The 183,089-nt window shown below is 74.0% G+C and carries 166 protein-coding genes, 5 tRNA genes and 1 pseudogene; 119 read left to right on the plus strand and 53 right to left on the minus strand.

Annotated elements, in window-relative coordinates; genetic code table 11:
• Positions 1-139: 139 nt before the first annotated feature.
• The 8 genes from trpC (at position 140) to ACI791_RS13000 (ending at position 13,136) form a co-directional block, all read left to right on the plus strand.
• On the plus strand, positions 140-949 hold the full coding sequence (trpC, locus tag ACI791_RS12965) for an indole-3-glycerol phosphate synthase TrpC (RefSeq protein ID WP_456586410.1): 810 nt from the start codon (positions 140-142) through the stop codon (positions 947-949).
• An 82-nt stretch (positions 950-1,031) separates the two neighbouring features.
• Positions 1,032-2,381, plus strand: a complete 1,350-nt coding sequence (gene trpB / locus ACI791_RS12970) for a tryptophan synthase subunit beta (RefSeq protein WP_456586411.1) — start codon at positions 1,032-1,034, stop codon at positions 2,379-2,381.
• Positions 2,378-3,235, plus strand: a complete 858-nt coding sequence (gene trpA / locus ACI791_RS12975; protein WP_456586412.1) for a tryptophan synthase subunit alpha — start codon at positions 2,378-2,380, stop codon at positions 3,233-3,235. The genes trpB and trpA overlap by 4 nt, the downstream gene beginning before the upstream one ends.
• Entirely contained in the window at positions 3,232-4,182 is a 951-nt protein-coding gene (gene lgt / locus ACI791_RS12980; protein ID WP_456586413.1) for a prolipoprotein diacylglyceryl transferase, read from the plus strand. Before trpA ends, lgt begins: the two co-directional genes overlap by 4 nt.
• A 355-nt stretch (positions 4,183-4,537) precedes the next feature.
• Positions 4,538-9,187 (plus strand): glutamate synthase large subunit, encoded by a 4,650-nt coding sequence (gene gltB / locus ACI791_RS12985; protein ID WP_456586414.1) that lies wholly within the window; start codon positions 4,538-4,540, stop codon positions 9,185-9,187.
• A 44-nt stretch (positions 9,188-9,231) separates the two neighbouring features.
• Positions 9,232-10,722, plus strand: coding sequence for a glutamate synthase subunit beta (locus ACI791_RS12990; protein ID WP_456586415.1), 1,491 nt, complete (start codon positions 9,232-9,234; stop codon positions 10,720-10,722).
• A 123-nt stretch (positions 10,723-10,845) separates the two neighbouring features.
• Positions 10,846-12,261: a pyruvate kinase gene (pyk, locus tag ACI791_RS12995; protein WP_456586416.1), complete on the plus strand. Its 1,416-nt coding sequence runs from the start codon at positions 10,846-10,848 to the stop codon at positions 12,259-12,261.
• On the plus strand, positions 12,258-13,136 hold the full coding sequence (locus ACI791_RS13000) for an acyl-CoA thioesterase (RefSeq protein WP_456586417.1): 879 nt from the start codon (positions 12,258-12,260) through the stop codon (positions 13,134-13,136). The genes pyk and ACI791_RS13000 overlap by 4 nt, the downstream gene beginning before the upstream one ends.
• On the opposite strand, the gene ACI791_RS13005 is transcribed toward ACI791_RS13000, so the two are convergent.
• Together ACI791_RS13005 and ACI791_RS13010 are read right to left on the minus strand one after the other, a co-directional pair.
• Positions 13,114-14,799, minus strand: a complete 1,686-nt coding sequence (locus tag ACI791_RS13005) for an aminotransferase class V-fold PLP-dependent enzyme (protein WP_456586418.1) — start codon at positions 14,797-14,799, stop codon at positions 13,114-13,116. The two genes, ACI791_RS13000 and ACI791_RS13005, sit on opposite strands and share 23 nt — an antisense overlap.
• A gap of 210 nt (positions 14,800-15,009) precedes the next feature.
• Positions 15,010-15,083 (minus strand) — tRNA-Leu (locus tag ACI791_RS13010).
• A 75-nt stretch (positions 15,084-15,158) separates the two neighbouring features.
• On the opposite strand from ACI791_RS13010, the gene ACI791_RS13015 reads away from it, so the two are divergent.
• The gene (locus ACI791_RS13015) at positions 15,159-15,758 is read left to right on the plus strand and encodes an ANTAR domain-containing response regulator (RefSeq protein ID WP_456586419.1); all 600 of its coding nucleotides are present in this window, start codon (positions 15,159-15,161) and stop codon (positions 15,756-15,758) included.
• Positions 15,759-15,992: 234 nt separating this feature from the next.
• Positions 15,993-17,333 (plus strand): ABC transporter substrate-binding protein, encoded by a 1,341-nt coding sequence (locus ACI791_RS13020; protein ID WP_456586420.1) that lies wholly within the window; start codon positions 15,993-15,995, stop codon positions 17,331-17,333.
• Positions 17,334-17,775: 442 nt separating this feature from the next.
• Here ACI791_RS13020 and ACI791_RS13025 read toward each other — a convergent pair whose 3' ends face one another.
• The 5 genes from ACI791_RS13025 to ACI791_RS13045 all read right to left on the minus strand — a co-directional run bounded on the left by ACI791_RS13025 (position 17,776) and on the right by ACI791_RS13045 (position 22,598).
• A complete protein-coding gene (locus ACI791_RS13025) occupies positions 17,776-18,651 on the minus strand; it encodes an ABC transporter ATP-binding protein (protein ID WP_456586421.1) in 876 nt (291 codons plus the stop codon).
• Positions 18,648-19,667 (minus strand): ABC transporter ATP-binding protein, encoded by a 1,020-nt coding sequence (locus tag ACI791_RS13030; RefSeq protein WP_456586422.1) that lies wholly within the window; start codon positions 19,665-19,667, stop codon positions 18,648-18,650. The genes ACI791_RS13025 and ACI791_RS13030 overlap by 4 nt, the downstream gene beginning before the upstream one ends.
• Entirely contained in the window at positions 19,657-20,655 is a 999-nt protein-coding gene (locus ACI791_RS13035) for a branched-chain amino acid ABC transporter permease (protein ID WP_456586423.1), read from the minus strand. Before ACI791_RS13035 ends, ACI791_RS13030 begins: the two co-directional genes overlap by 11 nt.
• Positions 20,656-20,658: 3 nt before the next feature.
• A complete protein-coding gene (locus tag ACI791_RS13040; RefSeq protein ID WP_456586424.1) occupies positions 20,659-21,978 on the minus strand; it encodes an ABC transporter permease subunit in 1,320 nt (439 codons plus the stop codon).
• A gap of 203 nt (positions 21,979-22,181) precedes the next feature.
• Positions 22,182-22,598 (minus strand): PaaI family thioesterase, encoded by a 417-nt coding sequence (locus ACI791_RS13045; RefSeq protein WP_456586425.1) that lies wholly within the window; start codon positions 22,596-22,598, stop codon positions 22,182-22,184.
• Positions 22,599-22,665: 67 nt separating this feature from the next.
• Here ACI791_RS13045 and polA point away from each other — a divergent pair, with 67 nt between their 5' ends.
• Positions 22,666-25,413, plus strand: a complete 2,748-nt coding sequence (polA, locus tag ACI791_RS13050) for a DNA polymerase I (RefSeq protein ID WP_456586426.1) — start codon at positions 22,666-22,668, stop codon at positions 25,411-25,413.
• Between the two features lie 184 nt (positions 25,414-25,597).
• Complete coding sequence (locus tag ACI791_RS13055; protein ID WP_456586427.1) at positions 25,598-26,599, plus strand: AI-2E family transporter; 1,002 nt, start codon at positions 25,598-25,600, stop codon at positions 26,597-26,599.
• A gap of 4 nt (positions 26,600-26,603) precedes the next feature.
• Here the strand turns inward: ACI791_RS13055 and ACI791_RS13060 are convergent, their stop codons facing one another.
• Positions 26,604-27,455, minus strand: coding sequence for a class I SAM-dependent methyltransferase (locus ACI791_RS13060; RefSeq protein WP_456586428.1), 852 nt, complete (start codon positions 27,453-27,455; stop codon positions 26,604-26,606).
• A 218-nt stretch (positions 27,456-27,673) separates the two neighbouring features.
• Here ACI791_RS13060 and rpsA point away from each other — a divergent pair, with 218 nt between their 5' ends.
• On the plus strand, positions 27,674-29,146 hold the full coding sequence (rpsA, locus tag ACI791_RS13065; protein ID WP_347060403.1) for a 30S ribosomal protein S1: 1,473 nt from the start codon (positions 27,674-27,676) through the stop codon (positions 29,144-29,146).
• Positions 29,147-29,426: 280 nt separating this feature from the next.
• Here rpsA and ACI791_RS13070 read toward each other — a convergent pair whose 3' ends face one another.
• The gene (locus ACI791_RS13070) at positions 29,427-29,687 is read right to left on the minus strand and encodes a hypothetical protein (RefSeq protein ID WP_347060404.1); all 261 of its coding nucleotides are present in this window, start codon (positions 29,685-29,687) and stop codon (positions 29,427-29,429) included.
• A gap of 144 nt (positions 29,688-29,831) precedes the next feature.
• Here ACI791_RS13070 and coaE point away from each other — a divergent pair, with 144 nt between their 5' ends.
• Entirely contained in the window at positions 29,832-30,428 is a 597-nt protein-coding gene (gene coaE, locus ACI791_RS13075) for a dephospho-CoA kinase (RefSeq protein ID WP_456586429.1), read from the plus strand.
• Positions 30,429-30,631: 203 nt separating this feature from the next.
• On the opposite strand, the gene ACI791_RS13080 is transcribed toward coaE, so the two are convergent.
• From ACI791_RS13080 to ACI791_RS13095, 4 genes are all read right to left on the minus strand, one after another.
• Positions 30,632-30,706, minus strand: a tRNA-Val gene (locus ACI791_RS13080).
• Positions 30,707-30,763: 57 nt separating this feature from the next.
• Positions 30,764-30,834 (minus strand) — tRNA-Cys (locus tag ACI791_RS13085).
• Between the two features lie 41 nt (positions 30,835-30,875).
• Positions 30,876-30,947: transfer RNA gene (locus ACI791_RS13090), tRNA-Gly, on the minus strand.
• Positions 30,948-31,042: 95 nt separating this feature from the next.
• A complete protein-coding gene (locus tag ACI791_RS13095) occupies positions 31,043-31,492 on the minus strand; it encodes an SsgA family sporulation/cell division regulator (RefSeq protein ID WP_456586430.1) in 450 nt (149 codons plus the stop codon).
• Positions 31,493-31,633: 141 nt separating this feature from the next.
• On the opposite strand from ACI791_RS13095, the gene ACI791_RS13100 reads away from it, so the two are divergent.
• From ACI791_RS13100 to ACI791_RS13220, 25 genes are all read left to right on the plus strand, one after another.
• The gene (locus ACI791_RS13100) at positions 31,634-32,284 is read left to right on the plus strand and encodes a sigma-70 family RNA polymerase sigma factor (RefSeq protein WP_456586431.1); all 651 of its coding nucleotides are present in this window, start codon (positions 31,634-31,636) and stop codon (positions 32,282-32,284) included.
• Complete coding sequence (locus tag ACI791_RS13105; RefSeq protein WP_456586432.1) at positions 32,281-33,096, plus strand: anti-sigma factor; 816 nt, start codon at positions 32,281-32,283, stop codon at positions 33,094-33,096. The genes ACI791_RS13100 and ACI791_RS13105 overlap by 4 nt, the downstream gene beginning before the upstream one ends.
• Positions 33,097-33,122: 26 nt before the next feature.
• Positions 33,123-33,581, plus strand: coding sequence for a TIGR02611 family protein (locus tag ACI791_RS13110; RefSeq protein ID WP_456586433.1), 459 nt, complete (start codon positions 33,123-33,125; stop codon positions 33,579-33,581).
• Between the two features lie 26 nt (positions 33,582-33,607).
• Positions 33,608-33,679, plus strand: a tRNA-Val gene (locus tag ACI791_RS13115).
• Between the two features lie 92 nt (positions 33,680-33,771).
• Complete coding sequence (locus tag ACI791_RS13120) at positions 33,772-34,155, plus strand: HNH endonuclease (protein ID WP_456586434.1); 384 nt, start codon at positions 33,772-33,774, stop codon at positions 34,153-34,155.
• A 10-nt stretch (positions 34,156-34,165) separates the two neighbouring features.
• Complete coding sequence (locus ACI791_RS13125; protein ID WP_456586435.1) at positions 34,166-34,711, plus strand: MOSC N-terminal beta barrel domain-containing protein; 546 nt, start codon at positions 34,166-34,168, stop codon at positions 34,709-34,711.
• A gap of 9 nt (positions 34,712-34,720) precedes the next feature.
• Positions 34,721-35,833, plus strand: a complete 1,113-nt coding sequence (locus ACI791_RS13130) for a CapA family protein (protein WP_456586436.1) — start codon at positions 34,721-34,723, stop codon at positions 35,831-35,833.
• A 142-nt stretch (positions 35,834-35,975) separates the two neighbouring features.
• Positions 35,976-37,961, plus strand: a complete 1,986-nt coding sequence (gene thrS, locus ACI791_RS13135) for a threonine--tRNA ligase (protein WP_456586437.1) — start codon at positions 35,976-35,978, stop codon at positions 37,959-37,961.
• Positions 37,958-38,647, plus strand: coding sequence for an HIT domain-containing protein (locus ACI791_RS13140; protein ID WP_456586438.1), 690 nt, complete (start codon positions 37,958-37,960; stop codon positions 38,645-38,647). Before thrS ends, ACI791_RS13140 begins: the two co-directional genes overlap by 4 nt.
• Positions 38,648-39,265 carry a phosphatidylinositol phosphate synthase gene (pgsA, locus tag ACI791_RS13145; protein ID WP_456586439.1) on the plus strand — a complete coding sequence of 206 codons (618 nt, stop codon included), beginning with the start codon at positions 38,648-38,650 and terminating at the stop codon, positions 39,263-39,265.
• The gene (locus ACI791_RS13150) at positions 39,262-40,206 is read left to right on the plus strand and encodes a phosphatidylinositol mannoside acyltransferase (protein WP_456586440.1); all 945 of its coding nucleotides are present in this window, start codon (positions 39,262-39,264) and stop codon (positions 40,204-40,206) included. The genes pgsA and ACI791_RS13150 overlap by 4 nt, the downstream gene beginning before the upstream one ends.
• On the plus strand, positions 40,206-41,420 hold the full coding sequence (locus ACI791_RS13155) for a glycosyltransferase family 4 protein (protein WP_456586441.1): 1,215 nt from the start codon (positions 40,206-40,208) through the stop codon (positions 41,418-41,420). Before ACI791_RS13150 ends, ACI791_RS13155 begins: the two co-directional genes overlap by 1 nt.
• Positions 41,421-41,431: 11 nt before the next feature.
• Positions 41,432-41,983, plus strand: coding sequence for a hypothetical protein (locus ACI791_RS13160; RefSeq protein ID WP_456586442.1), 552 nt, complete (start codon positions 41,432-41,434; stop codon positions 41,981-41,983).
• Between the two features lie 50 nt (positions 41,984-42,033).
• A complete protein-coding gene (pdxS, locus tag ACI791_RS13165) occupies positions 42,034-42,942 on the plus strand; it encodes a pyridoxal 5'-phosphate synthase lyase subunit PdxS (RefSeq protein WP_456586443.1) in 909 nt (302 codons plus the stop codon).
• Complete coding sequence (locus ACI791_RS13170) at positions 42,939-44,036, plus strand: heparan-alpha-glucosaminide N-acetyltransferase domain-containing protein (protein WP_456586444.1); 1,098 nt, start codon at positions 42,939-42,941, stop codon at positions 44,034-44,036. The genes pdxS and ACI791_RS13170 overlap by 4 nt, the downstream gene beginning before the upstream one ends.
• Before the next feature lie 23 nt (positions 44,037-44,059).
• Positions 44,060-44,722, plus strand: coding sequence for a pyridoxal 5'-phosphate synthase glutaminase subunit PdxT (gene pdxT, locus ACI791_RS13175; protein WP_456586445.1), 663 nt, complete (start codon positions 44,060-44,062; stop codon positions 44,720-44,722).
• Entirely contained in the window at positions 44,719-45,480 is a 762-nt protein-coding gene (locus ACI791_RS13180; RefSeq protein WP_456586446.1) for a YebC/PmpR family DNA-binding transcriptional regulator, read from the plus strand. The genes pdxT and ACI791_RS13180 overlap by 4 nt, the downstream gene beginning before the upstream one ends.
• Before the next feature lie 107 nt (positions 45,481-45,587).
• The gene (gene ruvC, locus ACI791_RS13185; protein WP_456586447.1) at positions 45,588-46,157 is read left to right on the plus strand and encodes a crossover junction endodeoxyribonuclease RuvC; all 570 of its coding nucleotides are present in this window, start codon (positions 45,588-45,590) and stop codon (positions 46,155-46,157) included.
• Positions 46,154-46,789 carry a Holliday junction branch migration protein RuvA gene (gene ruvA / locus ACI791_RS13190; RefSeq protein WP_347060425.1) on the plus strand — a complete coding sequence of 212 codons (636 nt, stop codon included), beginning with the start codon at positions 46,154-46,156 and terminating at the stop codon, positions 46,787-46,789. Before ruvC ends, ruvA begins: the two co-directional genes overlap by 4 nt.
• Positions 46,786-47,910, plus strand: coding sequence for a Holliday junction branch migration DNA helicase RuvB (ruvB, locus tag ACI791_RS13195; protein ID WP_456586448.1), 1,125 nt, complete (start codon positions 46,786-46,788; stop codon positions 47,908-47,910). Before ruvA ends, ruvB begins: the two co-directional genes overlap by 4 nt.
• A 145-nt stretch (positions 47,911-48,055) precedes the next feature.
• A complete protein-coding gene (gene yajC / locus ACI791_RS13200; protein WP_347060427.1) occupies positions 48,056-48,370 on the plus strand; it encodes a preprotein translocase subunit YajC in 315 nt (104 codons plus the stop codon).
• 14 nt (positions 48,371-48,384) lie between these two features.
• Complete coding sequence (secD, locus tag ACI791_RS13205) at positions 48,385-50,046, plus strand: protein translocase subunit SecD (RefSeq protein ID WP_456586449.1); 1,662 nt, start codon at positions 48,385-48,387, stop codon at positions 50,044-50,046.
• On the plus strand, positions 50,043-51,377 hold the full coding sequence (secF, locus tag ACI791_RS13210; protein ID WP_456586450.1) for a protein translocase subunit SecF: 1,335 nt from the start codon (positions 50,043-50,045) through the stop codon (positions 51,375-51,377). The genes secD and secF overlap by 4 nt, the downstream gene beginning before the upstream one ends.
• Positions 51,374-51,958, plus strand: a complete 585-nt coding sequence (locus ACI791_RS13215; RefSeq protein WP_456586451.1) for an adenine phosphoribosyltransferase — start codon at positions 51,374-51,376, stop codon at positions 51,956-51,958. Before secF ends, ACI791_RS13215 begins: the two co-directional genes overlap by 4 nt.
• A 92-nt stretch (positions 51,959-52,050) precedes the next feature.
• On the plus strand, positions 52,051-54,504 hold the full coding sequence (locus tag ACI791_RS13220; RefSeq protein ID WP_456586452.1) for a RelA/SpoT family protein: 2,454 nt from the start codon (positions 52,051-52,053) through the stop codon (positions 54,502-54,504).
• Positions 54,505-54,559: 55 nt separating this feature from the next.
• Here ACI791_RS13220 and ACI791_RS13225 read toward each other — a convergent pair whose 3' ends face one another.
• Complete coding sequence (locus ACI791_RS13225) at positions 54,560-55,411, minus strand: peptidylprolyl isomerase (protein ID WP_456586453.1); 852 nt, start codon at positions 55,409-55,411, stop codon at positions 54,560-54,562.
• A gap of 159 nt (positions 55,412-55,570) precedes the next feature.
• Here ACI791_RS13225 and ACI791_RS13230 point away from each other — a divergent pair, with 159 nt between their 5' ends.
• From ACI791_RS13230 to ACI791_RS13250, 5 genes are read left to right on the plus strand one after another with little or no spacing between them, the layout of a single operon-like run.
• The gene (locus ACI791_RS13230; RefSeq protein ID WP_456586454.1) at positions 55,571-56,254 is read left to right on the plus strand and encodes an MBL fold metallo-hydrolase; all 684 of its coding nucleotides are present in this window, start codon (positions 55,571-55,573) and stop codon (positions 56,252-56,254) included.
• Positions 56,251-57,513 (plus strand): histidine--tRNA ligase, encoded by a 1,263-nt coding sequence (hisS, locus tag ACI791_RS13235; protein ID WP_456586455.1) that lies wholly within the window; start codon positions 56,251-56,253, stop codon positions 57,511-57,513. The genes ACI791_RS13230 and hisS overlap by 4 nt, the downstream gene beginning before the upstream one ends.
• Positions 57,514-57,515: 2 nt before the next feature.
• On the plus strand, positions 57,516-58,499 hold the full coding sequence (locus ACI791_RS13240; protein WP_456586456.1) for an aldo/keto reductase: 984 nt from the start codon (positions 57,516-57,518) through the stop codon (positions 58,497-58,499).
• A gap of 53 nt (positions 58,500-58,552) precedes the next feature.
• Positions 58,553-60,328, plus strand: coding sequence for an aspartate--tRNA ligase (aspS, locus tag ACI791_RS13245; RefSeq protein WP_456586457.1), 1,776 nt, complete (start codon positions 58,553-58,555; stop codon positions 60,326-60,328).
• A gap of 57 nt (positions 60,329-60,385) precedes the next feature.
• On the plus strand, positions 60,386-61,477 hold the full coding sequence (locus tag ACI791_RS13250) for a pyridoxal-phosphate-dependent aminotransferase family protein (protein ID WP_456586458.1): 1,092 nt from the start codon (positions 60,386-60,388) through the stop codon (positions 61,475-61,477).
• Positions 61,478-62,302: 825 nt separating this feature from the next.
• Here the strand turns inward: ACI791_RS13250 and ACI791_RS13255 are convergent.
• The gene (locus ACI791_RS13255) at positions 62,303-62,485 is read right to left on the minus strand and encodes a hypothetical protein (protein ID WP_456586459.1); all 183 of its coding nucleotides are present in this window, start codon (positions 62,483-62,485) and stop codon (positions 62,303-62,305) included.
• A gap of 617 nt (positions 62,486-63,102) precedes the next feature.
• On the opposite strand from ACI791_RS13255, the gene ACI791_RS13260 reads away from it, so the two are divergent.
• Both ACI791_RS13260 and ACI791_RS13265 read left to right on the plus strand, forming a co-directional pair.
• Entirely contained in the window at positions 63,103-64,542 is a 1,440-nt protein-coding gene (locus ACI791_RS13260) for an aldehyde dehydrogenase family protein (RefSeq protein WP_456586460.1), read from the plus strand.
• Positions 64,543-64,784: 242 nt separating this feature from the next.
• Positions 64,785-66,122 (plus strand): NAD-dependent succinate-semialdehyde dehydrogenase, encoded by a 1,338-nt coding sequence (locus ACI791_RS13265; RefSeq protein ID WP_456586461.1) that lies wholly within the window; start codon positions 64,785-64,787, stop codon positions 66,120-66,122.
• Positions 66,123-66,204: 82 nt separating this feature from the next.
• On the opposite strand, the gene ACI791_RS13270 is transcribed toward ACI791_RS13265, so the two are convergent.
• The 3 genes from ACI791_RS13270 to ACI791_RS13280 are packed head-to-tail and all read right to left on the minus strand — an operon-like array spanning position 66,205 to position 69,612.
• Positions 66,205-66,525: a hypothetical protein gene (locus tag ACI791_RS13270; RefSeq protein WP_456586462.1), complete on the minus strand. Its 321-nt coding sequence runs from the start codon at positions 66,523-66,525 to the stop codon at positions 66,205-66,207.
• Positions 66,512-68,089, minus strand: coding sequence for an FAD-binding oxidoreductase (locus ACI791_RS13275; protein WP_456586463.1), 1,578 nt, complete (start codon positions 68,087-68,089; stop codon positions 66,512-66,514). The genes ACI791_RS13270 and ACI791_RS13275 overlap by 14 nt, the downstream gene beginning before the upstream one ends.
• Positions 68,090-68,091: 2 nt before the next feature.
• A complete protein-coding gene (locus ACI791_RS13280; RefSeq protein WP_456586464.1) occupies positions 68,092-69,612 on the minus strand; it encodes a (Fe-S)-binding protein in 1,521 nt (506 codons plus the stop codon).
• 128 nt (positions 69,613-69,740) lie between these two features.
• Between ACI791_RS13280 and ACI791_RS13285 the strand changes: the two genes are divergently transcribed.
• From ACI791_RS13285 to ACI791_RS13300, 4 genes are all read left to right on the plus strand, one after another.
• Positions 69,741-70,520 (plus strand): FadR/GntR family transcriptional regulator, encoded by a 780-nt coding sequence (locus ACI791_RS13285; RefSeq protein WP_456586465.1) that lies wholly within the window; start codon positions 69,741-69,743, stop codon positions 70,518-70,520.
• The gene (locus tag ACI791_RS13290; RefSeq protein WP_456586466.1) at positions 70,517-71,236 is read left to right on the plus strand and encodes a cache domain-containing protein; all 720 of its coding nucleotides are present in this window, start codon (positions 70,517-70,519) and stop codon (positions 71,234-71,236) included. The genes ACI791_RS13285 and ACI791_RS13290 overlap by 4 nt, the downstream gene beginning before the upstream one ends.
• Positions 71,237-71,383: 147 nt before the next feature.
• Positions 71,384-72,919 carry an APC family permease gene (locus tag ACI791_RS13295; RefSeq protein WP_456586467.1) on the plus strand — a complete coding sequence of 512 codons (1,536 nt, stop codon included), beginning with the start codon at positions 71,384-71,386 and terminating at the stop codon, positions 72,917-72,919.
• A complete protein-coding gene (locus tag ACI791_RS13300; RefSeq protein WP_456586468.1) occupies positions 72,916-73,962 on the plus strand; it encodes an LLM class flavin-dependent oxidoreductase in 1,047 nt (348 codons plus the stop codon). Before ACI791_RS13295 ends, ACI791_RS13300 begins: the two co-directional genes overlap by 4 nt.
• Positions 73,963-74,023: 61 nt before the next feature.
• Here ACI791_RS13300 and ACI791_RS13305 read toward each other — a convergent pair whose 3' ends face one another.
• Entirely contained in the window at positions 74,024-75,541 is a 1,518-nt protein-coding gene (locus ACI791_RS13305; protein ID WP_456586469.1) for a PucR family transcriptional regulator ligand-binding domain-containing protein, read from the minus strand.
• Positions 75,542-75,680: 139 nt separating this feature from the next.
• Between ACI791_RS13305 and gabT the strand changes: the two genes are divergently transcribed.
• Both gabT and ACI791_RS13315 read left to right on the plus strand, forming a co-directional pair.
• Positions 75,681-77,039, plus strand: a complete 1,359-nt coding sequence (gabT, locus tag ACI791_RS13310; RefSeq protein WP_456586470.1) for a 4-aminobutyrate--2-oxoglutarate transaminase — start codon at positions 75,681-75,683, stop codon at positions 77,037-77,039.
• A 346-nt stretch (positions 77,040-77,385) separates the two neighbouring features.
• Positions 77,386-77,460 (plus strand): annotated as a pseudogene (locus ACI791_RS13315) (hypothetical protein); the annotation flags it as partial.
• 557 nt (positions 77,461-78,017) lie between these two features.
• On the opposite strand, the gene ACI791_RS13320 reads toward ACI791_RS13315, so the two are convergent.
• Positions 78,018-78,878, minus strand: a complete 861-nt coding sequence (locus ACI791_RS13320) for an aldo/keto reductase (protein ID WP_456586471.1) — start codon at positions 78,876-78,878, stop codon at positions 78,018-78,020.
• A gap of 115 nt (positions 78,879-78,993) precedes the next feature.
• Between ACI791_RS13320 and ACI791_RS13325 the strand changes: the two genes are divergently transcribed.
• The 15 genes from ACI791_RS13325 (at position 78,994) to nusB (ending at position 93,134) form a co-directional block, all read left to right on the plus strand.
• Positions 78,994-80,328, plus strand: a complete 1,335-nt coding sequence (locus ACI791_RS13325; protein ID WP_456586472.1) for a replication-associated recombination protein A — start codon at positions 78,994-78,996, stop codon at positions 80,326-80,328.
• A gap of 97 nt (positions 80,329-80,425) precedes the next feature.
• The gene (locus tag ACI791_RS13330; RefSeq protein ID WP_456586473.1) at positions 80,426-80,851 is read left to right on the plus strand and encodes a DUF948 domain-containing protein; all 426 of its coding nucleotides are present in this window, start codon (positions 80,426-80,428) and stop codon (positions 80,849-80,851) included.
• Complete coding sequence (locus tag ACI791_RS13335) at positions 80,851-81,135, plus strand: hypothetical protein (protein WP_347060447.1); 285 nt, start codon at positions 80,851-80,853, stop codon at positions 81,133-81,135. Before ACI791_RS13330 ends, ACI791_RS13335 begins: the two co-directional genes overlap by 1 nt.
• 53 nt (positions 81,136-81,188) lie before the next feature.
• Positions 81,189-83,873: an alanine--tRNA ligase gene (gene alaS, locus ACI791_RS13340; protein WP_456586474.1), complete on the plus strand. Its 2,685-nt coding sequence runs from the start codon at positions 81,189-81,191 to the stop codon at positions 83,871-83,873.
• A gap of 7 nt (positions 83,874-83,880) precedes the next feature.
• Positions 83,881-84,555: a Holliday junction resolvase RuvX gene (gene ruvX / locus ACI791_RS13345; protein WP_456586475.1), complete on the plus strand. Its 675-nt coding sequence runs from the start codon at positions 83,881-83,883 to the stop codon at positions 84,553-84,555.
• A 185-nt stretch (positions 84,556-84,740) separates the two neighbouring features.
• On the plus strand, positions 84,741-86,330 hold the full coding sequence (gene mltG, locus ACI791_RS13350; protein ID WP_456586476.1) for an endolytic transglycosylase MltG: 1,590 nt from the start codon (positions 84,741-84,743) through the stop codon (positions 86,328-86,330).
• Complete coding sequence (locus ACI791_RS13355) at positions 86,323-87,129, plus strand: shikimate dehydrogenase (RefSeq protein ID WP_347060451.1); 807 nt, start codon at positions 86,323-86,325, stop codon at positions 87,127-87,129. Before mltG ends, ACI791_RS13355 begins: the two co-directional genes overlap by 8 nt.
• An 8-nt stretch (positions 87,130-87,137) precedes the next feature.
• Entirely contained in the window at positions 87,138-87,800 is a 663-nt protein-coding gene (locus tag ACI791_RS13360; RefSeq protein WP_456586477.1) for a prepilin peptidase, read from the plus strand.
• A 46-nt stretch (positions 87,801-87,846) separates the two neighbouring features.
• Positions 87,847-89,031 carry a chorismate synthase gene (gene aroC, locus ACI791_RS13365; RefSeq protein WP_456586478.1) on the plus strand — a complete coding sequence of 395 codons (1,185 nt, stop codon included), beginning with the start codon at positions 87,847-87,849 and terminating at the stop codon, positions 89,029-89,031.
• Positions 89,028-89,561 carry a shikimate kinase gene (locus ACI791_RS13370; RefSeq protein ID WP_456586479.1) on the plus strand — a complete coding sequence of 178 codons (534 nt, stop codon included), beginning with the start codon at positions 89,028-89,030 and terminating at the stop codon, positions 89,559-89,561. The genes aroC and ACI791_RS13370 overlap by 4 nt, the downstream gene beginning before the upstream one ends.
• A complete protein-coding gene (aroB, locus tag ACI791_RS13375; protein ID WP_456586480.1) occupies positions 89,558-90,619 on the plus strand; it encodes a 3-dehydroquinate synthase in 1,062 nt (353 codons plus the stop codon). The genes ACI791_RS13370 and aroB overlap by 4 nt, the downstream gene beginning before the upstream one ends.
• The gene (aroQ, locus tag ACI791_RS13380) at positions 90,616-91,050 is read left to right on the plus strand and encodes a type II 3-dehydroquinate dehydratase (protein WP_347060456.1); all 435 of its coding nucleotides are present in this window, start codon (positions 90,616-90,618) and stop codon (positions 91,048-91,050) included. The genes aroB and aroQ overlap by 4 nt, the downstream gene beginning before the upstream one ends.
• Complete coding sequence (locus ACI791_RS13385) at positions 91,047-92,150, plus strand: M24 family metallopeptidase (RefSeq protein ID WP_456586481.1); 1,104 nt, start codon at positions 91,047-91,049, stop codon at positions 92,148-92,150. The genes aroQ and ACI791_RS13385 overlap by 4 nt, the downstream gene beginning before the upstream one ends.
• Positions 92,151-92,711, plus strand: a complete 561-nt coding sequence (efp, locus tag ACI791_RS13390; RefSeq protein ID WP_347060458.1) for an elongation factor P — start codon at positions 92,151-92,153, stop codon at positions 92,709-92,711.
• A gap of 15 nt (positions 92,712-92,726) precedes the next feature.
• A complete protein-coding gene (gene nusB / locus ACI791_RS13395; protein WP_347060459.1) occupies positions 92,727-93,134 on the plus strand; it encodes a transcription antitermination factor NusB in 408 nt (135 codons plus the stop codon).
• A gap of 118 nt (positions 93,135-93,252) precedes the next feature.
• Here the strand turns inward: nusB and ACI791_RS13400 are convergent, their stop codons facing one another.
• The 3 genes from ACI791_RS13400 to bldD form a co-directional block, all read right to left on the minus strand.
• Complete coding sequence (locus tag ACI791_RS13400) at positions 93,253-94,284, minus strand: hypothetical protein (protein ID WP_456586482.1); 1,032 nt, start codon at positions 94,282-94,284, stop codon at positions 93,253-93,255.
• Positions 94,281-95,198 carry an ABC transporter ATP-binding protein gene (locus ACI791_RS13405; protein ID WP_456586483.1) on the minus strand — a complete coding sequence of 306 codons (918 nt, stop codon included), beginning with the start codon at positions 95,196-95,198 and terminating at the stop codon, positions 94,281-94,283. Before ACI791_RS13405 ends, ACI791_RS13400 begins: the two co-directional genes overlap by 4 nt.
• Before the next feature lie 208 nt (positions 95,199-95,406).
• Positions 95,407-95,964, minus strand: a complete 558-nt coding sequence (bldD, locus tag ACI791_RS13410; RefSeq protein WP_347060463.1) for a transcriptional regulator BldD — start codon at positions 95,962-95,964, stop codon at positions 95,407-95,409.
• Positions 95,965-96,203: 239 nt separating this feature from the next.
• On the opposite strand from bldD, the gene pyrR reads away from it, so the two are divergent.
• From pyrR to ACI791_RS13500, 18 genes are all read left to right on the plus strand, one after another.
• On the plus strand, positions 96,204-96,827 hold the full coding sequence (pyrR, locus tag ACI791_RS13415) for a bifunctional pyr operon transcriptional regulator/uracil phosphoribosyltransferase PyrR (protein ID WP_456586484.1): 624 nt from the start codon (positions 96,204-96,206) through the stop codon (positions 96,825-96,827).
• The gene (locus ACI791_RS13420; RefSeq protein ID WP_347060465.1) at positions 96,824-97,741 is read left to right on the plus strand and encodes an aspartate carbamoyltransferase catalytic subunit; all 918 of its coding nucleotides are present in this window, start codon (positions 96,824-96,826) and stop codon (positions 97,739-97,741) included. Before pyrR ends, ACI791_RS13420 begins: the two co-directional genes overlap by 4 nt.
• Positions 97,738-99,027 (plus strand): dihydroorotase, encoded by a 1,290-nt coding sequence (locus ACI791_RS13425; RefSeq protein WP_456586485.1) that lies wholly within the window; start codon positions 97,738-97,740, stop codon positions 99,025-99,027. Before ACI791_RS13420 ends, ACI791_RS13425 begins: the two co-directional genes overlap by 4 nt.
• A gap of 106 nt (positions 99,028-99,133) precedes the next feature.
• Positions 99,134-100,300, plus strand: coding sequence for a glutamine-hydrolyzing carbamoyl-phosphate synthase small subunit (gene carA / locus ACI791_RS13430; protein WP_456586486.1), 1,167 nt, complete (start codon positions 99,134-99,136; stop codon positions 100,298-100,300).
• 1 nt (position 100,301) lies between these two features.
• The gene (carB, locus tag ACI791_RS13435; protein ID WP_456586487.1) at positions 100,302-103,631 is read left to right on the plus strand and encodes a carbamoyl-phosphate synthase large subunit; all 3,330 of its coding nucleotides are present in this window, start codon (positions 100,302-100,304) and stop codon (positions 103,629-103,631) included.
• A complete protein-coding gene (locus ACI791_RS13440; RefSeq protein WP_456586488.1) occupies positions 103,628-105,004 on the plus strand; it encodes a dihydroorotate oxidase in 1,377 nt (458 codons plus the stop codon). The genes carB and ACI791_RS13440 overlap by 4 nt, the downstream gene beginning before the upstream one ends.
• The gene (gene pyrF, locus ACI791_RS13445; RefSeq protein WP_456586489.1) at positions 105,001-105,879 is read left to right on the plus strand and encodes an orotidine-5'-phosphate decarboxylase; all 879 of its coding nucleotides are present in this window, start codon (positions 105,001-105,003) and stop codon (positions 105,877-105,879) included. Before ACI791_RS13440 ends, pyrF begins: the two co-directional genes overlap by 4 nt.
• Positions 105,876-106,013, plus strand: coding sequence for a hypothetical protein (locus ACI791_RS13450; RefSeq protein ID WP_456586490.1), 138 nt, complete (start codon positions 105,876-105,878; stop codon positions 106,011-106,013). The genes pyrF and ACI791_RS13450 overlap by 4 nt, the downstream gene beginning before the upstream one ends.
• Before the next feature lie 321 nt (positions 106,014-106,334).
• Positions 106,335-106,691: an integration host factor, actinobacterial type gene (mihF, locus tag ACI791_RS13455; RefSeq protein WP_347060472.1), complete on the plus strand. Its 357-nt coding sequence runs from the start codon at positions 106,335-106,337 to the stop codon at positions 106,689-106,691.
• A gap of 42 nt (positions 106,692-106,733) precedes the next feature.
• Entirely contained in the window at positions 106,734-107,333 is a 600-nt protein-coding gene (gene gmk / locus ACI791_RS13460; RefSeq protein ID WP_456586491.1) for a guanylate kinase, read from the plus strand.
• Between the two features lie 62 nt (positions 107,334-107,395).
• The gene (rpoZ, locus tag ACI791_RS13465; RefSeq protein ID WP_014376157.1) at positions 107,396-107,659 is read left to right on the plus strand and encodes a DNA-directed RNA polymerase subunit omega; all 264 of its coding nucleotides are present in this window, start codon (positions 107,396-107,398) and stop codon (positions 107,657-107,659) included.
• A 132-nt stretch (positions 107,660-107,791) separates the two neighbouring features.
• On the plus strand, positions 107,792-109,018 hold the full coding sequence (coaBC, locus tag ACI791_RS13470; protein WP_456586492.1) for a bifunctional phosphopantothenoylcysteine decarboxylase/phosphopantothenate--cysteine ligase CoaBC: 1,227 nt from the start codon (positions 107,792-107,794) through the stop codon (positions 109,016-109,018).
• A gap of 141 nt (positions 109,019-109,159) precedes the next feature.
• Entirely contained in the window at positions 109,160-110,356 is a 1,197-nt protein-coding gene (metK, locus tag ACI791_RS13475; RefSeq protein WP_347060475.1) for a methionine adenosyltransferase, read from the plus strand.
• Positions 110,357-110,462: 106 nt separating this feature from the next.
• Positions 110,463-112,424 (plus strand): primosomal protein N', encoded by a 1,962-nt coding sequence (locus ACI791_RS13480; RefSeq protein ID WP_456586493.1) that lies wholly within the window; start codon positions 110,463-110,465, stop codon positions 112,422-112,424.
• Positions 112,425-112,442: 18 nt separating this feature from the next.
• A complete protein-coding gene (locus ACI791_RS13485) occupies positions 112,443-112,703 on the plus strand; it encodes a hypothetical protein (protein ID WP_456586494.1) in 261 nt (86 codons plus the stop codon).
• Positions 112,700-113,233 carry a peptide deformylase gene (gene def, locus ACI791_RS13490; RefSeq protein WP_347060477.1) on the plus strand — a complete coding sequence of 178 codons (534 nt, stop codon included), beginning with the start codon at positions 112,700-112,702 and terminating at the stop codon, positions 113,231-113,233. Before ACI791_RS13485 ends, def begins: the two co-directional genes overlap by 4 nt.
• On the plus strand, positions 113,182-114,162 hold the full coding sequence (gene fmt, locus ACI791_RS13495) for a methionyl-tRNA formyltransferase (protein ID WP_456586495.1): 981 nt from the start codon (positions 113,182-113,184) through the stop codon (positions 114,160-114,162). The genes def and fmt overlap by 52 nt, the downstream gene beginning before the upstream one ends.
• Positions 114,163-114,221: 59 nt before the next feature.
• Entirely contained in the window at positions 114,222-115,544 is a 1,323-nt protein-coding gene (locus tag ACI791_RS13500; protein ID WP_456586496.1) for an RsmB/NOP family class I SAM-dependent RNA methyltransferase, read from the plus strand.
• A 492-nt stretch (positions 115,545-116,036) separates the two neighbouring features.
• Here the strand turns inward: ACI791_RS13500 and ACI791_RS13505 are convergent, their stop codons facing one another.
• The 3 genes from ACI791_RS13505 to ACI791_RS13515 form a co-directional block, all read right to left on the minus strand.
• The gene (locus ACI791_RS13505) at positions 116,037-117,686 is read right to left on the minus strand and encodes a DUF222 domain-containing protein (protein WP_456586497.1); all 1,650 of its coding nucleotides are present in this window, start codon (positions 117,684-117,686) and stop codon (positions 116,037-116,039) included.
• A gap of 170 nt (positions 117,687-117,856) precedes the next feature.
• Positions 117,857-118,000: a hypothetical protein gene (locus ACI791_RS13510; RefSeq protein WP_456586498.1), complete on the minus strand. Its 144-nt coding sequence runs from the start codon at positions 117,998-118,000 to the stop codon at positions 117,857-117,859.
• Between the two features lie 119 nt (positions 118,001-118,119).
• Positions 118,120-118,749, minus strand: coding sequence for a universal stress protein (locus ACI791_RS13515; RefSeq protein ID WP_456586499.1), 630 nt, complete (start codon positions 118,747-118,749; stop codon positions 118,120-118,122).
• 108 nt (positions 118,750-118,857) lie between these two features.
• On the opposite strand from ACI791_RS13515, the gene rpe reads away from it, so the two are divergent.
• The 8 genes from rpe (at position 118,858) to ACI791_RS13555 (ending at position 124,808) form a co-directional block, all read left to right on the plus strand.
• Positions 118,858-119,529: a ribulose-phosphate 3-epimerase gene (gene rpe / locus ACI791_RS13520; protein ID WP_456586500.1), complete on the plus strand. Its 672-nt coding sequence runs from the start codon at positions 118,858-118,860 to the stop codon at positions 119,527-119,529.
• Positions 119,526-120,602 (plus strand): bifunctional diaminohydroxyphosphoribosylaminopyrimidine deaminase/5-amino-6-(5-phosphoribosylamino)uracil reductase RibD, encoded by a 1,077-nt coding sequence (gene ribD, locus ACI791_RS13525; RefSeq protein ID WP_456586501.1) that lies wholly within the window; start codon positions 119,526-119,528, stop codon positions 120,600-120,602. The genes rpe and ribD overlap by 4 nt, the downstream gene beginning before the upstream one ends.
• Position 120,603: 1 nt before the next feature.
• Positions 120,604-121,227, plus strand: coding sequence for a riboflavin synthase (locus ACI791_RS13530; protein ID WP_456586502.1), 624 nt, complete (start codon positions 120,604-120,606; stop codon positions 121,225-121,227).
• A complete protein-coding gene (locus ACI791_RS13535) occupies positions 121,224-122,567 on the plus strand; it encodes a bifunctional 3,4-dihydroxy-2-butanone-4-phosphate synthase/GTP cyclohydrolase II (RefSeq protein WP_456586503.1) in 1,344 nt (447 codons plus the stop codon). Before ACI791_RS13530 ends, ACI791_RS13535 begins: the two co-directional genes overlap by 4 nt.
• On the plus strand, positions 122,564-123,091 hold the full coding sequence (gene ribH, locus ACI791_RS13540; RefSeq protein WP_456586504.1) for a 6,7-dimethyl-8-ribityllumazine synthase: 528 nt from the start codon (positions 122,564-122,566) through the stop codon (positions 123,089-123,091). Before ACI791_RS13535 ends, ribH begins: the two co-directional genes overlap by 4 nt.
• Positions 123,088-123,351, plus strand: a complete 264-nt coding sequence (locus ACI791_RS13545) for a phosphoribosyl-ATP diphosphatase (protein ID WP_456586505.1) — start codon at positions 123,088-123,090, stop codon at positions 123,349-123,351. The genes ribH and ACI791_RS13545 overlap by 4 nt, the downstream gene beginning before the upstream one ends.
• Before the next feature lie 87 nt (positions 123,352-123,438).
• On the plus strand, positions 123,439-124,305 hold the full coding sequence (gene hisG / locus ACI791_RS13550) for an ATP phosphoribosyltransferase (RefSeq protein WP_347060492.1): 867 nt from the start codon (positions 123,439-123,441) through the stop codon (positions 124,303-124,305).
• Positions 124,306-124,346: 41 nt separating this feature from the next.
• Positions 124,347-124,808 (plus strand): SSI family serine proteinase inhibitor, encoded by a 462-nt coding sequence (locus ACI791_RS13555; protein ID WP_456586506.1) that lies wholly within the window; start codon positions 124,347-124,349, stop codon positions 124,806-124,808.
• A 48-nt stretch (positions 124,809-124,856) separates the two neighbouring features.
• Here the strand turns inward: ACI791_RS13555 and ACI791_RS13560 are convergent, their stop codons facing one another.
• The gene (locus ACI791_RS13560) at positions 124,857-125,678 is read right to left on the minus strand and encodes a DUF2877 domain-containing protein (protein ID WP_456586507.1); all 822 of its coding nucleotides are present in this window, start codon (positions 125,676-125,678) and stop codon (positions 124,857-124,859) included.
• Positions 125,679-126,254: 576 nt separating this feature from the next.
• Between ACI791_RS13560 and ACI791_RS13565 the strand changes: the two genes are divergently transcribed.
• Together ACI791_RS13565 and ACI791_RS13570 are read left to right on the plus strand one after the other, a co-directional pair.
• Positions 126,255-128,066 (plus strand): helix-turn-helix domain-containing protein, encoded by a 1,812-nt coding sequence (locus ACI791_RS13565; protein ID WP_456586508.1) that lies wholly within the window; start codon positions 126,255-126,257, stop codon positions 128,064-128,066.
• 114 nt (positions 128,067-128,180) lie between these two features.
• Complete coding sequence (locus tag ACI791_RS13570; protein ID WP_456586509.1) at positions 128,181-128,939, plus strand: SDR family NAD(P)-dependent oxidoreductase; 759 nt, start codon at positions 128,181-128,183, stop codon at positions 128,937-128,939.
• Between the two features lie 85 nt (positions 128,940-129,024).
• Here ACI791_RS13570 and ACI791_RS13575 read toward each other — a convergent pair whose 3' ends face one another.
• The gene (locus ACI791_RS13575) at positions 129,025-130,566 is read right to left on the minus strand and encodes a UDP-N-acetylglucosamine 1-carboxyvinyltransferase (protein ID WP_456586510.1); all 1,542 of its coding nucleotides are present in this window, start codon (positions 130,564-130,566) and stop codon (positions 129,025-129,027) included.
• Between the two features lie 109 nt (positions 130,567-130,675).
• On the opposite strand from ACI791_RS13575, the gene ACI791_RS13580 reads away from it, so the two are divergent.
• Positions 130,676-131,422 carry an SDR family oxidoreductase gene (locus tag ACI791_RS13580; protein ID WP_456586511.1) on the plus strand — a complete coding sequence of 249 codons (747 nt, stop codon included), beginning with the start codon at positions 130,676-130,678 and terminating at the stop codon, positions 131,420-131,422.
• Between the two features lie 440 nt (positions 131,423-131,862).
• On the opposite strand, the gene ACI791_RS13585 is transcribed toward ACI791_RS13580, so the two are convergent.
• The 6 genes from ACI791_RS13585 to hrpB all read right to left on the minus strand — a co-directional run bounded on the left by ACI791_RS13585 (position 131,863) and on the right by hrpB (position 138,400).
• Positions 131,863-132,693, minus strand: coding sequence for a DUF998 domain-containing protein (locus ACI791_RS13585; protein ID WP_456586557.1), 831 nt, complete (start codon positions 132,691-132,693; stop codon positions 131,863-131,865).
• Complete coding sequence (locus ACI791_RS13590) at positions 132,693-133,133, minus strand: hypothetical protein (RefSeq protein WP_456586512.1); 441 nt, start codon at positions 133,131-133,133, stop codon at positions 132,693-132,695. Before ACI791_RS13590 ends, ACI791_RS13585 begins: the two co-directional genes overlap by 1 nt.
• Positions 133,134-133,208: 75 nt before the next feature.
• Entirely contained in the window at positions 133,209-133,409 is a 201-nt protein-coding gene (locus ACI791_RS13595) for a hypothetical protein (RefSeq protein ID WP_456586513.1), read from the minus strand.
• A gap of 79 nt (positions 133,410-133,488) precedes the next feature.
• Positions 133,489-133,653: a hypothetical protein gene (locus tag ACI791_RS13600; RefSeq protein WP_347060506.1), complete on the minus strand. Its 165-nt coding sequence runs from the start codon at positions 133,651-133,653 to the stop codon at positions 133,489-133,491.
• Between the two features lie 393 nt (positions 133,654-134,046).
• The gene (gene malQ, locus ACI791_RS13605) at positions 134,047-135,873 is read right to left on the minus strand and encodes a 4-alpha-glucanotransferase (protein ID WP_456586514.1); all 1,827 of its coding nucleotides are present in this window, start codon (positions 135,871-135,873) and stop codon (positions 134,047-134,049) included.
• A 37-nt stretch (positions 135,874-135,910) separates the two neighbouring features.
• Positions 135,911-138,400 (minus strand): ATP-dependent helicase HrpB, encoded by a 2,490-nt coding sequence (hrpB, locus tag ACI791_RS13610; protein ID WP_456586515.1) that lies wholly within the window; start codon positions 138,398-138,400, stop codon positions 135,911-135,913.
• A gap of 74 nt (positions 138,401-138,474) precedes the next feature.
• Here hrpB and ACI791_RS13615 point away from each other — a divergent pair, with 74 nt between their 5' ends.
• Positions 138,475-139,467 (plus strand): TIGR03885 family FMN-dependent LLM class oxidoreductase, encoded by a 993-nt coding sequence (locus ACI791_RS13615; protein WP_456586516.1) that lies wholly within the window; start codon positions 138,475-138,477, stop codon positions 139,465-139,467.
• Complete coding sequence (locus ACI791_RS13620; protein ID WP_456586517.1) at positions 139,464-141,143, plus strand: alpha-amylase family protein; 1,680 nt, start codon at positions 139,464-139,466, stop codon at positions 141,141-141,143. Before ACI791_RS13615 ends, ACI791_RS13620 begins: the two co-directional genes overlap by 4 nt.
• Before the next feature lie 25 nt (positions 141,144-141,168).
• On the opposite strand, the gene ACI791_RS13625 is transcribed toward ACI791_RS13620, so the two are convergent.
• Positions 141,169-142,086: an AEC family transporter gene (locus ACI791_RS13625; RefSeq protein ID WP_456586518.1), complete on the minus strand. Its 918-nt coding sequence runs from the start codon at positions 142,084-142,086 to the stop codon at positions 141,169-141,171.
• 130 nt (positions 142,087-142,216) lie between these two features.
• On the opposite strand from ACI791_RS13625, the gene ACI791_RS13630 reads away from it, so the two are divergent.
• Positions 142,217-142,795, plus strand: a complete 579-nt coding sequence (locus ACI791_RS13630) for a hypothetical protein (protein ID WP_456586519.1) — start codon at positions 142,217-142,219, stop codon at positions 142,793-142,795.
• Positions 142,796-142,808: 13 nt separating this feature from the next.
• On the opposite strand, the gene ACI791_RS13635 is transcribed toward ACI791_RS13630, so the two are convergent.
• The 6 genes from ACI791_RS13635 to ACI791_RS13660 form a co-directional block, all read right to left on the minus strand.
• On the minus strand, positions 142,809-143,582 hold the full coding sequence (locus ACI791_RS13635; RefSeq protein WP_456586520.1) for a sulfite exporter TauE/SafE family protein: 774 nt from the start codon (positions 143,580-143,582) through the stop codon (positions 142,809-142,811).
• Positions 143,579-144,364 (minus strand): sulfite exporter TauE/SafE family protein, encoded by a 786-nt coding sequence (locus ACI791_RS13640; protein WP_456586521.1) that lies wholly within the window; start codon positions 144,362-144,364, stop codon positions 143,579-143,581. The genes ACI791_RS13635 and ACI791_RS13640 overlap by 4 nt, the downstream gene beginning before the upstream one ends.
• Positions 144,365-144,467: 103 nt before the next feature.
• Positions 144,468-144,857 (minus strand): universal stress protein, encoded by a 390-nt coding sequence (locus ACI791_RS13645; RefSeq protein WP_456586522.1) that lies wholly within the window; start codon positions 144,855-144,857, stop codon positions 144,468-144,470.
• Positions 144,854-146,371 carry a tripartite tricarboxylate transporter permease gene (locus ACI791_RS13650; protein WP_456586523.1) on the minus strand — a complete coding sequence of 506 codons (1,518 nt, stop codon included), beginning with the start codon at positions 146,369-146,371 and terminating at the stop codon, positions 144,854-144,856. Before ACI791_RS13650 ends, ACI791_RS13645 begins: the two co-directional genes overlap by 4 nt.
• Before the next feature lie 12 nt (positions 146,372-146,383).
• A complete protein-coding gene (locus tag ACI791_RS13655; RefSeq protein WP_456586524.1) occupies positions 146,384-146,983 on the minus strand; it encodes a tripartite tricarboxylate transporter TctB family protein in 600 nt (199 codons plus the stop codon).
• Complete coding sequence (locus ACI791_RS13660) at positions 146,980-147,993, minus strand: tripartite tricarboxylate transporter substrate binding protein (protein WP_456586525.1); 1,014 nt, start codon at positions 147,991-147,993, stop codon at positions 146,980-146,982. Before ACI791_RS13660 ends, ACI791_RS13655 begins: the two co-directional genes overlap by 4 nt.
• 150 nt (positions 147,994-148,143) lie before the next feature.
• Between ACI791_RS13660 and ACI791_RS13665 the strand changes: the two genes are divergently transcribed.
• The 9 genes from ACI791_RS13665 (at position 148,144) to ACI791_RS13705 (ending at position 158,968) form a co-directional block, all read left to right on the plus strand.
• Positions 148,144-149,037, plus strand: coding sequence for a LysR substrate-binding domain-containing protein (locus ACI791_RS13665; protein WP_456586526.1), 894 nt, complete (start codon positions 148,144-148,146; stop codon positions 149,035-149,037).
• Between the two features lie 157 nt (positions 149,038-149,194).
• Positions 149,195-150,109 (plus strand): 5-dehydro-4-deoxyglucarate dehydratase, encoded by a 915-nt coding sequence (gene kdgD / locus ACI791_RS13670; protein WP_456586527.1) that lies wholly within the window; start codon positions 149,195-149,197, stop codon positions 150,107-150,109.
• Between the two features lie 5 nt (positions 150,110-150,114).
• Entirely contained in the window at positions 150,115-151,470 is a 1,356-nt protein-coding gene (locus tag ACI791_RS13675) for an enolase C-terminal domain-like protein (protein WP_456586528.1), read from the plus strand.
• Positions 151,471-151,519: 49 nt separating this feature from the next.
• Complete coding sequence (locus ACI791_RS13680) at positions 151,520-152,686, plus strand: L-talarate/galactarate dehydratase (protein WP_456586529.1); 1,167 nt, start codon at positions 151,520-151,522, stop codon at positions 152,684-152,686.
• Positions 152,687-152,724: 38 nt separating this feature from the next.
• Positions 152,725-154,257, plus strand: coding sequence for an aldehyde dehydrogenase (NADP(+)) (locus ACI791_RS13685; RefSeq protein ID WP_456586530.1), 1,533 nt, complete (start codon positions 152,725-152,727; stop codon positions 154,255-154,257).
• Complete coding sequence (locus ACI791_RS13690; protein WP_456586531.1) at positions 154,250-155,113, plus strand: ATP-grasp domain-containing protein; 864 nt, start codon at positions 154,250-154,252, stop codon at positions 155,111-155,113. The genes ACI791_RS13685 and ACI791_RS13690 overlap by 8 nt, the downstream gene beginning before the upstream one ends.
• On the plus strand, positions 155,110-156,039 hold the full coding sequence (locus tag ACI791_RS13695; protein ID WP_456586532.1) for an AEC family transporter: 930 nt from the start codon (positions 155,110-155,112) through the stop codon (positions 156,037-156,039). Before ACI791_RS13690 ends, ACI791_RS13695 begins: the two co-directional genes overlap by 4 nt.
• Entirely contained in the window at positions 156,036-157,553 is a 1,518-nt protein-coding gene (gene mqo, locus ACI791_RS13700; protein WP_456586533.1) for a malate dehydrogenase (quinone), read from the plus strand. Before ACI791_RS13695 ends, mqo begins: the two co-directional genes overlap by 4 nt.
• Complete coding sequence (locus ACI791_RS13705; RefSeq protein WP_456586534.1) at positions 157,550-158,968, plus strand: FAD-binding oxidoreductase; 1,419 nt, start codon at positions 157,550-157,552, stop codon at positions 158,966-158,968. Before mqo ends, ACI791_RS13705 begins: the two co-directional genes overlap by 4 nt.
• Before the next feature lie 16 nt (positions 158,969-158,984).
• On the opposite strand, the gene ACI791_RS13710 is transcribed toward ACI791_RS13705, so the two are convergent.
• Positions 158,985-161,534: a DEAD/DEAH box helicase gene (locus ACI791_RS13710; RefSeq protein ID WP_456586535.1), complete on the minus strand. Its 2,550-nt coding sequence runs from the start codon at positions 161,532-161,534 to the stop codon at positions 158,985-158,987.
• A gap of 558 nt (positions 161,535-162,092) precedes the next feature.
• Between ACI791_RS13710 and ACI791_RS13715 the strand changes: the two genes are divergently transcribed.
• Positions 162,093-162,950, plus strand: coding sequence for an SDR family oxidoreductase (locus ACI791_RS13715; RefSeq protein WP_456586536.1), 858 nt, complete (start codon positions 162,093-162,095; stop codon positions 162,948-162,950).
• A gap of 82 nt (positions 162,951-163,032) precedes the next feature.
• Here the strand turns inward: ACI791_RS13715 and mmuM are convergent, their stop codons facing one another.
• Positions 163,033-163,929: a homocysteine S-methyltransferase gene (gene mmuM / locus ACI791_RS13720; RefSeq protein ID WP_456586537.1), complete on the minus strand. Its 897-nt coding sequence runs from the start codon at positions 163,927-163,929 to the stop codon at positions 163,033-163,035.
• Between the two features lie 32 nt (positions 163,930-163,961).
• Here mmuM and yidD point away from each other — a divergent pair, with 32 nt between their 5' ends.
• Genes yidD through arfB form a run of 3 tightly spaced genes read left to right on the plus strand, consistent with a single transcriptional unit; the run spans position 163,962 to position 165,140 of the window.
• Positions 163,962-164,465 (plus strand): membrane protein insertion efficiency factor YidD, encoded by a 504-nt coding sequence (gene yidD, locus ACI791_RS13725; RefSeq protein ID WP_456586538.1) that lies wholly within the window; start codon positions 163,962-163,964, stop codon positions 164,463-164,465.
• Positions 164,466-164,520: 55 nt separating this feature from the next.
• Positions 164,521-164,676 (plus strand): hypothetical protein, encoded by a 156-nt coding sequence (locus ACI791_RS13730; protein ID WP_456586539.1) that lies wholly within the window; start codon positions 164,521-164,523, stop codon positions 164,674-164,676.
• Positions 164,677-164,699: 23 nt separating this feature from the next.
• Positions 164,700-165,140 carry an alternative ribosome rescue aminoacyl-tRNA hydrolase ArfB gene (gene arfB, locus ACI791_RS13735; protein WP_456586540.1) on the plus strand — a complete coding sequence of 147 codons (441 nt, stop codon included), beginning with the start codon at positions 164,700-164,702 and terminating at the stop codon, positions 165,138-165,140.
• A 38-nt stretch (positions 165,141-165,178) separates the two neighbouring features.
• Here arfB and ACI791_RS13740 read toward each other — a convergent pair whose 3' ends face one another.
• From ACI791_RS13740 to ACI791_RS13760, 5 genes are all read right to left on the minus strand, one after another.
• Positions 165,179-165,460 (minus strand): DUF1905 domain-containing protein, encoded by a 282-nt coding sequence (locus ACI791_RS13740; protein WP_347060528.1) that lies wholly within the window; start codon positions 165,458-165,460, stop codon positions 165,179-165,181.
• Between the two features lie 156 nt (positions 165,461-165,616).
• On the minus strand, positions 165,617-166,279 hold the full coding sequence (locus tag ACI791_RS13745) for an N-acetyltransferase (protein WP_456586541.1): 663 nt from the start codon (positions 166,277-166,279) through the stop codon (positions 165,617-165,619).
• Positions 166,280-166,384: 105 nt separating this feature from the next.
• Complete coding sequence (locus ACI791_RS13750; protein ID WP_456586542.1) at positions 166,385-167,011, minus strand: hypothetical protein; 627 nt, start codon at positions 167,009-167,011, stop codon at positions 166,385-166,387.
• A 112-nt stretch (positions 167,012-167,123) separates the two neighbouring features.
• Positions 167,124-167,915: a DUF2382 domain-containing protein gene (locus ACI791_RS13755; RefSeq protein ID WP_456586543.1), complete on the minus strand. Its 792-nt coding sequence runs from the start codon at positions 167,913-167,915 to the stop codon at positions 167,124-167,126.
• A 140-nt stretch (positions 167,916-168,055) separates the two neighbouring features.
• On the minus strand, positions 168,056-168,850 hold the full coding sequence (locus ACI791_RS13760; RefSeq protein WP_456586544.1) for a TetR/AcrR family transcriptional regulator: 795 nt from the start codon (positions 168,848-168,850) through the stop codon (positions 168,056-168,058).
• A gap of 147 nt (positions 168,851-168,997) precedes the next feature.
• Between ACI791_RS13760 and ACI791_RS13765 the strand changes: the two genes are divergently transcribed.
• The 4 genes from ACI791_RS13765 (at position 168,998) to ACI791_RS13780 (ending at position 175,284) form a co-directional block, all read left to right on the plus strand.
• Positions 168,998-171,595, plus strand: a complete 2,598-nt coding sequence (locus tag ACI791_RS13765; RefSeq protein ID WP_456586545.1) for a molybdopterin oxidoreductase family protein — start codon at positions 168,998-169,000, stop codon at positions 171,593-171,595.
• Positions 171,595-174,135, plus strand: a complete 2,541-nt coding sequence (gene nirB / locus ACI791_RS13770) for a nitrite reductase large subunit NirB (RefSeq protein WP_456586546.1) — start codon at positions 171,595-171,597, stop codon at positions 174,133-174,135. The genes ACI791_RS13765 and nirB overlap by 1 nt, the downstream gene beginning before the upstream one ends.
• On the plus strand, positions 174,132-174,554 hold the full coding sequence (locus ACI791_RS13775) for a Rieske (2Fe-2S) protein (RefSeq protein ID WP_456586547.1): 423 nt from the start codon (positions 174,132-174,134) through the stop codon (positions 174,552-174,554). The genes nirB and ACI791_RS13775 overlap by 4 nt, the downstream gene beginning before the upstream one ends.
• A 94-nt stretch (positions 174,555-174,648) precedes the next feature.
• Positions 174,649-175,284, plus strand: coding sequence for a class I SAM-dependent methyltransferase (locus ACI791_RS13780; RefSeq protein WP_456586548.1), 636 nt, complete (start codon positions 174,649-174,651; stop codon positions 175,282-175,284).
• 111 nt (positions 175,285-175,395) lie between these two features.
• On the opposite strand, the gene ACI791_RS13785 is transcribed toward ACI791_RS13780, so the two are convergent.
• Both ACI791_RS13785 and ACI791_RS13790 read right to left on the minus strand, forming a co-directional pair.
• Complete coding sequence (locus tag ACI791_RS13785) at positions 175,396-176,187, minus strand: hypothetical protein (RefSeq protein ID WP_456586549.1); 792 nt, start codon at positions 176,185-176,187, stop codon at positions 175,396-175,398.
• Between the two features lie 122 nt (positions 176,188-176,309).
• Positions 176,310-177,758, minus strand: coding sequence for an MFS transporter (locus ACI791_RS13790; protein WP_456586550.1), 1,449 nt, complete (start codon positions 177,756-177,758; stop codon positions 176,310-176,312).
• Positions 177,759-177,954: 196 nt separating this feature from the next.
• On the opposite strand from ACI791_RS13790, the gene ACI791_RS13795 reads away from it, so the two are divergent.
• A complete protein-coding gene (locus ACI791_RS13795) occupies positions 177,955-178,590 on the plus strand; it encodes a GNAT family N-acetyltransferase (RefSeq protein WP_456586551.1) in 636 nt (211 codons plus the stop codon).
• Here the strand turns inward: ACI791_RS13795 and ACI791_RS13800 are convergent.
• From ACI791_RS13800 to ACI791_RS13810, 3 genes are all read right to left on the minus strand, one after another.
• Entirely contained in the window at positions 178,572-179,690 is a 1,119-nt protein-coding gene (locus tag ACI791_RS13800; protein WP_456586552.1) for a uroporphyrinogen-III synthase, read from the minus strand. The genes ACI791_RS13795 and ACI791_RS13800 overlap by 19 nt on opposite strands.
• Before the next feature lie 95 nt (positions 179,691-179,785).
• Positions 179,786-180,346, minus strand: coding sequence for a uridine kinase family protein (locus ACI791_RS13805; RefSeq protein ID WP_456586553.1), 561 nt, complete (start codon positions 180,344-180,346; stop codon positions 179,786-179,788).
• Complete coding sequence (locus ACI791_RS13810; protein ID WP_456586554.1) at positions 180,325-181,374, minus strand: MBL fold metallo-hydrolase; 1,050 nt, start codon at positions 181,372-181,374, stop codon at positions 180,325-180,327. The genes ACI791_RS13805 and ACI791_RS13810 overlap by 22 nt, the downstream gene beginning before the upstream one ends.
• Before the next feature lie 51 nt (positions 181,375-181,425).
• Between ACI791_RS13810 and ACI791_RS13815 the strand changes: the two genes are divergently transcribed.
• Both ACI791_RS13815 and infC read left to right on the plus strand, forming a co-directional pair.
• Entirely contained in the window at positions 181,426-181,917 is a 492-nt protein-coding gene (locus ACI791_RS13815) for a PH domain-containing protein (RefSeq protein ID WP_456586555.1), read from the plus strand.
• Positions 181,918-182,348: 431 nt separating this feature from the next.
• Positions 182,349-182,927: a translation initiation factor IF-3 gene (gene infC, locus ACI791_RS13820; protein WP_456586558.1), complete on the plus strand. Its 579-nt coding sequence runs from the start codon at positions 182,349-182,351 to the stop codon at positions 182,925-182,927.
• The last annotated feature ends 162 nt before the right edge of the window (positions 182,928-183,089 follow it).

The raw sequence follows: 183,089 nt of genomic DNA on the forward strand, positions 1-183,089 counted from the left end.
TCCGTGCCGCCCGCCCCCGGGCCGGGAGGCATCCGGCGCGCCTTTAGAGTGGGTCCACCCATCCGCCCGGGATCGACGTACGAGAGGCAGTGGCGCCGGTGAACGAGCACCTGACCTCGGCCGAGGCTGCGACCACGCCGTGAACGTGCTCGAGGAGATCGTTGCCGGTGTCCGTGCCGACCTCGCCGTCCGCCAGGCCGCCACGCCGCTGGACGAGGTGAAGGCCGCCGCCCAGGCGGCCCGGCCGGCGCGCGACGCGCTGGCGGCCCTGCGGGCCCCCGGCGTCGGCGTCATCGCCGAGGTGAAGCGGCGCAGCCCGAGCAAGGGCGACCTGGCCGACATCGCCGACCCCGCCCGGCTCGCCCAGCAGTACGCCGCCGGTGGGGCCCGGGTCATCTCCGTGCTCACCGAGCGGCGGCGCTTCGGCGGCTCGCACGCCGACCTCGCCGCCGTGCGCGCGGTGGTCGAGGTGCCGGTGCTGTGCAAGGACTTCATCGTCAGCAGCTACCAGGTGCACGAGGCCCGTGCCCACGGGGCCGACGTCGTCCTGCTGATCGTGGCCGCCCTCGAGCAGAACGTCCTGGTGGGCCTGCTCGAGCGGGTGGAGTCCCTGGGCATGACGGCGCTGGTCGAGGTGCACACCGAGGCCGAGGCCGACCGCGCCATGGCGGCCGGGGCGTCGGTCATCGGTGTGAACGCCCGCGACCTCACCACCCTCCAGGTCGACCGCTCGACCTTCGAGAAGATCGCGCCGGGGCTGCCGTCGGACGTCGTCAAGGTCGCCGAGTCCGGTGTCCGCGGTCCGCACGACCTGATCGGGTACGCCGCTGCCGGGGCCGACGCCGTCCTCGTCGGCGAGGGCCTGGTCACCGCGGGCGATCCGCGGCAGGCGGTCGCCGACCTGGTCACGGCCGGCGCGCACCCGGCCACCCCCCGCACCACCCGCTGAAAGAGGCCCTCCTGCCCCCACCGCTCGCACGCTCGCGGCGGGCCCCTGCAGGAGGGCCACTGCGGCGCGGGACACTGGGCGCATGACCACCAGTTCGCTGCAGCCGCCCGGAGCGCTCCCCCTGCCGGCCCGGCCGGGCTGGCCCGACCCGACGGGGCACTTCGGGGTCTTCGGCGGCCGGTTCGTCCCCGAGGCGCTGATCGCCGCGCTCGACGAGTTGACCGAGGCCTACGAGGCCATGCGCGTCGACCCTGCCTTCCTCGCCGAGTTCGCCCGGCTGCAGCGGGACTACACCGGCCGGCCCAGCGCGGTCACCGAGGTGCCCACGTTCGCCGAGCACTGCGGCGGGGCACGGGTCCTGCTCAAGCGGGAGGACCTCAACCACACCGGCTCGCACAAGATCAACAATGTGCTCGGCCAGGCGCTGCTGACCAAGCGGATCGGCAAGCAGCGGGTCATCGCCGAGACCGGCGCCGGCCAGCACGGCGTGGCGACGGCGACCGCCGCGGCGCTCCTGGGCCTGTCCTGCACCGTCTACATGGGCGAGGAGGACACCCGGCGCCAGGCGCTCAACGTGGCGCGCATGCGGCTGCTCGGCGCCGAGGTCATCCCCGTCACCACCGGCTCGCGCACCCTCAAGGACGCCATCAACGAGGCGTTCCGCGACTGGGTCACCAACGTCGGGACGACCAACTACGTCTTCGGCACCGTGGCGGGGCCGCACCCCTTTCCGGCGATGGTCCGCGACTTCCAGCGGGTCATCGGCGACGAGGCCCGCGGACAGGTGCTCGAGCGGGAGGGGCGGCTGCCCGACGCCGTCCTGGCCTGCGTGGGTGGCGGCTCCAACGCGATCGGCATCTTCACCGCGTTCGTGCCCGACGACGGCGTCCGGCTGATCGGCCTGGAGGCCGGCGGCGACGGCGTCGGCACCGGGCGGCACGCGGCCACCATCACCGCAGGCACCCCGGGCGTGCTGCACGGCGCCCGCTCGTACCTGCTGCAGGACGAGAACGGGCAGACGATCGAGTCGCACTCCATCAGCGCCGGGCTGGACTACCCCGGCGTGGGGCCCGAGCACTCCTACCTGCACGACATCGGGCGGGCCGAGTACCGGGCGGTCACCGACGCCGAGGCCATGGAGGCCTTCGCCCTGCTCTGCCGCACCGAGGGCATCATCCCGGCGATCGAGTCCGCGCACGCCCTGGCCGGGGCGATGGAGCTCGGCCGGGAACTGGGCCCGGGCGCGCTCCTCCTGGTCAACCTCTCCGGGCGCGGCGACAAGGACGTCGAGACCGCGTCGCGGTGGTTCGGGCTCGGCGACCGCGAGGAGGTCGACCCCGGGCCGGGGCTCGACACCGACCAGCAGCCCACCGAGGGCGCGGTCAGCAACGACGAGGCCGTGGCCGGCCCGGACGCCGGAGAGCAGGCATGAGCGCTACCGGGAACGACGGAGGGGCGGAGCGAGCCCGGAGTGGAGGCAGTCGACTGCAGGACCGCATCGGCACCGCCACGGCGGAGGGGCGCGCCGCGTTGATCGCCTACGTGCCGGTCGGCTTCCCGTCGGTCGAGGGGTCGATCGCGGCGATGGTGGCCGCCGTGCGCGACGGCGCCGACGTCGTGGAGATCGGCGTCCCGTACAGCGATCCCGGGATGGACGGCCCGGTCATCCAGCAGGCCGTGGACGTCGCCGTCCGCGCCGGTGTGGGGATGGCGGCCGTGCTCCGCGCGGCCGAGGCGGTGGCCGCGGCCGGGGCCGTCCCCGTCGTGATGAGCTACTGGAACCCGATCGAGCGCTACGGCGTCGAGCGCTTCGCCACCGACCTGGCCGCCGCCGGGGGAGCGGGGGCCATCACCCCCGATCTCATCCCCGAGGAGGCGGGCGCCTGGATCGCCGCCGCCGAGGCGGCCGACCTCGACCGGGTGTTCCTCGTCGCGCCCTCCTCGACCGCTGCGCGGCTGCGGTCCACCACCGCCGCCTGCCGCGGGTTCGTCTACGCCGCCTCCACCATGGGGGTCACCGGCGCCCGTGCCACCGTGGGCGACGCCGCCGAGCGGCTGGTGGCCCGCACCCGGGAGGCCGCGCCCGACCTCGCCGTCTGCGTCGGCCTGGGCGTCTCGAACGGGGAGCAGGCCGCGGAGGTCGCCGGGTTCGCCGACGGCGTCATCGTCGGCTCGGCCTTCGTCCGCGCCCTGCTCGACGCGCCGGACGAGCGGGCCGGTGCCGAGGCGGTCGGGCGGCTCGCCGCCGACCTGGCCCGCGGTGTCCGTGCGAAGGTGCCGGCATGACCGTGCTCGCCGCCATCCCGAGCCCGACCCAGGGCGTCTGGGAGCTCGGCCCCTTCCCGGTCCGGGCGTACGCGCTGTGCATCGTGGCCGGCATCGTGGCCGCGGTGCTCCTCACCGAGCGGCGCTGGGTGGCCCGGGGTGGTGCGCCGGGCGACGTCCTCGACATCGCGGTCTGGGCGGTGCCCTTCGGCATCATCGGGGGCCGGCTCTACCACGTGGTCTCCAGCCCCCGGCCGTACTTCGGCGAGGGCGGCGACCCGCTGCGCGCGTTCGCCATCTGGGAGGGCGGCCTGGGCATCTGGGGCGCCATCGCGCTGGGGGCCGTCGGGGCCTGGATCGCCTGCCGGCGCCGGGGCATCCCGCTGCCCGCCTTCGGCGACGCGCTGGCTCCCGGGCTGCTGGTCGCCCAGGCGATCGGCCGGCTGGGCAACTGGTTCAACAACGAGCTCTACGGCGGCCGCACCGACCTGCCGTGGGCGCTCACGATCTACGAGTGGAGCGGCGGGCGGGCGGTCACCGGGGCCGATGGCGAGCCCGTCGTGCTCGGCACGTTCCACCCGACGTTCCTCTACGAGCTGCTGTGGAACCTGGCCGCGGCCGCGCTGGTCGTCTGGGCCGACCGCCGGTTCCGGCTCGGGCACGGCCGGGCGTTCGCGCTGTACGTCACCGCCTACTGCGCGGGCCGGCTGTGGATCGAGCTGCTGCGCACCGATCCGGCCGAGACCTTCTTCGGCGTCCGGCTCAACGTCTTCACCTCGATCATCGTCGGCCTGCTGGCGCTGGCCTACTTCTTCTGGCAGCGCGGCCGCCCGCGCGAGGTGATCACCCGAGGTGAGGAGATCGCGACGACCAGCGCGGACCGGTCCGCAGCCGGGCCGGACACCCCTGCCGAGGCGCCCGTTCCCCGCGTGCGTGAGGACGATCACCACCCGCCGTCCACGGCCTGAGAACCCGGAAACCGCGCAGGTCCGGCCAGGGTTCACCGATATCCCGCCGCGGCGTCACGGATCGGCTTCGGCCGTGTCAGACCGGTGTTACGGCTGTGTACCCTTCGGGCTGACTCGCCAGCGATCCTGGACGGGTCGTAGTGTCTGAACCGGGCCAGCGCTGCCCCGCGGACGACGGCTCACCGGCACCAACCGGTGGGCTCGCGCGCCACAGCCGGTCGGGGCACCTGTTCCGACCTGCTCCACGTGCGCCGCACGTGCCGCCATCTCCGCCGCCCTTGACCTCCGGCCCGGGCCCCCGCCCTCCGTCCGACCCTCGCCCGAGGGACGACGGTGCGCCGACGACGGGAGTGACATGACCGACCTTCCCGCCCCCGCCACCGCGGCAGTTCCCTTCTCCGCCGTGCCGCCGGCCCAGGGTCTGTACGACCCGGCGAACGACAAGGACGCCTGTGGCGTCGCCTTCGTGGCCGACACCCGCGGCCGGCGCAGCCGCCGCATCGTGCAGGCCGGTCTGACCGCCCTGCACAACCTCGACCACCGGGGCGCCGCGGGCGCCGAGCCGAACTCCGGTGACGGCGCCGGCATCCTCACCCAGATCCCCGACGCCCTGCTGCGCGCCAGCGTCGGTTTCGACCTGCCGCCGCTGGGCGAGTACTCGGTCGGCATCGCCTTCCTGCCGGTGGACGAGGCCGAGCGCGCCGCCCGCGTCGAGGACGTCGCCCGCCTCGCCGCCCAGGAGGGGCTGACCGTCCTCGGCTGGCGCGACGTGCCCGTCGACCCCGAGGGCGCCGACCTCGGCCCCACGGCCCGCGCGGTCATGCCGCACGTCGCCCAGCTGTTCGTCGCCGAGACGATGGCCGGCCGCGCCGACGCCGCGGCCTTCGGCGGGAACGTGGCGCAGCACGGCGTCACCCGCCTCGAGCGGCGCTCGTTCGTGCTCCGCAAGCGGGCCGAGCGTGCCGCCGTGGACGCCGGCAGCTCGCTCTACATCACCTCGCTGTCGTCGCGGACGGTCACCTACAAGGGCATGCTGACCACCGACCAGCTGCCGCTGTTCTTCCCCGACCTGCGTGACGAGCGCTACGAGTCGGCGATCGCGCTGGTGCACAGCCGGTTCTCCACCAACACCTTCCCGAGCTGGCCGCTGGCCCACCCGTTCCGCTTCATCGCGCACAACGGCGAGATCAACACGATCAAGGGCAACCGCAACCGCATGCGCGCCCGCGAGGCCAAGCTCGAGACGCACCTGTTCGACGGCCCGGCCGGTCCGGCGTCCGAGCTCGGGCTGGAGCGGATCTTCCCGGTCACCGCCAGCGACTTCAGCGACTCGGCCACCTTCGACGAGGTGCTGGAGCTGCTGCACCTCTCGGGCCGCTCGCTGCCCCACGCGGTGCTCATGATGATCCCGGAGGCGTGGGAGAACCACGACGAGATGGACCCGGCCCGCCGGGCCTTCTACCGGTTCCACTCCTCGATCATGGAGCCGTGGGACGGGCCGGCCGCCGTCTGCTTCACCGACGGCACGCTGATCGGGGCCGTCCTCGACCGCAACGGTCTGCGCCCGGGCCGCTGGTGGCACACCAAGGACGACCTGGTCGTCATGGCCAGCGAGGTCGGCGTGCTCGACATCCCGGCCGGCGACGTCGTCGCCAAGGGCCGGCTGCAGCCGGGCCGCATGTTCCTCGTCGACACCGCTTCCGGGCGGATCGTCTCCGACGAGGAGGTCAAGGGCGCTCTCGCCTCCGCCGAGCCGTACGGGGACTGGCTGCACGCCGGGCTGGTGCACCTGCCCGCGCTGCCCGAGCGACGCCGCTCGCGGCCCAGCCACGAGTCGGTCATCCGCCGGCAGATGCTCTTCGGCTACACCGAGGAGGAGCTGCGCATGCTGGTGACGCCGATGGCGGCCAGCGGCGCCGAGCCGATCGGGTCGATGGGCACCGACACCCCGATCGCCTCGCTGTCGGACCGCTCGCGGCTGCTCTACGACTACTTCGGGCAGCTGTTCGCCCAGGTGACCAACCCGCCGCTGGACGCCATCCGCGAGGAGCTGGTGACCAGCCTCGGCCGCACCTTCGGCCCGGAGCAGAACCTGCTCGCGGCGTCCCCGGCGTCCTGCCGGCAGGTGCACCTGCCGTTCCCGGTGATCGACAACGACGAGCTGGCCAAGATCCTGCACATCGACGACGACGGCGACCTGCCCGGTTACGCCGCCGTCCGGATCACCGGCCACTTCGACGTGAACGGCGGCGGGACCGCGCTGGCCGAGGCGGTCGAACAGCTGCGCACCAAGGTCTCCAAGGCCATCTCCGCCGGTGCCCGGATCATCGTGCTCTCCGACCGGGACTGCGACGAGAAGCGCGCGCCCATCCCGTCGCTGTTGATGACCGCGGCCGTGCACCACCACCTGGTGCGGGAGAAGACCCGCATGGAGGTCGGCCTCGTCGTCGAGTCCGGCGACTGCCGCGAGGTCCACCACGTGGCCCTGCTGCTCGGCTACGGCGCCGCCGCGGTCAACCCGTACCTGGCGTTCGAGTCGATCGAGGACCTCATCCGCGACGGCGTCCTGACCGGCGTGGAGCCGGCCCAGGCGGTGCGCAACGTGGTCAAGGCGCTCGGCAAGGGCGTCCTGAAGGTCATGAGCAAGATGGGCATCAGCACCGTCGGCTCGTACACGATGGCGCAGATCTTCGAGGCCGTCGGTCTCTCGCAGGAGCTGGTCGACGAGTACTTCACCGGCACCTCCTGCCCGCTGGGCGGCGTGGGCATCGACGTCCTGGCCGAGGAGGTGGCCATGCGCCACCGCCGGGCCTACCCGGAGAACCCCACCGAGCGGGCGCACCGCCGGCTGGAGACCGGTGGCGAGTACCAGTGGCGCCGCGAGGGCGAGGTGCACCTGTTCAACCCCGAGACGGTGTTCCTGCTCCAGCACGCCACCCGGTCGCGGCAGTACGACGTCTTCGAGAAGTACACCGAGACCGTCGACAAGATGTCCGAGGACGCCGCCACGCTCCGCGGTCTCTTCACGCTGAGGACCGGCGTGCGCCCGCCCGTGCCGATCGACGAGGTGGAGCCGGTCAGCGAGATCGTCAAGCGGTTCAACACCGGCGCCATGAGCTACGGGTCCATCTCGCAGGAGGCCCACGAGACGCTCGCCATCGCCATGAACCGCCTCGGCGGGCGCTCCAACACCGGCGAGGGCGGCGAGGACCCGGACCGCTTCACCCCGGACCCGAACGGCGACCTGCGCCGCTCGGCGATCAAGCAGGTGGCCTCGGGCCGGTTCGGCGTCACCAGCGAGTACCTGGTCAACGCCGACGACATCCAGATCAAGATGGCCCAGGGCGCCAAGCCCGGCGAGGGCGGCCAGCTCCCCGGCGGGAAGGTCTACCCGTGGGTGGCCCGCACCCGGCACTCGACGCCGGGCGTCGGGCTGATCAGCCCGCCGCCGCACCACGACATCTACTCGATCGAAGACCTCAAGCAGCTCATCCACGACCTGAAGAACGCCAACAACGAGGCCCGGGTCCACGTCAAGCTGGTCGCCGAGGTGGGCGTCGGCACGGTCGCGGCCGGGGTGAGCAAGGCGCACGCCGACGTCGTCCTCATCTCCGGGTTCGACGGAGGCACCGGTGCCGCGCCGCTCACCTCGCTCAAGCACGCGGGCTCCCCGTGGGAGCTCGGCCTGGCCGAGACGCAGCAGACCCTGCTGGCCAACGGCCTGCGCGACCGGATCGTGGTGCAGGTCGACGGCCAGATGAAGACCGGCCGCGACGTGATCGTGGCGGCGCTGCTGGGCGCCGAGGAGTTCGGCTTCGCGACGGCGCCGCTGGTGGTCTCCGGCTGCGTGATGATGCGGGTGTGCCACCTCGACACCTGCCCGGTCGGCGTGGCCACCCAGAACCCGGAGCTGCGCAAGCGGTTCACCGGCCGCCCGGAGTTCGTGGTCACGTTCTTCGAGTTCCTCGCCGAGCAGGTACGCCACTACCTGGCGGAGCTGGGCTTCCGGTCGATCGACGAGGCCGTGGGCCACGCCGAGCTGCTCGACACCCGGCAGGCCGTCGGCCACTGGAAGGCCCAGGGCCTGGACCTCTCGCCGATGCTCGCCGTTCCGGAGCTGCCCGAGGGCGCCCCGCGACGTGCGGTCCGCGGCCAGGACCACGGCCTGGACGTCGCGCTGGACCAGACCCTGATCCAGCTGTGCGAGGGGGCGCTGCTCGACGCGCGGCCGGTCAGCCTCGAGCTGCCGGTGCGCAACGTCAACCGCACCGTCGGCACGATGCTGGGGTCGATGGTCACCCGCCGGTTCGGCGGCGAGGGCCTGCCCGACGGCACGATCGACCTCACCTTCGGCGGGTCGGCCGGGCAGTCGTTCGGCGCCTTCGTGCCACGGGGCATCACCATGCGATTGTTCGGTGACGCCAACGACTACGTCGGCAAGGGCCTGTCGGGCGGGCGGATCGTCGTCCGTCCCTCCCGGGAGGCGTCCTTCGCCGCCGAGGACAACGTCATCGCCGGCAACGTCATCGGCTACGGCGCCACCGGCGGAGAGATCTTCCTGCGGGGCCGGGTCGGCGAGCGGTTCTGCGTCCGCAACTCCGGGGCGCTCGCCGTCGTCGAGGGCGTGGGCGACCACGCGCTGGAGTACATGACCGGTGGCCGTGCGGTGATCCTCGGCCCCACCGGCCGCAACATCGCGGCCGGCATGTCCGGCGGCGTCGGCTACGTCCTCGACCTCGCCCGGCACCGGGTGAACAGCGAGATGGTCGACGTCGAGCCGCTGGACGGGGAGTCCGCGCAGTGGCTGCGCGACGTGCTGGTGCGCTACGCCGCCGACACCGACTCGCCGGTGGCGCAGGCGCTGCTGGCCGACTGGGGTCGCTGGTCCGAGCAGTTCAGCGTGATCATGCCGCGCGACTACCGGCGGGCCCTGGAGGCCCGGCGTGCCGCCGAGGCGGCCGGCGTCGACGTCGACCGCGCGGTGATGGAGGCGGCACGTGGCTGAGCCGACCGCCCACCGGACCACCGAGCAGCAGAGGGAGGCAGCACGTGGCTGACCAGACCGGTTTCCTGAAGTACGAGCGCGGCCTTCCGCCGCGACGTCCCGTCGAACTCCGCATCATGGACTGGAAGGACGTCTACAGCCGGCGCCAGAACGGCGAGGACCCGCTCTTCCCGACGGCCGAGGTGCGCAAGCAGGCTGCCCGCTGCATGGACTGCGGGATCCCGTTCTGTCACCACGCCTGCCCGGTGGCGAACCTGATCCCGGAGTGGAACGACCTGGCCCGTCGCGACGACTGGCACGACGCGATCGAGCGGCTGCACGCGACGAACAACTTCCCGGAGTTCACCGGGAAGCTCTGCCCGGCGCCGTGCGAGGGCTCCTGCGTGCTGAACCTGCAGGAGTCGCCGGTCACCATCAAGCAGATCGAGTGGGAGATCATCGACCGGGCGTGGGACGAGGGCTGGGTGAGCCCGCTGACCCCGGCCCAGCGGACCGGCAAGAAGGTCGCCGTCATCGGGTCGGGCCCCGCCGGGCTGGCCGCCGCCCAGCAGCTGACCCGGGCCGGCCACGACGTGACCGTCTACGAGCGGGCCGACCGGGTCGGCGGGCTGCTCCGCTACGGCATCCCCGAGTTCAAGATGGAGAAGTCCGTCCTGGACCGGCGGCTGGACCAGATGCGCGCCGAGGGCACCCGGTTCGTCACCGGGGTCGAGGTGGGCGGCAGCAGGGAGGGCGACCTGTCGGTCGAGCAGCTGCGCGCGGACTTCGACGCCGTCGTCCTGGCCGGTGGCGCGACCGTCGGCCGTGACCTGCCCGCCCCCGGCCGCGAGCTGGCCGGCATCCACCTGGCCATGGAGTACCTGCCGTACGGCAACCGCCAGGCGCTCGGCGAGCTCGACGACCCGCCGATCAACGCGCACGGCAAGCACGTCGTGATCATCGGTGGCGGTGACACCGGGGCGGACTGCCTCGGCACCGCGCACCGCCAGGGGGCGGCCTCGGTCGCCCAGCTGGAGATCATGCCGGCGCCGCCGGAGCGCCGGGACATGGGCGCCAACCCGTGGCCCACGTACCCGATGATCATGCGCGTCTCCAGCGCGCACGAGGAGGGTGGCGAGCGGCTCTACTCGGTCAACACCGAGCGCTTCGTCGGCGACGAGAACGGCAACGTCCGTGCCCTGCTCCTCCACGAGGTGGAGCGGGTCGACGGCCGGTTCCAGAAGATCGAGGGAACCGAGCGCGAGCTCCCCGCCGACCTGGTCTTCCTCGCCATGGGCTTCACCGGGGCGCAGCGCGAGGGCCTGGTCGACACCCTCGGTGTCGAGGTCGACGGGCGCGGCAACGTGACCCGTGACGACGCGTTCATGTCCACCGTGCCCGGGGTCTTCGTGGCCGGTGACATGGGTCGCGGCCAGTCGCTCATCGTCTGGGCGATCGCGGAGGGCCGCGCCGCGGCCGCCGCCGCCGACACCTGGCTGACGGGCGAGTCGATGCTGCCCCGCCCGGTCACCCCGACGGCGGTCGCGCTCCGCTAGGACACCGCGCCCTCCGGACCGGGACGGCGGCCGACGGCCGTCCCGGTCCGGAGGAGCGCCTCGGCCGCCATGCGCGGCGGGCCGCGGGCAGCATCACTTCGGTGGGGCACTAGCGTTATCGCCATGTCCCGCCGCGCGAAGATCGTCTGCACCCTCGGCCCGGCCACGAGCTCCGCCGAACAGATCACTGCCCTGGTCGAGTCGGGGATGGACGTGGCCCGCCTCAACTTCAGCCACGGGTCGCACGAGGACCACGCGTCGGCCTACGCCCGGGTGCGCGAGGCCTCCGACCGCATCGGTCGCGCTGTGGCGATCCTCGCCGACCTGCAGGGTCCGAAGATCCGGTTGGGCACGTTCGCCGACGGCCCGGTGCGCTGGGAGACCGGCAGCCAGATCTGCATCACCGTCGAGGACGTCGCCGGCACCGCCGAGCGGGTGTCGACCACCTACAAGAACCTGGCCAACGACGTCCGGGTCGGTGACCGGTTGCTGGTCGACGACGGCAACCTCTCGCTCAGCGTGGTGGGGGTCGAGGGTCCGGACGTCTTCTGCCTCGTCGTCGAGGGCGGGCAGGTCTCCGACAACAAGGGCCTCTCGTTGCCCGGCGTCGCGGTGAGCGTGCCCCCGCTGTCGGACAAGGACGAGCGGGACCTGCGCTTCGCCCTGCACCTGGGCGTGGACTTCATCGCGCTGTCGTTCGTGCGCTCGCCGACCGACGTCGCGCTGGTCCGCGACATCATGCATCAGGAGGACCTGTACGTCCCCGTCATCGCCAAGCTGGAGAAGCCCGAGGCGGTGCGGAACCTCGACGCGATCGTGGAGGCCTTCGACGGGATCATGGTCGCCCGCGGTGACCTGGGCGTCGAACTCCCCCTCGAGCAGGTGCCGCTGGTGCAGAAGCGGGCGATCCAGGCCGCGCGGGAGCGCAACAAGCCGGTCATCGTCGCCACCCAGATGCTCGAGTCGATGATCACCAACTCCCGGCCCACCCGCGCCGAGGCCTCCGACGTGGCCAACGCGGTGCTCGACGGGGCCGACGCGGTCATGCTCTCGGGAGAGACCTCGGTGGGGCAGTACCCCATCGGCGCCGTCCGCACGATGGACCGCATCATCAGCGCGGTCGAGAACGACCACCTGTGGGTGCCCGAGGTGGCGCGCCGGTCGCGGTCCCGGTCGGGCGCGATCGTCCGTGCGGCCCGGGACATCGGCGAGTCGCTGGACGTGAAGGCGCTGGCCACCTTCACCCAGACCGGTGAGACGGCCCGCCGGCTGGCCGCCCTGCACCCGCGGCAGCCCCTGCTCGCCTTCACCGTGGACGCCCGGGTGCGCAGCCTGCTCGCCCTCTCCTGGGGGGTGGAGACGTTCCTGGTGCCCGCCGTGGAGCACACCGACGACATGGTGGAGCAGGTGGACTTCTCGCTGCTGTCGATCGGCCGGCTCCAGGTCGGTGACCGGGTGGTCGTCGTCGCCGGCAGCCCGCCCAACACGGTCGGCTCCACCAACCTCATCCGGGTGCACGAGGTGGGAACCGACTCGTGAGCGACCGGCCGCAGGACAGCCAGGCCGCGGCGCTGCTGTCGGTGCTCGACCTCGCCGAGCGGGAGCCCGACGTGTTCGTCGGGAAGACGCCGAGCACCGAGCGGCAGCGCATCTTCGGCGGGCAGGTGGCCGGTCAGGCGCTCGTGGCGGCCGGGCGCACGGTGCCGGGCGAGCGCGGGGTGCACTCCCTGCACTCCTACTTCCTGCGTCCCGGCGACCCGGCGGAGGAGATCCGCTACTCCGTCGACCGCATTCGCGACGGGCGGTCCTTCTCCACCCGGCGGGTCATCGCCTGCCAGCGGCGCAGGGGCGAGGACGTGGCGATCTTCGCGCTGACCGCGGACTTCCACGCCGGGGAGCCCGCCGTCGCGGAGCACTCGCTGGCGATGCCGCAGGCCCCCGGTCCGGACGAGATGATGGGCACCGAGGAGATCGTCGCCCGGCACGGCGAGCGGGCGGCGTTCATGGCGGCGATGGGGCGGGTCGTCGAGCAGCGGTTCCTCCACGACCCGTTCGCGGCGCCGCCCAAGTCGCCACCGAACACGCAGTCGTGGACCTGGTTCCGGGTCGCGGGCGAACTGCACGACGACCCGGTCGTGCAGGCGGCGGCGCTGACGTTCGTCAGCGACCTGACCCTGCTCTCGGCGGGGTTCGCCCGCCTGGGCGGTGGCTGGCCGGACTTCATCGGAGCGAGCCTCGACCACGCGGTGTGGTTCCACCGGCCGGTGCGCGCCGACGACTGGCTGCTCTACGAGACCGACAGCCCCGCGGCGGCGGCCGGCCGCGCGCTGTGCTTCGGGCAGATCTGGTCCGCCGACGGCACGCACGTCGCCACCGTGGCCCAGGAAGGGCTCATCCGGTCGCTGGACCGCTGAGCGTCTCCCCGCCCGTGCCGGCCCCGCCCCGGTCGGCCGCGTCCGTCTCGTCGAGGGCGGCAGCCGTGTCCGCGATTCCGGGGAGGTCGTCGGCGGGGACCACGCGGATCCCGGCCTCGGCCCGGGCTGCCCGCTCCACGCGCTCGCGCTCGGCGCGCTCCCGCTCGGCGGCCCGTGCGGCGGCCTGCTCCGCCGCCTGGGCGGCGAAGTCGGCCGCGAGCCAGTCGTGGCCCTCGGTGAGCAGCGCCCACACCCGCTCGACGTGCGCCCGGGTGGTGGCGGGGGAGCCGACGGCCACCCGGAGCACCGGCTCCCGTCGCACGGTGGTGTGGGTGAGGAAGACCTCGCCGCCGTCGTTGAGCCGGTCGAGCAGGGTCATGGTGGCGACGTCGGAGTCCACGCCCTCGGGCCACCGGGGCTTCAGGCAGACCAGCGAGAGCGGGTGCGGGGCGACGACGTCGAAGCGCTCGTCGGCCGCCGCCCACGCGGCCAGCTCCTGGGCCAGGGCGACGTGCCCGCGGATGTGCGCGCGCAACCCGTCGGCGCCGTACCAGCGGACCACGAACCACAGCTTCAGCGCCCGGAAGCGCCGGCCGAGCGGCACCTGCCAGTCGCGGAAGTCGACCACCGCGCCGGCGTCGGTGGCGGCGTTGCGCAGGTAGTCGGGGAGGATCGCCAGCGCACCGGTGAGGGCGGCGCGGTCGGCGACCCAGAACAAGGTGGCGTCGAAGCCGGTGAGCAGCCACTTGTGCGCGTCGGTCGTGTAGCTGTCGGCCCACTCGACGCCGGCCTGCAGCTCCCGCAGCTCCGGGGCGACGGCGCTCACGCCCGCGTAGGCGGCGTCGACGTGCAGCCAGACGCCGTACTGCTGGCAGATCGGCCCGATGGCGGCCAGCGGGTCCACCGCGGTGGTGGACGTGGTGCCGACGGTCGCGCACACCAGCACGGGGCGGTGACCGCGGGCGACGTCGCGCTCCAGCCGGGCGGCGAGCGCACCGGGGTTCATCGCCAGGTCGCCGTCGACCTCCACGATGCGCACCGCGTCGGTGCCCAGGCCCGCGATCCGCACTGCCTTCTCCATCGAGGAGTGCGTCTCGCTGGAGACGTAGACGGTGGCGCGTTCGGGCTGGACGCCCTGGCGCACGGTCGCCCCGCCGCTCGCGCGGTGCAGGGCGGCCAGCAGCGCGACCAGGTTGGCGCCCGAGCTCGAGTCCTGGACGACGCCACCGCCGGTACCGGTGGAGCGGAAGGACTCCGGCAGGCCGAGCAGCTCGGCGAACCAGTCCATGACGTGCTGCTCGAGCTCGGTGGCGGCCGGGCTGGTCACCCACGACATGCCCTGCACGCCCAGCCCCGCCGAGACCAGGTCGCCGAGCACCGACGGCCCCGAGGTGTTGGCCGGGAAGTAGCCGAAGAAGCCGGGGTGCTGCCAGTGCGTGATCCCGGGCATCACGACCCGGTCCAGGTCGGCCAGGACGGCCGGGAACGGTTCGCCCTGCTCCGGGGCCGAGGCGGGGAGGGCGTCGCGGACGTCGCCCGGCGTGACCTGCGAGCGCACCGGGAAGGAGCCGATCCGCGTCCAGTAGTCCGCGATCCAGTCCACGACCTCGTGGCCGTGTCGCCGGAACTGCTCGGGAGTCATGTGCGGTGCGGGCTCGGTCACCCCGTCACAGTATCGGCGGCACGAGCGGGGCCCGGAGGGCTCCGCGAGGAGCGCCGGGCCGCAGGACGAAGACGCCGGAACGCAGGCCACCCTTGCGAGGCGGTAGGAGGAGTGGGCCCGGAGGGTCCACGACTGCGGGGACGGGCTCGGCGCGGACCGGGACGACACATGGCCGCGGTTGCGATCCGCCAGGATCGCGGTTCAGCACGGTGCCCCCGGTGCGACTCGAACGCACACTGCGCGGGTTTTGAATCCGCTCCCTCTGCCGATTGGGGTACGGGGGCGCGCCGGGGCGGCCCGGCACCCGAGCAGACTAGCCGGGCGATGCGCCCGCCCCGACGTCGCTAGGCTCTGGCGCCGTGACCAGCGAGCCGATCCGCGTCCTGATCGCCGAGGACGAGGCACTGATCCGCCTCGACCTCAAGGAGATGCTCGAGGAGGAGGGGTACACCGTCGTCGCCGAGGTCGGCGACGGTCAGCAGGCGGTCGACCGCGCTGCAGAGCTGCGCCCCGACCTGGTCATCCTGGACATCCAGATGCCGGTGCTCGACGGGCTCTCCGCCGCCGAGCGGATCGCCACCTCGCGCATCGCGCCGGTCATCGTGCTCACCGCGTTCAGCCAGCGGGAGCTGGTGGAGCGGGCGCGGGACGCCGGCGCGATGGCCTACCTGGTGAAACCCTTCTCGAAGAACGACCTCGTGCCGGCCATCGAGGTCGCGCGGGGCCGGTTCGCCGAGATGACCGCCCTGGACGGGGAGGTCAAGGAGCTCGAGGAACGGCTGGAGACCCGGAAGGTCGTCGAGAAGGCGAAAGGCCGGCTGATGGCCGACCAGGGCATGAGCGAGGCCGAGGCGTTCCGCTGGATCCAGCGCACCGCGATGAACCAGCGGACCAGCATGAAGGCGCTCGCCGAGTCCGTCCTCGCGAGCGGCAGGGCGGGCGGCCAGGCTCCTGCCTGAGCGGCTCACGGTCGGCGCAGCGCCTCTGTCGCGGCGGAGTGTTTCCTCGCGGTGACGTCCGTACCTCGGATGCCACGCTGCGGACACCCAGGTCACGACCTCATCACGGTCGTTCCGTTCCCGGGTGCATCTCACGAGACGGCGGCTAGGTTCGCTCCACCGATCGGGCGTCCGAGCGGCGGGTGGATCCTGCGGCCCGTCCGGCGGCGCACAGATGACACTGGGAGTTGCTTGATGCGCACTGGCACCACTGCCCGAGGCATCGCCGTGACCGGTGCCGCCCTGCTCGCCCTCACCGCGTGCGGTGGCGGCGACAGCGGTGGCGACACCGCCGCCGACGGCGGCGGCGACGGCGGCGGCGAGAAGCAGGTCAACGTCTACGGCACCGACGGGAACATGGGCAATGCCCTCGGGGAGGACTTCGAGGAGCAGGGCGCCCTGGCGGGCATGAAGGGCACCGCGCCCCTCACCGACCTCTCCGAGGACTTCACCAACCGGCTGATGGAGGTCGACCCCAACCTCCAGGACTTCAACTACGCCGGTGAGACCTACGACGCGGTCGTCCTCTCGGCGCTGGCCGCCCAGGCGGCGGGCTCGACCGACGCCAACGTCTTCAAGGCGTACGTCAACGGCCTGACCTTCGGTGGGGAGACCTGCACCGACTACGCGTCCTGCCTGGAGATCCTCAACGCCGGCGGGAACGTCGACTACGACGGCGCCTCCGGTCCGCTGAGCTTCGCCGACGCCGGTGAGCCGGCCCAGGCCAGCTTCGGGCTGCTGCAGTTCGGCGAGGACAACACCCTCGACCAGGACGCGACCGAGTTCGTCATCACCGGTGACGAGGACAACGCCGCGACCGACGAGGGGCCCGCCCCGGCAGCCGCCGGCACGACCTCCACCGACCCGCTGGTGATCGGCACCCTGCTGCCGCTGACCGGCAACCTGGCCTTCCTCGGCCCTCCGGAGGTCGCGGGCGCCCAGCTGGCCGTCAACGACATCAACGCCGCCGGCGGCGTGCTGGGCCAGCCGGTCCAGCTCATCGAGGGTGACTCCGGCGACGCCTCGACCGACACCGCGACCCAGACCGTCGACCGGCTCCTGCAGTCCGGCGCGGACGTCATCGTCGGTGCCGCGTCCTCGGGCGTGAGCCTCACCGTCATCGACGCCATCACCGGCGCCGGTGTCATGCAGATCTCGCCGGCCAACACGTCGGACCAGTTCACGGACTACAACGACAACGGTCTGTACTTCCGCACCGCACCGCCGGACACCCTCCAGTCCCGCGCGCTGGCCGACCTCATCATCGAGGACGGCAACAACACCGTCGGGATCCTGGCGCTCAACGACCCGTACGGCACGGGTCTGGCGGAGAACACCCGGGAGAACCTGATCGCGGCCGGCCTCTCGGAGGACGCGATCCGGAGCATCACCTACGACCCGCAGGCGGCCAACTTCGACGCCGAGGTCCAGGAGATGGTCGACTTCAACCCGGACGCGGTCGTCGTGATCGGGTTCGAGGAGTCCTCGCGGATCATCGAGGGTCTGAACCAGAACGGGATCGGCCCGCAGCGCTGATCCCCCGTACCGGGCCGATGGTCCGGTAGGCGCCACCGCAGTGGCCCGGCACCGCCAGGTGCCGGGCCACTGTGCTGCGTGCGGACGGGTAGGACCACCGGGCTCGCCCCACCCGCGGGCGGGCTGTGATGGCAACCCGGCGGGGGAGCAGGCAGCCGGCGCGGTCGTCGCGCCGCTCGACACCGGCACCAGATCGCTGGCACCGGGCCCGGAGGTCGACGCCCGGAACCCCAGCCGGATGCCACCGTGCGATCCCTCCGGGACCGGCGTTCCTCGCCCGGTCGCCTCCCCGGCCGGTCGTCGGGGAGGTCCCGTGGGGCAGGGGGCGACGCCTCACCGCCGACGCGCACCGCCACCGGCGGTCCGCGCGGTGGCCGGCGCCCGGAACGACGGAGCGCCGTTTCCCCCGGGAGGGAACCGACGCTCCGTGCCGGGGCAGGTGCTACTTGGCCTTGGCGAGCGTCCCCAGGTACAGCTCGATGACCTTCGGGTCGTGCATCAGCGACTCGCCGGTGTCGGTGTAGGCGTTTCGGCCCTGGTCGAGCACGTAGCCGCGGTCGCAGATCTGCAGGCACCGCCGGGCGTTCTGCTCGACCATGATGATCGAGACGCCGGTGGCGTTGATCCGCCGGCAGCGGATGAAGACCTCGTCCTGGTAGGCCGGGGACAGTCCTGCCGACGGCTCGTCGAGCAGCAGCACCGACGGGTCCATCATGAGCGCGCGTCCCATGGCGACCATCTGCCGCTCGCCGCCGGAGAGCGTCCCGGCCTTGGCCTTGCGGCGCTCACCGAGCAGCGGGAACAGGTCGGTGACGTAGTCGAAGCGTTCCGAGAACGTCTTGGGGCGCAGGTACACCCCCATCTGCATGTTCTCCTCGAGGGTCAGCGAGGGGAACACGTTGTTGTTCTGCGGCACGTAGCCGACGCCCAGCGACACCAGCCGGTGGGCCGGCGCCGAGGTGATGTCCTCGCCGCGCAGCGACACCGCACCCGAGCGGACCGGGATGAGCCCGAAGAGGGTCTTGAGCAGGGTCGACTTCCCAGCGCCGTTGGGGCCGATGATGCCGACCAGCTCGCCGTCCTGCAGGTAGAAGTCGCAGCCGTCGAGGATGTTCACCCCCGGGACGTAGCCGGCGACGATCTCGTCGGCGCGCATGAGAGCGCCCTCGGCGAGGCGGGCGTGCTCCTCGCGGGTGGCGGCCTTCTCCGCGGGGGACATCTCCGGGGCGAGGGCGCGCTCGTCGGGGGTGCCGCCGTCACCGCCGTGGCCCACCTGGAACTGCGGGTCTTCGCTGGCGGGGTTGTCCAACGTGCTCATCGGGCGGTTCCTCCGTCGGACCCCTGCGGGCCCTTCTCGCGGCCGATCGACGCCTCCGCCTCGGCGAGGACCTGGTCCTCCTCCTCGACGGTCAGAGGCGCGTCGTGGTGGGCGCCGAGGTAAGCGTCGACCACGGCCTGGTTCTGGCTGATCGACTCCGGCGGGCCCTCGGCGATGACCTTGCCGGCGGCCATGACCACGACCCAGTCGCTGATGTCACGGACGACGTCCATGTCGTGCTCGACGAAGATCACCGTCATGCCCTGCTCGCGCAGGTCCTTGACGTGGCCGAGCAGGCTCTGGGTCAGCGCCGGGTTCACGCCCGCCATGGGCTCGTCGAGCATCACGACCTGCGGGTCGCTCATCAGCGCCCGGGCCATCTCCAGGAGCTTGCGCTGGCCCCCGGAGAGGGTGCCGGCGAAGTCGTCCTTCTTGGCGTCGAGCTTGAACCGCCGCAGCAGGTCCATGGCCTTCTCGGTGTTGGCCTTCTCCTGCGCCCGCCAGGTGCCCGGCACCAGCGCGCGCAGGAAGCTCTCACCGCGCTGGTCCTGGGCACCCAGCAGCATGTTCTGCAGGACGGTCAGCCGGGAGAGCGCCTTGGTCAGCTGGAAGGTGCGGACGACGCCGAGCCGGGCCACCTGGTGCGGCGAGAGCTTGCCCAGCGGCTTGCCGTCGAACGACCAGGAGCCGGTGTTGGGCTGGTCGAACCCGGTGAGCAGGTTGAACAGGGTGGTCTTCCCGGCGCCGTTGGGACCGATCAAGCCGGTGATCCCGCCGCGCTGGACCTCGAGGTGGTCGACCGACACGGCGGTGAGCCCACCGAAGGTGCGGGTGACGCCGTCGACCACGATCGCCGGGTCGGGCTTGGCGACGCCGACCTCCCAGGGGAGATCGCGCAGCGCTGCCTGGGCGAGCCGCTGGGGGGCGTCGCCGCTGCGCCAGCCGCCCTCCCGGCCGGTCTCGTGGCCGGCGGCGCCGGCAGCGGTCGCGCCGTGAGGAGTGGGGTCAGCGGGCATCGAGCATCACCTCTCGCCGGTCGCCGAAGATCCCCTGCGGCCGGAAAATGAGCAGCAGCATCAGGCCCAGCCCCACGAGGACGAACCGGATCTGCGCGACGTCGGTGGCGGAGAGCAGTCCGTCGGGGATGACCCCGTTGGAGATCAGCAGCCGGAGCCCGGTGTCGGCGAACTGCAGGATGAACAGCAGCATCATCGATCCGACGACCGGACCCAGCACGCGGGCGGCCCCACCCAGGATGAGCGCCGCGTAGGCCAGGAAGGTGTTGGCGTTCTGGTACTGGTCGGGCACCGCCGAGCCGGTGCCGACGGCGTAGACCATGCCGCCCAGCGCACCGAGGACACCGCCGAGGACGAGCGCCTGCATCTTGTAGACGTAGACGTTCTTGCCCAGCGAGCGCACCGCGTCCTCGTCCTCGCGGATCGACTTGAGCACGCGGCCCCACGGGCTGCGCATCAGCGACCAGATCAGCAGGGTGGCCAGCGCGACCAGGATCCAGCCGACGAGGGCCACCCAGAGCTCTCCACCGGACCACGTGGTGCCCAGGATCGAGTACCGCCGCGAGGTGTTCCACGGCGCGAGGGCGATGAAGTCGCCGTTGAAGGCCGACAGGCCGCGGGTGCCGTTGGTGACCGGCGTCGCCGAGACCGAGCGGAACAGCAGGCGCAGCCCTTCCGCCGTGGCGATCGTGGCGATCGCCAGGTAGTCGGCGCGCAGGCGCAGCGTCGGGAGGCCGAGCAGCAGGGCCAGGACCACCGCGGCCGCGATGCCGACCAGGACGCCGACCCAGAAGGGCAGGCCCCACTGGCTCACGGAGATGGCGATGCCGAAGCCGCCGAGGAGGGCGAAGGCGATCTGGCCGAAGTTCAGCAGGCCCGCGTAGCCGAACTGCACGTTGATCCCGACCGCGAGGAGCGCGAAGAAGATCGCCTGGAAGCCGAGGGCCGACTTGCCGGCGACGGCGAGGGCGTTGAGGAGGTCTGCCACGGCTCAGCCCACCCGGACTCGGCTGCCCAGGATCCCCTGGGGCCGGATGACGAGGATGACGATCAAGAGCAGCAGCCCTCCGACGTACTTCACGTCATTCGGGATGACGAGGGTCGACATCTGCACGAACACGCCCACGATGAGGCTTCCGACGAGCGCGCCGTAGGCCGTGCCGAGGCCACCGAGGGTGACGCCGGCGAACATCAGCAGCAGCAGGCGGAAGCCCATGTCCCACTGGACCTGGTCCGTCAGGCCCAGCAGCACGCCGCCCAGGGCGGCCAGCGCGCCGCCCATCATCCAGACGACCAGGATGACGCGGTTCACGTCGATGCCCGAGGAGGCCGCGAGGTCGCGGTTGTCGGACACCGCACGCATGGCCTTGCCGATCTTGGTGCGCTGGAGCATCACGGCGACCAGCACCAGGACGACGACGGCGATGACGATCGAGGCCAGGTCCGAGGTGGTCATCCGGAACAGGCCGTAGTCGACGGCCCGACCGCCGCCGGCGCCCTGGTACGGGCTGGAGCGGCCGCCGTAGATCACCTGCACGAGGTAGCGCAGCAGCAGCGACAGGCCGATCGACACGACGAGGGCGGCGATCAGGCCCGTGCCGCGGCGGCGCAGCGGCCGCCACAGCCCGAGTTCGTTGAGGGCGCCCACCGCGGCGCCGACCACCATGGCTATCAGCGCCGCCGGGATCAGCGGTACGCCACCCTGGACGTTGATGTACCAGGCGGCGACGGCGCCGATGGTGACCAGCTCGCCGTGGGCGAAGTTCGTCAGCCCGGTGGTGCCGAAGATCAGCGAGAGGCCGACGGCGGCCATGGCGATCAGCAGCCCGAAGCGGATGCCGTCGACCAGCAGCTGGACCGCGCGGACCGTGCCGCCGCCGGAGTTCCGGCTGCCGTCGGTGAGGCCGATGATGACCGCCTGTCGGCGGCCCTCGTCCACGGTCACCGTCCGGCTGGCACCGGCGGCGAGCCCGACGCCCTCGGGCAGGTCGCTCTCGTCGAGCGTCACGACGTACTCGCCGGGCCCGGGGAGGTCGACCTCCCAGCGTCCGTTCTCGTCGGTCTCCACCGCGTCGACCTCGTCGCCGTCGGGGGTCGCGACCTCCACCTGGACGCCTTCGATGGGGCCGCTCAGGCTGGTCTGCAACGTGCCGCTGAGCTGCTCGCCCTCCGCCTGGGCGACGCCCGGCACGAAGGCGGCGAGGCCGAGCCCGAAGGCGGCGACGAGCAGCAGGCGGACCAGGACGTGCCGATGGCCGGCTGCCCCGAGCCGCCGACCTCGCCGTCGGACACGGTTTCCCGCGTTGGTCACTCGACCTCCCAGAGGGAATAAGTTGAGGCCGGACCCTAACCCGGTTGTGTTACTTCGCCGTCTCCGTGCCCGCAGCTGTGACCTTTCCGCGACACGCCGGAGTGGTCACCCGACGCGGTCACGTGATCTGCCGTCCGTGATCCCTGCAGTTCAGCGCGCCGTCCGCGGCCGTCCCCGGAACGCCGGCGGCCGGAGGGCCGAGGTCAGCCCTTCGCCGACGGCTCGAGGGTCATGCAGGTCAGCCGGGCGGTGGCGGTCCTGCGGCCCTGGTCGTCGGTGACGTCGATGACGAAGGTCGACAGCGACCGGCCGCGGCGCACCGGGGTGCAGACGGCGGTGACGGAGCCCGACGTCGCCGCCCGCAGGTAGCTGGCGTTGAGCTCGATGCCGACGACCTGCTTGTCGGGCCCGGCGCCCAGCGCCGCCGCGACCGAGCCGATCGTCTCCACGAGGGTGCAGGTGGCGCCGCCGTGGAGCAGCCCGAACGGCTGCTCGTTGCCGGCCACGGGCATCGTGGCGACGAGCCGGTCGGGGTCGTAGTCGGTGATCCGCACGCCGAGCTTGTCGTCGAGGGGGCTGCGCATGCCCTCGGGCAGCCAGGCCGGGGGAGGGGTGCTCACGCACCGCACCGTAACCACCGCTGCGGCCTCGCCGTCCTGTCGGGCAGCGCCCCTAGGATCGGCGGCGATGTCCGCTCCGGTGAGTACCCCCAGCGCCCCGCCGTCCGCCGACCCCACCAGTACGGGGCCGCGCCCGCGGCTGCTCCTGCTGGACGGGCACTCGCTGGCCTACCGTGCGTTCTTCGCGCTGCCGGTCGAGAACTTCTCCACGACGACGGGTCAGCCGACCAACGCCGTCTACGGCTTCACGTCGATGCTGATCAACATCCTGCGCGACGAGCAGCCCACGCACCTCGCCGTCGCCTTCGACGTCGGCCGCAAGACCTTCCGCAGCGAGATCTACGCCGAGTACAAGGCGAACCGGGCGGAGAGCCCGACCGACTTCCGCGGGCAGGTGAGCCTGGTGCAGGAGGTGCTCGGCGCCCTGCGGGTCCCGGTCATCACCGCTGAGGGCTACGAGGCCGACGACGTCATCGCCACCCTGACCGTCCAGGCGGTGGAGCAGGGCATGGACGTGCTGATCGCCACCGGTGACCGCGACGCGCTCCAGCTGGTCGACGAGCACGTCACCGTCCTCTACCCCCGCAAGGGGGTCTCGGACATGACGCGGTTCACGCCCGGGGAGGTCGAGGCCAAGTACGGCCTGACGCCCCGGCAGTACCCCGACTTCGCCGCGCTGCGGGGCGACCCCAGCGACAACCTGCCCAGCATCCCCAGCGTCGGCGAGAAGACGGCCGCCAAGTGGGTGCGGGAGTACGGCTCCCTGGACGCGCTGGTCGACCAGGTCGACACCGTCCGGGGCAAGGTCGGGGAGAAGCTGCGCGAGCACCTGTCCTCGGTGCTGCAGAACCGGCGGCTCACCGAGCTCGACCGGGCGGTCGCCCTCGACGTCGGTCCGCAGGACCTCGCGGTCCAGTCGTGGGACCGCAACGAGGTGCACACGCTCTTCGACAACCTGCAGTTCCGCGTCCTGCGCGACCGGCTCTTCGCCACCCTCACCAGCGCCCAGCCGGAGGTCGAGGGCGGCTTCGACGTCCAGGTCGACGACGTGCCGGCCGGCGGGCTGGGGGACTGGCTGCACGCCAACGCCCGCACCGGCCGCACCGGCGTGATCTTCCGGGGGACTTGGGGCCGCGGCACCGGGGAGCTCACCGGCATCGCGCTCGCGGCGGGCGACGACCACGCCACCTTCGTCGACGTCGGCCCCGACCTGGATGTCGCCGACGAGCAGGCGCTGGCCGCCTGGCTCGCCGATCCCACCGCGGAGAAGGTGGTCCACGAGGTCAAGGGCCCGCTGCTGGCCGTCTGGGCCCGGGGCTGGCAGCTCGAGGGCGTCATCAGCGACACCGCGCTGGCCGCCTACCTGGCGCTGCCCGGGCAGCGGTCCTTCGACCTCGGCGACCTCGCCGTCCGCTACCTGCGGCGCGAGCTCAAGGACGCCGCCGAGCCGGAGGGGCAGCTCGCCCTCGACGGCCTCGGTCCCAGCGAGGACGACCTCGCCCGCGAGGCCGCGCACGCCGACGTGCTCAAGGCCGTCGCCGTCAACGACCTCTCCGACGCCCTGGAGACCGTTCTCGACCAGCGCGGGGGCGCTCACCTGCTGGGCCAGATCGAGCTGCCGCTGACCCGGGTGCTGGCCGCGATGGAGTACCGCGGCATCGCCGCGGACCTGGACTTCCTCCGCGAGCTGCAGCGGGAGTTCGCCGACGGCGTCGCCGCGGCAGCCGCCGAGTGCTACGCGGTGATCGGCCGCGAGGTGAACCTCGGCTCGCCGAAGCAGCTGCAGACCGTGCTGTTCGACGAGCTCGGCCTGCCCAAGACGAAGAAGAACAAGACCGGTTACACCACCGACGCGGAGGCGCTGACGAGCCTCCTGGCGCAGACCGGCCACCCGTTCCTCGAGCACCTGATGCGCCACCGCGACGTCACCCGCCTGCGCACGGTCATCGACGGGCTGATCCCGATGGTCGACGACGCCGGCCGCATCCACACGACGTTCCAGCAGACGATCGCCGCGACCGGCCGGTTGTCCTCGACCGACCCGAACCTGCAGAACATCCCGATCCGCACCGCCGAGGGCCGCCGGATCCGGCAGGCGTTCGTGGTCGGCGCCGGCTACGAGTCGCTCATGACGGCGGACTACAGCCAGATCGAGATGCGGATCATGGCGCACCTCTCCGGCGACCAGGGGCTGATCGAGGCGTTCACCTCGGGGGAGGACCTGCACTCCTTCGTCGCCTCGCGGGCGTTCGACATCCCCATCGAAGAGGTCGACCCCGAGATGCGCCGCCGGATCAAGGCGATGAGCTACGGCCTGGCGTACGGGCTGTCCGCCTACGGTCTGTCCCAGCAACTGCGCATCACGCCGGAGGAGGCGCGGGGCCAGATGCACGCCTACTTCGAGCGCTTCGGCGGGATCCGCGACTACCTCGACGGCGTCGTCGACGAGGCGCGGCAGACCGGTTTCACCGAGACCACGCTGGGCCGGCGGCGCTACCTGCCCGATCTCACCAGCGACAACCGGCAGCGCCGGGAGATGGCCGAGCGCATGGCGCTGAACGCGCCGATCCAGGGTTCGGCCGCCGACGTCATCAAGGTGGCCATGCTGGCCGTGGAGAAGGCGATCACCGCCGAGGGCCTGAGGTCGCGCATGCTGCTGCAGGTCCACGACGAGCTGGTGCTCGAGGTGGCGCCGGGGGAGCGGGAGAGGCTCGAGGCGCTGGTCCGTCGCGAGATGGCCGGCGCAGCCGACCTGTCGGTGCCGCTGGAGGTCTCCGTCGGCTTCGGCACCAGCTGGGACGCAGCGGCCCACTGACGACGGGCGCCCCGGCCCCCGGGGTCGGGGCGCCCCGCGTTACAGCCTGTTGTCGATTCGCCCCCGCGGGTCCGGTGGAGGTGTCAGGTCCCGCCGCCCGGTCCACACCGGGTCCATGGGCTCTCCACCACCCTCCGACCCGACCCGTTCCGCGGTTCCCGCCTGGCTCGCCAGGTCCTCGGCCGTGGGTGGGCGGCTGCTCGTCCTCGCGGTCCTGCTCTGGCTCCTCGCCGGCTTCGCGGTCAAGGTGACGATGCCGCTCGTCGCCGTCCTGATCGCCCTGCTGGTCGCCGGCATCCTGGCGCCGCTCGTCGAGTGGGGGCACGGCCGGGGAGCGCCGCGCTGGCTGGCCGCGGGCTCCGCCGTGCTGCTGCTGGTGGCCGTCCTCGTCGGAGCGCTGCTGGCCCTCGGCGCGCGCGTGGCCGGTCAGCTGCCCCGGTTGCGGCAGCAGTTCCAGCAGGTCTCCTCCGACCTCTCCCAGCGCTTCGGCATCGACCTGCCGGGCTTCGGCCCCGGCGGGGGTGGTGGCGGAGGCGGCTCGGGCGGCGGCACCACCGCCGGCGCGCTGCTCGGCCCCGCACGGACGGTGGCCGAGGTCGTCATCGCGGCCTTCCTGGTGGTCGCCCTGGCCTACCTCTTCCTGCACGGGGGGCCCGGGATCTGGCGCTGGCTGCTGGGAAAGTTCGGCGGGCAGGCGCGTGAGGACGTCGACGCCGCCGGCCGCGCGGCCTGGACCACCGTGGGCGGTTACGTCCGCGGGCTGACGATCGTCGCGCTGTTCGACGCGGTGGGCATCGGCGTGGGCCTGCTGGTGATCGGCGTCCCGCTGGCGCTGACCCTCGCGGCGCTGCAGTTCCTGGCGTCCTACATCCCCACGATCGGTGCCTTCGTCGCCGGGCTCGTCGCCGTCGTCGTCGCCTACGCCTCCGGGGGCCTCGCCACCGCCGCGCTGGTGCTGGGGCTGGTCGTGGTCGTGCAGCAGCTCGGCAACTCCTTCGTGGAGCCGTACGTCATGCGCAACCGGCTGCCGCTCAACGCCGCGACGGTGCTGATCGCGGTCACCGTCGGCGGCGTGCTGTGGGGGATCGCCGGGGCGCTGCTCTTCGTGCCGCTGGCCGCCGCGGTCTCCGCCGCCGCCCACGAGCTGTGGGTCCGGCACGGCTCCCGGCCCCTGGCCGGCGGCTGAGCCCTCAGGCGGGCGTGCGGCAGACCAGGATCAGCGTGCCCGGGACCAGGGCGCCGCGTTCGGGGGACCACTGGCCCCAGTTCTCCCTGCGGCCGGGCGTCCACTCCGGCTCCACGAGGTCGGTGAGCACCAGCCCCGCCCCGACGACCGCGCGCACCCAGTCGCCGACCGTGCGGTGGTGCTCGACGTAGACGGCACGCCCGGCCTCGTCGGTCTCCACGTAGGGCGTCCGGTCGAAGTAGGAGGAGACGATCCGCAGGTCCTCCGGGTCGGGTGAGTCGGGGAACGGCCAGCGCATCGGGTGGTTGACGGAGGCGACGAAGCGGCCGCCCGGGCGCAGCACGCGAGCCACCTCCCGCAGCGCACCCTCGACGTCGGCGACGAACGGGAGCCCACCGAACGCCGAGCAGGCGAGGTCGACGCCGGCGTCGGCCAGCGGCAGCGCACCGGCGTCGGCCTGCAGCAGTGGCACGGTGATGCCGGTGGACCGGTTGAGCGCCGCCGCTCGCGCCAGCATGCCGGCGGACAGGTCCAGGGCGACGACGTCGGCGCCGGCCCTCCGCAGCCACCGGGAGCACGGCGCGGAGCCGCAGCCGATCTCCAGCACCCGCCGTCCGGCGACCTCGCCCAGCAGGTGGGCGTCGGCCTCCCGCAGTCCTTCCGGGCACCAGAGGAAGTCGGCGTCCCCGAGGTCGCAGCCGTGTTCGGCGAGGTACGCAGGCGCCGCGGCGTCCCACCAGCGGCGGTTGGCGCGCACCGACTCCTCGACGCCCGCCGGGCGACGGGCCACACCCCCGGCGGCCGGGTAGCCGTCGCTGCCGAGGGGGAGTGCCGGGCCGGCGGAGGATGTGTCCATGACACGCCGATCGTGACACGCCGCCGGCGGGGAAGACCGGTCCCACCCAGGTGGACCCGGCGCGCCCGGCGTCCGTACGATGGAACGGCGCCAGAGGTCTGTCGTGCCCTTCCCTCCAGGGAATGCCCGCGCCGGTTCTCCCCGCTGTACCTCCCCGCGGCCCGACGGCCGCGGGTCGTCCTGTCCCTACGCATAAACCGTCCGGAGCAACCAACCACATGACCTCCACTCAGGTCCGTCCTTCCAGCACCCCCCAGGTCGCCATCAACGACATCGGTACCGCCGAGGACTTCCTCGCGGCGATCGACCAGACGATCAAGTACTTCAACGATGGCGACATCGTCGAGGGCGTCATCGTCAAGGTGGACCGGGACGAGGTGCTGCTGGACATCGGCTACAAGACCGAGGGCGTCATCCCCTCGCGCGAGCTGTCCATCAAGCACGACGTCGACCCGAACGAGGTCGTCAGCGTCGGCGACGAGGTGGAAGCCCTTGTCCTCCAGAAGGAGGACAAGGAAGGGCGGCTGATCCTCTCCAAGAAGCGTGCGCAGTACGAGCGAGCCTGGGGCACGATCGAGGCCAAGAAGGAGGCCGACGAGGTCGTCACCGGCACCGTCATCGAGGTCGTCAAGGGTGGTCTCATCCTGGACATCGGCCTGCGCGGGTTCCTCCCGGCGTCGCTGGTCGAGATGCGTCGCGTCCGCGACCTGCAGCCCTACGTGGGCCGCGAGCTCGAGGCGAAGATCATCGAGCTCGACAAGAACCGCAACAACGTCGTCCTCTCGCGTCGCCAGTGGCTGGAGCAGACGCAGTCCGAGGTCCGCAGCGAGTTCCTCAACAAGCTCGCCAAGGGCCAGGTCCGCTCGGGTGTCGTCTCCTCGATCGTCAACTTCGGTGCGTTCGTGGACCTGGGCGGCGTCGACGGCCTGGTGCACGTCTCCGAGCTGTCCTGGAAGCACATCGACCACCCGTCCGAGGTCGTCGAGGTGGGCCAGGAGGTCACCGTCGAGGTCCTCGACGTCGACCTGGACCGCGAGCGGGTCTCCCTGTCGCTGAAGGCGACGCAGGAGGACCCGTGGCGTCAGTTCGCCCGCACGCACCAGATCGGGCAGGTCGTCCCCGGCAAGGTCACCAAGCTGGTCCCCTTCGGTGCGTTCGTGCGCGTCGACGAGGGCATCGAGGGCCTGGTCCACATCTCCGAGCTGGCCGAGCGCCACGTGGAGATCCCCGAGCAGGTCGTGCAGGTCGGCGACGAGATCCTGGTCAAGGTCATCGACATCGACCTGGACCGCCGCCGGATCTCGCTGTCGCTGAAGCAGGCCAACGAGGGCGTCGTCGGCGACGAGGACCAGTTCGACCCGGCCGCCTACGGCATGGCCGCGTCCTACGACGAGCAGGGCAACTACATCTACCCGGAGGGCTTCGACCCGGAGACCGGCGAGTGGCTCGAGGGCTACGACGAGGCCCGCGAGACGTGGGAGCGGCAGTACGCCGAGGCCCAGGCCCGCTTCGAGGCGCACCGCAAGCAGATCGCGGCGGCCAAGGAGGCCGACGCCGAGGCTGCGGCCGGCGGGAGCTACTCCAGCGCCGACGCCACGCCGGACGCCCCGGCCGCCGCCGGCGGCGGCGGCACCCTGGCCAGTGACGAGGCGCTCGCCGCGCTCCGTGCCAAGCTGGCCGGCGGCGAGTGACCTGAGGGTCTGACCCGCCAGCCCCGCGCACGCCGAAGGCCCAGGACCGTTTCGGTCCTGGGCCTTCGGTGCCCCTGGTCGGGGGTGTCGAAGCCCCCGGGTGCGACGAAAGGGCCCGTGGACGACGTCCACGGGCCCATCGGTCATGTGCCCGCGCTATCCCCGCCGCGGGCGTGGAGGCATCGGCGGCGGAACGGCCGGCGCGAAGCGGGAGGCGGTGTGGAGGACAGCAGACCTCAGTGGGCCTGCTCCTGAACCCGCCGACGAGGGCGGGGTGCGCTCAGAGGCTGAGGATGATGGCGAACGCCGTGCGGGGGCGCCCACCGGAGCCCGCGAGGAAGCTCCAGGTGTGACGGCCCGTGGTCGGCGTCTGGAACATCCAGCGCCACAGCGAGCTGCGGTGGGCGACGGCCGGCCGCTGGAACAGCATCCGCTCGCGGACGGCGGGGATGTCGGCGCAGCGCACACCCGTGGCAGAGCCGAGCCGGTGCCGACCGGCGGCGCGGGACGACGGGGATGCGGCGGGCGTGGAACGGGACATGTCTGGGTCTGCCTCTCTCGGCGGGGAAGATCGCCGGGGCAGACGTTAGTGGTGGTGCGCGTGTGACTACTGCGACGCGCCGGGCGGGCTGGACGCGTGTTACCGCTCCGTGATCCTCGCCCGAGTGGTCGCTACTGTGCGTACGTGCTGAGGATCGGACTGACCGGTGGGATCGGCTCGGGAAAGAGCACCGTGGCCCGGCTCCTGGCCGAACGCGGAGCGCTCGTCGTGGACGCCGACCGGATCGCCCGGGAGGTGCTCGAGCCCGGCACCCCGGGTCTCGCCGCCGTCGCGGACGAGTTCGGCGACGGCGTGCTCGCCCCCGACGGCTCGCTGGACCGGGGCGCGCTCGCCGCGGTGGTCTTCTCCGACGAGACGGCGCGGCGGCGACTGGATGGCCTCGTGCACCCGCTGGTCCGCAAGCGCTCCGCCGAGCTGATCGCGGCGGCTCCGGCCGACGCCGTCGTCGTGAACGACGTGCCCCTGCTGGTGGAGACCGGCCAGGCCGGCTCCTACGACCTGGTGCTGGTGGTGGACACCGACGTCGAGACGCGGGTCGCGCGGCTGATCGAGCGGGGCCTGGCCGAAGCCGATGCTCGTGCCCGCATCGCGGCCCAGGCCACCGACGAGCAGCGACGCGCCGTCGCCGACGTCGTCATCGACAACAGCGGCACCCTCGAGCAGCTGACCGAGCAGGTCGACAGGTTCTGGGCGGAGCGGATCGCGCCGGCCCGCGACTGACGCCGGCGTCGCTGCTCGGACGTCGCCGGCGGGCGCGCGAGGCGGTCTCACGGGCGCGGTTCCAGGTCCGCTGTGCACGTGGTCCTCGGGCTGCTCCGGCACAGGGGGCCACGTGGGCCGTCGTGGAGGTCGTCGGTGACGGGGCCGGACGGCCGACACCCGGACATGCGAAGAGCCCCAGGTCATCGACCTGGGGCTCCGTGTGGTGGGCGATACTGGGTTCGAACCAGTGACCTCTTCCGTGTCAAGGAAGCGCGCTACCACTGCGCCAATCGCCCGATCCGACCAGAAGGCCGGCTCCCTCCTCCGCGCTCGTGCCCCGCGAGGAGACGACGAGGTGGAGACGGGATTTGAACCCGTGTAGACGGCTTTGCAGGCCGTTGCCTCGCCTCTCGGCCACTCCACCGCACGCGGGCACCAGTCTCTCGACCGGTGCCCGAGGTTTCGAGCGGACGACGGGATTCGAACCCGCGACCCTCACCTTGGCAAGGTGATGCTCTACCACTGAGCCACGTCCGCGTTACGAGGAGAACTCTAGCGGACGTCCCGAGGGGGGTCGAAGGGGGGGTCCCCCCGCCCCCTTCCCAGGGGTGCCGCGTGAGTGTCTTCGCAGGTCAGCGCCCGGGGGAGTCCGGTCCGCCGTTGGACAGCAGGGCGTCGAGCTCCTGGTCCAGGTGCAGCAGGGCGCTCTCCGAGCCCGACGGCACCAGCGCCTCGGTGTGCCGCAGGAAAGCGGCGACCGTCCCGCGGGAGAGCTCGAAGAGCGCCTCACCCGACGGAGCCCGCAGGTGCAGGAAGAGCAGGTCGGCCGTCGCGTGGGCCGGCCAGACGCGGACGTCGCCGTCGCCGATCGGGTGCTCCAGGCCTGCCTGGAGCAGCTCGCGGCTCACGAGCCAGGCGATGCCTTCGTCGCCCTCGACCCTCCCGTCGGACTCACCGGTGTCGCCGAACGCGATCCGCACCGCGAACGGGTCGGCCGGGTCGTAGCAGAGCAGCGCCGGGACCTCGGTCCAGGACTGCGAGCCGACCAGCTGAAGAGTGATGGGGGAGATGTGGCCGGGCATCCATCGGCTCGTCATGTCAGGTCAACGACCGCGAGGACGAGGAGTGACGCTCGTCGGGTGGTGGTGTCACACCCGCATCATGCGTCACAGGCGGGCGAGTCAAACCGGATCGGCGTGTCCTGTCGAAGGCCCCGTGTGACCATGGGTGCCGTGAGCCGACCGGTCCTCCGACCGGAGGACGGCGTCGGCGACGTCGAACTCCTCCGCCGCATCCGCGCCGGTGACCGCAGTGCCGTCGACGAGCTGTACGACCGCTTCCGGCGGCCCGCTTTCGCGCTGGCCCGCCGGATCCTCGGCGACGACGGGCTCGCCGAGGACGTCCTCCAGGAGGTCTTCCTCATGGTCTGGCGCGACCCGAGCGGCTACGACCGGGCGCGCGGGAGCTTCGCCTCCTGGCTGCTGGCCGTGGTGCACCACAAGGCCGTCGACGCGGTGCGCCGGGAGGAGTCGCAGCGCCGCCGCCAGGCGCGGGCCGAGGACGAGGCCGTGCTCGGCGGCCCGGTGGCGGCTCGGGACGTGGAGGACGACGCCTGGTCCCGGGTGGTCGCCGAGCAGGTGCGCTCGGCGCTGGGCGAGCTCCCCGGGCCGCAGAAGGAGGCCCTCACGCTGGCCTACTACGGCGGCTACACCCAGCGGGAGGTGGCGGCGCTGACCGGAACGCCGCTCGGCACGGTCAAGACCCGGATGCTCGCGGGCATGCGGCGGCTGAGGTCGGAGCTCGGCGGGGCGTCCGGCCCGGTGGGTGGAGGAGCGCTCGACGGCGGCGCGCCGGGAGGCGGGGCGGAGCGATGAACGGCGAGCACGAGTACGACGAGATGGCGGTGGGCTGGGCCCTGCACGCGCTGGAGCCCGAGGACGAGGCCGCCTTCAGCCGGCACCTCCCCACCTGCGAGCGCTGCGTCCGCACCGTCGCCGAGACCTCGGAGGTCATGGCCGCCATGGCGCACGACCTGCCGGCGGCCGAGCCGTCGCCGGACCTCCGGGCCCGCCTGCGCGCCGCGGTCGAGCAGACCGAGCAGTCGCCGCCCGCCGCGACCGCACCCGTGCCCGCGACGTCGGCCACCCCGGTGAGCGCGGCGGAGCAGGCCGGCCCGCGGCCGGTGCCGCGTCCCGCGCGGCCGGCCGGACGGCGTCTGCCGACCCGCGCCCTGGCCGCGGTCGCGGCCGCCGCGGTCGTCGGCCTCGGCCTGTGGGTCGTCGCGCTGGACCGGTCGCGGGACGACCTGAACGCGACGATCGCGGCCCAGGAGGAGGTCGTCGCCGAGCTCCTGCGGCCGGGGCGGGCGACCATCGCGCCGCTCACCGCCGACGACCGGCAGGTGGCGGCCGTGGTGGTCCGGGACGGTGCGCTGCAGGTGGTCACCGACGGGCTGGAGCGCAACGACCCGGCGTCGACGACGTACGTGGTGTGGGGGCTCGGCGAGAGCGAACCCGTGGCGCTCGGGACGTTCGACGTCGCTGGGTCACAGATCGAGGTCCGGACCGTAGGCTCCGAGGGGATCGGGACCGACGACTTCCCTGGCTACGGCATCAGCATCGAGCCCGGTCGGCAGGCTCCGTCGGCTCCGACGGAGGTCGTCGCGACCGGGCAGGTGACCAGCTGAGCGCATCGAGGACCACGACACCGGCGATGGGACACCCGCAGCCCGAGACCGCCGACGAGCGGCGTGCCCGGTACGACAACGACGAGGTGCACAGCCTCCGCGAGCGGGTGGCCGGCGCGCGCTGGCGACGGCGGCTGGCGGCCCGCCGCAGCGTCAACCACGGCTACCGCGTCGGCGTCGGGGTCGTGGGCGGGCTGATCGTCGCCCTGGGGCTGGCCACCATCCCGCTGCCGGGCCCGGGGTGGTTCACCGTCATCGCGGGCCTCTTCGTCCTCGCCACCGAGTTCACCTGGGCCGAGCGCCTGCTGGAGTTCACCAAGCGCCACGTCACGCGCTGGACCGACTGGGTCACCGCCCAGCCGGTGTGGGTGCGGTTGCTGCTGGGACTGGCGACCGCGGCGTTCGTCTACGGCATCCTCGTGGTCGCCCTGCACATGATGGGCGTGCCCGACTGGGTGCCGGGGTGGGTGCCGCTCTGGCGATGAGCGTCTGGCACAATCGGACGCGTACCGGGCGATTGGCTCAGTGGTAGAGCGCTTCGTTCACACCGAAGAGGTCACTGGTTCGAACCCAGTATCGCCCACCGGTACGGCAGGCCCGGTCCGCAGCAGCGGACCGGGCCTCCGGCTTCTCCGGAGGCGGCGCGGAACGCCCGATCGCGGGACCATGGGACGGGTGAGCGCCCAGCCCGATCGGACGGCCCGGCTGCAGCTGATCCTGGATCGGGACGGAGCCACCTGCCTCTGGTGCGGGCGAGCCTTCTCCGCGCAGGTCCGGCCCACCACCGAGCACGTCGTGCCGCGCGTCAAGGGCGGCCCGTCCTGGCTGGAGAACGAGGTCGCCGCCTGCGGTCGCTGCAACGGGGAGCGCGGGCACCGCACGCCGGTCGAGTGGCTGGAGGAGTGCCGGCGGCGCGGCTGGCCGGCCGACGAGGACCGCCTGGCGCGCACCCTCGAGGCGCTGACGGAGGCGATCGCCCGCACCGGCGGCCAGCGGCGGGCCCGGCCGTACCTGGACGGCCAGCTCCGCCGCCTGCGGCGTGCGCGGAACGCCGCCTAAGGTCGCCACCGTGACGACGGCCGGGCGCGTGGCGCAGATCTGGGTCTACCCCGTGAAGTCCCTCGGCGGGACCGCGCGGGAGCGGGTGCGGCTGGCCCCCACCGGCCCGGAGGGCGACCGCGCCGCCACCGTCGTCGACGCGGCGACGGGGGAGGTCGTGCGGAGCAAGCACGCGCCCGGGCTGGCGGGACTCGCACCCACCGGCGATCCGGCCGCCGACGAGCGGGCGGTGTCGCAGGTGCTGAACCGCGACGTGCGCATCCGTCCGGCAGAGGGCGGGTCCGGAGCCGATGCGGCGGCCGTCCACCTGGTGTCCCGCCAAGCCATCGAACGTGCCGCCGACGGCGATGTCCCGGAGGGGTGCTCGGCCGAGGACCCGCGGGCGAACGTGCTGCTCGACCTCCCCGACGACGACGAGCGCGGCTGGGTCGGCCGGATCGTGCGCATCGGAGAGGCCGAGCTCACGATCACCCGGACGCCGAAGCACTGCCTCGGGGTCTACGCGGAGGTGCGACGGCCCGGCGAGATCACCGTCGGCGACGCCGTCCTGCTCTAGCCTGCGGCCGTGACCCCTCGCCGGTCCGCGGTTCTCGCCGTCCTGACGGTGCTGCTGGCCGGTTGTGGCGCGGAGCCGCAGCCGACGGCACCTGACGCCACCACCACGGCCGCCGCTCCGCAGCCGAGCGAACCGGAGAGCATCACCGTCCTGGCCACCGGCGACGTCCTCGTCCACCAGGGCCGCGCGCTCACCGCGGGCGCGCTGCGGGACGGCGGCAGGTACGACTTCAGCGGGGTCTTCGCGCCGGTCGCCGACCTCATCGGCGCAGCCGACCTCGCCATCTGCCACCTCGAGACGCCGGTGGCTCCCGACGACGGCCCCTACCGCGGCTACCCCAGCTTCGCGGTCCAGCCGGAGATCGTCGACGCGCTCGCGGAGGTGGGCTACGACCTGTGCTCGACGGCCTCCAACCACTCCCTCGACGCCGGCACCGACGGCCTGGTGCGCACCCTGGACGTCCTCGACGCCGCCGGCATCGCGCACACCGGCACCTACCGCTCGCCGGCCGAGAGCACCGAGCCGGTCGTCGTGGACGTGGACGGCGTGCGGATCGGGCACGTGGCCGGGACGTTCGGCCTCAACGGTGTGCCCCTGCCCGCCGGCCGCGAGTGGTCGGTCGACGTCGTCGCCGTGCCGGACGTCGCCCCGATGCTGGCAGCCGCCGCCCGGGCCCGCGCCGCCGGGGCGGAGGTCGTCGTCGCGAGCCTGCACTGCTGCGTGGAGTACCGGCACGAGCCGACGGCGGAGCAGGAGACGGCGGTGCGGGCGCTGCTCGCCTCGCCGGACGTGGACCTCGTGCTCGGCCACCACGCGCACGTGGTGCAGCCGGTCGAGCGGATCGACGGCGAGTGGGTCGCCTACGGCCTCGGCAACCACGTCGCCGAGCACGCCACCCGCGGCTACCCGACGGAGGACTCCGTGGCGGCGCGGTTCACCTTCACCCGGGGCTCGGACGGCCGGTTCGCCGTGACCTCGGCGGAGGCGGTGCCGCTGGCCATCGAGCTGGGCGACGCCGCGGTCACGGTGCGACCGGCCGATCCAGCGACCTACGAACGGGTCGCCGAGGTGCTCGACATGCGGGGCGCCGTCGCCGACGGGCTGGTGGTCGCACCGCGGTGAAAGGGCTGCGGGTCCGGCCGGGAGCGCGCACTAGGCTCGGAGCCGGTGACCGGCCTGCCCGGCCCGCCGACGACGCCGCACACGACCCCCTGGAGCCCCTGTGTCGACCCCGCCCTCGCCAACCGCAGTCGGACCGATCCGGGTGCCGGCCGGGACGACGGCGCAGCAGGCGCTGAAGGACGCCGGCGTCCCGCTCAAGGGTCCCGATGGGGCCGTGGTCGTCCGCGACCTCGCCACCGGCGACCTCAAGGACCTGGCCTGGACCCCGGACGCCGACGCCGAGGTGGACCCGGTGCCGGCCGCCAGCGCCGACGGCCGTGCGGTCATCCGGCACTCGGCCGCGCACGTGCTCGCGCAGGCGGTGCAGGACCTGTTCCCGGGCACCCGCCTGGGCATCGGCCCGCCGGTCGAGAACGGCTTCTACTACGACTTCGACCCCGAGCGCCCGTTCACCCCCGAGGACCTCAAGGCGCTCGAGAAGCGGATGACCGAGATCGTCCGGGCGGGGCAGCACTTCAGCCGGCGCGAGATCAGCGACGCCGACGCCGAGGCCGAGCTGGTGCACGAGCCCTACAAGCTCGAGCTCATCGGCCTCAAGGGCGGTGCCGGTGAGGCGGCCGAGGGGGCCGACGTCGAGGTGGGCGGCGCGCAGCTGACCATGTACGACAACCTCGACCCCCGCAGCGGCGACCGGGTGTGGACCGACCTGTGCCGCGGCCCGCACCTGCCGCGGACCTCGGGCATCCCGGCCTTCAGCCTCACCCGCAGCGCTGCCGCGTACTGGCGCGGCAGCGAGAAGAACCCGCAGTTGCAGCGGGTGTACGGCACCGCCTGGGAGAGCAAGGACGCCCACAAGGCCTACCTGGAGCACCTGGCCGAGGCCGAGCGGCGCGACCACCGGCGGCTGGGCGCCGAGCTGGACCTGTTCAGCTTCCCCGACGAGATCGGCTCCGGCCTGGCGGTGTTCCACCCCAAGGGCGGCGTCGTCAAGCGGGAGATGGAGGACTACGTCCGCCGCCGGCACATCGAGGAGGGCTTCGACTACGTCGGCAGCCCGCACATCAGCAAGGGCGGGCTCTTCGAGACCTCGGGCCACCTGCCGTACTACGAGGACACCATGTTCCCGGCCATGGACCTGGAGAACTCGAAGTACTACCTCAAGGCCATGAACTGCCCGATGCACAACCTGATCTTCCGGTCGCGCGGGCGGTCGTACCGCGAGCTGCCACTGCGGTTCTTCGAGTTCGGCTCGGTGTACCGCTACGAGAAGTCCGGGGTGGTGCACGGCCTGACCCGCGTGCGCGGGCTGACCCAGGACGACTCGCACAGCTACGTCACCCCCGAGCAGGCCCCCGGCGAGATCCGGCACCTGCTCAACTTCGTGCTGAGCCTGCTGCGGGACTTCGGCCTCGACGACTACTACCTCGAGCTGTCCACCCGCGGGGAGTCGGAGAAGTTCATCGGCTCCGACGAGCAGTGGGCGGAGGCCACCGCCGTCCTGGAGGAGGCCGCGCGCGAGACCGGTCTGGAGCTCGTCCCCGACCCGGGCGGCGCGGCGTTCTACGGGCCCAAGATCTCGGTGCAGGCGCGCGACGCCATCGGCCGCACCTGGCAGATGTCGACCATCCAGTACGACTTCAACCAGCCCGCCCGGTTCGGCCTGGAGTACACGACCGGCGACGGGTCCCGCCAGCAGCCGGTGATGATCCACTCGGCGAAGTTCGGCTCGATCGAGCGCTTCTTCGGCGTCCTCACCGAGCACTACGCCGGCGCCTTCCCGGCGTGGCTCGCCCCGGTGCAGGCCGTGGGCATCCCGGTCACCGACGAGCAGGTGCCCTACCTGACCGACGTCGCCCTGAAGCTGCGCGCCCGTGGCATCCGGGTGGAGATCGACGACTCCGACGACCGGATGCAGAAGAAGATCCGCACCGCGTCGAAGCAGAAGGTGCCCTTCGTGCTCATCGCCGGGGCGACCGACGCCGAGGCCGGCGCGGTCTCCTTCCGCTTCCGCGACGGCAGCCAGGACAACGGGGTCGCCGTCGACGACGCCGTCGAGCGGATCGCCGCCTGGATCGCGGCCCGGAGCAACGCCGACCCGACGGCCGAGAACGCGGCGGTTCCCGGATGAGCGGGGACAACGCCCCGTACCGCGTGCCGGTGTCCTCCGACGACGGAGGCCCGGCGACGGTCTTCGAGCACCTCTGGACGCCGTACCGGATGGCCTACATCCGCGGGGAGGGCAAGCCCACCGGCGCCCACGACTGCCCGTTCTGCGTCATCCCCACCCTCGACGACGAGGAGGGGCTGGTCGTGGCCCGCGGCGCCTCGGTGTTCGCCGTCCTGAACCTGTACCCGTACAACGCCGGCCACCTGATGCTCGTGCCGTACCGGCACGTGCCCGACTACACCGACCTCACCGCCGACGAGGTGGCCGAGCTCGGCGCCTTCACCCAGACGGCGATGCGGGTGGTGCGGTCGGTCACCGGCGCGCACGGGTTCAACATCGGGATGAACCAGGGGTCGGTGGCGGGGGCCGGCATCGCCGATCACCTGCACCAGCACGCGGTGCCGCGCTGGGGCGGCGACACCAACTTCATGCCGGTCATCGGCCTCACCCGGGTGCTTCCGCAGGTGCTGCGGGAGACACGGGCGCTGCTGGCCACCGCCTGGGCCGAGCACGTCGTCCCGGCCGGCCCGGCGTCCACCCACCCCTCCACCGCTGAGCCGTCCGCCCGCCCCGCCACCGCTGAGCCGTCCGCCCGCCCCGCCACCGCTGAGCCGTCCGCCCGCCCCGCCACCCCGACGGAGGCCTGAGTGCTCGGCGTCAACGCCCGATCCGTCGTGGCGAAGGTGGTCAACCCGGTGGTCACCCGGCTGGCCCGGGTGGGGGTCACTCCCGACATGGTCACCATCACCGGCACCGTCGGCGCGATCGCCGGGGCCGCGGGGCTCATCGCCACCGGTCGCCTCTTCTGGGGCGCCTTCACCGTCACGGTCTTCGTCCTGCTGGACATGCTCGACGGCGCTCTGGCGCGGCTGCGCGGGGGCGGCTCGGTGTTCGGCGCGGTGCTGGACTCCACCGGCGACCGCGCCGCCGACGCCGCGATCTTCGGCGCGCTGGTCTGGTGGTTCGCGGGCAGCGGCGACAACCGCCTCCTCGTGCTGCTCGCGCTGCTCTGCCTCGTGCTGGGCGTCCTCACCTCCTACATCAAGGCGCGCGCCGAGGGCATGGGCCTGGCGTGCGACGTCGGGGTCGTCGAGCGCACCGAGCGGCTCATCCTCGTCCTGACCGGGACGGGTTTCACCGGCCTCGGCATCCCCTACGCGGTGCACGTGGCCCTCTGGGTGCTGCTGGTCGGCAGCGCGGTCACGGTGGGACAGCGCGTGCTCGCCGTGAGGCGGGCCGCCGACGGAGGGCGGATCGAGCCGTGAGCGGCGCCCGCGCCCAGGTGGCCGAGCGGCTGGCCGACACCGGCTACGCGGCGGGCTGGCGGGCGGTGCGGATGCTGCCCGAGCCGGTCGCCCGCACGCTGTTCGAGCGCGCCGGTGACTGGGCCGCCCGGCGGGACGGCGCCGGGGTGCGGCGGCTGCGGGCCAACCTCGGCGTGGTCGCCGGGGGCCGACTGACCGAGCCGGAGCTCGACGCGCTCACCCGCCGCGCGATGCGGTCCTACGCGCGCTACTGGCAGGAGGCCTTCCGGCTGCCCGCGCTCGGCGTCGACCGGATCCTCGAGGGCAGCGTCGTGGCGGGGACCGAGCACCTGGCGGCCGCGCGGGCCCAGGGCCGGGGCATGGTGGTCGCCCTGCCGCACAGCGGGAACTGGGACGCCGCCGGCGTCTGGTTCGTCGACTGGCTCGGTGGGCCGTTCATGACGGTGGCCGAGCGGCTCCGGCCGGAGTCCCTCTACCGCCGGTTCCTCGACTACCGCGAAACCCTGGGCATGCGGGTCGTCCCCCTCACCGGCGGCCCCCGGCCGAGCTCGGAGGTGCTCCGTGACTGGCTGGACGAGGGTGGAGCCAGCTGCCTGCTCGTCGACCGCAACCTCGGGGCCGGTGGCGTCCCGGTCACCTTCTTCGGCCGGCCGGCCATCATGCCCGGGGGCGCCGCGTTGCTCGCCGACCGCACCGGCGCCGCGCTCCTCCCGGCCGTCTGCCACTTCAGCGAGCAGGGCTGGCGGATGCGCATCTACCCCGAGGTGCCGGTGCAGGGGCCCGGCCGGCTCAGGGACCGGGTCGCCGGTGCGATGCAGGGCGTCGCCGACGCGTTCGCCGTCGGCATCGCCGAGCGACCCGAGGACTGGCACATGTTGGGCCGCGTCTGGCCCGACGTGCCGGAGGACCGGCCCCGTCCCGGCGGGGAGGAGCTCTGCTGATGCGCATCGGCCTGGTCTGCCCGTACCGGTGGGACGTCCCCGGGGGCGTGCAGTACCACGTGCGCGACCTGGCCGAGACGCTGCGCGGCATGGGCCACCACGTGGAGGTGCTCACCCCGGCCGAGCGGGAGGAGTCGGTCAGCGATCCGTTCCTCACCTTCGCCGGGCGCACCGTCCCCGTGCCCTACAACGGGTCGATGGCGAGCCTGCAGTTCGGGCCGGTGTCGGCCGCGCGAGTGCGCCGCTGGCTGCGCGAGGGCCGCTTCGACGTCGTCCACGTGCACGAGCCGGCCACGCCCTCGGTGTCGCTGCTGGTGTGCATGATCGCAACCGGCCCCATCGTGGCGACGTTCCACGCGGCGACCACGCGCTCCAAGTGGCTGGCCGCCGTCGGGCCGATGACCCGGCCGTGGCTGGAGAAGATCAGCGGCCGGATCGCCGTCTCGGACTTCGCGCGCCGGGTGCAGGTCGAGCACCTCGGCGGTGACGCGGTGATCCTGCCGAACGGGGTGCACGTGCCGTTCTTCGCCGAGGGCCCGACGCTGCCCGGTTTCGGGCGCGGCACCGGCGCTCCGCCGACCATCGGCTTCCTGGGCCGGTACGACGAGCCCCGCAAGGGCCTGCCGGTCCTGCTCGAGGCGATGCACGGCGTGGTCCGGAGCCACCCCGCCGTGCGGCTGCTGGTCGCCGGGCGGGGCGACGCCGACGAGCTGTGGCGGCTGGTGGGGGAGGAGCTGCGCCCGCACGTGACGCTGCTCGGCGAGATCTCCGAGGCGGAGAAGGCCGCCTTCCTCCGGTCGGTCGACGTGTACTGCGCGCCCAACCTGCTGGGTGAGTCGTTCGGCGTGATCCTCATCGAGGCGATGGCGGCGGGTGCCCCCATCGTGGCCAGCGACCTCGACGCGTTCTCCCGCGTCCTCGACGGCGGTGCGGCGGGGGTGCTGGTCCGCCGCAACGACGCCGCGGCCCTGGGGCGGGCGCTGGGCGAGCTCCTCGCCGACCCGGATCGCCGCGCCGAGCTCGCCGCCCGTGGCTCCGCGGCGGCGGCGCGCTACGACTGGCAAGTGCTCGCCCGCCGCATCCTCGCCGTCTACGAGACGGTGCTGCCTCCCGGCGGTGGCGTGGTCACGGCGGGTACCCACGACGACTTCCCGGCGGTGCCGCCGACAGGCACCGCGGAACGACCTCCCCGCATCCTGCGGCCGCGCCGCTAGCCTCCATCCCCGTGACGCCCGAGGCCTGGTTGCTGCTCGCCGCCGGTGTCCTCCTGGTCCTGCTCGCCTGGGCCGGGTGGACCCTCACCCGCCTGCGGCGGCTCGCCGCGCGGGTGGACCGGGCGTGGGCGACGCTGGACGCCCAGCTGCAGCGCCGGGCCGGGCTGGCCGAGGAGCTCGCCCGCAGCCACCCGGCGGCCCTGGGTCCGGAGCTGGCCGCGCGGCTGGCCGCCGACGCGGCCGAGGCACGGACCTCGCGGAGCGACGGTGACCGGGAACTGGCCGAGAACGCGCTCGGCCACGACCTGCACGAGCTGCCGGCCGACCTGCCGGGCGTGCCGGCGGCGCTGCGCGCGGACCTCGCGGGAACCCAGACGCGGGTCGCGCTGGCCCGGCGGTTCTACAACGACGCGGTCCGGGACACCCGGGAACTCCGCGGCCACCGGTTCCCGCGCTGGGTCGGTCTGCACCGGTCCCACCGGCTGCCGCGGTACTTCGACATCGACGACCGGCTGGGGGCCGTGATCAGGGGCGCCGACCCGGCGGGCCGCCGGTCGGGCTGACGGCCGTAAGGTCGGGCGCAACTCATCTCGGCGACCGAAGGCGGACACCAGTGGCAGGGCACCTCGACCGGACGAGCAGCGCGACCGGGACCGACCGGGTGAAGCGCGGGATGGCCGAGCAGCTCAAGGGCGGCGTCATCATGGACGTCGTCACCCCGGAGCAGGCGAAGATCGCCGAGGACGCCGGCGCGGTCGCGGTCATGGCGCTGGAGCGGGTGCCGGCCGACATCCGCGCCCAGGGCGGCATCGCGCGCATGAGCGACCCCGACATGATCGAGGGCATCATCGGCGCGGTCTCGATCCCCGTCATGGCCAAGGCCCGCATCGGGCACTTCGTCGAGGCGCAGGTGCTGCAGGCGCTCGGGGTCGACTACATCGACGAGTCCGAGGTGCTGACCCCCGCCGACGAGGCCCACCACATCGCCAAGAGCGAGTTCACCGTGCCGTTCGTGTGCGGCGCCACCGACCTGGGAGAGGCGCTGCGCCGGATCTCCGAGGGCGCGGCGATGATCCGCTCGAAGGGCGAGGCGGGTACCGGCAACGTCGTCGAGGCGACCCGGCACATGCGCGCCCTGCGCGCGGGGATCAAGCGCCTGGCCACCCTCGACGAGACCGAGCTGTTCGTCGCCGCGAAGGAGCTGCGCGCGCCGTACGACCTGGTGGCGGAGGTCGCCCGCCTGGGCAAGCTGCCCGTCGTCCTCTTCACCGCCGGTGGCATCGCCACCCCGGCCGACGCGGCGATGATGATGCAGCTCGGCGCCGAGGGCGTGTTCGTCGGCTCGGGCATCTTCAAGTCCGGCGACCCGGCCCAGCGCGCGGCGGCGATCGTGCACGCGACGACGTTCTTCGACGATCCCGACGTCATCGCCAAGGTCTCCCGGAACCTGGGAGAGCCGATGGTGGGCATCGACGTCGCGATGCTCCCGGAGAGCGAGCGGTACGCCACCCGCGGGTGGTGAGCGTGGACGTCCAGCGCCGCATCGCCGGGCTGGACGTCGCGCGCGGGCTGGCCGTCCTCGGCATGTTCGCCGCCCACATGAACGTGGGCGGCGAGCTGCGGCCGGACCCGCGCACCTGGTCCGCGCTCGTCGACGGCCGCTCGTCGATCCTCTTCGCCACCCTGGCCGGCGTCTCGGTCGCCCTGCTCTCCGGGCGCACCCGGCCGCCCGCCGGCCGCGAGCTGACCCGGGTGCGGCTGCGGATCCTCGCCCGCGCGCTCTGGGTGTTCGCGATCGGCTGGGCACTGCAGCAGCTGGGCACCTTCGTCGCGGTCATCCTCGGCGTCTACGGGGTGCTCTTCGTCCTGGTGCTGCCGTTTCTCCGCTGGCCGGTGCGCCGGCTGCTCGTCACCGCGGCCGCCGTCGCCGTCGCCGTCCCGCCGCTGCTCGTGGTCGCCGGGCAGGCGCTCACCGCCGCGGGGGTGGCGGACGCGCTCGTCCCCTCGCTGCTGGTCACCGGCTACTACCCGGCGCTGCTGTGGATCGTCTTCGTCCTGGTCGGACTGGCGGTGGGGCGTCTGGACCTGTCCTCCGTCGCGGTGCGGCGCCGGGTGGCCGCGACGGGCGGTGTTGCCGCGGTCGTCGGCTACGGCGGTGGCTGGTTCAGCGCGCGGCTGCTGGCCGGTGGTGTGCCGTCCGCTGGTCCGGAGACCGGCTTCGGCGTCCCGGGGATCGTCAGCATCCGCTGGCTGACCGGCGCCGAACCGCACAGCGGGACCACCTTCGAGGTCGTCGGCTCCACCGGGTTCGCCCTCCTGGTGGTGGTGGCCTGCCTGCTGGTGGCCGAGCGGCTGCCGCGTCCGGCCGCGCCGTTCGCCGCGGTGGGGGCGATGGCGCTGACCGTGTACTCCGCCCACCTCCTGGCCATCCGGATCCTCATGGACGCCACGCCGGGCCGGGTGCAGGGCCCGGTGCTGTGGCTGTGGTTGGCCGGAGCTGCGCTCGTCGGCGCCGTCGTGTGGCGGCGCACGGTGGGCCGCGGACCGCTGGAGTCCCTGCTCACCTGGACCTCGAGCCGGGCGGCCGGGCTCGCCCCGTCGTCCCCGGCCCGCTGAGCGGCGCCGTAGCGTGGGCGGCCGTGTCCACCGGCTCCGCACGTCCTGTCATCGGGGTCCTGGCGCTCCAGGGCGACGTCCGCGAGCACGTGGCCGCGTTGCGGGCCGAGGGCGCCGACCCCCGGCCGGTGCGCCGCCCGGAGGAGCTCGACGGCGTGCACGGCGTCGTCGTCCCGGGTGGCGAGTCGACGACGATGGCCAGGCTCGCCGGCCGGTTCGGCCTGCTGGAGCCCCTGCGGGCCGCCGTGCGCGCGGGCCTGCCCGCCTACGGCACGTGCGCCGGCATGATCCTGCTGGCCGACCGGCTGCTGGACGCGCCGCCGGACCAGCCGACGATCGGTGGCCTGGATGCCACCGTGCGGCGGAACGCCTTCGGCCGGCAGGTCGACTCCTTCGAATCGCGCGTGGATCTGGCCGGTCTGGACGGCGGCGCGCTCCACGCGGTCTTCATCCGGGCGCCGTGGGTCGAGGAGGCCGGCCCCGGGGTCGAGGTCCTCGGCCGGGTCGTCGGGGGTCCGGCCGACGGTAGGATCGTCGCGGTCCGCCAGGGGAACGTGGTGGCCACCAGCTTCCACCCGGAGTTGACCGGGGACCGCCGGGTGCACGCGCTGTTCGTCGACATCGTGCGCCGTCACCTGGCCGAGAGGGCCGGCCTGGACGCCGGGGACGAGAGGGGACTGCCGTGAGCGGCCATTCCAAGTGGGCGACGACGAAGCACAAGAAGGCCGGCATCGATGCCAAGCGCGGCAAGCTCTTCGCCAAGCTGATCAAGAACATCGAGGTCGCGGCCCGCACCGGCGGCGGTGACCCGGCGGGCAACCCGACGCTCTTTGACGCCATCCAGAAGGCCAAGAAGAGCTCGGTCCCCAACGACAACATCGACCGCGCCGTCAAGCGCGGCGCCGGCCTCGAAGCCGGCGGCGTCGACTACCAGGGCATCACGTACGAGGGCTACGCCGCGGGCGGCGTCGCCGTGCTCATCGAGTGCCTGACGGACAACAAGAACCGCTCGGCCATGGAGGTCCGCACCGCCATGACCCGCAACGGCGGTTCGATGGCCGACCCGGGATCGGTGTCCTACCTCTTCTCCCGCAAGGGCGTCGTGGTCGTGCCCCGGGCCGACGGCGTCGACGAGGACAGCGTGCTGCTCGCCGTCCTGGACGCCGGTGCCGAGGAGGTCCGCGACCTCGGCGACACCTTCGAGGTGCTGTGCGAGCCCGGTGACCTCATCGCCGTGCGCACGGCGCTGCAGGATGCGGGCATCGACTACGACTCCGCCGAGGTCGGCTTCCAGCCCAGCGTGCAGGTGGAGCTCGACGAGGACGGCGCGGGCAAGGTCTTCCGGCTCATCGACGCCCTCGAGGACCTCGACGACGTGCAGAACGTCTACGCGAACTACGACGTGCCCGACGAGGTCATGGAGAAGGTCGCGGCCGACGCCTGACGCCCGGGTGAGGCGGTCGACGAGCCCGTGGGCGTGTTGCGGGCGCGCGCCGGGAGCTTGCGGTTAGCGTAGGTCGAACACGCGTTCGGTTCGGCGGAAGGCTTCTCATGCGGGTGCTCGGCATCGACCCGGGTCTCACCCGGTGTGGCTGGGGTGTGGTCGACGGGCGTCCCGGCGCGCGCCCCTCGGCGATCGGGGTCGGCGTGGTCCGCACCATGCCGGAGCTCGACCTGGAGCTACGGCTGCTGGAGCTGCACACCGCGGTGACGGCGCTCCTGCGCGAGCACCGGCCCGACGTCGTGGCGATCGAGCGGGTCTTCACCCAGAACAACAGGGGCACCGCCACGGGGACGGCGCAGGCGGCCGGCGTCGCCGCGCTCGCCGCGGCGCAGGCCGACCGGCCGGTCGCCTGGCACACCCCCAGCGAGGTCAAGGCGGCCATCTCCGGCAACGGCCGCGCGGACAAGGATCAGGTGACCCTCATGGTCACCCGGGTCCTCGGGCTCGCCGCCGCCCCCAAGCCGGCCGACGCCGCCGACGCGCTGGCCCTCGCGGTCTGCCACGCGTGGCGCGGCCCGGCCCAGCAGCGGCTGCACACCGCCGCGATCGCCGGCGGCATCGGCGCCCCCGTGCGCGCCACCACGCTGCCGCGCTGGACGGGGGTGGCGGCCCGATGATCGCCAGCGTGCACGGCCGCGTGGCCGCCGTGGGGCCCGACGGCGCCGTCGTCGAGGTCGGCGGGATCGGCCTGGCGGTGCAGTGCACCCCCGGCACGATCGCCCGGCTGCAGGTGGGCGAGGCCGCGCGGCTGGCCACCAGCCTCGTGGTGCGCGAGGACTCGCTCACCCTGTACGGCTTCGCCGACGACGACGAGCGCCAGCTGTTCGAGCTGCTGCAGACGGCGAACGGCGTCGGGCCGCGCCTGGCCCAGGCCGTGCTGGCCATCCACCCGCCGCGGGAGGTCCGCCGGGCGGTGTCGATGGCCGACGTCAAGGCCCTCATGCAGGTACCCGGCATCGGGAAGAAGGGTGCCGAGCGGCTCATCCTCGAGCTGCGCGACCGCCTCGGCTCGACCAGCACCGACACCGCACTGGATGCGCCGGCGCCCGCCGGCCTGCCGGTCACCCCGGTGGCCCCGTGGCGCGACCAGCTCACCTCGGCGCTCGTCGGGCTCGGCTGGAGCGCCAAGGAGGCCGAGAACGCGGTCACCCAGCTCGCGCCGGTGGCCGACGAGCAGGTCGTCGCGACGGGCAGCGTCGAGGTCGCGGTGCTGCTGCGCCAGGCCCTCCAGCTCCTGGGCAGGGCATGAGCGCCCCGTTCGACCGCTCGCTGACCGGCGAGCTGGCCGGCGAGGTGCCCCCGGCGTGGGCGGTGTCGCCGCAGGCCGGCGACGAGGAGCGGGTCGTCGAGTCCGCGCTGCGGCCGCACTCGCTGGAGGACTTCATCGGCCAGCCGAAGGTGGCCCGCCAGCTCGCTCTCGTGCTCGAGGGGGCCAAGCGGCGTGGCCGCACCCCCGACCACGTGCTGCTGTCCGGGCCGCCCGGACTGGGGAAGACGAGCCTGGCACTGATCATCGGCTCCGAGCTCGGCACGTCGGTGAAGATCACCAGCGGGCCCGCCATCGAGCGCTCCGGCGACCTCGCCGCCATGCTCTCCAACCTCGCGCCCGGCGACGTCCTGTTCATCGACGAGATCCACCGCATCGCCCGCCCCGCCGAAGAGCTCCTCTACATGGCGATGGAGGACTTCCGGGTCGACGTCGTCGTCGGCAAGGGGCCCGGTGCCACGGCCATCCCGCTGGAGATCAACCCGTTCACCCTCGTGGGCGCCACCACCCGTGCCGGGCTGCTCACCGGCCCGCTGCGCGACCGGTTCGGCTTCGTCGGCCAGATGGAGTTCTACGAACCCGCCGACCTGCGGCGGGTGCTCGCCCGCAGCGCCGTGCTGCTCGGCGTGGAGCTGACCGACGAGGGCTCGGCCGAGATCGCGGGCCGGTCCCGGGGCACCCCCCGGATCGCCAACCGGCTGCTGCGCCGGGTGCGCGACTACGCCGAGGTCGAGGCCGACGGCCGGGTCACCCGCGAGGTCGCCGAGGCGGCGCTGGCCCTCTACGACGTCGACCACCTCGGCCTGGACCGTCTCGACCGCGCCGTCCTCGAGGCGCTCGTGGTCAAGTTCGGTGGCGGGCCGGTGGGCGTCGCCACCCTCGCGGTGGCGGTGGGGGAGGAGCCGCACACCGTCGAGGAGGTGTGCGAGCCCTTCCTCGTGCGGGCGGGCCTGTTGGCCCGCACCCCGCGCGGGCGCGTCGCCACCGAAGCCGCCTGGCACCACCTCGGACGCCCGGTGCCGCGGGGCGGCGTCCCCCTCGGGCGGGTCACAGCAGACCCGCAGGCACCGGGGTCGTCGTCAGAAGCACTGTTCGACGCCTAGACTTCCGGACGCTGGCGCGCAACTCGCAGGCCGGGGACGCGCGCGTCCCGTCCGCCCGCGCGTGCCGGTGCCGACGTACCCGAGCGGTCCCGTCCCGGACCGCACCACCGCGGAGCACCAGCCGCGGAAGAGAGGCGCACCTGTCGTGGAGTTCTTCCCGCTGATCATGCTGGCCCTGCTGGCCGTCGTGCTGTTCGTGCTGCCCGCCCGGCAGCGCAAGCGCATGCAGGAGCAGAACGCCGCCATGCAGGCCTCGCTCACGATCGGCACCCCGGTCATGACGTCCAGCGGGCTGCACGGCACCGTCGCCGCGCTGGGTGACACCACGGTTGACCTGGAGATCGCTCCCGGTGTCGTCGTCACGTTCGCCCGCCAGGCCGTCCTCGAGGTGCGGCGCCCGGCCGACGCGACGCAGGCGGTCGACGACGACCCCTCGCGCCCGGCCGACGGCACCGTCTGACCCGGACGACCTCCGTGGCCAACCGCTCGCTCCCCGCGGGGCGCTACTTCGCCGCGTTCGCGCTGATCGTGGCGCTCCTCTACGGGCTCGTGTTCTTCACCGGGGACACCCGGACCCCGCAGCTCGGGCTGGACCTGCGCGGCGGCACGACCGTGACGCTGACCGCCCGCACGCCGGACGGCCAGGCGCCGGCCCAGGAGGACCTGGAGCTGGCCCGCCGGATCATCGAGCAGCGGGTGAACGGCCTCGGCGTCGCCGAGGCCGAGGTGGTCACCGAGGGTGACTCCAACATCGTCATCTCCGTCCCCGGGGACGACGGCGAGCAGGCCCGCGAGCTCGGCGCCACGGCGCAGCTGCGTTTCCGGCCGGTCCTCGACGGGCCCGCCGCCGCCACCCCGGCCGAGGCGGCCACCGACGAGGGCGCCACCGACGAGGGCGCCGAGACGGCAGGCGGTGACCCGACCGGGGACGCCGCCGAGGCGACCGGCGATGCGAGCGGCGACGAGGCCGCCGCCGACGAGCCCACCGGCGATGCCGTCGCCGACCCTGCGCTCCCGGACCCCGACGCCCCCGCCGTCACGCTGGAGGAGGCGGCCGCGGCCTACGCGACCCTCACCTGCGAGGCCGAGAACCTCATCGGTGAGGTCTCGCGGCCCGACGACCACGTCGCCGCCTGCAGCGAGGACGGCGCCGCCAAGTACCTGCTCGGCCCCACGATCATCGAGGGCACCGAGATCGCCGACGCCAGCGCCGCCACGGACCCGACCGACGGCAGCTGGGTCGTCCTGCTGGACTTCGAGTCCGGGGGGCGCGACACCTGGGCCGCCTACACCGCCGCCAACGTCGGGGCCAGCGTCGCCTTCACGCTGGACGGCCGGGTGATCTCCGCCCCGACCATCCAGGGGGCGATCAACGGGCAGACCACCATCACCGGTGACTTCGACCAGGAGTCGGCCACGGAGCTGGCCAACCAGCTCAAGTACGGCGCCCTGCCGCTCACCTTCACGCAGGCGACCGCGCAGTCGATCTCCACCGAGCTCGGCGAGGAGCAGTTGGAGGCCGGCCTGATCGCCGGCGCCATCGGCATCGCGCTGGTGTTCGTCTACGCGCTCCTCTACTACCGGCTGCTCGGCCTGGTCATGATCGCCAGCCTCGCGCTGTCGGCGGTGGTCGTCTACGGCTGCCTGATCCTGCTCGGCCGGGAGATCGGCTTCACGCTGAGCCTGGCCGGCATCGCCGGGTTCATCGTGTCCATCGGCATCACCGCCGACTCGTTCGTCGTCTACTTCGAGCGCCTCAAGGACGAGATCCGCGAGGGCCGGTCGCTGCGCTCGGCGGTGCCGCGGGCCTGGGTCCGTGCGCGCCGCACGATCCTCTCGGCCGACGCGGTCAGCTTCCTGGCGGCGGCGATCCTCTACCTGCTGGCGATCGGCGACGTGAAGGGCTTCGCGTTCACGCTCGGTATGTCGACCGTTCTGGACCTCGTGGTCGTCTTCCTCTTCACCCACCCGTTCATGGCGGTGCTGTCCCGGCTCAAGGGCTTCGGCCGGAACCGGTTCTCCGGTCTGGGCCGGGTGCAGCACACCCGCCGTCCGGACGCCGGTGCGCCGGCCCGCGGCCGTGAGCTCGTCGGCGCCGCCTCCGGGGCGGGCCGCCAGGACAGGAGCACCTCATGACCCGCCCCACCGACCCGGCGGAGCAGACGCCGGAGGAGGCGCAGGTGGGCGTCGGCGAGGACGCGCTCGCCGACGCCGGGCTGCCGCAGGACCCCGGAGGCGACGACGTCCCGGCGGCTCCCGCGACGGGAGGCGGCCGGCGCGGGAGCCTCACCCAGCGGCTGTACAACGGCGAGGCCGGGCTGGACGTCGTCGGCCGCAGCCGGCTGATCTACAAGATCACCGCGGTGATCGTGCTGCTGTGCATCGCCTCGATGGTCTTCCGGGGCTTCAACTTCGGTATCGACTTCGAGGGCGGCAACAGCTTCCGGCTGCCCGGCACCGAGCAGCAGCTGCAGGAGGCCCGAGCCGCGGCGGAGGACGCCGGGGCGGAGGTCGCCACCGCCCAGGTGGTCGGCGGCAACACCCTGCTCCTGCGCACCGCGCAGCTGGACAACGAGACAGAGCGCGCCGTCGTGGACGCGGTGGCCGACGCGGTCGGCATCGCGCCGGACCAGGTCAGCCCCGAGTCGGTCAGCGCCGAGTGGGGCGAGGACATCACCAGCCAGGCGCTGGTGGCGCTCGTGGTCTTCCTCGTCGCCGTGGTGCTCTTCCTGGCCGTGCGCTTCCAGCCGAAGATGGCGGTCGGCGCGATGGGCGCGCTGGCGCACGACATCATCGTGACCGCCGGTGTCTACGCGCTGGTCGGGTTCGAGGTGACCCCGTCGACCGTCATCGGCTTCCTCACCATCCTGGGGTTCTCCCTCTACGACACCGTCGTGGTCTTCGACAAGGTCGACGAGAACACCCGCGACCTCGAGCGCAGCGCCCGCATGACGTGGGGCGAGGCGGCGAACCTCGCGGTCAACCAGACGCTGATGCGGTCCATCAACACGTCGGTCATCGCGCTGCTGCCGGTCGCCGGCCTGCTCTTCGTCGGTGCCGGGCTGCTCGGCGTCGGCACGCTCAAGGACCTCGCGCTGGTGCTGTTCGTCGGCCTGGCCGCCGGCACGTACTCGTCGATCTTCCTGGCGACGCCGGTCGTGGCCGACCTCAAGGAGCGCGAGCCGGCCCAGGAGGCGCTGCGCCGCCGGGTGCTCGCCCGGCGCTCCTCGGCGGCCCGCACCGGCGGTGCCCCGGCCGGGCCGGTGGCCAGCGCCCGCCGGCGCCGGCCCGGCGGCGCGACCGCCGTGGCCGACCTGCCGGGGACGGTGACCGCGGACGTCGTCGTCGAGTCGCCGGCCTCGGTCCGGCCGGACGGAGCGCGGGGTGCCACCCTGGCGCCGCGTCCGGGTGCCCGCCCACAGCGCCCCGAAGGCCGCAGCCGGCCCGCGGGCAAGCGCCGCCGGTGAGCGGTCCCACCGAGCAGCCGCTCGACGAGCTCATCGCCTCGCTCACGGTCGACGTCCCCGACCACCCGCAGCCCGGCGTCGTCTTCCGCGACCTCACGCCCGTCTTCGCCGACGGGGTGGCCTTCCGGCGCATGGTCGACGGGCTGGCGGCGCCGGCGGTCTCCGACCCGCGGGCGGCCGCGCTGGCGGCCAGCAGCCCGGGGAGGCACGACTTCGACGTCGTCGTCGGCGTGGAGGCACGCGGGTTCCTGCTCGCCGCGGCGGTCGCGCTGGACGCCGGGGTGGGCGTCGTCCCGGTGCGCAAGGCCGGGAAGCTGCCGCGTGAGCGGATCGCGGCGGACTACGCGCTGGAGTACGGCACCGCGACCCTGGAGCTGCACTCCGACTCGATCAGGCCCGGTCAGCGGGTGCTGGTCGTCGACGACGTGCTGGCCACCGGCGGCACGCTGGCGGCCGCGGTCGCCCTGGTCGAGCAGCTGGGCGGGGTGGTCGCCGCGATCTCGGTCGTCGTGGAGCTCGCCGCGCTCGGCGGGCGGCAGGTGCTGGTACCGCACGCCGTGCACGCCCTCTGGACGACCTGACCGGGGGAGAAGGCACTCGTCGGCGCGGCGTCCACGGGCAGGGTCCCGCTAGCATGGGAAAGGTCCCCCCTCTGCCAGCCGCAGGAGTCGCCGTGGCTTCCGAAGTAGCCGCCGACACGGCTGCCGCGCGGCCCGGTGCCGCCGCCGGCGCGCAGGCGACCGGGCCCGGCCCGGCGGGGGATGCGCCGGTCCGGAGCCCGTTGCCCGAGCGACCCGTGGTGCGCCGCCCCGACGACGTGGGCCCCGAGCCCCTCGACCCCGAGTCGGGCGCCCCCCGGCGCCGGGTCCGCGACCGGCTGGCCCGGCGCATCGTCGCGGGGCAGCGCAGCGGCCTGGTCCGGCCGGTGCTCGAGCCGCTGGCTGCCCTGCACCGGCAGAGCCACCCGAAGGCCGACCTGGCGCTGCTGCAGCGGGCCTATGACGTCGCCGAGGCGGCGCACTCGTCGCAGAAGCGCAAGAGCGGCGATCCGTACATCACCCACCCGCTGGCCGTCGCCACCATCCTCGCCGGGCTCGGGATGGACACCACCACCCTGATCGCGGCGCTGCTGCACGACACCGTCGAGGACACCGGCGTCACCCTGGAGACGATCACCACCGACTTCGGGTCGGAGGTGGCCCACCTCGTCGACGGCGTGACCAAGATCGACAAGGTGAAGCTGGGCGACGCCGCCCAGGCCGAGACGATCCGGAAGATGATCGTCGCGATGTCCCGCGACCCGCGGGTGCTGGTCATCAAGCTCGCCGACCGGCTGCACAACATGCGCACGCTGCGCTTCCTCCCGCCGGAGAAGCAGGAGAAAAAGGCGCGCGAGACGCTGGAAATTCTCGCCCCGCTGGCCCACCGGCTGGGCATGAACACGATCAAGTGGGAGCTCGAGGACCTCGCGTTCGCCACGCTCTACCCCAAGCGCTACGACGAAATCGTGCGGCTGGTGGCCGAGCGGGCGCCGTCCCGGGACACCTACCTGGCCGAGGTCACCACGACGGTCAACGAGCAGCTCAAGGCGGCCAAGATCGATGCCGTCGTCACCGGCCGGCCCAAGCACTACTACTCGATCTACCAGAAGATGATCGTCCGCGGCCGCGACTTCACCGACATCTGGGACCTCGTCGGGATCCGCATCCTCGTCGACTCGGTGCGGGACTGCTACGCCGCGCTGGGCATCATGCACGCCCACTGGCAGCCGGTGCCGGGCCGCTTCAAGGACTTCGTGGCGATGCCGAAGTTCAACATGTACCAGTCGCTGCACACCACGGTCATCGGGCCGCAGGGCAAGCCGGTCGAGCTGCAGATCCGCACGCACGACATGCACCGCACCGCCGAGTACGGCATCGCCGCGCACTGGAAGTACAAGGAGAAGGCCCGCGCCGGGGGCAAGCCGAGCGCCGGGGAGTTCGGCGCCCCGCCGAAGGCCGGCTCGCCCGACGACATGCTGTGGCTGCGCCAGCTGCTGGACTGGCAGCGCGAGGCCCAGGAGCCCGGCGAGTTCCTCGAGACGCTGCGCTACGACCTCGGTCCGCAGGAGGTCTTCGTCTTCACGCCGAAGGGCGACGTCGTCAGCCTGCCCGGCGAGGCGACGCCGGTCGACTTCGCCTTCGCCGTGCACACCGAGGTCGGCTACCGCTGCATCGGGGCGCGGGTCAACGGCTCGCTGGTCTCGCTGGACAGCAAGCTGAGCAACGGCGACGTCGTCGAGATCTTCACCTCCCGGTCGCCGAACGCAGGCCCGTCGAAGGACTGGCTGTCGTTCGTCGGCTCGTCCCGGGCGCGCACCAAGATCCGCCAGTGGTTCACGAAGGAGCGCCGCGAGGACGCCGTCGACGCGGGGAAGGAGGCGCTCACCCGCGCGATGCGCAAGGCGGGCCTGCCGCTGCAGCGACTCCTCGGTGGCGAGGCCCTGTCGACCCTGGCCAAGGACCTGCGCTATGCCGACGTCACCGCGCTGTTCGCGGCGGTGGGGGAGAACCAGCTCTCGGCCGCCTCGGTGGTCGAGAAGCTGATGGCGGCCCTGGGCGGCAGCGAGGGCGCGGCCGAGGACATCGCCGAGACCGCGATCCCGACCCGCCGCCCGGTCGCGCGCCGTCCGGCCGGCGGGGACCCCGGGATCGTCGTCCACGGCATGACCGACGTCTGGGCCAAGCTCGCCAAGTGCTGCACCCCGGTGCCGGGCGACGACGTGCTGGGGTTCGTCACCCGCGGCGGCGGCGTGAGCGTGCACCGCACCGACTGCACCAACGCGGGGGACCTGCGGAGCAAGCCTGAACGTCTGGTCGAGGTCGAGTGGGCCTCGTCGCCGGGGGCGGTGTTCCTGGTGGCCATCCAGGTCGAGGCCCTCGACCGGCACCGGCTGCTCTCCGACGTCACCAAGGCCCTGGCCGACGAACGGGTCAACATCCTGTCGGCCTCGGTGCAGACCAGCCACGACCGTGTCGCCATCAGCCGGTTCACCTTCGAGCTCGCCGACCCCGCGCACCTGGGCGCGGTGCTGCAGACGGTGCGCAACGTGGAGGGCGTCTTCGACGTCGAGCGCGTCACCGCCTGAGGCCCCGTCCGGAGGCTCGTCCCGAGCCCGCGAGGGATGAGGGGGACGGGGTCCTTCACCCGACGACGGCCATGTCCTCGATGGTCACGGAGATGTTCGGCGCGCCGTCGCCGGGGCCCTCGGCGCCCTGGACGCCGCCGGCGGCGACCTGGTCGAGGACCGCGAGTCCCGCCTCGTCGATCGTGCCGACGACGGTGTACTCCGGCGGCAGCTCGGTGTCGACGAAGGTCAGGAAGAACTGGCCACCGGTGCTGTTGGGCGCCGCGGTCTTGGCCATGGCGACGGTCCCCCGGGGATAGGTGGTCTCCGGGGTGACCTCCTCGGCGTACTTGTAGCTCGGGCCGCCCGCCCCGGTGCCGGTGGGGTCGCCGCACTGGAGGACGCCGAAGGTCTCCGCGTTGACCAGCCGGTGGCAGGAGGTGTCGTCGTAGAAGCCCTGCTCGGTGAGGTACACGAAGCTGGCCGCGGCGCAGGGGGCCTTCGCCCGGTCGAGGGTGAGGGTGAGGTCTCCCTGGCTGGTCCCCATCAGGAGCGTGGCGGTGCCCTGGGTGGGGGTGGCCTCGGGGTCCGGCGGGGTGCCCACGTCGGTGAGGTTGGTGTTCCCCGACTCGTCCGGCAGGTACTCGCAGGTGACGGTGCCGTCGGCGTTGGTGGTCCGCGCGGCCGCCGAGCTGGTCGCGGCCGGGGTCGTCGGCGTGGTCGTGCCGGCCGCCTGGTCGTCGGTGTCGTCGTCGCCGCCGAACGCGCCGGTGATCAGCAGCGCCGCGCCGGCCACGACGACCAGGGCGAGCGCGGTGAGGAGGACGCCCAGGTTGCGGCGGCGCTTCTTCACCTGCTCGGCGCGGCGCTCCAGCTGACGCTGCAGGTGGCGCTGCGCGGCTTCGCGACGCTGCTTGTTCGTGGGCACGGGTGCGGACTCCTCGGGCGGACGGGGGCGCGGTGGGCGGCCTCGACGGCGGTGCGGACGGGCGGCTGCGGCGTTGGTCGGGGTGCGAGTCTAGGTGGCGGACCTGGGCGATCCCTGGCAGCGCCGGAACCCGCGGGTGGCCCCGCGTAACCTGCACGGGTGCTCATCCGCTCGTTCCCCGCCGGTGCGTTCGGCACCAACTGCTACGCGGTCGCCTCCGGGCCGGGGCAGGAGTGCGTCGTCGTCGACCCGGGCATGGACGCCGTCGAGCCCCTGGCCCGGATGCTCGCCGAGGACGGCCTCAAGCCGGTCGCGGTCGTGCTGACCCACGGCCACCTGGACCACACCTTCTCGGTGCTGCCGGTGTGCGACGGCTACGACATCCCGGCCTACCTGCACCCCGGCGACCACGGCATGCTCAGCGACCCGGCGCGCTGGCACGGGCCCGCGCTGGCCCCGCTGATCACCGGGGTGCGGCTGCCCGACCCGTCGGACGTCCGCACGCTCGACGACGGTGCGGTGCTCTCGCTGGCCGGGGTCGACCTCACCGTCCGGCACGCCCCCGGCCACACCCAGGGCTCCGTCGTCTTCGAGCTGGACCTGGGAGAGGCGCCCGGGTTGCTTGCCGGCGACGTGCTGTTCGCCGGCTCGGTGGGCCGGGTCGACCTGCCCGGCGGCTCCTGGGACGCGATGCTCCGGTCCCTGCAGGACGTCGTGCTGCCGCTGGCCGACGAGACGGTGGTGCTGCCCGGTCACGGCCCGGCGACCACGATCGGCCGCGAGCGGGCCAGCAACCCGTACCTGGCCGAGGCGGCTTCCGCGCCGAAGGGGCGCGGGCTGTGAGCGGGCTGACCGCCCCGAAGGGCGCGTTCGACACGCTTCCGCCGGAGTCGGCGCGGTTCCTCGCCGTCCGCGATGCGCTGACCGCACCGCTGCGGCGGGCCGGCTACGGCTACGTCGAGACGCCGGTGTTCGAGGAGACCGCCGTCTTCTCCCGCGGCGTCGGGGAGTCCACCGATGTCGTGACCAAGGAGATGTACACGTTCGAGGACCGGGGCGGCCGGTCGCTGACCCTGCGCCCCGAGCTCACCGCCGGGCTGATGCGGGCCTTCATCGAGCACCGGCTGCACGCCGGCGCGCTGCCGGCGAAGCTCTGGACGGTCGGCTCGGCCTTCCGCTACGAGCGGCCGCAGGCCGGGCGGTACCGTCACTTCACCCAGGTGGACATGGAGGCGCTCGGCGTCGACGACCCCGCGCTGGACGCCGAGGCGGTGGCGCTCGGCGTCCAGGGCTTCCGCGACCTGGGGCTGACCGACTTCGAGTTGCTCCTGACCTCGCTCGGTGACGCCACCTGCCGGCCGCAGTACCGCGAGCTGCTCGTCGCCTACCTGGACAAGCTGGACCTCGACGAGGAGACGCGGCGGCGGGCGGCGATCAACCCGCTGCGGGTGCTCGACGACAAGCGGCCGGAGGTCCAGGCGCAGCTCGACGACGCCCCACTGATGGTCGACCACCTCTCGGACTCCACCCGAGCCCACTACGACGCCGTCCGTCAGCACCTCACCGACCTGGGCGTGAGCTGGACGGAGGCACCCAAGCTGGTGCGCGGTCTGGACTACTACACGAAGACGACGTTCGAGTTCGTGCACAACGGGCTGGGCGCGCAGTCGGCCATCGGCGGCGGGGGGCGCTACGACGGGTTGTCCGCGGCGCTGGGCGGCCCCGACGTCTCGGGTATCGGCTACGCCGTCGGGGTCGACCGCACGCTGCTCGCCGTCCAGGCCGAGGGCCTCGACGTCGGGGCGGTGGCGGGCGTGCAGGCGTTCGTCGTCCCGCTCGGGACGGAGGCCAAGCGGCTGGCGGTCCGGCTGGTCGGTCAGCTCCGGCAGGCGGGGATCGCCGCCGACACCGTCTACGGCGACCGCGGGCTCAAGGGCGCGATGAAGGCGGCCGACCGCTCCGGCGCCTCGCACGTCGTCGTCATCGGGGAGCGCGACCTGGCCGAGGGCGTGGGCCAGCTGAAGGACATGGGCACCGGCGAGCAGCGAGCCGTCCCGGTGGAGGAGCTGCTGGAGACGGTGCGTGCGAGTGTGGAGGGATGAGCATGGAACAGCGACCACTCGGCCGGACCGGGGCAGACGTCAGCGTGATCGGCCTCGGCACGTGGCAGCTCGGTGGTGACTGGGGGGAGGTCGACGAGGACACCGCCGGTGCGGTCCTCGATGCCGCGCTCGACGCCGGCGTGACCCTGCTGGACACCGCCGACGTCTACGGCGACGGCCGTTCGGAGGAGCGCATCCGCAAGGCGCTGGCGCCGCGCGCCGACCGGCCGTTCGTGGCGACCAAGGCCGGCCGGCGCGCGGATCCGTTCACCGCCGAGCAGTACACCCCGGAGAACCTGCGGGCCTGGGTCGACCGGTCCCGCCGCAACCTCGGTGTCGACACCCTCGACCTCGTGCAGCTGCACTGCCCGCCGACCGCCGTCTACTCCGACCAGCGGGTGTACGACACCCTCGACGGGTTCGTCGCCGACGGGTCCGTCGCCGCGTACGGCGTCTCCGTGGAGACCGTGGCGGAGGGGCTGACGGCCCTGGAGCACGAGGGGGTCCAGACGATCCAGGTCATCCTCAACATCTTCCGGCGGAAGCCGCTGGACGAGCTGCTCCCCGCTGCGCAGCGCGCCGGCGTCGGGATCCTCGCCCGCGTGCCGCTGGCCAGCGGGCTGCTCACGGGCAAGTACGACGAGTCGACGACGTTCCCGGCCGACGACCACCGGAACTTCAACCGCAACGGCGAGGCCTTCGACGTCGGCGAGACGTTCGCCGGGGTGCCCTTCGAGGTCGGCGTCGAGGCCGCCCGGGAGGTCGCCGCGATCGCCGGCGACGCCGTGCCGACGGCCGCCTTCGCCTTGCGCTGGGTCATCGACCAGCCCGGCGTCACCACCGTCATCCCGGGGGCGCGCAACGTCACCCAGGTCCGCGGCAACGCCGCGGCGGCCACGATGGCGCCGTTGTCGGACGCCCAGCTCTCCGACCTCGAGCGGCTGTACGACGAGCGTATCCGCGCCCACGTGCACGACCGCTGGTGAGCCACTCCTCCCTCCCTGCACCATCTCCCGCCACCCACCCGAAGGAATACCCCGTGCTCCGCACCCACGACGCCGGAACGCTGCGCACGTCCGACGCCGGCACCACCGTCACCCTCGCCGGCTGGGTCGCCCGCCGGCGCGACCACGGCGGGGTGGTCTTCCTCGACCTGCGCGACGCCTCCGGCTACGTGCAGGTCGTCGTCCGCGAGGAGGAGGCGCACTCCCTGCGCAACGAGTACTGCGTGCTCGTGACAGGGGAGGTGCGCCGCCGCCCGGAGGGCAACGAGAACCCGGAGCTGCCGACCGGCGAGATCGAGGTCGCGACCACCGAGTTGCGGGTGCTGTCGGCCGCGGCGCCGCTGCCCTTCCCGATCGAGACCGACCAGGCGGCCTCTGACGACGTCCGCTACCGGTACCGCTACCTCGACCTGCGCCGGCAGGGGCCGGCCAAGGCCATCCGGCTGCGGTCGGAGATCAGCCGGGTGGCCCGTGACGTCATGGCGCGGCACGGGTTCGTCGAGGTGGAGACGCCGAACCTGACCCGCTCGACGCCGGAGGGCGCCCGCGACTTCCTGGTGCCGGTGCGGCTGCAGCAGGGCAAGTGGTACGCGCTGCCGCAGTCGCCGCAGCTGTTCAAGCAGCTGCTGATGATCGGCGGCCTGGAGCGGTACTACCAGATCGCCCGCTGCTTCCGGGACGAGGACTTCCGCGCCGACCGGCAGCCGGAGTTCACCCAGCTCGACTTCGAGATGAGCTTCGTCGAGCGCGACGACGTGCTCGCCGTCGCCGAGGACGTCGTCCGCTCGCTGTGGCGGGAGCTGGCCTCCTACGAGGTGCCGGAGATCCCGCGGATGACCTATCGCGAGGCGATGGACCGGTTCGGGTCCGACAAGCCCGACCTGCGCTTCGGCGTCGAGCTCACCGAGCTGACCGCCTACTTCGCCGACACCCCGTTCCGCGTCTTCCAGGCGCCCTACGTGGGCGCCGTCGTCATGCCGGGCGGTGGCTCGCAGCCGCGCCGGGCGTTCGACGCGTGGCAGGACTGGGCGAAGTCGCGGGGCTACCGCGGGCTGGCCTACGTGACGATCGCCGAGGACGGCACCCTCGGCGGGCCGGTGGCGAAGAACATCTCCGACGCAGAGCGCGCCGGCCTGGTCGAGGCCGTCGGGGCGAAGCCCGGTGACTGCGTCTTCTTCGCCGCCGGGGCCCGGCGCTCGGCGCAAGAGCTGCTGGGCGCCGCCCGCAACGAGATCGCCAAGCGGCTGGACCTCATCGAGCCGGGTACCTGGTCGTTCCTCTTCGTCGTGGACTTCCCGATGTTCGAGGAGACCGAGGACGGCAACTGGACCTTCATGCACCATCCGTTCACCTCGCCCACGCCCGAGTGGCGCGACCGGTTCGCCGAGGACAAGGGCGCGGCGCTGTCGGATGCCTACGACCTGGTGGTCAACGGCAACGAGCTGATGAGCGGCTCGGTGCGTATCCACGACGCCGCGCTGCAGGAGAAGGTCTTCCAGACGCTCGGCATGTCGCGCGAGGAGGCGCGGGAGCGCTTCGGCTTCTTCCTCGAGGCGTTCGCCTACGGCCCGCCGCCGCACGCTGGGGCCGCCATCGGCTGGGACCGCACCTGCGCCCTGCTGTCCGGGGTGGAGTCCATCCGCGAGGTCATCGCCTTCCCCAAGACCGGCGCCGGCTACGACCCGCTGACCGGTGCGCCGACGCCGATCACCGACGCGCAGCGCACGGAGGCGGGCATCGACGCGAAGCCGGAGGAGCCCGCGCTTCCCGGGGAGCCAGGGGCTCCGGGCCCGTCCGATCCGACGAAGTAGCTGACCCCGCCAACGGCCCTGCGGCGGTCCGCCGGACGCACCGGTAGCGTCCGGGGCATGCCGCTGCGTGCCCGCACCCTGCTCGGTCCCGGCCCGTCCAACCCCTACCCGGAGGCCCAGGTGGCCCTGGCCCAGCCGCTGCTGGGCCACCTGGACCCGGTCTTCCTGCAGGTGCTGGACGAGACCTCCGACCGGCTGCGGCAGATCTTCGGCACGGCCAACCGGCGCACGCTCCCGCTCTCGGCCACCGGGTCGGCCGGCATGGAGGCGGCCTTCGTCAACACCGCGGGGCCCGGGGACGTCGTCGTCGTCGCGGTGAACGGGCTGTTCGGGCAGCGGATGGTCGACGTCGCCGGCCGCTGCGGGGCCGAGGTGATCGCCGTGGAGCACGAGTGGGGACAGCCGGTCGACGCCGAGCGGGTGCTGGCCGCGCACCCGTCGCCCAAGCTCATCGCCGCGGTGCACGCCGAGACCTCCACCGGGGTGCTGTCGGACATGGCGCCGCTGGCCGCCGGGAAGGGCGACGCGCTGCTGCTCGCCGACTGCGTCACCTCGCTCGGCGGCATCCCGGTCTCGCTCGACGAGTGGGGCGTGGACCTCGCGTACTCGGGATCGCAGAAGTGCCTCGGCGTCGCACCGGGGCTCGCGCCGTTCACCATCTCCGACCGGGCCTGGGAGCGGCGGATCGAGAAGCCGCAGAGCTGGTACCTCGACCTGGGCATGCTCGGCGGGTATGCGGGCGAGGCCGCCGGCACCGGCGGGCGCACCTACCACCACACCGCGCCGACCGGGATGGTGGTGTCGCTGCACGCCGGGCTCGGCCGGATCCTCGAGGAGGGGCTCGACGCCGTCCACACCCGGCACGCCGAGGCGGGCCGGCTGCTGCACGAGGGGCTGGCCGAACTCGGCTTGGAGCTGTTCGCCGCCGAGGGGCACCGGCTCCCGGAGCTGACGACCGTGAAGGTTCCCGAGGGCGTCGACTCGGCGGCGGTGCGCAACGAGCTGCTGGAGCGGTACGACCTGGAGATCGGCGGGGGAGTGGGCGCCTACGCCTCGACCGTGTGGCGCATCGGCCTCATGGGCCCGAACGCCTCACCCGCCAAGGCGGCGCTTGTGCTGTCGGCGCTGGGCGAGGTCCTCGGCCGCTGACGGCTGGTTGGCCGGTCTGCGCTCGGCCGGCTCGCCCGCGCCGGGCGACGCCGGGCCGTGACGGGCGCCGGGCCACCGCGCGGACGCCCCTTGGATCGCCGCTGTCGTCGTCGCTCATCGTCGGCCGGTCCCCGGTCCAGTCGGTGATCGACGCACAGGCGCGAGCGGCCCGGGCGCGGAGCCCGGCGCGGCGCCATTCGTCCGGCAGGACGCACCGCGTACGACCTTGCCGCCGCACCGCTCGCGACCGACGTCACGGTCGGGGTGACGCGGCGGTAGGGCGCCGACCTGCTCAGCCTGCCGCGCACGTGGTGGCCCCCCGGCGACGGTGCGCACCAGTCGGGCCTCGAGCAGCGATTCGACGCCCTCGGTGAACGGTCGCGATGATGACGGCGAAGTCCGCGAGGTGCCCTGGGGAGAGCAGGCCGCCGTCGTGTTCCGCGGGCAGGATCACGCGGCGTTGTATGTGCTGTGGTGGAGGGCGTGGGCGAGTGGCAGCCCGAAACAGGGGATGTTCGGCGGGAGCGACGGGTCGTGTGCCGTCCGACGGATCGTCGCGACGTACAGGTTGGGCAGCCGCGAGTGCGGAGCCGTGGGCGCATCGCTGCCGAACCCCAACCGGGCGCCTGCGTCGGAGAACTCCGGCCACGTGGACCCCGCTCGACGCGGTGGTCACCGAGCATCGCGCGCCAGTCGTCCTGCACAGCAGCGTCGGTATGGATCGGCTGCATGGAGACGGTGATCCCGAGTCGTCCCAACCGCAGTACGTCGGCCGGGTCGACGTACTCCGGGTGCTCGATGCGGTGACCCGGAGACGCGGGCCGTTCACCTCGTCGCGTGCTCCAGGGCGTCGAGGGTGTTCCGGACGGCCTGGTCCCCCATGGCGTGCACGGCGATCTGCAGACCTGCGGCGTCGGCTGCCGCGACAGCAGGCGCCAGCGTCTCCAGGTCCCAGCTATAGCCGGGCAGCGCACCGTTCGAGTAGGGCGTGTCAGCGCGGCAGTGCAACTGTCGACCCCCCGTCCACCACGAACTCAACCCCCGTCTTCCGCAGCCAGGGGGGCGGTGCTTCTGGACCAGCCGCGCTGCGGTCTCGACCTGCGCCAGGTGGGCCGCGTGTCGCCGGCGCGCCCCATGACCAGTGGCCGACGATCCGGACCGGCAGCGCGCCGGCGCGGTGCGCCCAGTTCGTGGCGGCCAGACCGAGCTCGTCCACCGTCATGTCCACCACGCCGGTGATTCCCCCCGTGGCGGCGTACGCCGTGAGGGCGGCGGTCAGGTGCCGGTCACGATCGGCGTCGGTGCGCCGCGCAGCGAGGAACGGCCACACGACGTCCTGCGTCGCCGTCTCGTCGATGTGACCAGTGGCCGCGCCGGTGCGGGGATCCCGCGGCGATGGTGCCGCCGACAGCATCCGATGTGTCACGGGTGATACCGAGCCTCCACCAGGCCTGGCTGCTCACCCAGACGGAGTGGTAGTCGTCGACGTCGAGGTCCACGTGACGGACCGACTACCTGAGGATCTGCCGATAAGGAGCCCGTGGGCGACCACTGTGTACAGATTGGCGGGTTCCCGGGCCGTGGCCGTCCCGGGCAGGCTGCGGGGCGCACCCCGAGGAGGACGCATGACCACGACCACGCCGTACTGGATCGCCGGCCGACCGGCCACCGGCACCGAGGTGCTGGAGGTGCGCTCGCCCTTCGACGGCGCGGTCGCCGGCCGGACGACGAACGCGACCGCCGAGGACGTCGAGGCGGCTGTCTCGGCCGCCCACGAGGCCGGACCCGTCTGCGCCGCCACCCCGGCGCACGTGCGCGCCGCCGCCCTCGACCACGTCTCCCACCGGCTGGCCGAGCGCACCGAGGAGATCGCGGCCCTGATCACGGCCGAGTCGGGCAAGCCGCTCAAGTGGTCGCGCCTGGAGGTCGCCCGCGCCGTCTCGACGTTCCGGTGGGGGGCCGAGGAGGCCCGCCGGTGGTCGGGCACGTTGCAGCGCCTCGACACCGATCCCGCCGCGAGCGGGCGGATGGCGCTGGTGCGCCGTGCGCCCCGCGGCCCTGTCCTCGGGATCGCGCCGTTCAACTTTCCGTTGAACCTGGTCGCCCACAAAGTAGCGCCCGCCATCGCGGTCGGCAGTCCGATCGTGCTCAAACCCGCGCCGGCGACGCCGCTGACCGCTCTCCTGCTCGGTGAGGTCCTGGCCGAGACTGAGTTGCCGGCCGGGTCGTGGTCGGTGCTGCCCGTGCCCAACGAGGTGGCCGCCGAGCTTGTGCGCGACCCGCGCCTGCCCGTCGTCTCCTTCACCGGATCGGTGCCGGTGGGTTGGTCCATCCGCGAGTCCGCTCCGCGCAAGCACGTCACCCTTGAGCTCGGTGGCAACGCGGCAGCCGTCGTCGCCCCCGACCAGGACGACGCGGCGTTGGACTGGGCCGCCACCCGGATCGCCACCTTCGCGATGTACCAGGCCGGGCAGTCGTGCATCTCGGTGCAGCGGGTGCTCGCCCATCGCGACGTCGCCGGCGCGCTGGCCGACCGGGTGGTCGAGGCGGTGGGCAAGTTGATCACCGGTGACCCGACCGACGACGCCACTGACGTCGGCCCCCTGATCGACGAGGCGGCCGCCCGCCGGGTGGAGAGCTGGGTCGCCGATGCAGTAGCCGCCGGCGCCCGCGTGCTCATCGGTGGCACGCGGGACGGCGCGTCCTACGCGCCCACCGTGCTCACCGACGTCCCGGCCGACGCCAAGGTCTCCTGCGAGGAGGTCTTCGGCCCGGTCGTCGTCCTGGACACCGTCGACTCCGTCGACGAGGCATTCGACCGGGTCAACGACAGCCGGTTCGGGCTGCAGGCCGGAGTCTTCACCCGCGACCTGCAGCTGGCCTTCCGGGCGGCCCAGGTGCTCGAGGTCGGGGGAGTGGTGGTCGGTGACGTGCCGAGCTTCCGCGCCGACCAGATGCCCTACGGCGGGGTCAAGGACTCCGGGACCGGCCGCGAGGGAGTGCACGCGGCGATGGAGGACCTCACCGAGGAGCGCGTGCTCGTGCTCACCGGCATCGCGGTCTGACCCACGCACTCCCCGGCCGCCTCTGACATCTCGGGGTGGCCGGGACGGACCGAGGCCCCGGTCCGATCGGACCGGGGCCTCGTCCCAACGAGCCCCAGCACCCGCTGCCGGCCTGATGGCCGGCCGTGACGTGCGTGGTCCGGGCACCCGGTACGACTGGCGTGCCACCACGGGAGTCAGGTACCGGCAGACTCGACCCCGACAGACCTGAACCATCCAGCGAAGCAATGGAGAGGAACACCATGGAGTACGCAGTCCTGGACCCGCGCACAGGGCAGACCGTCTCGACCTTCCCTGTGGCTACCGACGAGGAGATCACCCAGGCCGTGGCGGCCTCCGCGGCAGCGCATCGCAGCTGGGGGCGGACGACGCCGGCCGAGCGGGCAGCGGTCGTGCGGAGGGTAGGGGAGCTGCACCTGGAGCGGGCCGACGAGCTGGCCCGGATCATCGAGCGGGAGATGGGCAAGCCGCACGAGGAGGGTGTGGGCGAGGTGGAGTACGCCGCCTCGATCTACCAGTACTACGCCGACAACGCCGAGACGTTCCTCGCCGACGAGCCGATCGAGGTCACCTCGGGCGAGGGCACCGCGCTGATCCGGCGTGCCTCCATCGGCACAGTTCTGGGCATCATGCCCTGGAACTTCCCCTACTACCAGGTGGCCCGCTTCGCCGCCCCCAATCTGGTGACCGGGAACACCGTGCTGCTCAAGCACGCACCGCAGTGCCCCGAGTCGGCGGCCGCCATACAGCAGATCTTCCTCGACGCCGGAGCGCCCGAGGGTGTCTACGTCAACATCTACGCCAGCAACGAGCAGGTCGAGACGATCATCGCGGCGCCGAGCGTGCGCGGTGTCTCGCTGACCGGGTCGGAGCGAGCGGGCGAGGCCGTGGCATCCCTCGCCGGTCGCCACCTGAAGAAGGTAGTGCTCGAGCTCGGCGGATCCGACCCGTTCATCGTGCTCAGCACCGACGACATGGAGGCGACGGCGGAAGCCGCCGTCGCGGCGCGGATGGAGAACACCGGCCAGGCCTGCAACGCGGCGAAGCGAATCATCATCCTCGACGAGCTGTACGACGACTTCGTGGCGGTCTTTCGGGAAAAGCTGCTGGCGGCGGGTCCGGCGGCTCCGCTGTCCTCCCCCCGGGCCGCGGCGAGCCTTGCCGAGCAGGTGGACCGGGCGGTGGCCCAGGGTGCTCGGCTGGTGGCTACCGGCGAGCGCAACGGCGCCTACTTCCCTGCAGGGGTCCTCACCGACGTGCGTCCGGACAACGACGTCTACCGCGAGGAGCTGTTCGGTCCGGTGGCCCAGGTCTACCGGGTCAGCGACGAGGAGCAGGCGGTCGAGCTGGCCAACGACACCCCGTACGGACTCGGGTCGTACGTCTTCACGACGGACCCGGAGCAGGCGATGCGCGTCGCCGACGCGCTCGACACCGGCATGGTCTTCATCAACGGGGTCGGCGCCGAAGGCCCGGAGCTGCCCTTCGGGGGGACGAAGCGCTCGGGCTTCGGCCGCGAGCTGGGCCGGCTCGGGATGGACGAGTTCGTCAACAAGAAGCTCATCCGCACGGTGGGCTGACGCCTGGGCGGGAACCCCACCCGACACGTCGAGGCCCCGGTCCGCCCGGACCGGGGCCTCGACGCGATCGGCCAGGACCGCTCTACAGCGGCGGCGGGGTGCGGACTTCCTCGCGCTCGATCTCGGCGAGGATCTCCGACCCGGTGACCACCTTCTCGGCGAAGTGCCGGTGCATCCACGCGAGGTGGTCGTGCCGGCTGCGCATGATCCGCAACGTGTCCCAGTTGGGGAAGACCTGCTGGAGGACGTGGACCTCCATCAGCCGCGGGTCGACCTCGAAAACGTGCTCGAAGGTCGTCTGTGCCACCTCGCTGGCCCGGATCGGCTCCGGCGGGGTGTGCTGCTCGGCGAAGCGGTACGGCGCGGTCGCCGAGGGGCCCGCGGGCTGGTCATCGGTTCTCATCGGTCGTGTCCTCCCCGTAGGCCCGGTCCAGCAGGTACTTGCCGGGGTTCATGATGTTGTTCGGGTCGATCGCCCGCTTTACGTCCAGCATCACGTCGAAGCCGCGGCCGAGCTCGTCGGGGACGAGGTCGACCTCGCCCTCGCGGCAGGAGCCGTGGCAGGCGCTCATCGAGCTGCCGTGTGCCAGCGCGACGGCGCCGATGTCGCGCTTGGCCTTGACCCACGCCGCCCAGGCCGCGTCGTCGAGGCGCTGCTCCCAGATGCCGACGTCGATTTCGGTGAGGTAGTCGACCCCGGTATTGGCCGAGGTGTAGGCGAACATGCCCCAGTCGTCGAAGACGTCGGTCTTGCGGCGCAGGTCGGCCAGGATTTCGTGCCAGGCCCGGCTGACGGCGGGGATGTTGGAGAAGTTGACCGCCGCATCCTCGCAGTGCCAGGACATCGGGATGACCTGGCCGTCCTTGGTCCGCCCGTGCAGGGGAGTGGCGTACCGGTCGTGGCGCGCCGCCCAGTCGCCCTCGGATATTTCGTCCCCGAGGTAGCGGGCGCCGTGCTCCTTGGCGATGCGGAATAGCCGCTTGCCGCCGGCGCGTACCTCGTCCTCGTAGCCGTACATCACCGAGCAGACGAGCGCCCGCACGTCGGCCGGCTGGGGGATGTAGGCCTCGTCGTCGCGTCGCAGGTAGGCGACCTTGTGCTCGTCGAAGAGGACGGCGCCGGCGAAGGTGGCCACCCCCGCCCGGGCCAGCGCACCCGTGCAGGCGTGCGCGTCGTCGTAGTTGTCGAACGCCCAGAACGGCGAGAGCTCCGCCTCGGGCTTGGGGAAGAGCTTCAGCGTCGCCTTCGTCGCGATGCCGAGGGTGCCCTGGTGGCCCATGAACAGGTGCTTGAGCTGGTAGCCGCTGGAGGACTTGCTGATCTTGCGGCCGATGCCGTCGCCGACGTGCATCACGTCGCCGGTGGGCAGCACGTGATCGAAGCTCAGCACGAGGTCCCGGGTGTGGCCGTAGCGGGACCCGATGAGCGACCAGCCGCTCGTGCCGATCCGCCCGCCCACCAGCGAGCACGGGTAGGACGCCGGGTCGTCGGGGTAGAACAGCCCGTGCTGGGCCAGTCGCTCGTTGAGCTTCATCATGCTGATGCCGGTGCCGACCGTGACGGTCCGGTTCACCAGGTCCAGCTCGTGGATCTGATTCATCTTCTTGACGTCGACGACGATGCCGCGCCGGTGAGGGACGGCACCGTCGGTGAGGCCGGTGCCGCCGTCGCGTGGGACGACGGGGATCCGCATCTCGTTGGCGATCTTCACCACCGCAGCCACCTGCTCGGTGGAGGCGGGCATGACGACGACGTCGGGCACGCGCTCGGCCCACCGGTGCACCGGGAACGGTGCGGGCACGCGGGCGCGGTTGTAGCGGTCGGTCTTGGCCAGCAGGATCTGGTCGTCGGCGAGGATCGGGCGCAGGGCCCGCACCAGCGCGGCCAGGCGGTCGTCGCTCAGGGGTTCGGTGGTGAACGGCGTGGTGCCGATCGCGTCGGTGCTGGTCGGTTCGGTCATGGTCATGGTCAGTGCCCTCCACATCCGCAGCCGCCGGAACCGTTCCCGCCGCCTCCGCCGCAGCCGCCGCCGCTGCCACATCCGCCGCCGCCGCAGCCGCCGCGGCTGCTGCCGTGGGCCCGCCGTGCGCGGCCGGGGACGCCGGTGCGCTCCCGGGCCAGCCGGCGGTCACCGACGTCCCCGCGCGAGCCGCCGACGGTGATGCCGAGCGACTGGGCGAACAGCTCGTGCAGGTCGACGACGTCGATGTCCTCGGCGTCGCCCGCCTCCGACAGTGGCCGCTCCGACCACGGGCAGGCGCTGACGAGGGTGTCGACGTCGAGCTCCGCGGCCCGTTCGAGCCGCATGGCGCTGATCTTGGCGGTGAGCTCGGGCTTCTCGATCGGGAGACCGCCGCCGCCGCCCGAGCAGTAGGACCACTGGGTCACCCGGTCGACGTCCTCGAACCGCAGGCCGGGGATCGCGCGCAGCAGCTCCCGGGGCTCGGCCCAGATGCCCTTGCGCTTGTTGAGCCGGCACGGGTCGTGGTAGGTGATCGCCCGGTCGACGGGCACGGAGGGGGTCAGCTTCCCCTCACGCAGGAGCTGGGCCAGCACCTCGATGACGAGGACGACCTCGATGTCGAACTCCTCGCCGAAGTACTTCGGGTAGTCCTCGGTGAAGCTGATGTAGTCGTGGGGGTCGAGCACGAGGATCCGCTTGGTGCCGGTGGCCCGCCAGTTGTCCAGATTGTGCCGGGCGAAGCGCTGCGCCTGCTCTGCGTAGCCCATCTCGGCCGCCGGCCCGCCGCAGCACCACTGCTCGCCCATGAGGCCGAACTCGTAACCGCCCATCTGCAGCATCTGGGCCACCGCGCGCGGCACCGCGGTGCGGTAGAACGCGGCCTCGCAGTCGACGAAGAGGATGGTCTCGCCGCCGATCGGGATGTCCAGACCCTCGGCCCAGTCGCGGACCTTCTCCTGGTTGACCGGCGTCTCGCCGAGCACCGGCTCGTGGGTGCGCAGGTCGGTGCGCTCGTTCCACAGCTGCCAGTTCGGCTGGTGCACCCCGCTCTCCACGGCGAGGGAGCGCACCGCCTTGACGACGTCGACCGTGCGGGTGCGGAACCGGTAGAAGTCGCCGGTGAACAGCGTGTTGGGACACCGCAGCTCGCAGGCCCCGCACTGGGTGCAGTTGACGTAGTCGGCGGCGATGTCGGCGATCTCGAGCTCACCGCGCTCCATGGCCACCACGTTGGCGTGGAAGGCGGTGGGCGTCCAGGACTCGTTGCGCTCGACCTGGGTCACGGGGCAGACCTCGCGGCAGAACTTGTGACCGGAGGAGAAGCAGTTGTACGACGTGTTCCGCCACTGCTCCACGAACGCGGCGGTCTTGGGGTCCTGGACCGGCGCGGGTACTGGGCCGGCGAGCGTCTCGGGGTAGTCGGCGAGCTCCGGCGCGTTGGACGGGGCGCCGGGGGTGAAAGGCTCGGAGAGGGCATCGACCGGAGGGGTCGGCCCGGTCGCCCGTTCGGGCTGGACCTGTGTCACTTGGTGCTCCTCGTCACAGCATGGATAAGGCTGCGTTAGCGTAAACAAGAAAACCTCTGGAATCAACGGTTAACTTGCCGCGGCGGCGGTGCGACACTTTGTTCTCGTCCCGGTCGAGGAGGACCTGCGTGCAGCTGCTCAGCGGTGACGCCCGGCGGGCCGTCTTCGCCCCGCTCGACGACGGCGCGCTGCGCAGCGAGGCCGTGGTCCGGCGGATGGGCAGCGCGATCGCGCTGGGCCTCCTCGGCGACGGCGAGCAGCTGCCGGCGGAGGCCGACCTGGCCACGATGCTCAACGTCTCGACCATGACCCTGCGGGAGGCGCTGGCGGAACTGCGCAAGCTGGGTCTCGTGGCCACCCGCCGGGGCCGTGGGGGCGGCAGCTTCGTGCAGGCACGCGACGACGTCCTCGCCGAGCTGGCCGAGGCGCGGCTGTCGGAGCTCGGAACGACCGACCTGCGCGAGCTGGGCGACATGCACGCCGCGGTGGCCTCGGCTGCCGCCCGCCTGGCGGCATCCCGGGCATCGCGCACGGAGGTCACGCGCCTGCGCGACATCGTCGACCGGCTGGCGGAGGCCCCCTCCGTGACGGGGCAGCGCCGTGCCGAGGGGCGCTATTACATCGAGCTGGCCGCCTGCGCGCAGTCGGTCCGGCTCACCATGCAGGAGATGGACCTGCATCTCGAGCTGGGCCAGCTGCCCTGGCCGCCGGCGAGCGCACCCGAGCTGCTCGGCACCATCGTCGCCGCCCACCGGGCCACCGTCGACGCGATCGAGGGCCGGGACCCGGCGCGCGCCCGGATGCTGACCGAACGGCACATCGAGACGCGCACGCTGTGGTCGGTCGAGCTGCTGCTCCGGTCCGTGGATGCCGGCGCGGCCGCCCTCGACCGACGGGAGGTGTCGTGATCCGCCCGGCCGGGAACGAGGCGGCGCGGGTGGGCGCCGCTGTGTCCGACACCATCGAGCGAGTCTTCGCCACCGTGGGCGCCGTACGCAGCGCGGCTGTGCGCGCGTCCGCCCGCCGCGGGTTCGCGACGGGGGAGCCCGTGCTCGGGCATGAGATCCCGGACCTGCTGTTCGAGCCCGGCCAGCTCGCCGTGGGCCTCGGACTGGTGGTCGCTCCCCGGCCCGAGCGTGAGCTGCCGCTGCGGCTGGAGTGGTGGCAGCTCGACCCGGACGGCCAACGGCTCGGAACGCTCGAGCCCGACCTCCGGCCGACGAGCCTGGGGTACTACGACTACACCGCGAGCGCGTGGTACGACGTCCCGCGCCGGACCGGTCGCCGGCACGTCGTCGGCCCGTACGTCGACGTCCACGGCACCGGCCGATACCTGCTCACGCTGACCGAGCCGGTGGTGGTCGACGGCGAGTTCGCCGGTGTGGCGGGGGCGGACGTCCCCGCGCGTCGCTTCGAGGCCCACCTGCTGACGGCGCTCGGCCGACCACCGGCACCCTTCGTGCTGGTCAACGACGAGGATCGGGTCGTGCTGTCCACGGCTCCGCGCCGGCTCGTCGGGGAGTTGCTGCTCCCGGAGCGGCCGGCGCCCGGCCCGGTCGTGGCGATCGCGTCCACCCCCTGGCGCCTGGTGGTCGTCGAGGACGACGGCGTCGCGGCTCACTGATCTGCGTCGTCGGCCGAGCAACCGGAGCGAGACGAGAACGCAACCTTGGCGGTCTTGTCGTCTGACCTCTGCCTCTATAGGTTTTCTCGCAACTGTGGCCCGGTGCACATCCGTGCCGCCGGCCATCCCCACTGCCGAGGAGACATCGTGACGCCACCCGGAGCACACGCCGGTCCGACCGACGACGACGCCCAGCTAGCCGCCCTCGGGTACTCCGGCGAGTTCGAGCGCAGCATGGGCCTGTGGGCGAACATGGCCCTCGGGTTCACGTACCTGTCGCCACTGGTCGGCGTGTACTCGCTGTTCGCCTACAGCCTCTCCGTGGGAGGTCCGCCGGCCATCTGGTGGATCGTCATCGTGGGGATCGGCCAGCTGCTGGTCTCGATGGTCTTCGGGGAGGTCGTGTCGCAGTACCCGCTGGCCGGGGGCATCTACCCCTGGACCCGCCGTCTGTGGAACCGGCGCTACGCCTGGATCGTCTCGTGGATCTACATCTGGGCAGTCATCGTGACCATCACGGCGGTGGCCGAGTTCGGCGGTGGGTTCGTCGCTGCCCTCTTCAACCTGGAGGCCACCCCGGGCATCATCCTGGGCACTGCGGTCGCCCTGCTCCTGGTGGCCTTCGCCGTCAACTACAGCGGTACCCGGACGCTCGCCCGCATCGCCCAGCTCGGCCTCGCCGCTGAGCTGGTCGGCGTCATCGCGCTGGGCCTGTTCCTGCTGATCTTCCGTCGCGAGCAGCCGTTCTCGGTCTTCTTCGACTCGATGGGTGCCGGTGGCGGGGACGGGTACCTCGGCGTCTTCCTGGCCGCGTCGCTGTCCGGACTCTTCCTCTTCTACGGGTTCGAGGCCTGTGGTGACGTGGCTGAAGAGGTGGCCGACCCGGTGCGGCAGGTTCCGCGCGCCATGATCCTCACCATCCTCGTCGGAGGGGTCTCGGGCTTCCTGTCCTACGCCGGCTACGTGCTGGCCGCACCGGATCTGCAGGCGATCGTCAACGGCGAGAACGCCGACCCGATCCCGGCGATCCTCGAGAGCTCGCTGGGCACCACGGGATCCAAGGCCTTCCTCATCGTCATCGTCATCGCGTTCCTGTCCTGCGTGCTCTCGCTGCAGGCCGCGGGGAGCCGGCTGCTCTACGCCTTCGCCCGTGACCGCATGCTGCCGGCCAGTGGCTGGCTGGCCCACGTTTCCCCGCGGCACGCCGTTCCCACCAACGCCCTGCTGGTCGTGTGCCTGGTGCCCGTTCTCATCGCGCTGTTCGTGTACTTCCAGGAGGGCATCCTCGCCCGTGTCACCGCCTTCGCAGTGCTCGGCATCTACATCTCGTTCCAGGCCGTGGTGCTGGCCGCGCTGCGGCAGCGGCTCAAGGGCTGGCGTCCCGCGGGCCTGTGGAACCTCGGGAACGCCGGCCTGGTCGTCAACGTGCTGGCGCTTGCCTACGGCATCTTCGCCATCATCCTGCTGATCAAGCCCGCGCCCGGCACGGAAACGTTCCTGGACCGTTGGATCGTCGCCATCGGCCTGGTTGTCGTCGCCGGCACCGGGCTGCTCTACCTGGTCATCGCCCGCCCGGACCGGCATTCTGCCGACATCCCCGAGGGCGATGCCCGCGAGGTGGCCCACCAGCTGCAGCAGATCCGGCGCGACGCGCGCGTCGCCGCCGGGGAGGAGGCACGATGAAGTTCAGCTACGCGATGTTGCCCGACTACTCCCTCGAGGAGTCCCTGGCGGCCATCGAGCTGGCCGACCAGCTCGGCTTCTACGCCGTCTACGCCGCCGACGAGACCTGGCACAAGGATCTGTGGCTGCTCTTCGCCGCCGCCGCTGCGCGGACGTCCAGGATCCGCATGGGGCCCAGCGTCTCGCCGGTCACCCTGCGCGAGCCGACGCTGATCGCCCAGGCCGCGGCCACCCTGGACGAGCTGACCGGGGGCCGCGCCGAGGTGGTCCTCTCCAGCGGCAACTTCGGGCTGCTGGCCCAGTACAAGATGGACTGGACGAAGACCAAGCCGCTCTCCCGCGTCATCGAGGCGGTGGGTGTCGTCCGCACCTTCCTCGACGAGGGAGCGATCACCCGCGACGGCGAGTTCTTCTCCTACGACGGCCTGTTCACCTTTGCTCGCCCGGTCCAGGAGCGGCTGCCCGTGAAGATGGGCGCGATGCGTGGACCGCGCTCGTTCGAGGCGGCGGCCGAGCACTCCGATGGCTGCCACCACGCCCTCAGCTACACCCGCGAGGCCTACGACTACGCGGCCGAGCACCTGCGGATGGGGGCGGAGCGGGCCGGCAAGGACTGGACGACGCTGGACTTCGGGGCCTGGGTCGTCCTCGCGGTGGGCCGGGACTCCGCCGCTGCCAAGGACGCCGCCCGCAGCATGGTTGGCATCTACGCCTCCTCGATGCCCGCCGAGCAGCTGCAGCGCAACGGGGTGGACCCGGACGAGCTGAAGCCGATCATCGAGGCGATCGGGAGTGGCGACCTCGCCCGGGGCATCGAGCTGACCAGCCCGGAGCTCGCGGACAAGCTCTCCTTCGCAGGCACGCCCGAGGAGGTCACCGCCAAGATCAAGGAGATCGAGCCGTCCGGGGTCAACCACGTCGTGGCGGCGATCACCGACGCCTCGATCGTGAAGACCTTTACCGGGCGCGAGATCCCGGGGGTCGCGACGGTCGAGGAACAGCTCCGGCTGCTGCACGACGAGGTGATGCCCGCCTTCTCCTGAGGGCCGGCCGGCAGAGGGAGCCCGGTCCACCCCCGCCGGTGGGCCGGGCTCCGTCGCGTCCTCAGCGGGAGGGGCCGCCCGGCGGGTGCAGGGCCAGCCAGAGCTCGGCGCGGACACCGGGGGCGTCGAGATCGCGGCCGAGGAGTTCCTCGGCCCGCCGGATCCGCTTGCGCAGGGTGTGCCGGTGTACCCCGAGGCGGGCGGCGGCCGGTTCCCACTGACCGTTGGCAGCCAGCCAGACCCGCACGGACTCCACCAGGTCGCCGGGGCCGGCGCGGTCGGCGGCGACCAGCGACCCGAGCGTGGCCTCGGCGAACGCGGCCGTGGCCTCGGGATCGAGCAGGGCGGACAGGCCCCGCCCGGCGAGGTCGGCGAAGTCGGTGACCGGCTGTCCCGTCACCCGCCCGTGACCGGCCGCCTGCCGCGCCTGCCGCACACCGTCGGGGAGCCGGGCCCAGGGCACCGCGGGTGCGATCCCGAGGACGGCGCCGGGAACTCGCTCGGGCAGGACCGCGAGCTCTCCGGCCAGGGGTCCCTCGGCGGACACCAGGACGACGAGGGCATCGTCGAGCTCGGCCGGGAGCACTGGTTCGTGCAGGTGGGCGGCCGCGTCGGCGGTGACGTCCACGGCAGAGCCCCGCTGCTCCGCGCTGCCCAGCACGGCCAGGGCCTGTACGGGCTCGGCCGGCAGCCGCTCCCCCAGCGCCTCCGCCACCGGCCTGGCCGCAGCGGTCTGCCCCGCCAGGAGGAGTCGCAGCACCGCCGCCCGCAGGGCGGCGGTGCCGCTGTCGAGCGCGCGGGACTGCTCCAGCCGGAGTGTGAGCAGTAGAGCGGCCGCGTTGACCACCTGCCGGTCCGCCCCGGAGAACGGCCCCGCCCGCCCGACGGCCAGGAAGCCGCGGACGCGCGACCCCGTGCCCAGCGACTGGAGCAGCACCGTCTCGCCGGGCTGGGTCAGCGCCGCACCGGCCGGGGGCCGGGCTACACGCAGCCGGTCGACCGCCGCTGCCAGGTCGCCCGCGCGTGCCCGGGCGGATCTCGGCGTGGCCTCCAGCGGAGTCCCGGCGGCGTCCGTCAGCAGAACCCAGCCGCCGAGGTGCCGGGCGAGCCGGTCGATCACGGTGCCGGGGGCGCCGGGGGCGACGGCGGCGCGGGTCAGCTCTCGCTGCACCGTCGATGCCCGGGCGACAGCCGCGTACTCGTCGGCGGCCAGCGCGCTCGAGACCGCCCTCGACAGGGCGATGAACGGCGTCCGACGGGGCACCTCGAGGACCGCGAGCCCGTACTCGTCGGCCGCGGCCACCAGCCCGGCGGGCACCTCGGCGTGGCTGAGGCCGGTGCCGAGCCCGAGGCCGACCACGCCGGCCGCGGCGAGGCGGCGGACGTACTCACCGCTCGCCTCGGTCGTGAGGGCCAGTCCGGTGGTCAGCAGGAGCTCGCCGCCCTGGAGGAACGGCGTCGGGTCGGGGAGCTCGCTGACGTGCACCCAGGAGACGGCGCGGTCGGTCGGGGCACGACGGGTGTGCAGCGACAGTTCGAGGGACGCCGTGCCCAGCAGGGAGGAGACGGTGACCGGCACGGGCTGGCCTTTCGACGGACTGGACACCGGGACGCCCTCAGTGTGCCGATCCGGACAGTACCGGGAGGGACCTGCGCGCCCCATCCTGAGCGAGAGGACCTCCCCCGTCGGGGGAGGCCGGCCCCACGAGGAGACAGCGATGACCGACCTGCTCACCGGCCCCGCCACCGTCGCCCAGGAGCGCCGACTGGTCACCGAGGTGCCCGGTCCGCGCTCGCGCGAGCTCGCCGCTCGCCGGGCTGCCGCGGTCACCTCTGCCGTGGGCAGCGTCCTGCCGGTCTATGTCGACCGGGCCGCCGGTGGAGTCGTCGTCGACGTCGACGGCAACAGCTTCATCGACCTGGGGTCGGGCATCGCCGTCACCAACGTCGGCCACGCCGCGCCCGAGGTGGTGGCCGCCGTCCAGGCGCAGGCTGCCTCGTTCCTGCACACATGCTTCATGGTGGGGCCCTACGAGGGGTACGTCGCCGTCGCCGAGGAGCTCGACCGGCTCACCCCCGGCGACCACGAGAAGCGCTCGGCGCTCTTCAACTCCGGAGCCGAGGCCGTGGAGAACGCGATCAAGGTGGCCCGGGTGGCCACCGGCCGGTCGGCCGTCGTCGTCTTCGACCACGCCTACCACGGCCGCACGAACCTGACGATGGCGCTGACGGCGAAAAACATGCCGTACAAGCACGGCTTCGGGCCGTTCGCCGGTGAGGTTTACCGCGTGCCCATGTCCTACCCCTACCGCGACGAGCCGGGGCTGTCGGGCGAGCAGGCTGCTGCCCGCGCGTTCTCGCTGATCGATACGCAGGTCGGCGCGGAGAACGTCGCCGCCGTCCTGATCGAGCCGATCCAGGGCGAGGGTGGCTTCGTGGTGCCGGCGCCGGGCTTCCTGCCGGCCCTGGCCGCCTGGTGCCGAAGGTCGGGCGCGGTCTTCATCGCCGATGAGGTGCAAACCGGCTTCTGCCGCACCGGTGCGTGGTTCGCCGCCGAGCACGAGCAGGTCGTCCCCGACCTGATCACCACCGCCAAGGGGATCGCCGCTGGCATGCCGCTGGCCGGGCTCACCGGCCGCGCCGAGCTGATGGACGCAGTGCACACCGGCGGGCTGGGTGGCACCTACGGCGGTAACGCGGTGGCCTGCGCCGCGGCGCTGGCCAACATCCGACTCATGGAGGCCCGGGACCTGAACGGCGCCGCGCGCGCCATCGAGGCGATCATGCTCCCGAGGTTGCACGCGCTGCGGGAGCGTACCGGGGTTATCGGCGACGTCCGCGGTCGCGGCGCCATGCTGGCCGTGGAGGTCGTCAAGCCGGGCACCAACGAGCCCGACGCCGCGCTGACCTCCGCCATCTCGAAGGCCTGCCACGCCGAGGGCGTCATCACCCTGACGGCCGGCACCTTCGGCAACGTGCTGCGCTTCCTGCCGCCGCTGGTGATCGGCCAGGAGCTGCTCACCGAGGGGCTCGACGTCCTGGAGGCCGCCTTCGACGCCCACGCCCCGGCCCGGTGAGCGCCCCGGCCGCCGGGTACGGCCGGCTCACCCTGCGGCCCGACGGCCCCGCCGAAGGCGGCCGGGTGGGCGGTCTGGTCACCTGGCCGGCGGACCGGCCGCTGCTGGCCGACGTGGTACCCGTCTTCGACCGTCTGAGCGTGCGGGTGGCCGACGCCGTCGCCGTTTCCGGGGACGACGGGGCGCCGGCCACGCACCTGGAGCTGCTCCTCCCGCCCGAAGCGGCGGGTTCACGGCGCTGTCCCGCCCGGAGCAGCCCCTGGCCGCGGCCTGGGCCGGGGAGTCCGAGCTCGACGGCCTTTCCCGCCTGATCGTCGGGGCGGGCCTCGCCGTGCAGGACGTCGCCATGCTGCGCGCCGCCTGCCGGTACCTCGCCCAGGTGAGCCCGGGCCTCTCCCGCGGCTACGTCGAGGACACCTTCCTCGCCGCGCCCGACTTCGCCTGCGCGCTGCTGGCGCACTTCGCGGCCTGTCACGACCCCGGCGCCGCTGACCCCGTTGCCGCGGCCTCGGCTGCCGAGCACCTCGCCGATCTCCTGACCCACACCACGAGCCTGGACCAGGACCGGATCCTCCGCGGCCTGCGCGACGTGCTCGCCGCGGTGGTGCACACCAACCGCTACCAGGATCGGTGGACCTCCTCGTCGGGGGGTCTGCGAGGACGACGACCAGTTGCTCGACGTGGTGGTCCGCATACGTGCGGTGGAAGGCGTCGAATCCGCGTATGGCGCACGGACGCCGTCATCGACCACGTCTCCCGCGACACCGTCCCCGCGCGCGACTCGCTGACCGCTCGGGGTTCGAGGGGTCGCTCCCGTTGCTGGGGCGCTCCCGCCATCGTTGTGCCGGGTCGGCGGCCGTGGACGCCCCTCGACCGGTCTGCGGCAGCGGCTGTCCGGTTCCCGGCCCGAGTGGCGTTCCGCTTCGGCAGCAGGCCGGGCTGGGCCGGCCGTCGGGACGCCCAGCCGCCCGTCGGTGATCAGCTGGCATCGAGGCGGGCCAGGTGGTCGGGGCTGAGCTGCAGGTCGGCGGCGGCCGCGGAGTCACGGATCGACGCCACCCGGGACGCCCCTGGGATCGGCACCACGACGTCGGCCTGGGCCAGGTGCCAGGCGAGCGTCACCCGGTACACCGAGACCCCCAGCTCGTCGGCCACCTCCCTGAACGCCGGTGCGGTCGACCCCAGTGACCCGGCTGCCGTCACCCCGCCGAACGGGCTCCACGGGAGGAAGGCCAGCTCGAGCGCGGCGCAGTGGGCCAGCTCGTCGGCGGAGTGCCGGTAGCCGGGGGAGAACTGGTTCTGCACGCTGACCAGCGCGTCCCCGATGATGGACCGCGCGACGTCGATCTGTGCGATGTCGGCGTTGGAGATGCCGACCATCCGCACCAGGCCCTCGTCGGCCAGCGCGCGGAGCGCCCCCATCGAGTCCTCCCACGGGGTGGCCGGGTCGGGCCGGTGGAGCTGGTACAGGCCGATCGCGTCGACGCCGAGCCGGCGCAGCGACGCCTCGCAGGCCCGCCGCAGGTAGGCCGGCGTTCCGTCCAGCTCCCAGTCGGTGCCCCGCCGGGTGTGCCCGCCCTTGGTGGCCACCAGCACGTCCCGCGCGCCGTCGCCGTAGGAGGTCAGCGCCTCGGCCACGAGCGACTCGCTGTGCCCGAACTCCACCTCGTCCCGCGAGTAGGCATCGGCGGTGTCGATGAGCGTCACCCCGGCGTCCAGGGCCGCGTGGACCACCGCGACGGCGTCGTCGTGCGAGGGCCGGTCGTCCTTCGTGGACAGGGGCATGGCCCCGAGCCCGACGGCGCCGACGGTCTGGCTCCCGATGCGTCGCTGTTCCATGGGGACGTCGTGCCCCGCGGGTAGCGTTCTGACCCGTGAGCGGGCAGGTGCGTGGAGATCGCAGCGAGGAACGAGCGAGGAGCGCAGCGCGCCGCGGGAGCGAACCGGTGTCGCCGTGACATCGTTGTTCGACGCACCAGAGGACGAGGGCCCCGCCGGCGTCGACCCGGGTGCGCCGCTGGCGGTGCGGATGCGGCCGCGCGCGCTGGAGGAGGTCGTCGGCCAGCAGCACCTGCTCGGCGACCGCGCCCCGCTGCGGCGGCTGGTCGAGTCCGACGAGCCGATGTCCCTGGTGCTCTACGGCCCACCCGGCACCGGCAAGACGACCCTCGCGCACGTCATCTCCCTGGCCACCAAGCGCCAGTTCGTGCAGCTCTCCGCCCTCGACGCCGGGGTGAAGGAGGTCCGCGCGGTCATCCAGAGCGCCAGGCGCGAGCTGACCTACGCCGGCCGCCGCACCGTGCTCTTCATCGACGAGGTGCACCGGTTCTCCAAGACGCAGCAGGACAGCCTGCTGTCCGCGGTCGAGGACCGGATCGTCAGCCTGATCGCCGCCACCACCGAGAACCCGTTCTTCTCCGTCGTCAGCCCGCTGCTGTCCCGGAGCCTCGTCCTGGCGTTGCAGCCGCTCACCGACGACGACATCCGCTCGGTCCTGCACCGTGCCCTCACCAGCGAGCGGGGGCTGGCCGGTGCGCTGACGCTCAGCGCCGAGGCCGAGGACCACCTGGTCCGGGTGGCGGGCGGCGACGCCCGCAAGGCCCTCACCGCTCTGGAGTCCGGCGCCGGGGCGGCCCGGGCGGTCGGCGCGCCGGAGATCGACCTCGCCACGCTGGAGACCGCGGTCGCGCAGGCGGCCGTGCGCTACGACCGGCAGGGCGACATGCACTACGACGTCGCCAGCGCGCTGATCAAGTCCATCCGCGGCAGCGACGTCGACGCCGCGCTGCACTACCTCGCGCGCATGGTCACGGCCGGGGAGGACCCGCGCTTCATCGCCCGGCGGCTGGTCATCAGCGCCAGCGAGGACATCGGGATGGCCGACCCGACGGCGCTGCTCACCGCGGTGGCGGCCGCGGACGCGGTCGCCTTCATCGGCATGCCCGAGGGGCACTTCCCGCTGGCCCAGGCGGTGGTGCACCTGGCCACGGCGCCGAAGTCCAACGCGGTCACCGTGGGCATCGGGGAGTCGATGGCCGACGTGCGGGCGGGGCTGGGCGGGCCGGTACCGCCGGGGCTGCGGGACGCCCACTACGCCGGGGCGAAGAAGCTCGGCCACGGCAGGACCTACGTCTACCCGCACGCCCACCCCGACGGCGTGGTCCCGCAGCAGTACCCGCCGGACGCCCTGGTCGGCAGGGACTACTACCGGCCGACCGGCCGCGGCGCGGAGGCACGGCTGGCCGACCGGCTGGCGAAGCTACGGGCGATCGTCCGACGCCCGCGATGACGCCCCGGCGGGGGACGGACGGCAGCGGGGGGCCGCGACTACTGTGACGAGGCCGGAGTCCGCTCCCGGCGCCCACCCCCTCAGAACAGGAGCACGCGTGTCCGCAGGAGAGATCGCCGGGCTGATCGCAGCCGGGGCGCTGGTGCTGCTGGTGGCACTGGTTTCCGTGCCGCTGCTCAAGCTGGGCCGGACGCTCGACGAGACCACCCTGACCATCCGCCAGGTGCGTGAGCAGAGCGCTCCGATCCTCGGCCAAGCCAGCACCACGGTCGCGCACGTGAACAGCAACCTGGAGCGGGTCGACGACATCACCGGCAACGCCGCCAGCGTCTCCAGCAACGTCGCCGCGCTCACCAGCGTCGTCGCCGCCACGATCGGCAGCCCGCTGATCAAGGTCGCCGCGTTCAGCTACGGCGTGCGCAGCGCCACGAGGAAGAAGCGCGAGGGCCAGGCGCTGGCCGACGCCGCCGCGCGGGACAAGGCCGAGCGCCGTGCCCGCCGTGCCGCCCGGCGGGCCGCCTGATGCGCCGGCTGTTCTGGCTCGCCATGGGCGTCACGATCGGCGCGCTCGTCGTCCGCAAGCTCTCCGCCGCGGCCGAGAAGATGACGCCGGCCGGCATCGGGGCCTCGATCGCCGAAGGGCTGCGCGACCTGGCCGACGCCATCGGGGACTTCGGTGCCGACGTCCGCGAGGCGATGAGCGAGCGGGAGCTGGAGCTGCGCGCCGGAACGGGCCTCGACGCGCCGCTGCCCGAGGCCGGTGACGCAGCAGCCCTGCGCCGCGGGGCGCACGCCGCCGACCTCTGACCCCCGCAGCCGGCTCGTGCACCACACCGGCCCTCCTACACCGAGAAGACCTGATGCAGACCGCCGAGATCCGCCGCCGCTTCCTGGAGCACTTCGCCCAGCGCGGCCACACCGTCGTCCCCAGCGCGTCGCTGGTCTCCCCGGACCCGTCGCTGCTGTTCACCGTCGCCGGCATGGTGCCGTTCATCCCGTACCTGACCGGCCGGGAGCCCGCGCCGTTCCCGCGGGCCACCAGCGTGCAGAAGTGCGTGCGCACCCTCGACATCGAGGAGGTGGGCAAGACCACCCGCCACGGCACGTTCTTCCAGATGAACGGCAACTTCTCCTTCGGCGACTACTTCAAGGAAGGTGCCATCCAGCACGCCTGGGAGCTGATCACCGGTCGGCTGGACGACGGCGGGCTGGGCTTCGACCCCGAGCGCATCTGGGTCACGGTCTACCTGGACGACGACGAGGCCGCGGATGCCTGGCACCGCATCGCGGGCCTGCCGGTGGAGCGCATCCAGCGGCTGGGCAAGAAGGACAACTACTGGCACACCGGGGCGGCCGGCCCCGGCGGCCCCTGCTCGGAGATCTACTTCGACCGCGGGCCGCAGTTCGGGCCCGACGGCGGCCCCCTGGTGGACACCGCCGGCGATCGGTTCCTCGAGATCTGGAACCTCGTGTTCATGCAGTACGAGCTCACCGACGTCCGGAGCAAGGAGGAGTTCACGGTCGTCGGCGAGCTGCCGAAGAAGAACATCGACACCGGCATGGGCCTGGAGCGGGTGGCCTACCTGCTGCAGGGCGTCGACAACATGTACGAGATCGACGAGGTCGCCCCGGTGCTCCGCCGCGGTGCCGAGCTGGCCGGGGTGACGTACGGCAAGGACGCCGACGCCGACGTCCGGCTGCGGGTCGTCGCCGACCACGTGCGCAGCGGGCTGATGCTCATCGGCGACGGCGTGACCCCCGGCAACGAGGGCCGCGGCTACATCCTGCGCCGGCTGCTGCGCCGCGCCGTCCGGTCGATGAAGCTGCTCGGCGTCGACGAGGCGACGCTGCCCGAGCTGCTGCCGGTCTCCCGCGACGCCATGAGCGCCAGCTACCCGGAGCTGGCCGCCGACTTCGACCGGATCTCCGCGGTCGCCTACGCCGAGGAGGAGGCGTTCCGCCGCACTCTCGCCTCGGGGACGGCGCTGTTCGACACCGCGGTCCGGCAGGCCAAGCAGGCCGGCACGCCGAAGCTCTCGGGTGACCAGGCCTTCAGCCTGCACGACACCTACGGCTTCCCGATCGACGTCACCCTCGAGATGGCCGCCGAGCAGGGCGTCACGGTCGACGAAGCCGGTTTCCGTGCCCTGATGACCGAGCAGCGGGACCGGGCCCGCGCCGACGCCCGCGCCAAGCGCACCGGCTCGGTCGACGTGCTGGCCTACCGCCGGCTGCTGGCCGACCACGGCCCGACCGACTGGCGGGCCTACGAGACGCTGCGCACCGACTCCCGCGTGCTCGGGATCGTGCGCGAGGGCGACGAGGACGGCGAGCGACCGGCCGGCCCGGGCGAGATCACCCGCGTGGTCCTGGACCGGACGCCGTTCTACGCCGAGTCCGGCGGGCAGGTCGCCGACGCCGGCATCCTCAGCTGGGACGGCGGGCGCGCCGAGGTCATCGACGTGCAGCGGCCCGTCAAGGGGCTGGTCGCCCACCAGGTGCGGATACTCGAGGGCGAGCTGCGTGACGGCGCCGAGCTGACCGCCGAGGTGGACCGCGAGTGGCGGCTGTCGGCCTGCCAGGCACACTCGGGCACCCACGTGGTGCACGCCGCGCTGCGCCAGGTGCTCGGCCCGCAGGCGCTGCAGTCCGGCTCCTACAACCGGCCCGGCTACCTGCGGCTGGACTTCGCCTGGCAGGGCGCGCTCACCCAGCAGCAGCGCACCGACATCGAGGACGTCGCCAACGCCGCCGTCCGTGCCGACCACAAGGTCACCGCCCAGTACATGACGCTGCCCGAGGCGCAGGCCTTCGGTGCGCTGGCGCTGTTCGGCGAGACCTACGGCGAGCAGGTCCGCGTCGTGGAGATCGGCGGGCCGTGGTCGCGGGAGCTCTGCGGTGGCACGCACGTGCGGGGCAGCGCCCAGATCGGCACGCTCGCGCTGACCGGGGAGTCCTCGGTCGGCTCGGGCGCACGGCGCGTGGAGGCCGTCGTGGGGCTCGAGGGCTTCCGGTACCTGGCGCGCGAGCGGGACCTGGTGCGCCAGCTGGCCGAGATCCTCAAGGCGCCGCAGGACGGCCTGGTGGAGCGGGTGAGCGGCATGGTCGCCCGGCTGCGCGACCTCGACCGGGAGCTGGCCGACCTGCGCGCCCAGCAGAGCGTCGCCGCGGCCGGCGAGCTGGCCGCGGCGGCCCGCGACGTCGGCGGGGTCGCCGTCGTCACCGGCTCGCCGGCGGGCCTGGGGGGCGGTGATCTGCGCACCTTGGCCCTCGACGTCCGGGGCCGGCTCGGGTCCGATCGGCCGGCGGTCGTGCTGCTGGCCTCGGAGTCCGGTGGCAAGGTGGCACTGGTGGCGGCGCTGACCCCGGGTGCCGTCGCGCAGGGGCTGTCGGCCAACGACGTCCTGAAGGCCGCCTCCGCCCCCGTCGGCGGCCGGGGCGGTGGCAAGTCCGACGTCGCGCAGGGCGGCGGAACCGATCCCGCGGGAATCCCCGCGGCGTTGCAGGCCGGCGAGCAGGCGGTCGCGGCCGCCAGTGGGAGGTAGACACTACGTGTCCGGATCCGAGCACAGCCCCGAGGACACCGGCCCGGTCGGCGGCCGCCGGCGCGAGCTGCCGGCGGTGCCACCGGCGCGGCCGCGTCCGTCGACGGGTGAGCAGCCGACCTATCACCCGACGACCGAGATCGACCTGAGCCAGGGCTTTCCGCCGGTCAAGCACGAGACCACCGAGATCGACCTGTCCGGCGGCTGGCCGCAGCACCTGAAGGTACCGCCGCGCCGGGCGGACGCACCGTCCCCGCGCGGTCGGGTGTTGGGGGTCGACGTCGGCACCGTCCGCGTGGGCGTGGCGATGTCCGACCCCACGGGGACGCTCGCCAGCCCGCTGGAGACCCTCCGCCGGGCCAAGGACAAGGCCGATCTGGACCGGCTCGCCGCCCTCGTGGTGGAACACGAGGTGACGGAGGTGGTCGTGGGGGAGCCGGTGCACCTGTCGGGTGCGTCGGGCACTTCTGCCCAGGATGCTGCCGATTACGCCCAGGAACTGGCCGACCGCATTCCGGAGGTGCCGGTGAACCTGATCGACGAGAGGCTCTCCACCGTGACCGCAGCCAGCCACCTCCGCGAAGGCGGTATCGACAGCCGTCGCCAGCGGGGAGTGATCGACCAGGCGGCTGCCGTGGTCATCCTCCAGCAGTACCTCGACACCCGGCGGGCGCCCTCGTGACCGCGCCCGGCGGGCCGCCGCGGCAGGGCCGGCACTCCTTCGGCGACGGCCCCGGTGCGGCGCCGTCGCCGTTCTGGCCAGGTTCTGCAACCCCCGCCGGTGACGGTTTCCCGCCGGGCCCCGCGGCGTACCCGCGGCGGTCCCCGTCCGACCAGGGGGCGGGTGTGCTCCGCCCCGGTTCCCGGGTGGTCGAACCCGGGAACGATGCGACCGGCCCGCTCGTCGAGCCCGGCTGGTGGTCCGACGGCGGCTCCGGCTCCCCGCTCACCGCGCGGCACGGCGACAGCGACGAGCACGGGGTCGGCCGGCAGCACCCCTCCGCGCCGCTGCCGCCGCTGCCCACCGGCGCCTGGGGTCGGCTGCGCCCGCGCCCGGGGCCCGGGGACGACGACGACGCCACCGTCGCCGTGCCCCGGCTGGGTGCGCACCCCGACGACGAGCCCGACCGCGACCTCACCGACGGCGACGCCGCGGACGAGGCGCCGGCCGACCGCTCCGACTGGGAGGAGCAGACCGGCGGCCTCGAGGTCATCGGTGCGAACGTCGACGAGGAGCGACCGCGCCGGCGCGGTCTGCTCCGACGGCGCGGCGCCGCTGCCGGGCCCGTCCACACCGACGAGCCGGGGTACGCGCCGCACGAGGAGAACCACCCCGCGGACGACGACCTGCTGGGGGCCGACGACGAGGTCCCGGTCGAGCCCTACGACCCGCGCGACGACCGCCGTCGGCGGCGCCGCCGCCCGTTCGCCATCGCCGCGGCGCTGCTGGTGCTCGGCGGCATCGTGGCGGGCATCGTGCTGGGCGGCCAGCAGCTGCTGTCCCTGGTCGGCCCGTCCTCCCCGGACTACACGGGGACGGGCAGCGGCAGCGTGGACGTGCGCGTGCAGGAGGGCGACACGCTCAGCGACATCGCGCGCACGCTCCAGGAGGCCGACGTCATCGCCTCCACCGGCCCGTTCATCGATGCCGCGGCGGCGAACCCGGACGCCACCGGCATCCAGCCGGGCGTCTACTCGCTCCGGCTGCAGATGAGCGGCCAGGCGGCGCTGGAGATGCTGCTCGACCCCGCTTCGCGCCAGGTCTCGCGCGTGACCGTCCCCGAGGGCTTCACCGTGGACCAGGTCCTCGCCCGGCTGGCGGAGGAGACCGGCACGCCGATCGAGGAGCTGCAGGCGGCGGCCGATCCGGCGGCGCTGACCCTGCCCGGGTACGCCGGTGACCAGCTGGAGGGCTTCCTCTACCCGGCGACCTACGACTTCGAGCCCGGCACCACGTCGCAGCAGATGCTGCAGCAGATGATCGACACGTTCACCGGCGTGGCCGGCCGGCTGCGGCTGGAGGAGCGCGCCGCGGCGCTGGGGCGCACCCCGTACGAGGTGGTCACGGTCGCGTCGATGGTCCAGTCGGAGACGCGGCTGGACGAGGAGCGTCCCGACGTGGCCCAGGTGATCTACAACCGTCTCGAGCAGGGCATCGCCCTGGGCATCGATGCCACGCTGGCCTACGGGCTGGACAAGAGCGGCAACGAGCTCACCGTCACGGACCTGCAGACCGACGGGCCGTACAACACCCGCACCCGCCAGGGTCTGCCGCCGACGCCGATCAGCTCCCCGGGGGAGGCGAGCCTCGAGGCTGCGCTGGCCCCGTCGACCGGGGACCTCCTGTACTACGTGCTGGAGTCCCAGGACGGCGCCCACTTCTTCACCAGCGACTACGCCGAGTTCCAGCAGGCCCGGCAGCGGTGCGCCGCGGCCGGTCTCGGCTGCGGTGGCTGAGCGGCAGCAGCGGGCGGCGGTCCTCGGGCGGCCGGTGGCCCACTCGCTCTCGCCGCTGCTGCACCGCGCCGCCTACGCGGCACTGGGGCTCGCCGACTGGAGCTACGACGCGCTCGACGTCGGGCCTGCCGACGTGCCGGTGCTGCTGGCGGGGCTGGGTGACGAGTGGCGTGGCTTCTCGGTGACGATGCCGTGCAAGCGGGCGGCGGTGGAGGCGGCGGACGCCGCGGAGCCGCTCCCGCGGCTGCTGCGAGCGGCCAACACGCTGGTCCGTACCGACGCCGGCTGGCGCGCCGAGAACACCGACGTCACCGGCGTCGGCATGGCGCTGCAGCTGGCCGGGGTCGAGCAGGTGGAGCACGCGGCGATCCTGGGCGCCGGCGGGACGGCGGCGGCCGCCGCGGTGGCGCTCTCGTCGCTCGGCGCGCAGCGGATCGACGTCGTCGTCCGGGAGCCGTCCCGGGCCGGCGAGGTCGTCCGGGTGCTGGACAGCCTCGGGGTGGGCAGCCGCGTCGTCCCGCTGGCCGGCGCGCGGGTCGAGGCCCCGGTCGTGGTGAGCACCGTGCCCGTCGACGGTCAGCCCGCGGTGGCCGCGCTGGCATGGGGCGCCGGGCAGACGGTGCTCGACGTCCTGTACTCCCCGTGGCCCACGCCGCTGGCCGAGCGGGTGACCGCGGCCGGCGGCACGGTGATCAGCGGCCTCGAGGTGCTGTTCTGGCAGGCCACCGAGCAGGTGGAGCTGATGACCGGGCAGCAGGCGCCGATCGGTGCGATGCGGGCCGCGCTCGACGCCCGCTGACCGTCGCCGTGGAAATCTTTCGCCCGCTGCTGGTCGGCGCGGCCGTGGTCGTCGCGCTCGCGGTCGGCCCCTGGCTGGCCCGCACCGCCGCCCGGCTCGCCGCACGTGACGCCCGGGCGCCCGCCGCGCCGCGTTCCACCGCGCTCGCGACCGGCTTCCTCGCCGCCGGGCTCGCCGGTGCGGTGCTGCTGTGCGGGGTCCGGCCGGCCACGCTCGCCCTGGCGTGGGGCGCGGGCGCCGCGGTCGTCCTCGCCTCGGTCGATCTCGCCGTCCACTGGTTGCCCGACCGGGTCCTGCTGCCCGCGCTGGTCGTCTGCGGCGCGGCCCTGCTCGCCGACGCCGCCGTGCTGGGCACCTGGCTGCCGCTGGGGCGGGCCGTCACGGCGGGCGCCGCGGCGTTCGCGGTCCCGGCGGCGGCGCGGCTGCTGGCCCCTGCCGCCCTGGGCTTCGGCGACGTCAAGCTGCTCGGCCTCCTCGGGCTGGTGCTGGGCTGGTTCGGCTGGGGGGTGCTGCTCGCCGGGGTCTTCCTCGGCCTGCTCGCCGGCGCCCTGGGCGCGGTGGCCCTGCTGGCGACCCGGCGGGCGGGCTGGCGCACCTCCGTCCCGTTCGGTCCGCCCCTGCTCGTCGGCGCCGCCCTGGCCCTCCTCGTGGGGGGCGTTCCACCCGGGTGACCGATGCCGCGGGGGCGCCCGACAGCGGCCTGGCAGAATCCCCGGCATGTTGCGCTGGCTGACCGCCGGTGAGTCGCACGGCCAGCAGCTCACCGCCATCCTCGAGGGACTTCCGGCCGGGGTCGAGGTCCAGACCTCCGACCTGGACCTGCAGCTGGCGCGCCGCCGGCTGGGGCACGGGCGGGGCGCCCGCATGTCGTTCGAGCAGGACCTCGTCACGCTGACCGGCGGGGTGCGGCACGGCCGCACCCAGGGTGGCCCGATCGCCGTCCAGGTGGGCAACACGGAGTGGCCCAAGTGGCAGACCGTGATGTCCGCCGACCCGGTCGACGCCGACGTGCTCGCCGGCCAGGCCCGCAACGCGCCGCTCACCCGGCCGCGCCCCGGGCACGCCGATCTCGCGGGCATGCAGAAGTACGGCTTCGACGACGCCCGGCCGGTGCTCGAGCGGGCCAGCGCGCGGGAGACCGCGGCGCGGGTGGCGCTCGGGGCGATCGCGCAGGCGTTCCTGCAGCAGACGCTCGGCGTCTCCGTGGTCAGCCACGTCGTCGGCATCGGCCCCGTCGCCGCCCCCGACGGCATCGTGCCCGGGCCCGGGGACAACCCGCGCCTGGACGAGGACCCGGTGCGCTGCGCCGACCCCGCCACCAGCGAGCGCATGGTCGCCGAGATCGACGACGCCCGGAGGACCGGCGACACCCTCGGCGGCGTCATCGAGGTGGTCGTGCACGGGCTGCCCCCGGGCCTGGGGACCCACGTGCACTGGGACCGCCGGCTCGACGCCCGGCTGGCCGCCGCCCTCATGGGCGTGCAGTCGGTGAAGGCCGTCGAGGTCGGTGACGGGCTGGAGACCGCCCGCCGCCGCGGCTCGGTCGCCCACGACGAGATCGTGCTGGCCGACGACGGGCAGCGGGTGCAGCGGCTGACCGACCGCGCCGGCGGAATCGAGGGCGGGATGACCAACGGCGAGGTGCTGCGCGTCCGCGCGGCCATGAAGCCGATCAGCACCGTCCCCCGGGCGCTTCAGACCGTCGACGTCGCCACCGGCGAGGCGGCGGTCGCCATCAACCAGCGCAGCGACGCCTGCGCGGTTCCCCGCGGCAGCGTGGTGATGGAGGCGATGGTCGCGCTCGTGCTCGCCGACGTCGTGCTGGAGAAGTTCGGTGGCGACTCGGTCACCGAGACCCGGCGCAACGCGCGGGCCTACCTCGACGCGCTGCCGTACCGGTGAGCCGTCCCGCGCTCGTCCTGGTGGGCCCGCCGGCGTCGGGGAAGACCACGGTCGGCACGGCCGTCGCCGCCGCCCGCGACCTGCCGTTCCGGGACACCGACCGGGACGTCGAGGCCGAGACCGGCAGCAGCATCGCCGACCTGTTCGTGCAGCACGGCGAGCCGCACTTCCGGGCGCTGGAGGAGCGGGCCGTCGCCCGCGCCCTCGCCGAGCACGAGGGCGTCCTGGCGCTCGGCGGTGGTGCGGTGACGAGCAGCGGCACGCGGGAGGCGCTCGTCGCCTACGGGCGCGCGGGCGGAACGGTGGTCTGGCTCGACGTCGACGTCTCCTCGGCCGCCCGCCGGGTGGGGCTCTCCCGTGACCGGCCGCTGCTGGCCGTCAACCCGCGCGCCATGCTGCGCACCATGCTCGAACAGCGCGCCCCGCTGTACGCCGAGGTGGCCACCCACCCGGTGGCCACCGCGGGGCGCTCCCCGGAGGAGGTCGTCGCCGAGGTGCTCGCCGTCCTGACGCCGGAGGAGGCCCGGTGACGCCCCGCGTCGTGCCCGTCGCGGGGGAGAGGCCCTACGAGGTCCGGATCGGGGCGGGGGCCCAGGCCGAGCTCGGGCTGGTGCTGGCCGGCACCCCGAAGGCGGCGGTCGTCCACGCGCCGCCGCTGGCCGCCGCCGCCGGTGCGGCCGTGGAGACCCTGCAGACCGCCGGCGTGGCCGCCGAGGCCGTCGTCGTCCCCGACGGCGAGGCCGCGAAGACCGCGCAGGTCGCCGCCGAGGTGTGGGAGGAGTTCGGCCGGCTGGGCCTGACCCGCTCCGACGCCGTCGTCGGCGTGGGCGGGGGGGCGGTCACCGACCTGGCCGGGTTCCTGGCCGCCACCTGGACCCGCGGCGTGCGCGTGGTGCAGGTGCCCACCAGCCTGCTCGGCATGGTCGACGCCGCCGTGGGCGGCAAGACCGGCATCAACACCGCGGCCGGCAAGAACCTGGTCGGCGCCTTCCACCCGCCCGCGGCGGTGCTCGCCGACACCGACCTGCTGGCCGGGCTGCCCGAGGCGGAGTTCCGCTCGGGGCTGGCCGAGGTCGTCAAGTGCGGCTTCATCGCCGACGCCCGGATCCTCGAGCTCCTCGGGGGCGACCCGACCGGACGGCGGGACACCGAGGAGCTGATCGAGCGGGCCGTGCGGGTCAAGGCCGCGGCGGTGGGGGAGGACCTGCACGACACGGGCGTGCGGGAGTTCCTCAACTACGGCCACACCCTCGCCCACGCGATCGAGCGGGTGGAGGACTTCGGCTGGCGGCACGGTGAGGCGGTCGCCGTCGGGCTGGTCTTCGCCGCCGAGCTGGCCGGGCAGGCCGGGCTGCTCACCGCCGCCGAGGTGAGCCGTCACCGCGACCTGGTCGCCGCCATGGGGCTGCCGACCCGCTACGCAGGCGACTGGGATCGGCTGCAGCAGGTCATGAGGGTGGACAAGAAGGCCCGCGGCGCGTCCCTGCGCTTCGTCGTCCTCGACGGTATGGGCGCCCCCAGGATCCTTCCCGACCCGGACCAGGCGTGGCTCGACGCGGCGTGGGCCGCAGTATCGGAGAACCCATGACCATCCAGGTGCTCAACGGGGCCAACCTCGGCCGGCTCGGCACCCGGGAGCCCGAGGTGTACGGGACGACGACGTACGCCCAGCTCGAGGAGCTGCTGGCGACCGCTGCCCGGGAGCTCGGCGTGGACGTGCGGGTGCGCCAGACCGACGACGAGGGTCAGCTGCTGCGCTGGATCCACGAGGCGACCGACGCCGGCGACCCCGTGGTGATCAACCCCGGCGGCTGGACGCACACCTCCGTGGTGCTGCACGACGCGCTGGCCGCGGTGACCGGGCCGGTGATCGAGGTGCACATCAGCAACATCCACCGCCGCGAGGAGTTCCGGCGGCACTCCTACGTCTCCCGGGTCGCCGACGGCGTCATCGCCGGTCTGGGCGTGCACGGCTACGTCCTGGCGCTGCAGTGGCTGGTGCTCCGGGGTCTGTCATGACCCGGGAAGGGGCGCGGCGGGACGCGTTGCGGGCCACCGCCGCCGAGCGGGGGCTGGACGCCGTCCTGGTCACCAACCTGCTCAACGTGCGGTACCTGACCGGCTTCACCGGCTCCAACGGTGCCCTGCTGCTGCGCACGGACGGCGGTGACGTCTTCGGCACCGACGGCCGGTACACCACGCAGGCCGGCACGCAGGTGCCCGATGTCGAGCTGCTGGTCGACCGGGCCACCGTGCCCGCCCTGGCGCGCGAGGCGGTGCGGCGCGGGGCCGGCCGGCTGGGTTACGAGTCCCACGACCTGACCGTCGACGGGCTCCGTGGCCTGGAACGGGTGCTGGCCGACGCCGCCGCCGGTGGCGCCGTTCCGGAGCTGGCCTCGGTCCGGCGGGCGGTGGAGGCCCAGCGGGCGATCAAGGACGGCGACGAGATCGAGCTCCTGCGGCGGGCCTGCGCCGTCGCCGACCAGGCGCTCGCCGAGCTCGCCGCCGAGGGCGCCCTGCGCCCCGGCCGGACCGAGCTGCAGGTCGGCCGGGAGCTGGACGCCCGGATGCTGGCGCTGGGTGCGGAGGCGCCGTCGTTCGAGACGATCGTCGCCACCGGCGCGAACTCGGCGATCCCGCACCACCGGCCCGACGCGACGGTGCTGCGCGAGGGGGACCTCCTCAAACTGGACTTCGGGGCGACGGTCGCGGGCTACCACTCCGACATGACCCGCACCCTGGTGCTCGGGCACGCCGCGGACTGGCAGCGGGAGATCTACGAGCTCGTCGCCGCCGCGCAGGCGGCCGGGCGGGCCGCTCTGGCGGTGGGTGCCGACGTCGTCGCGGTCGACGCCGCGGCGCGCGACGTGATCGTGGCGGCCGGCCACGGCGAGCACTTCCCGCACGGCCTCGGGCACGGGGTGGGGCTGGAGATCCACGAGGCGCCGGGCATCGGCCAGCAGGGCGCGGGTAGGCTTGCCGCCGGTATGGCCGTCACCGTGGAGCCAGGTGTGTACCTGCCCGGCCACAGCGGTGTCCGGATCGAGGACACCCTGATCGTCACCGGCGACGCGCCCGAGTTGTTGACCCTCACGAGCAAGGAACTGCTGGTTCTCTAGATGGCTACCACCAACGACCTGAAGAACGGCATCGTCCTCAACCTGGACGGCCAGCTCTGGACCGTCACCGACTTCCAGCACGTCAAGCCCGGCAAGGGCGGCGCGTTCGTCCGCACGACGCTGAAGAACGTGCTCTCGGGCAAGGTCGTGGACAAGACCTTCAACGCCGGCACCAAGGTCGAGACGGCCAACGTGGACAAGCGGTCGATGACGTACCTGTACAAGGACGGCACCGACTACGTCTTCATGGACGGCGACACGTTCGACCAGATCTACGTGCCGGCCGAGACCGTCGGCGGGGGCGCGGACTACCTGCTCGAGAACACCGAGGTCGTCGTCGCGGTGCACGACGGCACCCCGCTGTACGTCGAGCTCCCGGTCACCATGGAGCTCGTCGTCGAGCACACCGACCCGGGCCTGCAGGGCGACCGCTCCACCGGCGGCACCAAGCCCGCCACGCTGGAGACCGGCGCGCAGATCCAGGTACCGCTGTTCATCACCACCGGCGAGAAACTGAAGGTCGACACCCGCGACGGCCGGTACCTCGGCCGCGTCAACTGAGCGCCGGCTAGCTCGGTGGCTGCACGGTCCAAGGCGCGCAAGCGCGCCGTCGACGTCCTGTACGAGGCCGACGTCCGGGGCCGCGACCGGATGGAGCTCCTCCGGGAGCGGGTCGCCGACGGCAACCCGCCCGTTCCCGAGCACGCCGTCCGCCTGGTCGAGGGCGTGGACGAGTTCGGCGCGCGCATCGACGAGCTGATCGAGGCCCACACCGCCGGCTGGTCGCTGCACCGGCTGCCCGACGTGGACCGCGCGATCCTGCGCATGGCCACCTACGAGCTGCTCTGGGCCGACGACGTGCCCGACGCGGTGGTCATCGACGAGGCGGTGGAGCTGGCCAAGGCGTTGTCCACCGACGAGTCCCCGCGCTACGTCAACGGCGTTCTGGGCGCCATCCTCGCCGCGGAGGTCCCGACGGCCTAGCGAGGGCGCACGGCACCGACGAGGTGGGCCCGGCGGTCCGGCGAGGAGTGTGGTCGGACACGCGCGTGGCAGCAGGGGAACGGCCGCTGGTCCCGGCGTCGTCCGGAGGACGGCGACGTCATTGCAGGTCGCGGCGAGCGAAGAGCCAGACGCCGGCACCGAGGACCAGGGCCGCGAACGCGCCGACGACGAGGCCGCCCTGCAGGTTGGTGACCAGGTAGGACGGTGGGCCCTGGGGCCCGGTGCTCACCACGCTGTAGTCGATGACCGGCACCCCGCCCGGGACGACGAGGGCGACCGCGTTGGTCGACAGCAGCCAGCGATCGAGCAGCGGGTCGTAGATCCGCAGCGCGGTCTCGACGATGGCGAAGTAGACGAACCCGACGCCGAGCGCGGCCCCGGTGTTGCGCACCAGGTTGGCCAGCCCGAAGCCGATCAGCGCCACGAGCACGGCGAGCACGACCCCGCGCCCCTGGGCGGCGAGCAGTTCGCCCCAGAAGCCCTCCGGCAGCGGGTTCCCGGTGCCCACCAGGGTCCGGAGGATCCACGCCATCGCCAGCCAGGCGGCCTGCGCCGCCAGGCCGATGACCAGCGCCGCCAGGACGAGGACGCCGATCTTCGTGCCGATGACGCGCAGCCGGTTCGGCACCCAGAAGAGCAGGGCGACGATGGTCCGGGTCGACCACTCGGCGCCGATCCAGGTGGCGCCGGTGAGAAACGCGAGCACCGCGGCGGCGGCCGCGAAGCCGATCGCGCCCGCCTGGCCGGCGTCGGCGAGGTCGAACGGCGCCGTGGTCAGGTAGTCCTCGACGCGCCAGGTGGAGGTGTCGAGCGGGGGCCCGCAGAACTGCTCGACCGGCTGGCCGGCCTCCGCGGCCTGCGTCGCGCACTCCGCGCGCCACGCCTCCTCGCCCGCGATGACCTCCTCCATGCGCTCGCGGGCGGCGGCGACGTCGGCGTCGGTGGGCTCGCCGAAGTTGAGCAGACCGAGGACGACCGCCGCCAGCCAGCCCAGCACGCCCAGCCCCAGCAGGACGTGGATGAACCGGCGCGCGGTGAACCGGTGCAGCTCGGCGCGGAACAGGCTGCCGCGCCGCGGGGTCGACGTCGGCCCGGCCGAGGTCGTCGGCTGCTCGGTCGAGGCGCTCACGCCTGCCCTCCGGTGATGGCGAGGAAGGCACTCTCCAGGTCGGGGGTCACGCGGACGAGCTCCTCGAGGTAGTGGCCGTGCTCCGCGAGCACGCGGGTGATCTCCCCGGTCGCGGGCGCGCCGTGCACGAGCACCTGGCCGTCGGGCGCCGGTGAGACGGCGAAGCCGGCGGCGCCGAGCACCGCCGCCGCGGCGGCCGGGTCGGGGACCACCACGCGGACGTCCCCGGTGCCGGCCCGGGAGAGGACCGAGGCGACCGGGCCGGAGGCCACCCGACGGCCGCGGGCGAGGATGGTGACCGAGTCGCAGACCTGCTGGATCTCCGCGAGCAGGTGCGAGGACACCAGGACGGTGGTCCGGCCGTCGGAGCCCAGCCGCCGGATGAGCTCGCGCACGTCGCGGATGCCGGCAGGGTCCAGGCCGTTGCTCGGCTCGTCGAGGATGAGCAGCCGTGGTGCCTTGAGCAGCGCGGCGGCGATGCCGAGGCGCTGCTTCATGCCGAGGGAGTAGCCCCTGAACCGGTCGTCGGCCCGCTCGCGCAGGTCCACCAGCTCCAGGCACTCCTCGACGCGCACCCGGGGGACGCCGGCGGTCTCGGCCAGCAGGCGCAGGTTGCGCCGCCCGGAGAAGCCGGGGAAGAACAGCGGCGTCTCGACCAGGGCGCCGACGTCGCCGATCACGCCCGTCAGGCCGGCGGGCACCGGGCTGCCGAGCAGGCGCAGGTCGCCGGCGTCCACCCGCACCAGCCCGAGCAGCGCCCGGATCGACGTCGTCTTGCCCGAGCCGTTCGGGCCGAGCAGGCCGTGGACGCCGCCGGTGTCGACGGTCATGTCGAGTCCGTCGAGCGCCTTGTGCGGCTGGCCGCCGCGTCCGCGATAGGTCTTGGTGACCCCCGCCATCTCCACCGCAGGCATGCGGCCTCCCTGCTCGTCCGGTCCGGGCGCCCGGCTGGCAGCACAGTGGCACACGCGGTGCCGCGGGGGACGGCGTCGGAGCGCGCGTGTCGAGACCGCCGCGGCCCGGAAACGACGAGGCCCCTGCCGGATCGGCAGGGGCCCTCGCACGGCCCCCTGCCAGGGCCCACCGCGAACGTGCGAGCGGCGGGGGGCAGAGGGTCCTTCGTCAGCGCGGGGAGCGCCGGCGGTCGCCCCAGGCGGACTCGTCGACGTCCTCCTCGAGGTCGTCGTCGCCGCTGCCGACGATGCCCTCCATGCCGGGGGAGAGCACGCCCCACTCGATCAGCCGGGAGGTGAGCTCGTCGGGGCTCATGTCGTAGATGATCGCCAGCGACTTCAGGTCCTCGGCGCGGATGGACAGGACCTTGCCGTTGTAGTCGTGCCGCTGGGCCTGGATGGTCGAGGCGTAGCGGGCCAGCGGGCCGGCCTCGTCGGCGGGCAGCGAGCCCAGCGACTCCAGGTTCAGCACGATCTTGTTCGTGGAGGTGACCGCCGAGCTGGGGCGCGGGTCCGGCAGCAGCTCGGACACGGGCACGCCGTAGAAGACGGCGAGCTCGGAGAGGCGCTGCACGGTGACGGCGCGGTCACCTCGCTCGTAGGAACCGACGACGACCGCCTTCCAGCGGCCGTGCGACTTGTCCTCCACGCCCTGCAGGGACAGGCCCTGCTGGTTGCGGATGGCGCGGAGCCGGGCGCCGAGGGCCCGTGAGTAGTCGGTGCTCATCGCTGTCTGCTCACTGTCCGTCGTCTCGGATCGGGGCTGTTCGTCACGCAGCGTACTTGTCGAGCCGGGATCGCAACAGGCGGGCCGACACGATCGGGCAGGTGAGCGCGCCGCGAGGTCACTACGCGGAGGCGGGCCCGCCCGGGTGCCCGGCGGCCGGTCGCGGCGGTGCAGTACCGTCGTCGCCGGTCCGACCACTCCTTTAACGACCCGTCCAGTGAGGCGGGGAAGGAGGCCTCATGGCCCGCTCGCCCGAGCCTGCCCGGAGTCCGTCTCCCGGCACGCTGCTCTCCTCCGCCGACGTCGCCCGTGTCGTCGACCGCATGGCCCACCAGCTCATCGAGCGGTACGCCCGGGGCGGTGGGGTGGGGAACGACGCCGCGGCCGACCCCGCACCGCCCGACGGTGGCCTCTCCGACCTGGTGCTCGTCGGCATCCCGACCCGCGGCGCCCCGCTGGCCCGCCGGCTCGCCGCCCGCATCGAGGCGTTCACCGGCACCCGGGTCGACGTCGGCACCGCGGACATCACGCTCTACCGCGACGACCTGCGGCTCCGCGGCGTCCGTGCGCTCGAGCCCACGGTCCTGCCCGACGCCGGCATCGACGGCCGGCTGGTGGTGCTCGTCGACGACGTCCTCTTCTCCGGCCGCTCGGTGCGGGCGGCGCTGGACGCGCTGCGCGACCTGGGCCGGCCCCGCGCCGTCCAGCTGGCCGTGCTGGTCGACCGCGGGCACCGGGAGCTGCCGATCAAGGCCGACTTCGTCGGCAAGAACGTGCCGACGTCGCGGTCGCAGCAGGTGCGGGTGCACCTGGCAGAGATCGACGGGACCGACGAGGTGCTGGTCACGGAGGGGGAGCAGTGAAGAGGCACCTGCTGGAGGCGGCCGACCTCGACCGGGCCGACGCGACCCTGGTCCTCGACACCGCGGCGCAGATCGAGCAGGCGCTGGCCGGGCGCGAGGTCAAGAAGCTCCCGACGCTGCGCGGGCGGACCGTGGTCAACCTCTTCTACGAGGACTCCACGCGCACCCGGATCAGCTTCGAGCTGGCCGCGAAGCGCCTCTCCGCCGACGTCATCAACTTCTCCGCCAAGGGCAGCAGCGTCTCCAAGGGCGAGAGCCTCAAGGACACCGCGCTCACCCTCGAGGCGATGGGCAGCGACGCCGTCGTCGTCCGGCACGGGGCCTCCGGCGCACCGCACCGGCTGGCCAACTGGGTCCGCGGCAGCGTGGTGAACGCCGGCGACGGCACCCACGAGCACCCGACCCAGGCGCTGCTGGACGCCTACACGATCAGGCAGCGGCTGGGCCGGCTGGACGGCGTCCGCGTCACGATCGTCGGCGACGTGCTGCACAGCCGGGTCGCCCGCTCCAACGTCGGCCTGCTGCACACCCTCGGCGCCGAGGTCACCCTGGTGGCGCCACCGACGCTCCTGCCGGTGGGCGTGGGCAGCTGGCCGGCCGAGGTGGGCTACGACCTGGACGCGGTGCTGCCCAAGAGCGACGTGGTGATGATGCTGCGGGTCCAGGCGGAGCGGATGAACGCGTCCTTCTTCCCCAGCGCCCGGGAGTACAGCCGCCGCTACGGCCTGGACGCGCACCGCATGGCCGCGCTGCCCGACGACGCGATCGTCATGCACCCCGGCCCGATGAACCGCGGCATGGAGATCGCCGCCGACGTCGCCGACTCGGTCCGCTCGACGATCGTCGAGCAGGTCGCCAACGGGGTGTCGGTCCGCATGGCCGTGCTCTACCTGCTGCTCGGAGGCAACGCGTGACCACCTACCTGATCACGGGCGCCCGGCCGTTCGGCGGCGACCCCGCCGACATTTTGGTCGAGGACGGCCGCATCGCCGCCGTCGGCGAGTCGCTGTCGGCGACCGGCGCCGAGGTCGTCGAGGCCGGCGGCCTGGTGGCGCTGCCCGGGCTGGTCGACCTGCACACCCACCTGCGCGAGCCCGGCCGCGAGGACGCCGAGACGGTGGAGACGGGCAGCCGCGCCGCGGCCCTGGGCGGCTTCACCGCGGTGCACGCGATGGCCAACACCGACCCGGTCGCGGACACCGCCGGCGTCGTCGAGCAGGTGTGGCGGCTGGGGCAGGAGGCCGGGCTGGTCGACGTGGTCCCGGTGGGTGCGGTGACCGTGGGGCTGCGGGGCGAGCGGCTGGCCGAGCTGGGCGCCATGGCCGACTCCGCCGCCCGGGTCCGGGTCTTCTCCGACGACGGGCACTGCGTGTCCGACCCGGCGCTGATGCGCCGTGCGCTGGAGTACGTCAAGGCCGTCGACGGCGTCGTCGCCCAGCACGCCGAGGAGCCACGGCTGACCATCGGCGCCCAGATGCACGAGGGCGACCGGTCCGCGCGGCTGGGGCTGACCGGCTGGCCGGCCGCCGCGGAGGAGGCGATCATCGCCCGCGACGTGCTGCTCGCCGAGCACGTCGGCGCCCGCCTGCACGTCTGCCACGTCTCGACCGCGGGCTCGGTGGAGATCCTGCGCTGGGCGAAGTCGCGCGGCGTGCAGGTCACCGCCGAGGTCACCCCGCACCACCTGCTGCTCACCGACGCCTGCGCCGAGTCCTACGACCCGGTGTTCAAGGTCAATCCGCCGCTGCGCACCGACGACGACGTCGAGGCGCTCCGGGCCGGCCTCGCCGACGGCACGATCGACGCCGTCGGCACCGACCACGCCCCCCACGCGGTGGAGGACAAGGAGAGCGAGTGGGCCCAGGCCCGGCCGGGAATGCTCGGGCTGGAGCAGGCGCTGTCCGTGGTCATCGAGACCATGGTCGAGCCCGGCCGGCTGGACTGGGCCGGCGTCGCCGACCGCATGTCGGTGCGGCCGGCCGCGATCGGCCGGCTCCGTGGCCACGGCCGCCCGCTGGCCCCCGGCGAGCCGGCCAACCTGGTCCTGGTCGACCCGGCCGCCCGCGCGACGGTCGACCCGGCCGCGCTGGCCAGCCGCAGCCGCAACAGCCCCTATGCCGGTCGGGAACTCCCCGGCCGGGTGGTCGCGACGTTCCTGCGGGGGACGCCGACCGTTCTGGACGGAAAGGCAACACGGTGAGCGCGAGCCCCGACGGCGAGATCGGCGATCTCGCCGTCATCACCGCCGCGACGGGGGCGAGATCGCCGATCTCGCCCCGGATGGATCGGACCGGAGAGGCAGTCAAGTGAAGGAAGCGCTCCTCGTCCTCGAGGACGGGCGCACGTTCCGGGGCGAGGCCTACGGCGCGCCGGGGACGACGGTCGGTGAGGCGGTGTTCGCCACCGGCATGACCGGCTACCAGGAGACGCTGACCGACCCCAGCTACGCCGGGCAGATCGTGGCGATGACCGCCCCGCACATCGGCAACACCGGCGTGAACGGTGAGGACGACGAGAGCCGCCGCATGTGGGTGGCCGGATTCGTCGTCCGCGACCCCGCGCGCCGGCCGGCCAACTGGCGCGCCACCGGCAGCCTGGACGACGAACTGGTCGCCCAGGGGGTCGTCGGCATCAGCGGCATCGACACCCGGGCGCTCACCCGGCACCTGCGCGACCGCGGCGTGATGCGGGCCGGGATCAGCACCGAGCTCGACGCCGAGGCGCTGCTGGCACGGGTCGTCGCCGCGGAGAGCATGACCGGCGCCGACCTCGCCCCGACGGTGAGCACCGGCGAGCCGTACGTCGTCCCGGCGGTGGGGAAGAAGCGGTACACCATCGCCGCGCTCGACCTCGGCATCAAGACCGCCACCCCGCGGCACCTGGCCGAGCTCGGTGTGGAGACCCACGTGCTGCCCTCGACGGCGACCGCCGAGGAGCTGCTGGCCGCCGGACCGGACGGCGTCTTCCTCTCCAACGGCCCTGGCGACCCGGCCGCCGCCGACTACGCCGTGGCGGCGGTGCGCGGAGTGCTCGATGCCCGCCGGCCGCTGTTCGGCATCTGCTTCGGCAACCAGATCCTGGGTCGCGCCCTGGGCCTGGGCACCTACAAACTGCGCTTCGGCCACCGGGGGCTCAACCAGCCGGTGCTCGACCGGGTCAGCGGCACGGTGCGGGTGACCAGCCACAACCACGGCTTCGCCGTCGACGCCCCGCTGGACCGCTCCACCGACACGCCCTACGGCGCGGTCGAGGTGAGCCACGTGGGTCTCAACGACGACGTCGTCGAGGGCCTGCGGCTGATCGACGCGCCCGCCTTCAGCGTCCAGTTCCACCCGGAGTCGGCGGCCGGCCCGCACGACGCCGCCCCCCTGTTCCAGCGCTTCGTCGACCTGATGGAGACCGCCCGCAGCGGCGGGGACGCCGTCAGCCCACCTCCCGTCGTGGAGCACAGCACCGGCGAGAAGGAGGCCTGACGTGCCCAGGCGCACCGACATCCAGCACGTGATGGTGATCGGCTCCGGGCCGATCCTCATCGGCCAGGCCGCCGAGTTCGACTACTCCGGCACCCAGGCCTGCCGCGTGCTCAAGGCCGAGGGGCTGCGCGTCAGCCTGGTCAACAGCAACCCGGCGACGATCATGACCGACCCCGAGATCGCCGACGCGACCTACATCGAGCCGCTGACGCCGGAGTTCGTGGAGAAGGTCATCGCCAAGGAGCGCCCGGACGCGCTGCTGGCGACCCTCGGCGGCCAGACCGCGCTCAACATCGCCATCGGCCTGTACGAGAACGGCGTGCTGGAGAAGTACGGCGTCGTGCTGATCGGCGCCGACGTGGACGCGATCAACCGCGGCGAGGACCGGCAGATGTTCAAGGACATCGTCCGGTCGATCGGCGCCGACGCCCCGCGCTCCCGGGTCTGCGGCACCGTCGAGGAGGCGCTGGAGACCGCCGAGGAGGTGGGCTACCCGGTCGTCATCCGGCCGAGCTTCACGATGGGCGGCCTCGGCTCCGGCTTCGCCACCGACGAGGCGATGCTGCGCCGGATGGCCTCCCACGGGCTGGCCGACTCCCCGGTGCACACCGTCCTCATCGAGGAGTCGGTGCGGGGCTGGAAGGAGTACGAGCTCGAGCTGATGCGCGACCGCAGCGACAACGTGGTCGTCATCTGCTCGATCGAGAACATCGACGCGATGGGCGTGCACACCGGTGACTCGGTGACCGTCGCCCCGGCGATGACCCTCACCGACGTCGAGTACCAGCGCATGCGTGACGTCGGCATCGCGGTGCTGCGGGAGGTCGGCGTCGACACCGGCGGCTGCAACATCCAGTTCGCCGTCAACCCGGCCGACGGGCGCCTGGTCGTCATCGAGATGAACCCGCGTGTCTCCCGGTCCAGCGCGCTGGCGTCGAAGGCCACCGGCTTCCCGATCGCGAAGATCGCGGCCAAGCTCGCCATCGGCTACACCCTCGACGAGATCACCAACGACATCACCGGCGTCACCCCGGCGGCCTTCGAGCCGACGCTGGACTACGTCGTCGTGAAGATCCCGCGGTTCGCCTTCGAGAAGTTCCCCGGCGCGGATCCGCGGCTGACCACGACGATGAAGAGCGTCGGCGAGGTCATGGCCATGGGCCGCAACTTCGCCGAGGCGCTGGGCAAGGCCATGCGGTCCACCGAGACGAAGGTGGCCGGCTTCTGGACCGGGGCGGAGGACACCCGCTCGGCCGAGGAGCTGCTCGAGGCGCTGCGGACGCCGGTCGACGGGCGGCTCTACACCGCGGAGCGGGCGCTGGCCGCCGGCGCCACCGTCGGCGACGTCGCGACTGCAAGTGGTTTCGACCCGTGGTTCGTCGACCAGCTGGTGCTGGTGCGCGAGATCGCCGAGGCGGTCCGCGAGGCGCCGGCCCTCACGCCGGAGCTGCTGCGGCGCGCCAAGCGGCACGGGCTGTCCGACCGGCAGATCGCCGCGCTGCGGCCGGAGCTCGCCGGCGAGGACGGCGTCCGCGCGCTGCGCTGGCGGCTGGGCGTGCGGCCGGTCTACAAGACCGTCGACACCTGCGCCGCGGAGTTCGCCGCCCGCACCCCCTACCACTACTCGTCCTACGACGAGGAGACCGAGGTCGAGCCCCGCGAGAAGCCCGCGGTGCTCATCCTCGGCTCCGGGCCCAACCGGATCGGTCAGGGCATCGAGTTCGACTACTCCTGCGTGCACGCGGTCATGGCGCTGCAGGACGCCGGCTACGAGGCGGTGATGGTCAACTGCAACCCCGAGACCGTCTCCACCGACTACGACACCGCCGACCGGCTGTACTTCGAGCCGCTCACGTTCGAGGACGTCCTCGAGGTGGTCGAGGCCGAGCGCGCCGCCGGCCCGGTGGCCGGCGTCATCTGCACCCTCGGTGGCCAGACCCCGCTGGGCCTGGCGCAGCGGCTCAAGGACGCCGGCGTGCCGGTGCTGGGCACCTCACCGGAGGCGATCGACGACGCCGAGCACCGCGGAGCGTTCTCCCGGGTGCTGGCCGACACCGGCCTGCTCGCCCCGAAGCACGGCACGGCGACGACGTTCGCCGAGGCCCACCAGATCGCCACGGGCATCGGCTACCCGGTGCTCGTCCGGCCGTCCTACGTGCTCGGCGGCCGCGGCATGGAGATCGTCTACGACGACGCCACGCTGGAGGCCTACATCGCCAAGGCCACCGACGTCAGCGCCGCCCACCCCGTGCTGGTGGACCGGTTCCTGGAGGACGCGGTCGAGATCGACGTCGACGCCCTCTACGACGGCACCGACCTGTACCTGGGTGGCGTGATGGAGCACATCGAGGAGGCCGGCATCCACTCCGGCGACTCCGCGTGCGCGCTCCCGCCGATCACCCTGGGGTCGGCGGACCTGCGGGGGATCCGCGCCGCCACCGAGCAGCTCGCCGCCCGGATCGGCGTCCGCGGCCTGTTGAACGTCCAGTACGCGATCAAGGACGACATCCTCTACGTGATCGAGGCCAACCCCCGGGCGAGCCGGACGGTGCCCTTCGTCTCCAAGGCGACGGCTGTGCAGCTGGCCAAGGCCGCGGCGCGGATCGCGGTCGGCGAGACGATCGCCGACCTGCGCGGCGCCGGGGTGCTCCCCGCGACGGGGGACGGCACCGACCTGCCCGACGACGCGCCGATCGCGGTGAAGGAGGCGGTCCTGCCCTTCCACCGCTTCCGCACCGTGGAGGGGCACGGGGTGGACACGGTCCTGTCGCCGGAGATGAAGTCCACCGGCGAGGTGATGGGGCTCGACGCGGAGTTCGGCACCGCGTTCGCGAAGTCGCAGGCCGCGGCGTACGGGTCGCTGCCGACCGAGGGGACGGTGTTCGTCTCGCTGGCCAACCGGGACAAGCGCTCGGCGGTCTTCCCGATCAAGCGGCTGGCCGACCTGGGTTTCCGCCTGCTGGCCACGACCGGCACCGCGCAGGTGCTGCGCCGCCACGGGGTCGCCGCCGAGGTGGTCGGGAAGTTCAGCGAAGGTCCGGGCAACATCGTCGAGCGCATCCAGGCCGGCGACGTCGACCTGGTCATCAACACGCCCTTCGGCGCTCCCGGCAACAGCGGTCCGCGGCTGGACGGCTACGAGATCCGCACCGCCGCGGTGAGCGCCGGCATCCCGTGCATCACCACGGTGCAGGGCATGGCGGCCGCGGTGCAGGGCATCGAGGCGCTGCGCCAGGGAGGCATCGGCGTGCGGAGCCTGCAGGAGGTGCACGCGGCGCTGGCCGGCGGCACGCACGGTGGGCCGAGCACGTTCGCCGGCACGTCGGCGTGACGGCGGCGGCCCCGGACGAGGTGGTCCGGCAGGTGCGCGCCCACCTGCTGGACCGCGGGCTGGTCGACGGTCTCCCGGCCGGCTTCCTGGCCGGGGTCACCCGGTTCGCCCGGCCGCCGCAGCCGGAGCTGGACGCGCTGGGGACGGCGGCCGGCGAGCTCACTGCACGCCTCGCCGCGGACCGGGCCGGCGCCGCGGACCTGCCGCTGCTGACCCGGGTGCTCTTCTTCGCCGGGCACGCCGACGTCCTCGCCGCGACGGGGTCGCCGGTGCCTGCCTACGACGTCCTGGGCGGGTTCCGGGACAACCTGGCCCGGCCGCTGGGGCCCCGGCTGCCCGCCCGACCGACGGCGGGCGGCCGGCGCTGGCGCCTGCTGGGGCGCTCGGTCGGCTTCCCGATCGGGGTGCCGGCCTGCGTGCTCAACGGGAGCGAGGCGTGGGTGCGGCACAACGTGGCGAACGGCTACAGCGTGCTGACCTACAAGACCGTCCGCGGCCGCGAGCACCCGCCGAACGAGCAGCCGAACTGGACGTTCGCGCCGCGGGAGACCGGGAGCCTGGCGCCCGGCGCGGCCGCCGACGTCGTCTCCGACCCGTGGGACTGGGTGCCGCCGGGCTCGCCGGCGGTGAGCACGGTCAACTCCTTCGGCGTCCCGTCGCCGGCGCCGGCGGAGTGGATGGCCGACCTCGAGCGCGCGCTCGCCGCGGTCGGGGACGACGTGCTGCTGCTGGTCAGCGTCATGGGGGAGGGCAACGGCACCGACCTGGTCGAGGACTTCGCCCGTACCGCCCGCATGGCGGAGGAGGCCGGTGCGCCGGTCGTCGAGCTGAACCTCTCCTGCCCCAACACCCTGGACGCGTCGGCGTCGGGCGTGAAGCCCCCGCTGTGCCTGGATCCGGACGCCACCGTGACCGTGGTGGAGGCGGTGCGCCGGGCGCTGGACGACCGGACCGCCCTGGTGGCGAAGCTGTCCTGGCTGGACGAGCCGGCCCTCGCCGCGCTGGTGCCCCGGCTGACCCCCCTGGTCGACGGCATCGCCGGGATCAACACCGTGCAGAGCCGGGTGCGCCGCAGCGACGGCGCCGCCACCTTCCCCGGCCGGGAGCTGGCCGGCCTCTCCGGCGTCGCGGTGCGCGAGCCCGCCGTGGACTTCACCCGGCGCCTGGTGGCGCTGCGGGCGGGCGGGAGCCGGCACTTCGACGTCCTGGCGATGGGCGGGGTCACCGACCCCGGCTCGTTCGAGGCACTGTTCGCCCTCGGCGCCGACGCGGTCCAGTCGGCCGCCGGCGCCTTCGCCGACCCGTTCCTCGCGCAGCGCTGCATCGCTGCGCTGGGGCAGGCCCTGCCCCGCGCCGTCGAGGAGGACCCGTGACCGCGACCTTCGGCCACCGCCTGGCCGATGCCGTCGCCGCGCGCGGCCCGCTGTGCGTCGGCATCGATCCGCACCCGCCGCTGCTGGCCTCCTGGGGGCTGGCCGATGACGCCGAGGGGCTCACGCGGTTCACCGACACCGTCGTCGACGCCCTCGCCGGCACCGTCGCCGTCCTGAAGCCGCAGCTGGCGTTCTACGAGCGGCACGGCTCCCGCGGCCTGGCGGCCCTGGAGCGCGGCGTCGCGCGCGCCCGTGCGGCGGGGGCGCTGGTGCTGCTGGACGCCAAGCGCGGGGACATCGGCTCGACGATGGACGCCTACGCCGACTACCTGCGGCCCGACCACCCGCTGGCCGTGGACGCGATGACGGTCAGCCCCTACCTGGGTCCGGGCTCGCTGCAGCCGGCGGTCGACACCGCCCGCGCCCACGGCGGCGGGCTGTTCGTGCTGGCCCGCACCTCCAACCCCGACGCCGGGGCCCTCCAGCACGCGCTGGTGGGGGAGCGGAGCGTCGCGCAGGTGGTCGTGGACACCGTGCGCGGCTGGAACACCCCCGGCTGGGCGGTCGGCGACCCGCTGCCCGACCTCGGGGCGGTGCGGGACCTCGCTCCCCGGTCCGGCCCCTCCACCGGTTCGTTCGGGGTCGTCGTGGGTGCGACCCTGCGCGAGCTCGACGTCGATCTGAGCGGGCTGGGCGGGCCGGTCCTGGCTCCGGGGCTCGGCGCCCAGGGCGGGGCCGTGAGCGACCTGCGGCGGCTGTTCGGCGCGGGCGCGGCGGTCGTCCCGACGGTCTCGCGCGACGTCCTCGGCGCCGGCCCGGATCCGTCCGCGCTGCGCGCCGCCGCCGACCGCTGGGCGGAGGCGCTCGCGGCTTGAGGCGGCTGCTGCCCTGGGTCACCGGAGCCACGGGTGCGGCGCTGCTGGTCGCCGAGGTGCTCGTGTTCCCGGCGCTCGGGAGCGGGCTCCTCGGCCGCACGTCCGGTCGGCGGCAGGGCCGCTCGCCGGTCTGATCCGGGCCGCTGGTGGGCGTGTCGTGTCCTCGGCGTGTCGGTGGCGCGGAGCGGACCTGGGCAGGGGACTTCCGACCCGGAACGGGACCGTCCGCGGGCCGCCTCTGACCTGGGCTGATCACTATCAGTGACGAACTGCGCGGCGAGCGTGCGACCCGGGGTCGTCCCGCCGCCCCGGTGATCCCCGACAGCGTGCGTGACCAGCGGATTTGCCGGGAACTACCCGGACCGTGAGGCTCGGAGCGGAGGCGCACCACGTCTCGACGAACCGAACGACGGCCGGCCGGCGCACGGCCGGCGACGACACGATTGGGTTGCACCATGCCCCTGCCTGACCTGTCCCCGGAACAGCGGGCGGCCGCCCTGGAGAAGGCGGCCGCAGCTCGCAAGGCGCGTGCCGAACTGCGCGAGCGACTCAAGAGCAAGGGCGCCACGGTCGGCGACGTCCTCAAGCAGGGCGAGACCGACGAGATCATCGGCAAGATGCGGGTCTCCGCGGTCCTCGAATCCCTGCCAGGTGTCGGCAAGGCGCGGGCTGCGAAGATCATGGAGCGCCTGGAGATCTCCCCGACGCGACGCGTGCGGGGGCTGGGTGCCAACCAGCGGCGGGCGCTGGAATCGGAGTTCGGCGGCGAGGAGGTCGTCGCCGAGCAGGTTCCTGCCGACGGCTCCGTCTGAGGAGCCGACGGCGCCGCCGACGAACGCGGGTGAGGACGACGAGTGGCTGCAGCGACACCGGCACGGCTGACCGTGCTCTCGGGACCCTCCGGGGTCGGCAAGGGCACCGTGGTCGCCGAGGTCCGGCGGCGGCACCCCGACGTGTGGGTGTCGGTGTCGGCCACCACTCGTCGTCCCCGGCCGGGTGAGGTCGACGGCGTGCACTACCACTTCGTCGACGACGCGGAGTTCGACCGGCTGGTGGCCACCGACGGGCTGCTGGAGTGGGCCGAGTACGCGGGCAACCGCTACGGGACCCCGATCGCCCCGGTCCACGCCCAGCTGGCCACCGGCCGGCCGGCGCTGCTGGAGATCGAGCTGCAGGGGGCCCGGCAGGTCCGGGCCCGGGCACCGGAGGCTCAACTGGTGTTCCTGGCGCCGCCGTCGTGGGCCGAGCTGGTCAGCCGGCTGGCCGGTCGCGGGTCCGAGCCGGCCGCCGTGCAGGAGCGCCGGCTGGCCATCGCCCAGGCCGAGCTCGACGCCTCCGGGGAGTTCGACCGGGTGGTCGTCAACGACGACGTGTCCCGCGCCGCCGACGAGTTGGTAGGCTTGCTGACTGCGCCGTCGCCCAGCCTCAGCTCGGGTGGCAGCGCCCACGAGTGAGCGCCCCGGTCCGCCGGCCCGCGCGCCACTCCCGCCGAACGATCGAGGAGACCCGTCCACCCGTGTCCGGAGTCGCACCCGCCCCCGAGGGCATCACCAATCCGCCGATCGACGAGCTGCTCGAGCGCACCAGCAGCAAGTACGGCCTGGTGATCTTCGCCGCCAAGCGCGCGCGCCAGATCAACGCCTACTACAGCCAGCTCTCCGAGGGCCTGCTGGAGTACGTCGGCCCGCTGGTCGACACCGCGCCGCAGGAGAAGCCGCTGTCGATCGCGCTGCGCGAGATCAACGAGGGCCTCCTGGCGCACACCGCCGGCGAGAACTGAACAAGGACCCCCTCACCCCCCACCACTCGCTCCGCTCGCGGTGGGGCCCTGCGAGGGGGCCGTTCCATCCCTTTCTGAGGACGCCCCCGGCCTGTGCCAGGGGCGTCCTCGCGTCTGGGGGAGGATGAGCGTATGAGCCGGATCGTGCTGGGCGTCAGCGGTGGCGTCGCCGCCTACAAGGCCGCGCTGCTGCTGCGGGCCCTCACCGAGGCCGGGCACGACGTCCGCGTCGTCCCCACCCCGGGCGCGCTGCACTTCGTGGGGGCCGCCACGTTCGAGGCGCTGTCGGGCAATCCGGTCACCACCGACGTCTGGTCCGACGTTCCCGAGGTCGCGCACGTGCGGATCGGCCAGACCGCCGACCTCGTCGTCGTCGCCCCCGCCACCGCCGACCTGCTCGCGCGCGCCGCCGCGGGCCGGGCCGACGACCTGCTCACCGCGACCCTGCTCACCGCCCGCTGCCCGGTGGTCTTCGTCCCCGCCATGCACACCGAGATGTGGCTCCACCCCGCCACCCAGGACAACGTGGCCACGCTCCGCCGCCGCGGCGCGGTCGTCCTGCCGCCGGCCGTCGGCCGGCTGACCGGGCCGGACTCCGGCCCCGGCCGGCTGCCCGAGCCCGCCGACATCGCCGCGCTGGCCGCCGTCGTGCTCGACGGCGGTGCCGCCGCGCTGCCGCAGGACCTCGCCGGCCGCCGGGTGGTCATCAGCGCCGGCGGGACCCGCGAGCCGTTGGACCCGGTCCGGTACCTGGGCAACCGCTCGTCCGGCAAGCAGGGCTGGGCCCTCGCCCGGGTCGCCGCCGCCCGCGGCGCCGAGGTCGTGCTGGTGGCGGCCAACGTCGAGCTGCCCGCGCCCTTCGGCGTCCGGGTCGTGCCGGTCGGGACGGCCGAGGAGCTGCGCGCCGCGGTGCTCGCGGAGTCGGATGACGCCGACGTCGTGGTCATGAGCGCCGCGGTCGCCGACTTCCGGCCGCTCAGCGTCGCCGCCACCAAGCTGAAGAAGGGCGCGGCCAGCGAGCCGGGCGCCATCGAGCTGGTCCGCAACCCCGACGTCCTGGCCGAGCTGGTCACCAGGCGCCCGCCGGGCCGGCTCGTCGTCGGCTTCGCCGCCGAGACCGGTGACGACGACGGCGACGTGCTCACCCACGCGCGCGCGAAGCTCGCCCGCAAGGGCTGCGACCTGCTCGTCGTCAACGACGTCTCGGCCGGGCAGGTCTTCGGCCGGGCGGAGAACGCCGTCGTGGTGCTCGCGGCCGACGGTCCGACGACCGAGGTGCCGCGCGGGAGCAAGGACGCCGTCGCCGCCGGGATCTGGACCGCCGTGGCCGGCCGGCTGGAGCCCCGTCCCCGGCCGTGACCTACGCCGTCGTGCCCACCGTCGGAGCGCGCCGGTAACGTTCCCTCCCGGTGCCACGCACCGGATCGTCGATCGAGCTCCACACCCAGCAGTCCGCCGTCGCTCTGCCGCCACCCGCCCGCCGTCCCCAGGGAGTACCGAGTGCCACGCCGCCTCTTCACGTCCGAGTCGGTGACCGAGGGCCACCCGGACAAGATCGCCGACCAGATCAGCGACTCGATCCTCGACGCGATGCTGGCCCAGGACCCGCGCAGCCGCGTCGCCGTCGAGACCCTCATCACCACCGGTCAGGTCCACATCGCGGGCGAGGTCACCACCGCCGGCTACGTCGACATCCCGGCCATCGTCCGCGAAACGGTCCTGCGGATCGGCTACGACTCCTCCCGCAAGGGCTTCGACGGCGCGTCCTGCGGGGTCAGCGTCTCCATCGGAGCGCAGTCGCCCGACATCGCCCAGGGCGTCGACACCGGCTACGAGGCGCGCACCGGTGGCACCGCCGACGACGAGATAGAGCGCCAGGGCGCCGGCGACCAGGGCCTGATGTTCGGCTACGCCACCGACGAGACCCCTGAGCTGATGCCGCTGCCCATCGCGCTGGCCCACCGGCTGTCCCGTCGCCTCTCCGCGGTCCGCAAGGACGGGTCGGTGCCCTATCTGCGTCCCGACGGCAAGACCCAGGCCACCGTGGTCTACGAGGACGACCGGCCGGTCGCGGTCGACACCGTGGTCGTCTCCTCGCAGCACGCCGAGGACATCTCGATCGAGACGCTGCTGACCCCCGACATCGAGGAGCTCGTCGTCGAGCCGGAGCTGGCCGCCCTCGGCCTGCCCACCACCGGTCACCGGCTCCTGGTGAACCCCACCGGGAAGTTCGTCATCGGCGGCCCGATGGGCGACGCCGGGCTGACCGGCCGCAAGATCATCGTCGACACCTACGGCGGCATGGCGCGCCATGGCGGCGGCGCCTTCTCGGGCAAGGACCCGTCGAAGGTCGACCGCTCCGGTGCCTACGCGATGCGCTGGGTGGCCAAGAACGTCGTCGCCGCCGGGCTGGCCCGCCGCTGCGAGGTGCAGGTCGCCTATGCGATCGGCGCCGCTCACCCGGTCGGCCTGTTCGTCGACACCCGCGGAACGGGCACGGTCGCCGACGAGGTGCTGGAGAAGGCGATCACCTCGGTGTTCGACCTGCGGCCGGGCGCCATCGTGCGCGACCTGGACCTGCTGCGGCCCATCTACGGGCCCACCGCCGCCTACGGCCACTTCGGCCGCGCCGACCTGGACCTGCCGTGGGAGCGGCTGGACCGCGTCGAGGCGCTGCGCTCGGCCGTGGGGGTCTGACGAAGGACCTCCTCGCCCCCCACGACTCGCCGGCTCGCCCCCGGGCCTCGCGAGCGGGCCACCGGAGGGGCGCGGAACTGTCGGTGTGAGTGGGGAGACTGGTCGGGTGCAGGTGGCCCGGGTCGTCGTCGACGTCCCGCTGGCACACCTGGACCGGCCGTTCGACTACGCCGTTCCGGAGAAGTTCGCCGACACGGTGCAGCCCGGCTGCCGGGTGCGGGTCCGCTTCCGCGGTCGGCTGGTCGACGGCGTGGTGTGGGAGCTGGCCGACAGCACCGAGTTCGCCGGCGCGCTGCAGCCGCTGTCGCACGTGCCCTCCGGTGAGCCGGTGCTCACCCCGCAGGTGGCCCGGCTGGTGCGCGCCGTCGCCGACCGGTACGCGGGCACCGCGAGCGACGTGCTGCGGCTGGCGCTGCCCCCGCGCCGGGGCGCCGCCGAGAAGCGGCCCACGCCGACGCCGGAGGAGCTGCCCGGGCCGCCGGACCCGGCCGGGTTCGCCCGCTACCCGGCCGGCCCGGCTCTGCTCGGCGCGCTGGCCGAGGGGCGTCCGGCGCGCGCCGTCTGGACGGCGCTGCCGGGGGAGGACTGGCCCACCCGGCTGGTCGAGCTCTGCCGCGCGGCGCTGTCGGGCCGGCGCGGGGCTCTGGTCGTCGTGCCCGACGGCAAGGACCTGGATCGGCTGACGGCGGCGGCGGAGCGGGTGCTGCCGCGGCACTCGTTCACCGTGCTGCGCGCCGACGACTCGCCGGAGGTGCGCTACCGCCGGTTCCTCGCGGCTTCCCGGGGCGCCGCGCAGGTGGTGCTGGGCACCCGGGCGGCGATGTTCGCGCCCGTCCGGGACCTCGGCCTGGTCGTCGTCTGGGACGACGGCGACGACCTGCACTCCGACGAGCGCGCGCCCTATCCGCACGCGCGCGACGTGCTCGTCCAGCGGGCCTGGCTGGACTCCTGCGCCGCGGTCGTCGCCGGCACGTCGCGGACCGCGGAGGCCGCGCTGCTGGTGGAGTCCGGCTGGGCGCACGAGCTGGTGGCCGATCGCGGGGTCCTGCGCTCGGCGGCGCCCCGGGTGCAGGCGCTGGGGGACGACTTCGAGCTGGCCCGCGACCCCGCGGCCCGCACCGCCCGGCTGCCCTCGCTGGCCTACGAGACGGCACGCAGGGCGCTCGCGGCCGGTGCCCCCGTGCTCGTGCAGGTGCCCCGGCGCGGCTACGTCCCGTCCCTGTCGTGCGCCCGCTGCCGGGCCCCGGCCCGGTGCGCGTCCTGCGCCGGTCCGCTCGGCATCTCCCCGCGGCCGGGTCCGGGCGGCACCCGTATCCCGGCCTGCCGGTGGTGTGCCCGCCCGGCCGCCACCTTCGACTGCCCGCACTGCCACGGGACCAAGCTGCGGGCCGCGGTGGTGGGGGAGTCGCGCACGGCCGAGGAGCTCGCGCGGGCCTTCCCCGGCACGACCGTCCGCACCTCCGGCAGCACCTCCGGGGTGCTCGCCACGGTGCCGGCCGGCCCGGCGCTGGTCGTGGCGACCCCCGGGGCCGAACCGGTGGCCGAGCGCGGGTACGGCGCCGCGCTGCTGCTGGACTCGTGGGCACTGCTCGGCCGGGCCGACCTGCGGGCCGGCGAGGAGACGCTGCGGCGGTGGACCAACGCCGCCTCCCTGGTGCGCCCGGCATCGGCCGGGGGCCAGGTGGTCGTGGCCGCCGACGCCGGCCATCCCGTCGTCCAGGCGCTGGTGCGGTGGGATCCCGGCTGGCTGGCCGAGCGGGAGCTGGCCGACCGCCGGGAGCTCGGCTTCCCGCCGGTGACCCGCATGGCATCGCTCGTGGGGTCGCCGGCGGCGCTGGGCGAGTTCCTGGCCGCCGCGCGGCTGCCGTCCGACACCGATCTGCTGGGCCCGGTCCCGGAGCCGCCCCGTCCGGGGCAGGAGGGGGACCGGGAGCGCTACCTGGTGCGGGTGCCGCGCACCCAGGGCGCGGCGCTGGCGCACGCCCTGGCAGAGGTGCAGGGAGTGCGCAGCGCGCGCAAGGTGCCCGACCACGTGCGGGTGCAGCTGGATCCGCTCACGCTCGTCTAGCCGTACTGTCCGGACAGATTGGTCAAGCGGGTGATGGGTGGGCGGCTGGCGGCCGCCGGCCTGGAGGTCCTGGTCCCCGGGGAGGGGGACCGCGACCTCGTGCACCGGGTCGCCTACGACGAGCGCGTGCGCCAGCAGTCGCGGCGGGCCTACCGCGACGCGGTCGACCGGCGCGCGGCGCGCGGCGTGCGGCGTTCGGGGCGTGGTGCTCGGCTGCACCCACCGCTCGCACGCTCGCTGCGGGACCCTGCACGGGGGCCGCATACGATCGTCGGGTGAGTGTCACCCCCATCCGGCTGTACGGCGACCCGGTGCTGCACCGGCCCGCGGCGCCGGTCGTCGACTTCGACGAGGAGCTCCGGCAGCTCGTCACCGACCTGACCGAGACCATGCAGGCGGCCGGGGGCGCCGGGCTCGCGGCCCCCCAGATCGGCGTCGGCCTGCGGGTGTTCACCTGGTACGTCGACGGCGAGGTCGGCCACCTGGTCAACCCGGACGTCGCCGCGGTCGGCGAGGAGGTGCAGGACGGCCCGGAGGGCTGCCTGTCCATCCCCGACCTGCGCTACGACTGCCGCCGGCACCTCCATGTGGTCGCCTCCGGCTGGAACGTGCACGGCGACCCGGTGCGCGTCGAGGGCTCCGAGCTGCTCGCCCGCGCCATCCAGCACGAGACCGACCACCTCGACGGCGTCCTCTTCGTCGACCGGCTCGCCGAGGCCGACCGTGTCGCCGCGCTCGCCGAGATCCAGGCCGCCGAGTGGGCCGGCTACGGCAGCTACCTCCCCGTCGTGAAGGTGAGCCCGCACTGAAGCTCCTGTTCGCCGGCACTCCGGCGCCCGCCGTCCCGTCCCTCGACGCGCTGCTCGCCTCCGACCACGAGGTCGTCGCCGTGCTGACCCGCCCGGACGCCCGCTCCGGGCGCGGCCGGAAGGTGAGCCGCTCCCCGGTGGCCGAGCGCGCCGACGACGCCGGCATCCCCGTCCTGCAGCCGCGCTCGCCCCGCGAGCCGGAGTTCCTCGAGCAGCTGGCCGGCCTCGCGGTCGACTGCGTGCCGGTGGTCGCCTACGGCGCGCTGGTGCCGCAGGCGGCCCTCGACCTGCCGCGGCACGGTTGGGTCAACCTGCACTTCTCGCTGCTCCCGGCCTGGCGGGGCGCCGCACCGGTGCAGCACGCGATCATGGCCGGCGACGAGCTGACCGGCGCCTCGACGTTCCTCCTGGAGGCCGGCCTCGACACCGGCCCGGTGTACGGCACCCTCACCGAGGCCATCGGCCCCCGGGACACCGCCGGGGATCTCCTCGACCGGCTGGCGGTCAGCGGCGCCGGGCTGCTCGTGGCCACGCTGGACGGCATCGCCGCCGGCGCGCTCGAGCCCCGGCCACAGCCGGTGGACGGCGTCAGCCTGGCGCCCAAGGTCGAGACCGCCGACGCCCGGGTGGACTGGGCGCTACCCGCGCACGTCGTCGACCGGCGGGTCCGGGGCGTGACGCCGGCGCCCGGCGCGTGGACGACCTGGCGGGGCGAGCGGATGCGGCTGGGCCCCGTCGGACCGGTGCCGGACGGGCCGCCGCTGGCCCCGGGAGAGCTGCTGGCCGACGCCGGGCGCGTCCTCGTGGGCACGGGCAACGGCCCGGTCCTGCTGGACCAGGTTCAGCCCGCGGGCAAGCGGATGCTGCCGGCCGCGGACTGGGCCCGCGGTGCCCGACCCGCCCCGGGCGAGCGGCTGGGCGGCGAGTGACCCGCCCGCCTCGGAAGGGCGGTCCGGGCCGGCGCCGTCACCCGGCGACCCGGCGGCCGGTGCTCGACGGCGCCCGGCTCACCGCCTACGACGTCCTGGACGCCGTCTCCTCCCGCGAGGCGTTCGCCAACCTGCTGCTGCCGCAGCTCCTGCGGGAGCGGCAGCTCGACGAGCGGGACGCCGGGTTCACCACCCAGCTGGCCTACGGCGCCCTGCGGGCGCAGGGCACGCTCGACGCCGTCCTGACCGGGCTGGTGTCGCGGCCGCTGGCGGAGCTGGACCCGCGGGTGCTCGACCTGCTGCGGCTCGGGGCGTACCAGATCATCGACCTCCGGGTGCCCTCGCACGCGGCCGTGGACACCACCGTCGACCTCACCCGGGCGATCGTCGGCACCGGCGCCTCCGGCTTGGTCAACGCGGTGCTGCGCAAGGTCGCCGCCGGCGGTGACCGGGCCGCCTGGCTGGCCGCGCTCGGCGCCGAGGGCGACGAGCTGCTGGCGCTGGCCACCGACCACCCGGGGTGGATCGTCGACGCCTGGCGGGACGCGCTCGGCGACGACGCCGAGCTCGAGTCCGCGCTGCTGGCTGACGACGTCGCGCCGGAGGTGCACCTGGTCGCCCGGCGCATGGAGCGCGAGGCCCTCATCGAGGAGTCGGGTGGGCATCCCGGGCCCTGGTCGCCCTTCGCCGTGCGCCTGGACGGGGGAGATCCCGGCCGGCTGGCGTCGGTGCGCTCCGGCCGCGCGGCCGTGCAGGACGAGGGCAGCCAGCTCGCGGCCCTCCTGCTGGCCCGGGCGCCGCTGGAAGGGCCGGAGAGCGCGTGGCTGGACATGTGCGCGGGGCCCGGCGGCAAGGCCGGGCTGCTCGCGGTCACCCGGCCCGACGGGGTGCGGCTGACCGCGGCCGACCGAGCTCCGCACCGGGCGGAGCTGGTCGCCCAGGCGTTGCGCGACGAGGACGACGTCGAGGTGCTGGCCGCCGACGGCACCCAGCCGCCGTGGGCGCCGGGGTCCTTCGACCGGGTGCTGCTGGACGCGCCGTGCACCGGGCTGGGGGCGCTGCGCCGCCGTCCCGAGGTGCGCTGGCGCCGCACGGCCGAGGACGTCGCACCCCTGGCGGAGCTCCAAACGGCGCTGCTGGACAGTGCCCTGCGCTCGGTGCGGATCGGCGGGGTGGTCGCCTACGTGACCTGCTCGCCGCACACCGCCGAGACGGTCGCGGTGGTCGACGCCGTGGCCGCGCGCGACGACGTCGAGGTGCTTCCGGTGGCTCCGCTGTTCCCCGAGGTCCCGGGCATCGGCCGGGGTGACCACGGGCAGCTCTGGCCCCACCGGCACGGAACCGACGCGATGTTCATGGCGTTGCTCCGCCGCACCGGCTGATCCGCCCGCCCCTGCGGCCGCGGATGACCTGCCGGCTGGCCGACGGCCTCGCTCACCCGGTGCGCATCCGAGCTGCCCAGCGGGACGCACCTGCGCCCGAGGGGCACCGCGGACGCCGCGATCGACTACCCCGGCCGTCATGGGCTCCCGCGAGCGGCTGTAGTTCCTCTACGGGCACGCCTGGGGATGGCCGCCGGCGCACATGACCGGGGATCAGGACCGCGACGACCTCGATCCGCCGACCAAGACGGGGACGTCGGGGCCGGGTGTCGTGGTGCGTCGTCGATCGGCTGGTCGTCAGCCCGGTCGAGCGGGCGATGGGCCAGTTCGCGCCCCGCTGGCTGGCCCAGGTGTGGTCGTTGCCCGGACAGCCCGGTTCATGGGCCGGGATCTCTCCTGGCCGGAGTGGAACGCCCGTCCCGCCCGTGGCACCCCACGCGTGCCGACGGCCACGGCACGTGCCGACGGGACGCTGGCTCCCGCGCGCGGGTCTCAGAACGGGGCCGGGTCGCCGTCCTCCGTGGCCGGCGGGGGTGAGTGGTCCACAGGAGAGTGGCCGGGGGGCCGAGCCGGTAGTGGTGGCCCGGAAGGCGGCGGACCGGTCGCGGCCATGTCGGGTGGGCGGGTCGTGCGGGTGGCGCCGTCGGGAGTGGTGGCGGCCATGTCGGGTGGGCGGGTCGTGCGGGCGACGCCGCTCGGTGTGGTCACCTCAGGAGGCCGTCGGGCGTCATGGCGAAACGCCAGCCGGGAGCGAACGTCTTGAGCCGATGGTGGCGGGCACAGGCAGCACAGGTTCTCGCAGGCGGTGGCCCCGCCGTCGGCGTGGGGCAGCACGTGGTCCAGGTCGGCCCAGCCGGCGCGGTTGCCGCAGCCGGGGTGGCGGCAACCGCGGTCGCGGCTCCTGGTGAAGCGGTGCTGAACGGCTGAGGGTCGGTAGCGGTGGGACGGTGCCGGCGGGCCGAGGACCGGGCACGCGCAGTCGGCGCCGGGGTGGGCCGGGCAGCCGCGGCGCACCGACCGGGCCAGCTCGCCGCGGGTGGCCGTGGCACGGAGGACGCCGGTGGCCGGGTCCAGCAGCGAGATGCCCAGGCTGCCGCCGGTCGGCGCCTGCAGACCGCCGGGGCACAGCGCGTCAAGCCCTTCGAGGAGCGCCCGCAGCTGGGCGGCGGTGATCGGCTGCCCCTCGACCTCCGCCGGCGCGACCTGGCGGCAGGACGCGGCGGAGGCCGGGCCGCCGGACACCGACGGGTCCCCGGGCACCGGCGCGGCATCGGCGTGGTGGGGGAGCTGGTGGCCGACCGGGCAGGTGTCGTGGCCGGTGGCTGCGGCGAACAGGGCGCCGACCGGGGCGAGCACGTCCAGGTGCGCGGTGACCGGTAGCCGGCTGGTGTCCCAGGGGCGCAGCACCAGGTCACCCAGCGCGGACACCCGCAACTGCCCGATCGGGCGGGGATCTCCATCGTCCTTGGCCATCCGCCCGTAGCGGTCGACGGTCTCTCGGATCGCCACGGCCATCGGCTGCGGCAGGAACACCGACAACTCGGCCATCCCATCGGGCGCCGGGTGCACCACGACGTCGGCGCAGCGCTCCGCCTGCCTGCGCCGCCGCTCGGCGGCCGCGGCGTCGTGGTGCAGTAGTTCCCGGCGCACCGCGGCCCGCACCCGGGTCACCGGCAGCTCGGGGGCGCCGGGCAGGACCGCGGCCTCCACCGCCGCGATCACCTGCGGCGCCAGCTCCCGCACCGGCCCGGACAGCTCAGCGGCAACCGCCCGCGCTCGCGGCCATCCCAGCGCGCTGTCGGCCAGCGCGGCCCAGGTGGCGGGCAGGTGCTCGACCAGCGTCGTCGACAGCTCCGCCTGCGTGGTCGCCTCGGCTCGCGAGCAGTTCAGCACCATCGCCAGCTCGTCGGCGAAGAACTCGCTCACCCCCGCTGACGGTGGGTTCCCCGGGCCCGGCAGCCAGTCCGGCGACGCAGCCCCCGGCTTCCCGAGCTGCCGGTCCGTGGTGTCCGGCCGGCGGGCCGCCAGCTCGCAGATCAGCTCGGCGCGGTACGCGGCCAGCGCCGACTCCGCCTGCTGGATCCGCTGCAGCTCCAGCGCGATCTCGGCGATCGGTGCGGGCCGCGACCGGCATCGCCTCACCCAGGCGGGTCGGGCGGGCCACGGCCCCGGCCGGCACCAGCTCCGCCGGCCACGACGGCACGTCCAGGACGTCGACCGTCAGGCCGACCCCGAACCTGCCGCCTTCGAACACACGAGCGACGCTACCGGCGGGGTCCGACACTTCTCCGCCCCGCGTGCGCGACCCCGGCTCAGCCCGTCAGCCCGGCCACCAGCCCGGCCAGCAGCCCGATCACCAGACCGGCCGGCAGTCCGATCACCAGCGAGGCGGTCATCGCCGGGAGCGCCGTGCTGGGCCGGGTGACCCGGCGTTCCACCCGGTCGGGCAGTGCCACCACGCGAGGCGGTCCGGGTGGGTGGGCGAGCCACCGACGTGCCCACGTGACGCGGCGGCGCCACCAGACGAGGAGGGCCACGACCCCGCCGACGACCAGGAGGCGGAGCCGCAACGGGATCAGGTGTGCTCCGCGGGCCCGGCGAGCAGTACCGGCACACGGGCGTGGTGGGTGACGTGCTCGGCGACGCTGCCCAGCACCCGGTGCGACAGGCCCCGGCCGCGGCGGCCCACGACGAGGACGTCGGCGCCCTCCTGCTCGGCGACGTCGAGCAGCGCCCCGGCGGGTTGCCCGCTCACGAGCGCCACCACCGGCGAGGCCCCGGAGAACCAGCTCGCCCGGTCGGTCAGCAGCGCGCGGCACCGGTCCCGTTCGGTGTCGTCGGCGAACTCGACGACGTCGGGGTCGATCACCATGACCAGCACCACGCGGGTGCCCGCACCGGTGAGCAGCGCGGCGGCATCCCTCAGGGCGCGGTCGGACTCGGCGGACCCGTCGACGCCCACCACGGCCGTGACCGCCCCGCCGGCCGGCGGTGGGGTTCCGTCGGCTCGGGGCGTGCGCTCGACGACCCGGTGCTCGCGCCGGCCCCGTTCGACGGCCATCGGCACGAAGAACGGGCCCAGGACGGCGCCGAGGAAGTACCACTGCGGATCGCGGTGGCCCCGGCGGCCGAGGAACAGGGCGGCGCTCCAGCCGATCGCCACCCAGAGGATGATGACGAGGGCGACGAGGGCGGGTGTCGGCATGGGTGTCCCCTCCCGTGCTCGCGGGGTCGACGGCGGTCGCGCCCCGCTGGCCTGACGCCCGGCGGTCGGGTCCGGTTCTGCCGACCTGCGCACCTAGACTCGGCGGACGTGTCCCGGCAACCGTTGATCGCGCCCAGCCTGCTGTCCGCGGACTTCGCCCGCATCTCCGACGAGGTGGCGCGCGTGGCCGACGCCGACTGGCTGCACGTCGACGTGATGGACGCGCACTTCGTACCGAACCTCACCCTCGGCCTGCCCGTCGTCGAGGCGATCCAGCGGGTCAGCCCGGTGCCACTGGACTGCCACCTCATGATCGAGGACCCCGAGCGGTGGGCGCCGGCGTACGCCGCGGTCGGCGTCCGCAACGTGACCGTGCACGCCGAGGCCTGCACCGATCCGCGTGCGGTGGCCCGTGACCTGCGCGCTGCCGGGGCGCTGGCCGGCCTGGCGATCAAGCCGGGGACGCCGCTCGAGGACTACCTGGACGTGCTGGCCGACTTCGACACCCTCCTGGTCATGAGCGTCGAGCCCGGGTTCGGCGGCCAGTCCTTCATCGCCGACGTGCTGCCCAAGGTGCGGCGGGCCCGTGAGCTCGTCGACGCCGGTGAACTGACCCTGCTCGTGGAGATCGACGGCGGCATCAACCCCGACACCATCGAGCGGGCAGCGGAGGCCGGCGTCGACATGTTCGTCGCCGGATCGGCCGTCTACGGCGCCGACGACCCGGCGGCGGCGATCGCCGCCCTGCGTGCGCAGGCCGCCGCGGCGATGCCCGGGTGAGCGTCTCCCCGGTCGAGCTGCGGGCGATGGCCCGGGCTCGGGACCTCGGCGCGTCGGTGCTCGGCACGACGAGCCCCAACCCCGCGGTGGGCGCCGTGGTCCTGGCCGCCGACGGCAGCGTGGCGGGGGAGGGGGCGACCGCCCCGCCCGGCGGCCCGCATGCCGAGGTCGCCGCGCTGGCGCAGGCCGGCGAGCGGGCCCGGGGCGGCACCGCCGTCGTCACGCTGGAACCGTGCGCGCACACCGGGCGGACCGGGCCGTGCGCCGACGCGCTGCTCGGCGCCGGGATCGCCCGGGTCGTCGTCGCCGTGCCCGAGCCGACCGAGCTGGCCGGTGGGGGAGCGGAGCGCCTGCGCGCGGCCGGGGTCGACGTCGTCCTCGGCGTCGAGCAGGACGCGGCCGAGCGCGGAGCGCTGGCCGGCTGGCTGACCGGTGTCCGGGAGCAGCGCCCGTACGTGATCTGGAAGGTCGCCGCGACCCTGGACGGGCGGGTCGCCGCCGCCGACGGGAGCAGCCGCTGGATCACCGGCCCCGAGGCCCGGGCCGAGGTGCACCGGCTGCGGGGCGGCTGCGAGGCCATCGTGGTCGGGTCCGGGACCGCGCTGACCGACGACCCGCAGCTCACCGTCCGCGACGCCGACGGCCGGGGCACCGCGCGGCAGCCGCTGCGCGTCGTCGTCGACCGGCGGGACCGGCTGCCGGCGACCGCCCGGGTGCTGGACGACACTGCCCCGACGCACGTGAGCCGGGCCGCGGACCCGGCGGAGCTGCTGGCCGAGCTGTTCGCCCGCGACGTCCGCCGGGTGCTGCTCGAGGGCGGGCCCACGCTCGCCGCGGCCTTCCTGCGCGCCGGGCTGGTCGACGAGGCCGTCGTGCACCTCGCGCCGAAGCTGCTGGGGGCCGGCGCCTCGCTGGTGGGCGACCTGGGAATCAGCGGGATCGGCTCGGCGCTGTCCTTCTCGATCGCCGACCTCACCCTCCTGGGCGGGGACGTGCAGATCCGGTTGCACCCCACCCGGCACACTGGTGGGGTGCCCCGCACCAGCGGGGACGGCACGGACGGAGGGAGCTGAGGTGTTCACCGGCATCGTCGAAGAGGTGGGCACCCTGGCCGCTCGCGAGGACCGGGGCGACTCCGCCGTCCTGCGGATCCGCGCCCGCACCGTCCTGACCGACGTGTCGCTGGGCGACTCCATCGCGGTCAACGGCGTCTGCCTCACCGTGACCGGCGTCGAGCCCGACGCCGACGGCGCCGGCACCTGGACCACCGACGTCATGGCCGAGACGTTGCGCCGCAGCAGTCTGGGCGCGGTCAGCGACGGTGCGCCGGTCAACCTCGAGCGCGCGGTCAGCCCGCAGACCCGGCTCGGCGGGCACCTGATGCAGGGCCACGTCGACGGCCTGGGTCGGATCGTGTCCCGCACGCCGGGCGAGCACTGGGAGGTCGTGCGCATCGCGCTGCCGGCTGGGCTGGCCCGCTACGTCGTCGAGAAGGGCTCCATCGCCGTCGACGGCGTCTCGCTCACGGTGAGCGCGGTCAGCGCGGCCACGGTCCCCGAGCCCTGGTTCGAGGTCAGCCTCATCCCCACCACCCTCCGCGAGACCACGCTCGGCGCGCGCGCCACGGGGGAGCCCGTCAACCTGGAGGTCGACGTGATCGCCAAATACGTGGAACGCCTGCTGGAGGTCCGCCGATGAGCGAGCCCCGCACCCGGCTGGACTCCATCGAGGCCGCACTCGCCGCGATCAAGAGCGGCAAGCCGGTCGTCGTGATCGACGACGAGGACCGTGAGAACGAGGGCGACCTGATCTTCGCCGCCGAGCTCGCCACCCCCGAGCTGGTGGCGTTCATGGTCCGGTACACCTCCGGCTACGTCTGCGTGGCCGTGACCGAGGCCGACGCCGACCGGCTGGACCTGCCCCCGATGCACCGGGTGAACCAGGACCGCCTCGGCACCGCCTACACGGTCACCGTGGACGCCCGCGAGGGCGTCACCACCGGCATCTCCGCCGCCGACCGCGCCCACACCATCCGGACCCTCGCCGCGGCCGAGACCACCTCGGCCGACCTCGCCCGGCCCGGGCACGTGGTGCCGCTGCGCGCCCGCGACGGCGGGGTGCTGCGTCGCCCCGGGCACACCGAGGCGTCCGTCGACCTCGCGGTGCTGGCCGGGCTGCGCCCGTCCGGCGTCCTCTGCGAGATCGTCAGCGAGAAGGACCCGACCGGCATGGCCCGCAGCGAGGAGCTGCGCGTCTTCGCCGACGAGCACGACCTCTGCCTGATCTCCATCGCCGACCTGATCGCCTACCGCAAGCGGTTCGACAAGCTGGTCGAGCGGGTGGCCGAGGCGATTGTGCCGCTGGCCCCGGGCACCTTCACCGCCGTCGGGTACCGGAGCTCCTACGACGAGCGCGAGCACGTCGCCTTCGTCTACGGCGACATCGGCGACGGCGAGGACGTGCTGGTGCGCGTGCACTCCGAGTGCCTCACCGGCGACGTGTTCGGCTCGCTGCGCTGCGACTGCGGCCCCCAGCTGCAGGCGGCGCTCACCGCCGTCGCCCACGAGGGCCGCGGCATCGTGCTCTACATCCGCGGGCACGAGGGCCGGGGGATCGGCCTGCTGCACAAGCTGCAGGCCTACCAGCTGCAGGACATGGGCGTCGACACCGTCGACGCCAACCTCGACCTCGGCCTGCCCGCCGACGCGCGGGACTACGGCACCGGGGCGCAGATCCTGGTCGACCTCGGTGTGCACACCATGCGGCTGCTGACCAACAACCCCGCCAAGCGCGCCGGGCTCGAGGGCTACGGCCTCCGCGTGCTCGGCCGGGTGCCGCTGCCGAGCCACGTCACGGCGGAGAACCTCGGCTACCTGCGCACCAAGCGGGACCGCATGGGGCATCTGCTCGACATCATCGAGCCGGAGACCGAGTCCGGCCCGGCGGACATCCCGGTGCCGGCCCCGGCCGACGCCCCGGGCGCCACCACGGTGCCGGGTACGGACGTCCCGCTGGGCCAGAACGAGCAGCCGGCATGAGCGGCGCCGGCGCTCCGCAGGTCACCGCCGTCGACGCGACCGGGCTGACGCTCGGCATCGTGGCCACCACCTGGCACGCGGAGCTCACCGACTCGCTGCTGGCCCGCGCCGTCGAGGCGGCGCAGGCCAGCGGCGTGCCCTCGCCCACGGTCGTCCGCGCGCCGGGTGCGGTCGAGCTGCCCGTCGTCGCCCAGGCACTGGTCGAGCGGCACGATGCCGTCGTCGCCCTCGGGGTCGTCGTCCGCGGCGGCACGCCGCACTTCGAGTACGTCTGCGACGCCGTGACGGCGGGGCTGACCCGGGTGGCCCTGGACGCCGGGAAGCCCGTCGGCAACGGCGTCCTCACCTGTGACACCGAGGAGCAGGCCCGCGACCGCGCCGGGCTGCCCGGATCGGCCGAGGACAAGGGCTGGGAGGCCGCGATCGCCGCCCTGGCCACCGCCCTCATCCTGCGGGAGCTGCGCGGGCCGCAGCGGCCGACCGGGTTCGGCGTGGCACCGGCCGGCCAGGAGGCCCGAGCATGAAGACCTTCGACACCCTGTTCACCGAGCTGGCCGCCAAGGTCGAGGCCGGGGACCCCGCGTCCGGCACCGTCGTGGCCGTGCGCGACGGCGTGCACGCCGCCGGGAAGAAGGTCGTCGAGGAGGCCGCCGAGTCGTGGATGGCGGCCGAGCACGAGGGTGCCGACCGCACCGCCGAGGAGATCAGCCAGCTCCTCTACCGGGTGCAGGTGCTCATGCTGGCCCGGGGGCTCACGCTGGACGACGTCTACGCTCACCTCTGAAAGAGGACCCCGCTGCCCCCACGCCTCGCGAGCTCGCCGTGGGTCCCTGCAGCGGGGCCGTTCCATCCGATCGTGAGGAGTAGTCGCGTGCTGCGCATCGCCGTGCCCAACAAGGGCGTCCTGAGCGAGCCGGCGGCGGAGATGCTCGCCGAGAGCGGCTACCGCCAGCGGCGCAGCACCAAGGACCTCGCGGTCTACGACCCGGACAACGACACCGAGTTCTTCTACCTGCGACCGCGGGACATCGCGGTGTACGTGGCCGCCGGCACGCTGGACGTCGGCATCACCGGCCGCGACATGCTGCTGGAGACCGCCCCCGCCGACGGCGAGGGCCCGGCCGCGGTGGAGGTCATGCCGCTGGGGTTCGGCCGGTCGTCGTTCCGCTTCGCCAGCCCGGTGGAGTCCGGCATCGAGCGGGTGGAGCAGCTGGCCGGCAAGCGTATCGCCACCGCCTACCCGGTGCTGCTCCAGCGGTTCCTCGACGACGCCGGCATCTCCGCCGGGGTGGTCAAGCTCGACGGCGCGGTGGAGACCGCCTGCCGCCTCGGGGTGGCCGAGGCCGTCTGCGACGTGGTGGAGACCGGTACGACGCTGCGGGCCGCGGGCCTGCACATCATCGGCGATCCGGTGCTCACCAGCGAGGCCGTGCTGGTCCGCCGGCAGGGCGCCGAGGAGATCCCCGCCGTCGCCCAGCTGCGCCGCCGGCTGCGCGGGGTCCTGGTCGCGCGGCAGTACGTGATGCTCGACTACGACTGCCCGAACGAGCTGCTCGAGAAGGCCACCGCCGTCACCCCGGGCATCGAGGGCCCGACGGTGAGCCCCCTGCAGACGCCGGGCTGGTCGGCCGTGCGCGCGATGATCGCCCGCACCGAGACCAACCGGGTGATGGACGAGCTCTGGGAGCTCGGCGCCCGGGCCATCCTCGTCACGAGCATCCACGCCTCGCGCATCTGAGGCCGCGGAACCGCGCAGCGGGGGCGTTCGTCTCCACCGGTATGCGACGTCTTCCGCCGCTCGCCCTCCTGACCCCGCTCCTGGTTCTCGCCGCCTGCGCCTCCGGCTCGGGAGCGGCCGGCGGGGAGGCCGGGACCGACGGCGGGGCCGCGTCGGGGATCTCGCAGGCCGACGACCACCTGCGCATCGAGGTCGACCGCGGGAACGGGTCGCCGCCGCAGACCTGGACGCTCCGCTGCGCCGGCGTCGTCGCGGGGAGCCACCCGCAGGCGGAGGCGGCCTGCGCGCACCTCGAGGGGATGAGCGATCCGTTCGTGCCCGTACCGGGCGACGCCATGTGCACCGAGCAGTACGGCGGCGCGCAGACCGCACGGATCACCGGGACGTGGCGAGGAACCCCCGTCGAACTGGAGCTGTCTCGGGTCGACGGCTGCCGCATCGCGCAGTGGGACGCCCTCGGCCCCGTCCTGCCGGTGCCGGTGGGCGTCGAGCCGCAGGGCTGAGAGCGGATCCGCCGCGCCCGCCGGGTGGAGCGCAGGGCGGGTCGCTGGTCAGCGGCGGGTGGTGCGGTCCACCAGGTCGATGGCCGTGCACAGGCCCAGCGCCATGGCCCGGCCGCTGGTGGCGCCGGTGGCCAGCAGCCGCTCGATCGCCGGCGCCAGTGGGCGTTCGCCGACCAGTCCGCGCAGGACGGCGGCGTACTCACCGCTCACCTGCCCGGCGGCCGCGTGTCGCAGCAGGGCCCGCGACAGCTCCGTGGTGCGACCGGCGGCCAGCGAGCAGACGCCGGCGGCGAACCTGTCGGCGGCCGGGTGACCCAGCAGCACCAGACCGGCGATCGTGCCGGCCATGACGTCGTCCCCCGCCGGGGTCAGCCCCGGTCCGAGGCCGATCAGCCGGGTGGCGGTGCGCAGCGCCGCCTCCAGGTCGGCGCGGCGGACGGCGCCGCGCAGGGCCGCCAGCGGGCCGCCGGGACCGGTCGGCAGCCCGGGCAGGGTGAACGAGCTGTGCGGCACGCCCTCCCCGTACAGGGTGGTGCGCAGCTGGCGGACGCCTTCGGGCAGGAGCGCCGGGTGCCCCCCGGGCAGCCGCGGCCGGGGGTCCCACCAGGCGGCCGCGCTGACCGCGAGGTCGCCGACGACGACGCGCCCGGCGCCCACCTCGGCGGGCGCTCCGGTGGGCAGGGCCACGAGCGGCCGGCCGTTGCTCGGGCGGAAGAGGACGCACCCCAGGGGGACCCGCGCGGCGTCGCTGGTGAGGACACCGACGACGTCGCCGCCGCCGCGTTCGCCCACGACCTGCACGTAGACGGCGGCCGGGCCGGTCAGCAGCACCCGTGCCGGGCGGACCGGCCCCCGCAGCAGGTCCGCCACGCCCGTGCTCGCCGCGGCGGGAACCGCGGCCGGTGCCTTCGAGGCCGGTGCCGTGCGGGCCGCGGCGCGTGCCCCCTCCCGGGGGAGGGGGATCGTCGGCAGGCCTGCGCGTGAGGCGCGGCCACGGAGTGCAGGGCCCTCGCCGGGGCCGGTACGGACTTCGGTGTCGTCGATCGCGCGCATGGGTCGCCCTCCACCCGACGGGACGACGGAGGCCCTGGATAGACGCTCCGCCCCTCGGTCCCCCCGCCCGCGGGGACGGTGCACGCGCCTCCTGACGGAACGCCTACCATCCAGCGAGCGGGTGGATCGAGGTCGAACCTAAGCGGCGCGTCGCACGCCCTCGTATGGCGGATGTCGCCAAGAATGGGGTTCGGCGTCCGGGGACACCTGACAGGATCCTGTGGTGTGGCACCCTGGACGACGACCGGAAGGGGACGCCTCGTGACCCAGAGTGATGTGACTCAGGCCGCTGCAACTCAGGGCAATGGAACCGCCCCGTTCCGTCGCAACTGGGCGGTCGACGAGTCGCCCCGCATCGAACCCCGGGACGACCGCTCGAGCTGGCAGCAGCGCATGGGTCTGACCGTCCAGGAGGCGCTCGGGCTCCCGGTCCTGGACGGCGCGTCGGTGGCCGCCGGTGGGTCCGGGCTGAGCCGCTCGATCCGGCACATGGTCGTCGACAACCCGGCCGAGCCGCTGGCGGCCGCCGGTCCCGACGTCCTCGTCGTGCTGGGCGCCCGGCTTCCGCAGGCCGATCCGGCCAGCTGCCGCGCCCTCGTCCAGCGGCTCGACGCGGCCGGCACCGCCGGGCTGGCCTACCGGGCGACCGACGGGGCTGCGCCGTTGCCCGCCGAGGTCCTCGCCGAGGCCGACCGCCGCGGGCTGCCGGTGCTGGCCCTGCCCGCGAGCGCCCGGATCGACGAGATCGTCTCCGAGGTCCTCGGCACGGTCGTCGCCAAGCAGGGGCAGGCGCTCGCGCTCTCCTCCCGCATGGACCACGAGTTCATCGGGGTGGCCCTCACGGGCGGAGGGCTGGCGGAGGTGACCCAGCGGCTGGCCGTGATGCTCGAGGGCGCCGCCGTGCTCGGCCTGGGGCCCGACCGCGAGGTGGTCACCAGCGCGGGCCCGAGCGACGACGTCGCCGAGATCAGCGAGTGGCTGTGGCTGCTGGACGCCGCCGCCGACGACGCCCTGGCCGAGCTCGCCCCGTCCCGCCGGCTCTCGGGCGTCCGGGCCGACCAGATCGTGGTCACCCCGGCCGACGTGCTCGCCGACGCCGACCTCTCGCCGGCCGACGGCATCCTGCTCGTCCCCGGGCACCACCAGCTGCCCGGCGGCGTGGGTGAGTACGCGGTCGCGCCGATCATGGCCGGGGACCAGCGGCACGGCTGGCTCGTCGCGGTGCACCGGACCGGCGCGATGATGCTCGGCGCCGGTGGTGTGCTGGAGCGCGCCGCCGTCATCGCCGCCCTCTCGGTCATCCGGCTGCAGGCGGTGCACTCGGTGGAGCTGCGCTTCCAGGGCGACCTCGTGCGCCGGCTCGTCGGTGGTTCCGTCGGGCACACCGAGCGGACGCTGGCCTACACCCGGTCCTTCGGCTGGCGGCTCGACGGCCCGGTGGCCGTCCTCGTCACCGCGACCGAGACCGTCGCCGATGCCGCGGCCGACCCGACCCGCGCCCTCGACGTCCTGGATCGGCTGGCCGACGGGTGGCGGGCGGCGCTGGAGCCCGAGGTGGCCGGGGCCGCCGTCGCCGGGCTCGCGACCGAGATCGTCACCCTGGTCCCGCTGGACGGGCGGACGCCGGAGGAGCTGTCGGCCGTCGTGTCCGCGGTGACCTCCCGCGTGAACGGCCGGCTGCGCCGGGTCGGCCGTCTGCTGGGCACGGGCATCGGCCGTCCCGCGGGCAACCTCTCGGAGCTCGCCGAGGCCCACCGGCAGGCACAGCGCGCGCTCGGCGTGGGCCAGGAGATCCACGGCGGGTCGGCCGTCACGCACTTCGACCAGCTCGGGGTGTTCCGGCTGCTCTCGCTGATCCCCGACAGCACCGAGCTGCGCTCCTACGTCGACGAGGTGCTCGGTCCGCTGGCCGACGCCGGGGACGCCGACTCCGCCGATCTGCGGGAGACGCTGCGGGTGCTGCTGGAGACCAACCTCAACGTCGCGGAGTCCGCCCGCCGGCTGCACTTCCACTACAACACCATGCGGTACCGGATCGGGAAGCTGGAGCGGATCCTCGGTCCGTTCACCACCGACCCGACCCTCCGGCTGAACCTGCTCCTGGCCCTGCACGCGGCCCGCATGCGCGGGCTGGACCAGCCGGCCCGCCCGCCGCTGGACGGTGGGCTGGCGCTGCCCCACGACGGGCTCGAGGCGCTGGTCTAGCGGTACATACAGCACGCGACCCGGCCGGGCCGCCGCCCGGGGAGCGGGCCGGCCCGTCGCCGGGCAGGGTGATGCGGGGTGCCGCTCGGGGCGGCGCGGGAGGAGGAGGTCCACATGACGCAGGCCGAACGTCCGCTGACCGGCAAGGTGGCCCTGGTGACCGGGGCGTCATCGGGCATCGGTGCGGCGACCGCGGTCGCGCTGGCCGCGGCCGGTGCCGCCGTCGCCATCGGTGCCCGGCGCACCGACCGCCTCGACGAGCTGGCCGCCCGGCTTCGCGACAGCGGTGCTGCGGTGCTGCAGCTGGCGCTCGACGTCACCGACGAGCAGGCCTGCGCCGACGCCGTGACCCGCACCCGGTCGGAGCTCGGCGGTCTCGACGTCCTGGTGAACAACGCGGGCGTGATGCTGCTGGGCACCGTGGTGGGGGCGGACACCGAGGACTGGCGCCGGATGATCCAGACCAACGTCATGGGGGTCCTGTACATGACCCACGCGGCTCTCGACGGGATGATCGAGCAGGGCGCCGGTGACATCGTGAACGTGTCCAGCGTGGCCGGACGGCAGGCCCGCAAGGGCGCCGGTGTCTACAACGCCAGCAAGTGGGCGGTGAACGCCTTCAGCGAGTCACTGCGGCAGGAGGTCACCGGCCGGGGCGTGCGGATCTCCCTCGTCGAACCCGGCGCGGTCACCACCGAGCTGACGTCGCACATCACCCAGCCCGAGGCGAAGGCCGCCTCGGAGAGAATGCACGCCAGCATGCGGGCGCTGCACGCAGAGGACATCGCCCGGGCGGTGATCTACGTCGTCACCCAGCCGCCGCACGTGGCGGTCAACGAGGTGCTCGTCCGCCCCACCGACCAGGAGCGCTGAGCCCGCCTGGGGCCGGCCCGGCCACTCTCACAGCAGCCAGGACCGAGAACCGCCGATGACCAGGTGACCCTGATCATCGGCGGCTTCAATCGCGGAAGACCTCGATGTCGGCGCCCATCTCCACGAGCCGTTCGTAGAGCTGCTCGTAGCCGCGGGCGATGATGTCGACGTTGCGCAGCACCGACGTCCCCTTCGCCGCCAGCATCGCCAGCAGGATGCACACGGCCGGGCGCAGGGCCGGCGGGCAGACGACCTCGGCGCTGGACCACCGGGTCGGGCCGGTGACCAGCACCCGGTGCGGGTCCAGCAGCCGGACGTCCGCGCCCAGCCGGGTGAGGTCGGAGAGGTGGATCGCCCGGTTGTCGTAGACCCAGTCGTGGATCAGCGTCGAGCCGTGCGCCTGCGCGGCGATGACGGCGAAGAACGGCAGGTTGTCGATGTTCAGGCCCGGGAACGGCATCGGGTGCACCTTGTCGATGGGCGCCTTCAGCTCGGACGGGTGGATGGTGATGTCGGCCAGGCGCGTGTGCCCGTTGTCGGCCAGGTACTCCGGGGACAGGTCGTAGCGCAGCCCCATCTCGGCCAGCACCGCGAGCTCCACCTCGAGGAACTCGACCGGTGCCCGCGCCACCGTCAGCTCCGACCCCGTCACGATGCCGGCGGTGAGCAGGCTCATCGCCTCCACCGGGTCCTCGCTGATCGTGTAGTCGACATCGGCGTCGAGCACCGGACGGCCGTGCACGACCAGGGTGGTGCTGCCCAGCCCCTCGACCCCCACGCCGAGCAGCTGCAGGTACAGGCAGAGGTCCTGCACCATGTAGTTGGAGCTGGCGTTGCGGATGGTCGTCGTCCCCTCGGCGCGGGCCGCGGCCAGCAGGGCGTTCTCGGTGACGGTGTCGCCCCGCTCCGTGAGGACGATCGTGCGGTCGGCGGCGCGCGGGCCGTCGACGGTGGCCTGGTACTCGCCGGCGTGCGCCTCGATCTCCAGGCCGAAGGGGCGCAGCGCGATCATGTGCGGCTGCACGGTGCGCGTGCCGAGGTCGCACCCGCCGGCGTAGGGCAGCCGGAAGCCGGCGGACCGGTGCAGTAGCGGGCCCAGGAACATGATGATGCTGCGGGTCCGTCGGGCGGCGCCGGCGTCAATGCCGTCGAGGTCGAGCTCGTCGGGCACCACCAGCGTGAGGTCGTGCCCTTCGGCGTCCCAGGTGGCGGAGACGCCGATCGAGCGCAGCACGTCGAGGATCCGCTCGACCTCCACGATCCGCGACACGTTCCGCAGGGTCGTCCGGCCACGGTTGAGCAGCGCGGCGCACAGCAGGGCGACGGCTGCGTTCTTCGACGACTTGACCGCGACCGTGCCGCGCAGCGGCCGCCCGCCGGTCACCCGGAGGTGGGCGGGCCCGGCCGGTCCCAGGCTGATCAGCTCGCTGTCGAGCGCGGCGGAGAGCCGGCCGAGGAAGTCGAGGGTGAGGTTCTGGCTGCCCTGCTCGATCCGGGCGACGGCGCTCTGGCTGGTGTTCAACCGGTCGGCGAGCTGCTGCTGGGTGAGCCCCCGGTGCCGGCGGGCGTCGCGGACCAGGGCCCCGATGCGCCGCATGCCGCCGTCGGGGGAGTCGAGGAGGGTCACCGGGTCACGTTATCTCACAGCTGAGATGATGAGCGGACGCCGCCCAGCACGGGCCCGTGCTGCCCGATGTGCCGTGCGGCGGGAGGCCGGAGCGCGCGAGACTGCACCCGTGGACGTACTGGTCACCGGCGGCACGGGCCGCCTCGGGCGGCACCTGGTGCCTCAGCTGCGGGACGCCGGGCACGAGGTGCGCCAGATGTCGCGCCGGGGCACCGGTCCGGGCGGGGTCCGCGGCGACCTCGCCACCGGACGGGACCTGGGGCCGGCGCTCGGCGGCGCGGAGGTGGTCGTGCACGCGGCCAGCGATCCGCGCGGCGACCCCTGGGAGGTCGACGTCGCCGGCACCCGCCGCCTGGTCGAGGCGGTCGACCGGTCCCGGCTGCGCCACCTCCTGTACGTCTCCATCGTCGGCGTCGACCGGGTGCCGCTGGGCTACTACCGCGCGAAGTACGCCGCCGAGCAGGTGCTGCTGGCCTCTGGGCTGCCGGTCACCCTGGTGCGGATCACCCAGTTCCACGGATTCGTCGACGAGCTCCTGGGGACGGCGCGGCGCGGACGGCTGCTGCCGGTGCCCATGGGATGGCGGGTGCGCCCGGTGGACGTGGCCGAGGCCGCCGCGCACCTGACCGGGCTGGTGACGGCCGCGCCGTCGGGCGGTTTGGTCGAGTTCGCCGGGCCCGAGGAGCACACGGTGGTCGACCTCGCCCGGGCGTGGGCGCAGGTGCGGGCGCCGAACGCGCGGGTCGTGGCCACGCCGGTGCCGGGGCGGCTCGGAGCGGCGCTGCGCGACGGCGGGGCGCTGCCCGTGCGTGGAGCGCGCGGACACCGGACCTGGGCCGAGCACCTGCGCGGCTGACGCACGGCGACCCCTCGGCCCGGGCCGGAGCCGCAGCGTTCCTGCCACTCGTCGGGGGCGGAGCGCCGGCCGGGTGGGGTGTCCGGAGCCGCGGACGCCGGCCGGCTCGGGGTCACCACCTACCTGGTGCCGCCGGTGGTCGTCCTGCTCGGCTGGCTGCTGCTCGAGGAGGCGCCTCCGGCGCTCGCGCCCGTCGGGGGCGCGGTCTGCCTCGTCGGGGTGGCGGTGTCCCGCCGGAGGTCTCCCCGTCCGGTGGTCCCGGCGGCCGGGATGCCGGCGGACCGGACCGGGCCGGCGCCGCCGACCAGCGGTAGGCGCGCCGACGACGACCGGGTGTGCAGGACGCCGCGGTCATGGGGTAGGCGCGGCTCCGGGGCCATCGACGATGGCCGTCCGAGGCGACCGGCCGGGAGGTCCGTGGTGGATGGCGGCGGCGCCGGTCACCGGCCCTGCGGCGCGGGCGCCCAGGGGTCCTCCGGGTCGACGTCGCCCGGTTCGGCGTCCCCGGGGCCGGTGCCGTGGGCCCGGGGCCCCGCCGGTGCGGTATCCCCGGTCCGGGACGCCGTCGCACCGCGGCCCGCGGCGGCCTCCAGCGCCGCGTCGCGGGCGCGCGCCTCCTCCGACCGGCGGGCCTGCTCCTGGGCCCGCTCCCGGCGCAGTGCCGACCCGTGCGGCGCCGCGTCGCCGCGCCGGGTGAGCCACCACAGCGTGCCGCCGGCCAGGGCCAGCGCGAGCGGCAGCGGATAGGCCGCGGCGCGTTCTGTGCCGCCCTCCCCGAGGAATCCGGTGACCCCGGTCAGGAAGAAGATGGTCGTGGCGACGGCCACCACGCCGAGCAGGACAACGGTGGTGCCCAGCGCCTCGGACCGGGGCCGGACGGCGTAGGCGAGCGTGACCAGGCCGAGCCCGCCGCCCACCAGGTACAGGACGGCGCCGATCGCGTGCAGCGTGCCGTTGCCGTCGGTCGGGAAGACGCCGACCAGCAGCACGCCCAGCGCGGCCACCCCCAGCAGCACCGGCACCGCCCGCGACGCGCTGCCGCGCAGCGCGGGACGCAGCAGCAGGGCGCCGCCCAGGATGAGCGCGGCCTGCACCACGAAGGAGGCGTTCATCAGCTGCCGGGCGGGCGAGTCGCTCGCGCCCAGCGCGCTGATCACGTCGTCGACACGGGAGTAGGGGCCGGCGTAGCGGGCCTGGGCGACGGCCTCCACGACGAAGAACTGGAGGGTCAGCACCCAGGTGAGGGCGCCCCAGCGGAGGCGGTCGGGCATCACGCCCGCCATGCTCCCAAACCGGGCCCGTCGGCCCGGGCGAGGACGGCGGCGAACTGGTCGGCCGACAGCCAGGAGGGGTTGCTGCCCGCGGCCATTCGGACCACCTCGGCGTCGGCGAACGCCGGATCGGCGATCAGCTCGGCCCGGGGGACCGGCTCGTGGAGCAGGCGCACGCGGACGGGGACGGACGGGCCGCCCGGCCCGTCGTCGACCGCGCCGGCCACGGTCCCCAGGGCGTGCACCCCGGGGTGGTGGCGGCCGCTGAGCCACAGCAGGCAGGGCTGTCCGGGAGCCAGGAGTCCGATCCGGTAGGACGGTCGCAGGCAGCGGTCCAGCAGCCGCTCCTCCCCGGCGCCCCAGCCGGGAGACAGCTCGTCCGGCGGGGCGGAGCTCTTGAGGAGCCAGCAGGCGACGTCGGCGGCGGTCAGCCGGGCCATGCCGTCAGCTCCCCGCGGGCCGGTGGTGCGCTCCCGCCGCGTCCGGGCCGGGGGCGCACCACCCGGGCGCGGTGCTCAGTCGGTGGCCGAGTGCATGTCGGCGCCGGCCGGGTCGGCGTCGTCGGACCCCACCGCCTGGCGCTCCTGCTCGGTGCGGTGCTCGAGGACCTCGTCGCTGGGGTGCGGGTCCTTGGCGTGCTGCGTCCGGTCGCGCGTCGGGCTCTCCTCGGGCTCCATGACGTCGTCGAGGCTCGGGCGGTCGTGGGGCTCGGTCATCGGGGCGTCCTCCGGATCGATCGGGATGCGGTCGGCAGGAGCCATAGCCCCGACCCGCCCCGGCTAACCAGGAGGATGATCACCTCGGCTCCAGCCGGGCCGCGGGCAGCCAGGCCTCGACGAGCGCCGGCCCGTGCGGGGTGCTCACCGTGTAGGCAACCCGGCCTTGCCAGGCGCCCTCCCGCTGACGCCACTCCACGAGCAGGCCCGGCCAGGTCCCGGGGGAGTCCGGGGGGTCGTGCACCCAGCAATGGCGCCCCTCGCCGTGGTCGCCCGTAACCGTCGGACGGTCCGCGACGGGGGGGTGGGGAACCGGACCGCCCAGCGGGGGGCGGGAGAGCTGGGGGACCACCCCCGAGTCCGCCGCCCGCTCACCCAGGGAGCGGCCGCCGCGCCCTCGGTTCATCCCACCCGCCACGGGAGGAGTGTCGCACGCCGGTCGAACGCATGTTCGACGGCGCGCTGCCCGGACGCGATCGGGCGCCTCCCCGCAAGATCGCGGAGCGCGCGGTCCCGGCTGCCCGCGTGTCGTCCAAGGCCCCGCGGGCCGGACGGGCCCGAGTCCTGACCCGACCGGTCCCGCGACGCAGCCGGCGCGGCACCTCTGCGAGGTGCCGCGCCGGCTGCGTCCCCTGGGTCAGTCGCTGGCGAGGCCCTCGGTGAGGGTGCGGGCGACCGTCTGCAGCAGCGGGTGCGCCGGCAGGTCCTCGACGAGCACGGGCAGGGGCAGCGACCAGTTGGGCCGGTCGTCGGCGCCGGGCATGTTCGGCCGGCGCTGCTCCCCGACGGCGTCGTCCAGCGTCGCCGACAGCAGCAGCGACGGCGCCGTCGCCAGCAGCGCGTGCGCCTGCTCCACCGCCTGCTCGACCGTGGCGTCGTCGGAGAGCCCCGGCAGGTGCGCCAGCAGCGAGTTGCGACCGCGCTCGAGCTCCTCGTCGGTACCCGTGCCGTGCTCGCGCTGCTCGTCGACGTCCGCCTCGGTCCACAGCCCCGCCACCGTCGGCAGGTCGTGGGTGGTTATCGCCGCCATCGCCTCGGCCGGCCACTCCGCGGGGGCGTCGTCCTCGAACCACAGCAGCCGGTAGGAGAGGACCCCGTGCTCGGCCATGGCCTCGCGGACGCCCTCCTCGACGGTGCCGAGGTCCTCACCCACGACGAGCGCGCCGGCGCGGTGGCTCTCCAGCGCGACGATGTTGAGCAGGTCCTCGGCGGGATAGCGGACGTAGGCGCCGTCGGCCGCACTGCCGTCCGACGGCACCCACCACAGCCGGAACAGCCCCATGACGTGGTCGATGCGCAGGCCGCCGGCCCCGGCCATGGTGGCGCGGATGGACTGGACGAACGGCTCGTAGTCGGCGTCGCGCAGCCGCCACGGGATCAGCGGGGGAGAGCCCCAGTCCTGCCCGGCGGAGTTGAACGCGTCCGGCGGCGCGCCGACGCTCACGCCGTCGGCGAGCACCTCCTGCCACGACCAGGCGTCGGCGCCGCCGCCGGCGAAGCCGATCGGCAGGTCCTGGATGACCGTCATCCCGTCGGTGGCCGCGGTGAACTGCAGCTCCAGCGCCCACTGCAGCCAGGCGTGGAAGGCCACGACCGCGCCGTGCTGCTCGGCGTAGGCGGCGACGCCCGGCCCGTCGGGGCGGCGCAGCTCGTCGGGCCAGGTGTGCCAGTCGGCGCCGTGCTCCTCGGTCATCGCCGCCCAGGTGGCCCAGTCCTGCAGCGTGCGCCCCTGCTCCTCCCGCCAGCGGGCGAAGGCCTCCCCGCCACCGTGGGCGAAGAAGATGCGCATGAGCACCTCGCGCTTGCGTGCCCAGATGGCGTCGCGGTCGATCAGGGCGCCGTCGGACAGGGCGCGGCCCGCGTCGGCCTCCACGTCGACGCCGTCCGCGCCGGGCACCTCGTCGACCCGCAGGTAGATCGGGTTGCGGAACCGGCGGGTGGCCGGCAGGTAGGGGCTGGCCTCCTGCGCGGCGATCGGCGCGACCGCGTGCAGCGGGTTGATCAGCAGGAAGCCCGCGCCCTGCTCGGTGGCCATCTGCCGGATGGTCCGCAGGTCGCCCAGGTCGCCGATGCCCCAGCTGTCCCGACCGCGGGCGGCGTACAGCTGCACCGCCCAGCCCCATGCGCGGTCGTCGGGCAGCCAGCAGCGGCCCGGCGACACGATCAGCCGGCGGCGGCGTCCCTCCGGCGACTGCAGCCAGTGGTAGCCGAGGGGGAAGTCCTCCGGCAGCTCGCCGTCGATGTGCCGCACCTCGCCGTCCTCGCAGACGACGTCGGCCTCGTCCACCTCGAGCGGGTCACCGGGGCGGGCGACGATGGGCGCCCGCTCCTCGAGGTCGGCCGGCGGCTCACCGATGACCGCCCGCAGCCTCTCGATGGTCTCCTGCGCTACCTGGTGCTCCTCGTCGAGCGCGTCCAGCCAGCTCGCATCGATGCCCCAGTCGTCGGTCGTCGGCTTCGTCACCGGTCGATCCTCTCCGGCGTGGAGGCAGGCCGCAGCCTCAGCCGCGAGGTCGCGGCCGTGACCTTGCCCGCTTCGTGGCCGGTGCGGTCGCCGGGTGCTCCGGCCAGGGGTGCCGGGGATAGCGGCCACGGAGTTCGCTGCGGACGGCGGGGTACCCGGTGGTCCAGAAGCCGGCGAGGTCGGCGGTGGTGGCCACCGGCCGCTGCGCGGGGGAGAGCAGCTGCAGCCGCAGCGGCCGGCCGGCGACCCGCGGCGCCGCCGCCCAGCCGAACACCTCCTGGAGCCGCACCGAGAGGGTCGGCACCTCCGGATCGGTGTAGTCGACGCGGATCCGCGAACCGGTGGGCACCGTCACGGTGTCGGGGACGACGGCGTCCAGCTCGCCGGCCACGCGCCAGGGGACCAGCGCCCGGAGCGCCGCGACGACGTCCACCCGGGACAGGTCGGCCCGGCTCCGGGCACCGGAGACGTCGATCCTGGCGAGCAGGGCCGCGTCGTCGACGGCGGGCCACGGGTCCCCGAGGCCGGCGTGCGCCGCCGCCAGGCGCTCGCGCAGCCGTCGTGCCGCGGGTGTCCAGCGGAGCAGCCCGAGGCCCTCCAGCCGCAGCCCCTCGGCGATCGCCGCCGCCACGGCGGCCGGGTCGGGCACGCCCGTCGGGCGCTCGGCCAGGACGATCGCGCCCAGCCGTTCCACGCGGGCGCTGCGGACGTCGCCGTCGCGCCAGGACACCTCGTCCCGGTCCTCGTGGAGCGCGCCGGCGGCGTCGAGGGCGGTCGCCTCGTCGATCGCCACGGCCGACCGCACCCGGGCGTCCCGCCGGCCGGGGGCCCGGTCGGCGACCGCGACAGCCAGCCAGGGCGCACCGGCCAGCTCCGTTCCCGGTGCCAGCTCGGCGCCGGTGCCGGCGGCCATGAGGTAGGTGCCGGTGGTCCCCGGCCGGCGCCGGGCGAGCCGCTCGGGGTGGGCCAGGCCGACCACCAGGCCGGCGGCGGTGTCGTCGAGCAGGCGGGGCGCGGCGGCGTCCGCGGTGGCCCGCTCGAGGCGGGTCACCTCCTCCCGCCAGCGGGAGGTGGCGCCGCGGTCGGCACCCGAGCGCAGCGCCCGCCAGGTCGCGGTCAGGTCGTCACCGCGGACGGCGACGTCCGCGGAGAGGAGTGCGACCACCTCGGCGGCGCGGCGACGGCCGACCAGCGGGGCGCCGTCGAGCAGCGCGCGGGCCAACCGCGGGTGCACCCCGGCCGCCGTCAGCGCGCGCCCCCGGCCGGTCGCCCGGCCGTCGTCGTCCACCGCGCCGAGCGCCCGCAGCGTCCGCCCGGCCACGAGCAGGGCGGCGGACGGGGGAGCGTCGAGGAGGCCGAGGCCGACCCCGTCCGGCGCACCCCAGCACGCCAGCTCCAGGGCGAAGGCGGTGAGGTCGGCGGTGGCGACCTCCGGCGGGTCGTGGGCGGGGAGCCGGTCGTGCTCGGCGGCGGTCCAGCAGCGGTAGACCGCGCCGGGTGCCTCCCGGCCGGCCCGGCCGGCTCGCTGGGTGACCGACGCCCGCGAGGCGCGGACGGTGACCAGCGAGCCGAGGCCGCGGGACAGGTCGGCTCGCGGCGCCCGGGACAACCCGGCGTCGACGACGACGCGGACCCCCGGCACGGTGAGGCTGCTCTCCGCCAGCGCCGTCGCCAGGACGACCCGGCGGCGGGGCCCCGGTCGCAGTGCAGCGTCCTGCGCCGCAGCCGGCAGCCGACCGTGCAGCACCAGCACGTCGGCGCCGACCCCGCCGAGCTGCCCGGCCACCGTGCTGATCTCACCGGTACCGGGCAGGAAGACGAGCACGTCGCCGGCCCGCTCCGCCAACGCCCGGCGGACGACCGCGGCGACGTGCCCCAGCAGGCGGGGGTCGACCCGCAGGCCGTGCGGTGGATCGACCGGGGTGGTGGGCGGCGCCCAGAGGACATCGACGTCGTGCAGCGCCCCGGGGGCCTCGACGACGGGGGCCGGCTCCCCGTTCCTGCCGAGCAGGGCGGCCAGCCGCTGCGCCTCGGCCGTCGCCGACGTGGCCAGCAGCCGCAGGCCCGGGCGCAGCGCGTCCCGGACGTCCAGGCAGAAGGCGAGCGCGAGGTCGGTGTCCAGGTGCCGTTCGTGGCACTCGTCCAGCAGCACGGCGTCCACTCCGGGCAACTCCGGATCGGCCTGCAGGCGGCGGACCAGCAGACCGGTGGTCACCACCTCGACGCGCGTGGCGGCGCTGCGCCGGCTCTCCCCGCGGACGCTGTACCCGATCCGACCGCCGACCGGCTCGCCCAGCAGGGCCGCCATCCGGCGCGCGGCGGCCCGGGCGGCGACGCGGCGGGGCTCGGCGACGACGACGCGCCCGGGCACCGTGCCGGCCAGGGCGAGGGGCACGAGCGTCGTCTTCCCGGTTCCCGGCGGCGACAGGAGCACGGCGGCACCGGCCGCGGCGAGCGCGCCGGACAGCGCGGGGAGTGCGGAGCGCACCGGCAGGTCGGTGCCCGGGGTCCCCGGTGGTGGCAGCACGGACCCAGTCTCCCGCGGGGTCGGCCCGGGTCCGTCCCCTGGCAGGGGCGCCGCCGGTCCGGTAGGCATCGGCCATGCCGGTGATCGGATTCCACAACTCGCACGAGCAGGTCCATCCCTCGGTACTGCTCGACGCCGTCCGGTACGCCGAGGAGGTGGGCTTCACCGCCGCGATGTGCTCGGACCACCTCACCCCGTGGAACCCGCGGCAGGGGGAGTCGGGGTTCGCGTGGTCGTGGCTCGGCGCGGCGATGGCGACGACGTCCCTGCCGTTCGGCGCGGTGAACGCACCGGGCCAGCGCTACCACCCGGTGATCGTGGCGCAGGCGATCGCCACCCTGGGCGCGATGTTCCCGGGGCGGTTCTGGGTGGCCCTGGGCAGCGGTGAGGCCATGAACGAGCACGTCACCGGTGGCAAGTGGCCGCGCAAGGACGTGCGCGACGCCCGGCTGCTGGAGTGCGTGGCGGTCATCCGTGCGCTGCTGGCGGGGGAGGAGGTCAGCCACGACGGGCTGGTCACGGTCGACCGGGCGAAGATCTACACGCTGCCCGAGCAGCAGCCCGCCCTCATCGCCCCCGCGGTCAGCGTGGCCACCGCGCGGAACGGCGCCGCGTGGGCCGACGGCCTGGTGACCATCAACCAGCCCCACGACAAGCTGCGCGAGATGATCGCCGCCTACCGGGACGCCGGGGGGCTGGGGACGCTGGCCCTGCAGGTGCACGTCTCCTGGGACCCCGACCCCGACCGTGCGCTGGGCCTCGCGCACGACCAGTGGCGCAGCAACGTCTTCCCGCCCCCGCTGTGCTGGGACCTCGACAGCCCGGAGGCCTTCGAGCAGGCCAGCGCGCACGTGACCCGGGAGGACGTGACGGAGGCGGTGCGGGTGTCGGCCGACCTCGGCCAGCACACGGCCTGGCTGCAGGAGTACGTGGACCTCGGGTTCGACCACGTCTACCTGCACCACGTCGGGGTGGAGCAGCGCGCGTTCCTCGACGCCTTCGGCGAGCACGTCCTGCCCCAGCTCGGCGTCACGGCGCCGTTCCCCGCGGTGGCGGTGCAGCGGTGAGGATCACCGACACGTCGGACCTGTGGTGGAAGAACGCCGTCGTCTACTGCCTGGACGTCGAGACGTTCATGGACTGGAACGGCGACGGGGTCGGCGACCTGCAGGGCCTGGCGCAGCGGCTGGACCACCTCGCCGACCTGGGCGTCACCTGCCTGTGGCTGATGCCCTTCTACCCGACCGCCGGGCGGGACGACGGCTACGACATCACCGACTACTACGGGATCGACCCCCGGCTCGGCGACCACGGCGACCTGGTCGAGATGATCCGGACGGCGAACGACCGGGGGATGCGGGTGATCGCCGACCTGGTCGTCAACCACACCTCCGACCAGCACCCCTGGTTCCGGTCGGCGAAGGAGAGCAAGAACTCCCCGTACCGCGACTTCTACGTGTGGCGGGACGACGAGCCGCCGGACACCAGCGACCAGGTGGTCTTCCCCGACGCCGAGAGCGGCATCTGGACGCACAGCCCGGAGACGGGTGAGTGGTACCTGCACCGCTTCTACTCCGAGCAGCCCGACCTCAACGTGGCCAACCCCCGGGTCCGGGACGAGATCGCCAAGATCATGGGCTTCTGGCTGCAGCTGGGGCTGTCGGGGTTCCGCGTGGACGCCGTGCCGTTCCTGCTGGAGACCGCCGGGCTGGACGAGGACTCGGCCGCGCGGTTGCCCGACCCGCACGAGTACCTCCGGGCCCTGCGTGCCTTTCTCGGCCGGCGGACCGGCTCGGGCGTGCTGCTCGGCGAGGTGAACCTGCCGTTCGAGGAGCAGGTGCGATTCTTCGGCGGGCAGGACGGCGACGAGCTCACCATGCAGTTCGACTTCAACACCATGCAGCAGACCTACCTGTCCCTGGCCCGCGGCGACGCCGGACCGCTGGCCGGGGCGCTGGCCGCCCGGCCGGAGATCTCCCCGGACAGCCAGTGGGGCACGTTCGTGCGCAACCACGACGAGCTCACCCTGGACAAGCTGACCGAGGACGAGCGCGCCGAGGTCTTCGCCGCGTTCGGTCCGGAGCCCCGGATGCAGGTCTACGACCGGGGCCTGATCCGCCGGCTGCCCCCGATGCTGTCCGGCGATCCGCGCCGCGTGCGGATGGTCTACAGCCTGCTGTTCGCCCTGCCGGGCACGCCGGTGCTCTTCTACGGCGAGGAGATCGGCATGGGGGAGGACCTCTCGGCCGGCAGCCGGCTGTCGGTGCGCACCCCCATGCAGTGGACCGGCGGGGTCGACGGCGGCTTCTCCCGGGCGCCGGCCGACCGGCTGACCCGGCCGGTGGTGGACGGCGGATTCGCCCCCGAGTTCGTCAACGTCGCCGACCAGCGCCGCGACCCCGGGTCGCTGCTGTCCTTCATGAAGCTGCTCATCCGGCGCTACCGGGAGTCCCCGGAGCTCGGCTGGGGTCAGTTCACGGTCCTCGACCAGCCGCATCCCGCGGTCCTGGCCCTGCTCTGCACCTGGGACGACGCGGCGCTGGTCACCCTGCACAACCTCGGGCCCGAGCCGCGCGCGGTCCCGCTGACCGTGCCCGGGTGTGACAGCGGCCACCGCCTGGAGGACCTGCTGACGTCGGGGAGCACCGGCCTGGGCGACGACGGCGCCGCAGAGCTGGCGCTGGAGGGGTACGGCTACCGCTGGCTGCGGGTGGTCGGCGAGGACAGCCGCCGGCTGCTCTGAGCGGCGCTCCGCCGACCGCACGGAGTCACCCGGTGAGTGCCAGCCAGAGCGGCAGGGTGAGGAGCGCGGCCGTCGTCGTCGCGGACACCTGCGCGGCCACGAACGCGCCGTTCCCGCCCATCCGGGCGGCCAGGACATAGGACGCCGTGGCGGGGGGCACCGCGGCGAAGGCGAGGACGACGAACCGCTGGTCGCCCTCCACGCCCAGCAGGACCGCGAGGCCCAGAGCCACCGCCGGCACGGCCAGGAGCTTGACCGCCCCGAGGTAGGCGGCCATGAGGCGCTGCCCGCGCGGCAGGCCGCCCAGGCGCAGGGCCGCGCCGACCGCGAGCAGCCCCAGCGGCAGCGCCGCGGCGGCCAGCCGGGCGAGCGTCGCGTCGACCGGGGACGGCAGCGTGAGCCCGAGGAGGTTGCCGCTCAGGCCCGCGACGGTGGCGAGGATCAACGGGTTGCGGACGACGGCGGCCAGGACCCCCGGTCCCGGTCCACCGGCCGGTCCGCCGGGCGCGCTGCGGGCCAGGGCTGTCACCGCCAGGACGTTGACCAGCGGGACCGTCACGCCGAGCAGCACGCCCATGAGCGCCAGGGCCGCGAGCCCGAGGTCGTCGACCAGCGCGAGGGCGATGAAGGTGTTGAACCGGTAGGTCGTCTGCCACCCCGAGGCCGCCGTCATCCGGTCGACGCCCGGCAGCCACCGGACCGCCGCGCCCAGGACGGCCCCCGCTCCGGTGGCGCCCAGCGCGGACAGCAGCACCCCGCCGGAGCCCGCGGCGGCCAGATCGGCGGACAGGGTGGTGCGGAAGAGGAGGGCCGGGAAGAGCACGAAGTAGACGAGGCGCTCCAGGTCGACCCAGAACCCCGGCGCCCGCCACGCGAAACGGCGGAGGAGCAGGCCGATCAGGATGAGGGCGAACTCCGGCAGGACCAGTGCAGCCGCGTTCACCGGGAGAGCCTAGCCAGCCGTGCGGCCCGGCCGCTCCGGCGCGGCATCACTGTGCGTGAGGAGCCCGCCGGGGCGGCCTCCCTCGCGCGTAGGGACGGTGCGCCTAGCGTGGCGCCTGAGGTGATGAGTCATGAGTGAACGCAACGGAAGCACGGCCGGCGGCACGAACACCGCGGAGATCCCGATAGTGCGGCCCCAGGCCCCGGAGGCGCCGGAGGCGGCGACGGCACCTGCTGCCCCCCAACCGGCTGCCACGCCGGCAGCCACGCCCGAGAGCGGTGAGCCTCCCGCGGCCGACGGCGACGTCGTCCCCGGCATGCACGCGACGGCACCGGTGAGCGTCCGGCCGCGGCCGCGCATGCCCCGCCGCGGGCCGATGACGGTGATGGGTCCGTGGGCGCCGGTCGCCGGCGGGCTGCTGGGCCTGCTGCTCGGGCTGGTCGTGGTCCTGGTGCTCGGTGGTTCGGCCGACACCTTCGGCGACCGGCTGGCGCTGACCTTCGCCGTCGTCGGGCTCACCCTCCTCGGGGCATCCGGCGTCCTGCTCGCCGACGAGGTGCGCATCGTCCGGCAGCGCGCCCGGGAGGCCGGCGTCCGGCCGCAGTGGGTGGAGTCGACCGCGACGCTGGTCAACGGCCTGACGCCGGCCCGGCTGCTGCTGCTGGTCAGCGCCTTCGTGCTCTTCCTGTCCGCCTACGTCGCCCGCTGACGCCGCCGGCGGGTCATCCGTACGCCTGGACGGCCAGGTGCACCGCCAGGCCGATCCCGGCGACGGCGATGACCCGCCGGAGCGCCATCTGCGGCGCCCGGCGCACGATGCGCGGGCCGAGGAGGGAACCGCCGAGGAGGCCGACGGCGAGCGGCACGGCGGCCGACCAGGCGATGGAGGCGAAGAGCACGAAGCCGAGCGCGGCGACGGAGTTGGCCACGCCCAGGACGACGTTGCGCAGGGCGTTGCTCCGGGGCAGCCCCTCGCCGGTGGTGAGCAGGAAGGTCGCGAGCATGAGCACGCCGGCCGCCGCCCCGAAGTAGCCGCCGTAGATGGAGATGGCGAAGACGGCCCCCGGCAGCCACCACTGGTCACGGCGCGGGGAGCCGGCGTGCGCGAGCGCTCCCCGGGCGGCGAGCTCGCGCGGTGGTCGCTGCACGAGGATGGCCACCGACGCCCCCCCGATGAGCCACGGCACGATGCGCTCGAACGCCTCCGTGGGGGTGAGCAGCAGCAGCAGCGCTCCGGCTGCCCCACCCAGCAGGCCGGCGATCGCCAGCGGGACCAGGCGCCTGCCCTGGCCGGCCAGCTCGGGTCGCGAGGCGCTCACCGAGCCGACCCCGGTCAGCACCAGCGCGGCGGTGTTCGTGACGTTCGCGGTGATCGGCGGGAGACCGGTGGCCAGCAGGGCGGGGTAGCTGATCAGCGACGCCAGGCCGGCGATGCTGCCGGTGAGCCCGGCGCCCACGCCGGCCAGCACGAGGAGGGCGGACTCCCAGGCGGTCACCGGGCCACCAGCACCGCGATCGCCACGACGCCGAGCACGACGATCGCCGTCCGCAGGGCGGCCGAGGGCAGCCGCCGGCCGTATCGGGCGCCGACCCAGCCACCTGCGAGCGAGCCGGTGGCGAGCAGGGCTGCTGCGACCCAGTCGATCCGGTCCCGGGCCACGACGACGTACGCGCCGGCCGCGACCGTGTTGACCGCCAGGGTGAGCACGTTCTTCAGCGCGTTCAGCCGCTGCAGGGGCTCGCGGAGGACCAGCCCGAAGATGCCGATCTGGAGCACGCCCTGGCTGGCGGCGAAGTAGCCACCGTAGGTGCCGGTCGCGAAGGCGCCGGCGAACAGCGCGACCAGGCGGCCGCGCCCCACCCGGGTGGACGGCGCCGTACCCGCGTCCACCCGCCGTGCCGCGAGGTGGCGCTGCAGCAGCGGCTGGCCGGCGACCAGCACCACGGCGATCGCGATGAGCACCGGCACGACGGTCGCGAAGACCTCGGCGGGCAGGTGCAGCAGCAGGAACGCGCCGGTGAGCGCGCCCAGCACCGACGCCGGCAGCAACCGGAGGAGCAGGGGGCGCTGGCCGCGCAACTCCCGCCGGTAACCGATCGATCCGGAGAGGTTGCCGGGTACGAGCCCCAGGGAGTTGGTGATCGTCGCGGTGACCGGCGGCAGCCCGACGGCCAGGAGCACCGGGAACGTGACCAGGGTGCCGGACCCGACGACGGCGTTGATGCCACCGGCCGCCGTCCCCGCGAGCGCGACGGCGACCATCTCCCACCCGGTCATGCGTCCATCACCACGAAGCGTGGCACGGCGCACGCGGTCCGGGCCCGGGAGTCACCCGACGATCAGGTCACATCCCGGGACGGGGTGCCCGCGGGGGCGGTCCTCAGTGCTTCACCGCGAGGACCGGCCGGTCGGCGTCCAGGAGGATCCGCTGGGCGCTGCTGCCCATGAGCAGCTTGCCGACCGGGGACCGCTTGCGCATGCCGATGACGATGACCGACGCGTCGACCTCCTGCGCGACCCGCAGGAGCGCGTCGGACGCCTCCCCGGAGTGCGCGTGCTGCCGGAGGTCCAGGGGGACCCCGTCGGCCGCGGCGCGGTCGGACATGCGACGGACCGCGTCCTCGGGTGCGACGTCGACGCTGACCGGCGCCCCGCCGCGCGGGGAGTTGAGGACCACGAGCGGCTCGCCGCGGCGACGGGCCTCCGCGAGCCCGGCGGAGAAGGCGGCGTCGCCCTCGGGGGTGGGCACGTAGCCGACGACGACGGTCATACCAGCTCCTCGGTGTCGCTGCGCTGCTCGGCGGGGCGCCGGCGGGACAGGGCGGTGCGGATCATGGGCAGGAACACGACGAGCAGGAAGACCACGAGCAGGGTGCCCGAGATCGGCCGGCCGAAGAATTGGAGGGCGTCGCCCTCGAAGATCAGCAGCGACCGGCGCAGCGAGTCCTCGAGCAGCGTGCCCAGGACGAAGGCCAGCAGCAGGGGCCCCGGGTCGAAGCCGACCTTCTTCATCAGGTAGCCGAGCAGGCCGAAGACGATGACCAGGACGATGTCGAAGGCGCTGTTGTTGACGGTGTAGACGCCGATCAGCGTGATCAGCACGGTGATCGGCGCCAGGATCGCCGGCCGCACTCGCAGGATCTTCACGAACAGGCCGACCAGCGGGATGCTCATGATCAGCAGCAGGATGTTGCCGATGTACATGGAGTTGACGACGCCCCAGAACAGCTCCGGCTCGTCCGTGACCAGCCGGGGGCCCGGCGGGACGCCCTGGATGAGCAGGGCGCCGAAGATCACCGCCATGGTGGCGTTCGCCGGGATGCCCAGGGTCAGCAGCGGGATGAACGACGACGTGGCGGCGGCGTTGTTCGCCGTCTCCGGGCCGGCCACGCCTTCGACCGCGCCCCTGCCGAACCGCTCCGGGGTCTTCGACCGCTTCTTCTCGACCGCGTAGGCGGCCAGCGAGGACAGCGTCGCGCCACCGCCGGGGAGGATGCCGAGGACGAAGCCGAGCACCGAGCCGCGGCCGATCGCCCCCGACGACTGGCGCAGGTCCGCGCGCGAGGGCCAGACGTTGGCGACCTTCGCGGGCGCCTGGGCGGCGGCGTGCCGCTCCTCGAGGTTGTAGAGGATCTCGCCCAGGCCGAACAGGCCCATGGCGATCGGCACGAAGTCCAGCCCGTCGGCCAGGTTGAGGTTGCCGAAGGTGAAGCGCTCGCCGCCGGTGAAGGCGTCGCGGCCGACGGTGGCGAGCAGCAGGCCGATGCAGGCCGCGACGACCGCCTTGAGCCGGCCGCCGCTGCTGACGGTCGCCACCAGGAGGATGCCGAGGAGGGCCAGGGCCGTGTACTCCGGGGGCCCGAAGTCGAGAGCGAAGCCGGCGACGACGGGGGCGAGCACGGACAGGGCGACGATCGAGATGGTGCCGCCGACGAACGAGCCGATCGCGGCGATGCCCAGGGCGGTGCCGGCCTTGCCCTGGCGGGCCAGGGCGTGGCCGTCGAACACCGTGACCACCGACGACGCCTCGCCGGGCAGCTTGAGCAGGACCGACGTGATCGTGCCGCCGTACTGGGCGCCGTAGAAGATGCCGGCCAGCATGATGACCGAGGTCACCGGCTCGAGCCCGATGGTGATCGGCAGCAGGATCGCGATGGTGGCGGCGGGCCCGAGGCCCGGCAGCACGCCGACCAGCATGCCGACGACGACGCCGATCAGGCAGTAGAGCAGGTTCGTGGGTTCGAGCACGACGGTGAAGCCGTCGAGCACGGGGGCGAGGTCCACTCGGACGCTCCTCTAGAACAGGTGCGGGATGGGGACCGAGAGGGCCGCCACGAAGATGAGGTAGAAGGCGATCACCACGCCGATGCTGGTGATGACCGAGGTCCGCCAGCCCTCGCCGCCGAGGAAGCGCAGCCAGACGAAGGCCAGCAGGGCCGCCGGGATCTCGAAGCCGATCACCTCGATGACGGCGACGAAGACGACCATCGTCGCCAGGCCCGCCAGGACCAGCCAGGACCCGCGGGAGAAGCGCTCGGCATCGGACGCACCGCGGGCGGTGGCCGCCAGCGCGAGCCCCAGCACGATGATCAGGATGCTGAGGAGCATCGGCCAGGTCCCCGAGCCGGGGTTGCCGGCGCTGCCGGCGCCGAGCGAGAGCGAGCCCACCAGGGCGGCGACGCCGAGGGCCACGACCAGCAGGGCGACGATCAGGTTCGTGGTCGTGCCGGCGGGGGGCGGCCGGTGCTCGGCGGCGTGCTCGAACTCGTGGACGGCGTCCTCGAGGTCGTGCAGCGTGGAAGGCGGGGCGGTGCCGTCCCCCTGGGGGGGAGCCCCGGCGGCGGTGTCGCCGCCGGGGCCGCCGGGGGTGCTCGCCCCGTGGTGGGCTGAGCTCACTGCTCTCCACCGAGGTCGATGCCGTACTCCTCGACGACGGACCGGTACTGCTCGAGGTTCGCCGTCCACCGCTCCCGGATCTCCTCACCGTCGAGCTCGTTCGGGGTGAGCAGGTTGTCCTCGTTGAACTGCTGGTAGGCCTCGTCCTCGAACGCCGCCTGGAAGCCCTCGCGCAGGGTCTGCATGACGTCGTCCGGCACGCCCTTCGGGGCGAACACGGCGCGCGACTGCTGGACCGGCACGTCGTACCCCGCCTCCACGGCGGTCGGGGTGTCGGGGAGGTAGCTCGGGCGCTCCTCCGCGAAGGTCACGATCGGGGTCAGCTCGCCGGCCTCGATCTGCTCGATGGCCTCACCGAGCTGGATGGAGCCCACGTCCACCTGGCCACCCAGCACGGCGGTCAGCGTGGGAGAGCCGCCGTCGAAGGGGACCGCGGTCGCGTCGATGCCGGCCTGGGCGAAGAGCAGCTCCTGCGACAGCTGGCTGCCGGTGCCCACACCGGTCGTGCCGAAGGTGACCGGACGGCCGGCGGCGGCGAGGTCCTCGACCGTCGTGAAGCCGGAGTCCGGCGCCGTGACCAGGACGTAGTCGTCCAGCGAGAGGCCGGTGACGATGTCGAAGTCGGCGATGTCCGGGGCCTCGCCCTCGCCCACCGCGAGCGGGGTGATGTAGGCCAGGCTGCCGTTGTAGACCATCAGGGTGTGGCCGTCGGCCTCCTCGCCGGCGAGCTCCTGGGCCGCCAGCGCGCCGTTGGCGCCGGGCTTGTTCTCCACGGTGACGGGGACGCCGAGCTCGTCGGAGAGCCCGTCGGCCGCCGCGCGGGCGATCAGGTCGGTGCTGCCACCGGGGTCCTGGCCCACGAAGATCGTGATCGGGTCACCGCCGGGGAACTCCTCGCCCTCGGCGTCCGACCCGCCGCCGACGTTGCCGCCGCAGGCAGCGAGCGAGAGGGCCAGAGCGAGTCCGGCGCCGGTCGTCGCCCAGCGGCGCGCACGGTGGTTGCTGGTCATGTGGATCTCCTCTACGGGCAGCTCTTCAGCTGTGCGTGGGTCGCCGCTCCGCCTGTGAGTGGCGTCACTCGACCCGGACGCAGCGGAGCGTATGGAGACCATGTCATGCGTGTCCAAGATCAAAGGGGCATTGGTTGATACCTTCACGGCATGGCGTTCACGTTGGAGCAGCTGCGCGGTTTCCTGGCCGTAACCGAGGAGCTGCACTTCGGGCGCGCGGCCGAGCGGCTGAAGATGACCCAACCACCGCTGAGCCGCCAGATCCAGAAGCTCGAGCGGGCGGTCGGTGCCCAGCTGCTGGAGCGGGACAACCGCAAGGTGACGCTCACGGCGGCCGGCCAGGTCTTCCTCGGCGAGGCCCGTCGGCTGCTCTCGCTCGCCGACAGTGCGCCGGAGCTTGCCCGGCGGGTGTCCTCCGGAGTGCACGGGACCGTCCGGATCGGATTCACCGCCGCGTCCACCTACGGAACGCTCGGCCGGCTGCTCGACGTGCTGGACCGCGGGCTGCCGGACATCGGGCTCGACCTGGAGGAGATGGTGACCCGGGAGCAGGTCGCCGCGCTGCTCAACGAGGAGGTGGACCTCGGGCTCGCCCGGCCACCCTTCGACGCCGACACCTTCGGCTCCCGCCTCCTCCACCGCGAGGCCCTGCTGGTCGCCGTCCCGGCCGGGCACCGGCTGGGCGGGCTGGGGCGGGACGTGGTCGCCGAGGACCTGGCGGCCGAGCCGGTGGTCATGCACTCGCCGACCCGGGCCCGCTACTTCTACGACCTCGTGGTGAGCGTGGTGCCGTCGGCCTCGGGCAACGCCGTCCACACCGTCAGCCAGGTCCTCACCATGCTGTGGCTCGTCGCCGCCGGCCGGGGGATCGCCTTCGTACCCGCCTCCGCGGCTCAGCTGCCCATCGCGGGCGTCGAGTTCGCCCGGCTGGCGACGGCGGTGCCGGATCCGGTGGAGCTCCACCTGCTGTGGATGCGGGAGTCGCGCAACCCGGCCCTGCGGCGGGTGCTGGAGCTGCTGGAACGGTCCGACGTCGTGATGTGAGACAGCGGTGATGCCGTTACGGCATCGATCGATGCGCAACAACTCTTGGACAAGCATCGTCGCTCCTTCCTACGGTGACGCCGACCACCGCTCGTGCTCACCGACGTCTCCCGTCGGGCACCGCGCGGACCCGTCGGACCCCCGAGGACCTGATCCCGTGACGCTGCTGCCCCCCGACGCCCTCGCCGACCGGCTGAAGTCCGGCCTGCTCTCCTTCCCGGTGACCCACTTCGACGCCGACCTCCGCGTCGACGAGGCCCGGTACCGCGACCACCTGGCCTGGCAGTCGAGCTTCGACGTCGCCGGTCTGTTCGCGGCCGGCGGTACCGGGGAGGGCTTCTCGCTCACCTCCGCGGAGATCGACCGCGTCCTGCGCATCGCCGTGGCGGAGTCCGGCGACCGCGTCCCGGTCCTGGCCCCGGCCACCGGCAGCACGGCGCAGGCGGTCGCCCAGGCGCAGGCCGCGCAGGAGGCCGGCGCCTCGGGCCTGCTGCTCTTCCCGCCGTACCTGACCGAGGCCAGCCAGGCGGGGCTGGTCGAGCACATCGGCGCGGTGTGCCGGGCGACCGACCTCGGGGTCATCGTCTACAGCCGGGCCAACGCCGTCCTCACCGACACCACCGTCGCCGAGGTGGCCGACCGCAACCCCACCCTGATCGGTCTCAAGGACGGCGTCGGCGACATCGAGCAGATGACGCGCACCTACGCCAAGGTCGGGGACCGGCTGATCTACGTCGGCGGCCTGCCGACAGCGGAGACCTTCGCGCTGCCGCTCCTGCAGCTGGGGGTGAGCACCTACTCGTCGGCGCTCTACAACTTCCTGCCCGAGTTCGCGCTGCGCTTCTACGCGGCCGTCCGCGCCCAGGACCACGCGGCGGTCTACTCAATGCTCAACGACTTCGTGATCCCCTACATCGACATCCGCGACCGGACGAAGGGGTACGCGGTGTCGATCGTCAAGGCGGGGCTCACCGCGGTCGGCCGGGACGGTGGCCGGGTGCGCCCGCCGCTCACCGACCTCACCGAGGCGGAGCTCACCGAGCTGACCGCCCTGGTGGGCAAGATCTCCTGACCCCCGTGCAGACCCACCTGGAGAACGGCATGACCGGCCGGACGCCCACCGTGGCCACCGTCGAGGTGGTCCCCGTCGCGGGGCACGACAGCATGCTGCTGAACCTCAGCGGCGCCCACGGGCCCTTCTTCACCCGGAACGTCGCGATCGTCACCGACTCGGCCGGCCGCACGGGCCTGGGCGAGGTCCCCGGGGGCGAGGCGATCCGCCGCACCATCGAGGACGCCGGCGCGCTGCTCGTGGGCCAGCCGATCGCGGCCTACGGGCGGCTGCTGCGCGAGGTCTCGACCACCTTCGCCGACCGGGACGCCGGCGGACGCGGCCTGCAGACCTTCGACCTGCGGACGACGATCCACGCCGTGACCGCCCTGGAGTCGGCGCTGCTGGACCTGCTGGGCCAGCACCTCGACGTGCCGGTCGCGGAGCTGCTCGGTGACGGCCAGCAGCGCGACAGCGTGCCGATGCTGGGCTACCTCTTCTACGTCGGCGACCGGACCGCGACCGACCTGCCGTACCTGGCCGAGCGAGACCCTGCCGACGACTGGGAGCGGCTGCGGCGCGAGCAGGCCATGACGCCGGAGGCCGTCGTCGCGCTGGCGGAGGCCGCGCAGGCCCGGTACGGCTTCTCCGACTTCAAGCTCAAGGGCGGCGTGCTGCCCGGCGAGCAGGAGGTCGCGGCGGTGCGTGCGCTGGCCGACCGGTTCCCGGACGCCCGGATCACGCTGGACCCCAACGGTGGCTGGCTGCTCGCGGACGCGATCGCGCTCTGCCGCGACCTCGGGGACGTCCTCGCCTACGCGGAGGACCCGGTCGGACCCGAGGGCGGTTTCTCCGGCCGCGAGACCATGGCCGAGTTCCGCCGCGCGACGGGGCTGCGGACGGCGACGAACATGGTCGCCACCGACTGGCGGCAGATGGCCCACGCCGTCCGCTCGAACGCCGTCGACATCCCGCTCGCCGACCCGCACTTCTGGACCATGCGCGGCTCGGTGCGCGTCGCGCAGCTGTGCTCCGACTTCGGCCTCACCTGGGGCTCGCACTCGAACAACCACTTCGACATCTCCCTGGCGATGTTCACCCAGGTCGGCGCCGCCGCTCCGGGCGAGATCACCGCCCTCGACACCCACTGGATCTGGCAGGACGGCCAGCCGCTCACGCGCTCCCCGCTGACGATCCGGAACGGCGCCATCGCGGTGCCGACCGCACCCGGCCTGGGCGTCGAGCTGGACCGCGATGCCCTCGCCGCCGCGCACGAGCTCTACCGGGAGCACGGTCTCGGGGCCCGCGACGACGCCGTGGCGATGCAGTACCTGGTCCCCGGCTGGACCTTCGACCCCAAGCGACCCTGCCTCGTCCGCTGAATCGGCCCGCCGAGCCCGGTCCGCCGACCGCCCCACCGCTGGAGGAACCATGACCGCAGCCCAGCTCGCCCGCACGGACAGCCCCGCCGTCCTCGACCGCATCGCATCGGTGACGCTCTCCTCGGTCGTGCTCCCGCTGCCCAACCCGATCAGTGACGCCAAGGTGCTCACCGGACGGCAGCGGGCGATGACCGAGGTGGTCTTCCTCTTCGCCGAGATCCGTACCGAGGGCGGGCACGAGGGGCTGGGCTTCGGCTACTCCAAGCGCGCCGGCGGCCCGGCGCAGTTCGCGCACGCGAAGGAGATCGCCGCCGACCTGATCGGTGAGGACCCGAGCGACATCGGCCGGCTGTGGACCAAGCTCGTCTGGGCGGGCGCGTCCGTGGGGCGCAGCGGTGCGGCGACCCAGGCGATCGCGGCCATGGACATCGCCCTGTGGGACCTCAAGGCCAAGCGCGCCGGCCTGCCGCTGGCCAAGCTCCTCGGCGCGCACCGGAACTCGGTGCCCTGCTACAACACCTCGGGCGGCTTCCTGCACGAGTCGATCGAGCAGGTGCTGGACAACGCCACGCGGACCATCGCCGAGGGAATCGGCGGGATCAAGATCAAGGTCGGCCAGCCCGACTGGGCCGAGGACCTGCGCCGGGTCCGTGCCGTGCGGGAGCACATCGGCGACCGCATGCCGCTCATGGTGGACGCCAACCAGCAGTGGGACCGGCCCACCGCCATGCGGGTCAGCCGGGCGCTGGAGGAGTTCGACCTGGTCTGGATCGAGGAGCCCCTGGACGCCTACGATGCCGAGGGGCACGCCCAGCTCGCCCGTTCGCTCGACACGGCGATCGCCACGGGGGAGATGCTCACCAGTGTGCCCGAGCACTACGAGCTCATCCGGCACGGATCGGTCGACATCATCCAGCCGGACGCACCGCGGATCGGGGGCATCACCCAGTTCCTCAAGCTCGCCGCCCTGGCCGAGCACAGCAACCTGCAACTGGCGCCGCACTTCGCGATGGAGATCCACCTGCACCTGGCCGCGGCGTACCCGCACGGTGCCTGGGTGGAGCACTTCGACTGGCTGTACCCGTTGTTCGAGGAGCGGCTGGAGATCCGCGACGGGCGGATGCACCTGTCCGACCGGCTCGGCCTGGGCTGCACGCTCACCGAGCAGGCGCGCGCGTGGACGGTCGACACCGTCACGGTCGACGCGCCCCGCTGACCACGTCCCACCCCGGCATCCCTGGAGGAGCTCCACCCATGACCACAGCACCCGCCCGCGACGTCGTCAGCATCGATCCGCGCACCGGTGAGACCGTCGAGGTGGTCGCGCAGGAGACCACCAGCGAGGAGGTGGACCGGCTGTGCGCCGCCGCGCTCGCCGCGGCCCCCGCGCTGGACGACCTCGGCCGGGTCGGGCGGGCCGCGCTGCTGGGCGCGCTCGCCGACGCCCTGGAGGCGCGCCGCGACGACGTCGTCGCCGTCGCCGACCGGGAGACCGCTCTGGGCAGCACGCGGCTGAACGGGGAGCTCACCCGCACCTGCTACCAGCTGCGGCTGTTCGGCGAGGTGCTGCTCGAGGGCAGCTACCTCGAGGCGGCCATCGACCACGCCGGTGACTCCCCGATGGGCCCGCGCCCCGACCTGCGCCGGATGCTGGTCCCGATCGGCCCGGTCGCCGTCTTCGGCGCGAGCAACTTCCCGCTGGCCTTCTCGGTGCCCGGTGGCGACACCGCCTCGGCGCTGGCCGCCGGCTCGCCGGTGATCGTCAAGGCGCACGGGTCGCACCCGGCAACCTCGCAGCTGTGCTTCGAGATCATGGTGGCGGCCGCGCGCGACGCCGGCGCGCCCGACGGAACCCTGGGGCTGGTGCACGGCCTGCAGGCCGGCGCCGACCTCGTCGCCCACCCGGCCATCCGGGCCGTCGGGTTCACCGGCTCGGTGAACGGGGGGCGTGCGCTGCTGGAGATCATCGAGCGCCGGCCCGACCCGGTGCCCTTCTACGGCGAGCTGAGCAGCCTCAACCCCCTGCTGGTCACCCCGGCGGCGGCTGCCGAGCGGGGGGAGCAGCTCGGCCGGGAGCTGGTGGCCTCCTTCACCCTCGGTGCCGGTCAGTTCTGCACCAAGCCCGGTCTGGCCTTCGTCCCCGGCGGACCGGAGGGCGACGCCGTGGTGGCAGCCATGGCCGAGGCGGTGCAGGCGACCGCCGCGCCCACGCTGCTCAACGAGGGCATTGCGGGCTCCTACGGCCGGCTGGCCGCCTCGCTGGCGGAGCTGCCCGGGGTCACGACCGTCGCCCAGGGCGCCGAGGCGCAGGGCCCGGGGTTCCAGGCGACGCCGCTGCTCCTCATGACCTCGGCCGCGGAGCTGCCGCACGAGGTGACGGAGGAGGTCTTCGGCCCGGTGGCCGTGGTCGCCCGGTACGACGGCGAGAAGGACCTGTTCTCGGCGCTGGATGCCATGCCCTCGTCCCTCACCGCGACGGTGCTGCGTGGCGAGGGGGAGACCGAGCTGCCGCTGGCGGTGTCGCAGGAGCTGCGCACCCGCGCGGGGCGGCTGGTCTACGACGCGTACCCGACCGGGGTCGCCGTCTCCTGGGCCCAGCACCACGGCGGTCCGTGGCCCTCGACGAACTCCCAGCACACGTCGGTGGGGACGACCGCCATCCGCCGGTTCCTGCGGCCGGTCACCTGGCAGGGCGCTCCGCAGGAGGTGCTCCCCGAGGAGCTGACCGACGACTACCAGGGCATCCCGCGACGGATCGACGGGAAGCTGCAGCTGCCCCGTGGGTGAGCGGGTCGCGCTGGTCAGCTCCGAGCGCGGCCTGCGGGTCGACCCCGACCTGACGCCGGCAACCGCCGCGCTGGCCGAGGCGGGGTACGCGGTCGACCTGGTCCGCTGGGACGACCCGGCCGTCGACTGGAGCGGCTACGACCTCGCCGTCGTCCGGTCCTGCTGGGACTACGCCTGGCGGCTCGGGGAGTTCCTCGGCTGGGCCGGATCGGTTCCGCGGCTCCGTAACGCCGCCGAGCTGCTGCGGTGGAACACCGACAAGGCCTACCTGCGCGACCTGGAGCGCGCCGGCCTGCCCGTCGTCCCGACGGAGTGGGACCCGGTGTCGGCCGAGCAGCTACCCGGAGCGGGGGAGTGGGTGGTCAAGCCGTCCGTGTCGGCGGGTTCCCGCGACACCGCGCGGTGGTCGGAGCCGGAGGCGGTGCTGGCCCACGTCGCGGAGCTGACCGGGGTGGGGCGCACCGCGATGGTGCAGCCGTACCTCACCAGCGTCGACGACCACGGCGAGACCGCGATGCTGTTCATCGGCGGCCGCTTCTCCCACGCCGTGCGCAAGGGGCCGCTGCTCCGGCGGGGCGAGGGGGTGCGCCAGGACCGCGACAGCCGGGGGGACCTGCGGCCGGTGGAGGCCACGGCCGCGCAGCTGGCGACGGCGCAGGCGGTGTTCGACGCGATCGGCGACCTGGTGCCCGGCGCGGCGACCCCGCTCTACGCCCGGATCGACCTGGTCGGCGACGACGCCGGGAGGCCGGTGCTGCTGGAGCTCGAGCTCACCGAGCCCAGCCTCTTCCTGCCGCAGGCGCCGGGGGCGGCAACCGGCCTCGCTCGTGCGGTGGGGGCGGAACTGCGCCGGTGAGCGGGGTGCTGGGCGGCTTCGCAGCCCTCGCTGCGGTGATCGCCGTGGGCTGGGTCGTGGGCCGTTCCGGGATCCTCGGCGCGGACGCACCGGGGATCCTGTCCCGGCTGTCGTTCTTCGTCGCCACCCCGGCGCTGCTCTTCCTGACCCTGGGACGGGCCGACACGGCCACGGTCGCCTCGCTGGCGCTGATCGGCACCGCGGGCAGCGCGGTCGCGGCTGCCGTGCTGTACGCCGGCCTGGCCTGGTGGCGGTGGCGGCTGCCGGCCGCGCAGCTGGCCACCGGCGCGCTGTCGTCCTCGTACGTCAACGCCGGGAACCTGGGCATCCCGGTGGCGGTCTACATCCTGGGCAACGCCTCCTACGTGGCGCCCGTCCTCCTCTTCCAGGTGCTGGTGATGGCGCCCGTCGGGCTCGCGGTGCTCGCCGGCTCCCGGACCGACGGGCAGCCCGCGCCGACCTGGCGGGAGCTGGTCGTCCAGCCCCTGCGCACCCCTGTCGTCATCGGCTGCGCCCTCGGGCTGCTGCTCGCGGCGAGCGGACTGGACCTCCCGGCGATGGTGCTGGATCCGGTCGAGCTGATCGCGGCCCTGGCGGTGCCCGCCGCGCTGCTGGCGTACGGGATGACCCTGCACGGGGCGCCCCGGCCGGCCGCCGGGGCGCTGGCGGGTCAGGTGTGGCTGGCCGTCGTCATCAAGAACCTGGCGATGCCGGCCATCGCCTACGCCCTCGGCCGCTGGGTAGCCGGCCTCGACGGCGTCGCGCTGCTGGCGGTCACCGTGACCTCGGCGCTACCCACCGCGCAGAACGTGTTCGTCTACGCCGCGGCCTACGACCGCGGCACGCTGCTGGCCCGCGACGTGATCCTGCTCAGCACCGTGCTGTCGGTTCCCGTGCTCGTCGGCATCGCCCTGATCCTGGGATGAAGGAAGGCACCGTGGACATCGAGGAGTTCGACGCCGTCCTCGTCGGCGGCGGCATCATGAGCGCGACGCTGGCGGTCCTGCTCGGTGAGCTCGAGCCGGGCTGGCGGATCGCCGTGGTGGAACGGCTGGACGAGGCCGGGCTGGAGAGCTCGGGCGCCTGGAACAACGCCGGCACCGGCCACGCCGGCCTCTGCGAGTTCAACTACACGCCCCGGCGGGCCGACGGGTCGGTCGACGTCTCACGGGCGGTGGAGATCGGCGAGCAGTTCGCCGCGTCCCTCGTCTTCTGGGCCCACCTGGTCTCGGCCGGCCGGATCGGCCCGCCGCAGGACTTCCTCCGTCCGGTGCCCCACCTCGGATTCGGCCGCGGGCCGGACGGCGTGGCGCACCTGCGGGCCCGGTGGGAGGCGCTGCGCGGGCACCCGCTGTTCGCCGGGACCGAGTTCAGCGACGACCGGGCGGTGCTCGCGACCTGGCTGCCGCTGATGTTCGGCGACCGCCCGGACGACGGTCCCGTCGCCGTGACCCGTTCGACGCAGGGCACCGACGTGGACTTCGGCGTGCTGACCCGGCAGCTCCTCGCCGCGCTGCGGTCCCACGGTGGCGTCGTCCGGCTGGGGTACGAGGTGACCGGCCTCGACCGGACCGGCGGGGCCTGGCACATCGGCGTCCGCGAGGTGCGGACGCGGGTGCGGCGCCGGCTCCGCGCGCCCTACGTCTTCGTCGGCGCGGGCGGCGCGACGCTCCCGCTGCTGCAGCGGGCCGGCGTTCCCGAGGTGCGCCGGTACGGCGCCTTCCCGATCAGCGGCCGGTTCCTCCGGACGGCGGACCCCGACCTGGTGGCCGCGCACCACGGCAAGGTCTACGGGCACGCCGCCCCGGGCGCGCCCAGCATCTCGGTGCCGCACCTGGACCACCGCACCGTGGACGGCCGCGAGCACCTGCTCTTCGGCCCGTTCGCGGCGTTCTCCCCGCGCTTCCTCCGCACCGGACGCCGCACCGACCTGCTCCGGTCCGTGCGGCCGGGCAACCTGCTGGTCCTCGCCGAGTCGGCCCGGGACAACCGGTCGCTCATGGCCTACCTGGTCCGGCAGATCGCCCAGACCCCCGGCGGCCGGCTCGACGCGTTGCGCGCGTTCGTCCCGCGCGTCGAGGCGGACGACTGGGAGCTCGTCACCGCCGGGCAGCGGGTCCAGGTGCTCAAGATGTCCGGCGGTCGCGGCGCGATGGTCGGATTCGGCACGGAGGTGGTCACCTCGGCCGGTGGATCCCTCGCCGCCCTGCTCGGGGCCTCGCCCGGTGCCTCCACCGCGGCCGCGACGATGGTCGACGTGCTCGCGGCGAGCTTCCCCGGCCGCATGGCGGCCTGGGCGCCCCGCTTGCAGGAGATCGCGCCGTCGGCGGCGGGCGGGGAAGGCCCGGGCCCGGCCGGACTCCTGGCGCGGGCCCGGGCGGCCCGCCGTGTCCTCGGCCTGGACTCGGGAACCGACGAACGAGGAAGGCACCTCGCATGACCACCGCCGGACTGCTCGAACGCCTCCGCGACGCGGTGGGCGAGGAAGGCCTGGTCACCGACCCGGGGCAGCTGGGCGGCTACCTGAACGACTGGCGCAACGCCTACGGCGGCATCGCCGCGGCCGTCGTCCGGCCGGGCAGCACCGAGGAGGTCGCCGCGGTCGTGCGGGCCTGCTCCGAGCTGGGGGTGGCGGTCGTCCCCCAGGGCGGCAACACCGGTCTGTGCGGCGGAGCGGTGCCGGACGCGTCCGGCCGCCAGGTGATCGTCTCCCTGGATCGCATGCGGCGGGTACGCGCCGTCGACCCGGTCGACCAGACCATCACGGTGGAGGCCGGCGTGGTCCTGCAGGCGGTGCAGGAGGCGGCCGCCGCCGAGGGGTGCCTGTTCCCCCTCTCCCTCGGTTCCGAGGGCAGCTGCACCGTCGGTGGCAACCTGTCGACGAACGCCGGCGGCACCGGGGTGCTCCGCTACGGCACCATGCGCGACCTCGTGCTCGGGGTGGAGGTGGTCCTGCCCGACGGCCGGATCTGGCACGGCCTGCGGAGCCTGCGCAAGGACAACACCGGCTACGACCTCAAGCAGCTCTTCATCGGCGCGGAGGGCACGCTCGGGGTGGTCACCGCCGCGGTGCTGAAGCTGTTCCCCGCCGTCCGCAGCCGGGCGACGGCGTGGGTGGCCCTGGAGTCCACCCGGGCGGCGGTCGAGCTGTTCGGGCTCGTGCGCGCCCTCTGCGGTGACCGGCTGACGGGGTTCGAGATCATGTCGAGGCAGAGCGTCGGGTTCGTGCTGCGGCACGGCACCGGCGCGCGCGACCTCTTCGGCGCCGTCCACCCCTGGTACGTCCTCGTCGAGCTCAGCGACACCCTCCCCGACGCCGGTCTCGACGGGTTGCTCGAGGCCGCCCTCGCCGAGGCGTTCGAGCGGGACGTCGCCGCGGACGCGGTCGTGGCGTCCGGCTCGGCACAGGCCGCCGCCCTATGGGCGCTGCGCGAGGGCATCTCGGAGGCGCAGAACTTCGAGGGCCCGAGCCTGAAGCACGACGTGACCGTCCCGGTCAGCAGCATCCCGGCCTTCGTCGAGCGGACCGACCGGGCGCTCGAGGCCGCGGTGCCGGGCATCCGGATCGTCAGCTACGGGCACATCGGCGACGGCAACCTGCACTACAACCTCAGCAAGCCGGTGGGCTCCGACGACGACGCCTTCCGGCAGCGGGCCGACGAGCTGGGCCGCATCGTCTACGACTCGACCAGCGGCTTCGCCGGCAGCATCAGCGCCGAGCACGGCCTGGGCCAGTCCAAGCGCGACCTCATCGCCGACTACAAGGACGGCTACGAGCTCGAGCTGATGCGGGGCGTCAAGCAGCTGTTCGACCCGCGGGGCCTGATGAACCCCGGGAAGGTGCTCCCCGGCTGACCCGGTCCCGGCCGGTTCAGTCCCGGCGGCCGGCGTCCACGAGCCGGATGACCGCCGCGCCCTCCTCGTCGGAGGCCGCCAGGTCGACCTCGACGTCGAAGCCCCAGTCGTGGTGCCCCTCCGGGTCGTCCACGATCTGGCGCACCCGCCAGATCCCCGGCTCGCCCTTGTCCCAGAGGAGGAGCGCCGGCCCCCGGGCGTCGGCGCCGGTGTTCACCTCGCCGTGCTCGGCGAAGTAGGCCTGCACCACCTCGCCCCACCGGTCGGCATCCCAGCCGGCGCCTGCGTCCAGCTCGCCGAGGTCGTACCAGCGGCGGCGGGCCCACAGCTCGACGCGGCGGAACAGCGCGTTGCGGACCATCGCGGTGAAGGCCCGCTCGTTCCCGGTCAGCGGCCGCGGGCGGGCCGGGACGGCGACCTCCGCCACCGCACCCTCCTCCGGATTCGTGAGTGCTTCCCACTCGTCCAGCAGCGAGGAGTCGACCTGGCGCACCAGCTCGCCGAGCCACTCGACCAGGTCGGTGACCTCCTCGGTGCGCGCCGCGGCGGGCACGCCGGAGCGCAGCGCCTTGACGGCGTCGGACAGGTAGCGCAGCACGGCGCCCTCGGCACGGGTCAGCCCGTAGGTGTTCACGAACTCGCGGAAGGTGAACGCCCGCTCCCACATCTCGCGGACTATCGACTTGGGCGACAGCTGCCCGTCCGCCGCCCAGGGGTTGCTCTGCCGGTAGACGTCGTAGGCGTGCCCGAGCAGCTCCTCCAGCGGCCTGGGGTAGCTGACCTCCTCGAGCAGCTCCATCCGCTCGTCGTACTCGATGCCCTCGGCCTTCATCTGCGCGACGGCCTCGCCCTTCGCCTTGTTGAGCTGGGCGGCCAGGATCTGCCGAGGGTCGTCGAGGGTGGCCTCGATGACGCTGACCACGTCGAGCGCGTACGTGTCCGACTCCGGGTCCAGCAGGTCGATGGCGGCCAGCGCGAAGGTCGACAGCGGCTGGTTGAGCGCGAAGTCCGGCGGCAGGTCCAGCGTCAGGTCGTACCGGCGGCCGTCGGGCTCGGGCTCGGGCAGCCGCTCCAGGACCCCGGCCTGCAGCAGCGACCGCGCGATGCCGATGGCGTCGCGGATCAGCTTCAGCTGCTTCTTGCGCGGCTCGTGGTTCTCCGTCAGCAGCCGGCGCATCGCCGCGAAGGGGTCGCCGGGGCGGTCGACGACGTCGAGGACCATCGCGGTGGTCACCCGCATGTGGCTGGTCAGCTTCTCCGGTTCCCCCTCGACCAGCCGGTTCATCGTCGACTCGCTCCACGGCACCATGCCGTCGGGCACCTTCTTGCGCACCAGCTTGCGGCGCTTCTTCGGGTCGTCGGCGACCTTGGCGAACTGCTTGAGGTTCTCCACCTCGTGCTCGGGGGCCTGGACGACGACGGTGCCCGCGGTGTCGTAGCCGGCGCGACCGGCGCGGCCGGCGATCTGGTGGAACTCGCGCACTTGGAGCAGCCGGGTGCGGGTGCCGTCGTACTTCGACAGCGCGGAGAAGACGACCGTCCTGATCGGCACGTTGATGCCGACGCCGAGGGTGTCGGTGCCGCAGATGACCTTGAGCAGCCCGGCCTGGGCCAGCTGCTCCACCAGCCGCCGGTACTTCGGCAGCATTCCGGCGTGGTGGACGCCGATGCCGTGGCGGACCAGCCGCGACAGCGTCGTCCCGAAGGCGGAGGAGAACCGGAAGCCGCCGATCATCTCGGCGATCGCGGCCTTCTCCTCCTTCGAGCACACGTTGACGCTCATCAGGGCCTGGGCGCGCTCCAGCGCCGAGGCCTGGGTGAAGTGGACGACGTAGACCGGCGCCTGCTGGGTGTCCAGCAGGTCCTGGATGGTCTCGTGCATCGGCGTCGTCGCGTAGTAGTGGTGCAGCGGGACCGGGCGGACGGCGTTGGCGACCAGCGCCGTCGGGCGGCCGGTGCGCCGGGTGAGGTCCTCCCGGAGGAAGGTGACGTCGCCGAGCGTCGCGCTCATCAGCAGGAACTGCGCCCTCGGCAGCTCCAGCAGCGGCACCTGCCAGGCCCAGCCGCGGTCGGGGTCGCCGTAGAAGTGGAACTCGTCCATGACCACGAGCCCGATGTCGGCGTCGGCGCCCTCCCGGAGGGCGATGTTCGCGAGCACCTCGGCGGTGCAGGCGATGATCGGCGCGCCGGCGTTGACGCTCGCGTCGCCGGTGAGCATGCCGACGTTGGCCGCGCCGAACACCCCGCAGAGCGCGAAGAACTTCTCGCTGACCAGCGCCTTGATCGGCGCGGTGTAGTAGCTGCGCCGGCCCGCGGCCAGGGCCGCGTACTGGGCGCCGGTGGCGACCAGCGACTTGCCCGAGCCGGTCGGGGTGGCGAGGACGACGTTGGCGCCGCTGAGCAGCTCGATCAGCGCCTCCTCCTGCGCCGGGTACAGCGTTGTGCCGCCGGCCTCGGCCCAGGCGGCGAAGGAGGCGAACAGCTCGTCGGGATCGCCGCCCAGCGCATGCAGCGCGGAGAGGTCGGTCGGGTCCTCGAGCAGGAGAGGGGCGGCGGTCGTCGTCATCAGGCCCACCAGCGTGCCCGATGACGGTCGGCTCCCGCCGACCGAGCCCCGGAGGGGGGTTGTTCCGCCGTCTGATAACGATCCGATAACGAGATGTGCCAGCCGGTGTGATCCGTGTCGTAATCAGGAAGGTAGGTGAACAACAGGTGAACGAAAGGTGGCTGGGACATGCGCGAACGTTTCTGCCCGGAGTGCCGGTGGACCGTCGTGACCGATACGGCGGGCCGGCGTCGGCTCGAGATGCGTTGGGTGCCGCTGAGCGCCGCGGCGCCCCAGGAGCCGGCGGCGAGGGCGGCCTGAGGGCCGATCCACCTCCTAGGCCTGCACCGGCCCGACGGAACCGACCCGACCCGGGCGGTAGGGCAGGCGCGCACCGACGCGCGCCTTCCCCACCGCCCGGGTCGTGTGCTGTCCGGGGTCGGGCACCACGAGGTGGACCGGTGGCGTTCCGCGGCCGGTGCGGCGGGGTAGGCGCAGCCCGCCGCACCACTCCACCGCCGTGCGGGCGCGCAACGAGCGCCCGCGGTGCTGCCCCGTCGCGATCAGAAAGGTCCACCTGTGTCCGAGCCCCGCCCCGAGTCGCAGCCCGCCCAGCAGCAGAGCACCCCCGGCACCCTCGGCGAGATGACGCCGAAGCCGGACCACGGCGAGGAGAGCTACCAGGGCTCCGGTCGCCTGGCCGGCAAGGTCGCCGTCATCACCGGTGGCGACAGCGGCATCGGCCGCGCCGTCGCGATCGCTTTCGCCCGCGAGGGCGCCGACGTGCTCATCTCCTACCTGAACGAGCACGAGGACGCGCAGGACACCGCGAGGTACGTCGAGGACGCCGGCCGCAGGTGCGTGCTGGTGCCCGGCGACCTGGCCGACCGGGGGCACGCCAAGACGGTCATCCCCAAGGCCGTCGAGGAGTTCGGCCGGGTCGACGTCCTGGTCAACAATGCCGCCTACCAGATGAGCCACGACTCGCTGGAGGAGATCTCCGACGAGGAGTGGGACTACACCGTCGCCACGAACCTGTCGGCGATGTTCACCCTCACCAAGGACGCCATCCCGCACATGCGCCCCGGGGCGTCGATCATCAACTCCTCGTCGGTGAACTCCGACAACCCGAGCCCGAACCTGATCGCCTACGCGATGACCAAGGCCGGCATCGCCAACTTCACCGCCTCGCTGGCCCAGATGCTGGCCGAGAAGGGCATCCGGGCCAACAGCGTCGCACCCGGCCCGGTGTGGACGCCCCTGATCCCCGCGACCATGCCCGAGGAGAAGGTGGAGAGCTTCGGCCAGCAGGTGCCCCTCGGCCGCCCCGCGCAGCCGGCCGAGCTCGCGCCGGTGTACGTGCTGCTGGCCAGCGACGAGTCCTCGTACGTCTCCGGCGCGCGCATCGCCGTCACCGGAGGCAAGCCCATCCTCTGACCGCTCTCCGATGATCAGGTGGCCTGATCATCATGGGTCCTGGCTCACCACCGGTGCTGAGCTGGGAGCCCTGGCGATCAGGTCACCTGATCGTCGCCGCGATCACAGCGACGTCGGCCGGGCGGACGCGGCAGCAGCCGCCGACCAGGCGCGCCCCCGCCCCGATCCAGGACGGGACGGCGCCCGGGCCGATACCGGGGGCGCCGGTCCAGCGGCGCGCTGCCGCATCCCAGGTCTCGCCGCTGTTCGGGTAGACCATGAGCGGCTTCCCGGCGGCGGCGGCCGCGGCCACGGTGGGGGCGACCACCACCGGGGCGGTGCAGTTGACGCCGACCGCGAGGACCTCGTTGACCCCCGCCGCCATCCGGTAGACGTCGGCGACGAGCTCCCCGCGCCGGGTGCGGGGGGTGCCGTCCTCGTCGAGCACCGTCGTCAGGGACAGCCAGACGGGTACGCCCAGCGAGGCCGCCTCGGCGAGCAGCGCCTCCGCCTCGGCCGCCGCCGGCACCGTCTCGCAGGCGAGGACGTCGGCTCCCGCCTCCGCGAGCAGCGCCATCCGCGGCCGGTGGAAGGCCCGCAGCCCCGCGACGCCGACCTCGGGCACGTACGCGCCGGAGTACTCCGAGCCGTCGGCCAGCATCGCCCCGTACGGCCCCACCGATCCGGCGATCCAGCCCTCGCCCTGTCCTTCCCGGGCCAGCGCCACCGACGAGGCGATCAGCCGGCGCGCCTCGTCGGCGGCCACACCCGTGGCGGTGAAGCCCTCGACCGTCGCCTGGTAGCTGGCGGTCGTGGCCACCTGCGCACCCGCCGCCGCGAAGGCGGCGTGCGCGGCGACGACCGCCCCGGGATCGTCGTGCAGCAGCCGCGCCGACCAGAGCGCGGAGGAGACGTCGTGCCCCCGCGACTCCAGCTCGGTGGAGAGGCCGCCGTCCAGCACGACCGGTCCGGCGGCGAGCGCATCGGCGAGAGCAGGCATGCCCGCGATCATCCCGCGGTACAGGACCGGTCATGGTGTTCATCTGGAGCAGTGGCTGGGGTCCCCGCCGGCGTCGTCCCCGGCGGGGGTACGGCGGCCTGGGGTCCGGGTACGGGCCGGGCTACGGCCGCGGGTACGGCGGGTACGGCCCCGGTTACGGCCCGCCGCGCGGCTACGGGCGCCGCAACGACTCCTGCCTGCGCGACCTGCTGTTCCTCAACACCGGCTGCTGCTTGGCCAACGCGGTCGGCTGCGGCCTGGAACTGATGCTCGTGGCCCCGCGGTCGATGCCGGCCATCCGTGCCGGCCAGCAGGGCACCGGCGCGGCGGCCCGCCTCGTCGCCGCCGTCCGCTACTACCAGCGCGAGATCAGCCCGAAGCGCCGGCCGTGCTGCCACTTCACCCCGACCTGCTCCACCTACGCGGTGGAGTCGCTGGAGACCCACGGCGCGCTGCGCGGTTCGTGGCTGACCCTGCGCCGTCTGGTCCGCTGCCGCCCGGGTGCGGCGGGCGGCTCCGACCCGGTGCCCGCCTGAGCGGGTGCCGGGAGACCCGCTGGGCGGCGCGGGTGCAGTCGCCTACCGTGCGGCCGTGATCACCGGGCCCGGCGCGACGGCCGGCGTCTCGACGTGGCAGGGCGCCGGCTGGCGCGCCGCCGCCCTCGACTGGGCCGGCGAGCAGCTGGCGGCCACCGGCCGGCAGCTCGGCGGTGCGCCGGAGCAACCGCACGTGCGGTCCTTCGCCTGAGCGCCGTCGGCCACACTGTCCCGGTGCCCGGAACCGACGACGCCTCCGGTGACCTGCCGGTCACCGGGTCCTTCGTCGTGCCCGCGGCCGCCCTGTCGTGGCGGTTCTCCCGCAGCTCGGGGCCGGGCGGGCAGGGTGTCAACACCGCCGACTCCCGGGTGGAGCTGGCCGTCGCGCCCCTGGAACTCCCCGGGCTGTCCGACGGCCAGCGGGCCCGGCTCGCCGCACGGCTGGGTGCCCGGATGGTCGACGGCGTGCTGACCGTCGCCGCGAGCGAGCACCGCCAACAGCTGCGCAACCGGCAGGCGGCCCGGGAGCGGCTGGCCGCCGCCCTCCGGGCCGCGCTGGCCCCGCCTGCTCCGGGCCGCCGCCGCACCAAGCCGACGAAGGGCTCGCAGGAGCGCCGCATCCAGGCCAAGAAGCAGCGTGGGCAGCTGAAGAAGCAGCGTGGCTCCTGGGACTGACCGCACACGCGGGCGACCGGCACCGTGGCCGGCCCCGCCTAGGTCAGCCGGTGCTGCAGGTGCACGGTGACCTGCTCGCCGGCGCGGTTCTTGCCGATGGCCGAGCAGATCGCCGCCCGTAGCGGCAGCCAGTGCGGGCCCTCCCCCGACGGCATGAGGGTGGCGGCGAAAGCGTGCCCGTCGGCGGTCCCGGTGACCTTGACGGCCCGGCGCGTGCCCAGCAGTTCGGCCGAGCCGGGCACGACCAGGTAGGTCGGGAAGGCGCCGTCCTTCTCGATGGGGGCGGTGAAGGTCACGTCCAGCTCCTGGGTGGTGGTCATGCCGGGTCAGACCGCCCGGACGCCGTCAACTCATCGGTCGCGTGCCGACGGCGGCGGAGGAACGTGCGCTCGGCCTCGTTGCCGGCAGCGCGATCGTGGCGTCCTGGGCCCGCACCGCCGCAGCATGAGGGCCGGCAGGCCGGTCACCTCGGGATCTCAGCTCAGCGAGAGCGGCTCGCGCACCAGCACCCACAGCGGCAGCTCGTCGTCGGTGGTGCGGGTGGTCTCGGTCACCTGGAAGCCGAAGCCGCGCAGGAACCGCACGTTCGCCCAGCCGTACACGGCCGCGGCGGCGGGTGTCCGCTCCGCGTCGCAGCGCACCAGAACGGGAGCGAGGACGGCGGCGGCCAGCCCCTTGCGGCGGGCCGAGGGGCGCACCCCGAGGTGGCGCAGCCACCAGTGCGGCCGGTCGGGCCGCGCGGCGGTGAGGAACGCGTCGGTGTCGGCCACTGCGCGGGCCCGCGGCCCGCCCAGGTACGGCAGTTCCCGGGCGAGGGCGGCGCCCACGTCGTCGGCCAGCGGGCGGGTACCGGCGGCGCCGGCCGGTGGCTCCCAGACGGCGACGGCGTCCAGCGCCTCGGTCACCCACGCCGTGCCGGTGGAGACCCCGCGGTGGGCGGCGTCGAGCTCGTGCAGCCGGGTCAGCCGCTGCATCCGGCCGTCGTCGGGCAGCGCCCAGCGGGTCCAGCGGGAGTCGGCCAGCGCGACGGTGAGCGTGGCGGCGATGGCGGGCACGTCCCGCTGCTCGGCGACGCGGACGTCGGGCCCGGGCTCGTCCGGGTCGTCGATCCGCCGGACGATCGGGCCGGGAGGGGTCACCCCCGAATTCGACCACGACCGACGACGACGGGGGCCGCCCCGGGTGGGACGGCCCCCGTCGTCGTGGGCCCTCAGGTCCCCCGCGCTGCGGCAGGGGGACCGCTGTCAGACGGCATCGAAGCCGGCGCGGTCGACCTTGCGGTGGTACCGCTCGCCCAGCTTGCCGCCGAGGACGGCGCCGACCAGCGTCAGCACCAGCACGGCGACCAGGGCGATGATGCCGCCGGTCGTGGCGGTGCCCTCGTCGATCGGGATGCGCGGCAGGTTCAGCTGCTGGAGCACGTTGTACTCGGAGCCGAAGAGCACGCCGGCCAGTGCGAGCGCCAGGACGACGAGCAGGCCGATGACCCACACGGCGATGCCCTGGCGGACACCGTCGAAGCGCGCCATCCGTCCGGCGACGTAACCGCCGGCCAGGTAGGCGAGGAAGAGGACGACCAGCAGGACGATGCCGCCGACGATGCCGATCGTGCTCGCCTGCTCGGTGGCTTCCTCGACCGACGGGATGCCCTCGGTGAGGCCGACGGCGACACCGGCGGCGCTGATCAGCGCGATCAGCAGGACGGCCAGCCCGTTGGCGGAGAGCCAGCCGAAGAACGCCGCACCCCACTTGATGCCGCCGTAGCGGGAGTGCTGTGCGTCGACGGCGTCACGGCCGGCGCCGCGGGTGGCGTGCGATCCGTCCGGCCCGACGCCGGTGTCGTCGCCGTGCGCGGAAGCTGGGGTGGACATGGGGGTGCTCCTCGGGGAGGGGAACGGCGGGCAGGAGTGCCGGACGGGAGATGGGTGGTGGCGTCGGCGCGCTCGGGGCCGCGCCGACGCCATCCGACTGCTGGGGTTCGGGTCAGCGGCGGGTGCCGGTGCCGTCCGTGCCGTCGGTGTCCAGCTCCACCTGCTCCTTGCGGACCTGCTCGGTGACCGTCTCCTGCTCGGTGACGGTCTGGGTGTCCAGGCGGACGCGCTCGACCGGGACGGCCTCCTTCTCCACGACCGGGCGCTCGCCGTGCAGCACGACCTCGTGCTCCTCCTCGGAGATGGCCGGGCCGTCGAGGGCGCTGCCCACGTTGGCGTCGGTGATCGGTTCGCGCTCGATGCGGATCTCCTCGTGCGACACCGGCACGGTCTGCGAGACGTTCTCCGAGACGACGTACTTGCGGAGCCGGGCGCGGCCGGTCTCCACCCGCTGGGTGCCGACGTGCAGCTGCTCCTCGGAGCGGGTCATCGCGTCGTCGGTCGTGGGCCCGGAGGTGTCGTGGCTGACGGCCCCGCGGGTCGTGTCCGTGGTCGTCGTGCGCGTGGTGTCGGTGACGTCGGTGCCGGTGCCGCCGGCGGCGAGGCCGTAGTACCGGTACAGCTCGGTCTCCTCCGCGGGGGAGAGGTGCCCGTCGGTGTCGATGTGCGGAGCGTTCTTGATCTTGTCCTTGGCGTAGGGCACGCGCAGCTCCTCGCCGGAGATGTCGGCGTCGGCCAGGGGCACGAAGGTCTCCTTGGTGCCGAACATCCCGGTGCGGACGGTGGCCCACTCGGGGCGGCCGGTCTCGTCGTCGAGGTAGACCTCGCCGACGGTGCCCAGCTTGCCGTCGGGGCCGACGGCGGTGCTGCCGATGACGTCGCTCAGCTGGTGCTCGGTGATCATGCGCATGACTCCTGGAGAGGCGGGGAAGGGGAGTGCTCCGTCCCGGGGCGCGTCTCGCGCGGACGGGGACGATCTCTTCGGTGCCCGCGCATTTACGTTGTAAACAACCGATGTGCCATGCATTCCGCACAGCCCGTGGATCAGATGCGCGGGGTTCCGCGCCGGGGGGTGCGCGCCTCGGCCAGCACGACCTCCAGGCGGCCGAGCAGGTTCTCCAGCGCCTCCTCGAACTCGGTGGCCGATTCGTCCAGCGAGAGGAGGGGCTCGAGGCGGACGACGGTCGGGTAAGCGCTCAGGTCGGTGCTCCCCGCCGCGTCCGGCACGCCCTCGGGCTGGTCCTCCGGGCTGATCTTCACGCCCTTCTGCGAGACCTCCAGCAGCAGGTGGCCCAGCAGGAAGCTGGAGTACGCCCGGTACGCCGCGACCGCGGCATCCTCGGGAAAGCCGCTGTCGACCAGGGTGTCCAGGAAGGACTCGACCCAGCGGAGGCTGCGCAGCGGCGGGCGGACCCACGGGGCCGCCGGCGGCCGGGTGGCGACCAGGGGGAAGACCTCGGGGTGGGCCAGGGCGATCCGGCGAACCCCGTGCGCCAGCCGCTGCAGGTAGTCCTGCCAGCCGTGCACCGCGCTCAGGTGCACGTCGGGGTCGCCGTAGAGCTCGTCGACGACCGACTCCACCACCCCGTCGAGCAACTGCTCGCGGCCGGGCACGTAGCGGTACAGCGCCATGGCCTCCACGCCGAGGTGGGCGCCGAGCCGGCGCATGGTCAGCGCGGTCAACCCGTTGTCGTCGATGAACTCGATGGCCGCACCGAGGATCCGGCGCCGGTCGAGCCCCGACCGCCCGGCACCGGGCGGGGTGGCCGGGACCGCCGCGGCCGCGCCACCGCGGCCCTGGGGGCTGTCGGGGTCGGCGGTCGGGTCCGGCTCGGTCATCGTGCTCTCCCTCGGTCGGCGCCGTCTGCGGGTGATCATGCTCCCGGTCGACCGCACAGGGTCGGCCACCCTCGTGTGAGGCCGACGGAACCGAGCGTTGACGTCGCGGTCCACGAAGGGAAACGACGGCCCTCGACGCTGGGTCCCGTGTCCGCCACCGTCTCGCCCGCGTCCGCCGCCCCGGGCGTGCGCGCCTCCCGGACGACGAACACGCACTGCCCGTACTGCTCGCTGCAGTGCGGCATGGCCGTCACCGCCGGCGCCCGGCCGGCCACCCTGGTGCCGCTGGACTTCCCGACCAACCGCGGCGGGCTGTGCTCGAAGGGCTGGTCGTCGGCCGAGCTGCTCGACCACCCGGAGCGGCTGCTGCGGCCGCTGGTACGCGCCGTCCCCGGCGACCGCACCAGTCCGCTCGTGGAGAGCACCTGGGACGAGGCGCTCGACCGGGTCGTGGCCGCGATCGAGCGCACCCAGCGGCGCCACGGCCGCGACGCCGTCGGCTGCTTCGGCGGCGGGTCGCTGACCAACGAGCAGGCCTACCAGTTCGGCAAGTTCGCGCGGGTCGCGCTCCGCACCAGCGCCATCGACTACAACGGCCGGTTCTGCATGTCCTCGGCGGCCGGTGCGGCCAACCGCGCCTTCGGCCTCGACCGGGGCATGCCGTTCCCGCTCAGCGACATCGCCGAGGCCGACGTCGTCGTGCTGGTGGGCAGCAACCCGGCCGACACCATGCCGCCGGCCATGCAGTGGTTCGACGCGGGCCGGGAGCGCGGCGCCCAGCACATCGTCGTCGACCCCCGGCGCACGGCCACCGCCCGCAGCGCCGCGCTGCACCTGCAGCCGCTGCCCGGCACCGACCTGGCGCTGGCCAACGGGCTGCTGCACATCGCGCTGGCCGAGGGGCTGGTCGACGAGGAGTACGTGTCCGCGCGCACCACCGGCTTCGAGGCGGTGCGGGACGGTGTCGCCGCCTACTGGCCCGACCGCGTCGAGCGGCTCACCGGGGTGCCGGTGCCCGACCAGCGGCGCACCGTCTTCGCCCTCGCCCGCGCGGAAAAGGCGATGATCCTGACCGCCCGGGGTGCGGAGCAGCACCGCAGCGGCACCGATACCGCGCAGGCCTGGATAAACCTCGCGCTCGCCCTCGGCCTGCCCGGCCGGCGGGGCAGCGGCTGGGGCACGGTCACCGGCCAGGGCAACGGCCAGGGCGGCCGGGAGCACGGGCAGAAGGCCGACCAGCTCCCCGGCTACCGGTCGCTGACCGACCCTGCCGCCCGGGCCCACGTGGCCGCCGTCTGGGGCGTCGACCCCGACGACCTGCCGAAGCCGGGGAGGAGCGCCTTCGAGCTGCTCGACGCGCTCGGCACCGAGGGCGGGGTCCGGACCCTGCTGGTGCTCGCCTCCAACGTCGCCGTCTCCGCCCCCGACGCCCGCCGCGTGATCAGCCGGTTGCGCGACCTCGACTTCCTCGCCGTCAGCGACTTCTTCCTGTCCGAGACCGCCGAGCTCGCCGACGTCGTCCTCCCCAGCGCCATGTGGGCGGAGGAGGCCGGCACCATGACCAACCTCGAGGGCCGGGTCATCCGCCGCCGCCGCGCGCTCGACCCGCCGGACGGCGTGCGCGACGACCTGCAACTGCTCGCCGAGCTCGCCGGCCGCCTCGGGGCGGGTGAGCTGTTCAGCGGCGATCCGGAGACGGTGTTCGAGGAGCTCGGCCGCGCCAGCGCCGGCGGGACGGCGGACTACTCGGGCATCAGCTACCGGCGCATCGACGAGGAGCAGGGCGTCTTCTGGCCCTGCCCCGGAGAGACGCACCCGGGCACCCCGCGGCTGTTCCTCGACCGCTTCGCCACCCCGGACGGTCGGGCCCGGTTCATCCGGGTGGAGCACGTCGACGCCCACGAGCGCCCCGACGCCGACCATCCGTACGTCCTCACCACCGGCCGGGTGCTTGCCCAGTACCAGTCGGGGACGCAGACCCGCCGGACGCGCAGCCTCCAGCTGATCGCGCCGAGCCCCCGGGCGGAGCTGCACCCGGATCTCGCGCGGGCGCTGGGCGTGGGCAACGACGACGTCGTCGAGCTGAGCACGCGCCGCGGACGGGCGCGCTTCCACGCATCGGTCACCGACACGATCCGCCCCGACACCGTCTTCGTCCCGTTCCACTGGGGCGGCGGGGCCAGCGCCAACGCGCTCACCGACGCCGACGCGCTCGACCCGACCAGCAAGATGCCCGCCTTCAAGGTCTGCGCCGTCGCCGTCACCCGGGTCGGCGGCCCGGAGGAGCGCATCCCGCCGCCGCCCGCGGCCGCCCAGCCCCGGCCCACGGCCCACCGGCCTGCCACCGCACCCGTGCCCCACCCGCCGTCCCGCACGACGACGACCAGGAGAACCCCCGTGAAGAGCACTCCCCGTTTCCTGCAAGGCGTCTTCCCGATCACCGGGGAGGGGCTGTCCAAGCCGGGACCGATCGATCCGGCGCTGCACTACACCGTGCCCACCGGCCAGACGGCGCAGGCGCTCTACTTCCGTGGGGGGAACTCGGCCGCCGAACTGGTCTACGTGCTGCTCGTGCGCGACGGCGAGCCGATGCGGTGGTTCCCGATCGGCGCCAAGGCCGACACCCACGTGCCGCTGCGCGTGGTCGAGGACCTGGTGGGCGGCTCCGTCGTGGAGCTGCACGCGGCGGCGCCCGAGGGCGTCACCGGCGAGCTCGTGGTCGACCTGGGTCTGGTGGAGGTCTGATGACGGTCACCGACAGCCGGGTGCTGGGCGGCCGGCGCACCGGCGCCACGACGCTGCACCTGGACGACGAGCTCGACCTCCGCGGCCGCCTGGTGGTCGTGGGCAACGGCATGGCTGGCGCCCGGTTCGTGGAGGAGGTGCTCGAGCGCGGCGGCGGGGAGCAGTTCCGGATCACCGTCTTCGGCGACGAGCTGCACGGCAACTACAACCGGATCATGCTCTCGCCGGTGCTGGCCGGCGAGTCGCACGAGGACGAGATCGTCCTCAACTCCCACGAGTGGTACGCCGACAACGGCATCGACCTGCGCGCCGGGGTGCGGGTCGAGCGGATCGACACCGCGGCCAAGCAGGTGCACGCCGCCGACGGCAGCGTGACCGGCTACGACCACCTGGTCCTGGCCACCGGCAGCTACTCGTTCATCCCGCCGATGAAGGGCGTCCGCGACGACGCCGGCGAACTGTTGCCCGGGGTGTACGGCTTCCGGACCATCGACGAGACCCGGGCGATGCTCGACGCCGTCGGCCGGTGCCGCCGGGCCGTCGTCATGGGCGGCGGGCTGCTCGGACTGGAGGCCGCCCGGGCACTGCAGGGCCACGGCCTGCACGTGGAGCTGGTGCACGCCGCGCCCTACCTGATGAACATGCAGCTGGACCCGGAGGCGGGCGCGATCCTCAAGCGCAGCGTCGAGTCGCTCGGGATCGCCGTCCACCTCGACGTCTTCGCCACCGAGGTGATCGGCGGCGACCGTGTCCGCGGTGTGGGCCTGGCCGACGGGCGGCAGCTCGACGCCGATCTCCTCGTCATCGCCGCCGGGGTGCGGCCCAGCTCAGACATCGCCGTCCGCTCGGGGCTGGAGGTCGAACGCGGCATCGTCGTCGACGACCAGCTGCGCACCGACGACCCGGACGTCTACGCCATCGGCGAGTGCGCCCAGCACCGTGGCTCGGTCTACGGGCTGGTCGCCCCGGCCTGGGAGCACGCCAAGGTGCTCGCCGACGTGCTGACCGGTACCGACCCCGACGCCGAGTACCACGGCAGCCGGACGGCGACGAAGCTCAAGGTCGCCGGGGTCGACGTCGCCGTGATGGGCGTCAACACCCCCGAGCGCGACGACGACGAGTTCCTGGTGATCTCCGAGCCCAAGCGGGGCGTGCACCTGTCGGTGGTCATCCGCGACGACAAGCTCGTCGGCGCGACGCTGCTCGGCGACACCCGCAAGGTCGCGTTCCTCACCCAGGCCTTCGACCGCGGCGCGCCGCTGCCCGAGGAGCGGATCCGGCTGCTGGTCGACCTCTCCGACGGCGTCGAGGAGGTCGGCGTCGCCGAGATGCCCGCCGACAGCCAGGTGTGCAACTGCAACGGCGTCAGCAAGGGCGACATCTGCGGGGCCGTGGCCGACGGCTGCGGCAGCGTCGGTGCGGTCATGGACCGCACCCGCGCCGGCAAGGGCTGCGGCTCGTGCAAGTCGCTGGTCAAGCAGATCGTCGAGTGGGCCGCCGACGGCGAGCTCACCGAGGACCCCTCGGCGTCCTGGTACGTCCCCGGCATCCCGATGGCCAAGCCGGAGTTGATGGCCGCCATCCGGGAGCAGGACCTGCGGAGCGTCTCCGCCGTCTTCGCCGCGCTGGCCCCGGGCGGGCAGGAGGACGCCAAGTCCAAGATGGGCCTGACCTCGCTGCTGCGGACGATCTGGGGCACCGAGTACGTCCAGGAGAACGACGCGAAGTTCATCAACGACCGGGTGCACGGCAACATCCAGCGCGACGGCACCTTCTCCGTCGTTCCGCAGATGAAGGGCGGGGTCACCACCCCGGCGCAGCTGCGCCGGATCGCCGAGGTCGCCGAGAAGTACGAGGTCCCGATGGTCAAGGTGACCGGCGGCCAGCGGATCGACCTGCTCGGCGTCCGCAAGGAGGACCTGCCGGCGATGTGGGACGACCTGGGCATGCCGTCCGGATACGCCTACGGCAAGAGCTTCCGCACCGTGAAGACCTGCGTGGGCAGCGACTTCTGCCGGTTCGGCCTCGGCGACTCCACCCAGCTCGGCATCGACCTGGAGACCCGGTTCCAGGGCATCGAGAGCCCGGCCAAGATGAAGCTCGCCGTCGTCGGCTGCCCGCGCAACTGCGCCGAGGCCTACGTCAAGGACGTCGGCGTCGTGGCCATCGGCGACGGCAGGTGGGAGGTCTACGTCGGCGGCGCCGCCGGGGCCACCGTCCGCAAGGGTGACCTGCTGGCCACCGTCGACTCGCCCGAGGAGGTCATCACGCTCGCCGGCCGGTTCATGCAGTACTACCGGGAGAACGCGAACTGGCTGGAGCGCACCTACGACTTCGTGCCGCGCGTCGGTCTGCAGAAGATCCAGCAGGTCCTGCTCGAGGACAGCGAGGGGATCGTCGCCGACCTGGACGAGGGCATGCAGAGGTCGATCGACGCGTACACCGACCCGTGGGGCCAGGACGGGAAGGAACCGGCCACGCCCGGCCAGTTCCGCCCGTCCCTGCCGCTGGTCGAGCTGCCGAAGGTGCCGGTCCGATGAACACCGTGACCCGGCTCGAGCACGCCACCGAGGTCGACCAGCCCACCACCCCGGGCACCGAGACCGGGACCCCGGCCACCGGGGTCGCGGTTCCGGGCCGGGCGGCGCCGGTGCGCGGCGAGGCGTACACCGTCGGGCGGGTGGACGAGGTCCCGATCGGCGAGGGCCGGGCGTTCGTCGCCGGCGGCGTCCAGGTCGCCGTCTTCCGGCTGCGGGACGGCTCGATGCACGCCACCCAGGCCGCTTGCCCGCACGCCGGGGGACCGCTGGCCGACGGGCAGACCGACGTCGACGTGCTGGTCTGCCCGCTGCACCTCTACGCCTACCGGTGGAGCGACGGCTCCTCGACGTCGGGAGCCGCGCCGATCCGCCTCTACCCGGTGCACCAGGCCGGGGGCGAGATCGTCGTCGAGGTCTGACGTCGTCCCCGGCAACGTGGGTGCTTGCGATCTCCGCTGACCTCCTCGCCGAGGACACCAGGCGTGCGGTGGCCGAGCGGCGGAGCATGCCGGCATGAGCGACACGGACCGGAAGTCCTACGACGAGCTGTACCGGTCGAACCCGGCGCTGTGGAGCGGCCGGCCCAACCGGCAGCTGGTGCTCGAGGTGGCCGGCCTGCGGCCGGGCAGTGCGCTGGACGCCGGCTGCGGCGAGGGCGCCGACGCCCTCTGGCTGGCCGAGCGCGGGTGGCGGGTGACCGGGGTCGACTTCTCGCCCGTCGCGCTCGGGCGCGCCGCCGCGGCTGCCCGCGCCCGGGGGTTGGCGGACCGGGTGGAGTGGCTGCCCGCCGACCTGGACTCCTGGACGCCGCCGGAGCGGCGCTTCGACCTGGTGACGGCGCACTACCTGCACGCGGCCTGGACCGACCGCGCAGCCATGTTCGAGCGGCTCGCAGCCGCGGTCGCGCCAGGTGGCACCCTGCTCGTGGTCGGCCACCTCCTGGGCGAGGACGCCGCCCACGGCCAGCACCACGCGCACGAGCCGGGCGCGCTCTACACCGCCGGGGACGTCGCGGCGGTGCTCGACCGGGCGGACTGGGTGGAGCTCGTCACCGAGACCCGGGACCACGACCGCGGCGCCGTCGAGCGGACGGGCAATCGGGCGCCGGACACCGTGCTGGTCGCGCGGCGACGGCCGCTGGCGCGGTAGCCCGGCCGGGCGGTTCCGCCCTCCGCGCGACATCGGGCTCTGCTTCCAGGAGTGAGCAGAGCCCGACCTCCCGGGAGGTCGGCTGCTCGTCGGCGGGCCGCCCGCTACCGGTCAGGAGCGGGGGAGCCCCAGGTCGGCCAGGGCGGCGGCGACGGCGGCGTCGCGGAGCAGCTCGAGAACCAGCAGCCGGTGCACCAACACCCCGCGCCGGGTGAGGCGCAGGTCGGCGATCCGCAGCCGGGGGAGCGCCGCGCCCCCCGGGCGTGGCTGGGCCGGCGGCGGGTCGAGCAGGCCGGCGTGCTGCAGGTCGGTGACGTCCTCGCGGGCGCCCCACGCCGCCCACCCGTGCGGCTCGTCGTCGAGCGGGGTCATCGGCAGCGGCACGCGGTGGCGGCGGCCGACGGCGGCCAGCAGGGCCAGCTGCCGCCAGCGCAGCTCCCCGGCCAGGTGCAGGGCGCGGCCGACGAGCTCGGCGTCGATGTCGGGGGAGACGGCGACCTCGGCCAGCAGGTAGCCCAGGTGCCGGACCCGGCGCTCGTCGGTGGACCGCCGAGCGGTGGCCACGACCGCCTCGACGAGCTCGTCGGCCACCGGCCGGCTGCCGGGCCGGGGGGTGAAGAAGTTGTCGGTGCGCGCCGACCGGCCGGTGCGGTGCAGCGTCGCGGCGTACTCGACGGCGAAGGCCAGTGCCGCACCCACCCGCACCCGCTCGCGCTCGACGGCGATTCCGGAGGCCTCCGCGGCCGCGGTGCGCAGCGCGGCGGCGAACCGGTCGTCCACCTGCACCCGCGCCGTCGCCGGCTCGAAGACCACCGCGGCGGCGGCGGTGCTCATAGATCCGGCGACCGGGCTGCCTGCCTCGATCAGCGCGCGCCCGGTGCTGGAGTCCTCGGCTGCGGTCACGCGGTGATCTTCGTGGGTGCGGAGTTGTGTCTGCACCCCGGGGCGAGCCGGCCTCACCCGCGAGGGCCACGGATGCGCCGCCGGGCCCGCCCTTCGGGAGGACGGGCCCGGCGGGAGCGGGATCAGACTCCTGCGCGCTGCATCAGCGTGCCGCGGCGGAGGTACACGAACCAGGTGACCGCCACGCAGACGATGTAGAAGCCGCAGAACGACAGCAGCGCCGTCTCCACCCCGCCGGTGGCCCCGTAGGACTCCGACACGATCCGCGGGATGAAGACCGCGCCCAGGGCGCCCACCGCCGAGATGATCCCCACGGCGGCGGCGGTGTCCCGGCGGGCGCGGTACAGGACCTCGGCGGGGGTGTCGGAGGGGTGGTCGGCGGCGGCCTCGGCGCGGTAGATGATCGGGATCATCCGGTAGGTGGACCCGTTGGTCATGCCGACCACGGCGAAGAGCACCAGGAAGCTGGCGAGGAAGCCGCCGAAGCTGCCGGCGCGCAGGAACGCGATCGCCGAGCCGATGGCGACCGCCTGGCCGACGAACGTGACGACGGTGATCTTCGCGCCGCCCACCCGGTCGGCCAGCCAGCCGCCGAACGGCCGGGACAGGGAGCCGACGAGCGGCCCGAGGAAGGCGTAGCGGTAGGTGTCGGCGGCGAACTCGTTGGCCAGCACGAGCGGGAAGGCGCCCGAGAAGCCGATGAAGGAGCCGAACGCGCCGATGTACAGGAACGCCATCACCCACGTCTGCTTGCGCCGGGCGACGGCGGCCTGGTCGGCGACGTTGGCCTTGGCGCCGGACAGGTTGTTCATGCCGAACCAGGCGCCGACGACCGCCAGCACGATGAACGGCACCCAGATGAGCGCGACGTTCTGCACGTAGCGGGCGTCGCCGGCCTCCGTCGCCCCCGTGCTCCCACCGACGAAGGCGATCGCCCCCGCCGTGACCGCGAGCGGCCCGACGAGCTGGATGATCGCGACGCCGATGTTCCCGCCGGCGGCGTTCAGGCCGAGGGCGAAGCCCTTCTCCCTGTCCGGGTAGAAGAACGAGATGTTCGCCATCGACGAGGCGAAGTTCCCGCCGCCGACGCCGCAGGTGATCGCCGTCAGGACCCAGAACCAGTAGGGCTGGCCGGTGGTGGCCGCGACGGTCAGCAGGGTCACCGGCACCAGCAGCAGGGCCGCGCTGACGACGGTCCAGTTCCGGCCGCCGACCAGCGCCGGCATGAACGTGTAGGGCACCCGCATGATCGCGCCCACCAGGCCTGCGGTGGCGACGAGCCAGAACAGCTGGTCGCTGGTGAAGCCGTAGCCGATCGAGGCCAGGACGGCGGTGGCGATGCTGAACATCTGCCACACGCTGAAGCCGATGTTCTCGGCCAGCACCGACCACATCAGGTTCCGGCGGGCCACCGGCCGGCCCTGCGGCGACGCCCAGAACTCGTCGTCCTCGGGGTTGTAGTCGTCGATCCACCGCGATCCGCGTCGGGCGACCGGAGGCGCGCCGGCGGCGGGCTCGGTCGACGGCGGAGCCCCGGCGCCGGGGGCGCGGACGGTGGGGGTGGAGGTCATGGGCGCATCCCTCGGTTCGCGGCCGCCGGACGGGCGGATCCTGTGGGGGAGAACGCTAGGAAGCCGCCGTTACCTCGCCGCCGCGCTCGCATGACCTCTCGGGAACAACCGCCTCACCGCGCCGGGGGCCGGCGGTGAGGTTCGCGGCGGGACGCGGATCCGGCCGGCTGTCGGTGGTCGCTGCCACGATGCACGCATGGTGATCGAGGTGCGCCCGGCCAGCAGCTGTCCCGACGTGGCCGCGGTGCTGGGCCCGAAGCGGCCGGACGCGGACGTGTGCTGGTGCCTGAGCTACCGGCTCCGGACGTCGAAGGAGAACCGGGAGCTGGTCGGCGCCGCCCGCGGCGAGCGGGTGCGCCGACTCGTGGCGGAGGATCCGCCACCGGGCGTGCTCGCCCACGACGGGGACGAGGTGGTCGGCTGGGCGGCGGTCCACCCACGCGCCGACACGAGCTTCGCCACCAACCGGCGGATCCCGCACGTCGACGACCTCGACGTGTGGTCGCTGTGGTGCGTCCGCGTCCGTCCCGGTCACCGGGGGCAGGGCGTCTCCCACCACCTCGTCGCCGGCGCCGTGGAGTTCGCCCGCGCGCACGGCGCGCCGGCGGTCGAGGCGTACCCGGTGGACAACGGCGGGCGGAACGTCGACCTCACGATGGCCTACGTCGGTACGCGGGCGCTGTTCGAGCGGGCCGGGTTCGAGAAGGTGGCCGACACCGGCTCGGTCGTCAACGGGTTCCCGCGCGTGCTCATGCGGCGGAACCTGCGCCCGGACGGTCCCTCGACGGGCCCCGGAGGACCAGGCCCGGAGGATCAGGCCCGGAGGCGGTAGCCGCGCTTGACGACGGTCTCGACCAGCGGCGCGCCGAGGGCCGCCCGCAGCCGGGTCACCGCCATCTCCACCGCGTGCCCGTCACCGCCACCCGGCAGACAGCCCACCAGGTCCGGTCGCGAGACGACGTGGCCGGGCTGCCGGGCCAGTTCGCGCAGGACGGCCAGCGGCCCCGGCGCGAGCTCCACCAGCTGCCCGTCGACGACGGCGGCGTGGCCGCGGACCTGGAGCGTGTGCGGGCCGACCTGGAGCACGGGGTCGCGCTCCGGCAGCCGGGCGACCACCTCACGGGCCAGGGCACCCAGGCGGGCGCGTTCCGGTTGGCAGGAAGGGATGCCCGCGGCGTCCAGCGGGCCGGCGGTCACGGGGCCGACGGCGACGGCGAGCACCCGCCCGTTCATCGCGGCCACCACCGGCTCCTGCTGGCCCAGCTCCGTGGCCACCTGCAGCAGGCTCGCCGCGGCCGGCGCGCTGGTGAAGGTCACCGCGTCGACCCCGCCGGCCACGATGGCACCGATGAGCCGGCGCACCGGCACGACGTCCTCGGGCAGCACCCAGCGGTAGACCGGGACGGTGAGCACGTCGGCGCCGGCGTCCTGCAGCCCGGCGACCAGGTCGGGCAGCGGATCGCCGTGCAGCTGGACGGCGATCCGGCGGCCGGCCAGCGGGCCCTCGGCCCCCGACAGCAGGTGCTCGAGCACCTCGGCCGAGGACTCCGACGCCGGCGACCAGGCGTCGACGAGTCCGCCACCCCGGATCGCCCCGCGGGCCTTCGGGCCGCGCGCGAGGACGCGGGACCCCGACAGGTGCTGCACGAGCGGCAGGTCCCAGGCGTCGGCCGCCTCCAGCCAGCCACGGAAGCCGACCCCGGTGGTGGCGACGACGAGATCGACGGGGGCCTCGAGCACCCGCCGGGTCGCAGCCACCAACTCGGCGTCGTCGGCCAGCGGGACGATCCGGATGGCGGGGGCGTAGAGCACGCGGGCGCCCCGGCGGTCCAGCAGCGCGCCCAGCTCCTCCTTGCGGCGGGCAGCGGTCACCGCGACGGTGTAGCCGGCCAGTGGGAGCCCGGCCGGCTGTTCCCCGGCGGTGTCGGTCACGTGTCCCCCTCGGGTGCGGTGGAGCCCCATCTTCCCGGCCCGGGGTTTCCGACGTGTGTCCTCGCCCGGTGCCACGCGGGCCCGGGTGACCGGGGTCACGCCCTGCCGTCCACCACCGCGTCGGCGCGCGCCCGGGTGCCGTCCTCGGCGAAGTGCGCGGTCTCCGTCCGCTGCCAGCGGTGCCACTCGCCGGCCAGCTGCGCGCCGTCGCGGGCCAGGCCGCGGGCGAGCCGCACCGCCGGGTCGGCCTCCACCCAGATCCGCAGGCCGGCCCAGGCGTCGGTGGCCCGGCACGCACTGCCGCACCCCTCGACCACCAGCACGGCCGGCACCGGCACCGGCGTCGGCCGGGAGGAGAACCGGCCGGCCGCCCAGTCGTAGGCGTGGTAGGCGCCCGGCCTGCCGTCGGCCAGTGGGCGCAGCACACCGGCGGACAGGCGCGCCGCGGCCCCGGTGAGGGTCCAGCCGGCGTAGAACTCGTCCATGTGCACGACGACGGGGTCGGGCAGGACGGCGGCCAGCCGGGCGGCGAGCGTGGTCTTGCCCGACCCGGCCGGCCCGTCCACGCACACCAGCCGGGTGCCGCCCAGGCGCGGGGGAGCGTCGAGCACCCGGGCGGCCAGGCCGGCGACGGTCAGCGGGGCCGCAGCGTCCACGTGGCCACCGCTCCGCCGCTACCGGTCACCAGCCCGCGGCTGGCGAGCAACCGCAGGTGGGCGTCGGTCTCGGTCACGGCGAAGATCCGCATCCGCCGCTCGTACTGCTCCCACGGGCGCGACCAGGTCAGGTGGGCGGCCAGGTCCCACGGCGTGGAGCCGGGGTGGTCGGCGATGGCGCGCAGCAGCTCGGCCAGGCGCGCCTCGTGGTGCGCGGTCAGCGCGTCGACGCGGTCATCCAGCCCACGGAAGCGCCACTCGTGCCCCGGCAGCACCTCGGTGGGGTTCAGGTCGCGCACCCCGGCCAGCGAGTCGAGGTAGTCGCGCAGCGGATCCGCCGATCCACCGTCGGTGCTGGAGATGTTCGGGCTGATCCGCGGCAGCACGTGGTCGCCGGAGAAGAAGAGCCCGGTGCGCTCCTCGGCGAAGCACAGGTGGCCGGGCGTGTGACCGGGTGTGTGGAGGGCGCGCAGCGACCACCCGGGGAACGCGGCGTGGTCGCCGTCCTCGAGCATCCGGTCGGGCACCGCCATGCGCATGAAACCGGAGAGGCTCTCCGCACCGCCCACGTCGGCTGCCGCGTCCTCGCGCGGGGCGCCGAGGCCGACGAGGAACTCGACCTCGGCGGCGACGGCGGCGCGCGCCTCGGTCCGGGTCAGCCGCTCGACCGCGGTGGCGTCGGCCGGGTGCATGGCGATCCAGGCGCCGCTGGCCTCCCGGACGCGCGAGGCCAGCCCCAGGTGGTCGAAGTGCAGGTGTGTCACGAGCACGCCCCGGACATCGGCCACCGAGCCGCCGATCGAGGCGAGCCCGTCGCTGAGCGCGCTCCAGCCGGCGTCGCTCTCCCAGCCGGTGTCGATCAGGCCGAGCCCGCCGCCGGCGAGGGCGAAGGCGTAGACGCTCACGTAGCGCAGCGGGTTGTGCGGGATCGGCACCGGTACCGACCAGAGGTCCGCCCGCAGCTGCTCGACCGGGGGCAGGGTGCGCGCCTGCCAGGCCGCGTGCTGGGTGGTGCCGGTGATCTCCACGTCCTGCACTCTGCCAGCCGCTCCCGGCCGCGATCCTGACACCATGGGGGTGTGAGCGGTTCCCAGCCCGACGTGTCCACCGTCTCCGCCGTGCCCCGCCGGATGCGGCACCTGCTCGCCGCCCTCGCCGCCGTGATCGCGGTGGTCATGGTGCTGGTGGCGCTCTCCCTGCCGTCGACGACCAACTCCGTCATCGACTACGGCCTCGTCGACCAGGTGGCGATGGCGGGTCTGGGGCTGCTCCTGGCCGCCGGGGTGCTGTTCCTCGGCCGGTCGCGGCTCGACGCCGACGCCGACGGCATCCGGGTCCGGAACCTCGTCGTCCACCACCAGCTGCCGTGGACGGCGGTGCGCGCGGTGCGCTTCGAGCGCACGTCCGCCTGGGGCTCGCTGCTGCTGGAGAACGGCGACGAGATCTCCCTGCACGCGCTGCAGGCCGTCGACGGCGAGCACGCCGTGCGGGCGGTCGAGGGGCTGCGCGCCCTGCACGCCGCCGCCCGGGCGAAGGACCCCGTCCGGCCCCCTCTGCTCTACGACGACTGAAGAAGGACCCCGTCCTCCTCACCCCTCGCTCCGCTCGGGGCGAGCCTCTGGACGGCGCCTGCCGCGGGGCCCTGCGGAGAGTCGTTCCGGCACAGCACGGCAGGGGGAATGCGCCACGGGCCCGGGACGCTGTATCGTGGGCGTGCCTCCCCCGCTACATCGAGGCGCGCGAACCACCAGCGGCCCCGCCCCGGGCCGCTGTCCAAGAGGAGCCCGCTCCCACCTGACGCCGTCCAGGCGCCCAGGTCCCGGATCGCGAGAGCCGGCCACAGGCCGGTGATCGCGTGCGCACGCACCCGCAAGGGTCGTGCGCCACCGGCCGAGTGGGCCCCGCGAGCAGACGCTCGCGGGGCCTTCTGCGCGTCGGCGCCGGGTGGGCCAGCGGCTCCTCCCACGCAGCAGCGTAAGGAGAGGCCATCACCGAGCCCCGCATCAACGACCGCATCCGAGTCCCCGAGGTCCGCCTGGTCGGGCCCGAGGGCGAGCAGGTCGGCATCGTGTCGATCGGCGAGGCGCTGCGCCTGGCACAGGACTCCGAGCTCGACCTGGTCGAGGTCGCTCCCATGGCCCGGCCGCCCGTCGCCAAGCTCATGGACTACGGCAAGTTCAAGTACGAGTCCGCCCAGAAGGCCCGCGAGGCCCGGCGGAACCAGGCGCTCACCGTCATCAAGGAGATGCGGCTGCGCCTGAAGATCGACCCGCACGACTACGAGACCAAGAAGGGCCACGTCGAGCGCTTCCTCAAGGGCGGCGACAAGGTCAAGATCACCGTGATGTTCCGTGGCCGCGAGCAGTCGCGCCCGGAGATGGGCTACCGCCTGCTCCAGCGGCTGGCCGCCGACGTCAGTGAGCTGGGCGTCGTCGAGTCCAACCCGAAGCAGGACGGCCGGAACATGGTCATGGTGATCGCCCCGCACCGGAACGCCCAGGCACTGCAGCAGCAGGCGCAGCAGAGCAAGAGCCGACCGGCCAAGGGTGAGCAGGAGGCGGAGCAGGCGCCCAGCGCCTGACCCCCTGCTCCGCAGGAACGCACCACCGAGACCACCGGGGGGGGGGGGGGGGGGGGGGGGGGGGGGGGGGGGGGGGGGGGGGGGGGGGGGGGGGGGGGGGGGGGGGGGGGGGGGGGGGGGGGGGGGGGGGGGGGGGGGGGGGGGGGGGGGGGGGGGGGGGGG

Source organism: Blastococcus sp. SYSU DS0973, from assembly GCF_054051055.1.

Excerpts from the sequence above, each read along its gene's own strand:
- trpB (WP_456586411.1), top strand. The coding sequence starts at position 1,032 with ATGACCACCAGTTCGCTGCAGCCGCCCGGAGCGCTCCCCCTGCCGGCC.
- trpA (WP_456586412.1), top strand. The coding sequence starts at position 2,378 with ATGAGCGCTACCGGGAACGACGGAGGGGCGGAGCGAGCCCGGAGTGGA.
- lgt (WP_456586413.1), top strand. The coding sequence starts at position 3,232 with ATGACCGTGCTCGCCGCCATCCCGAGCCCGACCCAGGGCGTCTGGGAG.
- gltB (WP_456586414.1), top strand. The coding sequence starts at position 4,538 with ATGACCGACCTTCCCGCCCCCGCCACCGCGGCAGTTCCCTTCTCCGCC.
- pyk (WP_456586416.1), top strand. The coding sequence starts at position 10,846 with ATGTCCCGCCGCGCGAAGATCGTCTGCACCCTCGGCCCGGCCACGAGC.
- ACI791_RS13020 (WP_456586420.1), top strand. The coding sequence starts at position 15,993 with ATGCGCACTGGCACCACTGCCCGAGGCATCGCCGTGACCGGTGCCGCC.
- ACI791_RS13025 (WP_456586421.1), bottom strand. The coding sequence starts at position 18,651 with ATGAGCACGTTGGACAACCCCGCCAGCGAAGACCCGCAGTTCCAGGTG.
- ACI791_RS13030 (WP_456586422.1), bottom strand. The coding sequence starts at position 19,667 with ATGCCCGCTGACCCCACTCCTCACGGCGCGACCGCTGCCGGCGCCGCC.
- polA (WP_456586426.1), top strand. The coding sequence starts at position 22,666 with ATGTCCGCTCCGGTGAGTACCCCCAGCGCCCCGCCGTCCGCCGACCCC.
- ACI791_RS13060 (WP_456586428.1), bottom strand. The coding sequence starts at position 27,455 with ATGGACACATCCTCCGCCGGCCCGGCACTCCCCCTCGGCAGCGACGGC.
- rpsA (WP_347060403.1), top strand. The coding sequence starts at position 27,674 with ATGACCTCCACTCAGGTCCGTCCTTCCAGCACCCCCCAGGTCGCCATC.
- ACI791_RS13070 (WP_347060404.1), bottom strand. The coding sequence starts at position 29,687 with ATGTCCCGTTCCACGCCCGCCGCATCCCCGTCGTCCCGCGCCGCCGGT.
- ACI791_RS13095 (WP_456586430.1), bottom strand. The coding sequence starts at position 31,492 with ATGCCCGGCCACATCTCCCCCATCACTCTTCAGCTGGTCGGCTCGCAG.
- ACI791_RS13100 (WP_456586431.1), top strand. The coding sequence starts at position 31,634 with ATGGGTGCCGTGAGCCGACCGGTCCTCCGACCGGAGGACGGCGTCGGC.
- ACI791_RS13105 (WP_456586432.1), top strand. The coding sequence starts at position 32,281 with ATGAACGGCGAGCACGAGTACGACGAGATGGCGGTGGGCTGGGCCCTG.
- ACI791_RS13110 (WP_456586433.1), top strand. The coding sequence starts at position 33,123 with ATGGGACACCCGCAGCCCGAGACCGCCGACGAGCGGCGTGCCCGGTAC.
- ACI791_RS13140 (WP_456586438.1), top strand. The coding sequence starts at position 37,958 with ATGAGCGGGGACAACGCCCCGTACCGCGTGCCGGTGTCCTCCGACGAC.
- ACI791_RS13155 (WP_456586441.1), top strand. The coding sequence starts at position 40,206 with ATGCGCATCGGCCTGGTCTGCCCGTACCGGTGGGACGTCCCCGGGGGC.
- ruvC (WP_456586447.1), top strand. The coding sequence starts at position 45,588 with ATGCGGGTGCTCGGCATCGACCCGGGTCTCACCCGGTGTGGCTGGGGT.
- ruvA (WP_347060425.1), top strand. The coding sequence starts at position 46,154 with ATGATCGCCAGCGTGCACGGCCGCGTGGCCGCCGTGGGGCCCGACGGC.
- ruvB (WP_456586448.1), top strand. The coding sequence starts at position 46,786 with ATGAGCGCCCCGTTCGACCGCTCGCTGACCGGCGAGCTGGCCGGCGAG.
- secF (WP_456586450.1), top strand. The coding sequence starts at position 50,043 with ATGACCCGCCCCACCGACCCGGCGGAGCAGACGCCGGAGGAGGCGCAG.
- ACI791_RS13240 (WP_456586456.1), top strand. The coding sequence starts at position 57,516 with ATGGAACAGCGACCACTCGGCCGGACCGGGGCAGACGTCAGCGTGATC.
- ACI791_RS13250 (WP_456586458.1), top strand. The coding sequence starts at position 60,386 with ATGCCGCTGCGTGCCCGCACCCTGCTCGGTCCCGGCCCGTCCAACCCC.
- ACI791_RS13260 (WP_456586460.1), top strand. The coding sequence starts at position 63,103 with ATGACCACGACCACGCCGTACTGGATCGCCGGCCGACCGGCCACCGGC.
- ACI791_RS13265 (WP_456586461.1), top strand. The coding sequence starts at position 64,785 with ATGGAGTACGCAGTCCTGGACCCGCGCACAGGGCAGACCGTCTCGACC.
- ACI791_RS13270 (WP_456586462.1), bottom strand. The coding sequence starts at position 66,525 with ATGAGAACCGATGACCAGCCCGCGGGCCCCTCGGCGACCGCGCCGTAC.
- ACI791_RS13275 (WP_456586463.1), bottom strand. The coding sequence starts at position 68,089 with ATGACCATGACCGAACCGACCAGCACCGACGCGATCGGCACCACGCCG.
- ACI791_RS13300 (WP_456586468.1), top strand. The coding sequence starts at position 72,916 with ATGAAGTTCAGCTACGCGATGTTGCCCGACTACTCCCTCGAGGAGTCC.
- gabT (WP_456586470.1), top strand. The coding sequence starts at position 75,681 with ATGACCGACCTGCTCACCGGCCCCGCCACCGTCGCCCAGGAGCGCCGA.
- ACI791_RS13320 (WP_456586471.1), bottom strand. The coding sequence starts at position 78,878 with ATGGAACAGCGACGCATCGGGAGCCAGACCGTCGGCGCCGTCGGGCTC.
- ACI791_RS13335 (WP_347060447.1), top strand. The coding sequence starts at position 80,851 with ATGCGCCGGCTGTTCTGGCTCGCCATGGGCGTCACGATCGGCGCGCTC.
- alaS (WP_456586474.1), top strand. The coding sequence starts at position 81,189 with ATGCAGACCGCCGAGATCCGCCGCCGCTTCCTGGAGCACTTCGCCCAG.
- aroC (WP_456586478.1), top strand. The coding sequence starts at position 87,847 with ATGTTGCGCTGGCTGACCGCCGGTGAGTCGCACGGCCAGCAGCTCACC.
- aroQ (WP_347060456.1), top strand. The coding sequence starts at position 90,616 with ATGACCATCCAGGTGCTCAACGGGGCCAACCTCGGCCGGCTCGGCACC.
- ACI791_RS13385 (WP_456586481.1), top strand. The coding sequence starts at position 91,047 with ATGACCCGGGAAGGGGCGCGGCGGGACGCGTTGCGGGCCACCGCCGCC.
- efp (WP_347060458.1), top strand. The coding sequence starts at position 92,151 with ATGGCTACCACCAACGACCTGAAGAACGGCATCGTCCTCAACCTGGAC.
- ACI791_RS13405 (WP_456586483.1), bottom strand. The coding sequence starts at position 95,198 with ATGCCTGCGGTGGAGATGGCGGGGGTCACCAAGACCTATCGCGGACGC.
- bldD (WP_347060463.1), bottom strand. The coding sequence starts at position 95,964 with ATGAGCACCGACTACTCACGGGCCCTCGGCGCCCGGCTCCGCGCCATC.
- pyrR (WP_456586484.1), top strand. The coding sequence starts at position 96,204 with ATGGCCCGCTCGCCCGAGCCTGCCCGGAGTCCGTCTCCCGGCACGCTG.
- mihF (WP_347060472.1), top strand. The coding sequence starts at position 106,335 with ATGCCCCTGCCTGACCTGTCCCCGGAACAGCGGGCGGCCGCCCTGGAG.
- coaBC (WP_456586492.1), top strand. The coding sequence starts at position 107,792 with ATGAGCCGGATCGTGCTGGGCGTCAGCGGTGGCGTCGCCGCCTACAAG.
- ACI791_RS13515 (WP_456586499.1), bottom strand. The coding sequence starts at position 118,749 with ATGCCGACACCCGCCCTCGTCGCCCTCGTCATCATCCTCTGGGTGGCG.
- ACI791_RS13535 (WP_456586503.1), top strand. The coding sequence starts at position 121,224 with ATGAGCGAGCCCCGCACCCGGCTGGACTCCATCGAGGCCGCACTCGCC.
- ribH (WP_456586504.1), top strand. The coding sequence starts at position 122,564 with ATGAGCGGCGCCGGCGCTCCGCAGGTCACCGCCGTCGACGCGACCGGG.
- ACI791_RS13545 (WP_456586505.1), top strand. The coding sequence starts at position 123,088 with ATGAAGACCTTCGACACCCTGTTCACCGAGCTGGCCGCCAAGGTCGAG.
- ACI791_RS13555 (WP_456586506.1), top strand. The coding sequence starts at position 124,347 with ATGCGACGTCTTCCGCCGCTCGCCCTCCTGACCCCGCTCCTGGTTCTC.
- ACI791_RS13565 (WP_456586508.1), top strand. The coding sequence starts at position 126,255 with ATGGGTCTGACCGTCCAGGAGGCGCTCGGGCTCCCGGTCCTGGACGGC.
- ACI791_RS13570 (WP_456586509.1), top strand. The coding sequence starts at position 128,181 with ATGACGCAGGCCGAACGTCCGCTGACCGGCAAGGTGGCCCTGGTGACC.
- ACI791_RS13585 (WP_456586557.1), bottom strand. The coding sequence starts at position 132,693 with ATGCCCGACCGCCTCCGCTGGGGCGCCCTCACCTGGGTGCTGACCCTC.
- ACI791_RS13590 (WP_456586512.1), bottom strand. The coding sequence starts at position 133,133 with ATGGCCCGGCTGACCGCCGCCGACGTCGCCTGCTGGCTCCTCAAGAGC.
- ACI791_RS13595 (WP_456586513.1), bottom strand. The coding sequence starts at position 133,409 with ATGACCGAGCCCCACGACCGCCCGAGCCTCGACGACGTCATGGAGCCC.
- ACI791_RS13615 (WP_456586516.1), top strand. The coding sequence starts at position 138,475 with ATGCCGGTGATCGGATTCCACAACTCGCACGAGCAGGTCCATCCCTCG.
- ACI791_RS13630 (WP_456586519.1), top strand. The coding sequence starts at position 142,217 with ATGAGTGAACGCAACGGAAGCACGGCCGGCGGCACGAACACCGCGGAG.
- ACI791_RS13640 (WP_456586521.1), bottom strand. The coding sequence starts at position 144,364 with ATGACCGGGTGGGAGATGGTCGCCGTCGCGCTCGCGGGGACGGCGGCC.
- ACI791_RS13645 (WP_456586522.1), bottom strand. The coding sequence starts at position 144,857 with ATGACCGTCGTCGTCGGCTACGTGCCCACCCCCGAGGGCGACGCCGCC.
- ACI791_RS13660 (WP_456586525.1), bottom strand. The coding sequence starts at position 147,993 with ATGACCAGCAACCACCGTGCGCGCCGCTGGGCGACGACCGGCGCCGGA.
- ACI791_RS13665 (WP_456586526.1), top strand. The coding sequence starts at position 148,144 with ATGGCGTTCACGTTGGAGCAGCTGCGCGGTTTCCTGGCCGTAACCGAG.
- ACI791_RS13680 (WP_456586529.1), top strand. The coding sequence starts at position 151,520 with ATGACCGCAGCCCAGCTCGCCCGCACGGACAGCCCCGCCGTCCTCGAC.
- ACI791_RS13685 (WP_456586530.1), top strand. The coding sequence starts at position 152,725 with ATGACCACAGCACCCGCCCGCGACGTCGTCAGCATCGATCCGCGCACC.
- mqo (WP_456586533.1), top strand. The coding sequence starts at position 156,036 with ATGAAGGAAGGCACCGTGGACATCGAGGAGTTCGACGCCGTCCTCGTC.
- ACI791_RS13705 (WP_456586534.1), top strand. The coding sequence starts at position 157,550 with ATGACCACCGCCGGACTGCTCGAACGCCTCCGCGACGCGGTGGGCGAG.
- ACI791_RS13710 (WP_456586535.1), bottom strand. The coding sequence starts at position 161,534 with ATGACGACGACCGCCGCCCCTCTCCTGCTCGAGGACCCGACCGACCTC.
- mmuM (WP_456586537.1), bottom strand. The coding sequence starts at position 163,929 with ATGCCTGCTCTCGCCGATGCGCTCGCCGCCGGACCGGTCGTGCTGGAC.
- yidD (WP_456586538.1), top strand. The coding sequence starts at position 163,962 with ATGGTGTTCATCTGGAGCAGTGGCTGGGGTCCCCGCCGGCGTCGTCCC.
- ACI791_RS13740 (WP_347060528.1), bottom strand. The coding sequence starts at position 165,460 with ATGACCACCACCCAGGAGCTGGACGTGACCTTCACCGCCCCCATCGAG.
- ACI791_RS13750 (WP_456586542.1), bottom strand. The coding sequence starts at position 167,011 with ATGTCCACCCCAGCTTCCGCGCACGGCGACGACACCGGCGTCGGGCCG.
- ACI791_RS13755 (WP_456586543.1), bottom strand. The coding sequence starts at position 167,915 with ATGATCACCGAGCACCAGCTGAGCGACGTCATCGGCAGCACCGCCGTC.
- ACI791_RS13760 (WP_456586544.1), bottom strand. The coding sequence starts at position 168,850 with ATGACCGAGCCGGACCCGACCGCCGACCCCGACAGCCCCCAGGGCCGC.
- nirB (WP_456586546.1), top strand. The coding sequence starts at position 171,595 with ATGACGGTCACCGACAGCCGGGTGCTGGGCGGCCGGCGCACCGGCGCC.
- ACI791_RS13775 (WP_456586547.1), top strand. The coding sequence starts at position 174,132 with ATGAACACCGTGACCCGGCTCGAGCACGCCACCGAGGTCGACCAGCCC.
- ACI791_RS13780 (WP_456586548.1), top strand. The coding sequence starts at position 174,649 with ATGAGCGACACGGACCGGAAGTCCTACGACGAGCTGTACCGGTCGAAC.
- ACI791_RS13790 (WP_456586550.1), bottom strand. The coding sequence starts at position 177,758 with ATGACCTCCACCCCCACCGTCCGCGCCCCCGGCGCCGGGGCTCCGCCG.
- ACI791_RS13795 (WP_456586551.1), top strand. The coding sequence starts at position 177,955 with ATGGTGATCGAGGTGCGCCCGGCCAGCAGCTGTCCCGACGTGGCCGCG.